Here is a 226,593-nt window from a genome sequence, read left to right on the forward strand (position 1 = left end):
CAGCTACCCCCCCTAGTTGGTTAAAAGGGGGGGGCCCCCGGGGGGGGGGCGTGAACCCCCCCCGCGGGGGGGGGGGGGGGCCCGGGGGGGCGGGGGCCCCCCCCCCACGGCGCGTCAGGTCACATCCGACAACCCCTCCGGGAGGGGTTCGGTGTGCAGCACCCCCAGCCGCTGGGTCGCGCGGGTCAGGGCCACGTACAGGTCGCTGGTGCCGTAGCGGCCCGGCTCGACGACCAGGACCGAGTCGAACTCCAGGCCCTTGGCCTGGCGCGGGTCGAGGAGGACGACCGTGCGGGTCAGGTCGGGCTCCGCGCCCGCGGTGACGCCGTCCAGCCGGGCGACCAGGCGGCGGTGCAGGTCGCGCGGGGCGATCACGGCGAGCCGTCCCTCGTCCGGGGTGAGTTCGGCGACGGCCTTCGCCACCGCGCCGGGCAGGTCGCCGGTGGCGCGCACCCAGGGGCGTACGCCGGTGGAGCGCACCGAGCTGGGCGGGGTGAACTCGGGGTTCTCGGCGCGTACCACGGCCGCCGCGAGGTCCATGATCTCGGCGGGCGTACGGTAGTTGACGCCGAGCCGGGTGTGTTCCCAGCGGTCCTCGACATAGGGCCGCAGGATGTCCGCCCAGGAGCCGACACCGGCCGCCTCCGCGGTCTGCGCGGGGTCGCCGACGAGGGTCATCGAGCGGGTCGGGCTGCGCCGCATCAGCAGCCGCCAGGCCATCGGGGACAGCTCCTGCGCCTCGTCGACGATGATGTGCCCGAACGCCCAGGTGCGGTCGGCCGCCGCGCGCTCGGCGGCGCTGCGGTGGTCGTCCTCCTCGTGGCGCTCGGCGAACCGCTCGGCGTCGATGATGTCGTGCGCGGACAGGACCTCGGAGTCCTCCTCGTCCTTGTCGTCGAACTCGTAGGTCCGCGAGGCGTAGGAGACGTCCAGCACGCCCTGCGCGTACGCCACCTGGTTCTCGCGTTCGCGTTCGGCGCGGGCGCGGGCCACCCGGTCGTCCTCGCCGAGCAGTTCGGCGGCCTCGTCGAGCAGCGGTACGTCCGCGACGGTCCAGGCGCGGGTGACCGGGCGGCGGATCGCGGCGGCGTCCTCGTCGCGGACGTAGCCCTCCGGCGCGGCGAGGAAGTCCGCGACCAGGCGGCGCGGGGTGAGCCGGGGCCACAGCCGGTCGATGGCCGACCAGACCTCCGGGTTCTCGGCGAGTTCGTCGCGGATCTGGGTGATGTCGCTGGCGTCGAGCAGGTTGGAGCCGTCGTAGGGGTCGGTGCCGATGCGCTCGGCGACCATGTCGGTGAGCGTGTTGAGGATGTGGCCCTCGAAGTGCTCGCGCGCCGCGTTGTGCGGCAGCTTCGCGGCGCGGGTGCGCTCGCGGGCCACCCGCACCAGGCCGTCGTCGAGCATCAGGACCTCGCGGTCGTGCTCGATGGCAAGCACCGGGTCGGGCAGCGCCTGCCGGTCGCGTACGACGGCGGCGAGCACACCGGCCATGTCGGCGCGGCCCTTGACGGCCGCCGCCTCGGGCGTGTCGGTCGCCGTCGCCCGCACCCCGGGGAACAGCTCGCCCACGGTCGCCAGCAGCACACCGGTCTCGCCGAGCGAGGGCAGCACCTCGCCGATGTAGCCGAGGAACGCCGGGTTGGGGCCCACGATCAGCACGGCCCGCCGGGCGAGCAGTTCCCGGTGCTCGTAGAGCAGATAGGCGGCCCGGTGCAGCGCCACGGCGGTCTTGCCGGTGCCGGGGCCGCCCTCGACGACCAGCACACCGCGGTGCGGGGCGCGGATGATGCGGTCCTGGTCGGCCTGGATGGTGCGCACGATGTCGCCCATCCGGCCGGTGCGCGCGGAGTCGAGCGCGGCGAGCAGCACCGCGTCGCCGGTCGGGTCCTCGTACCCGGTGCGGGTGGCGTCGCCCAGGTCGAGGATCTCGTCGTGCAGGGCGGTGACCCGGCGGCCCTCGGTGGTCAGGTGCCGGCGGCGGCGCAGGCCCATCGGGGTGTGGCCGGTGGCCAGGTAGAAGGGCCGGGCCACGTCCGCCCGCCAGTCGATCAGGACCGGGGTGCGTTCGGTGTCGTCCGCGCGCAGCCCGATCCGGCCGATGTGGTGGCTGGCGCCGTCGGTCAGGTCGATCCGGCCGAAGCAGAGCGAGCCGTCCACGGCGTTCAGCGCGGCGAGCAGCCCGGAGCGCTCGGCGACCAGGATGTCCCGCTCCAGCCGGGCCTGGAGGGGCGTGTTGCCCTGGGCGAGGGCGTCCGCGACGCCGGCCTCGGTGTCACCGCGCAGCGCGTCGACGAGCCGGTACAGCCCGTCGATGAATTCCTGTTCCCGACGCAATTCCTCGTCAGAAAAGCCGGTGTTTGACAATTCAGCTCCCGCCCGCATATACTGTGGTCACTGCACTTCTCCGCGACCATATTCTTCATGAAGTCGCGAACCACCGAATATACGCAAAGAAATCCCCCGGGCGCAATTGCCCAGGGGATTTTCTGTTGCCCGCGCACTCCTGTCAGAGCACGTCGGCCAGCTCCTCCAGCAGCCGCCGCTTCGGCCGCGCGCCCACCATCGACCGCACCGGCTCCCCGCCCCGGAAGACCATGAGCGTCGGCGTGCCCAGCACCCCGTACCGGATCGTCGTCTCCGGACTGCGGTCCACGTCCAGCTGGACGATCTTCAACCGGTCGCCCTCCTCGGCGGCGACGGCCCCCAGCACCGGCGCCAGCTGCCGGCACGGCCCGCACCACTCGGCCGTGAACTGCACCAGCACCGGCAGCTCCGCCCCCAGCACCCGCTCCCCGAAGTCCGCGTCGGTCACTTCCTCCACACCCGCCACCTGCTTGATCACCGCTCCTGCCCTCCCAGCTCGCACAACGGCTCCGGACCCCCCGGAACCAGCGCCTCGGCGGCCAGCCCGTCCCGCGCCCGCTCGGCCCGCGCCAACTGCGCCCCGACCTGCGCCCGCACCGCCGTCAGCTCACCGATCAGCGCGTCCAGCTCGGCCAGCTTGCGCCGGTAGACCACCAGCGACGCCGGACACGCGTCCCCCTCCGGATGCCCGGCCCGCAGACACTCCACGAACGGCCGCGTCTCCTCCAGCTCGAACCCGAAGTCCCGCAACGTCCTGATCTGCCGCAACAGCTCCAGATCACGCTCGTCGTACGTCCGATACCCCTGCGCGTCCCGCCGCGCGGGCAGCAGCCCCCGCGACTCGTAGTACCGCAACGCCCGCGCCGTGGTCCCGGCCCGCTCGGCCAGCTCACCGATTCGCATGCCCCCGACGGTACGGCTTGACGTCTGCGTCAAGGCAAGAGAGGCCGCCCGGTCGACGTCCGGCTGCGCGCTCCCCTGTTCTCGGCCCGGCTCAGACCAGCACCCCCGCCGAGTGTTCCACCTCCAGCAGGGACGCGCTGTGGCGTTCCTCGTCGAAGGCTCGGCGGCCGCCGCGGAGGCCGAAGAGGCGTTTGGTGAGGGCGATGTAGAGGACGGCGAGGATGTTGAGGGTGAGGGTGGTGATCTTCACGGCGCTGATGTGCTCGGTGAGTTCGTAGATCTCCAGGGGGAGGAAGGCGGCGGTGGCGACCACCGTGAGGTATTCGGCCCAGCGTTTGGCGTACCAGAGGCCGACGGCCTCGATGATCTCGATGAGGGCGTAGGCGAGCAGGAGTCCGGCGACCAGGAGCAGGGTGGAGTGCTTGTAGCCGAAGGTCTTCTGGATGGTGCCGACGACCGGTGAATGGTCGAGGTCGTAGTGGAAGTGTCTGAAGACGGGGCGGAACACGTCCAGGTACTCGTTGAAGAGGCGGCGTACCGCGTCCTGGCTGTTGCTGAATTTCCAGACGGCGACCGCGACGAGGACGATGAAGACGCCGCGCACGACCCGTTCCAGGGCCAGGAATCGCAGGATGAACAGGTCCCGCAGCACCTTGCCGCGCGGCACCAGCGGGGCGTCGGCGGCCGGGCCCGCTCCGTGCGGCTCGCCGAGGACGAAGTCGCCGCAGCGCAGGCAGCGCCAGACCTCGCCGAGCGGGGTGTCGGCGTGCAGCCGGATGCGCAGCCGGGGGTCGTCCGGCGCGTAGGTCACATGGCCCTTGCGCGCGCAGGTGCGCCGGTCCCAGTCGATCGCCATCCCCCGTTGCCCTCCATCTGCGTCTGTGTCCGCGGCTGCGGCTCTGTCTGTATCTGCCGCTGTGTGCCGACCACCCGCTCACGCGGGTGCGCCGTGCCGTGCCGGAGGGTGATCCGGCACGGCACGGCACGGTAGTGCATCGCGGTGAGAGACGCCGACGGGGGCGTTTCAGTTCAGGGCGCCGACCTCGGGGTTCTCCGCCTTCGTCTGCTCCGCCGCGGCGGGCTCCTGGTCGCGGTGGGTGCCGCGGGGCATCAGCAGGGCCACCGCGAGGGTGCCCGCGCCGAGGATGACGGCGCCGATCAGGCTGGTGTGGGAGACGGCGTCGGCGAAGGAGGAGCCGACCGCGTCCTTCATCTGCCGGGCGCCCTCGACGAGTTGCCCGGCCTGGGCCTTGAGCTGGGCGGCCTGCTGCGGGTCGGCGGTGTGGGCGGCGCGCTCGGCGAGCTGCTGGGCCTTGTCGCCGATGCCCTGGGCGACGGCGTATCCGGCGCCGACCGAGTCCTGGGCGGTGGCCAGGGTGTCCGCCGGAAGCTTGCTGCCCGTGGTCGCGTCGGCGAGGTGGCCGGAGTACGAGGTGGACAGCAGCGAGCCGAGGATGGCGATGCCGAGCGAGCCGCCGAGTTCCAGCGAGGTGTCGTTGACGGCGCCGCCGACGCCGAGTTCGGACTCGGGGAAGGCGCCCATGATGGCGTCGGTGCAGGGTGAGAGGGCGAGGCCGATGGCCAGGCCGAGCACGATCAGCGGGGCCACGAAGTCGCCGTAGGAGGAGGCGCCGTCGACCCGGGTGAGCAGGGCGAGGGCGACGGTGCCGCCGACCATGCCCGCGGTGACCGTCCACTTCATGCCGACGCGCGGGGTGAGGTAGCCGGTGAGGGCGGAGCCGGCGAAGACCGCGCCGGCCAGCGGCAGCATGCGCACACCGGTGGCGAGGGCGTCGTAGCCGAGGACGAACTGGAGGTGCTGGGTGAGGTAGTAGAAGGCGCCGAAGACGGCCAGGAAGAACAGGGCGACGGCGAGGTTGGAGCCCGCGAAGCGGCGGCCGGTGAAGCGGCGTACGTCCAGGATGGGGCGCGGGTGGCGCAGCTCCCACAGGACGAAGGCCACCAGGCCCGCGCCCGCGACGACGGCCGCGGTGACCGCCTTGGCGTCCCAGCCGAAGTGCGGCCCCTCGATGATCATGTAGACCAGTGCGCCGATCCACAGCACGGAGAGCGCTCCGCCGACGTAGTCGATGCGGTCGTGGTGTCCGGCCCGGGACGGCGGGACGAGGACGAAGGCCGCGACCAGGGCGACGGCGGCGATGGGCACGTTGATCAGGAACGTCGACGCCCAGCCGTGGTTCTTCAGCAGCGCTCCGGCGACGACCGGTCCGGCCGCGATGGCGAGTCCGGCGGTGGCGGTCCACAGGGTGATGGCCTTGGCGCGTTCGGCGCGCGGGAAGGTCGCGGCCAGCAGGGAGAGCGTGGCGGGCATGATCAGCGCGGCGCCGACACCCATGACCGCGCGGGCCGCGATGACGGTGGCGGCGCTGTCGGCCAGCGAGCCGAAGACGGCGCCGCCGCCGAAGACGACGAGGCCGAGGACGAGCGCGCCCCGGCGGCTGTACTTGTCGCCGATCGCGCCGAGCAGCAGCATCAGGGCCGCGTACGGGACGGTGTAGCCGTCGATCACCCATTGCAGGTCGGCGCCGGACAGGCCCAGGTCGCGGGTCATGTCCGGGGCGGCGACCGTGAGGGCGGTGTTGGCCATCACGATGATCAGCAGGCTCAGGCAGAGCACCAGGAGCGCCCACCAGCGCCGGGCGTAGGGGCGGTCCGTCGGTCCGACCGGTTCGGTCATGACGAGTCGCATGGCAGGGGTCGCCTTCCTCGGGTGCGCGACGAGACGTGCACGACAACTACTTGCACAGAGCTGTGCAGTTGCACAACGATGTGCAATGTACGTCGTTGCACAGAGCTGTGCAAGTCGCGAGGAGGGCACAATGTCAGCCATGACCACGGGTAACACCACGCGCGCCGACGCCAATCGACGCCGCATCCTCGACGTCGCCCTCGCCGAGCTGCTGCGCGACCCCGACGCGTCCATGGACCAGATCGCGCGCGCCGCGGGGGTGGTACGGCGCACGGTGTACGGGCACTTCCCCAGCCGCGAGGCGCTGATCAGCACGCTCGTCGACGACGCCGTGCAGACGCTGGCGGACGCGCACGCCGCCGGGCGCGCGGGCGCCGCCGACCCGGCGGAGGCGCTGGCGCGTTCCGTGCTGGGGATCTGGCCCATCGCCGACCGCTACCGGCTGCTGGTGGCGCTCGCCCAGCGCACGGTCACCATGCAGGGCATCCGTGAGCGCCTGACGCCCGTGCGGGCCAGTTGCGCGGAGGTCCTCCAGAGCGGTCTCGACGAGGGCGTCTTCAGCTCGCCGCTGCCCGCCGCCGCCCTCGCCTACGTCCACGAACAGGTGATGTTCGCGCTGATGGAGGCGGTGAACGACGGTCTGCTCGCGGCGCCCGACGCGGGGCGTTCGGCGGCCGTCACCGTCCTCACCTCGGCGGGGATGCCGGCCGCTGCGGCGGGGGCGCTGGTGGCCCGGCTGAGCGGCTGAGCGGCCGGTCCCCCAGGCGGAGGTGGCGGGGTCCGGCCCCGGGCACGCCAGAAGCCGAGCGGCCGGGCCCGACGGGGGAGAGGGGCTCGGCCGCTCGGCGGCTCTGGGGTGGCCGGACGCCCGGCCCGGGTTCAGGCAGAGCCGGGCGTCCGGAGCAGGGGACGTACGGGGGGAGGGAGCAGGGGACGTACGGGGGGAGCAGCGGACGTAGAGGGAGCGCGGAGGGCGTACGGAGGGAGCGGAGGGCGTACGCGGGCGTCAGGGCCTCACGCCTTGGCGAGTTCCTTCCCGCCGTCCTCGCGCTGCTCGGGCAGTCCGGAACCGGCCACGGCCGTACCGGAGTCACCGGAGTCGCCGGAGTCATCCGAGTCGTCCAGCAGCGTCCGCTCGTCGAAGGGCAGGTCCCCCGCGAGCACCCGCCGCACCCGGTCCTGGTCGACCTCGCCGGTCCAGGTGCCGATCAGCAGGGTGGCGACGGCGTTGCCCGCGAAGTTGGTGAGGGCGCGGGCCTCGCTCATGAAGCGGTCGATGCCGACGATGAGGCCGACGCCGTCCACCAGGGCGGGCTTGTGGGACTGGAGGGCACCGGCGAGCGTGGCCAGACCGGCGCCGGTGACACCCGCCGCGCCCTTGGAGGCGATCATCATGAACAGCAGCAGGGTGATCTGCTGGCCGATGGAGAGCGGCTGGTCCATGGCGTCCGCGATGAACAGCGAGGCCATGGTCAGGTAGATCATGGTGCCGTCGAGGTTGAAGGAGTAGCCGGTCGGCACGGTGATGCCGACGACCGGGCGGCTCACGCCCAGGTGCTCCATCTTGGCGATCAGCCGGGGCAGCGCGGACTCCGACGAGGACGTGGACAGGATCAGCAGGAACTCCCGGCCCAGGTACTTCAGCAGCTGGAAGATGTTGACGCCGGCCACCAGCCGCGTCAGGGTGCCGAGCACCACGATCACGAAGAGCAGACAGGTGACGTAGAAGCCGAACATGATCGTGGCGAGCGCCTTCAGGGCGTCGACGCCCGTCTCGCCCACGACGGCGGCCATGGCGCCGAAGGCACCGATGGGCGCGGCCCACATGATCATGGCGAGGATGCGGAAGACCAGCCGCTGGATGTGCTCCACCCCGCGCAGCACCGGCTCGCCCTTGCGGCCCATGGCCTGGAGCGCGAACCCGACGAGCAGCGCGACCAGCAGGGTCTGGAGCACCTCGCCCTCGGTGAAGGACGACACCAGCGTGGTCGGGATGATCCCGAGCACGAAGTCGACCGGGCCCTCCTTGGCGGCGTCCGCCTGGGCGTGGCCGACGCCCTTGACCGCCTCGGTGAGGTGCATGCCGCTGCCCGGGTGGACCAGGTTGCCGATCACCAGGCCGATGGCCAGCGCGACGAACGACATGGCGATGAAGTAGCCGAGGGCGAGGCCGCCCACCTTGCCGACCTTGGCCGCCTTGCGCACCGAACCGACGCCCAGCACGATCGTGCAGAAGATGATCGGGGAGATCATCATCTTGATCAGGTTCACGAAGCCGGTGCCCAGCGGCTTCAGTTCCTTGGCGGTGTCCGGTGCGGCGAACCCGACGGCGACACCGAGGACCACCGCGGCGATGACCGCCAGATAGAGATAGTGGGTGCGGTCCCGCTTGGCTGCGGGGCCGGGCCCTGCTGCGGGCGCGGCAGGTGCCGTATCGGCTGTGCTGGTCACGGCGGCCCTCCTTGACGACGTCATCGGCATCACCGGCGTGCGGCTCACGTCCGGGGGAATTCGGGGATGCCGCGACTATCTCCTCTCGTGTGAGGGCGGTCACCCTTCCGTTCATTTAGTTCACGCCACGGCTCGGAGGCAGACTGAACGGCATGCGCCTGACCGTCCTCCCGAGACCCCGCAGCCTGGCGGGCCAGCTCTTCGCCATGCAGGCGGTGCTGCTGGCGCTCGTCGTGGCCGGATACGCGCTGTTCACCTTCGTCAGCGACCGCGGCCAGGCGGAGAGCGCGGCCCGCCGCCAGACCACGGCGGTGGCCCGCTCCATCGCCGACTCCCCCTCGGTACGGTCCGCGATCGGCACCGCGGACCCCACCGCGCTGCTCCAGCCGTACGCGCTGAAGGTGCAGCGGGACACCGGCGTCGACTTCGTGACGATCATGACGCCGCAGGGCATCCGCTGGACCCACCCGGACCCCGGCGAGATCGGCCGGCCCTTCCTCGGCAACATCTCCCGCGCCCGGCACGGCGAGTCCTTCACCGAGACGTACACCGGCACCCTGGGCCCCTCCGTCCGCGCGGTCACCCCCGTCGAGGACGCCGACGGGCGCGTCGTCGGCCTGGTCAGCGCCGGTATCAAGGTGGAGGCGATAAGCCGGCGGGTGCAGGAGCAGGTCACAGCGCTGTTCGGGGTCGCGGCGGGCATCCTCGCGCTGGGCGCGGTCGCCACGTACGTCATCAACGCCCGGCTGCGCCGGCACACCCACGGGATGAACGCGGACGAGCTGAGCCGGATGCACGACTACCACCAGGCGGCGCTGCACGCGGTGCGCGAGGGGCTGCTGATGCTGGACGCGCACTACCGGGTGGCCCTCATCAACGACGGCGGCCGGGAACTGCTCGGGGTGGGCGGCGCCAGCGGCGAGGCGGAGGTGGTGGGCCGTTCGGTGGCCGGGCTCGGGCTGCCCGCTCCGCTGACCGGGGCCCTGCTGGCGTCCGAGCCGCGGGTGGACGAGGTGCACCTCACGGACTCGCGGGTCCTGGTGGTGAACACCTCCCCCGTCTCCGGCGGTGAGCGCCGGGGCACCGTGGTCACCCTGCGCGATGTCACCGAGCTCCAGTCGCTGATGGGCGAGCTGGACTCGGAGCGCGGTTTCACCCAGGCGCTGCGCTCGCAGGCGCACGAGGCCGCGAACCGGCTGCACACGGTGGTGTCGCTGATCGAGCTGGGCCGGGCCGAGGAGGCGGTGGAGTTCGCCACGGCGGAGCTGGAGCTGGCCCAGGCGCTGACCGACCAGGTGGTCGCCGCGGTCGGCGAGCCGGTGCTGGCCGCGCTGCTGCTCGGCAAGACCGCGCAGGCCAACGAGCGGGGCGTGGAGCTGGTGGTGTCCGAGGACAGCGGTCTGGACGACGGACTGCTGCCCGCCGCCCTGCCCGCCCGGGACCTGGTGACGATCCTCGGCAATCTCATCGACAACGCGGTGGACGCGGCCCAGGGCGGTGCGCGGGCCCGGGTGACGGTGACGGTGAACGCAGAGAGCGGAGCGGGCCGGGAGGGCGGGGAGAGCGGGATGAGCGGGGAGGGCGGCGCGCGCGGCGAGCTGCTGCTGCGGGTCGCCGACAGCGGTCCGGGTGTCGACCCCGACCACACGGACCTGGTCTTCCAGCGCGGCTACTCGACCAAGCCGACCGGTCCCGGCGGCCGGGGGCTCGGGCTCGCGCTGGCCCGGCAGGCGGTGCAGCGGCACCGGGGCACGCTGACGGTGGCGGCGGCCGCGGAGGGCGGCGCGGCGTTCACGGCCCGGCTCCCGCTGAGCGGTCCCGCCGGTGCGGCCAGCCCCGCCGGTCCCGCCGGTCCCGCCGGTCCCGCCGGTCCCGCCATCGACGGCGTTCCCGGGGCCCGCACGGACGACAGCACGGGCCGGACACCGGCGAGCAAAAAGGCAGTAGCCGGGCAGGCGAGACAAACAGGGCGAGCGGAACAGGCGGGACGCGGCGCATGACGGACGACGGCACCGGCAGACGAGCCCGGGGACACGGGCATCCGCAGGGACGACCGGGCGGCCCCGGCGGTCCGGACGCGGCAGGCGGGCCGGAGGGACCGGTCGGTCCGCCGCCGGAGCAGCCGCCCATCCGGGTCCTGGTCGTGGAGGACGACCCGGTCGCGGCGGACGCCCATGTCCTGTACGTGGGCCGGGTGCCTGGCTTCACCGCCGTCGGCAAGGCGCACACCGGCGCCGAGGCCCGCCGGGCGCTGGAACGCACCCCGGTGGATCTGCTCCTCCTGGATCTGCACCTGCCGGACGTGCACGGCCTCCAGCTCGCCCGTTCGCTGCGGGCCGCCGGCCACCACGCGGACGTGATCGCGGTGACCTCGGCCCGGGATCTGGCGGTGGTGCGGGAGGGGGTCTCGCTGGGCGTGGTGCAGTACGTCCTGAAGCCGTTCACCTTCGCCACGCTGCGGGACCGGCTGGTCCGCTACGCGGAGTTCCGGGCGGCGGCCGGTGAGGCGGGCGGCCAGGAGGAGGTCGACCGGGCGCTCGCCGCGCTGCGCGCGCCCGGCCCGGCGGCGCTGCCCAAGGGCCTGAGCGCCCCGACCCTGCAACGGGTGACGGGCGCGCTGCGCGACGCCGGGGAGGGCCTGACGGCGGCCGGTCTCGCCGAGGCGGTCGGCATCTCGCGGATCACGGCCCGCCGCTATCTGGAGCATCTGGTGGACTCCGGCCGCGCCGCCCGGCGCCCGCTGTACGGGCAGGTGGGCCGCCCGGAGCTGGTGTACCGGTGGGTGCCGGGCCGGTGAGCCGCGCCGCGCGCCGCGACGGCCGTCCCGGAGGAACCGGGACCGGGCGCCCGTAGGTTCGTACAACCCGTGATCCTGTGGGAACGGCCCGTGGTCAGCGGCCCCGCGGGCTCCTACGTTGTGGCCGTGCACCGATCACCACCCGCCCTCCCCTTCGACGCCCCCGCCGCCCGCCGGATCCGCGCCGCCCTCGGCATGCGCCCCGAGCACGTCGCCCACGGCATGCGGGTCTCCTACGGGCTGCCGTACATCACCCCCGACCTGGTGATCGCCTGGGAGCGCGGGTCCGCCGCGCCCTCGGGGCCCGAGCTGGCGGCGCTGGCCGGGGCGCTGTGGTGCGCGCCGGGTGATCTGATCGCGCGCCCGCGCACGCTGCGCGAGCACCGCATCGCCCGGGGGCTGCGGCCGGAGGACGTGGCCCGTGCCGTGGGTCTCGAACTCCCCCGCTATCTGCGCATGGAGGAGCGCGAGGAGTGGCGCGGCACCGAGCGGCAGACGGCGGCGCTGGCCGGGGCGCTCGCCCTGGACCTGCCCGACTTCGTGGCCGTCACCGGGCGCGAGGAGCACCTGGCCGAGCTGCTGCGCAGCGCCGTCGGCACCCGCTGGCAGGGGTACGTGCGCCCGGTGGCCAAGGTGGTGCCGCTCGAGCGGCCGCTCCTGGAACAGGCCCTCCAGGCCCTGCACCAGGACTACCAGGGGCAGATGGTCGCCTCGCTGAGCTGGGCCGCGGGCAGCGCGGCCGGGGACGCGGGCGACGCCGGGCGGGATTTCCTCGACCGGATCGTGGAGCACTTCTGGACCCGGGTGGAGGCGGCTCCGTAGCCGCCCCCCCCCCCTGCCACGCGCCCTGGCCGAAGTCTAGAAGACCACAGGCCCCGCCGAAGTCCTAGAAGACCGACTCGGCCTCGTCCATGCGGTCCTTCGGCACCGTCTTCAGTTCGGTGACGGCCTCGGCGAGCGGGACCATCACGATGTCGGTGCCGCGCAGGGAGGTCATACGGCCGAAGCGGCCCTGGTGCGCCGCCTCCACCGCGTGCCAGCCGAAGCGGGTGGCGAGGACGCGGTCGTAGGCGGTGGGGACGCCGCCGCGCTGGACGTGGCCGAGGATGACCGGCTTGGCCTCCTTGCCGAGCCGGCGCTCCAGCTCGTACGCCAGGGCCGTGCCGATGCCCTGGAAGCGCTCGTGGCCGAACTTGTCGATGGCACCCTTGCCGTAGTCCATGCTGCCCTCGGCGGGGTGGGCGCCCTCGGCGACGCAGATCACGGCGAACTTCTTGCCGCGGGAGAAGCGCTCCTCGACCATCTTGACCAGGTCGGCCGGGTCGAAGGGGCGCTCGGGCAGGCAGATGCCGTGGGCGCCGGCGGCCATGCCGGACTCCAGGGCGATCCAGCCCGCGTGCCGGCCCATGACCTCGACGACCATGACCCGCTGGTGGGACTCGGCGGTGGTCTTCAGGCGGTCCATCGCCTCGGTGGCGACGCCGACGGCGGTGTCGAAGCCGAAGGTGCGGTCGGTGGAGGAGATGTCGTTGTCGATGGTCTTGGGCACGCCCACCACCGGCAGTCCGGCGTCCGACAGCATCCGCGCGGCGGTCAGGGTGCCCTCGCCGCCGATCGGGATGAGCGCGTCGATGCCGAAGCGGTGGATCATGTCGGAGGCGTTCTCGCAGGCCTCGCGGAGCCGGTCGCGCTCCAGCCGGGAGGAGCCGAGGATGGTGCCGCCGCGGGCGAGGATGCCGCTGACCGCGTTGAGGTCCAGCTCGCGGTAGCGCCCGTCGAGCAGGCCCGCGTAGCCGTCCTCGAAGCCGATGACCTCGTCGCCGTAGGCCGTGACCGCTCGGTGCACCACCGACCGGATCACCGCGTTCAGCCCCGGACAGTCGCCGCCTGCCGTGAGAACTCCGATACGCATCGTGCTGTGTCTCCTGCCCACTGTTGACACCGGTGATCCGGTCCGATTGTTTCATGTTCCGCGGGCGGCTTCGTCTTGGCCGGGGACCCGTCCACTTGACGGGCGCCTTATCTACCGGCAGGGGTATTGTCAAGAGGGTTCCGCTCACCTCGGTGGGCGATTTTTGTCCCCGAGCGGCCCGGACGCCCCCGCGGAGGTCCAGGAAGCCGAAGAAGACGCAGGAAGCCAAAGAACCAGAGAAACGGAGTGCCCGCGTGACCCGCAGCGTGTACGTGACCGGCATCGACCGCGGCGACGGCCGCCAGGTCGTCGAGCTGGGTGTCATGGAGCTGCTGACCCGGCAGGTCGACCGGGTGGGCGTCTTCCGCCCGCTCGTCCACGACGGTCCGGACCGGCTCTTCGAACTGCTGCGCTCCCGCTACCGGCTGACACAGGACCCGGCGACGGTCTACGGCATGGGCTACCAGGAGGCGTCCGCCCTCCAGGCCGAGCAGGGCACCGACGAGCTGGTCTCCACGCTCGTCGACCGCTTCCACCGGGTGGCCCGCGACTACGACGTCGTGCTCGTCCTCGGCACCGACTTCGCCGACACCCAGCTCCCGGACGAGCTGTCCCTCAACGCCCGGTTCGCCAACGAGTTCGGCGCCTCGGTGCTGCCCGTCGTCGGCGGCCGCAAGCAGAGCGCCGAGTCCGTGCTCGCCGAGACCCGCAACGCCTACCGCGCCTACGACGGCCTGGGCTGCGACGTGCTGGCCATGGTCACCAACCGGGTGGCCCGCGAGGACCGCGACGAGATAGCCGGGCGGCTGACCGGCCGCCTGCCCGTGCCCTGCTTCGTGGTGCCCGACGAACCGGCCCTGTCCGCGCCGACCGTCGCGCAGATCACCCACGTCCTGGACGGCAGGATCCTGCTCGGCGACGAGTCGGGGCTCGCCCGCGACGCGCTCGACTTCGTCTTCGGCGGCGCCATGCTGCCCAACCTGCTCAAGGCGCTCACCCCCGGCTGCCTGGTCGTCACGCCCGGGGACCGCGCCGACCTGGTCGTCGGCTCGCTCGCCGCGCACAGCGCCGGCACCCCGCCCATCGCCGGTGTGCTGCTCACGCTGAACGAGGAGCCCGGCGAGGAGATCCTCACCCTGGCCGCCCGGCTCGCGCCCGGCACCCCGGTCGTCTCGGTCTCCGGCAACAGCTTCCCCACCGCCGAACGCCTGTTCTCCCTGGAGGGCAAGCTGAACGCGGCCACCCCGCGCAAGGCGGAGACCGCGCTCGGCCTGTTCGAGCGGTACGTCGACACCGCCGACCTCAGCAAACGGGTCTCCGCGCCCAGCAGCGACCGGCTCACCCCGATGATGTTCGAGCACAAGCTCCTCGAACAGGCCCGCTCCGACCTGCGCCGGGTCGTGCTGCCCGAGGGCACCGAGGAACGCGTGCTGCACGCGGCGGAGGTGCTGCTGCGCCGCGGGGTGTGCGAGCTGACCCTGCTCGGCCCGGTGGAGACCATCCGCAAGAAGGCCGCCGACCTCGGCATCGACCTCGGCTCCACCCAGCTCATCGACCCGGCCGTCTCCGAGCTGCGCGACGCCTTCGCCGAGCAGTACGCCCGGCTGCGCGCCCACAAGGGCGTCACGGTCGAGCTGGCGTACGACGTGGTATCCGACGTGAACTACTTCGGCACGCTGATGGTGCAGCAGGGCCTGGCCGACGGCATGGTCTCCGGCTCCGTGCACTCCACGGCCGCGACCATCCGGCCCGCCTTCGAGATCATCAAGACAAAGCCCGAGGCGTCGATCGTCTCCTCGGTGTTCTTCATGTGCCTGGCCGACAAGGTGCTCGTCTACGGCGACTGCGCGGTCAACCCCGATCCGGACGCCGAGCAGCTCGCCGACATCGCCGTGCAGTCGGCGGCCACCGCCGCCCAGTTCGGCGTCGAGCCGCGGATCGCCATGCTGTCGTACTCCACCGGCACCTCCGGCACCGGCGCCGACGTCGACAAGGTGCGCGAGGCGACCGACCTGGTCCGGCTGCGCCGCCCGGACCTGATGATCGAGGGGCCCATCCAGTACGACGCGGCCGTGGAGCCCTCGGTGGCCGCGACCAAGCTGCCCGGCTCGGAGGTCGCCGGGCAGGCCAGCGTGCTGGTCTTCCCGGACCTGAACACCGGCAACAACACCTACAAGGCCGTGCAGCGCTCGGCCGGCGCCATCGCGGTCGGCCCGGTCCTCCAGGGGCTGCGCAAGCCGGTCAACGACCTGTCCCGCGGCGCCCTCGTCCAGGACATCGTCAACACCGTCGCCATCACCGCGATCCAGGCCCAGGACCAGGCCCAGGACCAGGCCCGGACACCCGCCGCACCCGCCGCACCCGCCGCACCCGCCGCACCCGCCCGCTGACGTCCGAGAGAGAACCCCTGCCCCCGTGAACGCGACCCGTGTCCTCGTCCTCAACTCCGGCTCCTCGTCCCTGAAGTACCAGCTGCTCGACATGCGCGACGCGAGCCGGCTCGCCACGGGCCTGGTCGAGCGCATCGGCGAGCAGACCTCCCGGCTCAAGCACACCTGCCCGGCCACCGGCGAGACCCGCGAGCAGAACGGCCCGATCGCCGACCACGACGCCGCCCTCAAGGCCGTCGCCGGGGAACTGGCCCACGACGGCCTCGGCCTGGACTCCCCCGAACTGGCCGCGATCGGGCACCGCGTGGTGCACGGCGGCATGTTCTTCACCGAGCCGACCGTCATCGACGACGCGGTGCTCACCGAGATCGAGCGGCTGATCCCGGTGGCGCCGCTGCACAACCCCGCCAACCTCACCGGCATCCGCACCGCGCGGGCCCTGCGCCCGGACCTGCCGCAGGTCGCCGTCTTCGACACGGCCTTCCACACCACGATGCCGGAGTCCGCCGCCCGCTACGCCATCGAGACCAAGCTCGCCGACCGCTACCGGGTGCGGCGCTACGGCTTCCACGGCACCTCGCACGCCTATGTCTCGCGCCGGACGGCCGAGCTGCTGGGCCGCTCCCCCGAGGACGTCAACGTGATCGTGCTGCACCTGGGCAACGGGGCGTCCGCCTCGGCGGTGCGGGGCGGGCGGTGCGTGGACACCTCCATGGGGCTCACCCCGCTGGAGGGCCTGGTGATGGGAACCCGTTCGGGCGACCTCGACCCGGCGGTCATCTTCCATTTGCAGCGCGTCGGCGGAATGTCCATGGACGAGATCGACACTCTCCTCAACAAGAGGAGCGGTCTGTTCGGTCTGTGCGGCGACAACGACATGCGGGAGATACGGCGCCGGATGGACGAGGGCGACGAGCAGGCGCGGCTCGCGTTCGAGATCTACATCCACCGGCTGAAGAAGTACATCGGCGCCTATTACGCGGTACTCGGCACGGTGGACGCCGTCGCCTTCACCGCCGGGGTCGGGGAGAACGCCGGCTTCGTGCGCGCGGCGGCGGTGGCGGGCCTTGCGGGGCTGGGCCTGGAGGTGGACGCCGCGCGGAACGCCGTGCGCGGCGGTGAGGCGCGGCTGATCTCCCCGGACGGCGCGCGGGTCGCGGTGGCCGTGGTGCCCACGGACGAGGAAATGGAGATCGCCGCGCAGACCTACGCACTCGTCGGAAAGCACGAGTAGGGCACGAGCAAGGAACGAACGACGGAAGACAATCAAGGACAAGCGAGGACAAGCACGGGACAAGTGAAGGGCAAGCGAATTCGACGGGTACTTCCACCGGCACTTCCACCGGCACTCGACTGAGCGCGGACCCGCCCACTTGTATATTCCGCCAGACGGAATATTCCGCAGCGAAACAAACCGTTAGGATCGCCCCATGCGCCGTTCGAAAATCGTCTGTACCCTCGGCCCCGCGGTCGACTCCCACGAGCAGCTCGTCTCGCTGATCGAAGCCGGCATGAACGTGGCCCGCTTCAACTTCAGCCACGGCACGCACGCCGAGCACCAGGGCCGGTACGACCGGGTCCGTGCCGCGGCCAAGGAGACCGGCCGGGCCATCGCGGTCCTCGCCGACCTCCAGGGCCCGAAGATCCGGCTGGAGACCTTCGCCGAGGGCCCGGTCGAGCTGGAGCGCGGTGACGAGTTCACCATCACGACCGAGGACGTCGCGGGCGACAAGCAGATCTGCGGCACGACGTACAAGGGGCTGCCGGGCGACGTCTCGCGCGGCGACCAGATCCTGATCAACGACGGCAACGTCGAGCTGAAGGTCCTGGACGTCGAGGGTCCGCGGGTGAAGACGATCGTCATCGAGGGCGGTGTCATCTCCGACCACAAGGGCATCAACCTGCCCGGCGCGGCCGTGAACGTGCCCGCGCTGTCCGAGAAGGACATCGAGGACCTGCGGTTCGCGCTGCGCATGGGCTGCGACATGGTGGCGCTGTCCTTCGTCCGGGACGCCAAGGACGTCGGCGACGTCCACCGCGTCATGGACGAGGAGGGCCGCCGCGTCCCCGTCATCGCCAAGGTGGAGAAGCCCCAGGCGGTGGAGAACATGGAGGACGTCGTGATGGCGTTCGACGGTGTGATGGTCGCCCGCGGCGACCTCGCCGTCGAGTACCCGCTCGAAAAGGTCCCCATGGTGCAGAAGCGCCTGATCGAGCTGTGCCGGCGCAACGCCAAGCCGGTGATCGTGGCGACCCAGATGATGGAGTCGATGATCACCAACTCCCGGCCGACCCGCGCCGAGGCCTCCGACGTGGCCAACGCGATCCTGGACGGCGCCGACGCGGTGATGCTGTCCGCGGAGTCGAGCGTGGGCGCGTACCCGATCGAGACCGTCAAGACGATGTCGAAGATCGTCGCGGCGGCCGAGGAGGAGCTGCTGTCCAAGGGCCTCCAGCCGCTGGTGCCCGGCAAGAAGCCGCGCACGCAGGGCGGTTCGGTGGCCCGTGCCGCCGCCGAGATCGCCGACTTCCTCGGCGGCAAGGGCCTGGTGGCCTTCACCCAGTCCGGCGACACGGCCCGCCGGCTGTCCCGCTACCGCGCGACGCAGCCGATCCTGGCCTTCACCACCGACGAGTCCACCCGCAACCAGCTGGCGCTCAGCTGGGGCGTGGAGTCGCACGTGGCGCCGTTCGTCAACAGCACCGACGAGATGGTCGACCTGGTCGACCAGGAGCTGATCAAGCTCAAGCGGTTCAACGCGGGTGACATCGTGATCATCACCGCGGGCTCCCCGCCCGGCGTCCCCGGCACCACCAACATGGTCCGCGTCCACCACCTGGGCGGCGGCGAGCGCGACTGACGTCCGCCCGTACGGACCGTCGTACGCACCGAGGGCGCCCCCGCCGGGAACGGCGGGGGCGCCCTCGTGTCGCGGCTCCCGGATAAGTCGGCGGTGTACGGATCAGTCGGTGGTGTACAGGTGCATGCCCGGGATGGTGAGGGTGCCGCCGAACTGGGCGGCCTGGACGACGTGCACCTTGGTGAAGTAGATCAGCGGGATGTCCAGCGGCGGCGGGTTGTCCGGGCTGAACGTCACCGGGATCAGCCCGAGCAGGTTGCCGGACAGGCTCTCGGTGTACATCACCGTGTCACCGTCGCGGATCGTGGACGTCGAACCCTTGGCCGCCTGTACGTGGTACGTCTTGCCGGCGTCCTTGTCCTTCACCGTCTGGTGCAGGTCACCGATGTCGGTACCGCTCGAAATGACGTACTTCAGCACCTTCTTGACGGTGCCGTCGGCCGTCCGGACCTCGACGACGCCCTTGTAGCTGGCGCCCTTCAGCAGCAGGGAACTGGCGTCCAGGTACCACGGGTCGTCCGCCAGCGGCATCTTGTTGTCGACGCCGCCCTGGTCGTCGGTGGCCGCAGCGGGGCAGTCCGCCGGGGCGGGGCTCTCGCTCGCGCCCGCGCTCGTGGACGGGTCCGGCGAGGAGGTGGCGTCCTCGGCCTTGTCCTTCGCCTCGTCCGCCTTGTCCTTGGCGTCCTGCGCCTTGTCCTTGGCGTCCTTGACGGCGTCGCCCGCGTCCCCCGCCGCCCCGGAGGCCGCGTCGGTGACACCCTTCACCGTGCCGCCGACCGTGTCGGTGACCTTCTTGGTGGTGTCCTCGACCGTGTCCGACGCGGTCTTGCCGAGGCCCTTCCCGTCCAGGTCCTTCTTCGTGGCGTCCGCCGAGGAAGTGGCCGTCGGGGACGGAGAGGCGGCCGGGGACTGCTTCTTGCCGCCGGTCAGGATGTCGCCGAGCACGTCGCCGATGGTGCCGAGCAGACCGCCGTTCTTGGCCGGTGCCGAGGGGGACGACGAGGTGGTGGCCGGTGCCTGGGGCGCGCCCTTGTCGTCGGAACCTGAATCCGGCGAAGGGTGCGTGCCCGTGGCGGGCTGCTTCTCGGTGTCCTCGGTTCCGGCCGCGCCGGTGGCGGAGGTGGTGGGGGTGGTGGACGGGGCGGGCGTACGGCCCTGTGCGGCGCCGTCCTTCTCGTCCCCCTTGCCACCGTCCTTCTCCGAGCCCTTGGCGTCCTTGTCCTTGGCGGAGTCGGTGGCACTCGCGGAGTCCGAAGGCTCGGGCGAGGAGTCGTCCTTGGACTTCTCCAGCGCCTCCACGCACTTCTTGTACTCCTCGGGCGACATCGGCGTCGTCTCGGACGAGGAGGCCGTCGTGCCCGCCTTGGGATGGCTGTTGTTGTCGGCCAGGGCGAGCGAGGACGTGAAGCCCATCCCCACGAGGACCGCCGTGGGCATCGCCACGGTGGCTATCGCCTTGCCGGCCGGCATGTGGAACCTGGTGAACAGCGGCCTCTTGGGTGCCGCGTGGCGCGGCCCGGTTCTCGCACGGGACTCTCCCACATCAGCCCCGTGGTTCACCTCGTCAGCCGGCACTGTGCCTCCCGTTCGCCCCGTTGGCCGGGCTCGTTCCTGACAGGTCGTTCGACTCGTCCACCGCGTCCGCCGGGCCTGGCTCCCCGGGCTTCTCGGTGTCCTTGGCGTCCTGCTGCGCGGGCGGCACACCCGGCGCCCAGGACACGGCCATCGCGCCGCCGATGAGGGCGAACAGGAAGCCCATGAGGAAGCCGCCGAAGTTGGACACCGGGATGGACACCAGCCCGAGCAGGATCGAGGCGACACCCGCGAAGACCCGGATGTGCTTCTGGAACCAGAGGCTGATGCCCAGGACCACGAGCAGCACACCGATGATCAGGGAGCCCGCGCCCGCGGTGGTGGACATCGCCAGCGTCAGATGGCCGACCTGGAGATGGGCGTACGGGAAGTACATGATCGGCAAGCCGCCGAGCAGGACGAACAGCCCCGCCCAGAACGGCCGACTGCCCCGCCAGGCGCGGAACTGCTGCCTCCGGCGAGTGAACTGGCCGGGCGCGGCGGAAGTCTCGGCGCTCATGGAAAACAGCTCCCTGGTGCAGCGTTGCTGTGGGTGGTGGTGCGGTGGAGATGTGGGGGGTGTGAGATCTCGGCCGTCGAGCGGCCGGACGGGGGGTGCCCAGGGCCTCCCCCCGCCCGTCACCGGGTGCCTAGTAGCACTCGGCCTTCTTCTGGTCCGTCGACAGCGACATGTGCAGCTTGGGCAGCGTGAAGGTGCCGGCGGTGGTCGCCCACGCCGTCTGCCGCACGCCGAACAGGTCCGCCTTCTCCGCCTGCTGGGCGAAGCCGTAAGGGTTGGCCTGTTCCTTGCCACCCTTCATGCCGACGCCCTTGCCACCCTTGTCGGGGTTGCCGGTGTCACCGGCGGCCACACCGATGTCGATGTTGTGGAACTCGGCGTTGGCCTTGAGGTCCGAGACATCGATGAACAGGTTCTTGGCCGAGACCTGCTGGTCCTTGTTGCTGCTGTCGCCCGCCTCCAGCCGCAGGGTGACGGACCCGAGCAGCGGGATGTTCGGGGTCACGACCGACTGGCAGAGCTTCTTGATCGTGGCGTCGTTGAACGACGACACCGCCACCGGGCGAGCGACCTTCTCGCCCGAGAGCGTGTAGCCGGAGTCGATCGCCCCGTACTGGGTGAAGCCGTTGCCGTGGAGTTCGTCGGCCGAGACCTTGAACTCCTGCCCCGACACGCTGAACGAAGCGGCCAGCGCGCCCTGGGCCAGGGCCACGCCTATCGCCGCCGTCGCGGCGACGCTGGGCACCATGACCACAGCGAACCGCTTCCATCTGGTCCCGCCACGCACCTGGGACTCCATATTTCCTCCTTCTCGGACGTACATCTCCTGGCCTCGGCTCACCCCGTTTCGACGGGACGGCCGGGCAGGGATGGGAGAAGTGCTACGTCCTCGGGAAGGAGAGCGCCCGCGCTCGGTGGCGCGAACCGCGCCCGAATCACCGGCGATCACCCCCGAGCGACAACCACTGGTCGCGCCTGACACGCATCACGCACAACCTTGCTGGACAGGCTTCGCCGGACGGCGAAGACCCCCCTGCCCAAGGGTCGGCGCCACTGTCGCCGGCCCTGCTCGGTGGGGACCCAGACATCCCGCGACCCGGTTGGCTGCCGGGGTGCGGGAATGGACCGAGCGTCGCCGATCGTGGTCCATTCCGGCCGCCCGCACAAGGGGGTTCGTTACTCGCTAGTAACGGCTGGATAACCGGAGTTCGACACACCGGCCGCAGATGGCGACACACGGTCGCAACAATGGGCAGAACAAAGCAGTTGATGCCCGGACGGAACCGGGCAGACCAACACCCCGCCCTTACTTGTAGTAACAGCGGCCGCGATTACCAAGTTTTGGCAAAGCGCGGCCGCTGTGGCGGGTCCCCGGCAGTTCTTTCACCCGGGCATCACACGCCCTGGCGTTTGACGGCCGCCGGATGCGGGGAACCGGAACAGACCGGGCGAACCGTCAGCCCGTCAGCCCGTCAGAACAGCGCCCGCGCCAGCGCCCTGCGCGCCGCCGCGACCCGCGGGTCCTCCGCCCCGACGACCTCGAACAGTTCCAGCAGCCTCAGCCGCGCCGCGTCCCGGTCCTCACCGGCGGTGCGCCGCACCGTGTCGATGAGCCGGCCGAACGCGTCCTCGACATGACCGCCCACCAGATCCAGGTCGGCGGCGGCGATCTGGGCCGGTACGTCCGACGGCTTCTCGGCCGCCTCCTGACGGACCCTCTGCGGGTCGAGGTCCTGCACACGCTGGAGCAACTCCGCCTGCGCGAGACCCAGTTTGGCCTCCGGGTGACCGGGGTCCTCGGCCAGGACGTTCTTGTACGCCTGGGCCGCGCCGCCGAGGTCACCGGCGTCCAGCGCCTGCGCCGCCGCGTTCAGCAGCGACTCGTGCGGGCCGGCGGCCGGAGCCTGCTGCGGCGCCTGGCCGCCCGGCTCGGCCTCCGGGTCGACGGTGAGACCGGTCAGGCCGAAGCGCTGCTCGGCGACCTGCACCAGCTGGTCCAGCGTCTGCCGGATCTGCGTCTCGTCCGCCGCCCCCTGGAAGAGGGGCAGGGCCTGACCGGCGACCACCGCGAAGACCGCGGGGATCCCCTGGATGCCGAACTGCTGCATCAGCATCTGGTTGGCGTCGACATCGATCTTGGCGAGGAGGAAGCGCCCGGCGTACTCGACGGCCAGCCGCTCCAGGACCGGGCTCAGCTGCTTGCAGGGCTGGCACCACTCGGCCCAGAAGTCGATGACGACCGGCACCTCCGCGGAGCGCTGGAGGACATCGTGTTCAAAGCCGGCCTCGTCGACGTCGATGACGAGGTCGGCGGGCGACACCGCCCCCACCCCGCCCTCGCGGGCGGCCTGGGCGCGCGCCTGCTCCGCCTTCGCCTTGGCCTCCTGGGCCGCCTTCACCGCGGCGAGGTCGACGACTCCGCTCATGGACATGTTCCGTGGCTGCATGCGTCTATCCTCCCCCGTTCCGCGTGCCGGAGTGAAAACCGCTGACCGGACCGGACCGCGCCGGGCGCCTGGTCCCCACCGGGCGCCGGGTTCCGCGGTCCGTACTGCGTGTCGTACGTGCGTGGTTGACGAGCGTGCTGGATGCGTGATGCTGCTGTGTGGTCGTCGCTCGCGCGGGTGCGTCCGCGCTTTCGCTACGACCCGTAGCGTAATGGCACGGGGTGCCTCGGCGAAACCGCCTCCTCGTGATCTCCCTCACGGCCGCACAAGAAGCGCTCGAATCCCGTACGGACATGGTCAGGGGACGCACGGTTATGGTCAGGGGATGCAGAGCCGCACGCCGCCCCTCCGCGCCGGCCGCCCGCGCAGCGCCGCGGCGGACACGGCGATCCTGGCCGCCACCCGGGCGGCCCTCGTGGAGCTGGGCTGGTCGAAGCTCACGCTGGGCGACGTGGCCACGCGCGCCGGGGTCGCCAAGACCACGCTGTACCGCCGCTGGGCGGGGAAGAACGAACTGGTCGTCGACGCCGTCGCCGAACTCTTCGACGAACTGCGGCTGCCCGACCTCGGCAGCCTCGCGGCCGACATCGAGGGCGTGGTCCTCCAGTTCGCGGCGATCCTGGCCCGCCCCGAGGCCAAGAGCGGCCTGATGGCCGTCGTCGCCGAGTCCACCCGCGACGACGCCCTGCGCGAGCGCATCCGCGGCTCGATCGTGGAGCGTCAGAAACGGCTCGTCCTGGAGGGCCGCACCCGGGCGCAGGAGCGCGGCGAACTCCCCCCGGAGACGGACCCGGCGGAGGCAGCCCGCACCGCCGACCTGATCTTCGACATCGTCGCGGGCGCGGTCGTCCACCGCACCCTGGTCAGCGCGGAGCCCGCCGACGAGGAATGGGTGCGGAGCTTCACGGGCGTACTCCTCCTCGGGCTGGGCTCCGCCTCGCAGGTGCCCCCGGCGGCCCCGTAGCCGCCGGTCCGCACCCCTGCCGGAGCCGCCGGAGCCGGGCGGGCGGCTCTCAGAAGCCCGCCGGCTCCGTGTACACCCCCCACTCCTCGCGCAGCACCCCGCAGATCTCCCCGAGGGTCGCCTCGGCGCGCACCGCGGACAGCATCGGCTCGATCATGTTGGCGCCCGAGCGCGCGGCCTCCAGCATGGCGTCCAGCGAGGCGCGCACCGCCGCGTCGTCCCGTGCGCCCTTGCGCGCCCCGAGCGCGCGCACCTGCTCGCGCTCCACCTCGTGGCTGACGCGCAGGATCTCCAGGTCGCCGGTGACGGAGCCGGTGGCCGTGTTGACGCCGACGACCCGCTTGTCCCCCTTCTCCAGCGCCTGCTGGTAGCGGAACGCGGACTCGGCGATCTCGCCGGTGAACCAGCCGTCCTCGATGCCGCGCAGGATGCCGGAGGTCACCGGTCCGATCGGGTGCTGCCCGTCCGGGTGCGCGCGCAGCCCGCGCTCCTTGATCTGGTCGAAGATCTTCTCGGCGTCCGCCTCGATCCGGTCCGTCAGCTGCTCGACGTACCAGGAACCGCCCAGCGGGTCGGCGACGTTGGCGACGCCGGTCTCCTCCATCAGCACCTGCTGGGTGCGCAGCGCGATCTCGGCGGCCTGCTCGCTGGGGAGTGCCAGGGTCTCGTCCAGGGCGTTGGTGTGCAGCGAGTTGGTACCGCCGAGCACCGCGGCGAGCGCCTCCACGGCGGTGCGCACGACGTTGTTGTACGGCTGCTGGGCGGTGAGCGAGACACCGGCGGTCTGGGTGTGGAAGCGCAGCCACTGCGCCTTGTCGGTGCGCGCGCCGTACACGTCCCGCATCCAGCGCGCCCAGATGCGGCGGGCGGCGCGGAACTTGGCGATCTCCTCGAAGAAGTCGACGTGCGCGTCGAAGAAGAAGGACAGGCCGGGCGCGAAGACGTCCACGTCCAGGCCGCGGCTCAGGCCCAGTTCGACGTAGCCGAAGCCGTCCGCGAGCGTGTACGCCAGCTCCTGCGCGGCCGTGGCCCCGGCCTCGCGGATGTGGTAGCCGGAGACGGACAGCGGCTTGTAGGCGGGGATCTTCGTCGCGCAGTGCTCCATCAGGTCGCCGATGAGGCGCAGGTGCGGCTCGGGCTGGAAGAGCCACTCCTTCTGGGCGATGTACTCCTTGAAGATGTCCGTCTGGAGCGTGCCGTTGAGGACGGCGGGGTCCACGCCCTGGCGTTCGGCGGCGACCAGGTACATGCAGAAGACGGGCACGGCGGGCCCGCTGATCGTCATGGAGGTGGTGACGTCGCCGAGCGGGATGTCCCGGAACAGGACCTCCATGTCGGCGGCGGAATCGATGGCCACCCCGCAGTGGCCGACCTCGCCCAGGGAGCGCGGGTCGTCGGAGTCGCGGCCCATCAGGGTGGGCATGTCGAAGGCGACCGAGAGCCCGCCGCCGCCCGCGGCGAGGATCATCTTGTAGCGCTCGTTGGTCTGCTCGGCGTTGCCGAACCCGGCGAACTGGCGGATGGTCCAGGTCCGCCCGCGGTAGCCGGTCGGGTACAGCCCGCGGGTGAAGGGGTACTCGCCGGGCCAGCCGATCCGCTCGAAGCCCTCGTACTCGTCGCCCGCGCGGGGCCCGTACACCGGCTCCACGGAGTCACCGGAGAGCGTGGTGAAGTCCGCATCGCGCTTGCGTGCGGCGTCGTACCGGGCCTGCCAGCGTCGGCGGCCCTCTGCGATGGCGTCAGCGTCCATGCTTCAAATTTACTAGGACGTCCTAGTAAATGTCGACGGCTGACCGCCGTACGCGTGCGGTACGGCGGTGCGGCGGTGCGGTTACGCCTCGGCGGCGGCCGGTACGGGGGCCGCGGCCTTGGCCTCCAGCTCGCGGCTGATCCGGCGCTCGACGAAGAAGGCGGCGGTGGGGATCGTGCCTGCCAGGAGCACCCACAGCTGGCGCCCGACCGGCAGTTTCGCCTTGGAGCCCAGGTCGAAGGCGACGACCAGGTAGAGCACGTACAGCCAGCCGTGCGCGATGCCGATGACGGTGGTGAACTTCGCCGCCCCGTCGAGCTGGAAACCGTACTTGGCGATCACACCGAGGGTCAGCAGGACCAGCAGCACGCCGGTGACGTAGGCCATGACGCGGTAGCGGGTCAGCACGCTTCGTTTCATGGATACGAGCGTAACCGCCCGAAAAATCCCCGCTTCGGCGGGGACCGCGGCACCGTGCCTGTCGGCAGAACCCGCAGCTGGGGACCGCCTGCGCAGCGGCGGAGACCGGCGCGCCGACCCGCGAGGACCTACTCGTCCTCGAAATCCCGCGCAGCGATCCGCAGCGGCCGCAGCATCGCGAAGATCTCCGCGCACTCCTCGGCGTCGTACGCGCCCAGGCCGAAGTCCATCGCCATCAGGTCGCGGGTGGCGGCGTCGACGGCCTCGCGGCCCTTGTCGGTGATGACGGCGAGGGTGCCGCGGCCGTCGTTGGGGTTGGGGCGCTTGGCCACCAGACCGGACCTGACCAGGCGGTCCACCGTGTTGGTCACGGAGGTGGGGTGCACCATCAGCCGCTCGCCGATCTTGGACATCGGCAGTTCGCCGGCCTTGGAGAAGGTGAGCAGCACCAGGGCCTCGTAGCGCGCGAACGTCAGTCCGTACGGCTTGACCACGGCGTCGACCTCGGCCAGCAGGATCTGGTGGGCGCGCATGATGGAGGTGATCGCCGCCATGGACGGCACGCTTCCCCAGCGCTGCTTCCAGAGCTCGTCGGCGCGGGCGATGGGGTCGAACGGGAGACTGAGGGGCTTCGGCACGGCATCAGACCCTACCCGCCGGTCATATCGTGGTCAGCCCCGTCTCGCCTTTCGGTCGCCAGGCGGTCGCCCGGTGGTCGTCCGGCCGTCGCGGACGTCCGCCGGGCGGCGCCCGCCAGCAGGACGCAGCAGACCGTGCCCAGGATCCCGGCGCCCGTGACGGCGGCCCGTGCGCCGGCGAACTCGGCCGCGACGCCCGCCAGGGCCATGCCCACGCCCTGGAGGGTCATCAGACCGGCGGTGAGCAGGGTCATCGCCCGGCCGCGCAGCTCCTCGGGCACGGCGGCGACGAACCACTGGTCCAGGCCCAGGGTGTAGGCCGACCCGGCGCCGGAGACCAGCAGCAGGAGCAGCGAGAGGGGCAGGCCCGGGTGGAGGGCGTAGCCGAGGTAGGGCAGCAGGGCGAGGCTCACCAGCGGGAGGGCGACGCGTTCGCGGGTGGCGGGCGCCAGCCGGGAACCGGCGTACAGCTCGCCCGCCACGGTGCCCACGGGCAGCGCGCACATCAGCAGGCCGAGCCCGGTGGACCCGGCGCCGAGCGCGGCGGCGTACGGGGCGGCCAGGGCCTCGGGCACCACGGCGAACATCGGCGGCACCCAGAACAGCAGCAGCAGGACACGCGTCCTGCGGTCGGCGAGCACCTGCCGGGCGCCGCGCAGCGAGTCGCCGACCAGGGCGCCGCCGCTGCCGCCGCGCGCGGGCCGGGGGCGGGTGCCGAGGCGGAGCAGGGCGGCGGAGGCCAGGAAGGTGGCCACGGTGATCAGCAGGGCGTGCCGCGGGCTGACCACGGTGAGCAGCAGCCCGCCGAGCCCGTAGCCGACGAGCAGCGCGCTCTGCGAGACGATCCGCAGCAGGGAGCGGCCGAGGACGAACAGGTCGCCGTCGCCGAGGATGTCGGCGAGCGTGGCCATGCGGGTGCCCTGGAAGACCGGTGAGACCAGGGCGAGGGCGCATCGGAGCGCGAGCAGGACGCCGATGTGCGCCCCGGGCGCGACCATGCCCGCCACGCACGCCGCGCACACCAGGTCGCAGACGACCAGCACCCGGCGTGCCGGGAAGCGGTCGGCGAGCCCGGCCAGGAGGGTGCCGCCGACGACGTACGGGAGGAAGCCGAGCGCGAAGGTGAGGGCGCTGAGCAGGGGCGACGCGGTGAGGTCGTAGACGAGGACGGAGAGGGCGATCTCGCTGACGATCACGCCGAGCAGGGAGAGGGCGTGGGCGGCGAAGACGGCCCGGAACTCGGGGACGGCGAAGACCTGGGTGTAGCGCTGCTGCATGGACGGCAGCGTGCGGCCGCCGGGCCGCGCGCCCTAGTCTTTCGGCGACAGCCGAATCTTCCGGGTGAGGGCGGGGTGGTGCCGGGTGCCGTTCCGACTGCGTTTCGGTGACGACGATCTGCTGCGGTGCCGGTTCGCGCTGTCGCCGCTGTGGGAGACGCAGGAGGCGGTGCGCACGCTGGGCCGCCCGGACCGGCTGGGCTACCACCCGCACTGGCTGCGCAGCACCGGGGAGGCGGCGCGCGGTCTCGACCTGGGCCTGCTGCGGCTGGTGATGCCGCGCCGGGGGCACAGCCCGGACTTCCTGGGGCCGCCGCCGCTGGGCCCGGCGGCGACGTTCGAGGAGGAGATCGCGGCGGTGCGGGCGGCCGATCCGGTGGCGGCCCGGGAGGATCTGGCGCGGTCCCTGGCGGACACGCCGGGTGCGCTGCGCTCGCCGGGCGGCCGGGCGCTGCTGGCCGATCCGGCGCGCGCGGTGCGGGAGCTGGCCGACCTGCTGGAGGCCGCCTGGCATGTGCTGGTGGAGCCGGAGTGGCCGCGGCTGCGGGCGCTGCTGGAGGCCGACATCGTCTTCCACTCGCGGCGGCTGGCCGAGGTGGGCCTGGAGGCGCTGCTGCCGGAGCTGGACCGGCGGCTGTCCTGGGACGGGCGGACGCTGACCGTGGACCGGCACGGCGAGTACGGGCGCGATCTGGGCGGGCAGGGGCTGGTGCTGATGCCGAGCGTGTTCTCGTGGCCGGACGTGATCAGCGGCTTCGAGCCGCCGTGGCAGCCGACGCTGGTCTATCCGGCCCGCGGCCTCGCGGGGCTGTGGACGGAGCCGGGCGCCGCCGGCGCGCAGGCGCTGGTACGGCTGCTGGGGCGGGGGCGGGCCGCGGTGCTGGCCGCGCTGGCCGACCCGGCGACGACGTCGGACCTGGCGCACCGGCTGCGGCTGGCCCCCTCGTCGGTGTCCGCGCATCTGGCGGTGCTGCGGGACGCGGGGCTGCTGACCTCGCGGCGGTACGGGCACCGGGTGCTGTACGAGCGGACGCCGCTGGGGATGGCGCTGGCGGCGTCCGGAGGGTGAGCGTCCGGGCCGACCGGGGTGCGGGTCCGGGGCCGTCCGGGGGTGCGGGTCGGGGGCTGGGGCGTGCGCGGGCGCGCGGTTGGACCGCCGGGGGCGCGCCCGCGCCCGCGGAGCCGGTTCGGGCTACTCCCCCGCCAGGTGCCGTTCGACCGTCTCCACCTTGGTGGTGAGGCCGTCGGTGACGCCGGGGCGGATGTCGGCCTTGAGGACGAGGGAGACGCGCGGGGCGCGGGCCTCCACCGCGGCCACGGCGCGCCGGACCACGTCCATGACCTCGTCCCACTCGCCCTCGACGGAGGTGAACATGGCGTCGGTGCGGTTCGGCAGACCGGACTCGCGTACGACCCGGACGGCGTCGGCGACGTACTCGCCCACGTCCTCGCCGACGCCCAGCGGGGTGACGGAGAAGGCGACGATCACGCGTTCACCACTCCTTCGCGGCGGGCGCGGGAGGCGATGACCGCGTCCTCGGCCTCGCGCTTGAGCTTGCGCTCGGCGAAGAAGCCGCCGGTGGGCAGGACCGAGAGCACGAAGTAGAGGGCGGCGGTCTTCAGCGGCCACTTGGTGCGGTTCCAGGCGTCGGCCCAGAAGAGCACGTAGAGGACGAAGAGGATGCCGTGGATCGCGCCCATCGCGGGGACCGCGTTGAAGTCGGTGGTCCGCTTCAGGACCGAGCAGACCAGCAGGAGCAGGAAGCTGACCGCCTCGGGGGCGGAGACCAGGCGGAGGCGTCGGAGGGCGGTGGCGGTCTTGATGTCCACGGGTCACCTTCGGGGGGATTCGGCGGGATGCGTCGGGAGACGGCGGGAGACGGCCGGGAGCTGCGGCCGGGTTTGTGAACGCAGGCACAAAGTTCCGTCCATTGTGGCAAACCGCCGGGGGTGGTCGGCCCCTAGGGGTGGAGGTCGGGGATTTCTCCACCCGGGGCGGGGGCGGTCTCCGTCCGTGGGTGCTGTCGGCGGCGGCCCGTTCGCCGCTACCTTCACTCCGTGGCGATGTTCCGACTGCAAGGCAGCAAGGTGCTCGCCGTCGACATGACCGGGGATGCCGTGAAGGCGAAGAACGGCTCGATGGTCGCGTACGACGGTCAGATGGCCTTCAAGAAGCTGACGGGTGGCGGTGAGGGGCTGCGGGGGATGGTGACGCGGCGGATCACCGGTGAGCAGATGACGGTGATGGAGGTGCGGGGGCAGGGGACCTGCTGGTTCGCGGACCGGGCGTCCGAGATCAATCTCGTCCGCCTCCAGGGGGAGAAGCTGTATGTCGAGTCGAGCAATCTGCTGGCGACGGACGCGGGACTGAGGACGGGCACGACGTTCACCGGGCTGCGCGGCGCCTCGCAGGGCAACGGGCTGTTCACGACCACCGTCGAGGGCAGCGGCCAGGCGGCGATCATGTCGGACGGCCCCGCCGTGGTGCTCCGGGTGAGCGCGCAGTACCCGCTGACCGTCGACCCGGGCGCCTATATCGCGCACCAGGGAAATCTGCGGCAGACGTTCCAGTCCGGGGTGACCTTCCGCACATTCCTCGGGGAGGGCGGCGGCGAGGCGTTCCAGATCCGCTTCGAGGGGGACGGCCTGGTCTACGTCCAGCCGAGCGAGCGGAACACGATCGCGGGGGACGCGTGAGATGACCTTCCGGGAGATCAACTCGAAGATGGTCGAGGCCACGCTGGTGCCGGGGCAGCGGCTGTTCAGCCAGCGGGGCGCGATGCTGGCGTACCGGGGCGACGTGTCGTTCACCCCGAACATCCAGGGCGGTCAGGGCGGGGTGATGTCCATGATCGGGCGCCGCGTCGCGGGCGAGGCCACCCCCCTGATGACGGTGGAGGGCAGCGGCACGGTCTTCTTCGGGCACGGCGGCCACCACATCCAGGTGATCGGGCTGTCCGGCGACACGCTGTACGTGGAGGCCGACCGCCTGCTCGCCTTCGAGGGCACGCTCCAGCAGGGCACGATGTTCATGGGCTCGCAGGGCGGGATCATGGGCATGGTGCGCGGCCAGGTGACCGGCCAGGGACTGTTCACGACCACCCTGAAGGGGCACGGCGCGGTGGCGGTGATGGCGCACGGCGGGGTGCTGGAGATCCCGGTCACCCCGCAGCGGCCCGTCCATGTCGACCCGCAGGCCTACGTCGCCCACCACGGCGACGTCCGCAACAAGCTGTCGACCGCGCTGGGCTGGCGGGACATGGTGGGCCGGGGTTCGGGCGAGGCGTTCCAGCTGGAGCTGAGCGGCAGCGGCATGGTCTACGTCCAGGCGTCGGAGGAGAAGCTGTGAGCGCGTACGGAACGCCCGGCGCCGGGCCCGTGGTGTACGACCCGATGACCCTGCCGGCCGACGACAACGTCAACCACTACACCTTCTGTGTGGAGCTGAAGGGGAGCCAGTGGTTCCTCCAGAAGGGGAAGATGATCGCCTACTACGGGGCGATCGAGTTCAACGGCTTTGGACACGGGCGGCTCGACCGGCTGCTGCGCACCTCGTTCCATTCGCCTCTGCACGCCGCGGACTGGGTGGTGGCGGAGGGTTCGGGGAAGATGCTCCTCGCCGACCGGGCCTTCGATGTGAACTCGTACGACCTGGAGGACGGCAATCTGACCATTCGCTCGGGCAACTTGCTTGCTTTTGAGCCAAGTCTCGCGCTGAAGCAGTCGATCGTTCCGGGCTTCCTCACGCTGATCGGAACCGGAAAATTCGTGGCCGCGTCGAACGGCCCGGTGGTCTTCATGGAACCGCCGATCCGGGTGGACCCGCAGGCGCTGGTCGGCTGGGCCGACTGCCCCTCCCCGTGCCATCACTACGACCACGGCTATCTGACGGGCGTACTGGGCGGCCTACGTGCGATGACGGGGCTCGGCGGGGCCTCCGGCGAGGAGCACCAGTTCGAGTTCGTCGGGGCCGGTACGGTGCTGCTCCAGTCGTCGGAGGCGCTGATGGCGGAGCAGGCCGTGGGGGCGCCCCCGGCCGAGCCCGGGGTGCCGGGCGGGACCGGTCCGGCCGGTCATGGACAGCAGGGACAGCAGGCGGGCGCACCGCGCCTTCCCGGACAGCTGGGAGACCTCCAGCGTCGCTTCGGGCTGTGAGCGGTAGTCTGCGGAGTGTGACGGCTCGAACGCGTGCGCGCCGTCATGCGACCCCCCATTAGTTCGCCTTTCAACTTCTTAGGTAGACTTCATTCATGGAGACCGACACGGCCACGCGCTGGCTGACCAATGCGGAGCAGTGCGCCTGGCGCACCCACCTGGAGGTCAACAGGCTGTTGACGTACCAGCTCGAAAGAGACCTCCAGCCCTTCGGTCTGACGTTGAACGACTACGAGATCCTGGTGAATCTCTCCGAGTCGGAGGACGTGCGGATGCGGATGAGCGACCTCGCCTCCGCCACGCTCCAGTCCAAGAGCCGCCTCTCGCACCAGATCACCCGCATGGAGAACGCGAACCTGGTGCGCCGCGAGAACTGCGAGTCCGACCGCCGCGGGCTGTTCGCCGTCCTCACCGAGCACGGCATGGAGACCATGCAGAAGGTCGCCCCGCACCATGTGGCGTCCGTGCGGCGGCACTTCATCGATCTGCTGGACCCGGAGGCCCTGACGGAGCTGAGCAAGGCGCTCAAGCCCATCGCGGAGCACCTGCGCGGCCAGCGGGGCCGCCCGTAGCCGGGACGGGGCCCGCACTCCGGCCCCGGCCCTGACCCGGCCCGCGCTCCCGGCCCCGGGACCCGCACGCGAACCGGCACCCGGGGCGCAGGACGGGGTCCGGCGAGCAGCCGCCGCGCCGCCCGCCCACCCGCCGGTCACCGCCCGGCGCGGGGCGGGGCGCCCCCGCACCGGGGCGGGCCGGGCCTCGGGAGGCAGTCGGCCGGACACGGCAGCACCCCGGCGTGCGGGCCAGCGGGCACCGGCCCCGCGCACCGCGAGAGGCGCGGACCCATCCGCCAGGACCAGGGCCGCCCCCGTTCTGTCGGCCGGGGCCCTACGCCGCAACGGGCCCGAGACCGTGCAGGGCGGGCGAGCACGCCGCACCGGGCTCGAAACCGTGGAGGACGAGCACGCCGCACGGGCCCGCGGACCGTGCGGCGCGGCGCCGCCGTACCGGGTTCGGTCCCCGGCGCAGGCTGGCCCGGCGACCCGGGGAGGTCCGCGCCCGGCCCGGCGGGTGCGATCTGCCGCACTGGAGGGGTCCCCCGGAGAGGTCCGGGCGGGCCCGGCCTGCCGGGCGCGGACCCGTACGAGGGCGGCCCCGATCTGCCGGGCCGGGGCCGCGCAGGGCCCCTGCCGACGCGCACCAGGAGCACGCGGAGGGGGCTCCGTCCTACGGCCGGAGGCCGTGGACCAAGCCCCCTCTGGGTCAGGCCCCGGCCCTGGGTCAGGCCCTAGCCCTGGGTCAGGCCCGCGACCAGTTCGTCCGCCGCGCGGTACGGGTCGAGGTCGCCGGTGACGATGCGTTCGGCGAGGGCGCTCAGGCGGCGGTCGCCGTGCAGGTCGCCGATGCGTTCGCGCAGGGCCGTGACGGCGATCGTCTCGACCTCGCGGGCCGCGCGGGCGCGGCGGCGCTCGGCGAGGACGCCGCGCTCCTCCATCCACGCCCGGTGCTTCTCCAGGGCCTCGACGACCTCGTCGATTCCCTCGCCGCGGGCGGCCACCGTCTTGACGATGGGCGGCCGCCAGTCGCCGGGACCGCGGGCCTCGCCCAGGCCCAGCATGTGGTTCAGCTCGCGGGCGGTGGCGTCCGCGCCGTCCCGGTCGGCCTTGTTGACGACGTAGACGTCGCCGATCTCCAGGATCCCGGCCTTGGCCGCCTGGATGCCGTCGCCCATCCCGGGCGCCAGCAGCACCACGCTGGTGTCCGCCTGGGAGGCGATCTCCACCTCCGACTGGCCGACCCCGACCGTCTCCACCAGGACCACGTCGCAGCCGGCCGCGTCCAGTACCCGGATCGCCTGTGGCGCGGCCCAGGCCAGGCCGCCCAGATGGCCGCGGGTCGCCATCGAGCGGATGTACACACCGGGGTCCGAGGCGTGCTCCGACATGCGGACCCGGTCGCCGAGCAGCGCGCCGCCGGAGAACGGGGAGGACGGGTCGACGGCGAGCACGCCGACCCGTCGGCCCTGCTTGCGGTAGGCCGTCACCAGCGCCGAGGTGGAGGTCGACTTGCCGACCCCGGGCGAGCCGGTCAGACCGACCACATAGGCGTTGCCGGTGAGCGGCGCGAGCGCCGCCATGACCTCCCTGAGCTGCGGTGACGCCCCCTCCACCAGGGAGATCAGCCGGGCCACGGCCCGCGGCCGGCCGTCCCTGGCCTGGGCCACCAGAGAGGAGACGTCCTGCATCACAGCTCCGTTCACGTGTTCCGCGCCGATCTCACGAACGTACGCGGAGGATCGGTCGGGGGGATACCCCGGACACCCCGCTCACCGGGGGTCCGGGTCCGGCCGCGCACCGGGCCGGGGCGGCCCTCAGGCTCCGTACGGCCCTCAGGCCCCGGGCACCTTGACGATCAGCGCGTCGCCCTGGCCGCCGCCGCCGCACAGCGCCGCCGCGCCCACGCCGCCGCCGCGCCGCTTCAGCTCCAGCGCCAGGTGCAGCACGAGCCGGGCGCCGGACATCCCGATCGGGTGACCCAGGGCGATGGCGCCGCCGTTCACGTTCACCCTTTCCGTGGACACGCCGAGGTCCTTCATTGACTGCACGGCCACCGCGGCGAACGCCTCGTTGATCTCGATCAGATCGAGGTCGGAGACCTCCAGGCCCTCCTTGCGCAGGGCGTGCAGGATCGCGTTGGACGGCTGGGACTGGAGGGAGTTGTCCGGACCGGCCACATTGCCGTGGGCGCCGATCTCGGCGATCCACTCCAGGCCCAGTTCCTCGGCCTTGGCCCTGCTCATCACGACCACGGCGGCGGCGCCGTCGGAGATCTGCGAGGAGGAACCGGCGGTGATCGTGCCGTCCTTGGCGAAGGCCGGGCGCAGCCGGGCCAGCGACTCGGCGGTGGTGTCGCCGCGGATGCCCTCGTCCTTGCTGAAGAGCACCGGGTCGCCCTTGCGCTGCGGGATCTCCACGGGGGTGATCTCGGCCTCGAAGACGCCGTTCTTCTGGGCGGCGGCGGCGCGCTGGTGGGACAGGGCGGCGATCTCGTCCTGCTCGGCGCGGCCGATGCCCAGACGGGTGTTGTGCTTCTCGGTCGACTCCCCCATCGGGATGGTCTCCCAGGGGTCGGTCAGCCCGTCGTGGGCCATCGAGTCGAGCATCTCCACCGCGCCGTACTTGAAGCCCTCGCGGGACTTGGGCAGCAGGTGGGGGGCGTTGGTCATGGACTCCTGGCCGCCGGCCACGACGATGTCGAACTCGCCCGCGCGGATGAGCTGGTCGGCCAGCGCGATGGCGTCCAGGCCCGAGAGGCACACCTTGTTGACGGTGAGCGCGGGCACGCTCATCGGGATGCCCGCCTTCACCGCGGCCTGCCGGGCGGGGATCTGGCCCGCACCGGCCTGGAGCACCTGGCCCATGATCACGTACTGGACCTGGTCGCCCCCGATGCCGGCGCGGTCCAGGGCCGCCTTGATCGCGAACGCGCCCAGATCCGCGCCGGAGAACGACTTGAGCGAGCCGAGCAGCCGGCCCATGGGCGTACGGGCGCCCGCGACGATCACCGAACCGGTCGTACCGGAGTTTCCAGAAGCCATGAGCTGCGATTCCCCTTACCGGCCTGCACAGCCGAGGAGTGAACGAGGGTTTACTTCGAATGTACTGAGCGGCGGTCCGCCCCGTCATCGGGCCGTCGGTGTGATCGCGCGCACGTTGCGTAACCATCCGATCGGCGCTGCACTGAGTCCATGCTGACGCGAATCGACCACATCGGGATCGCCTGCCACGACCTCGACGCGACCGTCGAGTTCTACCGGGCGACGTACGGCTTCGAGGTGTTCCACACCGAGGTCAACGACGAGCAGGGCGTGCGCGAGGCCATGCTCAAGATCAACGAGACGTCCGACGGCGGCGCCTCCTACCTCCAGCTCCTGGAACCGACCCGCGAGGACTCCGCCGTCGGGAAGTGGCTCGCGAAGAACGGCGAGGGCGTGCACCACATCGCCTTCGGCACCGCGGACGTCGACGCGGACGCCGCCGGCATCCGCGACAAGGGCGTGCGGGTCCTCTACGAGGAGCCGCGACGCGGCTCCATGGGGTCACGGATCACCTTCCTGCACCCCAAGGACTGCCATGGCGTCCTCACAGAACTCGTCACTTCGGCGCCCGTTGGGACGGCCGAGCACTGACCGACATACATAAGGGCCGGTAGGGTTGGGGGCGATCGTCCGCTCAGCGGGCCGATCGCTTTCCGGGGTCCACGTTTCGGGGGACGGACGACGGGGCAGCAGCCCATGCTCCGCCGTTGATCTGACACCATTCCCCGGGGGCCCCGTCCGGCGGATGGACGGAGCTCGTTTGGACAGGCTTGCGACCAGGGGACGGATGGGACCGCGCAGTGCGGGGCTACGAACGCCAGGAGCGAGAGCCGGCGGCTGACGTCGACCACCTCTCTCGGTTCGAGGCCGAGATGGATCGGCTGAAGACCGAGCGGGAGAAGGCGATCCAGCACGCCGAGGACCTCGGCTACCAGGTCGAGGTGCTGCGCGCCAAGCTGCACGAGGCGCGCCGCACCATCATGACCCGGCCCGCCTACGACAGCGCCGACATCGGTTACCAGGCCGAGCAGTTGCTGCGGCAGGCGCAGGTGCAGGCCGAGCAGATCCGCGCCGACGCCGAGCGCGAGCTGAGCCAGGCGCGGGCGCAGACCCAGCGCATCCTCCAGGAGCACGCCGAGGAGGCCGCCCGGCTCCAGGCGGAGCTGCACCAGGAGGCGGTGAACCGGCGCCAGCAGCTCGACCAGGAGCTGGCCGAGCGCCGCCAGACCGTCGAGTCCCACGTCAACGAGAACGTGGCCTGGGCCGAGCAGCTGCGCGCCCGTACCGAGCAGCAGGCCCGTCGGCTGCTGGACGAGTCCCGCGCCGAGGCCGAGCAGGCGATGTCCGCCGCCCGCGCCGAGGCCGAGCGGCTGACCGCCGAGGCCCGGCAGCGGCTGCGCAACGAGGCCGAGTCGGCGCGCGCGGAGGCCGAGCAGCTGCTGCGCCGGGCCCGCGCCGACGCCGAGCGGCTGCTGGGCGCCGCCTCCAGCCAGGCGCAGGAGGCCACCGACCACGCCGAGCGGCTGCGCAGCAGCACGGCGAGCGAGTCGGAGGCCGCCCGCCGCCAGGCCACCGAGCTGAGCCGGGCCGCCGAGCAGCGGATGACGGAGGCCGAGGAGGCGCTGCGCAAGGCGCAGACCGAGGCCGAGAAGCTGGTCACCGAGGCCGAGGAGAGCGCGGCCAAGACGCTGGCCGGGGCCGAGTCGGCCAACGAGCAGCGCACGCGCACCGCCAAGGAGCAGGTCGCCCGGCTGGTCGAGGAGGCCACCAAGGAGGCCGAGTCCACCCGGTCCGACGCCGAGCAGCTCGTCGCCGACGCCCGCGCCGAGGCGGAGAAGATCCTCGCCGAGGCCGCGGAGAAGGCCCGTACGGCCACCGCCGAGGAGACCGCCACCCAGTTGTCCAAGGCGGCGAAGACCGCCGAGGAGGTGCTGGACAAGGCGTCCGAGAACGCCAAGCGGACCACCAGGGCGGCCGCCGAGGAGGCCGAGCGGATCCGCACCGAGGCGGAGGCCGAGGCGGACCGGCTGCGCGCCGAGGCGCACGACATCGCCGAGGAACTCAAGGGCGCGGCGAAGGACGACACCAAGGAGTACCGCGCCAAGACCGTCGAGCTCCAGGAGGAGGCGCGGCGGCTGCGCGGCGAGGCCGAGCAGCTGCGTTCCGACGCGGTCGCCGAGGGCGAGAAGATCCGCGCGGAGGCCCGGCGCGAGGCCGTGGCGCAGATCGAGGAGGCCGCGAAGTCCGCCGAGGAGCTGCTCGCCAAGGCCAAGGCGGACGCCGACGAGCTGCGCGCCGGTGCGAGCGCGGACAGCGAGAAGGTCCGCACCGAGGCCATCGAGCGCGCCACGGTGCTGCGCCGGCAGGCCGAGGAGACGCTGGAGCGCGCCCGCGCGGAGGCCGAGCGGCTGCGCACCGAGGCCGACGAGCACGCGGAGTCGGTGAAGGCGGACGCCGAGCGGGCCGCGACCGGGCTGCGCGAGGAGACCGAGCGGGCGCTCGCGGCCCGGCAGGCCGAGGCCACCGAGGAGCTGACCCGGCTGCACACCGAGGCCGAGGAGCGCCACACCGCCGCCGAGCAGGCGCTCACCGACGCCCGCGCGGAGGGCGAGCGGCTGCGCCGGGAGGCCGCCGAGGAGGCCGAGCGGCTGCGGACCGAGGCCGCCGAGCGGATCCGGGCGCTGCGCGAGCAGGCCGAGACGGAGGCCGAGCGGCTGCGCGACGAGGCCGCCGCGGACGCGTCCGCGTCCCGCGCCGAGGGCGAGAACGTGGCCGTGCGGCTGCGTTCGGAGGCCGCGGCGGAGGCGGAGCGGCTGAAGGCGGAGGCCCAGGACACCGCGGACCGGGTCCGCGCCGAGGCGCAGGCCGCCGCCGAGCGGCTGGGCGCGGAGGCGTCCGAGGCGCTGGCCGCCGCGCAGGAGGAGTCCGCCCGGCGCCGCCGCGAGGCCGAGGAACTGCTCGGTTCGGCCCGTCAGGAGGCCGACCAGGAGCGGGAGCGGGCGCGCGAGCAGAGCGAGGAGCTGCTGGCGTCGGCGCGCCGCCGGGTGGAGGAGGCGCAGGCCGAGGCCACCCGTCTGGTGGAGGAGGCCGACCGGCGGGCCACCGAGATGGTGTCGGCCGCCGAGACGCACGCGCAGCAGGTACGGGACTCCGTGGCCGGGCTGCACGAGCAGGCGCAGGAGGAGATCACCGGGCTGCGTTCGGCCGCCGAGCACGCGGCGGACCGTACCCGCCGGGAGGCCGAGGAGGAGTCGGACCGGGTCCGCGCCGACGCCTACGCCGAGCGGGAGCGGGCCAGCGAGGACGCGGCCCGGCTGCGGCGCGAGGCGGGCGAGGAGACCGAGGCCGCCAAGGCGCTCGCCGAGCGCACGGTGTCCGAGGCCATCGCGGAGGCCGAGCGGGTCCGCGCGGACGTCGCCGAGCACGCGCAGCGGGTGCGTACCGAGGCGTCGGACACGATCGCGCAGGCCGAGCAGGACGCCACGCGCACGCGTGCGGACGCCCGGGACGACGCGAACCGGATCCGTTCGGACGCGGCGACGCAGGCGGACACGCTGATCTCCGAGGCGCGCGCGGAGGCCGAGCGGCTCCAGACGGAGACGGTCGCCGAGGCGGACCGGCTGCGCACGGAGACGATCACCGAGGCCGACCGGCTGCGCACGGAGACGGCGGCCGAGGCCGAGCGGGTGCGCACCGAGGCGCTGGCCGAGGCCGACCGGGTGCGGACCGAGTCCGTCGCCAAGGCGGAGAAGCTGATCTCGGACGCCACCGGGGACGCGGAGCGGCTGCGGGCCGAGGCCGCCGAGACGGTGGGCTCCGCGCAGTCGCGGGCCGAGCGGATCCGTACCGATTCCGAGCGGGTGCGGGCGGAGGCGGCGGCGGAGGCCGAGCGGCTGGTGACGGCCGCCCGCGAGGAGGCCGAGCGGACCCTGGACGAGGCCCGCAAGGACGCCAACAAGCGGCGTTCGGAGGCGGCCGAGCAGGTCGACAAGCTCATCAACGAGACCACGGCGGAGGCCGACAAGCTGCTCACCGAGGCACAGGCGAGCGCGGTCACGTCCAAGGCGGACGCGGAGGCGCAGGCCGACACGATGGTGGGCGCGGCCCGCCAGGAGGCCGAGCGGATCCTGTCCGAGGCGACGGTCCAGGGCAACTCCGCGGTGGAGAAGGCCCGTACGGACGCGGACGAGCTGCTGGTCGGGGCCCGCCGGGACGCCACCCAGATCCGGGAGCGCGCCGAGGAGCTGCGGGCGCGCCTCACCTCGGAGATCGAGGGGCTGCACGAGCGGGCCCGCCGGGAGGCGGCCGACACGATGAAGTCGACCGGGGACCGCTGCGACGCGCTGATCAAGGCGGCCGAGGAGCAGTTGGCGAAGGCCCAGGCCAAGGCCAAGGAGATCGTCTCGGACGCCAACTCCGAGGCGGGCAAGGTGCGTATCGCCGCGGTCAAGAAGGCCGAGGGGCTGCTCAAGGAGGCCGAGCAGAAGAAGGCCAAGCTGGCCAAGGAGGCCGAGGAGCTGAAGGCCGAGGCGGTCCAGGAGGCGCAGCGCACCGTCGAGGAGGGCAAGCGCGAGCTGGAGACCCTGGTGCGCAGGCGCGAGGACATCAACGCCGAGATCTCCCGGGTGCAGGACGTGCTGGAGGCGCTGGAGTCCTTCGAGGCGCCGGGGTCCGGGAAGGACGCCGGGGTCCGGGCGGGCGCGACGGTCGGAGCACCCCGTTCCGGGGAGAAGTCGTCAGAGGGGTAGTCAGAAGGTTAGCCTTTAGGGTGAATTCGGGGCCTCACGGGGGAGCTTCCGAAGGCTGCGCCGTGGTAATTGGCAAGCGCTGCGGCGGTCAGCCACTCAAAAGAGGTGTCATTCTCCAGATCAAACACGTATCCGCTCGATGACACACCGCTTCGGCCCCTAGGATTCGACCTATCACCTCACCGGTCTCATTCGACAGGAACCCCATGAGCGACACTTCCCCCTACGGCTTCGAGCATGTGCGGCGTGGGTACGACCGCGCTCAGGTGGACGATTACATCGCCAAGCTGGTCTCCGACCACGACAGGGCTCTCTCCCGTGTCACCACGCTGGAGAAGCGCATCGAGGAGCTCCACCTAGAGACGCAGAACGCCCAGGCCCAGATCACCGACGCCGAGCCGTCGTACGCCGGTCTGGGCGCGCGCGTCGAGAAGATCCTCCGCCTCGCCGAGGAGGAGGCCAAGGATCTGCGCGAGGAGGCACGGCGCGCGGCCGAGCAGCACCGCGAGCTGGCCGAGTCGGCGGCCCAGCAGGTCCGCAACGACGCCGAGTCCTTCGCCGCCGAGCGCAAGGCCAAGGCCGAGGACGAGGGCGTCCGGATCGTCGAGAAGGCCAAGAGCGACGCCTCGCAGCTGCGCGGCGAGGCGCAGAAGGACGCGCAGTCCAAGCGGGAGGAGGCGGACGCCCTCTTCGAGGAGACCCGCGCCAAGGCCGCGCAGGCCGCCGCGGACTTCGAGACGAACCTCGCCAAGCGCCGCGAGCAGTCCGAGCGCGACCTGGCGTCCCGTCAGCAGAAGGCGGAGAAGCGCCTCGCGGAGATCGAGCACCGCGCGGAGCAGCTGCGGCTGGAGGCGGAGAAGCTGCGCACCGACGCCGAGCGCCGGGCCCGGCAGACCGTGGAGACGGCGCAGCGCCAGGCCGAGGACATCGTGGCCGACGCCAACGCCAAGGCGGACCGCATCCGTTCGGAGTCCGAGCGGGAGCTGGCGGCGCTGACCAACCGCCGCGACTCGATCAACGCCCAGCTGACGAACGTCCGCGAGATGCTGGCGACGCTGACCGGTGCCGCGGTGGCCGCGGCGGGCACCCCCGCCGAGGACGAGCCGGTCTCCCGCGGGGTCCCCGCCCAGCAGACCCGGTAGGCACAGAGGCAGACCCGGTGAACCGGGGCGGCGGCCCGGCCGCCCTCCGTCGCGGGGCCGGTCGCCGTCGAGCCCCCCGTCGCCTTCCGGTGGCGGGGGGCTCGGCGCGCCCTTAGCGTGGCCGCATGATCGAACTGGCGGGGCTGACCAAGCGCTACGGCGAGAAGGTGGCGGTCGACGACCTCACGTTCACGGTGCGGCCGGGCACCGTCACCGGATTCCTGGGGCCCAACGGGGCCGGGAAGTCGACGACCATGCGGATGATCCTGGGGCTCGATCACCCCACCGGCGGGGACGTGCGCATCGACGGCCGGCACTACCACGAGCTGACGGACCCGCTGACGTACATCGGCGCCCTGCTGGACGCCAAGGCCGTGCACGGCGGGCGCAGCGCCTACCACCATCTGCTGTGCCTGGCGCAGAGCAACGGCATCCCCGAGCGCCGGGTGCACGAGGTGCTGGAGACGGTGGGGCTGGCGGCGGTGGCCCGGAAGAAGGCCAAGGGCTTCTCGCTCGGCATGAGCCAGCGCCTGGGCATCGCGGGCGCGCTGCTGGGCGATCCGCGGATCCTGATGTTCGACGAGCCGGTCAACGGGCTCGACCCGGAGGGCATCCACTGGATCCGCTCCCTGATGCAGTCGCTGGCCGCCGAGGGCCGTACGGTCTTCGTCTCCTCGCACCTGATGAGCGAGATGGCGCTGACCGCCGACCACCTCGTGGTCATCGGGCAGGGGCGGCTGCTGGCGGACACCTCCATGGCGGACTTCATCGCGCGCAACTCGCGCTCGCACGTCCGGGTCCGCACCCCCGACCGGGAGCGGCTGCTGGACGCGCTGCACCGGGCCGGGATCCAGGTCGTGCAGGGCGGTGACGGGGCGCTGGAGGTGGACGGCGGCCGGTCCGAGGAGATCGGTGAGCTGGCCGCCCGCCACCAGGTGGTGCTGCACGAGCTGAGCAGCCGGCAGTCCTCGCTGGAGGAGGCGTTCATGCGGCTGACCGCCTCGTCGGTGGAGTACCACGCGCACGCGGAGCCGGCCGAGCGGCCGTGGGGCGCGGACTGGAGCACACGGACCGGACCGCCGCCCGAGGGGACCGTACGGGACGCGGCGCCGACGACGGTGGAGGGCTGAGACATGGCGGCGACCCAGGTGATCCGCTCGGAGTGGACGAAGATCCGGTCGGTGGCGTCGACGGTGTGGACGCTGTCCCTCGCCGTGGTCGTCACCCTCGCCCTCGGCATGCTGATCTCGGCGCTCTCGCGCAACGAGTTCGGGAACATGCCCGCGCGGGAGCGGCTCTCCTTCGACCCGACCTTCGTCAGCTTCGCGGGCATGACCATCGGGCAGCTCGCGATGATCGTGTTCGGGGTGCTGGTGGTGTCCAACGAGTACAGCACCGGCATGATCCGCACCTCGCTGGCCGCGGTGCCGCGGCGCGGGGCGTTCCTGGCGAGCAAGGTCGCCGTGGCCGCGGCCCTGGCGCTGCTGGTCGGCATGGCCACCAGCTTCGCCGCGTTCTTCCTCGGGCAGGCGATGCTCGGCCCGCTGAAGACCTCGATCACCGCGCCCGGTGTGCTGGGCGCGGTCATCGGCGGCGGGCTCTACATGACGCTGATCGCGGTGTTCTCGATGGCGGCCGCGGTGATGCTGCGCTCCCCGCTGCTGTCGCTGGGCATCCTGATGCCGTTCTTCTTCCTGATCTCCAACATCCTGGGCAATGTCTCGGCGACGAAGAAGGTCGGCCAGTACCTGCCGGACCAGGCGGGCAGCCGCATCCTGCGGGTCCTCCCCCGGGTCGGCGACGACACCCCCTACGGTCCCTGGGGCGGTCTCGGCATCATGGCGCTGTGGGTGATCGCGGCGCTCGCGGCCGGCTACGCGCTGCTGCGCAGGCGGGACGCCTGAGGACGGAACGCCGCAGATCCTGACGTACCGGGCCGCCCTGGCTTTACCTTCTTTTGGCCGGAACCGTCAGCGCCCGGATAAGCTCCTAAGCCTTACGGGGGCGTGTGCCCCGCTGTCCTGAACCTGGGACGGCCACCTTCCGATGGGACCGGAGCATGATCGAGGCAGTCGGCCTGACCAAGCGCTACGGCGCCAAGACCGCCGTATCCAACCTCTCCTTCCAGGTACGGCCCGGTGCCGTCACCGGCTTCCTCGGGCCGAACGGCTCGGGCAAGTCGACGACCATGCGGATGATCCTCGGCCTGGACAACCCGACCGCGGGCTCGGTGACGATCGGCGGCTACCCCTACCGGCGGCTGCCCAACGCCCCGCGCCAGGTGGGCGCCCTGCTGGACGCCAAGGCGGTGCACGGCGGCCGGACCGCCCGCAACCACCTGCTGTCGCTGGCGCAGCTGTCGGGCATCCCGGCCCGCCGGGTGGACGAGGTACTGGGCGTGGTCGGTCTCCAGGAGGTGGCCCGCAGGCGCTCCAAGGGCTTCTCCCTCGGCATGGGGCAGCGGCTCGGCATCGCGGCGGCACTGCTGGGCGATCCGCAGGTGCTGCTCTTCGACGAGCCGGTCAACGGCCTCGACCCGGAGGGCATCCTCTGGGTGCGCAATCTGATGAAGTCGCTGGCCGCCGAGGGCCGGACCGTGTTCGTCTCCTCGCATCTGATGAGCGAGATGGCGCTGACCGCGGACCATCTGATCGTCATCGGGCGCGGGCAGCTCCTCGCCGACATGAGTGTGACGGACTTCATCTCCGCGAACTCCGCCGACTTCGCCCGGGTCCGTGTCCCCGACACCGAGCCGGGGCAGCGGGAGAAGCTGTCGTCCGCGCTGACCGGTGCGGGCGGGCAGGTGCTGCCCGAGCAGGACGGCGCGCTGCGGGTGACGGGGCTGGCGCTGCCCCGCATCAGCGACCTCGCGCACGAGGCCGGCGTCCGGCTGTGGGAGCTGTCCCCGCACCAGGCCTCCCTGGAGGAGGCGTACATGCGGATGACGCAGTCGGTGGTCGACTACCGCTCGACGACCGACGCCAAGTCCGGTCTGATGCAGCCCCTGCCGCCCGGCGCACAGCCGCCGGTGCCGGTGCCGGGCCAGGGCCAGCCCGGCTGGTACGCGCCGCCGCCGCCCCAGGCGCAGCCCGGCGCGCCCGTGCCCGCCGCGGGCCCCTACGGCGGCCCGCCGCCCCAGCAGCCGTACGCGGGCGCGGCGGCGCCGAACCCGTACGCGGGAGCCGTCCAGGCACCTGCCCCGGCCCCGCCCGCCACGGCACCGGCCGCCGCACCCGCACCCGCACCCGCACCCGCACCCGCACCCGCACCCGCAGCAGACGTCACCCAGTCCGAGGACGCCCGATGAGCACGCCGCAGACTCCGATGCCGCCGACTCCGCAGCCCGCCTGGCAGGCGGGGGCACCGTCCGCACCGTCCGTCCTGCCCGGTTACACCTCGCCGATCCCGGTCGTGCGGACGCATCTGGGGCACGCGCTCGCCTCGGAGTGGACGAAGATCAAGTCGGTGCGCTCCACGATGTGGACGCTGGGTGTGTTCGTCGTGCTGGTGGTCGGCGTCGGGCTGCTGGTCGGCGGGGTCGTCGCGCACTCCTCCGCCGACATGTCCGGCGACGACAACGTACTGACGCTGGGCTTCATCGGGGTGCTCCTGGGCAGCATCTGCATCATCACGCTCGGCGTGCTGACCACCGCCTCCGAGTACGGCACCGGCATGATCCGCACCACCATGACCGCCTGCCCCAGCCGGGGCCGGGTGCTGGTGGCGAAGGCCCTGGTGTTCTTCCTGCTCTCCTTCGTCATCACGCTGGTGTGCACCGCGCTGGTCGCGGTCGCCCAGACGGCGATGCTGGACGGCAGCGGCGCGCGGCGGCCGACCGGCGGCGAGTGGTTCAAGGCCACGGTCGGCGTCAGCTTCTACCTGGCGCTGCTGGGGCTGGTCTCGCTGCTCATCGGCTCAGTGCTGCGGCACTCGGCGGGCGGCATCACCATCATGATCGGGGTGGTGCTGGCGCCGCTGGTCATCGCGCTGTTCATGTTCACGCGCTCGCTGGAGTCGGTGCGCAACGCGCTGTTCGAGTACTCCATCCCGAACCAGCTCGGTGTCTTCTACTCCAGCTCGTTGAGCGATTCCGGCCCGGCGGGCTGGGATCCGCTGTGGATCATCCTCGGGGTGACGGCCGCGGTCGGCGCCGGCGCCTGGGCGCTGCTGCGGGAGCGGGACGTGTAGGAAGCCGTACGGGATCCCTGCGGACCTCAGAACCTCGGCGCGTCCCGGGACCGCCGCACCCGCGTGGTGCGGCGGTCCTTCGCGTTCCAGCAGGCCTTGTGCCAGTGGCGGCGGTCGTCCACGCCCGCGTACTCGGGCCAGGCGACCACGTGCGGGACGCCGGGGCCGATCAGCTGGTCGCACCCCGGGCAGCGGTAGGTCTTGCCGGCCGTGCCGGCGCCCGCGACATGGCGCACGCACCACTCCTCGCCCTGCCAGCTCTCGGTGGACTGCCAGCCCCCGTAGCGGCTCGTCGCGTCGTCCTCGGCGCTCCGGCCTGAGGAGCCAGGACCTTTGGGACGGTTGCGACGCGGGGACACGGGACACCTCACCGGGTTCTGCGAAGGGAACGGGATGCCTCCAGCGTACGCGGCGCCGCCGAGCGGACACGCAAAGAACCGGATTGCCCGCCGAACCGCCCAAGTCGCTCTCCGGAACGGTCAATTCCGCAGACAATACAGACAATCCGGAAATCCCTCTGCCAGGCCGTGTCCTGGGCACGTGTCGGACGGTTATGCCGCGTGGGGGAGCTCCGCGTCGGAGCCGAGGAAGCAGGAAGAGCGATGCGCGTAGGAAGTTTCGTGTTGGCGGCCCAGTTCCCCGGGCAGGGCCAGGGGGAGGCGCTGCACCGCGCGGTCCGCACCGCCGAGGTCGCCGAGGAGGCCGGTCTTGACGCGGTCTGGCTGGCCGAGCACCACTTCGTACCGTACGGGACGTGCCCGTCGGCCATCACCCTGGCCGCGCTGCTGCTCGGCCGCACCCGCCGGCTGCGCGTCGGGACCGCGGTGAGCGTGCTGCCCACCGTCCATCCGGTCGCGCTCGGCGAGCAGGCCGCGCTGCTGCACCTGACGAGCGGCGGGCGGTTCTCGCTGGGCGTGGGCCGCGGCGGGCCCTGGGTGGACCTGGAGGTCTTCGGAGCGGGCCTCGCGGCGTACGAGTCGGGGTTCCCGGAGTCGCTCGACCTGCTGCTGCGCTGGCTGCGCGAGCCGTCGGTGGCGGCCGACGGGGAGCGGTTCGCCTTCCGGGAGGTGGCCGTGGTGCCCCGGCCGGACGAGGCGCTGACCGAGGCCCCGGGACCCGAGGTCGTCATCGCCTGCACCTCCCCGGCGAGCGTGCGGCTGGCGGCCGAGCGCGGGCTGCCGATGCTGCTCGGGATGCACGCGGGCGACGAGGAGAAGGCGGAGATGGTCGCGCTGTGGCAGCGCTGCGCGCGGGCCGCCGGGCGTCCGGAGGAGCGGATCGCGGACGCGGGCCATGTCTCGGCGGGCGTCTGCCACATCGCGGACCGCGACGCCGAGGCCGCGGAGACCCTGCTGAAGGCCATGCCGGGATGGCTGAAACAGGGACTGGACGCGCATGTGACCGTGGACGGCCGCAGCCGCCGGATGCGTGATCCGCTGGCCTACACGGAGATGCTCTGCGCCCTGCACCCGGTGGGCAGCCCGCAGCGGTGCGCCGACCGCCTCGCGGCGACCGCCGAGCGCACCGGCATCTCCCGCTTCGCCCTGCTCGTCGAGGGCTCCGGCGAGCTGGCCGCGACCGAGGAGACCGTACGGCGGCTGGGCGCCGAGGTGCTCCCCCGGCTGCGCTGAACCGGACCGTGCCCGACCGGCGGCGGTCCGCCGCCGGAGGGCCTGCCGCCCCGGCCTCCATGATTCTCCCGCGGGCGGGGCGGCAAGCCGACGACCACTGCCCCCTCAGCAGTCCCTGAACTCCGGCGACTGGTTGAGCACCTGGCTGCGCACCGAAGTGAACCGGGCCAGCCGCTCATCGACCGAGCCGTCCAGCGGGAACACCGCCACACGGTGGCAGTTCTGGAAGGCCAGCCGCACACCGAAGTGCCGTTGCAGCGCGCCGCGTATCGCGTCGCTCGCGAGTGCACGCAGCAGCTGGCCGCGCGCCTGCTCGTCCGGCGGAGGCGTCTGGTTGTCGGCGAAGTCTCCGCCGTCGACCTTCAGCTGGGCCACCAGGGAGCTGATCATCTCCCACGCATAGGGCAGGGAGGTCCGGACGCAGTCGACGAAGGCAGCTTCGTCGACCTCGCCTCGCTCGGCCTGTTCGAGTAGGGCCGGTGAGACGTCGAGCGACATGGGTTCTCCTCTCGCACCCCCGACCAGCGGGGGTTGCCGGACAGATGAGGGAGTTCGTGATACCGAACACGGTGAGTACACACATCGCGACCTCCCGTTCCTACGGTAGGCAACGAAACGAGGGCTTACCAGGCGAATGCGCGTACCCGCCGGTCGAGTTGGGAACACAATCGGCCACAAGTGAACACGGGTGATCCAGGGAAAAATGGGGCGGTTCCGCGCGAGGCGTCCACCGGGCGCGAGCGGAGCAGGACGGGCGAATCGCGTACGGCGCCGTGTGTCGAGTAGCGTTGCCGACCATGCGTCTCGTCATCGCCCGGTGCTCCGTCGACTACGCGGGCCGGCTCACCGCCCACCTTCCCTCGGCACCCCGTCTGATCCTGGTCAAGGCCGACGGCAGCGTCTCGATCCACGCGGACGACCGCGCCTACAAGCCCCTGAACTGGATGTCGCCGCCGTGCGCCCTGAAGGAGGGCGCGGGCGAGGAGGAAGGGGTCTGGACCGTCGTCAACAAGGCGGGCGAGAAGCTCATCATCACGATGGAGGAGATCCTCCACGACTCCTCGCACGAACTCGGCGTCGATCCCGGGCTGATCAAGGACGGCGTGGAAGCGCACCTCCAGGAGCTCCTCGCGGACCGCATCGACACCCTCGGCGAGGGCTACACACTGATCCGGCGTGAATACATGACGGCGATCGGCCCGGTGGACATCCTGTGCCGGGACGGCGAGGGGCAGACCGTCGCCATCGAGATCAAGCGGCGCGGCGAGATCGACGGGGTCGAGCAACTCACGCGCTATCTGGAGCTGTTGAACCGCGACCCGCACCTCGCCCCGGTGCGCGGCATCTTCGCCGCCCAGGAGATCAAGCCCCAGGCCCGCGTCCTCGCCACCGACCGCGGCATCGGCTGCCAGGTCCTGGACTACGACGCCCTGCGCGGCATCGAGGACGACAAGCTGCGGCTGTTCTGACCCTTGCGGGCCCGGGGCACGGGCCCCGGGCCGTCGCCCCGGCTCAGACAGCTCAGACGACCCAGACGGCTCAGACCGACCCGGCGTCCGGGCCGGTCGTGCCGCCGTCGCCACCCTCGCCGCCGTCCCCGCTCTCGGGCGCGGTCGCGGAACCGCTCGCCGTGGCCGGTGCCGACAGGGTGCTGGTGACGGAGCTGGACGGGCTGGTGGTGTCCGTGTCGGTCGGCGCCGGAGAGGTGGACTGCGACGGCGGGGGCGTCGAGTGGGACGGGGTCGGACTCTCCGACGGCGACGTGCTCTCCGAGGGCGGCTGACTGACTGTGCCGGACGGCTTCGGCGTACCGCTGCCACCCGTGCTGCCACCGGTCCCCGTCCCCTTGGTGGAGCTGGGGTCCGGAGAGGGCTTGCCCGAGGTGCCCGGAGGCACCGGGTCGTCCGAGGTGCCGGGGGTGCCGTCGGGTCCCGGGTCCGTCGGCCGCCCGCTGGGCGCGGCGGTCGCCGAGCCGCCCCCGGCGTCCGGGGCGCCCCCGTCACCGCCGCTGCCGCCGCCGTCCTGCGGGCTGTCGGCGGCCGGGTCGCCGTCGCCGGCGTCCTGGCTCGCGGGCGGGTTGCCGCCGACCTTCCCGGAGGGGTCGTCGGTGTCCTTGTGGGAGGTGGCGCCCAGTGTCACCACCGTGCCGAGGACGGCCGCGAGGAGCGCGCCCGCGCCCGCCGCCACCAGGTTGCGCCGGGCGAAGCCCTTCAGCCCGGCCCGGTGCCTGGCCGGGGCGTGGGAGGACGGCCCGGACGGCCCGTGCGAGACGGTCGGCGCACCGCTGTCCGAGGGCTGGTAGGTGACCAGCGTGCCGGACGTCTCCTCGGCGGGCGGCCGCAGCGCCGGGAAGGGCGCGGGCACACCGCCGGGCGGCGACACCGGCTCCTCCGGGAGGTACGGCGTCTCCTCCCCCGGGCCGAGGGCGGCCATCGCGCCGAGTCCCGGCGCGGTGCCCGAGCGGTCCGCGACCAGGGCGAGCGCACGGCGTCCGGCGACGGTGCCGCGCCGGTCGGAGAGCGCGCCGCGCAGGCCGATGGAGGCCTCCAGCTCGGCGCGGGCCCGGTCCAGCAGGCCGCCGCAGAGCGCGAGGATGCCCAGCTCGTGGTGGAAGTACGCCTGCTCGGCGACCTGTCCGGCGAGCCGGGACGCCTCGGTGCCGAAGCGCAGCGCGCGTTCCCAGGCGCTCCAGCCGAGTCCGGCGGCGAACGCGGGCGCCGCGGCGCGGGCGAGGTGGACGGCGGTGCTCTCCTCGCCCTCGGCGGGCGGCGCGGTGAGCGGTACGAGCACGGCGAGGGCGGCGAGCACGGCGTCCGCCTCGGCGGTGACCCGCTCGGGCGTCACCGAGGGGTGCGCGGCCCACCAGGCGTAGTGCCGGGCGGCGCTGTCGGCCTGCTCGGCCGCGTCGTCGCCGTATCCGGCGGCCTCCAGCTGGGTGAGGACGCCCGCGGCGAGCCGGTGGCGGGAGCCGACCGGGGAGACCAGGCCGCAGCCCGCCAGTTCGCCGAGAGCGGCGTCGGCGTGGGTGTCGCCGATCAGGGCGGGCAGATGGGCCTGGTGGGGCACCTCGCCGCCGAGCGCGACGGCGAAGCGCAGGGTGGCGCGGGCCGAGGCGCTGAGCCGGGAGGCGAGCAGCGGGGCGGGCGCGGCGGCCTCGCCGAGCGAGGGCAGGGGCACGTCGTCGCCGTCGTTGTCGCCGCCCGCGAAGGGGGCGTCGTCGGGCGGGGTGTCGGCGAAGACGCCGAACTCCTCCACGGCGCTGGTGCCGGCCCGCAGCCGGTCGCGCTGGCGCAGCAGGGCACCGGCCTGGACGAAGCGCAGCGGCAGGCCCTCGGACTCGAACCAGAGGTCACCGGCCCAGTTGGCCTCCTCCTCGGTGAGGATCCGCCCGGCGCCGCGCTCGATGAGTTCGACACCGCCGGCCCGGTCGAGGCCGCCGAGGAAGACCTCTTCGACGGCGGAGTCGGCCGAGGGCGCGGGCACGTCCGGGGTGGCGGCGATCAGGAAGGCGCACTCGGGTGTCGCGTCGAGGAGTTCGTCGAGCGCGGTGCCGCCGAACTCGATGTCGTCCAGGACGACGACGGCGCCGATCTCGCGCAGGTGCTCCAGGAGTTCGTCGCGGTCCGGCCGGTGCAGCGGGGCGTGCCGTACGGCGTGGAAGAGCTCGTGCAGCAGGTCGCCCGCGGTGCGGCGGTGGCCGTTGAGCCGGACGACGCCGTCCGGGGCGAGTCCGGCGCAGTCCTGGGCGACGAGGTCGAGGAGGCTGGTGCGGCCGGAGCCGCCGGGGCCGGTCAGGCGTACGGAGCGGCCGCGGGCCAGCAGCCGGACCAGCCGCTCGCGTTCCTCCTGGCGTTCCAGGAGGGGTTCGGGCGAGGGCGCGGGGCCGGACGGGACGGGCGGCTTCGCCGCGCGGTCGGCCTCGGTGCGTTCGGCGGCCGTGCGCGGGCGCGGGCGGCCGGGGACGTCGGCGGGCGGGCAGACCTCGATCTCGCTGCCGTCGACGGGGTTGACGGTGAGCAGGAAGTCGCCGCTGACCAGGCGCACGGTACGGGCCGGTGCGGCGGCGGGCGGCGGGAAGTCGGCGGCGCGGGACGTGCCGGGCGGGCGCCGGCCGGGCGTGTGGCCGTCGCCGTCCTGGCCCATGTCCTCGGGCTCCCGGGTGTTCGGGTCCATGGGTTCCATTGCGTGCAAGCTCCCCAGAGGCGTCGTGTGCTGCTGGTCCAGCCCTCCCGGCCGTGTGCCGCACTGCGCGCTGTCGCTCTGGTCCGGGCCCGCTCGAGGGTGGCGAGGCAGCGGGCGACCGAACCCTAAACCTTCGCACAGTATCGCCGACAGGGCGGGGTACCGCGGAGCCCGAGAGGTCACGGTCTCGTGAGGATTGGGGCCGACGTCACGTTCCGTGCCGTCCGGCCGGGTCTCGTCCGCGGCCGGTCCGCAGTCCGCAGTCGCTGTCCGCTGTCCGCTGTCCGCTGGAGGTCACACGCGGGGCAGGGACTCCACGCCGATGCCGCCCTCGATGGCGAGGATGCGGTGCAGCCGGGTGGCGACCAGCAGGCGCTGCATCTGGGCCGGTACGCCGCGCAGGACCAGGCGCCGGCCGCAGCGGCCCGCGCGCCGGTGCGCGCCCATGATCACACCGAGTCCGGTGGCGTCCCAGGAGTCGAGCCCGGACAGGTCGAGGACCAGGTCGCCGACACCGTCGTCCACGGCCGAGTGCAGGGCCGTACGGGCGTCCGCCGCGCTGCGGACGTCGAGCCGGCCCCCGACGACCACCTCGGTGTGGTCGCCCCTGATGTACATATGCGCTCCCCGTGAATGCGGTGGCGTGCTCCGTGTGACGGTGACTGTGCAACGTCTGACTGCGTGTGTGGCGATGCGGTTGCTGTCTGTGGGCGAACCGATACCGAATTCACCCCGAAGGGTGATACGGCCGCCCCCGGAACGGTCTCAGTGCTTGTAGAAGCCCTGCCCGCTCTTGCGCCCGATGTCACCGGCGTCAACCATCCGGCGCATCAGTTCCGGCGCGGCGAACTTCTCGTCCTGGGTCTCGGTGTAGATGTTGCCCGCGGCGTGCAGCAGGATGTCGACGCCGGTGAGGTCCGCGGTGGCGAGCGGGCCCATGGCGTGGCCGAAGCCCAGCTTGCAGGCGAGGTCGATGTCCTCGGCGGTGGCGACGCCCGACTCGTAGAGCCTGGCCGCCTCGACGACGAGGGCGGTGATGAGACGGGTGGTCACGAAGCCGGCCACGTCGCGGTTGACGACGATGCAGGTCTTGCCGACCGACTCGGCGAACTCCCGCGCGGTGGCGAGGGCTTCGTCGCTGGTCTTGTGGCCGCGGACGAGTTCGACGAGCCGCATCATCGGCACCGGGGAGAAGAAGTGCACGCCGACGACCCGTTCGGGGCGCTCCGTGACGGCCGCGATCTTGGTGATCGGGATGGCGGAGGTGTTGGAGGCGAGGACGGTGTCCTCGCGGACCAGCTTGTCGAGGGTGCGGAAGATCTCGTGCTTGACGTCGAGCTTCTCGAAGACGGCCTCGACGACGACGTCGGCGTCCGCGGCGGCGTCCAGGTCGGTGGTGGTGGTGATGCGGGCGAGGGCGGCCTCGGCGTCCTCGGCGGCCAGCTTGCCCTTGCTCACGAACTTGTCGTACGACGCCTTGATGCCGTCGGTGCCACGCGTGAGCGCCTCGTCGGTGACGTCCCGCAGGACGACGTCCCAGCCCGCCTGCGCGGAGACCTGGGCGATGCCGGACCCCATGAGACCGGCTCCGATGACGGCGAGCTTGCGTGCCACTGAGACTCCCCTGGTGAACGACTGCGCAGGCGCCTGCGCGCGCGGCTGAAGAACGGCTTTCACGCTGTTTGCGTCTATGCCTCTCGGCGGACACTAGCGCCCGCGCGGCGCTGTGTGACCGGTAAGTAACGCGCGTCACGTCTCAATTGACGGACATCACACCGGCAGGGGTCACTGGGCGCCCCGGACGGCGTAGTTGAGCACCTTCTCGCTCAACACGTCCTCGATCTCGTCGAGGAGGTCGAGCACCTCGCGGGACACCTCCCGGGGGGCACGGCCCGCGAGCATCTCGCGGCCGACGGCCGCCATGACGGTGGCGTGCACCCAGCCGATCTGACCGGACATCAGGCCGGGCAGCGGGTCGTCCGCGAGGGCGCCGGTCTCCTCGCGCAGGGCCTGCTCCAGGGCGGCCTGCACCTCCTGGCCGACCGCCCAGAGCCGGGAGCGCAGCGCGGGCGCGTCCTCGATCACCCGCATGAAGGGGGCGTACCCGGTGAAGAGGCCGATGCGCGGCGAGACCGCCTCGACCTCCGCGCGCAGTTCGCGCAGCACGGCCCGCGCGGCCGACTCCCCCTCGTCCCGGCCGCGCACCCAGCGGGCCAGCCGGTCGGTCACCCCGGCGGCGCGGTCGAGGAAGAGGTCCTCCTTGGCGGGGAAGTAGTTGTAGACGGTGTTGACGGAGACGTCGGCCGCCTCGGCGATCTCGGCGACCGTGACGGCGTCGAAGCCGCGCTCCAGGAACAGTCCCGTGGCGACATCCGAGATGTACTGCTTGGTCTGCCGCTTCTTCCGCTCCCTGAGCCCCTCTGCCATGGCCGGATCCTATCCTCCTCGCACCCCTTCTTGGTGTCTATGAAATTTTGGGGACGTTGCAAAATTTCATAGACCCTGTTTTTCTGGGGCCATGCCACCAGCAGTCATCAGCGCGGCCGGACTGGCCCGCACCTTCCAGACCAAGCGCGGCCCGGTCGAGGCCGTGCGCGGGATCGACCTCACCGTCCGGCAGGGCGAGATCCTCGGCTTCCTCGGGCCCAACGGCGCGGGCAAGACGACCACCCTGCGGATGCTCACCACCCTGCTCGCGCCGACCGGCGGCACCGCCGTCGTCGCGGGCCACGACCTGGCCACCGACCCGGCCGGGGTCCGGCTCGCCTGCGGCTACGTCGCGCAGTCCGGCGGGGTCGACGGCCAGATCACCGTGCGGGAGGAACTGGTCACCCAGGGCCGGATGTACCGCCTGCCCAAGGCGCGGGCCGTCGAGCGGGCCGCGGAGCTGGCCCGCGACCTGGACCTCACCGAGCTGCTCGACCGCAAGACCTCCGCGCTCTCCGGGGGCCAGCGCCGCCGGCTCGACATCGCGATGGCCCTCACCCACCGCCCGCGCGTCCTCTTCCTCGACGAGCCGACCACCGGCCTGGACCCGGGCAGCCGCGCCGACCTGTGGGACCTGGTCCGGCGGCTGCGCGACGAGCACGGCACGACCGTCTTCCTGACCACCCACTACCTCGACGAGGCGGACGCCCTCTCCGACCGGCTGGTCGTCGTCGACGGCGGCCGGGTCGCCGCGGAGGGCACACCGAGCGCGCTCAAGCTGGAGTACGGCGGTTCGATCGACGCCTCGCTCCAGGACACCTTCCTCGCCGTCACCGGCCGCAGCCCCGCCCCGGCCACCGGCACCGCCCCCGCGGCCGTCTGACCGCGCCCCGGCCGCGGCACCCCACGACGGCCCCCGAACCCCTCCAGGACCAGGACATCCCTCATGCTGCTCCACGACACGGCCCTCATCTACGGCCGCTATCTGCGCCAGTCCCTGCGCTCCCGCTTCGCGCTCCTCTTCGGCGTCCTCACCCCGCTGCTCTACCTGCTCTTCTTCGGACCGCTGCTCACCGGGCTGCCGCTGGGCGGCGGCGGCAGCTCCTGGCAGGTGCTCGTCCCCGGGCTGCTGCTCCAACTGGGTCTTTTCGGCGCCCTGTTCGCCGGATTCATGATCATCGTCGAGAAGGGGCAGGGGGTGGTGGAGCGGATGCGGGTGACCCCGGTCAGCCGGCTCGCGCTGCTGCTCGGCCGGGTGCTGCGGGACACCACCGTCTTCCTCTTCCAGGCGGTGCTGCTGGTGCTGGCCGCGCTGGTGATGGGCCTGCGGGCACCGCTGGCGGGCATCCTCGTCGGCTTCGGCTTCGTCGCCCTGCTCACCGTCGCGCTCGCCTCGCTGTCCTACGCGGTGGCGATGAAGGTCGCCACCCCGCAGCAGTTCGGCCCGCTGATCAACGCCGTGTCCATGCCGTCGATGCTGCTGTCCGGCCTGATGCTCCCGATGAGCCTGGCCCCCGCCTGGCTGGACGTGCTCTCGCACTTCGTCCCGTTCCGCTATCTGGTGGACGCGGTGCGCGACGCCTACGTCGGCGAGTACACCGGCGCGCACATGCTGTACGGGGTCCTGGTGGCCGTGGGCTTCGCCGCGCTGTCCGTGACGGCGGGCACTCGGGTGTTCCGTACCGCCGGGGCGTAACTACGCTGGCGTCATGGTCAATCTGACGCGCATCTACACCAGGACCGGCGACCAGGGCACCACCGCCCTCGGCGACATGAGCCGGACCGCCAAGACCGACCTGCGGATCTCGGCGTACGCCGACGCCAACGAGGCGAACGCCGTGATCGGCACCGCCCTCGCGCTCGGCGCCCTGGACGCCTCCGTGGCCGAGGTGCTCACCCGGGTGCAGAACGACCTGTTCGACGTGGGCGCCGACCTGTCCACCCCGGTCGTCGAGAACCCGCAGTACCCGCCGCTGCGGGTCGAGCAGTTCTACATCGACCGGCTGGAGGAGGACTGCGACCGCTTCAACGCGGAGCTGGACAAGCTCCGCTCCTTCATCCTGCCCGGCGGCACCCCCGGCGCGGCCCTGCTGCACCAGGCGTGCACGGTGGTCCGCCGGGCCGAGCGGTCCACCTGGGCCGCGCTGGAGGTGCACGGCGAGACGATGAACCCGCTCACCGCGACCTACCTCAACCGGCTCTCCGACCTGCTGTTCATTCTCGCCCGGACGGCGAACAAGGAGACCGGTGACGTGCTGTGGGTGCCGGGCGGCGAGCGCTGAGGGAGCCGGTCCCCTCCCCTGCCGGGGACTCCCCCGCCGGGGACGCCCCCGGCACCGTCTCCGGGGTCTTCGGACCCTCCTTCGGGCCCTTCTTCGGGCCCTTCTTCGGGCCCTTCTTCGGGCCCTTCTTCGGGCCCTTCTTCGGGCCCTTCTTCGGGAAAATCAGGTACGTCAGGGCGATCAGGGCGTGGATCACGAGGATCCGCAGCACGGCCGCCTGCCAGGCGCGCAGCGGATCGGTGCCCGCGCCGCCGCCGACGTACCAGATCGCCGCCTGGAGCAGGGCGAGGGCGACCGCCGAGGCGAGCAGGGTGCGCAGCCACAGCCGCCCCTCGTGGCGGGCGCGGGCCAGACCGTACCGGGGCGGCTTCGGCGGCCGGGGCGCGCCGCCCAGGCGGTGGGCGGCGTGGCCGTCGAGCCAGCGGACCGTGGAGTGCCCGTAGGCGACGGTGAAGCCGATGTACAGCGCGGCCAGACCGTGCTCCCAGCCCGGCTCGGCGCCGTTCCTGAGGTCGACGGCGGTGACGGCGAACAGCACCACCTCCAGCAGCGGCTCGGCCAGCAGCAGCGCCGCGCCCAGCCGGCGCCGCCCCAGCAGGTAGCGGACGGCCAGGCCCGCGGCCAGCAGGACCCAGAAGCCGGCCTCGCAGGCGACGATCAGTCCGACGATCACGATTGCTCCTCTCGCTCCCCACCAGCGTCGCCGCCCGCCGGGGCCGGTGCGTCGTCGGCGGTGACGAGGTGCGACTGCATCCTTCGATGTACGCGCGGACCGTCCCGCGGGACCAGGCGCCCGCCCGCCGGGCCGTGTTGGATGGACGCATGGCCCCCGGACCCGCCCGCCCGCACCGCGACGACCTCGCGATCGCGCTGGCCGGACTGCTCGGCGGACTGCTGCTGTGGGGGCTGGGCCTGGGCGTGCGCACCCCGGGCGACCCGCTCGTGCTGTGGGCCGGGCGGTGGCCGGTGCTGCTGCCGCTGGCGGTGACCGCGGGCTGCGAGGCGCTGCGCCGCACCCGCCCGCGCACGGCCCTGCTGACCGGCACCGCCGCGGTGGCCTGCGACACGGTCACCCAGGGCAGTCTGGCCACCCTGGTGATGTACACCGATCTCGTGTACGCGGGCGTGCTCTACGGCACGGCCGCCTGGGCCCGGCGGGTGCTGTGGGTCACCGGCCTGGTCACGGTGGCCGCCACGCTGGTGCCGCTCGCGGTGTGGCGGGTGCCCGAGGCCCTGCTGATCGGGGTCGTCACCGGCATCGTGACGTTCGGCCCGGCCGCCACCGGCTGGAGCGTGCGCAACCACCGGGAGGCGGCCGAGGCCGCCCGGCTGCGCGCCGAGCAGACCGCGCTGCTCGCCGAGACGGACCGCGTCCAGGCGGTCGCGGCCGAGCGGGCGCGGATGGCGCGCGAGCTGCACGACATGGTCGCGGGGCATCTGTCGGCCATCGCCATCCACTCCACCGCCGCGCTCTCCCTGGACGACCCGGCGACCAGCCGGGACGCCCTCGCCGTCATCCGGGAGAACAGCGTCGACGGGCTCACGGAGATGCGGCGGCTCATCGGGCTGCTGCGCGACGGCCCGGACGCGGACGCCCCGGCGGCGGTCCCCACCCTGGACGGCCTCGCCGCGCTGGTCTCCTCCGCCCGCGCCGGTGGGCTGGACGTCGGCCTGAGCGCGGACCACGGGAAGGTGCCCGCCCCGGTGGAGCTGGCCGCGTACCGGATCGTGCAGGAGTCGCTGACCAACGCGCTCAAACACGGCGGTGAGGGACCCGTGCGGGTGAGCGTCCAGGAACGGGACCACGCCCTGCGCATCGAGGTCAGCAGCCCGTGCACCGGCCGGGAGACCCCGCGCGCGCCGGGTTCGGGCACCGGTCTGACCGGCATGCGGGAGCGGGCCGTGCTGCTGGGCGGCACGTTCGGCGCCGGCCCGGGGGACGGACGCTGGATCGTGCGCGCGGTGCTGCCCCTGACCGGGTCCGAAGGAGGCTCCGCGTGATCCGTGTCGTCGTCGCCGAGGACCAGTCCGCCGTACGGGCCGGGCTCGTGCTGATCCTGCGCAGCGCGCCCGACATCGAGGTGGTGGGCGAGGCCGCGGACGGCGAGCGGGCGGTGGAGCTGGCCCGGGAGCTGCGGCCGGACCTGGTGCTGATGGATGTGCAGATGCCGCGCCTGGACGGGGTGTCGGCGACCGGGCTGGTGACCGGCGAGGGGCTGGCGGACGTGCTGGTGCTGACCACCTTCGACCTCGACGCGTATGTGTTCGGGGCGCTGCGGGCCGGGGCCGCCGGGTTCCTGCTGAAGGACACCGAGGCGCGGGACCTGCTGACCGCGGTGCGGACGGTGGCGCGCGGCGAGGGGCTGATCGCGCCGGCGGTCACCCGGCGGCTGATCGCCGAGTTCGCGGCGCGGCCGCCGGCCGGGCCGGCCGAGCCTCCGGCGGCGCTGGAGTCGCTGACGCGCCGGGAGCGCGAGGTGCTCTCGTGTCTCGGGGAGGGACTGTCCAACGCCGAGATCGCGCTGCGGCTCTCGATGGCGGAGGCGACGGTGAAGACGCACGTCAGCCGTCTGCTGGGCAAGCTCGGGCTGCGGAGTCGGGTTCAAGCCGCCGTGCTCGCGCAGGAGTTGGGTATCTAGTCGAACCGGCGGTGCATTGGTCCAGACCTATTGACCTCTGGTCCAGACCTTTCTACTCTCGCAGCACCGCGGGGCGTGAAGGCTCAGTCATGCCCCTGACATTCTTCCCCCGACAAGGAGGCGCGCATGCGCTTCAGACACAGAGCCGCGGCGGGGTTCGCGACCCTCGTGCTCCCCCTCGCCGGAATCGTCGGCCTCTCGGGCCACGCCCAGGCGTCCGCCGAGGCGGCGCCCACGGCCACCGCCACCTTCACCAAGACCGGTGACTGGGGCAACGGCTTCGGCGGCAACTGGACCGTCAAGAACACCGGCGCCTCGGCGATCAGCTCCTGGACCGTGGAGTGGGACTTCCCGTCCGACACCAAGGTCGGCTCCGCCTGGGACGCCACGGTCACCAACTCCGGCAACCACTGGACCGCCAAGAACGTCGGCTGGAACGGCGCCATCGCCCCCGGGGCGTCGGTCTCCTTCGGCTTCAACGGCACCGGCCCCGGCTCCCCCTCCAACTGCACGCTCAACGGCGGCAGCTGCGACGGCGGCCCCAGCGTCCCGGGCGACAACCCGCCCTCCGCGCCGGGCACCCCCACCGCCTCCGGGGTCACCGACACCTCGGTGAAGCTCTCCTGGGGCGCCGCCACCGACGACAAGGGCGTCAAGAACTACGACGTCCTGCGCGACGGCAAGAAGGTCGCCACCGTCACGACCACGTCCTACACGGACAACGGCCTGACCGCGGGCACCGACTACTCCTACAGCGTCCAGGCCCGTGACACCGCCGACCAGACCGGTCCGGTCAGCGCCTCGGTCGCCGTGCACACCACCGGAGGCGGCGGCGGCAACCCGCCCACCGGTGACAAGGTCAAGCTCGGCTACTTCACCGAGTGGGGCATCTACGGGCGCAACTACAACGTCAAGAACCTGGTGACGTCCGGCTCCGCGTCCAAGATCACGCACATCAACTACGCCTTCGGCAACGTGACCGGCGGCAAGTGCGCGATCGGCGACTCCTACGCCGACTACGACAAGGCGTTCACCGCCGACCAGTCGGTCAGCGGCGTCGCCGACAACTGGGACCAGCCGCTGCGCGGCAACTTCAACCAGCTGCGCCAGCTGAAGGCCAAGTACCCGAACATCAAGGTGCTCTACTCCTTCGGCGGCTGGACCTGGTCCGGCGGCTTCGCGGACGCGGCCAAGAACCCGGCCGCCTTCGCCCAGTCCTGCTACGACCTGGTGCACGACCCGCGCTGGTCCGATGTCTTCGACGGCATCGACATCGACTGGGAGTACCCGAACGCCTGCGGTCTGACCTGTGACAGCAGCGGCCCGGCGGCCTTCAAGAACCTGCTGGCCGCGGTGCGCGCCAAGTTCGGCAAGGAACTGGTCACCGCCGCCACCACGGCGGACGGCTCGGCCGGCGGCAAGATCGACCTGACCGACTACGCCGGTGCCTCGCAGTACGTCGACTGGTACAACGTGATGACGTACGACTTCTTCGGCGCCTGGGACGCGAAGGGCCCGACCGCCCCGCACTCCCCGCTCACCTCCTACGACGGCATCCCGAAGGACGGCTTCAACACCGCCGACGCGATCGCCCGGTACAAGGCGCAGGGCGTGCCCGCGAAGAAGCTGCTGCTCGGCATCGGCTTCTACGGGCGCGGCTGGACCGGGGTCACCCAGGATGCCCCGGGCGGCACGGCGACCGGAGCGGCGCCCGGCACCTACGAGGCCGGCATCGAGGACTACAAGGTCCTCAAGACCAGCTGCCCGACCACCGGCACCATCGCCGGTACGGCCTACGCTCACTGCGGCAGCAACTGGTGGTCGTACGACACCCCGGCGACCATCAAGTCGAAGATGGCCTGGGCCAACAGCCAGGGCCTCGGCGGCGCCTTCTTCTGGGAGTTCAGCGGTGACACCAGCAACGGTGAACTGGTGAGCGCCCTCAGCAGCGGCCTGTAGGCGCAAGCCCGCAGCCCCTGTGACACACCGAAGCTCCCCCCGGACGGCGGACCGGGGGGAGCTTCTTCATGCCTGCCTCCACGCGGGGGGGCCGCTCTACGCGACGTTCACCCTCTGGCCGGGCGGGGCCGCCTCCAGCCAGGCCAGGAAGCCGGTGAGCGCGTCCTCGCTCATGGCCAGTTCGACCCGGGTGCCCTGGTGCAGACAGGTGAGGATCACCGCGTCGGACAGCAGGGCGAGTTCCTCCTCGCCCTCGGGCCGCCGGCGGCCGGCCACCTCGATGGACGCCCGCTCCAGCGTGCGCCGCGGGCGGGGCGCGTAGGAGAAGACGCGGTACCACTCCACGCGGTCGCCGTTGTAGCGGGCCACACCGTAGCTCCAGCCCTTGCCGCTGGTGTCGGGCTCCTCCGGCACGTCCCAGCGCAGCGAGCAGTCGAAGGTGCCGCCGGAACGCTGGATCAGTCTGCGCCGCAGACCGAAGACGAACAGTCCCACCACCACGAGCGCGACCACGACCGAGCACACAGTCAGAGCGAGGACCATCGGCACCGACCTCCTCGTCTCCTAGGTAATGGAACGGAAAAAACACCCGCATCCACCTCAGCCGCGGCCGGTCCCGGATTGCTCCGGTACCAGCCGCGGCTGAGTGGTGTCATCACATGGTGTCGCTGGTTCAGCGCACCGCCGTCGCCGCTCGCAGGCGGACGTCCGCGCGGCGCTCGGCGGTGGCATCGCCCTCCGCCTTCGCGCGCTCGAGCTCCCGCTCCACGCGCTGGACGTCGATCTCGTCGGACAGCTCGGCGATCTCGGCCAGCAGCGACAGCTTGTTGTCGGCGAACGAGACGAAACCGCCGTGCACCGCGGCGACGACCGTCGCGCCTTCACTCGTACGAATGGTCACCGGGCCCGACTCCAGCACACCGAGCAGCGGCTGGTGACCGGGCATGACGCCGATGTCGCCGGACGTGGTGCGCGCGACGACCAGGGTGGCCTCGCCGGACCAGACCTGACGGTCGGCGGCGACCAGCTCGACATGCAGCTCAGCAGCCAAGGGTGGCTCCTCGGGTCACCACCCGGTGGGATCACCGGGTGTTGGAAACAAGTCTAGTGGGCGTGCGTGAGGGGGCGGGACGCGCCCGCCCCCTCACACGAACTCAACGAGTTCAGGAGACGCCCAGCTCCTTGGCGTTCTTCTTCAGGTCCTCGATACCACCGCACATGAAGAAGGCCTGCTCCGGGAAGTGGTCGTACTCGCCGTCGCAGATCGCGTTGAAGGCCGCGATCGACTCGTCCAGCGGGACGTCCGACCCGTCGACGCCGGTGAACTGCTTGGCGACGTGGGTGTTCTGGGACAGGAAGCGCTCCACGCGGCGGGCGCGCTGGACGACGAGCTTGTCCTCTTCGCCCAGCTCGTCGATACCGAGGATCGCGATGATGTCCTGGAGGTCCTTGTACTTCTGCAGGATGTTCTTCACGCGCATCGCGGCGTTGTAGTGGTCCGCCGCGATGTACCGCGGGTCGAGGATGCGGGACGTCGAGTCCAGCGGGTCCACGGCCGGGTAGATGCCCTTCTCGGAGATCGGACGGGAGAGCACCGTCGTCGCGTCGAGGTGGGCGAAGGTGGTGGCCGGGGCCGGGTCGGTCAGGTCGTCCGCGGGGACGTAGATCGCCTGCATCGAGGTGATCGAGTGACCGCGGGTCGAGGTGATGCGCTCCTGGAGGAGGCCCATCTCGTCGGCCAGGTTCGGCTGGTAGCCCACCGCGGACGGCATGCGGCCGAGCAGCGTGGAGACCTCGGAACCGGCCTGCGTGAAGCGGAAGATGTTGTCGATGAAGAACAGCACGTCCTGCTTCTGGACGTCACGGAAGTACTCGGCCATGGTCAGGCCGGCCAGCGCGACGCGCAGACGGGTGCCCGGGGGCTCGTCCATCTGACCGAAGACCAGCGCGGTCTTGTCGATGACGCCCGAGTCGCTCATCTCGTCGATGAGGTCGTTGCCCTCACGGGTGCGCTCGCCGACACCGGCGAACACGGAGACACCGTCGTGGTTGTTGGCGACACGGTAGATCATCTCCTGGATGAGCACCGTCTTGCCGACACCGGCACCACCGAACAGACCGATCTTGCCGCCCTTGACGTACGGGGTCAGCAGGTCGATGACCTTGACGCCGGTCTCGAACATCTCGGTCTTCGACTCGAGCTCGTCGAAGCGCGGGGCCTTGCGGTGGATGGACCAGCGCTCGCCCGTGTACTGCTCGTCGACGTTCAGTACCTCACCGAGGGTGTTGAACACCTTGCCCTTGGTGAAGTCGCCGACCGGGACGGTGATGCCGTCGCCGGTGTCGGTGACCGGGGCCTGGCGGACCAGACCGTCGGTGGGCTGCATGGAGATGGTGCGGACCAGGCCGTCACCCAGGTGCTGGGCGACCTCCAGGGTCAGGATCTTCCGCTCGCCCGCGTTCGCCGGGTCGGAGACCTCGACGTGCAGGGCGTTGTAGATGTCCGGCATCGCGTCGACGGGGAACTCCACGTCGACGACCGGGCCGATGACCCGCGCGACGCGGCCGGTGGCCACGCCCGCCGCAGCGGTCGGCTCAACAGTGGTGGTCATTAGTTGTCACTCCCCGCGGTCGCGTCGGCCAGGGCGCTCGCGCCACCGACGATCTCGCTGATTTCCTGGGTGATTTCGGCCTGGCGGGCCGCGTTGGCAAGACGGGAGAGCGTGTTGATCAGCTCGCCCGCGTTGTCGGTGGCCGACTTCATCGCGCGCCGCGTGGCGGCGTGCTTGGAAGCGGCCGACTGGAGCAGCGCGTTGTAGATCCGGCTCTCCACGTAGCGCGGCAGCAGGGCGTCGAGGACGTCCTCCGCCGAGGGCTCGAAGTCGTAGAGCGGCAGGATCTCGCCCTTGGGCGCCGCCTCGGCCGCGACCTCGTCGAGACGCAGCGGAAGCAGCCGGGGGTCGACCGCCGTCTGCGTCATCATCGAGACGAACTCGGTGTAGACGATGTGGAGTTCGTCCACACCACCGTCGGCCGTGTCCTTCTCGATCGCCTCGATCAGCGGCGCCGCCACCGTCTTGGCGTCCGCGTAGGACGGCTGGTCGGTGAAGCCCGTGAACGACTGCGTGATGGTGCGCTCGCGGAAGTTGTAGTGGGCGACACCGCGGCGGCCGACGATGTACGTGTCGACCTGCTTGCCCTCGCGCTCCAGGCGCTCGGTGAGCTGCTCCGCCGCCTTGATGGCGTTGGAGTTGAAGGCGCCGGCCAGACCGCGGTCGCTGGTCAGCAGCAGGACCGCGGCACGGGCCGGGTTCTCCGCCTCCGTGGTCAGCGGGTGCCTGGTGTTCGAACCGGTGCCGACCGCCGTGACCGCGCGGGTCAGTTCCTGCGCGTACGGCGTGGAGGCCGCCACCTTGCGCTGCGCCTTGACGACGCGCGAGGCGGCGATCATCTCCATCGCCTTGGTGATCTTCTTGGTCGCGGTGACGGATCGGATGCGACGCTTGTAGACCCGGAGCTGGGCTCCCATGAGTCAGGTCCCTTCCTTACGTCACTTGGCGGCAGCGGCCGGAGTGTCGTCGCCGAGCAGCTTGCCGTCCGAGGTCTCGAACTGCTTCTTGAACTCGGCGACGGCGTCGTCGATCGCCTGGATCGTGTCGTTCGACATCTTGGCGCCCTCCTTGATGGAGGTCATCAGGCCCTGCTCCTTGCGGTGCAGGTACTCCAGCAGCTCCTTCTCGAAGCGGCTGATGTCGACGACGGGGACGTCGTCCATACGGCCGTTGGTGCCGGCCCACACGGAGACGACCTGGTCCTCGGTGGCCATCGGCTGGTACTGGCGCTGCTTCAGCAGCTCGACCATGCGCTGACCGCGCTCCAGCTGGGCCTTGGAGGCCGCGTCCAGGTCGGAACCGAAGGCGGCGAACGCCTCCAGCTCACGGAACTGGGCGAGGTCCACGCGCAGTCGGCCGGAGACCTGGCGCATCGCCTTGTGCTGGGCGGAGCCACCGACTCGGGAGACGGAGATACCGACGTTCAGCGCGGGCCGCTGGCCGGCGTTGAACAGGTCGGACTCCAGGAAGCACTGGCCGTCCGTGATGGAGATGACGTTGGTCGGGATGAACGCCGAGACGTCGTTGGCCTTGGTCTCGACGATCGGCAGACCGGTCATCGAACCGGCGCCCATGCCGTCGGAGAGCTTGGCGCAGCGCTCCAGCAGACGGGAGTGCAGGTAGAAGACGTCACCCGGGTAGGCCTCGCGGCCCGGCGGGCGGCGCAGCAGCAGGGAGACGGCACGGTAGGCGTCGGCCTGCTTCGACAGGTCGTCGAAGACGATCAGGACGTGCTTGCCCTGGTACATCCAGTGCTGGCCGATGGCGGAGCCGGTGTAGGGCGCCAGGTACTTGAAGCCGGCCGGGTCGGAGGCCGGGGCCGCGACGATGGTCGTGTACTCCAGCGCGCCGTTCTCCTCCAGCGCGCGGCGGACCGACGCGATGGTGGAGCCCTTCTGGCCGATGGCGACGTAGATGCAGCGGACCTGCTTGCTCGGGTCGCCGGTGCGCCAGTTGTCGCGCTGGTTGATGATCGTGTCGACGGCCAGGGCGGTCTTGCCGGTCTGGCGGTCGCCGATGATCAGCTGGCGCTGGCCGCGGCCGATCGGGGTCATCGCGTCGACGGCCTTGTAGCCCGTCTCCATCGGCTCGTGCACCGACTTGCGCTGCATGACCGTGGGGGCCTGCAGTTCGAGGGCGCGGCGGCCTTCGGTCTCGATCTCGCCGAGGCCGTCGATCGGGGTGCCGAGGGGGTCGACCACACGGCCGAGGTAGCCCTCGCCCACGGCGACCGACAGGACCTCGCCGGTGCGGGTGACCGGCTGGCCCTCCTCGATGCCGCTGAACTCACCGAGGACGATGGCACCGATCTCGCGCTCCTCGAGGTTGAGGGCGAGGCCGAGGGTGCCGTCCTCGAACTTCAGCAGCTCGTTGGCCATGGCCGAGGGCAGGCCCTCGACCTTCGCGATGCCGTCGCCGGCAAGGGTGACCGTACCGACCTCCTCGCGCGAGGCCGCGTCCGGCTTGTACGACTGGACGAAGTTCTCCAGCGCGTCCCGGATCTCCTCCGGCCGGATCGTGAGCTCCGCCATCTGGGTTCCCTGCTCTCCTTGTTGGGCCCGAAGTTTCACTTGGGGGGTGTGCCACGAGTTCGGGACTCCCCCCGATAAGAGGTGAATCCTCTGCACGGCCCAACCAGGGCCGTCGTGTACGTCTTGCGTGTTGCGGTGCTGCTAGCTCGCCATGCGGCGGGCGGCGTCCTCCAGCCGGTCCGCGAGCGAGCCGTTGATGATCTCGTCGCCGACCTGCACCCGGATTCCGCCGACCAGCTCGGGGTCCACGTCGAGGTTCAGGTGCATCTGGCGGCCGTAGAGGCGGCCGAGGGCGGCGCCGAGGCGCTGCTTCTGGCCGTCGCTCAGCGGGACCGCCGAGGTGACGACGGCGACCATGCGGTCGCGCCGCTCCGCGGCGAGCTTGGACAGGGACTCGAGGCCCGCTTCCAGGCTACGTCCCCGCGGGGCGCTCACCAGGCGCGTCACCAGACGCTCGGTGACCGGCTTCGCCCGGCCGCCGAGCAGCCGGTGCAGCAGCTCGGTCTTGGCCGAGGGGCCCGCGGCCCGGTCGGTCAGCGCGGCGCGCAGTTCGGTGCTGGAGGAGACGATCCGGCCGAACCGGAACAGCTCGTCCTCCACGTCGTCCAGCGTGCCGCCCCGCTGCGCGGTGGTGAGGTCGGCGATGTCCGCCAGCTCCTCCAGCGCGTCGACCAGGTCCCGCGACTGCGACCAGCGCGAGCGCACCATGCCGGACACCAGGTCCACGGTCGCGCCGCCGACCTGGCTGCCGAGCAGGCGCTGGACCAGCGTGGCCTTGGCGTCCGCGGACTGCGCCGGGTCGGTGAGGGCCCGGCGCAGGCCGACCTCGCGGTGGAGCAGCGCGGTGACCGCGGCCAGCTCGTCGGCGAGGCGCGCGGAGTCGGCGGACGTGGAGTCCGTCAGCGCGTCGAGACGCTCACGCGCGGCGCTCAGAGCCTCGCGGCTCGCTCCGTGCGCTGTCATCGAGCCGCCTCGGCCGTGGAAGCGGCCTCGTCGAGCCCGTCGAGGAAGCGGTCGATCACGCGGCTCTGCCGGGCGTGGTCCTCGAGGGACTCGCCGACGAGCTTGCCGGCCAGCTCGGTGGCGAGCTTGCCGACGTCCTGGCGGAGCACGGACGCGGCGGCCTTGCGGTCGGCCTCGATCTGGGCGTGGCCGGCGGCGACGATCTCCTCGCGCTGGCGCTGGCCCTCGGCCCGCATCTCGGCGATGAGCGTGGCACCCTGCTCCTGCGCCTCCTGGCGCAGGCGCGCGGCTTCGTGCCGGGCCTCGGCGAGCTGGGCCTTGTACTGCTCGAGGACGCTCTGGGCCTCGACCTTCATGGCCTCGGCCTCTTCGATACCGCCTTCGATCGCCGCGCGGCGCTCCTCCAGAACCTTGTTGATGTTCGGCAGGAGCTTCTTCCCGAGGAAGAAGAAGACGATGGCGAAGGTGACGAGGCCGATGACCAGCTCGGGGCCGGGCGGGATGAGAGGGTTCTGCTGCTCCTCCGCCGCCAGCTGCACCAGCTGCTGTGTCAGCTGCATGTCATCAGTGCCTTTCCCTAATGGGGTGGGTCGTCCGCCGCGGTTTACTTGTAGGTGTAAACGAACGGCATGACGATGCCGATGAGGGCGAGCGCCTCACAGAAGGCGAAGCCCAGGATCTGGTTGGCACGGATCAGACCGGCGGCCTCGGGCTGGCGGGCGAGCGCCTGGGTGCCGTTGCCGAAGATGATGCCGATGCCGATGCCGGGACCGATGGCGGCGAGGCCGTAGCCGACGGAGGCGATGGAGCCGGTGACGGCGGCAAGGGTCTCAGTGGCAGCCATGCTGATTCTTCCTTCTCTTTCAAGGACCGGTGGGGGTTGGCCACCGGACGTCTGTGACGGGGGCGGTGCGGGGTGGCTCAGTGGTGCTCGGCGAGAGCGCCCTGAACGTAGGAGCAGGCCAGGAGGACGAAGACGTACGCCTGGACGGCCTGGACGAAGAGCTCGAACAGGATCATGACCATCGCCATGACGAACGAGACGGCGCCGGCCGCGATCAGCCAGCTGTTCATCAGGTACCAGCTGGCGACGGTGAACATCACGAGCAGCAGGTGACCGGCGAACATGTTGGCGAACAGTCGCACCGCGTGGGTGAACGGGCGGACCAGGACGTTCGAGAAGAACTCGATGACCACGACGAGCGGCAGCACCGGGCCGAGCGACTTGTCGTAGCCGGTGAGGTTCTTGAAGCCGCCGGCGAAGCCGTGCTTCTTGAAGGTCAGGACCATCCAGGTCACGTACACGCACAGGGCGAGGGCGGCCGGGTAGGCGATGATCGACGTCACCGGGAACTGGGCGACCGGGATGATCGACCACAGGTTCATGATCCAAATGAAGAAGAACAGCGAGACCATGAAGGGCACGTACTTCTCGCCCTCGCGCTTGCCGAGCGTCTCGTAGACGATGCCGCGGCGCACGAAGTCGTAGCCGGCCTCACCGACCATCTGGAGCTTGCCGGGCACCACCTTGGCCTTGCCGAAGGCCGCCCAGAAGAAGCCGACCACCACGAGCGAGGTGATGATGGCGAGCAGCATCGGCTTGTCGAAGTCGTAGCCGCCGACCGAGAACATCGGCTTGAAGAGGAAGGAGTGGAGGCCGGGCGACGGAAAGCCGCAGCCGTTGTCGGCGAAGACGCGGCAACTCCAGTCGAAGGCGAGCGTGGTCTGTTCAGCACTCACCGCGGGCTCCTTCAGCGTGGCGCATGGGTACGGCAACCTCGTTGTGTCGGCGCGGCGGGCAGCCGCGGGTCGGCACCGGACTGGTGTGACGGATGTGGTGGCGGCCGGCGGGCATCGAGCCCCGCGATCGAGCAGGCGTCAGCTCAGCTGCCCGCGCCCGCGATGCCGCAGTTGGCACCGGACGATAGCAGGAGATCTCGCACGCCTTTATCCCGGGCCTACCCCTCACGACGAAGACCCGGTCTTCTCGGACTTCTCGCTCTTCTCGGAGTCCGGTTCGACATAGAAGATCTTGGCCTTCATGTGCGCGCGCGCCTGTGCGGCCATCCATACGACGGTCGCGACGACGAGCGAGAACGCGAACGCCTTCGCATTGAACAGCGAGGTGCCCTTGAAGAGGGCCAAGAAGATCAAGAGCAGCAGCAGTTGGGCGACATAGAGCATGAGGCCCATGGCCTGGAAGAGCTGCGGAAGCGTTTTCGCCGTCCACTGGAGCACATGGAGACCGATCCCCATGTAGAGGATGGCCAGCACCACCCCGACAAGCGCCCCGATCGCGCCCTTGCCTCCGGCGACCGCACCACTGACCGCCACAGCGACCACACCGACGGCGGCGGTGGGCACGGCGGTGTGCAGTAGGTTCCGGACGTCATTGGACGGCATGGCGGCAACTCCGCTTTCACAGGGGGGCAGGGTGTCGTCATGGACGAGCGTAGTCCCCGGTCCGAGAGAGGAACCTCATCGCCAAGGGGCCCATGCATCCGGGTCCTTCGGCTCTGTCCGGGGTTCTCGTGAACGGTATCACAAACTATTTGATGCGGTCTTTACCAAGTAGGTGTGCTGACTGTCACACATGAGAGTGACCCTGCCCGTCTGTGCAAAATCCGGGGCGATGTGTCTGGTATTAGGCCGCTTTGGTCACCCATGAACAGGCAACGCTTTAGTCAGATTCTTACCTTGGGCGTCAGCGTGACGTTCCGGCATTGCGTCCGTCGAGAACACGCGATCGGGGTCCCACGGCGGTCGCTCCGTTGACCCGGGCCGCCGTGGCACCGACCGGCGCCGGACGTACGGACGCCTCCTGCGCACCGGAGGACGTGTGCGCCTCACCGGTCCCGGCCGCCTCGGCGGCCGGGACGGACGCCACCGCGGCCGGGGCCTGGGCCGCCGCCCGGCGGCGGCGGTAGCGCGGCGGCACGAACTGCTCGGCCCAGCGCGGGGCGCGCGGCGTGAACCGCGGCAGCAGCAGGAGCACCAGCCCGAAGAAGCTGAGCAGCACGATGCCCAGCACGATCCACATGGAGGCGGAGTTGACCGAGTAGCCGAGCGCGCCGAAGCCGATCAGCGCCGCCCAGAAGTACATGATCAGCACGGCCCGGCTGTGCGAGTGGCCGATCTGGAGCAGCCGGTGGTGCAGATGGCCGCGGTCCGCGGCGAACGGCGACTGGCCGCGCCAGGTGCGGCGCACCACCGCGAAGACGAAGTCGGAGGCCGGGATCGCGATGATGGTCAGCGGCATCAGCAGCGGGATGTAGACCGGCACCATCTGGTGCACCGCGTTGCGCTCGGACCCCGAGAACAGCTTCATCACGTCCGGGTCGACCTGCCCGGTCACCGAGATCGCACCGGCCGCCAGCACCAGGCCGATCAGCATCGAGCCCGAGTCGCCCATGAAGATCCGCGCCGGGTGCATGTTGTGCGGCAGGAAGCCCAGGCACATGCCCATCAGCACGGCCGCGAACAGCGTGGCCGGGGCGGCGGCCTCGATGCCGTACGAGTACCAGATCCGGTAGGCGTACATGAAGAACGCGGCGGCGGCGATGCACACCATGCCGGCCGCCAGACCGTCCAGACCGTCGACGAAGTTGACCGCGTTGATGGTGATGACGACCAGCGCCACCGTCAGCAGGGTGCCCTGCCACTGGGTCAGCGCGACCGTGCCGACACCCGGGACCGGCAGCCACAGGATCGTCAGACCCTGCATGACCATCACACCGGCGGCGATCATCTGGCCGCCCAGCTTGATCAGGGCGTCGATCTCGAACTTGTCGTCCAGGACACCGATCAGCCAGATCAGCGCGGCCCCGGAGAGCAGCGCGCGCGGCTCGTTCGACTTCTCGAAGACCTCGTTGAGGTTGGTGAGGTGGTCGGCGACCAGCAGTCCGGCGCACATCCCGAAGAACATCGCGATACCGCCGAGCCGCGGAGTGGGTTCCCGGTGCACGTCACGCGCCCGGATCTCCGGCATCGCCCCCGCCACGATCGCGAACTTGCGCACCGGCCCGGTCAGCAGGTACGTCACCGCGGCCGTGATGCAGAGCGTCAGCAGGTATTCACGCACAGGCTTCCCCACAGGTCTCGCTGGCCATCTCAGCCTCACACCCTAGCGACGCGAGCATATGTATGGGGACTTCCGGGTAGCGAGGTTGGTTGCACTCCCGCCGCCGCGCGGGCCCGGACCCGCTCCTCACGTCTGCCCGGCACCGGCCCGCCCAGGCCGCTTCCGCCCGGTTCAGGACGGATACGGCGGGAACGCGGCGGTCAGCGCGCGCACGTCGTCCCGGGCCCGCGCCGCGTCCAGCTCACCGCGCAGCACCTTGCCCAGCAGCACCGCGATCCGCGCCATCTCCTCCTCCCGCATGCCCTGGGTGGTCACCGCGGCCGTGCCCAGGCGCAGCCCGCGGGCACCGGAGTGCGGCAGCGCGCAGCAGTCCAGGACCATCCCGGCGGCGGCCAGGCGCCCGCGCGCGGTGCGCCCCTCGATGCCGAGCGGCGCCGGGTCCATGGTGATCAGATGGGTGTCGGTGCCGCCGGTGGTCACGGCCAGGCCCTCCGCCGCCAGGTACGCGGCCAGCACCCGCGCGTTGGCGACCACCTGGTGGGCGTAGGCCGCGAATTCCGGCCGCGCCGCCTCGCCGAACGCCACCGCCTTCGCCGCGACGGTGTGCATCTGGGCGCCGCCCTGGGTGAACGGGAACACCGCCCGGTCCACCCGCTCCGCCAGCTCGCTCCCGCACAGGATCATCCCGCCGCGCGGCCCGCGCAGCACCTTGTGCGTGGTGGCGCACACCACGTCGGCGTACGGCACCGGGCTGGGCGCCGCTCCCCCGGCCACCAGGCCGATCGGGTGCGCGGCGTCGGCGATCAGATAGGCGCCCACCTCGTCGGCGACCTCGCGGAAGAACGCGTGGTCGATGTGGCGCGGGTAGGCGATCGAGCCGCACACGATCGCCTTGGGCCGGTGCGTACGGGCCAGGGCACGCACCTGTTCGTGGTCGATGAGGCCGCTCTCGGCGTCGACGCCGTAGCCGACGAAGTCGAACCAGCGGCCGGAGAAGTTCGCGGGCGAGCCGTGGGTGAGGTGCCCGCCGTCCGGCAGGCCGAGGGCGAGCACGGTGTCACCGGGCCGCAGCAGCGCCGCGTAGGCGGCCAGCACGGCGGAGGAGCCCGAGTGCGGCTGGACATTGGCGTGCTCGGCGCCGAACAGCGCCTTGGCGCGCTCGATCGCGAGCCGTTCGGCGGCGTCCACGATCTCGCAGCCGCCGTGGTGGCGGGCGCCCGGGTAGCCCTCGGCGTACTTGTTGGCCAGCGGCGAGCCGAGCGCGGCGAGCACCGCGGGCGAGGTGAAGTTCTCCGCCGCGATCAGCTGGAGCGTGGTGGACTGCCGGGCCAGCTCGCCCAGCACGAGCTCGGCCGCCTGCGGATCCTGCCGCCGCAGGACATCGGTCTCCAGGGCGGGCAGGACCGGCATGGCGGACTCCGGGCGGTCGACGGTGACGTACGTCCAGTGCGTACGTCCAATGTAGGCCCGCCGGGGCCGCTGCGCGCGGCCGCTGAGCCGTCGCGGGGACGGCCGGGGCCCGGGGGCGCCGCCGGGCTCCGGCCGGGCCCGTGCGGCCCGTCAGGCGCGCGCGGCGACCCCTGTCAGCGCCGTCACGACCGGGTCCAGCGCCTCGTGTATCTCGTCGCCGATCGAGCGGAAGAACGGCAGCGGGGCGCCGTAGGGGTCGTAGACCTCGTCGGCCGCCACGCTCGGCGCCAGCAGCCAGCCGCGCAGCGCGGCGGCGGCCCGCACCAGCGCGCGGGCGCGCTCGACCACGCCGTCCTCCAGCGGCGGCAGCGTGGCCGGGTCGATCGCCTTCACCAGGCGGGTGAACTCCTTGAGCGTGAAGGTGCGCAGCCCGGCCGAGTGCCCCATGGAGATGACCTGCGCCCGGTGGTCGCGGGTCGCGGTGAGCACCAGGTCGGCGCGGATCACATGCTCGTCCAGCAGCTCCCGGCCGGTGAAGCCGGAGGCGTCCGCGCCGAAGTCGGCCAGCACCGTCTCGGCGTTGGTCTCCATGGGCGCGCCCTCATGGCCCCAGGTGCCCGCGCTCTCCACGATCAGCCCGCCGCCGGCCGCCTCGCCCAGCCGGTCCGCCACGAAATGCCGGGTCAGCCGCTCGGTGATGGGCGAGCGGCACACGTTGCCGGTGCTGACGTGGAGGATGCGGAAGGTGTCGGGGGCCGGTTCCGGCCGCGCCGGGAACCCCGCCTCGTCCGCCACGCCTATGCCACGCATGGGGGTCCCCCCTGTGCGCGGGGACGGCCCCGTCCGGACACGGCCGGGGCCGGGACGGGCACCGGGGACTCGGGGAAGCGGGGGGCCGTCAATTCGCCACCTCGAGGTCGGGTACCACCTTGCGCAGTTCCTCGGCCGACAGCGCGCCCGCGCGCAGCAGCACGGGCACCTCGCGGCTGACGTCGACGATGGACGACGGCACGTTGCCGGGGGTGGGGCCGCCGTCCAGGTAGACGGAGACGGAGTCGCCGAGCATCTCCTGCGCGGCGTCGCAGGTCTCCGGCGCGGGGTGGCCGGTGAGGTTCGCCGAGGAGACGGCCATCGGGCCGAACTCGGTGAGCAGTTCGATGGCGACCGGGTGCAGCGGCATGCGCACGGCGACCGTGCCCCGGGTGTCGCCCAGGTCCCACTGGAGGGACGGCTGGTGCCGGGCGATGAGCGTGAGGGCGCCGGGCCAGAACGCGTCCACCAGCTCCCAGGCCATCTCCGAGAAGTCCGTGACCAGGCCGTGCAGCGTGTTCGGGGAGCCGATGAGGACGGGCGTGGGCATGGCGCGGCCGCGGCCCTTGGCGGCGAGCAGGTCGCTGACGCCCTCGGAGGAGAACGCGTCGGCGCCGATGCCGTAGACCGTGTCGGTCGGCAGCACCACGAGCTCGCCCCGGCGGACGGCGGACGCGGCCTCGCGCAGACCCGTCGCGCGGTCGGTCGCGTCGTTGGTGTCGTATCGCCGTGCCATTGTCAGCGGGCCTCCTCGTACACGTACTGCTGGTCTGGCGTCCTGGGGGTGGGCTGCGCGCGGCTCATGGCAGCGCCTTGCGGGCGGTGGCGAACCGCGGCCGGTTGTTGAGGTCGGGGTGGTCGGCGGCGTCGGCCCAGCCCCGCTCCTCGGTGAAGATCCACGGCACCTGGCCGCCCTGGGTGTCGGCGTGCTCGATCACGACGACCCCGCCGGGACGCAGCAGCCGGTGCGCGGTGCGCTCGATGCCGCGGATCAGGTCGAGACCGTCCTCGCCGGAGAACAACGCCAGCTCGGGGTCGTAGTCGCGGGCCTCGGGGGCGACGTACTCCCATTCGGTGAGCGGGATGTACGGCGGGTTGGAGATGACCAGGTCGACCTGGCCGTCCAGGTCGGGGAAGGCGGTCAGGGCGTCGCCCTGGCGCAGGTCGACGCGGGAGCCCCGCACGTTCTGGCGGGTCCAGGTCAGCGCGTCCTCGCTCAGCTCCACGGCGTGCACGCGCGAGCGCGGCACCTCCTGGGCGAGCGCGAGCGCGATGGCGCCCGAGCCGGTGCACAGGTCGACGATGCACGGTTCGACCACGTCCATGGCCCGTACCGCGTCTATCGCCCAGCCGACCACGGACTCGGTCTCCGGCCTCGGCACGAAGACACCGGGGCCCACCTGGAGCTCCAGATAGCGGAAGTAGGCGCGTCCGGTGATGTGCTGGAGCGGCTCGCGCTGCTCGCGCCGGGCGATGACCTCCCAGTACCGGGCGTCGAAGTCGGCGTCCCGCACGGTGTGCAGCTGGCCGCGCTTGACGCCGTGCACGAACGCGGCGAGCTCCTCGGCGTCGTTGCGCGGCGAGGGCACACCGGCGTCGGCCAGCCGCTGGGTGGCCTGCGCCACCTCCGCGAGCAGCACGCTGCGGGGGCCTGGGGGTCGCCCCCCGGATTCTTGCTGCACGCTGGTCCTCCGTGCTTGGTGGTTCGTCCGTACGTCCGTACGTCCCTGCCGTGGCGCACCGGGCGGGGCACCGCGGCCGGGCGTGCCTCAGGCGGCCGCGAGCTTGGCGGCCGAGTCCGCGTCGACGCAGGCCTGGATCACCGCGGCCAGGTCGCCGTCGAGGACCTGGTCCAGGTTGTACGACTTGAAGCCGACCCGGTGGTCCGAGATGCGGTTCTCCGGGAAGTTGTAGGTGCGGATCTTCTCGGAGCGGTCGACGGTGCGGACCTGGCTGCGGCGGGCGTCCGCGGCCTCCCGCTCCGCCTCCTCCTGCGCCGCGGCGAGCAGCCTGGAGCGCAGGATACGCATCGCCTGCTCCTTGTTCTGGAGCTGGCTCTTCTCGTTCTGGCAGGAGGCGACGACTCCGGTGGGCAGGTGCGTGATGCGCACCGCGGAGTCGGTCGTGTTGACGGACTGGCCGCCCGGCCCCGAGGAGCGGTAGACGTCGATGCGCAGGTCGTTCGGGTTGATCTCGACGTCGACCTCCTCGGCCTCGGGGGTCACCAGGACACCCGCCGCCGAGGTGTGGATACGGCCCTGGGACTCGGTGGCCGGCACCCGCTGCACGCGGTGCACACCGCCCTCGTACTTCAGCCGGGCCCACACGCCCTGGCCGGGCTCGGTGGCGCCCTGGCCGCCCTTGGTCTTCACCGCGACCTGGACGTCCTTGTAGCCGCCCAGCTCGGACTCGGTGGCGTCGATGATCTCGGTCTTCCAGCCGACGCGCTCGGCGTAGCGCAGATACATGCGCAGCAGGTCGCCGGCGAACAGCGCCGACTCGTCGCCGCCCGCGCCGGCCTTGATCTCCAGGATGACGTCCTTGTCGTCGCTGGGGTCGCGCGGCACGAGCAGCAGGCGCAGCTTCTCGGTCAGTGCCTCGCGCTGCTTGTCCAGCTCCTTGACCTCGGCGGCGAAGTCCGGGTCGTCGGCGGCCAGTTCGCGCGCGGTCTCGATGTCGTCGCCGGTCTGCTTCCAGGAGCGGTACGTGGCGACGATGGGCGTCAGCTCGGCGTAACGCTTGTTGAGCTTGCGCGCGTTCGCCTGGTCGGCGTGGACCGACGGGTCGGCGAGCTTCTTCTCCAGGTCGGCGTGCTCGACGACGAGCTCCTCGACGGCCTCGAACATCTTGGGCTCCTGCTACTGCGTGGGGAGGGGAAGGGCGGGCGACCAAAAACGCCGGTCCCGGGCGCGCCCCGGTGAGGGGGCGCGGCCGTGGACCGGCGGATTGGGGCTCGCTACTTCTTGGAGCCGGCGGCAGCCTTGCCGAAGCGGGCCTCGAAGCGGGCCACACGGCCACCGGTGTCGAGGATCTTCTGCTTGCCCGTGTAGAACGGGTGGCACTCGGAGCAGACCTCGGCCCGGATGGTGCCGGAGTCGATGGTGCTGCGGGTCGTGAACGACGCGCCGCAGGTGCAGCTGACCTGCGTCTCGACGTACTCGGGGTGGATGTCGCGCTTCAAGGTGTCTCCTATGTTCGGGAGGGCGCCGGGTCGCCGCCGCGGGGTGCGGGGGGCGTGAACCGGAGCCGACGTACCAGTCTGCCAGGACTGGTGCCTTCTCCCCAAACCGGGGGGTGCGGCCATTTGTTCCCGGCGGCGGGGGCGGCCTGCCGCCGGCTGCGGGGGCGGTGCTCAGGAGCCGCTGACGACACCCTTGGCCTCGCCCGTCGCCGTGCCCTCGGTGGCCGCGCGGGGGATCGGCCGGTCGGCCTTGAGGGCCGTCCAGACCTGCTGGGCCTTGCTCTCCTCGATGATCACGCGGTTGGGGTCGGCCGGGTCGTACCGCACCGGCATGGTGACCATCGTCATACGGCTGGAGCTGATGCCCTTGAGGCCGTCGGCGAAGGAGATCAGCGAGTTCACCGAGCCGAGGTCGGAGTCGGCGGTGACCGCCTTGGTCGCGGTGTCGGCGAGGTCGTAGAGCTTCTTGGGGCTGGTGAACACCCCGACGTGCTTGACCTGGTCGATCAGCGCCTTCACGAACGCCTGCTGGAGCTGGATGCGGCCCAGGTCGGAGCCGTCACCGACGCCGTGCCGGGTGCGGACCAGACCGAGCGCCTGCCGCCCGTCGAGGGTGTGGGTGCCCGCGGTGAGCTTCAGGTGGCTGTTGGGGTCGTCGATGGCCTTCGTGGTGGTGACCCGGACCCCGCCGAGGTCGTCGATGAGCTTCTGGAAGCCGCTGAAGTCGACCTCCAGGTAGTGGTCCATCCGCAGCCCGGTCAGCGACTCCACGGTCTTCACCGCGCAGGCGGCGCCGCCGGTGCCGTACGACTCGTTGAACATCGCACGGTGTGCGGCCGGGTGCGTGGTGCCCCGGGTGTCGGTGCACTCGGGGCGGTCCACGAGGGTGTCGCGGGGTATGGAGACCACGCTGGCCCGCTGGTGGCCCTCGTAGACGTGGACGATCATCGCGGTGTCCGAGCGGGCGCTGCCGTCGTCCGTACCGCCGCCCAGCTTCTTGTTGCCGCCCGCGCGGGTGTCCGAGCCGAGGACCAGGATGTTCTCCGAGCCGTTGTCGGCCTTGGAGGGCCGGTCGGCGCCGAGGGCCTGGTTGATGTCGACCGTCTTCAGGTTGCCGTTGAGCTTGAGGTACAGATAGCCGGCTCCGGTGCCGCCGAGCACCACGATCCCCGCGGTCGTCCAGGCCGCGACCAGCAGCCCCCTGCGGCGCCCCGCGGGCGGCTTGCGGCGGCGGCCTCCGGCGCCCTTGCGGCGGGGGCTGTCGGTCCCGGGTTTCTTCCCCGGTATACCGGGGCCCGGCGTGCTCTGGGCGGACATGTGCTCCTCAGCTCTCGTCTCGGGTCGGATACCCCTCGTCGCCTGGGTCAGGCCCGGCCCGGCCGGATGAGCCCGTACCGCACCATCGTCGCTCTTCCCGGTCAGACGAGATAACCGGGGCAAAGGTTGCACCTGGAGCTGTGGGGAAGGTCTCGGGGGCCTGAGGGGGGTGAGGGGCCTGCGGGGGCCGGTATCGCGGAGGACGGCACGGCCGGGGGCTGCGGCCGCGAGGCGGCCAGGGCTCATGGGACGGCGCAGCGGCGTGTCGTAGGGCGGTGGCCGGGGTCACGGGGCGCGGGGCCGGGGCTCACGGCGCGGCCTCGTATCGCGGAGTACGGAAGGGCTGGGCCGCTCGGCGCGCAAGGCGACCAAAGCTCGTCGGACGGCGCAGCCGGGTGTCGCGGAGCGGCGGCCCAGGGTCACGGAGCGCGAGACGCCCGGTCCGGGGCGGGACGAGGGGTACGGGGTACGTGCCGTAGCCGGGAGCCGGAGCGCGGGGCGGGTCTGGGCGCGGCCCGGCGAGGGCTGAGGGCGGGGCGCGCACCCTTGCTCGTCCCCCGGCCGCCCGCGCCGCGGCACTCGGGCCCGGCGGGCATCCAGGGTTCCTGTTCCCCGGCCTGTGCCCGGCTTGCGGGCCCGGACCCGGGACGTGTCTCGGTCCTTGCCGCCGCGTCCGGTGTCCGACTACGGCCTCTGCCCACCCCTCCGGCCCCGGCCTGTGCCCCGCCAGGCTCCTGGCTTCGTACCCCAGCCCGGAGCACGGCTTCGTGCCCCGCCCTCGGCCCGCATCGCCACCCGGCCTGTGTCCGGCTCACGGATCCGGGCCGTACCCGGGGGCTTCGCCACGGGCGGGCGTCGCCCCGGCCCAGGAAAGCTCAGTGCAGCCCGAGGGCGGGGCGCAGCCCGTAATGCGGGGTGCGGCGCCGAGGGCGGGCGCGGCCTCTCGCGGCACGGCGAAGGGCCGCCCCCTGCGGGGAGCGGCCCTTCGTGTCGGTCGCGGCGGGTGCGGATCAGTCGCCGTTGCCGGGGGTCGGCGTCGTCTTCTGGATCTGCATCAGGAACTCGACGTTCGACTTGGTCTGCTTCATCTTGTCGAGGAGCAGCTCGATCGCCTGCTGCTGGTCGAGCGCGTGCAGCACCCGGCGCAGCTTCCAGACGATGCCCAGCTCCTCGGAGTTCAGCAGGATCTCCTCCTTGCGGGTGCCGGACGCGTCCACGTCCACCGCCGGGAAGATGCGCTTGTCGGCGAGCTTCCGGTCGAGCTTGAGCTCCATGTTGCCGGTGCCCTTGAACTCCTCGAAGATCACCTCGTCCATGCGGGACCCGGTGTCCACCAGCGCGGTGGCGAGGATGGTCAGCGAACCGCCGTCCTCGATGTTGCGCGCGGCGCCGAAGAAGCGCTTGGGCGGGTACAGCGCGGTCGAGTCGACACCACCGGAGAGGATGCGGCCCGACGCCGGGGCGGCGAGGTTGTACGCACGGCCCAGGCGGGTGATCGAGTCCAGCAGCACGACCACGTCGTGACCCAGCTCCACCAGGCGCTTGGCGCGCTCGATGGCCAGCTCGGCGACCGTGGTGTGGTCCTCGGCCGGGCGGTCGAAGGTCGAGGAGATGACCTCGCCCTTCACCGACCGCTGCATGTCGGTGACCTCTTCCGGACGCTCGTCGACGAGGACGACCATCAGGTGGCACTCGGGGTTGTTGTGCGTGATCGCGTTGGCGACCGCCTGCATGATCATGGTCTTGCCGGTCTTCGGCGGGGCCACGATCAGACCGCGCTGGCCCTTGCCGATCGGCGACACCAGGTCGATGATCCGGGTCGTCAGCACGCCCGCCTCGGTCTCCAGGCGGAGCCGGTCCTGCGGGTAGAGCGGGGTCAGCTTGTTGAACTCCGGGCGGCCGCGGCCGTGTTCGGGCGCCATGCCGTTGACGGAGTCGAGGCGGACCAGCGCGTTGAACTTCTCGCGGCGCTCGCCGTCCTTGGGCTGGCGCACGGCACCGGTGACGTGGTCACCCTTGCGCAGGCCGTTCTTGCGGACCTGGGCGAGGGAGACGTACACGTCGTTCGGGCCGGGCAGGTAGCCGGAGGTCCGGATGAACGCGTAGTTGTCGAGGATGTCCAGGATGCCCGCGACCGGGATCAGGACGTCGTCCTCGGCGATCTGCGGCTCCTGCACGTCGTCGCGCCCACGGCGGCCACGGCGGTCGCGGTAGCGGCCGCGACGGCCGCGACGGCCGCCCTCGAAGTCGTCGTCGTCCTGCGGGCCGTTGTTCCGGTCCTGACGGTCCTGACGGTCCTGGCGCTCCTGCCGGTCCTGGCGGCCGCCGCCCTGCTGCTGGCCCTGCTGACGCTGGCCCTGCTGGTCGTCGCCCTTGCGCCGGTCGCGGTCGCGGTCGCGGTCACGGTCACGGCCGCGCTCGCGGCGGTCGCGGCGGCGGTTCTCGCCGCCGTCGCCCGCGTCGCCCTTGGCGTCGCCCTGCTGGCCCTGGGCCTGCTGCGACTGCTGGGCGGAGGCGTCGGCCTTGGCGTCGGCCTTCGGCTCGCTCTTCGCCTCGGCGGTGACCGTCTCCGGGCTGCCCGCCTCGGCGGTGGCACGGCGCCGGCGCCGCTCGGCCGGGGCGTCGTCTCCCCCAAGCTCTCGGCTTCGCTCGACCAGGGCGGGGCCCCCAGCGGGCTGGCCGGGAATCTCGATCTGCTGCTGCGCCACGGCCTTCTCGGCGGGCGCCTCGGCGGCCTTCTTGCCCGCGGCGGCGCTGTCGTCGCCCGTACGGGTGCGGGAGGTCGCGCGGCGCTTCGGCTTGGTCTCGGTGGCCTCACCGGCGGCGGGCGCGGCCTTCGCGGGGGCACCCCCCTGGGCCTGCGCCTCCTTGATGACCTCGATCAGCTGGCTCTTGCGCATCCGCGCGGTGCCCCTGATGCCGAGGCCCGAGGCGACCTGCTGAAGCTCGGCCAGCACCATTGCCTCGAGGCCGGTGCCACGGCGACGCCGGGAGCCGGCACCGGTGGCAGGCGCGGAGGCGTCCGTGGCGGGCGCGGCAGCGGTCTCCTCGACACGTGCGCCCATCAGATCGGTGGTGTCGCTCACGAAGGGTCCTTCCCTGGAGCGGACGTCGGCCTGTCTGGCTCGGCGACCGGTTGTGCTGTCCGGCTTCGGTCCTTGCTGTGTGGACCGTGCCGGGGCGGTGGTCCGCCAAAGCGGCGGAAGAGATATCAGGTGAGTGGCGCTGCCGCGACAGGACGTGGCACCTGGTGTCACGGCGTCACGTGGCGTGGTAGCACCGTTTCCGGAGCGTGCCCTGTGGACCGCTCAGCGTCCGCGTACGGCGTACTGCCCGGGTACGGCGTACGGAACACAGAGTGGCTTGGGGAGCTCCCGGAAGAAGGTTGGTCCCGAACGGGGACACGAAGCACCTCGCCATGGTGGGGTCGGGTGCAGACTTGAGATTAACACTACCGGATCCAACAAACATTCCCCCTCTCCACATCCGGCAATCGCGTGTCAGCCCGCCAGCGGGAGCACGCAGGCGCCGGTCAGGTCGAGACTCAGCCGGTTGGCGGCCCAGCCCGTGCCCGCCAGGCGTTCCACCTTGTCGGCGGTGTCCACGTCGGCCATCGCCATGACCGTGGGCCCGGCGCCGGAGATGACCGCGGGGACGCCGTCCCCGCGCAGCCGCTCCACCAGTGCCGTGCTCTCCGGCATGGCCGGCGCGCGGTACTCCTGGTGGAGGCGGTCCTCGGTGGCGGGCAGCAGCAGCTCGGGGCGCCGGGTCAGGGCCTCCACGAGCAGGGCGGCACGGCCCGCGTTGACGGCCGCGTCGACATGCGGCACGGTGCGCGGCAGCAGGCCGCGCGCGGTCTCGGTCAGGACGGGTTTCGCGGGCACGAAAACCACCGGAACGATGGAATCGGAGGGCTCCATCCTGATCGCGCGGGCGGCGCCGGACTCCATCCAGGACAGGGTGAACCCGCCGAGCAGACAGGCCGCCACATTGTCCGGGTGGCCCTCGATCTCGGTGGCCAGTTCCAGCAGCGCCGCGTTGTCGAGGCGGGCCTCGCCGCCTATGGTCACGGCGCGGGCGGCGACGATGCCCGCGCAGATGGCGGCGGAGGAGGAGCCCAGGCCGCGGCCGTGCGGGATGCGGTTGGCGCAGACGATCTCCAGGCCGCGCGGCTGCCCGCCGAGCACGTCGAAGGCGGTGCGCAGCGACCGTACGAGCAGGTGTTTCTCGTCCCGGGGCAGGGTCTCGCCGCCCTCGCCCGCGATGTCGATGTGCAGCCCGGAGTCGGCCACCCGCACCACGACGTCGTCGTAGAGCCCCAGCGCGAGGCCGAGGGCGTCGAAGCCCGGCCCGAGGTTGGCGCTGGTGGCGGGGACGCGCACCCGGACGGCGGCGGCGCGGAACGCTGGACCGGCCATCGCTCGTTGACTCTCCTTGAGCTGCGTGCTGGTCGAGTGACATTCGACCGCGATTCGACGGACACGAGACGGACACGAGGCGGACACGAAGGACCCTCGGGGCCGCGGGGAACGGCGCGGCACCGCGTCATGCGAGGGCATATGCGGTGGGCGGGTTCCTCACAGCCTATCGAAGGAAGGTTCAGTGGCGACATAGGGCGCACAGGAGGCGCACGATGCGTGTCGCGAGCCTTCCCGTGCCCCCTGCCAGGGGTTCCCGGGTGAGGACGCGCCGGGAGGTCGCGAGGTTGCGCGGCCCGGCAGGGGCCGGGCGTCGCCCGCGCCGGGCGCCCGAGGGCGGCCGGGCGGACCCGCGCACGTACCGCGCGCACCTCCCCGCGGGCCCCGCGTGCCGCCCGCGCGGCGCGTACGCCGCGCGGGCCGCCCGCCACCGCGCCCGGAGGCCGGGCGGGGCGGGCAGGACGGGCAGGGCGGGCCCGAGGATCAGGCGAGGCCCAGCCGCTCGGCGGCCGTGGCCGCGTCGACCGGGACGGTGACCGGCTGCGGGGCACCGGCGACGGCCCAGTCCGGGTCCTTGAGCCCGTTGCCGGTGACCGTGCAGACGATCCGCTGCCCCGGGTCCACCTTGCCCTGCTCGGCGGCCTTCAGCAGACCGGCGACGGACGCGGCGGACGCGGGCTCCACGAAGACGCCCTCCTGCGCGGCCAACAGCCGGTAGGCGCGCAGGATCTCACGGTCCGTCACCTCGTCGATGACGCCGCCCGACTCGTCGCGCGCGGCCAGCGCGTACGACCAGGAGGCCGGGTTGCCGATCCGGATGGCGGTGGCGATCGTGGAGGGGTCCTTGACGACCTCGCCGCGCACGATCGGCGCGCTGCCGGACGCCTGGAAGCCCCACATGCGCGGGGTCCTCGTCGAGACCTTGTCGGCGGCGTACTCCCGGTAGCCCTTCCAGTACGCGGTGATGTTGCCCGCGTTGCCGACCGGCAGGACATGGATGTCGGGGGCGTCGCCGAGCATGTCGACGATCTCGAAGGCGGCGGTCTTCTGCCCCTCGATACGTACCGGGTTGACCGAATTGACCAGCGCCACCGGGTAGTTGTCGCTCAGCTCGCGGGCCAGCGTCAGGCAGTCGTCGAAGTTGCCGTCGACCTGGAGGATCTGGGCGCCGTGCACCAGCGCCTGGCCCATCTTGCCGAGCGCGATCTTGCCCTGGGGCACGAGCACGGCGGAGACCATCTGCGCCCGCACCGCGTACGCGGCGGCGGAGGCGGAGGTGTTGCCGGTGGAGGCACAGATGACCGCCTTGGCGCCCTCCTCCTTCGCCTTGGAGATGGCCATGGTCATGCCGCGGTCCTTGAAGGACCCGGTCGGGTTCGCGCCCTCGACCTTGAGGTGCACCTCGCAGCCGGTGCGCTCGGAGAGCACCTGCGCGGGCACGAGCGGCGTACCGCCCTCGCGGAGCGTCACGACCGGCGTGCTCCCGGACACCGGCAGCCGGTCCCGGTACTCCTCGATGATTCCGCGCCACTGGTGGGTCATTGCTGGTTACTCTCCTTCAACCCGCATGATGCTGGCGACGCCCCGCACGGTGTCGAGGCTGCGCAGCGCCGCGACGGTGCCGGTGAGGGCGGCGTCGGACGCTCGATGGGTGACGACGACGAGAGACGCCTCGCCGTCCTTTCCCTGCTGCCGGACGGTGTCGATCGACACCCCGTGCTCGGCGAACACGGTGGCGACCTGGGCGAGGACGCCCGGTTTGTCGGCGACGTCCAGGCTGATGTGGTACCGCGTGACGACCTCGCCCATGGGCGAGACCGGCAGCGCGGCGTACGCGGACTCGCCGGGCCCGGTGGCCCCGCCGCGCAGGTTGCGGCAGACGGCGACGAGGTCGCCGAGGACCGCGGACGCGGTGGGCGCGCCGCCCGCGCCGGGCCCGTAGAACATCAGCTGCCCGGCGGCCTCCGACTCGACGAACACCGCGTTGTACGCGCCGCGCACCGAGGCCAGCGGGTGGCTGAGCGGGATCATCGCGGGGTGCACGCGCGCGGTGACGGAGGCGCCGTCGGCCGCCCGCTCGCAGATGGCGAGCAGCTTGATGGTGCAGCCCATCTCCTTGGCGGAGGCGAAGTCGGCGGCGGTGACCTCGGTCATGCCCTCGCGGTACACGTCGTCGAGCCGTACGCGCGTGTGGAAGGCGATCCCGGCGAGGATGGCGGCCTTGGCCGCGGCGTCGAAGCCCTCGACGTCGGCGGTCGGGTCGGCCTCCGCGTAGCCGAGCGCGGTCGCCTCGTCCAGGGCCTCCTGGTAGCCGGCGCCCGTCGAGTCCATCTTGTCGAGGATGAAGTTCGTGGTGCCGTTGACGATGCCGAGCACCCGGTTGACCTTGTCCCCGGCGAGGGACTCGCGCAGCGGGCGGATCAGCGGGATGGCACCGGCGACGGCGGCCTCGTAGTACAGGTCGCGGCCGTGCGCCTCGGCGGCGGCGTGCAGGGCGGCGCCGTCCTGGGCGAGGAGGGCCTTGTTAGCGGAGACCACGGAGGCGCCGTGCTCGAACGCGGTGGTGATCAGGGAGCGGGCGGGCTCGATCCCGCCGATGACCTCGATGACCACGTCGATGTCGCCGCGTTTGACCAGGGCGGTGGCGTCGGTGGTGATGAGGGCGGGGTCGATGCCCTCGCGCACCTTGGAGGGGCGCCGGACGGCGACCCCGGCCAGCTCCACCGGGGCCCCGATCCGGGCCGTGAGGTCGTCGGCGTGCGTCGTCATGATGCGCGCCACCTCTGAGCCGACAACCCCACAGCCCAGCAGCGCCACCTTCAGCGGACGCGTACGCATCATCCGACCTCGTTTCCTCATACCGTCTACGGTTGGACCAGTCTCACTCACCGGACCGGAGTTTCTGCCATTTGTCCGAATCATGAGACGTATATTTCATTTTCGCGCGGCCGGGCGACGGAGATCTTCCGGCGCCTTCCCCGGCCGACGGAACTCGGGGCACCCGCGCGGGCGCGTCATCCGACGTCGAGGCGGAGGAGGTCGTCCTCCGTCTCCCGGCGGACGACGACCCGTGCCGCGCCGTCCCGGACGGCGAGCACCGGCGGGCGCAGGGCGTGGTTGTAGTTGCTGGCCATCGAGCGGCAGTACGCGCCGGTGGCGGGCACGGCGATCAGGTCGCCGGGCGCGAGGTCGGCCGGCAGGAACGCGTCCTTGACCACGATGTCCCCGCTCTCGCAGTGCTTGCCGACGACCCGGACCAGCAGGGGCTCGGCGTCGCTCGTCCGCGACACGAGGGCGACGCTGTACTCCGCGTCGTACAGCGCCGTACGGATGTTGTCGGACATGCCGCCGTCGACGGACACATAGGTGCGCAGCCCCTCCAGCGGCTTGATCGTGCCGACCTCGTAGAGGGTGAAGGCGGTCGGGCCGACGATGGCGCGGCCCGGCTCGACGGAGATCCGGGGGGTGCGCAGCCGCGCGGCCTCGCACTCGCGGGTGACGATCTCGCTGAGCGCCTTGGCGATCTCGTGCGGCTCGCGCGGGTCGTCGTCGCTGGTGTACGCGATGCCGAGGCCGCCGCCGAGGTCGATCTCGGGCAGCTCCACCCCGTGCTCGTCGCGGATCTCCCGGAGCAGCCCGACCACGCGGTGCGCGGCGACCTCGAAGCCGGACATGTCGAAGATCTGCGAGCCGATGTGGCTGTGGATCCCGATCAGTTCGAGCCCGTCGAGCTTCAGCGCCCGGCGCACCGCCTCGGCGGCCTGCCCCCCGGCGAGCGGGATGCCGAACTTCTGGTCCTCGTGCGCGGTGGCGATGAACTCGTGGGTGTGCGCCTCGACCCCCACGGTGACACGGATCTGCACCCGCTGCCGCTTGCCCAGCGACTGCGCGATGTGCGCGACCCGCACGATCTCCTGGAACGAGTCGAGCACGATCCGCCCGACCCCGGCGCCCACGGCCCGCTCGATCTCCGCCGCGGACTTGTTGTTCCCGTGGAAGGCGATCCTGTCCGCCGGCATCCCCGCCGACAGGGCGGTGGCCAGCTCGGTGCCGGAGCAGACGTCGAGGTTCAGCCCCTCCTCCGCCAGCCAGCGCACGACGGCCCGCGACAGGAACGCCTTCCCCGCGTAGAACACGTCGGCGTCCTGCCCGAACGCGGTGCGCCAGGCGCGCGCCCGCGCCCGGAAGTCGGCCTCGTCGAGTACGTAGGCGGGCGTGCCGAACTCCTCGGCGAGCCGCGTGACGGGCACTCCGCCGACGGTCACCACCCCGTCCGCGTCCCGCGTGACGGTCTGCGCCCAGACCTTGGGGTCGAGGCTGTTGAGATCGGCCGGCGGGGCGGCGTAGTGCCCCTCGGACAGGACATCGGCGTGACGGGGCCCGGCGGGGTGTGCGGAACGGCTCATGTCGGTCAGTTCTCTCTGGCTTCTCTGACTTCTCCGGCTGCTCAGACTTCTCTGGCTGCTCAGAGGTGATCGGGTGCGTCGATGCCGAGCAGGGACAGGCCACCGGCCAGCACCGTCCCGGCGGCTTCGGCGAGGGCGAGCCGGGCGCGGTGGGCGGCCGAGGGTTTCTCCTCCCCGACCGGCAGCACCGTCGGCAGCAGCGGCCACAGCCCGTCGGCGACGGCCACGAGCTGCCGGGCCAGCCGGTCGGGGGCACGGTGCGCGGCGGCCTGGGCGAGGACGCGGGGGTGGTCGGCGAGGGCGGTGAGGAGGGGGTCCGTCGTGCGGGTGCGCCCGGTTGCCGCGGGGTGCCCGGCGGAGTCGGTGTCCCCGGGTTCGGGGGCGAAGCCGAGGTCGGCGGCGTTGCGCAGGAGGGCGCGGGTGCGGGCATGGGCGTAGCGCACCCGGAAGAGCGGGTTGCTCTCGCGCTGCGCCAGGTGCTCGCCCCCGGCCCGGACCCGGTCGCGCCCGGCGGGGTACAGCAGCGCCCAGCGCCCGGCGTCGTGCCCGAGCGAGAGGAGTGCGTCGCGGTCGGCGGGGGCGACGGGGAGGGGGCGTACGTCGATGACGCGGTCGTCGGTGCCCGGGACGGGAACGCGCCGATCGCCGTCGCCCTCCCCCTCGATCTCGACGCGGGCTCGGGCTTGGATCCCCTGGGCCGCCAGCAGCCGGACCAGCACCTCAGCGACGACGAGGGCACGCGGCTCGGCGGCGCACCGCAGCAGGACACGGGGGGAACGGGTGCTCTTCCCCTCCCCGTACCCGTACGACGGACCGCTGCGGAGGATGTCGGACACAAGGCGGACGGAGGCGGCCCCGGCCCGGTCCTCGCGGAGGCTGATGTTGAGGAACCCGGGCCCGGTCACGGAGACGTCCCGGATGCCGTCGACGAGGACGAGCCGGTCGCGCAGGACTCCGGCGACGCGCAGGGCGCTCTGTCCGGCGGGGCGGGCGAGCTGGAGCGCGACGGTGGTGGCGTAGTCCCCGCACCCGCCCGGCCCCGGCGGCTTGACGACAACCCGCTCCGGAACGCTCACGCTCAGCTCCCCCGCGTCGACAGCACGACGCACCGCGTGCAACACGGTGCGGGAGAGCTCGACGGGGGTCACGGGACAAGCGTAGGGGAGGAAGGGGGTGGGTAGGCGAGCCGGTTTGCGCGGGGTATCGCGATGTGGACGCCGGAATGGTCATGCGGGGGCGGAAGGGGGACGAAGTGCCCCGCTTCCAGCTCAAGGGGCGGACGGTGAGGACCGCACGGTCGGGAGCTGAACGACGGCGCGCCCCCTGCTCCTCGTCCTCGTCCTCGTCCTAACTACGCCGACGCCCGGCACGCTCGGCGTCCCCGTCCGCGCCGTCGCCGGGCCCGGCCCCCTCGTCCCCGGCGCTGCCGGGCTGCTGCCCTCTCCCCCGCCCATGGACCAACTGGAGCACGACTCGCACGAGTTCGGACGGCTCGAAGGGCTTGGAGAGGAAGGCATCGACACCGGCGTCGACTCCGGCCTCGACCTCACCCCGGGAGCAGGCGCTGACGATGGCGAGCGGAAGATCACGGGTACGGGGGTCGGCGCGGAGCCGCGCGGCGGTCGTGAGCCCGTCGAGCCGGGGCATGACGACGTCGAGCGTGATCACATCGGGCCGCACCTGATGGACGACATCCAGACACTCGGCACCGTCGGCCGCGGTCACGACCTCGAGACCCTCTAGCTCGAGATTGACCCTGATCAGCTGCCGGATGACCTTGTTGTCGTCCACAACAAGCACCCGGCCGGAAGCCCCTGGCACAACTCGAGAGTAGGTCGCCCCCGGCCACCGCGTCCGGGTTTTCCCCACTTCCACCCCGTCCGGGGGACCCCCCCCCACTCCCAGGTGGACGCCCCCGCCCCCACCAAAACGTTCATGACCACCCCCCTGGAGCTGGTAGTGTTCTACCCGTCGCCGCGCAGGAAGCGCAGCCGACACGCCCCCGTAGCTCAGGGGATAGAGCAACGGCCTCCGGAGCCGTGTGCGCAGGTTCGAATCCTGCCGGGGGCACCCCTTATGGGGTGCCTGAAGACCCCGACATCAGTGAGAACACTGAAGTTGGGGTCTTCGCGTATGTGCAGGCAGATGTGCCTGTGAGCAGCGGTTTGTCACCGCTCACGTAATGACGACGTAATGATCTTGGCGGGCTTCGCAGCAGGTCAGAGCACGTTTCGCGAGGCTCTGAGCGTGGCCGCGTGGACCACCTGTGGACAGGCCGAAGCCCCGGACCAAAGTCCGGGGCTCCCGTGGTCGATCGATTCTCTGTGTCAGTCCGCCGGGCCCTCCCCCAGCCCCTGCATGATCCGGTCGTTCATTTCCTGCTCCTGGCCGTCAATGCACTTGGCGTAGATCTTCAGCAGCACGTCGACCGAGTGCCCCGCCCGGGCGGCCACCTCTGGCGCTGGCACACCGGAGTTGAGCCACTGGGACACCCCCGCGTGCCGAAGGTCGTACGGCCGCGCAGCCATCACTGAGTCGACCTGATGAGGCAGGAGCGCCAGGGCTCGCGCCTGCTTCCACGCCCGGGAGTAGGAGGACGCCGCGACGACGTTGCCCCGCTCGCTGGCGAACAGCCGGCCGTCCTCCGCTGTGCCGAACTCCTTGACGTGGTCCTGGAGCAGCCGCACTAGGGGCGCGGCCGAATGGGCAAGGTGCGCACTTGTCCGGCCTCACGTTGCTTGAGCCCCCGGCGATCGTGCGCCTCGCCGGAGTCCGTCCACGCCTTCCCTGCCGTAGGCAGGGTCTCCACCAGTTCGATACGCCCCCCACCCCTTCTCCGGAAGCGTGCAGTCGGCCAGCCGAAGGCCCAGCGCCTCAGCGGGCCTCATCGCGGCGTAGTACAGGCATCCGAAGAACGCCTGCAGCCGCCGCCCGCTCGCGCGGTCGTATCCGCCCACGTGGGTGAGCGCGGTCAGCAGCTCCCGAGCCTGCTGAAGGTTGACCACCACCCGCCGGTCGACCTCCTGCACCGCCCGCTTGCCCCGCTTGCGACGGACCCGGGACAGCGGGTTGGACGTCAGCGCCTCCAGCTCGACGGCGTACTCCAGCACGTTGAAGACCACCGTCCGGCGACGCCGGTAGGTCTGAGTGGCGGCTGGCTTGCCATCGAGGCGCCGGGTCAGGGCGTCGGCTAACTCCTGTGCCCGGCTGCCTTCCGACAGTTCGGCCACGGGCAAGGAAGCCTTCGAGAGCCAAGCCAGCGCCGCGGCGATCTCCTCGGGCCGGCCCCTCTCCCGCCGAGGCGGGGGCAGCAGATAGGACCGCAGCGCCCGCCGGAGGACATCCGGGGCGGGTCGGCCCCGCAGCCCCTTGACCGGAACCGGGAGGACGGTTGCCAGCGCGTCGGTCACGCTGTCGCGCTGCTTGGCCGATGCCTCCGGCCAACGGTCATCCAGATACTTGAGGGCCAGTTCCACGAAGCTCAGAGCGACCTTGCCGCCCCGCAACGAGTCGGGCAGACCTGTGACCGTGTCGAAGGCCTCTCCCCTGTCGGCGGCCCGCAGCAGCTTCGCGCGGAAGCGATCTGCCAGGGCCTTCGTCTTGTGCGACTCGTGGAAGGGATCTCCGTCCACGGACCACCGCACGAGGTACGTCGGCTTCTTGGCGGAACGGTTGATGCTCAGCTTCCAGATGACGACCTTGTACGACTTCACCGCGATCCCCCGTCCACGTCTTCCGCCCGCTCCTCCACCCAGGCGTCGAGCACGTCACGACGGACCCGGAGTTCGCCGTTCGGCAGCCGGATGCAGGCCGGGGCGAGATGGAGTTCACGCCAGCGGTAGAAGGTGCGGCGGGAGACTCCGCCCAGCTCCTCCAGGACCTGCCGCACGGTGAGGAGTTCGACGGCACTGCGGTCACGCACCATGCGGACCACCGCCCTCCCCCACCGAGGCCGCGGGCAGCGCCGCTTCCGGGGAGTAGCCCCGCCCGGCGTAGCGCCACTGCCCGACCACGGCCACGGGATGACCCTTCAGGCCGAGCGTGTCGCGCTGCTCCTCGGCGCGGTGGTCGGCACGGGCACGGCGGAGTTCGCCCAGAGTGGTCGAGTACCGGCGGGACTTGGTCGAGAAGTGGCCGCCGTAACCGAGCATGTGCGCCCACCGCCGCAGGCCGAGATCGGCAAAGGCGGGCAGGCCGCCGAGCCACCCGCAGGTACCGATCAGGCGCAGCACGTGCGCCCGCACCGGCAGTAGGACCATCTCCCGCGCGGACCGGATACGACCGTCGACAGCACCGGCCGACTCCGCACCCTTGGTCGCGTACTTGGCGATGTACCCGGCCACGGCCCCCGACGAGGGACGCTCCCCCATCTCGGAGGCGGCGACCGGACGCACGTCGACCTGAGTGCCGAAGCGCAGGATGCGCGCTCCGACCACCGACGCCCCCGGAGCCCGAAGGCGCACTCGTGCAACAGCAGCCGGAACGGCATCGGTGAGCAGCTGGGTGGTAGCCCAGCAGGGCGGTAACGAGCCGGGGCCGTCCGGGCCGTCGAGGCGGACCACGGCATGGAAGTGGATCAGGCCGCGCCGCTGGTACTCGGCGACCTTCGCGTACGAGACCCTGACCACCTCGGCCAGCTCCTTACGGGGCAGTCCGGCCCGCCGGGCGATCTCTCGCCGGAGCTCAATCCCGAAGCGGTGCCAGAGCAGCCCCGCGCACGACTGCCAGAGCACGGCCCCGGCGTAGTCGTAGCAGTGAGGGCAGAGCGGTTCTCCAAGGCAGGCATCGTCAGAGGCGTGCCGAGCGGTACAGCCGAGTGGGGCCCCGTGCGGGCAGTGCTGCACGTCTCACCGAGGGCGACACGGGCGCACTCGACCGGAGTGCTCCCGGCGGGTGTGGACCGGCCCGAAGCCGGGCGCGGTGAGAGTCGCGAACACCCGAGGGTGCCCGCTCACCGACGGCGGCACCTCCTTGCCGCCGACCAGGCCGGCGCGCATGAGCTGATAGGTGTCCGCCTGATAGAGCCGGGAGCAGGCCGGGAAGACCGAGGAACGGCGGTTGCCGCACGCTGTCAGCAGCCGCACCCCGGTCGGCTCGGAGCTGCCGAAGGCAGCCAGGACTTCTCCCGTGTCGGTGTCGACCAGGGAGGCGGAGCCGACGAGGTGAATCGGATTGGTACAGCCGCCGAGACGAATGATGGCGCGGCGCCAGGCAAAGAAGTCCGGCAGGGATGCCCGCTCCAGGAGCGCGGCCACGTCCGGCGAGAGCGTGGGACCGGTCATCGACGGTCACCCTCGTGGGGACCGAAGGCGTGCCCCATGACGGAGGCGATGGCTTCCGGCCGGGTCTTGGCGCTGAACCGGTACGTCGGGTCGGTCAGCCAGACCGCCGCGGCATGTCCGGGGCAGAGCCAGCGTTCCGTGCCGTCAAGGCCCGACTGCGTTCCGCTCCGCCGGGCGCGCTCCCGGCTCCGCTGCGGGCGCCGCTCCTGACTTCGGCCCGCTCTGCCCGCGCTGCGCCGACGCGCCCCCACATGTGGATAGGACCGGTGGCTATGAGGCAATCACCGCAGAGCGCGGCCCGCGGTTGGGGCAATGCCTCCGGCGGGCCATCGGCCGGCACCGGGATGGAGGGGGCGTCGTTCCCGGCTGCGGGTCCGTAGGGGTGTGCGTGGGGAGCTCCTATCCCGACCACCGTCGACCCAGGCAAAGCCGAGCAGACGCGGCCCATGGCGTCCAGGTCGTTCGTACAGTGGCGCGCTCCACCTGGACGCCATGAACCACGCCCGCTCCACGATGTGTGGGTCGACGGCGGACGGGATGGGAGCCGGGGAAAGTGGTGGGTTGAGCCAAACGCCATCACGGCGCCGCTCAGGGAGTGAAAGACTACGGGTATAAGTGAGGCATGATCGCACTCACGCCTGAAGCCGCCCTAGAGCTCCCCATCGATGAACTGGCGCTGCATGTCCTCGAAGACATGGTGCGCAGCAATACGTGGAACTCGTACAACTACTCATTGCAGTACAACTCTGACGCAAGCTACAAGGGTCAGGGTGCCAAGGCTGTTGCTGAAGCTGTGCAATGGTTGTTGGCGCAGAGCATGCTTGCGAGTGAACCCGGTAACACCAGTCCGCATGCCATATTCGTGACACGGCGAGGACATGAGGCAATTAAGCAGGGCATTGCCACTGTGCGTAGCGTGAACAGGCTTCAAGGAAACCTGCACCCTTTGATCGAAGCCAAGGCCCGTCGTCAGTTCCTCCTCGGTGAGTACGAGAACGCAATCTTCGTCTCGATGAAGGCTGTTGAGGTGCGGGTGCGGCAGTTGGCCAGCTTCGGGGATGAGCTTATCGGCGTTGACCTCATGATTAAGGCATTCAAGTCCGGCGGCCCACTGGCGGACCCTACCGCGCCGGCTGGTGAGGTTGAGGGCACCATGATGTTTTTCCGTGGGGCATACGCAGTGCTCCGCAACCCGTCTGGACATCGTGAGGTGTCTTTCGATGACGTCACCGAAGCATCCGAGGCAGTCATGACCGCAAGCCTGCTCATGCGGATGCTCGACAAGATCGAGCGCCGACTTGGGCAGTGAGTAGTCGGTCCAGCTGGCTCTCACTGGTGTTTGGCAAGCAGTTGGCTGAAGAAGCTCCGCAGCATGTCTGCGGCATCGGCATCATCTGTCCCGAGCTCGTACCCGCCGAACCGGTACACCTCGTACCCGCTGAGCCTCAACCTGCGGTCTTCGGCGACCATTTCGGCGTAGAGCCTGGGTGATGCTTCGCTTCCCTCGGCGTAGTGCTGTTTACCGTCCACCTCCAGGACGATGCGCACCCCGTTCGGCAGGAGAAGCAGGAAGTCCATGCGCTCACGGGACAGGATGCTGGAGCGGCCACCGCGCTGCCTGCGGGTGAGCGGGTCGTAGTGCAGATACACCTGAGGGATGAGGGCAGGGAGCGAGCTGGCCTCATCGGAGGCATACCGTTCGCAGTAGGTCCTGAACAGCAGCCGCTCCACGTGGTTGTTCCCTAGAGACTCGCCCAGCCTCCCGTACAGGTCACGTGCGACTTCAGCATTGTCCGCGTCTGCAAACCCGCCCTTGTCCCGCCACCAACTGACGAGGGCTCCCCAAGATAGGCCAGCCCGATCAAGCGGCCGGTCGTAGAACAGGCAATACTCGCCGTTCTCCGTAACCTCGATGACGTTGTTGATCGAGTCCCTGAGTACTATGCGCGGCTTTGGCCCGGTAGACGCAAAGATCAGGTTCTTGAGCTCACCACCCACACCCTTGACGGATGTTGTCTGCGTGCGTTCGTCCTCCATCTCTTCCAGTCTTTCAAGGACAGGCGTAAAGAGGGCGTTCACATAGCCTCGCCGGGCAGCCCAGGAGCCACCCATGTCGTTTTCTCCCCAGTACCCTCTAAAGCCGGTGAAGTTACTAAACGGGGGAGCGAAGTCTATGCCCAGACGTTTCAAGAGCGCGCGCAGCGTACGAATGACGGTGCCACTCTGTTCATCATCGAGCCTGGCATCGCTGCTTCGAGTTCCGTACTTCTCAAACTCATCGTGCGCTAGTTGGGTTAGCGCGTAAGCGGCTTCAAGGTCATCGACGTCTTTGACAGGGCCTTGACGGAGCTGTTTTACAAGGTCAGACCGAAAAACTTCACTCACTCGCGCCGATTCATTCCATGGGTCTGCCCCATCCCAGAACGCGTTCTCTTCGAGGTCGAAAAAGTCGCTTGGCTGCATGATCTAACTTTATTTAAGGTGTCAGGGCATGAACAGAGTGCAACCAGACTCATGGCCAAGCTAGACGCTTGTCGTGGTGCTCGCGCGGCGCGGTTGGCGGCAAACGGTAGGCACCGACCCTGGCCGTACGGTCCATGCGCAAAAGATGACACACTGCAGGAAAAGGCGCAAAGCATGCTATAGCTGAACACTCACTCATTATCGGGTAAATCCCAGCTATAGCCAAGGGTTGCTCTTTCATCCCGAAAAGCCCATAATCTCCGTCAAAGATCACAGGAGATAGCCATGACCGATGAGCGCCAAGTGTCACGCCGACAGTCGCAGTCAGAGCGCGTTTCTTTCACTGACCCAATCGTTGTTGTCAACACGGCTCAGCGACGCTTTGAAGTCGTGCCGCAGTACATTTCGCGCACTGAGGGAGACCAGCTCTCGGCAAAGCTGATCTATCACAAGAAACGCGAGGGGCGCTTCGCGTTTGGTTTTCCCATCGAGTTCACGCTCAACCATGAAGAAGTCAAGGAGCTAAAGCGCGTACTGGAAGAGAGTCTGGCTGTCGCTGAGGGGCGTCAGGATGGTGACTTCCTCGTGCTGCGACTTGACGGCACCGGCACTGGTCTCTCAGGCCGGGACCCGATAGCTGTTGGCAAGGCCATCGCACCGCTGGTGGCTAATGAGGACGTCTTGCGCTCGTTGACAGAGACTCCGGACGGTGCGGAAATCCTCAAGGGTGTTCAGTCGAGCGTGCGTCTCACGGAAGTGTCGCTGGCCATCGAGCAATTGCGCGCCCACCTCGATGGTGGTGAGACCAAAGAACAGGTCTACCAAGAGTGGTGTGAGCGCCACGGCTGGGTGTTTGGCAACGTCTACACCATGCGGGATGAGGTCCGAAACATCGCGCTCGGGGACTCCGTAGACGGGTTGATGGAGCAGACGGCTAACGGGTTTCGCGACATCTTCGAGCTCAAGCGCCCGAACATGCACGTCATCCGATACGACGACACACACAAGTCTTGGTACTGGGGTCGTGACGTGTCGATGGCCATTGGCCAGTGCCACCGCTACCTCGATGCTCTGCACGAGGGTGCCGCCAACGGGTTGCGAGACCATCCAGAAGTGGTTGCCTACCACCCCCGAGCCATCCTGGTCATCGGGCGGTCTCATGACTGGTCGGCCGAGCAAGTCAAGGCGCTGCATGGACTCAACGCACGCCTGCATGGCATCAGCGTCATGACCTACGACCAGTTGCTTGCTCAGGCCGAGCAACTCTTGAGCACGTTGAGGGGGTAGTGCTGTGAGCAGCGATGCGTTGCCGGGCCGGCGCTCCTGTCTCCACCATCGCTCCAGCCCGGTCGGCGTTCGTGCCGTTCGCCCAGCAGCCAACTGTCTGGAATCAGACATGTGCCCCCTCCCCGCAGAAACAGACGACAAGCAGTTGCCAGGCGCAGGTTCCACCTAAGCCATTGATCGTCCGGGCTCCCGGGAGCGCATCCGGGAGCCGAGAACGGTGGCGAACTCAGGCGTCGATCGGGCTGTCCTGTCCCGAGGGGTTCGACAAACGATCGGCGGTGAGCGTGACCGCCTTGCTCCTGTGCCGGCGCCGCACTCGCCGGATCATCCAACCGCCACCAGTCACGAATCCCGTGGCGAGGAGAGACCCGATCGTCTCACTCAACGCACCCTGCCCGATGGCGTCCCAAGGCAACGTGGACACCCACATAGCTATGTCCTTTCGGTCGTCAACGCGTTGTCATCCAGCGTGGGTTGGCGCAGGACAGCCCGGACGCGTGCGGACGCCAGACGGTATCGTCGGACAGTTTCGGACGGGCTGGGTGCTATGCCAAGGTTGATGCGGCCGGAGTTGCCCGAAGGGCCGAAGAAGGAGCTGAACGACGCGCTCCACGACTTGCACTTTCGGTCGGGGCTACCGTCCGTGCGTGAGCTTGTCGCTCGGGTCGGTGGCGAGGTGGCCGGCAAGAGTCGGGGCCACGACGCCTTCTCCAGCGAGCGAGTGCCCGCTTGGGGGCTGGTCGACCTTCTGGTGGAGGTCCTTGCGGAGATGACGCCGGGCGCGGATCAGGTGCGCGAGGTACAACGGATACATCAACTGTGGCTGGCGGCATCAGGGCACACGGCCCCAGAACAGTCCGCGCCGCCGATGCTTCCGGAGGCGAAGACGCCATCCGCAGTGCCACCATCACGGAGGCCAGCGCCTGCGGCGCAACCGGACGCGGCTCGACGCCCGGTTCTCGCCATGCGCGTTGAGTGGGTTGACCCCAGTGATTTACAGATCGACGTCCGGCGGAGACTGCGCGGCCTGGTTGACCAGGCCCTTGACGATATCGGTTGGCCGAGCAAGGGAAAGCACCGAAGGAACGGCAGTGCGGGTTCAACCATCGTTCTTGACAGCCTGGACGAGAGTCCGAGTCTGACGGTCGGAACCTTCCTGTCGACGCTAGACAATGAAGTCGAATACCTCCGCGAACCAACCGCCTATCCGTCCAACTTCCGTACAGCTGAGCTGCGGTTCATGGCTCTTTTCGACCCGGCGGCACCTGACGCTGACGAGCTTCTGGAGGAGCTGAAAATCATTTGGTCGTCGGACGATGTTGGAAAGATCTGGCAACATTAGATCGGTCGCGTCTCCGCCTTGGTTAACGGACTTGCCGATTTCGGAGGCCATCTTCCGGGGACATGGGAGCTGCACACTGCGGGGATCAACCTGGCAAAGGGGTCTCAGTTGGTGCCCTTCGACGTCCGGACGAGGTACATCGATCCCCACGCAGACCCCTTCTAGGGGCTTCCCGAGGCAGATCACATATCGCCCCTCCATATGGCAGGTTCCGCCTGCGCCATGCGTCGTATCCGAGCAGCCGACACCTGCGGTCCTCCCGGCTACAGCCTCAGGATGAGCGCGTGCTCGTCGCGACGAGTGGGGATCCGCGGTGAAGGCAGCAGCGCCAGGCAGGGCCCATCTCCGCGCGTTCATCGGCGAGCGTGCGACCCAGCCGTGACTTCCCAGGACGCAACCGCCCCCCGTTCTGACATCCACAAGTGCCATCAACGGCGCCGGACGCCAGCATTCCGGGGCGGTTTGGTGCGGCCGGTGTGGCCAGGCGGCTCCCCGGCAGTGCGACGCAGTGATCGAACTCCTAAAGCGGTGTTGCACAACGCCGCGGCTAACACGGCAGCGGCAGAGTGCCAGAGACTCAGTCCTCGCCCACCTGCAGCAACACCACGGTGAAGGACTCACCGGTCCCCGCAACAACCCCATCGAAGGTATGCCGGGTGACCGGGTTCCACGCCCGTGCTCCGGACGAGAGGTCGATGATGTTCGTGTACCAGGCGGCCTCGTAGCCCAGCAGGCGGACAACACGTTCCGCCGCTCTACGGGCGTGGGTGCGGTCTCGACATCCTGAGCCGGGGAACACGAGGTCATAGGTCGCCAGGTAGGTCAAGAACCCGACTGCACGCTTAGCGTCGATCTGCAAGAGTGCGTCGTCGATCTCTACCGGTGTGTCCGGGCCGACTGCACCTACCACTGCATACTGCTTCCAAGCCTCTTCGGCCTCGGCTGCCACTTGGCGAACGAGTTCCGGAACGGATCCACCGGCTTCGTCGACCACACGGCTGAAGACCCCGTCTTCTCGCGACAACGAGCCCGTAAGAGCGCACAGTTCCGCAGCTACGTCCACCGTGCCATTCTCTACTGGCCAGCATCGCGCGATCGGGTGGTGAGTGTCTAACTGCGTGACAACGCCGACGGGCAGCGGCGGACAAGCTCGGACGCCTGCGGACCATCGCCGCAGGTAAAGGGCACACTGGCCGCAGATCGAGCCCCCACCCAAGTTGCTTCGGGACGAAGGGGGCGTGCGTGGGTCGAGCTGCCGAGTTGACTGCGTAGTTCACCACCGATGTACTCCCACACATGCCAGCAAGGGATGACGGTCAGTCACTCGAAGCTCACCCCGCTCTCGCTCAGCCTGTGGCCGCAGCGCAGGATTACGTGGACGGGAGGCTGTCGCAGTACCAGACGTGGTACGACAAGAAGGCCATCAAGACGAAGGCCATGCATCTCCGGATGAGGACGATATCCGTCGTCGGAGGAGCCTTGGTTCCCGTGTTAGTCAACCTTGACCTGTCGTTCGCGAAACTTACCGCTACGGTGCTGAGCTTGATCGTTGTCGGCTCCGTCTCCTTGGAGAGCGTGTACCGCTACCGCGAACAGTGGAAGAACTACAGGTCGACCGAACAACTCCTCGGGCATGAGCGGATCTACTTCGAAACCAAGGTGGGGCCCTACTCAGGTCTCTCGGAGAGTGACGCATTCACGACCTTGGTCGCCCGCGTAGAGCGCGCCATCGCCAACGAGAACTCTGCGACCCTCAACGTGATGACCTTGGGCGGCCAAGTAAGCACTGACGTTCAGACACCGCCCGGCGACCCTGGTGGTCGGCGAGAGCTTCAGTAGACCGAGCGTGCCACTCGTGTGCCAGATACTGCGGGCAACCACGGGGAACACCGGGGAATGAATCCCGAGGCCATTGGGCACCGACACTGTTCCGCCGCAGGTCAGCAAGGTCCCCACCGCTGAAGCACCCTAGCTTCCCAAGCTGATGGCGCAACTGAGGTGGCCTGCTGACCGTCCGGGCTGCGGCGCTAGGGCGCCGGTCCCGGCCGAACAGCAGGCCAGCCGGTTGGTCCTCTCTAGGGAGGAGCGTCTCCCTGTTCAGCGCACCGAAGTCGCCGAAGAGCGCGCTTCGCAATCCCTCGCTTCCAAGCCAGCCTGGATGAGTCGTGCCAGGAGCACAGCTGCTTCAGGGCGCACCGTGCCGAGGCCCACCAGACCGTCACCTCGCACATTCACGTCCGCTGCGAGCCCCGGGAAGTCAACCTCCAGCCCCAGCGCAGCGAGTTGCTCGGCGAGGCGGTCGGCGCCGCGTCGAGCCTCGCCCCAGCCTCGGACGTAGCTCACGCCGGCCGTCAGATTCTCGGCGCGTGGGGCGATTACTCCGCGTCGGTCTGTCATGAGTCCCCTCCGGTTCGTGGTCAGACTTGGTGTCGCGGCGAGGCCCGGCGGCACTCGCCAGGGCCAGGCGCAGCAGTTCGGCCAGGTGCTCGGCAGTTGCAGGCGAGACACGGCCCAGTTCGACAAGGCCGTGGCCGAAGGCGTTCAGGTCGGCGCGCAGGTACGGGAAGTCGCGCTCCATGCCCGCGCTAATCAAGGCGTCGCGCAGGGCCGTTGTCGCGTCACGAGCGGCGTACCAGCCGTCGCTTTCCAGCGGAGACCAGCGCGCTGCGTCAAGGCGGCCACGGGATTCCTCAGGCACCGGAAGTCGACTCCTCCGGGTAGGCCGCCATGGCGTCAGCGGCGGAGCTGAACCGGTCGCCGTAGCGGTCGACGCGTGCCAGTAGCTCGGCGGCGGCGACAAGCACTGTTGCCAGGGCGATCGGACGAAGCGGATTGGCCTCCGGGCGCCGTACCGGGGCCCGGAGCCATTCGTAGCGGTCGCCGCTCAGCGGCATGGGACCCGGCACCACCACCACTGCTTTGAGACCGAGGTAGCGGTACTCCGGCGGCTCGCTGGTCTCGCGCCGGAGGAAGTAGGTGAACCAGTCGCGGCTGTTGGAGCTGAGGAAGAAGCCGGCCCCGCGGGCCCGGTGGTCGACCATGACCGGGCCGCATGGCAGGTCCCGGCGGCACATCTGATCGAACGTCTCCAGACCGAGCCGCTGTTCCACGGACACCACGTCGAAGAGGCGCCCGGCGGGAATCACCGACGGGCTACGCGGGTCGTCCGCCCAGAGCGCCCGGCACATCACCGGGTCGTCCGCCGCTGCCGATAGCCACTCGATGCCTCTCCTGGTCATCGTTTGCACGTCTTCTTCCCACCTCGGGTCGGATACCCCACGGCGCCTGAGCCACAGTGGGTTAAGCGTCGCGGGACTGGCACTGACCAGTGCAGATGACGTCAGGTGACAGGGGATGACGAGTGGCGCGGAGGCCCGTCACACCCCGTCGTCCCGAAGTGGTGGCGACAAGTCCCGTTCGCCGCTGCCAACGGGTTTGTAAATCGCGTACGTTCGTGATGGTCAAGGACCACGCACCACCCCCTTTTGCACTGCCACGAGGAGGGAAAGGCCGTCTCCTATGGACCCCATCAGCGAGCGTTTACGCCGGGCCCGAACTGAACGCGGCTGGAGCCAGCTGCGATTGGTGCGTGAACTGCGCAAGGCCGCGGCCAAGCGCGGTCACCAGATCCCCACCGACGACAGCATCAAGCGGCGCATCGCGAGCTGGGAGAACGGGCACAGCGTGCCGGAGGGGTTTACGGCGCCCTGCTCGGGGACGCATACGGCGCCAGCCCACATGAGCTGGGGCTGGAACACGACGGCAGAGAGCGTGCCGCGCTTCTGGACGCCAGCTACCCCGACAGCCCTGACACGGCGATCAACACGGTTGACCGGCTATGGAGCGCCGGCCTGAACCGGTACGAGCCGTTGTTGCAGTCCGAGGCGTCCGAGCCAGCGTGGAACGAAGCGTCCTTACGGTGGTTGGTGGCACCGGAGCCAGCGCCCCGATCCGGTCGCCCGGTGGGGCTGCGAGTGGGGCTCGGGGACGTGGCAACGGTGAAGGCCACGGCCGACATGTTCGCCAGACTCGACGACCAGTTCGGCGGCGACCACGCCCGGCGGTCCGTTATCCAATACCTCAGTGCCGAGGTGGTTCCGCTGCTGCGCGGCGGCTACAGCGACGCCGTGGGGAGGGCTCTCTACTCCACCGTGGCGGAGGCGACCCTTGTCGCCGGCTGGATGTCGTACGACGCCTGCCATCACGGACTCGCCCAGCGCTACTTCCTTCAAGCACTCCGGCTGGCCCAGGACGCCAACGATCGGCGCCTTGCCGGAAGCATCTGTCAGCGATGAGCCACCAGGCCACCTTCCTCGGCCGGTACACCGAGGCAGCGACGCTCGCTCGTGCCGCCCTGATGGGCATCTCCGCGGTGGCGACGCCGACGCTCCGAGCCCAGTTCCATGCAATGAAGGCTCACACGCTGGCCCGTACAGGGGATGTCCGAGGGCGTGAAGCAGCTCTGGCGGCGGCGACACGAGCGCTGGAGGGCAGGAACAGCGACGCCGAGCCCGAGTGGATCGCCTACTTCGACGAGGCGGAGTTGGCCGCCGAAGCAGCGCACTGCTTCAGGGACGTCAACAGCGCCAGGCAGGCGGTTGCCCATGCGGAGAACGCGATGAGCGGCAGCCACGTGCGGAGCGACTTCTTCGCAACGATGGTGCTGGCCGACGCCCACCTACGCGCCGACGACATCGAGGAGGCCTGCCGGGTGGCGATGGATGCGCTGGATCTCGGGGAGAACCTGAAGTCCGCACGATGCGTGAGTTACCTGGCTGAGTTCCGGGCGAATCTGCTCGCGGCAGGGGACAACGCGGTGTCCCAGGCGTTCGCGGAGCAGGTAGGCGAGCACCGGTTGTGGGTGGCAGCCGTAGCCGGCGGTCCTGCCGCTCGTTGAGTCGGCAGGCAGTGGACGAGGTTGTTCAGAAGGCGCCCCACGTGTCCCGGCCCTCACCGGTCCGAAGGGAGTACATGCGCTTCTCGAACTCGGCCGCGAAGCGCTCGCTCGTCGTCACCTGGTGCCCGATCCACGCCACCATCATCAGTTCGCGGAGGTCCGCGAGGGTTTCGTAGCCGGGCCAGTTCATCAGGTCGAAGCCATATCGGTGGACGAACTCCGCGTACTCCTCGCGGGTGTGCCACCCGTACCGCTCGTAGTAGATCGCGGTGAGGATCAGGTCCCACTCACGCGGGGCCAGGGCGAGGCCGTCGAGATCGATCAGGACGGCGTGGCCGTCGCGGTGACGGAGGATGTTCCCAATGTTGGCATCACCGTGGATCATCCCGAAGGGAAGGACGAAGTCCAGGCGGTCGTACTCCTTGGCCAGCTCGGCCGCCCGCCCCTCCAGGAACTCTCGGTCCTTGTCTGAAATGCCGTCCAGGCCCGCCAGGGACGAGGCCAGCTTGGCGTGTGGGTCGAAGTACGGCAGGCCCATGGATTCGGGCTCCTCCAGCCAGTGCAGACGCTTTAACAGATCTGCAAGCTCGCCTACCGTGGCGTACTCCTCCCGCTCCTGGACGCTCTCCCAGAAGGTCACGACCCTGCCACCGACGACCACAGGCTGGGCGGTGTCCCGCGGAACGCGCACGGCCGGGAAGTTGGACTGCTCCAGCCAGCGGGCGACGTCTACGGCTCGTTCCATCTCAGGAAGGACGGCAGGGTCACGAGCAATGCGGACAATCACCGGTTCCGAGACCAAGCGGTACACGGCGTTGGAGCCAAGCCGAAGCAACTCGGCGCCGGTCGGGTCAAGGCCGACGGAGCGGCAGGCGTCTCGGAGGACGGGCGCCGTACCCCCGGCCGTGAACCCCGTGGCGCCGCCGTCTTCCCACTCGCCGTCGCTGCCCGAGATCATGCGACCGACCATACGGGGCACATCCCGACGCCGACAGGTCACCTGCGTAATGGGGACGTAATGATCTCGGTTAGCTGCCCGGGGTCAGGCAGCTCCGGCCCAGGTCAGAGGGGTGTAGGCCCAGTAAGCTCACCTGGGCTCCGGAGCCGTGTGCGCAGGTTCGAATCCTGCCGGGGGCACCCAGTATGAGGTGCCTGAAGACCCCGACATCAGTGGAGACGCTGAGGTTGGGGTTTTCGCGTTTGTACGGGTGGATGTCTGTACCGGGCAGCGCGCCGAAGCTTGCAGGCGGAGCCGGGGCGGGCCTTGCGTATCGGCACATGCGTCAGCAACTGTTTGCCTGACTGCCTCGAATTTCAGATATTGCAACCACGCCACACGGGCCAAACTTTCAGGCAGCTGCGCTTCATCAAGGCGATCGACTCCCGACAACAAGACGGGAATCACCCTTCCCCCGCACTTGAATGCTTCTTCCATTTCTCTTACTACCCAGTCTTGCTTATTAGGAAGACCGGAGCGCCCCGAGATGAATTTCTCCTGTCAACCAGAATCGACGACCGCAAGCAGAACTTTACAGCTACCTACGGCCTCAATATGGATTCCGAGTAGTCCCTCCCAAAGCGGCCGGAAAGTAGCTCATCGAGCAGGATCGCAGCATACGCGCCACCCTCCTTACGATAGTTTAAGAATATTTGAGCCATTCCTCTCCGTTCGACACCTAAAGGTAAAATCATTCTTCCCTGAAGGCGGAGCTTTCCATAGCGCAATCCTCTAGCCTCGAGGGTAATCGATTGACAAGTTTAGGGTAACTGCGGAGTGGACCGTCCGAGCCGCACCTATAGACCGCCGGAAGGAGCACCAGTGAGTGGCACGGCCAACACTAGGCAGCCCAAACCAGGGAAGAGTGGTCGAAAGACGATGGTTCCGAATCAAGACGCGGATGGCCCAATGTCTGGTCCAGAAGTACTGGACCTGACGAAGTGGCACATCGGCAGATACGACCGGCTTCGTTCATCGACTTTCGTTCGGGCATCAGTCCTGCTGAGCGCGAACGCCGTCCTGGCGACAGGCTCGCTGTTGATCGTGAGCTACCATCTCCAAACTGTCGGGTCGCCGCGCAGATTATGGGCCGAGTGCCTTTTCTGTGCTCTCGCCGTATTGGCACTGGCGCTGATCCTGAGAAGCCTGTGGGACTCGATCAACGCCATCGCTGCACGAAAGACGACACGAACTCTGCACGCGGCCGAGATCCCGTCCAGGTTCTTGTTCAACTGGGGCGACACGCTTAAGTCAGTGGATGGCCACAGCAGCTTCGCAAGGAAAGTCGGCGAACTCAGCCTGGATGCGGCCCTCGGCCATGCCACGGCGGAGCTCTGGACAGACATCCTCCAGCATTCACAGCGGCACGGATACCTCAGATCAGCGATCAGCACCTTCCGGTACTGCGTCATCACGCTGCTGATCCTGGCCGCGTTCACGTTCGCGGCAGCGCTGAGGTGATGGACTGCACGGCCGGGGACGGCATCTGACGAGCCGTCTCGCCCATCGTCCGCCGCTGAATTTCGATGCCCCCCGCTGGTCCGTCCGCCTATCCCCCGGCCCCGCCCAGAATGATCCGGGTGATCTCCACCCGCGACCGCGCGCCCAGTTTCCGGTAGGCGCGGGTCAGGGCTGCTTCCACTGTCTTGACGCTGAGGGCGAGGCCCGTGGCTATCTGGCGGTTGGTGGCGCCCTGGGCGGCTCGGGTGACGACGTTGCGTTCGGTGGAGGTGAGGTGTTCGGACCAGGAAGGGGTTTCGGGGAGGGGGGCGGGGGCCGGGCGGTCGCGTTCGGTGCGGGTGAGGGTGACCCAGGAGCGGGCGCCGGCGCGGGTGAAGACGCGCAGGGCGTCGGCGAAGGCGGTGCGGGCGGCGGGCTCGTCGGCGCGGCGGCGGTGGAGGCGGGCGAGGGCGAGGCGGGTGCGGGCCTCTTCGAGGGGGTAGCCGGCGGCGTGGAGGCGGGCGGCGGCCCTCTCGTGGCCGGTGACCGCGCGGTCAAGATCGCCGCGGGCGGCGTCGACGGTGGCGGCGGCGCGGTCGAGGGTGGCGAGGACGCCGGGGCGGCCGAGGCGTTCGGCCTGGCGGCGGGCGCGGGCGATGACCGCGCGGGCCTCGTCGGTGGCGCCGGTGAGGGCCAGGGCCTCGGCCAGGTCGGCGTGCCAGCGCCGGGTGGCGGGGTCGCGCTGGCCCTGGGCGGTCTCCAGCCGCCCGGTGCGGGCGAGCAGTTCGGCCGCCTGGTGGGGCTGGCCGCCGAAGAGCCTGATCCGGCCCTCGGCGTGCAGGGCGCGGGGCAGGAAGAGCCGGTCGTCGTCGTCCTCGCTGTGCCGGCGGGCGGTCTCGGCCGCGGCGAGGGCCTGGCCGAGGGTGCCGCCCGCGGTCTCGGCGAGCGCGAGCGTGTACCAGGCGGGGCCCTGGCTGAGCCCGGCCTCCTCGGTGATGCGCAGGCTCTGCCGGGCGAGGGCGAGGGCCGGTCGGCAGCGGCCGCGCAGGAGTTCGACCTGGGCGAGGCCGTTGAGGCACTGGCTGAGGCTGTCCGCCGAGCCGCGCTGGCGCAGCGTGTAGACGAGGGTGCGCAGTTCGGTGCGGGCCTCGTCCAGTTCGTCGCGTACCAGGTGGAAGCGGTGTTTGAGATAGACGGGGCCGTTGTGGTGGGTCATGGCGTGCACGTCGTGCGGTGCGGCCAGGGCGGCGGCGAGGGTGGCCTCGGCCTGGGGCAGGCCGAGGAAGAGTTCCAGGGCGGCCTGCTGGGTGAGGGCCATGAGTTCGGTGCGGCGGTCGCCGGTGCGGGCGGCGAGTTCGGCGGCGCGTACGGCGTGCTCCCGGGCGCGGGCCGCGCAGCCGCCGACCATCCACGCGCGCCAGCTCATCCGGTAGTGGAGCTGGGCGAGCAGTCCGGGGTCGCGTCCCGCGTCGCGTACCGCCTCCGGGAAGACGTCGGCGATCTCGGCCATGGCCTGGCCGCAGGAGTCGATGACCACGTTCCAGGCGCGTACCCGGTCGGCGGGGCGGTCCGCCTCGCCCAGGACCTCGTAGGCGAGCTGGCGGGCGAAGTCGAAGTCGCCGGCCTCGATGCCGTCCTCGGCGGCGGTCAGGCGGCGGTCGATGTCGACGCGCGTCTGGCCGGCGGGTGTGTACTCGGCGGCCATCCGGCCGAGTCGCGCCGCGGTGCTGGGGGCACCGCGGCGGCGGGCGGTGCGGGCGGCGGCGTCCAGGCCGGCGGCCACGGCCGGGTCGGGTCCCGCCGCGAGCCGGGCGATGTGGTGGGCGCGTTCGACGGGGTCGTCGGAGGCGTCGGCGAGCGCGCGGTGGGTCTTCTTCAGCTGGTCGTAGGGGGTCACCGTGCGGAGCACCACGGGGGTCAGCGGGTCCAGGAACCTGAGGGCGCCGTGGTCGGAGCTCCGCGGGAGGTCCAGGAGGCCGTGGCGTACGCAGGTGTCCACGTCGGACTCGGCGTGCGGGCGCCCGGCCCGGCGCAGCAGTTCCACGGTGGGGCGGACGGCGGCGCCCGCGGTGACCAGGGTGCGCCGGGCACCGGCGGGCAGGGCGTCGATCCGGTCCAGGAGCGGGCGGCGCAGGGAGTCCGGGACGGGCAGCGGGTCGGTGGGTCCTGGCAGGTCGGCGCCGTGGATGCGGACGTGTTCGTCGAGGGCGGCGCTCAGCTCCAGGGCAGTACGCGGGTTGCCGCCGCTGGCCCGGTGCAGGCGGGCGAGGAGCGGGCGCGGCCAGGAGGGCTGGTCGTGCGCGTCGAGCAGTTCGGCGGTCTCGTGGGCGGTGAGCGGCGGTACGGGGATCCTGCGGGCCGGAGCCGGGCACAGCTCCTGTGCCTCGCGCGTGCTCCCGGTGCCGTCCGCGCGGTCGCCGGGGTGTCCGGGGCCGTCCGCCGGTGTGTCCGTGCGCAGGGCGACGAGGACACGGGGGCGCGGGTCGGGGCCGGGGCCGCAGCGCCGGGCGAGGAACCGGAGGATGTCGGCGGTCGGCGCGTCCAGCCACTGCGCGTCGTCGACGACCAGCAGGAGCGGTCCGTCGGCGCTCAGCCGGGTGAGGGCCTTGCGGACGGCGATGCGCAGGACGAGCGCGTCGCGGTCGGCGGCCTGAGCGGCTGCGGTGGCGGGGCCGGCCTCGGTGGCCGGACGGGTCATCGGGGACGGGAGGGCCACGGCGGACGCAAGGACCGTGGCGGACGGAGGGACCGTGGCGGGCGGAAGGACCATGGCGGACGGAAGGATTCCCGCGGCCGCAGCGGACCGACCGACCAGCCCCGCGCCCGCCCCCGCCCCTGCCCCTGCCCCTGCCCCCGCGACCAGCCCCGTCCCCGCCGCGAGGCCCGTCCCCGCCACGAGGCCGCTCCCGCCGCCGGGGAAGCCCCCCGGGCCCCACGCGCCCCACGCGCCCGGCACGCCCGGTGCGCCCGGCACACTCGGCACACTCGGCGCGCTGCGCAGCAGGGCCGCTTCGAGCACGGCCCGCTCGTGGGTGGCGAGTCCGCCGAGGGCGTCGTCCTCCAGCGGGGACAGCAGGTCGATGAGGCCGAGGTACGGGCTGTGCCGCTCGGCCGGGGAGGGCGAGCAGCGCAGGACCCGGTGGCCGCGGGCGCTCGCCTCGGTGACCAGTTCGGTGACGACGGTGGTGCGGCCGATGCCCGCGGGTCCGGTGAGCAGCACGCCGCCGCGGTCGCTCAGCTGGGCCCGGACGGTGTCGCAGAGGGCGTCGCGGGCGACGGCGGGCGGCCGCCGTCGTGCCGGGCCGTCCGTCGGCAGGGTGGTCGGCTCGGTCATCCGCAAGCCCTTCCGGACACAGCCTCGTCCATGACTCAGGTATGTCAGGGGCGGGTACGGGCGCGGGTCTGGTGACACGTGCGCGTACGGGCACCTGCACCGGAGCGCGTGCGGGTGCGGATACGCGCGCCGTTGCCGATCATGAACCTGCCATTCACACCGCGCCGAATGTAGGACCGCTCCCGGTGAAAGGTCAAGACCAATGAGCGGGGCAGCGGGGGCCGTGCGGAGGACGGCCGGACATGCGGACCGGGCCGCTGGTGGGGAGACCAACGGCCCGGCCGGGTAAGGGTGTTGCTCGTGCGTCAGCTGGTGCGGATCAGCAGGCGCCCTGGTCCGTCCAGACGGCCCAGGAGCCGGGCGCGCCCGGTTCGGCGCCGGTCGAGTACCACTGCGAGGACCACTTGTGGCCGTTGTACGAGACCTGGTCGCCCGGTGCGTAGGCGGTGGTCGCGCTCCAGGCCGGCAGGTTGCCGCAGCCCTGCGGCGGGGTGCCGCCGCCGGTGATGGTCCAGGTGAAGGAGGCCGAACCGGTGGCGTTGTCGGTGTTCTTCGCCGTGACGGTCACCGAGAAGGTGCCGGCGGTGGTCGGCGTACCGGTGATGCTGCCGGTCGAGGAGTTGATCGACAGCCCCGCGGGCAGGCCCGTGGCGCTGTAGCTGAGCGTCTTGCCGCCGGGGTCGCTCGCCTGGATCTGGAGGGAGACCGCGGTGCCCACCGTGCCGTTCTGGTTGCCGGGGCCGGTCACCGTCGGCGAGCCGGGCTGGCCGCCGCAGTTGCCGGGACCGGGGACCGGGTCGGCGCCGGTGACGCTGACCGCCGCCCAGGCGGCCTCGACGGTGTTGTACTCGGTGCAGTGCGCGCCGTACAGGTCGGCGGCGGCCTTCAGCGAGTCGATCCGGGCCTGGTGGTAGTTCTCGCTGCTGTTGGCGTAGGAGGCCAGCGCCTTGTACCAGATCTTGGCGGCCTTGTCGTTGCCGATGCCGGCCACCGTGGAGCTGTTGCAGGTCGGGCTGTTGCCGTAGCCGTGGTCGCCGCTGCCGACGGCCAGCAGGAAGAACCAGTGGTTGAGCGGACCCATCGAGTAGTGCGGGTCCAGGCTGCCGTTGCTGCTGTTCCAGCAGTTGGGCGACTGGCCGTCCAGGGACGGGTTGTACATGTAGCGCAGCGGGCGGTTGTCGCCGTTGATGTTGATGAGCTCGCCCATGGTGTAGTCGGGCGTGTCCACCGGGTTGTTGGCGTAGAACTCGACCATGGTGCCGAAGATGTCGCTGGTGCCCTCGTTCATGCCGCCGGTCTCACCGGTCTCGTCCCAGCCGGTGAGCGCGCCGCTGACGCCGTGGCTCATCTCGTGTCCGGCCACGTCGAGTTCGACCAGCGGGCGGGAGTTGCCCTGGCCGTCGCCGTACGTCATCTGGGAGCCGTCCCAGAAGGCGTTCACGTAGGCGTTGCCGTAGTGGGTGCGCGACGGTACGCCCCGGCCGTCGCCGAAGATGCCGTTGCGGCCCTGGACGTTCTTGTAGTAGTCGAACGTCTTCGCGGCGCCGTAGTGCGCGTCCACGCCGGCCGAGGCGGGGTCGCTGTTGGTGCCGTTGCCGAAGGTGCCGCTGGAGCTGGTGAAGACCGAACCGGTGCCGCTGGTCGCGTGGTTGAGGTTGGTCGTGTAGCCGTTGCCGTGCACCGGGTCCTGCATCGAGTAGCTGCTGCCGGACTGGCTGACGTCCAGGGAGACCTGGCCGCTGTAGATCGACCGGCCGGTGGCGGCGGCCGCGGCGGCGCCGGCCTGCGCGGGGGCGGCCCCCGTCGCACGGGCCGTACCCGCCGGTCCGGCGGTCTGCCGGGCGGCGAACGTGTCGACCTCGTCGCTGGTCCGTACGACCTTGCCGGTACGGGCGTCCACCAGGACGTGCAGCCGGCTCGGCGTCTGGTCCTGGCGTACGCCGCTGACGACGGTCTCCCAGACCAGGGCGGCGTCGCTGCCCTGCATGCGCACCGCGAGGTGCGAGGCGGAGACCGAGTCGACACGGCCCTCGAACGCCGCCCTCGACACCTTCGCGGCGCGGGAGGCGGGCAGTTCGGGCTCGGTGGACACCGTCGGGGACGTCTGCGCGCCGGTGGCCAGCGACGCGTAGGTGCCGTCCTTCTTCAGGTGCACGACGACGTCGCCGCCGTAGGTCGGCAGCCCCTTGTACGTACGGTCGAAGCGGACGGTGGCGGAACCGTCCCGGTCCACCACCAGGTTGCGGACCGAGAAGGCGTCCCCGGCGGCGCGGTGGGCGGCGCCCGCGTGGTCCGCGAGGACCTTGCGGGCGTTGTCCTCGACGCGGCTGCGGACGGCGGGTGCCGGGTCGGCCGTGTACGGGGCCGCGGCGAAGGCGCCCGGCCCGGCGGCCGGGGCGGAGGGATGCGGATGCGGCTGCGACCCCGGGGCCGCCAGGGCGGCGGGCAGGGCGATGGCGGACACGGACACGCAGGCCAGAGTGACCGTGAGAAGTCGCGCGGCTCTTCGTATGTCCATAGGACGGGGGGTTCCTTTCGCCTCGTGCAGGGGGTGCCCGCCGCCGGGGCGTGCGGCGGTGAGTACGGCGACGGCGGGCACCTGCGGGTGCTGTCGGCCCCGCCCCTCGGCGGAGCGGAGCCGACGCACGAGTGTCGGGATCCGGCGAGGGGGGCGGCCAGGCACTGCGACGAGGGAGAGGGGTTTCCCTATCCGGGCCGGGCCCCGCGAAGGGGGCCCGGGAGGGGGCCGGGACAGGGCCGAGAAGGGGCCGAGAAGGGGCAGGAGGGGCGGCGTGCGCGGGTCAGTCGGCCGCGGCCGGAGCCGGAGCCGCGGCCTGAGCCGTGACCGCGGCCGTGGCTGTGGCCGTGGCTGTGGCCGTGGCCTTCCGGGTGGCCGCGGCGCCCTGGCGCGGAACCGCCCGTTCCACGTGCACGGCCACGCTGGTGTAGAAGCGGTGCACCGCGTCGTCGACGCTGCGGATGAAGCCGGACTCGGCGTTGCCGCGCGTACTGCCCATGCTCTTGAGCAGGGAGAGCCGGAAGCCGGTGATGCGGCTGCCGCTGTCCTTCGGCAGCAGGTCGGCGGGCTCGGGCCGCAGCCGCTCCAGCGTCCCCCGGGGGCCGCCGCCCGACTGCCCCTCGACGAGGGTCTCGACGTGCAGGTCGGCCGGTGCGTCGGCCAGGCACCGCACGAGCCGCTTCGCCCAGGACAGCGGGTAGCCCTGCTCGGGGGCCGGCAACTCGATGGACGTACGCAGCTTTCCGGTGCGCAGGTCGGCGGTGACGGCGAGGACACCGGGCGTCCCCTCGATGCGCAGCTCCGCCTGGAGCCGCCCGTCCCGGCAGAGCCGGTCGGCGAGGAGACCGCGCCGCTCCCCCGGGTCCGCGCCGCGCCCGGCCCGCTGGACGGGCAGCACCTTGTGGCCGAGTTCGCCGCCCAGTCCGAGGCACACCTGCCGGATCAGCCGCTCCCAGCTCTCCACCACCTCCAGGGCGCGCGGATCGCCGTGGCACAGGGTGTCGTCGTCGATGCCGTTGCGTACGGGCACCCAGGCGGGGCCCATGTTCTGGAAGCCGTGGCAGCCGGAGTTCTCGTGCTGGAGGTAGTGCAGCAGTTCCTGGAGGAGCCAGGCGTGGGCGGCGTTGCCGACGCCCTCGTGCCGGATGAGCAGCTGGGCGTGGTGGGCGACCTCCGCCCAGGACAGCTGCCTGAGCGCCACCTTGTGCTTGCGGCGCCGGTCGATCTTCACGTCGACGAGCGGACTTCCCTCCAGGGCCACGTCGTTGGAGAGGGTGATCACGGCCTCGTAGCCGCGGCGGGCGGCGATGTCCATGTACGCCTGGACCTGCTCGGCCCTGAGGGCGTTGCCGTTGGTCTTGGTCTCCACCAGCGCCGTCCACAGCTTGCCGGCCCGCTCGACCCGGATGACGCCGTCGGGGCGGCGCGGTGAGTCGCCGTGCGGCAGCGTGACCTCGGTGAAGGTCTCCATCCGGCCCGCCGGGGCGCCGAACCCGGCGGTGAGCCGCCTGCCGAACTCCGGCACCTGGGCCATCACCGACAGCAGCACCGAGGTGGCGCGCGTCTCGCGGTCGCGGTCGCTCTTGAGCGCGGACACCGGGAAGAGCCGGGCGCCCCGCCAGGACTCGTTCTCGGCGAGGGACTTCCTGACCACCTTGGGCAGGGTGATCTTCTTCTTCGCCGTGCGCGGCCGCGCGGGGGCCGGGGCACGGGTACCGGTTGCGTCCGGCCCGACGTCGTCCGGCCCGGCGTCATCCGGCCGGCGCGGGGCCGGGACGGCTGCCAGCGGCTCCGCGAAGGCAGAGGCCGAGGCAGGAGCCGGAGCCGGGATCGGGCCCGTGGCCGGGACCGGGCCCGTGGCCGGGGTCTCGGTACTCCCGGCTACGGTCGCTCCGCCCCGGCCGCTCCCGGCGTCCTCGACCCCTGCGGCGGCCTCGGCGGCCTCGGCGGCCCCGCCCCCCGGCACGCTCTCGACGGCCTCCTGCGCCTCCTGCGCCTCCTGCGATTCCTGAGCCGCCTGGGCCTCTTGCGCCTCCTGCGCCTCCACCGCGTCGGCGTCGTCGTCGATGTCGACCCCGAAGTCCGTGGCCAGACCGGCGAGTCCGCTGTCGTACCCCTGGCCGACGGCGCGGAACTTCCAGTCCGCGCCCCGGCGGTACAGCTCGCCGAAGATGAGCGCGCTCACCGAGTCGACGCCGTCGACCGCGAAGCGGAGCAGCTCCTCGCCGGAGCCGTCCGCCAGGGTCAGACGCACGTCTTCGAGGTCGCCGAAGCGGGCCCGGCCGTACCGGCTCGCGGCCACGACCACGCGGTCGACCCCGGCGGGGACGGCGGACAGGTCGAAGCTGATCCGGTCCTCGCTGCCGTCGGCGGTCGGGGTCTTGCCCAGCAGCTGCACGCTCCCGTCGGCGGCCACCGGGTTGTTGTAGAAGTAGAAGTCGGCGTCGCTGCGGACCTTGCCGTTCGCGTCGAGCAGCAGGACGGAGACGTCCGCGTCGCCCTCGCCGGTCGGGCTCCCCCAGCCCAGACCGACGAGCACGGAGCCGGTGTCCTCGCTCAGGGCCGCCAGCGACACGTTCGCGCCCTTGATCATCTCTTGCACGGAATTACCCCCCACTGGAGCGAGCCTGGCGTGCCGGCCCCCTGCCGTCACGCCTGCCTGCGACGCGATGAGAAGGCGTCGCACGATCGTCACCGGTGACCGGGCCACCGGCGACGGCCGCCATTCTCACCCATGGCCGCATACGGACTCAGAGGTTCCATAAATAATCGAGTGTTCAGGCGATTTATCGGCGCATGACGTCTGGTGCGGGGCTCATGAACGTTTCTAGACTGCGGCTGCTTCCGGCCGGATCCGGTCGGTGGTGCGTTCGGCTGCTCGTTCGTCAACAGGCTCGCGCCGTCCGACCGGCGGCGCCCCGCGAGGAGGTTCCGACCATGGTGAAGCACTACGTGAAGTACGCCCTGAGCACCCTGTCCGCCGCGATGTTCGCGCACATGGCCTGATTCCGGGCCCGGTACGGACGGGGGCGAAGCGGCGGGCGCGGTGTGCGCCCGCCGCCCGGTTCTCCGTCCGTCCACCGCGACCGGCAGGCCGGCCCGTCGCCCGTCGTCCGTCGGCCCGTCAGGAGGGCTCTCCTTGTTCGGCACCGCCCTCAGTCAGCTCCGGTACGGCATGGCCGTACTGCGCAACAGCCGGATCCGGCCCGGGGACCTGGAGCGGATCGCCCGTGATCTGGTCGCCACCCTGGAGGAGTTCGGCGCGCCGGGCGCCGACTCGGCGCTGCTGCCGGGGCAGGCGGGGCAGATCGATCCCGAGGTGCGGCGCACGGTCACCAGGCGGAGCCTGCGGGCCACCGCGCGGGCGGCGGCGGAGCACACCGCCTACTACCGGCACCTGTTCGGGGAACTCGGCATCGATCCCGGCACACTCGACCCGTACGGTGACGGCGGCTCCGGGACCGGCAGTTGGTCACGGGTGCCCGTCACCCCGAAGAAGGCGCTGCGCGGCATGCCGGGCGCCTTCGTCTCGGCCGCCGCGCGGCCCGCGCTGATGGCGCTGACCACCGGGACCAGCGGCACACCCACCGCGGTCTGGTACTCACGGGCCGAACTCGACATCACCATCGCGCTCAGCACCATCTCGGCCGCCCTGGGCATGGGCCTGGGCCCGCGCGACACGCTCGCCTACGCCGGCTGCTCGCGCGCCACGCTGCCGCTGCTCAACGCCGAGGAGTCCACGACCCGGGTCGGCGCCTCCTTCGTCCAGTTCGGCACGCTGGAGGCGGCGCAGGCGCTGGACCGGCTCGCCGCGCCGCTCGGACTGCCGGGCAAGCACGGGCAGATCAGCCATCTCAGCACCTCGGCCTCGTATCTCTCCGCGCTGGTGCACCGGGCCGAGCGGGACGGCTGGCGCCCCGCCGACTTCGGGCTGCGCAGCATCGGGGTGGGCGGCGAGGTGCTGTCCCGGCCGCTGCGCGAGCGCGCCGAGGCCGTGTTCGGGGCGTCCGTCGCGACCTCGTACCTGATGACCGAGACGCTGCCCTCCGGGGGCACGCCGTGCGACCAGGGGCATCTGCACCACACGGCCGAGTTCGGGCATCTGGAGGTGCTCGACCCGCTGACCTGGGAGCCGACCCCGCCCGGCGGCACCGGCGTGATCGTGCACACCCCCTACGTCCCCTACCGGGAGTGCACCCTGCTGCTGCGCTACGCCACCGGCGACCTGGTCCGCCTGCCCGCCGCCGCGCCCGGCTGCGCGCTCGCCCATCTGCCCGCCACCTCGGAGATCCTGGGCCGCTGGACCGGCCCGCTCAGCGCCGCCGTCACCACCCGCGACCTGCTCGACCTCATCGAGGCGGAGCCCGAGGTGCCGCTGCCCGCCCGCTACGCGCTGACCGAACAGGCGGACGGCGGGGCGCTGTTGCACCTGCTCGTGCCGTCCCTGCCCGCGGCCGCGCTGCGCGCCCGGCTGGAGGAGCGGGCGGCGGCAGCGGGACTGCCGCTGGCGGGCCTGGTGCTGTACGACGACCGGTCGGCGATGCCGCCCACCACCGCGCTGCGCGCCGATCTGCGCGAGCACAGCTTCGAGACGGCGGCCCGGCCGCCCGGCGGCGCGGACCGGGCGGCGCGCACCCCGGCCGTGGCCGCGCGCGGCGGCGCACCGGCCGCCGAGGAGGGGAGCGGCACATGAGCGGAACCGCCCTGGTGGCGCTGAGCTGCTGCGTGGCCCTGCTGATGGCGGTGGCCGGCGGCTATCTGGCCAAGGTCGCGATGCCCAGGCCGCCGGTCGGGGTGTACGCCCCGGCGGATGTCGCCGTGCTGTGCGTCGGGGTGGTCGTGGCTCCGCTGCTGTACGGCGCGCTGCCGGGCGCGTGGGTGTCGGCGCTGTTCGGGCTGGTGTTCTGCGTGGCCGTGCAGTTCACGCTGGCGCCGCTGTGCTCGGGGCGCTGGGCGTGGTGCCTGGCCCTGGCGGCGACCGCGCTGACCGCGGGGGCCGCCGTCGCGGACCTGTCGGCCGGGGTGCGCGCCGGGACCGATGTGGTGCTGGCCGTGGCGGTGGTGGGGGTGGCGAACCTGTGGGCGCAGAGCGGGATGCGCTCGGCCCATGTCGCCGCGCTGGCCGCCGCGTTGACCTGTTACGACCTGGTCGCGACCACGCTGACGGATGTCACCGGCGACTTCTTCGCGCAGGTGCGGGGACGGCCGTTCGCCCCGCTGCTCGCCCTCACCGGCGGCGCGCATCCGGTCGCGGTCGGCCTCGGGGACCTGCTGCTGCTCGTGCTGTTCCCGCTGGTCGCGGCGAAGGCGTACGGGCGCCCGGCGGCGCTGCTGGCGGGGGCCGTCGGGGCCGTCGTCACCAGCGCGATCAGCGTGCTGTTCGCGGTGGGCGCGCTGACGGAGGGCTTTCCGCTGCTGACCGCGCTGGGGCCGCTGATCGTGGCGCAGCACCTGGTGTGGTCGCGGCGGGCGGGCGGTGAGCGGACCACCGCCGAGTGGCGGGCCGGTGCCGCGGGGCCGGCGCCGCGGGCGGGCGCCGGGGGTGCGGAACCGGACGCCGTGCTGGCCGCCGCGGTCGCGGCGACGCTGCGGGAGGGCCCGAACGAGGTTCTGCCGGAGGGCGGTTGGGTCGTGCTGTGCGAGGGGCGGGTGGTCGGGACCGGGGCGTCCCCCGGGCTGGCCCGGCGTGACGCCCGCGAACGCGGGGAGGACACGGGGCCGCTGGTGGCGCGCCTCGTGTGAGCGCGCACGACGTACGGCGGCGGGAGCGGGCAGCCGGGCGGCCGGGCGGGAATGCTGCGGGCCCCGGAGACGCGGCGGGACCCGGGAGACGTATCCAGCTCCCGGGTCCCTGGGGATGCCACCCCATTGCGCACGCCGATGGCGCTTGAAGAGTACGGATCGGGTTCAAGCCTCCGTGTTCTTCCCTTGAACTACCGCACTGCGGAGAAGTGCAGGCGAGATTCGAACTCGCATCCGGCGACGGTCGTCCGTACTCGGTCCCACCGGCGATCGGTGGCGAATGCTGAAGCTGGAGCGAGAGTCTGAGGCTGAGCACGGTCACGGTCTTCGCCGTGGCCGTACGCGTCAGGCTGAACGTCAGTTTCAGCTTGCGCTCATGGCGCGCACCGGTCCTCAATCCGGTCCGCGCCCGTCACGCACCCCCGCGCTCGCACGCGGGGGCGATCATGGGGCTGCCCGTCGCCCGGTCAGGCGAACAGGTAGCCGAACACCGCCTCCCCGGTCCGCCGGTCGGTGATCTCCGTGCCGTTGGCCTCCTCGCGGGCGAACTTCACCGCCTGCTGGAGCTTCTCCACCCGCTCCAGCAGCTCGTTCACCCGGCGGGCGGGCAGGGCGCCGGAGAACTTCACCGTGGTCCAGTAACCGATCGGCACGTCCTCGTGGTACACCTCGACCTGGGCGGGGTGCTTCTCGGTGGCCTCCGCCTTGACGTGGTTGCGCGGCACCTTCTTGGTGCGGATCGTGCGGACCGGGTCGGTCTTCCACCAGTCCGTCGACGGGTCCAGCGACCAGGACTCGGCCGCGTCCAGCACGGGGAGCTTCTTGACGAAGGCGTGCAGCTCGGTGAGCTGCTTCTCCAGGAAGAGCAGATAGCTGACCGGGACCTCGGCGAGGATCGTGCGGCCGTCCACCGTGACGTCCGCGCACGCCGTGCGGTTCGCCCAGTCCTTCGTCGCGGTCACGTCGAACAGCCGCGTCAGGGACGCCGACATGTCCCGCAGGATCTCCTCGGCCCTCACCTGCACCCGCGAGGACTCGGGCGGCAGCTGCTCGCCCTCCTCGTCCTTCGGCTGGTACGTCCGCGAGATCCCGGCGAGCAGCACCGGCTTCTGCACCTTCTGGTGCGCCGCCGCGCTGTCCTGGAGCGCTTTGCTCTTGACGCCCTTCTCCACGGCGATGATCTGATTCAGCTTGGTCACGGTTCCCCCTTCGAGCCCGATCAACGTAGCCCGCGGGGAGCCGAGTCCTCACCTGGTTTTCTCCGCCGAGACCGCTCCGGCCTCCACCCGCGCATCTGACGTGCCGTAGGTCACACGGCATCACCTCGCCCCAGCGCGCGGCAGTGACCTGGCGCACAGGCGGGGGTGCGGTGGGCGGCCAACTCCTGGGGTGTTCATGGGAGTTGCGGGTATTCGTACATCCGTCCTGTTTGGGACTCACGTCTATTTCCGTCGTTTTTCTGCTTTTTGTCCCTTTCACTCGAATGGTCCGCCGAACGACACCTCGGGTCACAGGAAGCAGTGCACTTATGTCTCATTCGTTCGAGATGCCAGAAGTCCCCCTCGCCCCCCACGCAGTGACCGCCGCCGAGGTCGTCCCCGGTGATCTGGTCGCCCTCTCGCGGGACGAGGCCGAACGGCGGCAGTGGTGTGCCGTGCTGCACACGCTGCCCGAGTCACCGGAGACGATCCGGGTGACGCTGCGCCCGCCGCTGGGCGGTCCGGACCGGGAAGAGGTCCTGGCGCGGGGGCAGGAGGTGGTCGTCGCCGGGCGGCGGGTGGATGCCGCGGCCGTGCCCGCCGTGTCCTCGCCCCGGCTGGACGCCGTCGAGTTCCGGGACGGCGACACCGTCACCCGGCTGCGCGCCGTCGACCCGGAGGGCGTCGAGGTGACGTACCAGCGGCGGTGGGGCCGCTGGCACCGCGACCTGGACTCCCGGACCACGGAGACCGTGACCGACGACGCCGTGCGCGGCTGGGCGGCCGACGCCGATCACGCCGGATACGTCGTACGCCATCACGCGCGGCCGACCCGCCGGCCCTCGGAGGCCGGGCCGCGGCGGGTCGTCGTGACCGGTCTCGGTGCCATGACCCCGCTGGGCACCGGGACGGGCGAGCTGTGGCAGGGGCTGCTCGACGGGCGGCACGGGATACGGGAGCTGCCGGACGAGGAGTTCGCGGAGCTGCCGGTGCGCACCGCGGGTGTCGTGCCCGTGGACCCGGCCGGACTGCTGCCCCGGGCCGCGGCCCGGCGGATGAACCGGGCCGCCCAGTTCGCCGTGCTCGCCGCGCGCGAGGCGTGGGGCGACGCCGGGTTCACCGAGGGCGGCACCCGGGAGAGCGGGCTCGACCCGGAGCGGGTCGGCGTCAGTCTCGGCGCGATCCTCGGCGACGCCTCCGTCCTCGTCGGCGGCGACCGCAAGCTGCGCGACAGGGGCCCGCGCGCCGTGTCCCCGCTCACCACCCCCATGACCGTGCCCTCGCAGGCCGCCTCACAGGTCTCCCTCGACCTGCACATCACCGGCGAGGCCCGTACCGTGACCAGCGCCTGCGCCTCCGGCACCGAGGCGATCGGGCAGGCCATCGACCGGATCCGGTACGGCCGCGTCGACGTGGCCCTGGCCGGGGGCGCCGAAGCGGTCGTCACCCCGGCGATCATGGCCTCCTTCGCCGCCATGCGGGCCCTGTCCGACCTGGGTCTCGAGGACGGGACCTCGCCCTCGCGGCCGTTCGCCGCGGACCGGGCCGGGTTCGTCAACGGCGAGGGCGCCGGGATCCTGGTCCTGGAGGCGGAGGAGCACGCCCGCGCCCGGGGCGCCCGGATCTACTGCGAGGCCGCCGGGTGGGGGCTCTCCGCCGACGCCCACCACATGGCCGCGCCCGACCCCTCGGGCAGCGGGGTCGCGCTCGCGCTGCGCCGGGCCGTCCGGGACGCCGGTGCGCACGTCGTCGACGTCGTCCATGTCAACGCCCACGCCACCGCCACCACCGAGGGCGACCTCGCCGAGGCCGGGGCGCTGCGGGCGGTGCTCGGAGCGGGCGGCGGCGGGGTGCCGGTCACCGCGCTCAAGGGACACCTCGGGCATCTCCAGGGTGCCGCGGGCGGGGTCGAGGCCGTCGCCGCGGTGCTCACCCTGCACAACGGGGTCGTGCCGCCCACCGTGGGCTGCGCCCGGCCGGACGAGGAGATCGGCCTCGACGTGGTGACCGGGGCCCCGCGCGCCCTGCCGGAGCGCGGCGATCTCGTGCTCAGCAACTCGTTCGGGTTCGGCGGCCACAACGCCGTCCTGGCGCTGCGGCGCCTTCCCCGGAGCGCGTGAGCGAGCGGGAAGCGGCGGGAGACGGCGGTGCGCTAGGCCGTGCGCTTGCGGGCCGCCGTCTTCTTCGCCGGGGTCTTCTTCGCGGCCGTCCCGGCGGAAGAGGCCGTCTTCTTCGACTGCCCCGCCTTGGTGCCGGACGCGGACCCGGCGGCCGTCTTCCTCCCGCCCGAAGCCGTCTTCTTCGCCGGGGACGCGGACTTCGCGGCGCGCGACCCGGACTCCTTCCCGGCCGCCGCCTTCTTCGGGGCGCCGCGGGTGCTCTTGCGCCGAGGGAGGTGTCTGACCTCGGCCTCCGTCTCCCGGCCGCCCCCGTCCGCGGCCTCCTCCCCCGTGTCCTCCCCCGCCGCCTCGCCCCGGGACCTCTTGGCCGCCCGCACGCTGTTCTCCAGCGCGGCCATCAGGTCGAGCACCTTGCCGCCGGGGGCCGGTCCGGGGGTCTCGGGCGGGGCCTCGCCGGCCGCCTTCGCCGCGATGACCTCCTCCAGCGCCTCGCGGTACTCGTCGTGCAGGTCCTCCAGGTCGACCTCGCCGAGGGTGTCCATCAGCGCGTCCGCGAGGTCCAGTTCCTTGTCCCGGACCGTGACGTCGGTCTCCGGGGCCACGCCCTGCGGGGCGCGGATCTCGTCCGGCCAGAGCAGGCCGTGCATCACGATGACGTCGTCCACCACCCGCAGCATGCCCAGCCGCTCGCGCCCGCGCAGCGCGAACTTCGCGACGGCCACCCGCTTGCTGCGCTTGAGCGCCTCACGCAGCAGCGTGTACGGCTTGGCGGCCGGGGCGCCGCTCGCCGCCAGGTAGTAGGAGTGCTCCAGCCGGAGCGGATCGATCCGGTCGGCCGGGACGAACGCCACGATGTCGATCGTCCGCGCGGTCGGCAGCGGCAGATGGGCCAGGTCCTCGTCGGTGATCGGGATGATGCTGCCGTCCGCGTCCTCGTACCCCTTGCCGATCTCCCCCTGGGAGACCTCGCGGTCCTCCAGTTCGCACACCTTGCGGTAGCGGATCCGGCCGCCGTCCTCCGTGTGGATCTGGCGGAAGGAGATGGTGTGGTTCTCGGTGGCGTTCACCAGCTTGATCGGGATGCTGACCAGGCCGAACGAGATGGCGCCGTTCCAGATGGATCGCACGTGCAGCACCTTCCGGGCCGGATGTGTTCGTTTTCACCTGAAGTACATGCTTTTCTTATCGTATGGCGCCGATCACGGACGTGGCGGGCCGACGGCTCGCGCTCAGCAATCTGGACAAGGTGCTGTATCCCGCGACCGGTTTCACCAAGGGCGAGGTGCTGCACTACTACGCGACCGTCGCCGAGGTGCTGCTCCCCCATCTGCGCGACCGGCCGGTGTCCTTCCTGCGGTATCCGGACGGCCCCGACGGCCAGGTCTTCTTCACCAAGAACGTGCCGCCCGGTACACCCGTGTGGGTGACGACGGCCGAGGTGCCGCGCTCGGCGGGACCGGCCCGGATGGTGCTCGTGCAGGATCTGCCGAGCCTGATGTGGGCCGCCAACCTGGTGACGGAGTTCCACGCCCCGCAGTGGCGGGCCGGGGCACCAAAGGAGGCGGACCGGATCGTGTTCGACCTCGATCCGGGGCCGCCCGCGACCGTGGCCGACTGCGGCGAGGTGGCGCTCTGGCTGCGCGAGCGGCTGGCCGCGGACGGGATCGAGGCGTACGCGAAGACCTCCGGGTCCAAGGGGCTGCACCTGCTGGCCGCGGTGCGCGGCGCCTCCGGCGAGCGGACCTCCGCGTACGCCAAGGAGCTGGCCGTGGAGGCGGAGCGGGCGATGCCGGGGCTGGTGCTGCACCGCATGACGCGCAAGCTGCGGCCGGGCAAGGTCTTCGTCGACTGGAGCCAGAACGCGGCGCGCAAGACGACCGCCGCGCCCTACACCCTGCGCGCGCGGGCGCACCCCACCGTCTCCGCCCCGGTGACCTGGGAGGAGATCGCCGGGTGCCGGGCGCCGCGGCAGCTCCGCTTCGAGGCCGGGGACATCGCGGACCGGGTACGCGACCACGGGGACCTGCTGGCCCCGCTCCTTGATCCGGCGCGGGCGCACGCGCTGCCCTAGCCGCGGGCGGCGCCGTTCAGGCCAGGGTCAGACCCGGGTCCACGTGGCGCGGTCGCGGGCCATCGCGTGCAGGGCCTCCACGTCCGCCGGTTTGAGTACGCCGCCCAGGCGCGCCAGGCTCTCCAGGTCCGCGTCCCGCAGCACGCGGACCCCGCGCGGCGGGGCGGTGACCCTGAGGTCGGCGGGGGCGGCCAGGGCCAGCAGCGGGTGCACCTCGGCGGTGAGGGCGAAGGAGGCCCGGTCGGCGGCGGCGCGGACGCGCCGGATCAGGGGCTGCGGCTCGTGGCGGCCCAGCGCGACCACCGGGTCGGCCACCCGGACGCGCTGCTTGCGGGCGTACACGCTGTGCACGGCGAACAGCCCGCCGGGGCCGATCGCCAGATGGTGGATGCGGTCGCCGCCGGGCAGCGGCAGGGAGTGCAGGACGCGCCAGCCGGCGCCCTCCAGCCGGTCCAGCGCCTCGCCCGCCGCGCGCTCCGCCGCGAGCGCCCGGCGGCGCGGGTCGGCGCGCAGGCGGTGGGCGGGGGCCGGGTCCCGTTCGAGGGCGACGAGCAGGGCCTCGCCGGGGCGGTTGGGCGCCAGGTCGTCGTCGGGGTGCAGGCTCAGCCGGGCCAGGTCGGCGCGGGTGGGGACGGGCGGCGGACCCACCGCGACCGGACCGGCGAGGAAGGGGCCGAGCGCCTCCAGCACGTCCTCCCGGGCGTCCTCGGCCAGCAGGTGCACCCGGGCCGCGTCCCGGTCGTACCAGGCGGCGGTACGGCCGTCGCCCGCGCAGACGTAGAGCCGGTCCGGCTCGTGACGGCCGCCCGGTACGACCCGCAGGCGCCCCGGGCCACTCCCGCCGTGCCGTCCGGGCTGTCCGGGCTGACTGGGCTGACTGGTCTGTCCGGGCTGCCCGGGCTCCCGACGTGATGCGCTCATCCACCATCACCCCTACGACCATGGGAACAGGCGGGGTGCTCCCGGGGCAAGAACGCGGCTACCTTTGAGGAGCCGTGGGCGGGGAGTTGGGGAGGTGCGCCGTTGCCGACCGGTGGAACACGGCCCTTGGTGCCGGCTCCGGAGAGCCCGTGGAACGAGATCGTGCCCGGCCTGTGGATGGGCGGACACGAGGTGCGGGACGGTTCCGGGCGCTCGGCCCCGGTCGTCGTGCGCGACGAGTTCGACCTGGTGCAGACGCTGCTCAGGCTGCCCGGCCACGGTCCGGCGACCGGGGTCGCCCACCAGGTGTGGCCGATCCCGGACGGACCGCTGGACGCCACCCAGCTGGCCGGGGTGATGCGGCTCGCGCAGGCCGCCTGCGCCGCGCTGGACGACGGCCGGCGGGTCCTGGTGCGCTGCTGGTCCGGGTACAACCGCTCGGGCCTGGTCGTCGGGCACGCGCTGATGCTCCGGGGCAGCGGGGCCGACGAGGCGATCGGGCTGATCCGCGCCCGCCGCTCGCCCTGGGCGCTGCACAACGAGCTGTTCGCCGACTATCTGCGGGCGGGGCTGGCCACGGTCCGGCTGCTGGAGGAGCTGGGGGAACCGGCCGAGTAGCCGCCCGCCCCGCGGAGCCGAGCCGAGCAGGCCGAGGGGCCGCCCGACCCGCAAAAAGGACGTCCGTACGAATAATACGAATATGGTGGACGAGACCCGGAGGCACGGGTCCCGTCCCCGACCGCCCCGACCGGGCCCGCCGTCCCCGGTGCGGCCCCGACCCCCGTCCCCCTCCGGAGAACAGTGTTCCGCAAGCGCCCCGCCCGCGTCACCGCCGTCGTCGCCCTGCTGCTGGCCACGGCGGCGGGCTGCGGCGACGCGGGCGGACTGCGGGCCGCGGGCAGCACCGAGACCGCCGTCAGCCCGGCCCGGCTCTGGCCCTCGCTGCGCCCGGCCGCCAGCCCCGCCTGGCCCTACGACGAGGTGCAGATCGAGACGGTCAAGGGGATCACCGCCCCCGGCGACGACATCCGCCAGGTCGACCCGGTGGCCGTCGTGCGCGCCGAGATCGCCGCGCATCCGGGCGACTACCAGGGCGCCAAGGCCCCGTACCGGGACACCGGCGCCCGGCTGGCCGGGTGCGGGGCGGGGCCCGGCCACGGCGACTGCCCGGTGCTGCGGCCGTACTACCGCGACCTGACCGGTGACGGACGCGACGATCTGACGCTGGGCTTCCGCCTGTATCCCACCAACCAGACGGCCGTGCGCGTCTACACCTTCGAGGGGCACCGGCTCGTCCAGGTGTTCGCCAACGACGACGCGGTGATCGGCGTCGAACTGGCCGGGCGCGCCGTGATCATCCGCTCGCCCGCGGGGATCGCCGGGTACGAGTACCGCACCAGCTGGTCCTGGGACGCGGACCAGCGGGCGATGGTGTTCACCCGGGACGAGTTCCTGCGCACCGGGCCGCACAAGCCGACGCGTGCGCGCACCCCGGCGCCCACCGCCCCGCCGTCGCCCGTGCCCCGGCCCGCCCCCAGCGAGACCCCGGCTCCGGCCCCCGGCCTCACCCCGTCCGCGCTGCCGGGCGAGAGCGGCCGATGAGGGTGGCGCTGCCCCGGTGGGCCGGGTCGCTGGGCGCGAAGGCCGCGGCCTTCATCACGGTGATGTGCTGCGCGCTCGCCGCGCTGCTCGGCATCCTCGTGCATGTGTCGGTGACCGACCAGACCGTCGGCCAGGCCCGCGAGCTGGCGCTGTCCCGGCTGAAGGACGCCACGAGCGCGTTCGAGTCCGGGGACACGCCGCTGCCCGGCACCGGCGTCGACCCGGCCGGGCTGCCGCCGTCGCTGCGGCGGCTGGCCGCGAGCGGGCAGCGCGGCACGGTGGTCGGGCGGCACCACGGGCGGCCCACGATGTGGGCGGCCGGACCCGCCGACCACGGGCGGGTGCTGGCCGTCGAGGTCGACTACTCGCAGCAGGCGCACACCATCGCCGGTCTGGACAACGCCATCCTGTGGTCGTCCGGACTGGCCATCGGGGCGACGCTGCTGGTGGGCGCGTTCGCCGTGACCCGGGTGACCCGGCGGCTGCACGCGACGGCGCTGGTGGCCCGCCGGATCAGCACCGGCGACCTGGACGCGCGGGTGAACGACCCGCTGACCCGCGACCGCTCGCGCCCGCAGGACGAGGTGGCCGCGGTCGCCGCCGCGCTGGACTCGATGGCCGCATCGCTCCAGGGCAAGCTGCTGGCCGAGCAGCGCTTCACCGCGGACGTGGCGCACGAGCTGCGCACCCCGCTGACCGGACTGCACGCGGCGGCCGAGCTGCTGCCGCCGGGCCGCCCCACGGAGCTGGTGCGCGACCGGGTGGCGGCGCTGCGCACGCTCACCGAGGACCTGCTGGAGATCTCCCGCCTCGACACCGGGCGGGAGCGGGCCGCCCTGGACGCCGAGCACCTGAGCACGGTGGCGCGGCGGGCGGTGCGCGCGGCGGACGCGGCGGCCGGGGACGGCACGCGGGTCAGGGTCGTACGGGACGTGTACGTGGAGACGGACCGGCGGCGGCTGGAACGGGTGCTCGGCAATCTGGTGGCCAACGCGCACCGGCACGGCCGGCCGCCGGTGGTGCTGACCGTGGACGGTCCGGTGGTCACGGTGCGCGACCACGGTGACGGCTTCCCCGCGTATCTGCTGGAGCACGGGCCGCAGCGGTTCCGCACCGAGGGCGGCGCGACGGGGCACGGGCTCGGCCTGACCATCGCGCGCGGCCAGGCGGAGGTGCTGGGCGCCCGGCTGGGGTTCGCCAACGCGGCGGACGGCGGGGCGGTGGCGATCCTGACGCTGCCGCAGAGCCCGCCGGAGGTCCCCGGGGCCCCGGCGGCGGCCGACGGGCCGGAAGCGGGGACGGGAGCACCGGGCGACCCCGCCTGACGGCATTTCAGGTGACGTCCTGCCCGCCTCCGCAGCGTGGCGGGACGGCCCCGGCCGATGCGCTCCTAATGTGGCGGCATGTCAGACAAGTCCACTTTCCTGGACTTCGCCGCCCCACTGGAGGTCGTCCGTGTCCTCGCACTCCCCGCGCTCCCCGCACTCCCCCCGCGCACCGCGCTCCCCCCGCACCGCGCTCGCCCGGCTCGCCGTGACGGCCGCCGCCGGTGTCCTGCTGGCCGCCGCCGTCGCGCCCGCCGTCGCCGACGAGGACGGCCGGGCCGTCCCGGCGGGCACCCCCGCCCCCGCCGCCGGAGCCGCCACCACCCCCGCACCGGCCGCCTCGCCCACCTCCACCACCTCCCCCTCCTCCGCCGCCCTCCCCGCGTCCACCGCCTCGCCCACCGCCACCGCCCCCGCGCAGAGCGGCACGCCGGACAGCGCCACCCGCTTCTACCGGGGCCGGGTCACCGCCCGGGGCGGGCTCGCGCTGCGCTCGCGGCCGGACCGGGGCAGCCAGGTGCTCCGGGTGGCCCGCCAGGGCGAGACGGTCTGGATCTACTGCAAGACGAACGGCGCGAACGTGGACGGCAACCACCTGTGGTACCTCCTCGCAGACGGCACCTGGGCCTGGGGCTCGGCCCGCTACATCGACAACATCGGGCCCGCGCCACGCTGGTGCTGACCCGCACGACGTCCGATATGCATCTTTTCGGTAGATTCCCGGCATGACCGAGGCCGGAATGACCGGGACCACCGGAACCACGGGAGCCGCCGGAGCCACGGGAGCCACCGCGGCGGCGGACCCCTCAGCGCCGGGCGCGCCGCGCCTGCCCCGGCGGCGCGGCGTCGAACTCGCCCTCATCGTCCTCGCCGTCCTGCTGTCCGTGTACGGCTACTGCGCCGTCGGCCTGGCCAAGCACGGCACGGTCCCGCCCGGCGCCGCCGGTTACGGCGCCGGGCTCGGCGTGCTCGCGCTGCTCGCGCACGGCGCGGTGCGGCTGCGGGCGCCGTACGCCGACCCGCTGCTGCTGCCCATCGGCGTACTGCTGAACGGGCTCGGCCTGGTGCTGATCTACCGGCTGGACCTGGAGACGCCGGGCGAGCGGGCGGCGCCGGTGCAACTGGTGTGGTCCACGCTGGGCGTGGCGCTGTTCACCCTGGTCGTGTTCGTGCTGCGCGACCACCGCTGGCTCCAGCGGTACGCGTACGTCTGCGTGGTGGCCGCGCTCGCGCTGCTCACGCTGCCCATCCTCTTCCCGGCGGTGAACGGCGCCCGCATCTGGATCCGTTTCGGCGGGTTCTCCTTCCAGCCGGGCGAGTTCGCCAAGGTGCTGCTCGCGGTGTTCTTCGCCGCGTACCTCGCCGCCAACCGCAGCGCGCTGGCCTACACCGGCCGCCGGGTGTGGCGGGTGCAACTGCCCACCGGGCGGGTGCTGGGGCCGGTGGTCGCGATCTGGCTGCTGAGCGTCGGGGTGCTGGTGCTGGAGCGGGACCTGGGGACCTCGCTGCTGTTCTTCGGACTGTTCGTGGTGATGCTGTACATCGCCACCGGCCGCACCGGCTGGATCGCGCTCGGGCTGCTGCTCGCCACGGCCGGGGCGTTCGCCGTCGGCTGGCTGGAGCCGCATGTGCACAGCCGGGTGGCGGAGTGGCTGCATCCGTTCGCGACGATCGAGGCGGGGCAGGGCCCCGGCCAGGTCGCCCAGTCGCTGTTCTCGTTCGCGGCGGGCGGGGTGCTCGGCACCGGTCTCGGGCTCGGCCACTCGATCCTGGTCGGCTTCGCGGTGAAGTCGGACTTCATCCTGGCCACCGCCGGGGAGGAACTGGGCCTGGCCGGGCTGTCCGCGGTCTTCCTGCTGTACGCCCTGCTCGTCGAGCGCGGCTACCGGGCCGGCCTCGCCCTGCGCGACCCGTTCGGGCGGCTGCTGGCGGTGGGGCTCGCCTCGATCGTGGCGCTCCAGGTGTTCGTGATCGCGGGCGGGGTGACCGGCCTGATCCCGCTGACCGGCATGGCGATGCCCTTCCTGGCCCAGGGCGGCTCCTCGGTGGTCACCAACTGGGCGATCGTGGCCCTCCTGATCCGCGTCAGCCATGTGGCCCGGCGCCAGTACGACGGGACGGTGGCCCCATGACCGGCACCCGCCCGACCCCGCCGCGAGCCGCCACGAGCCGCCCCCGCACAAGCCCGCGGGCCACCACGAACCACGCCCGGACAGACCGGCGGGCCACCCCCATGGACCACGCACCGGGCGACCGGGAACCCGCCGCCGTCAGCCGCACCCGGCCCGACCCGGGGACCACCGCCACGACCCACGCCCGCACAGACCCTGGGTCCGCCACCACGAACCGCACCCGGACCGGTCGGCAGGCCGCCTCCGTGGACCACACGCCAGACGACCCAGAAGCCACCACCGCGCACCACGCCCGGACAGCTCCACGGACCGCCACCGCGTCCCGCCCACGGACCGGCCCTGGGACCACCACCACACCCCGCCCCCGCCCCAGCCGGCGGCCCGCGTCCGCCCGTCCTGCGCGGGGCGGGCTCGGGGGCGGCGGACTCGCCGTGGTCCGCGACCGGTCCGGGCGGGGGGTCTCCCGGTGACCCGGCACATCCGGCACGCCGCCGTCTTCTGCCTGGTCCTGCTGGCGGCGCTGCTGGTGAACACGGCGTGGCTCCAGGTGCTCCAGGGGCGGTCCTACGGCGGCAACCCGGCCAACCGCCGCCCGGCGATCGCCCGTTACCAGCAGCCGCGCGGCGACATCCTGGTCGGGGGGCGGGCGGTGACCGGCTCCCGGGACACCGGTGAGCAGCTCCGCTACGAACGCACGTACGCCGACGGCCCGTTGTACGCCCCGGTCACCGGCTTCGCCTCGCAGCTGTACGGCACCACGTACCTGGAGCGCTCCGAGGACCGGGTGCTGGCGGGGACCGATCCGATGCTGGCGGGGTTCCGGCTGTGGAACGACTTCACGCGCGGGCAGCCCGCGGGCGGCGACGTGGTGACGACGCTGAACGCGGCGGCGCAGCGGGCGGCCTTCGACGGGCTGGGGGCGCGCAAGGGGGCGGTGGCGGCGGTGGAACCGGCCACGGGACGGATCCTGGCGCTGGTGTCGACCCCGTCGTACGACCCGGCGGAGCTGTCCGGGAACGGGCCCGCGGCCGAGGCCGCCTGGGCGCGGCTGAACGACGATCCGGAGCAGCCGATGCTCAACCGGGCGGTGCGGCAGACGTATCCGCCGGGCTCGACGTTCAAGGTGGTGACCGCGGCGGCGGCGCTGGACTCGGGGGTCGTGACGGACCTGGACGCGCCGACCGACTCGCCGGACCCCTACCGGCTGCCGGGCAGCACGACGCGGCTGGTCAACGAGGCCGACGACTGCGAGGACGCCTCGCTGCGCTTCGCCTTCGCCTGGTCGTGCAACACGGTGTTCGCCAAGCTCGGCGTGGACGTCGGCGCGCAGGCGATGCGGGAGGCGGCGCGGGGCTTCGGTTTCGACGACCCGGATCTGAAGGTGCCCTTCGCGGTGGCGCCGAGCACCTTCGACGCGCCCGCCGACCGGGCGCAGCTCGCGCTGTCGTCCATCGGGCAGTACAACACGCGGGCCACGCCGTTGCAGATGGCGATGGTGGCGGCGGCGGTCGCGAACGGCGGCCAGGTGCGGGTGCCGTATCTCGTGGAGCGGACCACGCGCAGCGGCGGGGCCACGGTGTCGGCGGCCGGGTCGCGGCCGGTGCGGCAGGTGATGCGGGCGACGACGGCGGAGCGGCTGCGGGAGCTGATGTGCGACGTGGTGAGCGACGGCACCGGCCGCAACGCGGCGATCCCGGGCGCCGTGGTGGGCGGCAAGACGGGCACCGCGCAGCACGGGGTGGGCAACGCGGGCACGCCGTACGCCTGGTTCGTCTCCTGGGCGCAGGGCGCGGAGGACCTGGATCCGCGGGTGGCGGTGGCCGTGGTGGTGGAGGACGCCTCGGCGCGGCGCGGTGACATCAGCGGCGGCGGTACGGCTGCGCCGATCGCGAAGGCGGTGATGGAGGCGGTGCTGCGGACACCGGCGGCGCCGCAGTCGTAGGCACCGGACCGACACGTCGTGCGCGAGGGATTGACGGGCTTGCTGACAGGCAGTCTCATAAGAGGCGAAGAACTGACTGCCGAGTAGCCGGACGGTCCGGCCGCATTCCCGTACGACGAGGTGGACAGCCATGACGACCGTGACGGAAGCCGAGGCGCTCGCCGGACTGCGCGACGCGCTCGGCCTGCTCAAGGACCGGGAGCAGGTGGCCGAGCGGCTGCTCGCCTCTTCCGCCAGGCACTCCTTCGACCCGGACAAGGAGCTGGACTGGGAGGCGCCCTTCGAGGAGGGCAAGTGGTTCTGGCCGCCGGAGCTGGTCTCGCTGTACGGCACCCCGCTGTGGAAGCGGATGAGCGAGGAGCAGCGGATCCTGCTCTCCCGGCACGAGGCCGCCGCGCTCGCCTCCCTCGGCATCTGGTTCGAGCTGATCCTGATGCAGCTGCTCGTGCGGCACGTCTACGACAAGGCGGCCACCAGCGCGCACGTGCGCTACGCCCTGACCGAGATCGAGGACGAGTGCCGGCACTCGAAGATGTTCGCCCGCATGATCACCCGCGGCGGCACCCCCTGGTACCCGGTGAGCCCGGTCCACCAGCACCTCGGCCGGCTCTTCAAGACCATCTCCACCACCCCCGGCTCCTTCACCGCCACCCTGCTCGGCGAGGAGGTGCTCGACTGGATGCAGCGCCTGACCTTCCCGGACGAGCGGATACAGCCGCTGGTGCGCGGGGTCACCCGTATCCACGTCGTCGAGGAGGCCCGGCACGTGCGCTACGCCCGTGAGGAGCTGCGCCGCCAGATGGTGACCGCGCCGAAGTGGTCCAGGGAGTTCACCCGGGTCACCTCCGGCGAGTTCGCCCGGGTCTTCTCGCTCGCCTTCGTCAACCCCGAGGTCTATCCGAACGTGGGCCTGGACAAGCGCGAGGCCATGGCCCAGGTGAAGGCCAGCGGGCACCGGCGCGAGATCATGCGGACGGGCGCCGGGCGGCTGACCGACTTCCTCGACGACATCGGGGTGCTGCGGGGCGTCGGGCGGCAGCTGTGGCGGTCCTCGGGCCTGCTGGCGTGACCGGCCGCGGCGACGCGCCGCGGCGGGCGCGTCGGCGGCCCGATCGGGACGTACGGGACAGGCCGCCACCGATTACGCTGCTGGTCATGAGCCCCGCCGCCCCGACCCCCGCCTACCGCCGCCTCAGCGTCGAGGAACGGCGCGCCCAACTGCTCGAAGCGGCCCTGTCCCTCTTCGCGCACCGGGCGCCCGAGGAGGTCTCGCTGGACGACGTGGCGGAGGCCGCCGGGGTGTCGCGGCCGCTGGTGTACCGGTACTTCCCCGGCGGCAAGCAGCAGCTGTACGAGGCCGCGCTGCGCTCCGCCGCCGAGGAGCTGCGGCACTGCTTCGACGAACCGCGCACCGGCCCGCTGCTGCCCCGCCTGGCCCGCGCCCTGGACCGCTACCTGGCCTTCGTCGACCAGCACGACACCGGGTTCAGCGCGCTGCTCCAGGGCGGCAGCGTGGTGGAGACCTCCCGGACCACCGCCATCGTGGACGGGGTGCGCCGGGCCGCCGCCGAGCACATCCTCAGCCACCTCCGGGTCGACGCCCCCGGACCGCGGCTGCGCATGACCGTACGAATGTGGATCACCGCCGTGGAGGCCGCCTCGCTCATCTGGCTCGACGAGGACAAGCAGCCGCCCGTCGGGGAGCTGCGGGACTGGCTGGTCGAGCAGTTCGCGGCCGCGCTGACGGTGACCGCGGCCCGCGACCCCCAGACCGCCGAGCTGGTCCGGCGCCTGTCCGCGGCGGATGACTGACACTGGTGCCGTGAAGAGCGAAGACACCCCCTTCGAGGGCGGGCCCATGGACGGCCGGGTGCTGCCCGTGCTGGTGGGGCCCACCGGGAACCCCCCGAAGACGTACCGCATCCCGGTCCCGGACCCGGCCGGCGGCCCGCCCACCGTGCTCGTCTACCGGCGGGAGCCGCGCGGGCACAGCAGACGGCTCGGGCTGCCGCGGGGCTGGAAGTACACCTTCGACCCGGAGGGCCGGCGCGGCACCGGACCGAGGTGGCCGTGGTCCCGCCCGGCACCCCGGAAGGCGGACGAGGGCAAGCCGGGTGACACCGGCGGGTGACACGGTTGCGCCGGACGGCGCACGACCGGCACACAAATCGGCTCATACGTCCAATCCTCACGGTGTGGAGCGGAGGGACCGCCCCGCACCGGAGGTGATGTCGTGTCAGGCAGGACCCTGCGCCTGGTGTGCACGGCGGCGGTGGCGGCACAGGCCGCCCTCGTCCCGGCGACCGCCACGGCCGAGCCATGGCCCGCGGCGCCCGGACAGCCGTCCATGGCCGCGCTGCTGACGGACCTTCAGTCCCTGTACCGGCAGTCCGAGCAGGCCACCGCGGTCTACGGCGCCACCGCCGAGCGGCTGGAGCGGCAGCGCACCGAGACCGACCGGCTGGCCGCCGCCCTCGGCCGGGCCCGGCAGGATCTGGCCGCCGGACGGGCGGCGGCGGGCCGGCTCGCCCGCCAGGAGTACCAGGGCACCAGCGACTTCTCCCCCTATCTGCGGCTGCTGCTCGCCCGCGACCCGCAGCACGCCCTGGAGCAGGGCCATGTCATCGGGCAACTGGCCCGGCAGCGCGCCGGGGCGGTGGCCCGGCTGACGTCCGGCGAGCGGACGGCGGACCGGCTGGCACACGCCGCCCGCACCGCCTACGACGCCCGGCTCACCCTGGCCCGGCGGCAGCAGCGGGACCGCGACGCCGTACGGGAGAAGCTGCACGCCATCGAGAAGCTGCTCGCCTCGCTCAGCCCGGCGCAGCTCACCGCGCTCGCCGCCGTCGAGAAGAACGGCACCGACCAGGCGCGCACCGCGCTGCTCGCCTCCGGCGCGCTGGGCGCCGCCAGGCCGCCCACGCCCGAGGGCGAGGCGGCCGTGCGCTACGCGGTGCGCCAGCTCGGCAAGCCCTACCGCTGGGGCGCCACGGGACCGGCGGCCTACGACTGCTCGGGCCTGACCTCGCGGGCCTGGGGCCAGGCCGGTACGCCCATTCCGCGCACCAGCCAGGAGCAGTGGGCCCGGCTGCCGCACGTGCCGCTGGCCCAGCTGCGGCCGGGCGACCTGGTGGTCTACTTCCCCCGGGCCACCCATGTCGCCCTCTATCTCGGCGACGGCATGGTGGTGCAGGCGCCCCGGCCCGGGACGCAGGTGAAGGTCTCCCCGCTCACCGCCAACCCGGTGCTCGGCGCGGTGCGCCCCGACCCGGGCGGCAGTCCGCTGCCCCGGTACGCGCCGCCCGCGCTCCCGCCGGGCGCCGCGGCCGGGGCGGACACGGCACCGCCGAAGCTGTGACGCCGGGCGAAGCGGTGGCGCCGGGCGAAGCGGTGACGTCAGGCGGCGGGTGCGGCGCCCGCGACCTCGGCCACGTACGCCTCGGCCCTGTCCGGCTCGTAGAAGAAGTGCTCGAAGTCGGCCGGGTCGTTGAAGGCGTTGGCGATGCGGTCGGCGATGGGCGGGAGCTGACCGGCGGCGCCGAAGAGGTTCAGGACGTGCTCCGGCGGCGGGGCGAGCATGGCGTTCGTCCACTTGGTGACGTGCCGGGCGGTGTCCCAGTAGCGGTCGAACGTCTGCTGCATCCACTCCTCGTCGAACGGCTTGTCGCCGTGTTCGAGGATCGAGGCGAGATAGGCGGCGGCGCACTTGGACGCCGAGTTCGAACCCTGGCCGGTGATCGGGTCGTTGGCGACGACGACGTCCGCGACGCCCAGCACCAGGCCGCCGCCGGGCAGCCGCCCGACCGGCTTGCGCACGGTGGGCGCGTAGCGGCCGGCCAGGGTGCCGCCCGCGTCGGTCAGCTCCACCTCCGTGGCACGCGCGTACTCCCACGGCGTGAACGTCCGCATCAGGTCCAGCGTCAGGGCCAGATGCCGGGCCGGGTCCTTGACGCCCTTGAAGACGTCGAGGGGCCCGCCGGGTATGCCCTCCCAGAACAGGATGTCGGCGCGGCCCGAGAGGGTGAGGGTCGGCATGACGAACAGCTCGCCGACCCCGGGCACCACGTTGCAGCGGACCGCGTCGAGGTCAGGGTGCTCCGGGCGCGGGCCGAGCCCGTGCACGTACGCCACCGCCAGCGCGCGCTGCGGCTCGCTGTAGGGCGAGCGCTCCGCGTCCCGCTCGAACATCGACACCAGCTCGCCCTTGCCCGCCGAGACGAGGACGAGGTCGTAGGCGCGGGAGAAGTAGTCGAGGTCGCCGACGGCGGCGCCGTGGATGACGAGCTGGCCGCCGCGCTGCGCGAAGGTCTCCATCCAGCCGGCCATCTTGACCCGCTGGTCGACCGACTGCGCGTATCCGTCGAGCCGGCCCAGCCAGTCGATCGCCCGCTGGGTGGGACCGGGGTCGTGGGAGCCGGGCGCGGCGACCGAGAGGCCGAGGCCCTCGATCCTGGGGGCCTGGGACTCCCAGAAGTTCACCTGGACGTCCCGCTCGTGCTGGAGCGCGGTGTGGAACATGCACTGGGTCGACATGACCCGGCCGGAGCGGATCTCGTCCGCGGTCCGGTTGGACATGAGGGTGACCTCGTACCCGTGCGACTGGAGGCCGAGGGCGAGCTGGAGACCGGACTGGCCGGCCCCCACGACGAGTATCTTTCTCATGCGGGTGCTACCTCCTGCGACTTCTGGACGGCCCGAAGGATCATTCGGGGGTTTCCTCGAGGGTGTGCGCCACGAGAGCCAGCAGGGTCTCGACGGCCGAGGTCCGGCGCCGCGCGTCCATGATCAGGACGGGTATGTGCGCCGGGACCGTGAGCGCCTCGCGGACGTCCTCCGGCTCGAACAGCTCGCTGCCGTCGAAGTGGTTGACGGCCACGACGTACGGCAGCCCGCAGCTCTCGAAGTAGTCGAGCGCCGGGAAGCAGTCCTTCAGCCGGCGGGTGTCGGCCATGACCACCGCGCCGATCGCGCCGCGCACCAGGTCGTCCCACATGAACCAGAACCGCTGCTGGCCCGGGGTGCCGAACAGATAGAGCACCAGGTCGTCGTCGAGCGTGATCCGGCCGAAGTCCATGGCGACGGTCGTCGTCACCTTGCCGGGCGTCGCGCTGAGATCGTCGGTCTCCGCGCTCGCCTCGGTCATCAGCGCCTCGGTCTGCAACGGCGTGATCTCCGAGACGGCGGTGACCAGCGTGGTCTTGCCCACGCCGAAGCCGCCGGCCACCACGATCTTGGTGGCGATCGGTGCCCGGGTGCGGTCCCGCTGCCAGGGCAGCAGCGTCTCGTCGGGCTCGTCGAACGCGGCGGGACCGGCCGCGAACGGGGCGACGGCGGAATCAGAGACGGCGGAGTCCATTCAGCACCCTTTCCAGCAGAGCGCGGTCCGGGCGGCCGGTGCCGTGACCGGTCCCGGTGCCGTACACACGGATCTTTCCCTGGTCCGCCAGGTCGCTCAGGAGCACGCGGACCACACCGAGCGGCATCTTCAGCAGCGCGGCGATCTCGGCCACCGTACGCATCCGGCGGCACAGTTCGACGATGGCCCGCATCTCCGGCATCACCCGCGACAGCGGGGCGCTCGGCAGCTCCTTGCGCTCGTCGGCGGCGTCCAGCGCGGCGGTGCTGGCGACGAACGTCTCCACCAGCAGGACGTGCCCGAAGCGGGTGCGTCCACCGGTGAGCGAGTAGGGGCGGACCCGGGCGGGCTTCCTGCGCTCGCCGCCGCGGACGGGCAGCTGCCGCCGGGGGACGCCGCCGGCCGGACCGCTCACCGCCGCGCTCATCGGGTGTTCTCCGCCGACTCGGCCTCCAGTGACTTGCGCAGCTCGCTGCGGAGTTCGGGCGTCAGGACGTGTCCGGCGCGGCCGACGAAGAGCGCCATGTGGTACGCCACCACGCTCATGTCGCACTCCGCGGAGCCGTGCACCCCGAGCAGCGAGCCGTCGCTGATCGACATCACGAACAGGCTGCCCTCGTCCATGGCGACCATCGTGTGCCGGACCGCTCCGGAGTCCATCAGCCGGGCCGCGCCGATGGTGAGGCTGCCGATGCCGGACACGATGGTGGCGAGGTCGGCGGCCGAGCCGCGCGGCCCGGCGGGCGTGTCCGCGCGGGCCCGGCGGGCCTCCCCGGCGTGCTCGGGGTCGGAGGAGAGGAGCAGCAGGCCGTCGGAGGAGACCACGGCGACCGATTGGATGCCGGGCACCTCCTCGACCAGGTTGGTCAGCAGCCAGTGCAGGTTGCGGGCCTCGCTGCTCAGTCCGAAGGTGGTGGGCGCTGTCAACTGCTTGCCTCCTCGACTGTGCCCCCCGTGGACTCCCCGGCTTGCGCGCGGGTGGCCGGTGCCGGCCGGTGGTGCTGGGCCGTCTGTTCCGCGATCTCCGCCTCCACGTCGCGGTAGCCCGCCTGGGCTCCGCGGCGGAAGCCGCCCAGGCGGCGGCGGAGAGCCTCGGCGTCCACCGAACCGGCGGACCGGCGCGGGGCATGGGCGGGTGTGGTGATCCTCGGGGTCCGCTTGGGCAGCCCCTTGTCGGTCAGGGACTCCCCGTCCTCCCCCGCCCGGCTGTGCTCCGCCGCCCCCTCGGGCGAGACGGCCGGCCCCGGCACGGGGGCCGCCGGGGAGGCGGGCGGCGCTCCGGCCGGAGCGGAGGTCTCGGGGGGTGCGGCGGGTGCGCCGGGCGCGGGGTGTGCGCCGGGGTGCGCGTGGGTGCCGGGCTCACGGCTCGCGTCGGCGTGCGCGCGGGTGCCGGGCTCGTGGTCCGCTCCGGGACGGGGCTCGGCGTCCGCTCCGGTCACGGGGCCGGTGCCCGGCGCCGAGGCCGTCTCCGATGCGGGCGCGGGCACCGCGGGGCCGTCCGCCGTGGAGGTGTCCGGTGCGGGCGTGTCCGGTGCGGGCGGCAGGAAGAGTTCCATCGTCGTCTCGGACGGGGACTCCTCCGGGAACGTCCTCGCGGGCGCCTGCGCGCGAGCCTCGCCGGGCTGCGGGGAGGTCCGTTCCCGGGCCTCTCCGGCGGGCTCGGACGTCTTCCCGTGGGCCTCCTCGGACTGTGCGGCCGCCTTCTCGCGGGCCGCCTCCGACTGCCGTACCGCCTTCTCGGCGAGGGCGACGAGGGGGTCGGTGCCGTCGGGGACGCGGGCGGGCAGGACGTGGGAACCCGCCTCGGCCTCGGCGCCGGGCAGGGAGACAGTGCCCGCGGCCGGGGCGGCGGCGCCGGGGGCGGGCGCCAGCAGCGGCTGGGGCACGACGACCACCGCCGCCGTACCGCCCTGCTTCTGCGCGCGCAGCTGCACCCGCACCCCGTGCCGGTGCCCGAGCCGGGCCACCACGTACAGGCCGAGGCCGAGACCCTCCTCGGCGTCCTGGGTGTACGGGGCGTCCGGGTCGAAGTCGGCGAGGCGGGCGTTGAGCCGGGTCAGCCGCTCGCCGTCGACACCGATGCCCTCGTCCTGGACGGAGAGCATGATCTCGCCGTTCTCCAGGAGCCACCCGGAGACCTCGACGGGCCGCTCGGGCGGGGAGAACGAGGTGGCGTTCTCCATGAGTTCGGCCAGCAGGTGGGAGAGGTCGTCGGCGGCGAAGCCGGCCACGTGCGCGTGCGGCGGCAGCGCGGCGATGCGCACCCGCTCGTAGCGCTCGATCTCGCTGACCGCGGCGCGCACCACGTCGACCAGCGGGACCGGCCCGGCGTGCTGCTGGACGTGCTCGGTTCCGGCCAGCACGAGGAGGTTCTCGCTGTGCCGGCGCATGACCGTGGCGAAGTGGTCGAGCTTGAAGAGGGTGGCGAGGCGGTCGGGGTCCTGCTCGCGCTCCTCCAGGCCCTCGATGACGGTGAGCTGCCGCTCGACCAGGCCCAGGGTGCGCAGCGCCAGGCTGACGAAGGTGGAGCCGATACCGGCGCGCGTGCGCTCCAGGCGGGCGGCCGCCTCGGCGAGTTCGGCGCGCAGTTCCTCGCGGGCGTCGGCCATCTTCTGCCGCTGCCCGACCAGGTGCTTGCGGTCGGCCTCCAGGGTGGCGACCCGTTCGGCGAGGGCGGCGGCGTGGGTGTGCAGGGCGTTGACGGAGCGGATGACCTCGGCGTACTCGTCGTTGCGGCCGGTGAAGCGGATCGGCTCCTCGGCCGCCGGGTCCTCGGCCCCGGCCAGGCGGGCGGAGCCCCGGCGCAGCACGGCGAGCGGGCGGGTGAGGGTGCGGGCCAGGGCGGTGGCGATGCCGATGGCGACCAGGAGCAGGGCGCCCAGCAGGGCAACGCGCAGCTCCAGCGCGGTGACGTCGTCGTCGCGCAGCCGCTCCAGGTCCTTGGTGCGGTGGTCGTACAGGGAGGACTCGGCGCCGCGCATCAGGTCGAGCCGGGCGGTGAGGGCCGCGTCGACCTTGGCGGCGCCGACGGTGAGGTCGGCGTCGGAGAGCGTGGACGCGTCGGTGAGCCTGGCCAGATAGCCAGCCGCGGAGTTCACCTCGGGGCCGGTGACGGTGGAGTCGTAGGAGGCGCGGGCGGCCTCGGGCGCGGTCTCGCGGAACGCGGCGAGGGCGGCGTCGGAGCGGATCCGGGCCTGCTGGGCGGCGGCGCTGAGGGCGTCGCGCTCCTTGGTGGCGGCCTTGGAGGAGTCCGTGGTCTCGGTGGGCGCGCCGGTGACCGGGTCGTAGACGGTCCGTGTGCTGTACGGCACGGCGAGGGCGGCGGACAGCAGTCCGCGGGCGGCGGCGGCCTGCTGGACGGCGGTGTCCAGCTCGGCGAGGGCGTACGCCCCCGAACCGGCCCGCGCGGGCATCTGCTCGGCCAGTTGTCCGGCGAGCCGGTGCAGATCGGCGATGACGGCGGAGTACGCCTGGTGGGTCTGGAGCGCGGTGCTCTTCCCGGTGAGCGCCGAGCGGCGGACGGCGGCGATGCCGTCGAGGTCGGTGCGCAGCCAGCCCGGTGTGCCGGTGGCGGCGCGCAGGTCGTCGGCCCGGCGGTCGACGCGGGCGCCGCGCTGGGCGGAGGGCGCCTTGGAGCGGGGGCGTCCGGCGGCGGCGTAGGCGGTGACCTCGTCGCGTTCGTCGGCGAGGGCGTGGGCGAGCGCCAGGGCGTCCTGGGTCTGTCCGGCGAGGGTGACCAGGTCCTGGGAGTCGCCGACCCGGCCGGAGGCGTCGAGCACGGAGGGGGCGCCCGCACCGGCGACGGCGGCGGCGACCACGGCGACGGCGAGGACGAGGCGGTTGCGTACGTGCTGGGGGCGGCCCTTGCCCACGGGGGTCGCGGAGGGCGTGCCGGGTGTGTGCTCGGGTCCCTTCGCGGTGGCCGTCTGCTTGCCTGTGCGCCGAGGCCGCTTCTTCTGCACCGGTGCTCGCATTCCTGTACTCGTGTACTCGTGGGCCCGGGTGGCGGCTCGTCAGCTGGTGCGACGCATACGTCCACCCTCCCCCGGGCTCGCGCCGTCGTCGGCTTGGCGCGCGCAGGGGGCCTGCATCGGATTCCGACCCTCCCAGTGCCGGTGGGCAGTGGTCCCGCATCGTCCGACCGGCCACCCGAAGGAGTGAACATCGGAGGGGAGTTGGCGGGCAAGTTCCTCCGGCGCGTGCCCGGGGCTCGTACGGCGGGCCGGTTGGACGTCGGCGGCAGGCTTTGGCAGTATTCGCCGCCACGTCTTCCCGGAGCCCGCCAATTCATGCCAAATCAGGCGCCTGACGGGCGTCCTCGCGTCAATTCCAAGGTCGATAGCACCCTTTGATGGACCATGTGAAGGGCTGGTGCAGACTGGCCGGATGCGAACTGAGGTTGTTTCGGAGCCCGGCCACCCGGATCGTGCGAACGAGGACTTCGCCGCCGTCGGACTGCCCGCCTGCGGGCAGGGCGGCGCCGTGGTGGTCCTCGACGGGGTGACGCCGCCCGCGACGGAGACAGGCTGTCTGCATTCCGTCCCCTGGTTCACCGCCCGGCTCGGCGGGGCGCTGACCGAACTGACCGTTTCGCGCCCCGATCTGACGCTGCGGGAGATGCTCGCGCGGACGATCGGCGGCACCGCGGAGGAGCACGCGGACACCTGTGACCTTTCTCACCCGCGCACGCCGCAGGCAACCGTGGTGCTCGCACGCTGGTCCGCCCTGTCGCTCGACTATCTGGTCCTGTCGGACTCGGCGCTGCTGCTGGAGTCGCCCGGCGGCCTGGTCACCCCGGTCCTGGACGACCGGCTGGACCGGCTGCCGCGCGCCGCGCGCGCGACGGAGGCGCTGGTCGACAGCACCCTGCGCAACAAGGAGGGCGGCTTCTTCACGGCGGCCGCGGACCCCTCGGTCGCGGAGCGCGCGGTGACCGGCAGCGTGCCCGTCGAGGAGGTGCGCGCGCTGGCCGCGCTGACCGACGGGGCGACGCGCTGGGTGGAGAAGTTCCACGAGGGCGACTGGGCGCAGTGCTTCGGGCTGCTGCGCAAGGAGGGCGCGGGCGCGCTGGTGGACCGGGTGCGGGAACTGGAGCGCGCCGACCGTGAGGAGCGCCGGTACCTCGGGCGGAGCAAGACGCACGACGACGCGACGGCGGTGTTCGTCCGGCTGTGAGCGGGGCGGGGCGGTCGCCGTCCGCAGGCGCGGCGCGCCTCGGGCTCGCGCCCCGCCGTCACCGCTCGTGCTTCTCCATGACGCCGTTCAGCTCGTGCAGCAGCCGGGCCAGTTCGGCGACCTCGCCGCGGTCCCAGTGGTCGAGCTGGCGGACGTAGCGGGCCCGGCGGGCCTCGCGCACCTGGCCGACCCGGCGGCGCCCGTCGGCGGTGAGGGCCACCAGCCAGGCCCGGCCGTCGGCGGGGTCCGGTTCGCGGGCGACGAGGCCCAGTTCCTCCAGGGCGCGCAACTGGCGGGACATGGTGGCCTTGCCGACGCCGATGTAGGCGGCGAGGGCGGTGGCGCGCTGGCTGCCGCACTCGTCCAGCCGCGCCAGCAGTCCGTACGCCGAGGACTCCAGGCCCGGGTGCACCTCGCGGGCCATCTCCGCCTGGCTGGCGCGGGCGCGTCGCAGCAGGACGGTCATCTCCCGTTCCAGGGAAAGAAACTCCCGGTCCACACCACCGCGCGACGCTGTGTCCGCCATCGTCCCGCGGCCCTCGCCCCTTGCGTCTTCGTGCACGTCAGCCCCTGCCCTGGAGTGTTGCCGGTCCTGAAAGTTACCGCCGGGCGCCGCCATCGCCGCAGCTTGGTCAGTATTTCGCAGGCGTAGACCAACGGCAGCCTCCGGCCCCTCTTCCCACCGACGGTCCACGCGCGTAGCTTCTGCATCAGGCAGTCAATGGCATGCCCACGCCATGGTCGTTCCCGGCGGGTCTCCCCAGGCCCGCGCCCCCCTCGTGCGACCGTGGGCCATGCCCGCGTTTCCCCCCACCGAGCACCACCGAACTTCGGAGGCACGTCATGCCCGTGCACAGATCCGGAACGGCCCGCAAGCGGCGGCTGACCGCCGCGGGAGTCCTGCTCGCGGCGTTCTCCTTCTTCCTCGCCACGCCCTCCTCCGCCGACACCGACGCAGGTGCCGACGCCGGTGCCGCCGCCCCGCCCGCCCGCGGCTCCGCCTACATGGGCATCGGCGTCGCGGCCCACGACGGCCGCAGCGGCACCCCCACCTCCGCTGACGTCACCCAGACCGAGGGCGTCGACGTCAGCGGCTACCAGGGCAACGTCGCCTGGTCCACCCTGTGGAACAGCGGCGTCCGCTGGGCCTACACCAAGGCGACCGAGGGGACGTACTACACGAACCCCTCCTTCACCCAGCAGTACAACGGCTCCTACAACGTGGGCATGATCCGCGGCTCGTACCACTTCGCGACCCCGGACACCACCAGCGGCGCCGCCCAGGCCAACTACTTCGTCGACCACGGCGGCGGCTGGTCCAAGGACGGCAAGACCCTGCCGGGCTCCCTCGACATCGAGTGGAACCCCTACGGCGCCGCCTGCTACGGCAAGTCCGCGAGCGCGATGGTCAGCTGGATCGCCGACTTCCTCAACACCTACAAGGCGCGCACCGGCCGGGACGCCGTGATCTACACGGCCACCTCCTGGTGGACCCAGTGCACCGGGAACTACGGCGGTTTCGCCGCCAACAACCCGCTGTGGATCGCGCGGTACGCCTCGACCGTGGGGACGCTGCCGGCGGGCTGGGGCTTCTACACGATGTGGCAGTACACCTCGTCCGGCCCGACGGTGGGCGACCACGACAAGTTCAACGGCGCGCTGGACCGGGTGAAGGCCCTGGCCAACGGCTGATCCGTACGCGTACGCGGGCGCGTACGGCGAAGGCCCGGTCCTCCGAGGAGAACCGGGCCTTCCCCCTTTCATCCGGCGGCGTCCGTCACGCCGCCGCCGGAACCTTCTCCTCCGCACCGCTCACCGCGGGCGCCAGGGCCAGTTCCAGCACCTGGCGGACATCGGTGACGGCGTGCACATCGAGCTTGTCCAGCACCTCCGCCGGGACGTCGTCCAGGTCGGGCTCGTTGCGCTTGGGGATGATCACGGTGGTCACGCCCGCCCGGTGCGCGGCGAGCAGCTTCTGCTTCACCCCGCCGATGGGCAGCACCCGTCCGGTCAGCGACACCTCGCCGGTCATCGCCACGTCGGTGCGCACCAGGCGGCCCGACAGCAGCGAGGCCAGCGCCGTCGTCATCGTGACACCGGCGCTCGGGCCGTCCTTGGGGACCGCGCCCGCCGGGAAGTGGATGTGCGCGCCCCGGTCCTTGAGATCGCCCACCGGCAGCTCCAGCTCGGCGCCGTGGCTGCGCAGGAAGCTCAGCGCGATCTGCGCGGACTCCTTCATGACGTCACCGAGCTGACCGGTCAGCGTCAGGCCCGCTGCGCCCGTCTCGGGGTCGGCGAGGGACGCCTCGACGTAGAGCACGTCGCCACCGGCGCCGGTGACCGCGAGGCCGGTCGCCACGCCCGGCACGGCCGTACGGCGCTCGGCCGGGTCCTGGGCGGACTCCGGTACGTGGTGCGGGCGCCCGATCAGGGCGCGCAGGGAGTCGGCGGTGACGGTGAACGGCAGTTCCCGCTCGCCCAGTTCGTGCTGGGCGGCGATCTTGCGCAGCAGCCGCGCCACCGAGCGCTCCAGGGTGCGCACGCCCGCCTCGCGGGTGTACTCGCCCGCCAGCCTGCGCAGCGCGCCCTCCTCGATGGTGACCTCGTCGGCGCCGAGACCGGCCCGCTCCAGCTGGCGCGGGAGCAGGTGGTCGCGGGCGATGACGACCTTCTCGTCCTCGGTGTAGCCGTCCAGGCGCACGATCTCCATCCGGTCGGCCAGCGCCTCCGGGATCGCCTCCAGGACGTTGGCCGTGGCCAGGAAGACCACGTCCGACAGGTCCAGCTCGACCTCCAGGTAGTGGTCCCGGAAGGTGTGGTTCTGCGCCGGGTCCAGGACCTCCAGCAGGGCCGCCGCCGGGTCGCCGCGGTAGTCGGAGCCGACCTTGTCGATCTCGTCGAGCAGGACCACCGGGTTCATCGAACCGGCCTCCTTGACGGCCCGCACGATCCGGCCGGGCAGCGCGCCTACGTAGGTGCGGCGGTGGCCGCGGATCTCCGCCTCGTCGCGGACGCCGCCGAGGGCGACACGGACGAACTTGCGCCCCATCGCGTGCGCCACGGATTCGCCCAGGCTGGTCTTGCCGACGCCGGGCGGGCCGACGAGCGCGAGCACGGCACCGCCGCGCCGCCCGCCGATCACGCCGAGGCCGCGGTCGTCGCGCCGCTTGCGCACCGCCAGGTACTCGGTGATGCGCTCCTTCACGTCCTTCAGGCCCGCGTGCTCGGCGTCCAGGACGTCCTTGGCGCCCTGGATGTCGTAGGCGTCCTCGGTCCGCTCGTTCCACGGCATCTCCAGGACCGTGTCGAGCCAGGTGCGGATCCAGGAGCCCTCGGGCGACTGGTCGGAGGCGCGCTCCAGCTTGTCGACCTCCTTGAGCGCCGCCTCGCGCACCTTCTCGGGCAGGTCGGCGGCCTCGACGCGGGCCCGGTAGTCGTCGGACTCCTCGCCCTCGCCGCCGCTCTCGCCGTTCAGCTCGCGCAGCTCCTTGCGGACGGCTTCGAGCTGACGGCGCAGCAGAAACTCGCGCTGCTGCTTGTCGACGCCCTCCTGGACGTCCTTGGCGATGGTCTCGGCGACGTCCTGCTCGGCGAGGTGGTCGCGCAGCTGCCGGGTGGCGAGCCGCAGCCGGGCCACCGGCTCGGCGGTCTCCAGCAGTTCGATCTTCTGTTCGGTGGTGAGGAACGGCGAGTAGCCGGAGTTGTCGGCGAGCGCGGAGACGTCGTCGATGGCCTGGACCCGGTCGACGACCTGCCAGGCGCCGCGCTTGCGCAGCCAGGCGGTGGCGAGGGCCTTGTACTCCTTCACCAGCTCCGCGGCCTGGCCGGGCAGCGGCTCCGGAACGGTCTCGTCGATCCGGGTGCCCTCGACCCACAGCGCGGCGCCCGGCCCGGTGGTCCCGGCGCCGATGCTCACCCGGCCCCGGCCGCGGATCAGCGCGCCCGGGTCGCCGTCGGCCAGCCGTCCGACCTGCTCGACGGTGCCCAGCACACCGGTCTTGGCGTACGTCCCCTCGATGCGCGGCACCAGCAGCACCCTGGGCTTGCCCGGCTCGGACCGGGCGGCGGCCTGCGCGGCCTCCACCGCGGCCCGTACCTCGGCATCACTCAGGTCCAGCGGAACCACCATGCCGGGCAGCACGACCTCGTCATCGAGCGGCAGCACAGGCAGAGTGAGCGGTGTGAACGCCGTGGACTCAGCAGCCATGATCTCCCCTTCGGCAGTCAAGTTGAGCTATGCCGACTCAATGCTTGGGGGCGGGCGATTGTTCCCCGGTGCCTGTTCGCCGTCAGCGATCAGTCAGCGATCACGGGGAGCGGGATATTCCGCGGGGCGCGGCGCGGGGCGGTGCGCGGGCGCCGGACCAGGGAGATCCCGCGCGGCGGGCCCGATGTCAGTGGCACCTGTCACGCTCCCTGGACATCACCACAGCCGGGAGAGACACATGGGCACCTGGGACATCGGACCCTTCGACAACGACACCGCGGCGGACTGGACCGGCGCCCTGGACGACGCCTCCGCCGACGCGCGGCGGGACCTGGTCCTCGCCGCGCTGACCCGCGCGGCCGACACGACCGGCTTCCTCGACTCGGAGATCGGCGAGGAGGCCGTCGCGGCGGCGGCCCTGGTCGCCGCCCAGTGCCCCGGCGGCGACCCCGTGGACTCCGCCTACGGCCCCCGGCAGCCCGTCCCCGACCTCACCGGCCTGCGCACCCCCGCCCTGCGCGCCCTCGACCGCGTCCTCACCGAGGAGTCCGAACTCCTCGAACTGTGGGCGGAGTCGGACAGCGCCTCCTGGAAGGCGGCCATGGACCGGCTCCGCGCCGCCCTCACGCCCCGCCCGGCGGCGGACCGGCCCACTCCCGGCTGACCCACCACGGGAGAGCCGATGACCCCGCGCTCGCTCACGGGCCGGCCCGCCTTCCAGGAGTGCCGCGCCCCTGTGATCAGCTCTCCCGCCGACCCTCGGCGTCCTCGGCCGCGGCCGAGGAGAAGGCTCGGCCCCGGGCGGCGGCGCGGGCCGTCAGTGCCAGAGCCCCGGGCCGCGCCGCAACACCGGCCAGCAGCCCACCCCCACCGCCAGCGCGATGAGGTGGCCGCAGGAGGTCATCGGGTCGGTGAAGGACGCCAGGTCGTCCAGCAGCATCCCGGCGAACACCGTCAGCGCGGGCCAGCGCAGCCAGGGGCGCAGCAGGCCGCAGAGCGCGCCGACGCTGGCGGCGACACCGAAGCTGATCCCGTAGTCCAGGCGGTGCAGCGACCCGGCCGGGAGCCGCCCGGCCAGCACCGCGAGCCCGACCGGCACCTCGGTGGCCAGGGTGGCGACCACATGCCCGAGCAGGAACACCCCGGCGGTGCGCCGCGCGCCGGTCCTGAGCTCCAGCGCGGTGAGCACCAGCAGGAAGCACAGGGAGTACGCCGACACGACCCCGCCCGCGATCCACAGCGCGCTCCCGGCCAGCACCCGCACCGGGTCCCGCACGAGGTGCGCGACGTCCGTGCTGGAACTGCGGTACAGCGCGTCCACCACGGAGGCGGGGGCGTACTCGGTGACGAGCGAGGTGAGGACCAGTACGAGCGCGTACCAGAACGTGAAGGGCGTACGGCGGGGGCCGGGCAGGACCCGGCGGAGCCGGTCGCCGCACCGCACACCCTGGGCAGCGGCGGCGGCGCCGGGGCCCACGAGCAGCGGCGGGGCCGTCGGCGCGTCCGCGGGTGCCGCCTCCGGCCGGGGCCGTTGCCGCGGCACGCCCTCCAGGGGACGCGGCGCGCCGTCCGGGCGGGGCGGGGCCGCGGCCCCGGGGTCCGCAGTCCGTTCCACGGTGGCGCTCCTTCCGTCGTGCCCCCAACCCTTCGCGTCCCGGGAGCGGCTGTCCATGACCGGCGCCACCGGGCAGCCGATTCACAGCAACCTATTAACTTCCTCCTGTGCACGGTTCTGTTCCCGGCCGGTGCGCGAACGGCCCGTCCTCGTACGGTGTTCGATCCGTGTCACCCGTAATCCAGGTGGCGGCAAGCCCCTGTTCGGGCAGGATGACCTCATGAACGCCTCGTACGAGACTCCCGTGGTGCTGGACCGCCGCGAGGGGCCCCACGGAGAGGTCGTGCTGCGCCGGCACGGCGAGTTGCTTCAGATCATCGCCAACGGCTGCTTCCTGATGGACACCTCCGACGGCCGTTCCGAACGGCTGCTCGTGGACGCCGCCCTCGCCGCGCTGGACGGCCGCCCGGCACCGCGCGTGCTGATCGGCGGGCTGGGCGTCGGCTTCTCACTCGCGCACGCCGCGGCCGAGCCGCGCTGGGGCCGGATCACGGTCGTCGAGCGGGAGTCGGCGATCGTCGGCTGGCACCGCGAGGGGCCGCTCGCAGCGCTCACCGCGCGGGCCCTCGCCGACGAACGCACCGAGATCGTGGAGACGGATCTCGTCCCCTACGTCAATGAGACTTCCGCCACGTTCGACGCGCTCTGCCTGGACATCGACAACGGCCCCGGCTGGACCGTCACCGAGGGCAACGGCGAGCTGTACGCACCGTCCGGACTGGCAAGCTGCGCACGGGTGTTGAGACCCGGCGGCGTCCTCGCGGTGTGGTCGGCGAAGCCCTCTCCGGAATTTGAAGGAACCTTGTGGAATGTCGGGTTCCAGCAGGTGCGCACCGAAGAGATCCCGGTTGCCCGGGGCGTACCGGACGTCGTGCACCTCGCCGTCCGGGCTGGATAGCAAAGGCACCGTGACTCCCCGTACGCTGCTTCCCTGACGCCGATCATTCAAGCGTCGATCGCGACCACGCGCAGTCATGGAATCACCCCACATGATTCCGGAAAGCACACCTCAGGGGCGGGCGATGGAGCAGACACACACCGCGCAGGGCGGCACGACGGCCGGGCCGGGAGCCCAGCGCCGGGTCCTGGTGGTCGAGGACGACCAGACCATCATGGACGCCATCGCCACCCGTCTGCGCGCCGAGGGTTTCCTGGTGCAGACCGCGGGCGACGGGCCGAGCGCGGTCGACACCGCCGAGGCATGGCAGCCCGACCTGCTGATCCTCGACATCATGCTGCCCGGCTTCGACGGCCTGGAGGTCTGCCGCCGGGTGCAGGCCCAGCGGCCGGTGCCGGTGCTGATGCTCACCGCGCGCGACGACGAGACCGACATGCTGGTCGGGCTCGGGGTCGGCGCCGACGACTACATGACCAAGCCGTTCTCGATGCGGGAGCTGGCCGCCCGCGTGCACGTCCTGCTGCGCCGGGTGGAGCGGGCGGCGCTGGCCGCGGCGACCCCGCGCAGCGGCATCCTGCGCCTGGGCGAGCTGGAGATCGACCACGCACAGCGCAGGGTCCGGGTGCGCAGCGAGGACGTCCACCTCACGCCGACCGAGTTCGACCTGCTGGTGTGCCTGGCCAACACCCCGCGCGCGGTGCTCTCCCGCGAGCAGCTGCTGGCGGAGGTGTGGGACTGGGCGGACGCCTCGGGCACCCGGACCGTCGACAGCCACATCAAGGCGCTGCGCCGGAAGATCGGCGCCGAGCGGATCCGTACCGTGCACGGCGTGGGCTACGCGCTGGAGACGCCCACCCCATGAGCGACGGGCCGGCGGCGCACGGGGACCAGCGGGACCCCTGGGGCGGTGGCGGGCGGGTCCGCCACCCCTTCTCGGTCAAGACCAAGCTGGGCGCGCTGGTCGTCATCGCGGTGCTGATCACCACCGGCCTGTCGATGATCGCGGTGCACACCAAGACCGAGCTGCGCTTCATCATGGTCTTCTCCATGATCGCCACGCTGCTGATCACCCAGTTCGTGGCGCACTCGCTGACCGCCCCGCTGGACGAGATGAACGCGGTGGCCCGGTCCATCTCGCACGGCGACTACACGCGCCGGGTGCGCGAGAACCGCCGCGACGAGCTGGGCGACCTGGCGCAGACGATCAACCGCATGGCGGACGAGCTGGCCGCCCAGGACCGCCAGCGCAAGGAGCTGGTGGCGAATGTCTCGCACGAGCTGCGCACGCCGATCGCGGGCCTGCGCGCGGTGCTGGAGAACATCGTCGACGGGGTCACCGAGGCCGACGCGGAGACCATGCGCACGGCCCTGAAGCAGACCGAGCGGCTGGGCCGCCTGGTGGAGACCCTGCTGGACCTGTCCCGCCTGGACAACGGCGTGGTGCCGCTGAAGAAGCGGCGCTTCGAGGTGTGGCCGTATCTGTCGGGCGTGCTGAAGGAGGCCAACATGGTGGCCTCCGCGCGCGCGGGCATGGCCTCCGGCTCGGGCAGCCACACCCGCACCGACGTCCATCTGCGGCTCGACGTGTCCCCGCTGGACCTGACCGCGCACGCGGACCCGGAGCGGATCCACCAGGTGGTCGCCAACCTGATCGACAACGCGGTCAAGCACAGCCCGCCGCACGGCCGGGTGACGGTCAAGGCGCGGCGCGGGGCGCAGCCCCAGTCGCTGGACCTGGAGGTCATCGACGAGGGGCCGGGCATCCCCCGCTCCGAGTGGCACCGCGTCTTCGAGCGTTTCAACCGGGGCGCGGTGAGCCGGCCGCACGGCCCGGGGAGCGACGGCGGGACCGGGCTCGGCCTGGCGATCGCCCGCTGGGCGGTGGATCTGCACGGCGGCCGGATCGGGGTGGCCGAATCCGAGCGCGGTTGCCGGATCCGCATCACTCTTCCCGGGCTTCCCTCTCTGCCAAGTTGACGTAAAGTCGGAGCCGGAACCCCAAGATCCACGAGCATCCGCCCAGCCGGACACGTGTGATCAGGCAGGGGCCTGCCTCCGCGCCGGGTCAGGCCCGGATGGCCCCTTGCCCACGACAGGCGAACCACGCTTGTTTCCCGCCATTTCAAGCCCCGAAACACAGCTTTCGATGTGACTTACGCGACGATGAACCGGCTCGACCTGACCTTCACGGTCTTGGAGGCGTAGCCTTTATTCCCGCTGTCCATCACCTTGTGAAGCGGAAGAGGGCGGTTGCCGCCGTGTCGCCACAGTCCCCCAGTAACTCGAGCATCTCCACCGAGACCGACCAAGCCGGGAAGAACCCCGCGGCCGCTTTCGGTGCCAACGAGTGGCTCGTCGACGAGATCTATCAGCAGTACCTCCAGGACCCGAACTCGGTAGACCGTGCCTGGTGGGACTTCTTCGCCGATTACAAGCCGGGAGCCGCCGCCGCTGCCTCCACGGCTCCGGCGGGTACCGCGGCCGCGGGGGCCGCGGGCACCACCACGGCGCCCCCGGCGGCGCCCGCCGCCCCGGCGGCCCCGGCACAGCCCGCGCAGGCCCCGGCCGCGCCCGCCGCCGCACAGCCCGCCGCTCCGGCGCGGCCCGCCCCGGCCCCCGCCCCGGCGAAGCCCGCCGCGCAGGCCCCGGCCCCCGCGAAGGCCGCCCCGGCCGCCGCGAAGCCGGCGCCCGCCAAGGCGGAGCCCGCCGCCGAGGCACCGGCCGGTCCCGAGTTCGTGACGCTGCGCGGCCCCTCCGCCGCGGTCGCCAAGAACATGAACGCCTCCCTGGAGCTGCCCACGGCCACGTCCGTGCGCGCCGTCCCGGTGAAGCTGCTGTTCGACAACCGCATCGTCATCAACAACCACCTCAAGCGGGCCCGCGGCGGGAAGATCTCCTTCACGCACCTCATCGGCTACGCGATGGTCCAGGCCATCAAGGCCATGCCCTCGATGAACAACTCGTTCGCCGAGAAGGACGGCAAGCCGACCCTGGTCAAGCCGGACCACATCAACCTCGGTCTCGCCATCGACCTGGTCAAGCCCAACGGCGACCGCCAGCTCGTCGTCGCGGCGATCAAGAAGGCCGAGACGCTGAACTTCTTCGAGTTCTGGCAGGCCTACGAGGACATCGTCCGCCGCGCCCGCGACGGCAAGCTGACGATGGACGACTTCACCGGCGTCACCGTCTCCCTCACCAACCCCGGCGGCCTCGGCACGGTCCACTCCGTGCCGCGTCTGATGCCCGGCCAGTCGGTGATCATGGGCGTCGGCTCCATGGACTACCCGGCGGAGTTCCAGGGCACCAGCCAGGACACCCTGAACAAGCTCGGCATCTCCAAGGTCATGACGCTCACGTCGACCTACGACCACCGGGTGATCCAGGGCGCCGCCTCCGGCGAGTTCCTGCGCGTCGTCGCCAACCTGCTGCTCGGCGAGAACGGCTTCTACGACGAGATCTTCGAGGCGCTGCGCATCCCCTACGAGCCGGTCCGCTGGCTCAAGGACATCGACGCCAGCCACGACGACGACGTCACCAAGGCCGCCCGCGTCTTCGAGCTGATCCACTCCTACCGGGTCCGCGGCCACGTCATGGCCGACACCGACCCGCTGGAGTACCAGCAGCGCAAGCACCCCGACCTGGACATCACCGAGCACGGGCTCACCCTGTGGGACCTGGAGCGCGAGTTCGCCGTCGGCGGCTTCGCCGGCAAGTCGATGATGAAGCTGCGCGACATCCTCGGCGTGCTGCGCGACTCGTACTGCCGCACGGTCGGCATCGAGTTCATGCACATCCAGGACCCCAAGCAGCGCAAGTGGATCCAGGACCGCGTGGAGCGCCCGCACTCCAAGCCGGAGCGCGAGGAGCAGCTGCGCATCCTGCGCCGGCTGAACGCCGCGGAGGCCTTCGAGACCTTCCTCCAGACGAAGTACGTCGGCCAGAAGCGCTTCTCCCTGGAGGGCGGCGAGTCCGTCATCCCGCTGCTCGACGCGGTCCTCGACTCGGCCGCCGAGTCGCGCCTGGACGAGGTCGTCATCGGCATGGCCCACCGCGGCCGGCTGAACGTGCTCGCCAACATCGTCGGCAAGTCGTACGCGCAGATCTTCCGCGAGTTCGAGGGCAACCTCGACCCGAAGTCGATGCACGGCTCCGGCGACGTGAAGTACCACCTGGGCGCCGGGGGCACCTTCACGGGCCTGGACGGCGAGCAGATCAAGGTCTCGCTGGCCGCGAACCCCTCCCACCTGGAGACGGTCGACCCGGTCATCGAGGGCATCTCCCGCGCCAAGCAGGACATCATCAACAAGGGCGGCACGGACTTCACCGTGCTGCCGGTGGCGATCCACGGCGACGCGGCCTTCGCGGGCCAGGGCGTGGTGGCCGAGACCCTGAACATGTCGCAGCTGCGCGGCTACCGCACCGGCGGCACGGTCCACATCGTCATCAACAACCAGGTCGGCTTCACCGCGGCGCCCGAGTCCTCGCGCTCCTCGATGTACGCCACCGACGTGGCCCGCATGATCGAGGCCCCGATCTTCCACGTCAACGGCGACGACCCCGAGGCCGTCGTGCGCGTGGCGCGGCTCGCCTTCGAGTTCCGCCAGGCGTTCAACAAGGACGTGGTGATCGACCTCATCTGCTACCGCCGCCGCGGTCACAACGAGTCGGACAACCCGGCCTTCACCCAGCCGCTGATGTACGACCTGATCGACAAGAAGCGCTCGGTGCGCAAGCTCTACACCGAGTCCCTGATCGGTCGCGGCGACATCACCCTGGAAGAGGCCGAGCAGGCGCTCCAGGACTACCAGGGGCAGCTGGAGAAGGTCTTCACCGAGGTCCGCGAGGCCACCTCGCAGCCGGCCGTCCCGCAGTCCCCGGACCCGCAGGCCGGCTTCCCGGTGCGGGTGAGCACCGCGATCTCCGCCGAGGTCGTCAAGCGGATCGCCGAGTCCCAGGTCAACATCCCCGACCACTTCACCGTCCACCCGCGCCTGCTGCCGCAGCTCCAGCGCAGGGCGGCGATGGTCGAGGACGGCACCATCGACTGGGGCATGGGCGAGACCCTGGCCATCGGCTCGCTGCTGCTGGAGGGCGTCCCGGTCCGGCTGTCCGGCCAGGACTCCCGCCGCGGCACCTTCGGCCAGCGCCACGCGGTGCTGATCGACCGCGAGACCGGCGAGGACTACACCCCGCTGCTGTACCTGGCCGACGAGCAGGCCCGCTACAACGTCTACGACTCGCTGCTCTCCGAGTACGCGGTCATGGGCTTCGAGTACGGCTACTCGCTGACCCGCCCGGACGCGCTGGTGATGTGGGAGGCCCAGTTCGGCGACTTCGCCAACGGCGCCCAGTCGGTCATCGACGAGTACATCTCGGCCGCCGAGCAGAAGTGGGGCCAGACCTCCGGCGTCACGCTGCTGCTGCCGCACGGCTACGAGGGCCAGGGCCCGGACCACTCCTCGGCCCGCATCGAGCGCTACCTCCAGCTGTGCGCGCAGAACAACATGACGGTCGCGATGCCGACCCTGCCGTCGAACTACTTCCACCTCCTGCGGTGGCAGGTGCACAACCCGCACCACAAGCCGCTGGTGGTCTTCACCCCGAAGTCGATGCTGCGTCTGAAGGCCGCCGCCTCGAAGACGGAGGAGTTCACGACGGGCGAGTTCCGCCCGGTCATCGGCGACGACTCGGTCGACCCGAGCGCCGTGAAGAAGGTCGTCTTCTGCGCGGGCAAGGTCTACTACGACCTCGACGCCGAGCGGAAGAAGCGCGGCGCGACGGACACCGCGATCATCCGCATCGAGCGCCTGTACCCGCTGCCGGGTGCCGAGCTCCAGGCGGAGATCAAGAAGTACCCGAACGCCGAGAAGTACCTGTGGACGCAGGAGGAGCCGGCGAACCAGGGTGCCTGGCCGTTCATCGCGCTCAACCTGATCGACCACCTGGACCTGGCGGTCGGCGCGGACGTGCCGCACAGCGAGCGGCTGCGCCGTATCTCGCGTCCGCACTCCTCCTCCCCGGCCGTGGGTTCCGCCAAGCGGCACCAGGCCGAGCAGGAGCAGCTGGTGCGCGAGGTGTTCGAGGCGTGAGCGTGTCCGCGGGGCTCCGCCGCCCCGCGGTTCGCGCCTCAGTGCCTGAGCGCCTGAGCGCCTGAGTGCCTGACCGGGCCGCATCCCCTCGCCGGGGGTGCGGCCCGGCCGTTTCCGCGGCCCCGCGGCGCCCTATCCTTGACCGCATGTACTTCACCGACCGTGGCATCGAAGAGCTGGAGAAGAGGCGGGGCGAGGAGGAGGTCACCTTCGAGTGGCTCGCCGAGCAGCTGCGGACCTTCGTCGACCTCAACCCGGACTTCGAGGTCCCGGTCGAGCGGCTGGCGACCTGGCTGGCGCGGCTGGACGACGACGAGGACGAGGAGTAGGCGCACAGCCGGCCCTGCCTCGCAGGCGCAGGCGCAGGCGCAGGCGCAGGCTTTCGAGCGGGGACCGGCTGCGGCCGGACCGCAAGGGCGCCCCTTCGGGGGCGCCTTCCGCGTTTCCGGGAGGCAGCCTGTCGCGTTTCGGGGAGGCGCCCTGTCGCGTTTCACGGTGTGTCTTGACTTTCCGTGTCCGCGATATATCGTGTCTAGGGAAGGACGCGATATGGCGTGTCGCGAGCCGCGCCGGTCATGTCCGCGCGTCAGTCACGTCAGTCACGTCAATCACGTCAGTCACACCGTCGTTTCGGTCCCGTCTCCGGTCCTGCCGTCCCGCGTGGTCCGGTCCGTCCCAGGAGGTCTGCACCATGTCCGAGTGGTCCGTGGGCGAGCCCACCAAGCTCACCTTCGACGAGCCCCCGACCGAGCTGCACGTCCGCATCGTCCACGGCACGGTCAACGTCGTGGGCACGGACGACGGTTCCGCCCGCCTGGAGGTGTCCCGGATCGAGGGACCGCCCCTGATCGTCACCCAGCGCGGCAACACCCTGACCGTGGCCTACGAGGACCTGCCCTGGAAGGGCTTCCTCAAGTGGCTCGACCGCAAGGGCTGGCAGCGCAGCGCCGAGATCTCCCTGGCCGTGCCGGCGAGCACCCGGGTCGAGGTCGGCGTGGTCGGCGCCGCCGCCATGGTCTCCGGCATCGACGGGCTCACCGAGGTGAAGGGCGTCACCGGCGACACCACGCTGGTCGGCGTCACCGGCCCGGTCCGCGCGGACACCGTCTCGGGGAACGTGGAGGCGCAGGCCCTCTCCGGTGACCTCCGCTTCAAGTCGGTCTCCGGCGACCTCACCCTGGTCGAGGGCTCCGGCTCCTCGGTCCGGGCGGACTCGGTGAGCGGGTCGATGATCGTCGACCTCGACCGGGTGGCCTCCCCGACCGACATCAGCCTGACCAGCGTCTCCGGTGAGATCGCGATTCGCCTCCCCCACCCGGCGGACGCGGAGGTGGAGGCCAACACCGCGAGCGGCGCGGTCTCCAACGCCTTCGAGGACCTGCGCGTCAGCGGCCAGTGGGGTGCCAAGCGGATCACCGGCACGCTGGGCACGGGCCGGGGCCGGCTGAAGGCGACCACCGTCTCCGGTTCCATCGCCCTGCTGCGCCGCCCGCCCGCCGAGGAGGGCGCCTGGGACCCCGAGCCCGGCGACGGCGGCACACCCGCCGGACCGCCCCCCGGCCCGACCGACGGACCGACCGACGGGCCGACCTCCGGCCCGACCGACAAGAAGGTGCTCTGACATGCCTCCCGTCTTCGCCCACGGCCGCCTTCGTCTGTATCTGCTCAAGCTCCTCGACGAGGCCCCCCGCCATGGATACGAGGTGATCCGCCTCCTGGAGGAGCGCTTCCAGGGGCTGTACGCGCCCTCGGCGGGCACCGTCTACCCCCGGCTGGCCAAGCTGGAGGCCGAGGGCCTGGTCACCCACACCACCGAGGGCGGCCGGAAGGTGTACGCGATCACCGACGCGGGCCGCGCCGAGCTGGCCGACCGCAGTGGCGAGCTGGCCGATCTGGAGCTGGAGATCCGCGAGTCGGTCGCCGAGCTGGCCGCCGAGATCCGGGCCGATGTGCGCGGTGCCGCGGGCGACCTGCGGCGCGAGATGCGCGCGGCGGCCTCCCAGGCCCGGCAGGGCTCGGGAGGCGGCGCGCGCGCCGCGGACTGCGACAGTGCGGCGGACGACAAGGAGTCCTGGCGCGCCGCCAAGGAGGAGATGCGCCGGGTCAAGCAGGAGTGGAAGGAGCAGGCACGGCGGGCCAAGGACGAGAGCCGCCGGGCGCGCGAGGAGGCGCAGCGGGCCAGGCGCCAGGCCAAGGAGGCCCAGGAGCGGGCGCGGGAGCAGGCGCAGGAGGAGTTCCAGCGCATCGCCCGCCGGGTCCAGGACCAGGTGCAGGACCACTTCGCGCGCGGTGACTGGCCGACCGGGGTGCGCGAGGGCCTGACCGAGCTGACCAAGGAGTTCGGCGACTTCGGCAAGGAGTTCGGCAAGGGGCTGGCCAAGGACTTCGGTTTCGGCGCCCCGGCCGGGGGCGGTCCGGCGCACCGCCCCGAGTACTCCGAGACCCCGAAGGAGTTCCCCGCCGTCTACGAGCCGTCCTGGGCGCACGACCACTCCACGGGCGATCCGGCCCGTGATCTGGACCGGCTCCTGGACCGCTTCCGCGACGACATCCGGGACGCGGCCCGCGACCACGGCGTCACCACCGACCAGGTCGACGCCGCCCGCCGCCATCTGTCGGCGGCCGCGGCGCACATCGGGGCGGTGCTGCGCGGCCCGAAGGTCTGAGACACCGGGCGCGGCCGTGCCGTGGAGGGCGGGCGCGGGCGCGGAGCGCCCGGCCCCGGCGGCGGGCGCGCGGCGCGGTCAGCCGGCCGCCCGCGCGCCGTCCTCCCCCTCGCCCTCGCCGTACAGCACCCGGGTCAGCGCCGTATAGGTCACGCCGTGGTCGGCGAGGACCTCGCAGGGCACTCCGGGGCGGACGGCCAGGGCGAGCAGGAGGTGCTCGTCACCGATGCGCCGGTCACGGCGGGCCACCGCCATGCGCAGCGCCTTCTCCAAGGCTCTCCTGGCGTCGCGGCCGAAGGGGCGGCGCCCCGGCCAGCCGCCCTTGTCCTCCCGGTCCCCCGACATGGCCCCGACGCCATGCGCCTCCTCCACCCTGGAGACGATCGCCGGGACGTCGATGCCGAGGCCGGCGAGGGCGTCGGTGTCGGCGCGGGAGAGACCGGCGCGCCGCCGGGCCTCGCCCAGTTCCCGGCGTACGTCCTCCTTGTGCGCGTCCAGTCCGAGCGCCGCGAGGGCGAAGGAGGCGCGGCTGCCCTCGCGGTCCAGCAGGGCGAGCAGCAGATGCTCGGCGTCCACGGACCGCGCGCCGCCGCTCTCGGCGTGTCCGACCGCCCCGCGCACGACGGCGCGGGCGTCCTCGGTGAACCGTTCGAACATCACTGCCTCCCGTACTTCTTGTGCACAGCCTGCCTGCTGACGCCGAGTTCGGCGGCGATCTCCTGCCACGACCAGCCCTGGTCGCGCGCGCCGCGCACCTGCACCGCCTCCAGCTGCTCCAGCAGCCGGCGCAGCGCGGCGACGGCCCGCAGACCGACCCGCGGGTCGCGGTCACCGGCGCGTTCGGCGAGATCCGTTGCTTCGGTCATGATGTCAACGTACGTTGACAGCCGTGCCGTGTCAACCACAGTTGACGGGAGGGGTCCGGGCACACGAACGGCGGGCCCGGAAACCGGACCCGCCGCCATGCCGCCCCCAGGGGCGGAAGGAACCACGGAAGGAACTCAGGAGGTGGTGAGCACGATCTTGCCGAACTGCCCGCCGGACTCCATCCGTTCGAAGCCCTCGCGGGCCCGCTCCAGCGGAAGCACCTCGTCGATGACGGGGCGCACGCCGGTGGTGGCGCAGAAGGAGAGCAGGTCCTCCAGCTCGTCCTTGGTGCCCATGGTCGAGCCGACCACCTTCAGCTCCAGGAAGAAGATGCGGGTCAGCTCGGCGTGCGAGGGGCGGTCGCCGCTGGTGGCACCGGAGATGACGAGAGTGCCGCCGGGCCGCAGCGACTTCACCGAGTGGGACCAGGTGGCCGCGCCGACGGTCTCGATCACCGCGTCCACCCGTTGCGGCAGCCGGGCGCCCGGCTCCAGCGCCTCCACGGCACCGAGCTCCAGCGCCCGCTTGCGCTTGCCCTCGTCACGGCTGGTCGCGAAGACCTTGAGCCCGGCCGCCCGGCCGAGCACGATCGCGGCCGTGGCGACCCCGCCGCCGGCGCCCTGCACCAGCACGGAGTCCCCGGGCCGCACCCCGGCGTTGGTGAAGAGCATCCGGTACGCGGTGAGCCAGGCCGTGGGCAGGCAGGCGGCCTCCTCGAAGGAGAGCCCCCTGGGCTTGGGCAGCAGGTTCCAGGTGGGCACGGAGACCTGTTCGGCGAAGGTGCCCGGGTAGCGCTCGGTCAGGATCGACCGGGGCTCGGCCGGACCGACGCCGTGCCCGCTCTGGCCGATCACGGAGTGCAGGACGACCTCGTTGCCGTCCGCGTCGACCCCGGCCGCGTCGCAGCCGAGGATCATGGGCAGCCTGTCCTCGGACAGGCCCACGCCCTTGAGCGACCAGAGGTCGTGATGGTTCAGGGAGGCGGCCCTGACGTCGACGGTGCTCCAGCCGGGGCGGGCCTCGGGGGCCGGGCGCTCCCCCGTCTCCAGACCGTTCAGCGGCCGGTCGCGGTCGATTCGGGCGGCGTAGACAGCGAACATGACCCTGACGATAGGGGCGGCCCGGACCCGGCGGAACCACGCGGCGCTGTGACACACGCCCTCTTGCCAACGGGCGCCGCCGGTCGGTGGACACCCGCGCGCGCGGGAACGCGAAGCGGCCCCGCCCGAGAGGGGCGGGGCCGCTCGCGGCACACCGGACCCGGCACCCGGGCCGGACCGCCTGCCCGGCTCAGCGCCGGGCCACGCCCTCCGCGCGCGCCGCCGCCGCGACGGCCGCCGTCACGGCCGGGGCGACCCGCTCGTCGAACGGCGAGGGGATCACGTAGTCCGCGGCGAGGTCGTCGCCGACGACCCCGGCGAGCGCCTCGGCCGCCGCGATCTTCATGCCCTCGGTGATCCGCGACGCCCGCACCTGGAGCGCACCGGCGAAGATGCCGGGGAACGCCAGGACGTTGTTGATCTGGTTGGGGAAGTCGGACCGCCCGGTGGCCACGACCGCCGCGTACTTGCTCGCGACGTCCGGGTGGACCTCCGGGTTCGGGTTGGCCATGGCGAAGACGAAGGCACCCTTCGCCATCGAGGCCACCGCGGTCTCGGGCACCGTGCCGCCGGAGACGCCGATGAAGACGTCGGCGCCGGACAGCGCGTCCTCCAGGGAGCCGCTGAGGCCCGCCTTGTTGGTGAACTCGGCCAGCTCCCGCTTGACCGGGGTGAGGTCCGCCCGGTCCGCCGAGACGATGCCCTTGCGGTCGGCCACCGCGACATCGCCGATGCCGGCCTCGACCAGCATCTTGGCGATGGCGACACCGGCCGCGCCCGCGCCCGAGATCACGGCGCGCAGCTCACCGATGCCCCGGCCGCTGAGCCGGGCCGCGTTGCGCAGCGCGGCCAGCGTGACGACCGCGGTGCCGTGCTGGTCGTCGTGGAAGACCGGGATGTCCAGGCGCTCCTGGAGCTTGCGCTCGATCTCGAAGCACCGGGGCGCCGAGATGTCCTCCAGGTTCACCCCGCCGAAGGAGGGCGCGAGGCGCGCCACGGTCTCGACGATCTCGTCGGCGTCGGTGCAGTCCAGGGCGATCGGCACCGCGTCCACGCCGCCGAACTGCTTGAACAGGATCGCCTTCCCCTCCATCACCGGAAGGGAGGCTTCGGGGCCGATGTCCCCGAGACCGAGCACGGCCGTGCCGTCGGTCACGACGGCGACCACGGACGATTTCCACGTGTAGTCGTGGACCAGTTCCGGCTGCTCGGCGATCGCGGTGCACACCCGCGCCACGCCGGGCGTGTAAGCCAGGGACAGGTCGTCCTTGTCACGGACGGGAACGGTGGCCTGCACGGCCATCTTCCCGCCCCGGTGCAGCGCGAAAGCCGGGTCGAAGGAATCCAGCGGCTCTGCCCCGCCGTCCTGATCCGTACTGCTGTCGCTGCGAGGATTGACGATCTCCGCTGCCACTTGGTTTTACCCCTTAATTGTTCATGGTTTGAGGGTGGCCACTCCTGGTGAGGGGTGGGCGGGACCGCGCACAGCCCGTGAGTGATGCGTGCGTGCCGTACGCGACGGGCGCGCCGCACACGCGCCCTGAGCCCCGGATGAGGGGTGTAAAGAACCTTCTTACCGGACGGATGGCGTCGGCGACGAGTCCATAACGCCAAGGTCACATGACGACGGCGTGACACGTGGCCCAATATGGGGACAAGTCCTCGCCGAACCCTTGACAAGACCTCGAATTCGCCCATAAGCCGTCCGCCGCCGAGGTGCCGGCCGGGCCGGGCAGGAGATTCTCCGGCCGGAAGAAGTCATTCCCGTCGAAGGTCCGGTCCAGCGGATCGGCCGGTCGGGCTCCGCGGATCACCCGTTATCCGATTTTGACATCGGGATTGCCCTGAACGGCGCAGTCCGAATGGCAAGATGCGTCAATCACACGAGGTCGCGACACCCGAAGGTGTGTGTTCTCGTCGACCCATCGGCATCTCCACCCATCCGCCGGAGGAACCCACCATGACCGCACGCTCCACCCGTCGTACGACCGCCGCGCACTCCCGTCTGGCCGCGGCGGGCGCGATCGCGGTCGCAGGCGCCCTGCTGCTCACCGGCTGCGGTGACCAGACCAAGGACAAGGACAAGGACACGTCCTCGGGGAACTCCTCCTCCGCGAACTCCGCGCCGCTCGCCGCCAAGCTCCCGGCGGCGATCCGCGACAAGGGTGTCGTCAAGGTCGGTTCGGACATCGCCTACGCGCCGGTCGAGTTCAAGGACAAGTCCGGCACGGTCGTCGGGCTCGACCCCGATGTCGCCGCGGCGCTCGGCAAGCAGCTCGGCGTGACCTTCCAGTTCGAGAACGGCACCTTCGACGCCCTGCTCACCGGCATCCGCTCCAGCCGCTACGACATCGCGATGTCGGCGATGACGGACAACAAGAGCCGCCAGGACGGTGTCGACCCGACCACGGGCAAGAAGGTCGGCGAAGGGGTCGACTTCGTCGACTACCTGACCGCCGGTGTCTCCATCTACACGCGTAAGGGCGACACGGAGAACATCACCTCCTGGTCCGACCTGTGCGGCAAGAAGATCGCGCTGGAGCGCGGCACCGTCTCGCAGGACCTCGCCAAGGCCGAGGCGAAGAAGTGTCCGAGCGGCAAGAAGCTCACCATCGAGGCGTTCGACGACGACCAGCAGGCCCAGACCCGCCTGCGCTCGGGCGGCGTGGACGCGGCCTCCTCCGACTTCCCGGTCGCCGCGTACGCGGTGAAGACCTCCGGCGGCGGCAAGGACTTCCAGGTCGTCGGCGAGCAGGTCGAGGCGGCCCCGTACGGCATCGCCGTCGGCAAGAGCAACACCCAGCTGCGCGACGCCCTCCAGGCCGCGATGAACGCGATCATCAAGAGCGGCGAGTACCAGAAGATCCTGGAGAAGTGGGGCGCCCAGGACGGCGCCGTCAAGGAGTCCGTCGTCAACGGCGGCAAGTGACCGCGCCGAGCGGCCGCTGAGAGGCGACATCCGTGACTGCTGACATCGACAAGACGGCCGGGCCCGGCGACGCGCCCGCCACCGGCCCCCAGCCCGTCAAGGCCATCCCCGTCCGGCACTACGGGCGCTACGTCACCGCGCTCGTCGCGATCGCCGCCCTGGCGGCGATCATCTACGCGTTCGGCCAGGGCAAGATCAACTGGCACGCCGTGCCGGACTACTTCTTCGACGACCGGATCACCACCGGCGTCGGCAAGACCCTCCTGCTGACGGTCCTGTCGATGCTCATCGGCATCGTCGGCGGCATCGTGCTCGCGGTGATGCGCCTGTCCAAGAACCCGGTGACCTCGGCGATCGCCTGGTTCTACATCTGGTTCTTCCGCGGCACCCCGGTCCTGGTCCAGCTGTTCCTCTGGTTCAACCTCGGCCTGGTCTTCGAGTACGTCAACCTGATGCCGTTCTACAAGGACTACTGGTCGAACTTCATGACGCCGCTGCTGACGGCGCTGCTCGGCCTGGGTCTGAACGAGGCGGCGTACATGGCGGAGATCTGCCGCGCCGGTCTGCTCGCCGTCGACGAGGGCCAGACCGAGGCCGCCCACGCGCTGGGCATGAGCCACGGCAAGACCCTGCGGCGCATCATCATCCCGCAGGCGATGCGGGTGATCGTGCCGCCGACCGGCAACGAGGTCATCAACATGCTGAAGACGACCTCCCTGGTGGCGGCCGTCCAGTATCCGGAGCTGTTCCGCTACGCCCAGGACATCGGACAGGTCTCCGGCGCCCCGGTGGAGATGTACTTCCTCGCCGCGGCCTGGTACCTGATCATGACCTCGGTGCTGAGCGTGGGCCAGTACTACATCGAGCGGTACTACGCCCGCGGCTCCAGCCGCAGCCTGCCGGCCACGCCCTGGCAGAAGGTCCGAGCACATCTGACGTCCTTCTCCAGCAGGAAGGTCACGGCATGACCGACAAGCTCACCAAGCAGGACCTCGCCGCGCCCGGCACCGGCGTGGCGATGGTGAAGGCCGAGGGCGTGCACAAGTCCTTCGGCCAGGTCGAGGTGCTCAAGGGCATCGACCTGGAGGTCAGGGCGGGCGAGGTGTTCTGCCTCATCGGCCCCTCCGGCTCCGGCAAGTCGACGTTCCTGCGCTGCATCAACCACCTGGAGAAGATCAACGCGGGCCGGCTCTGGGTCGACGGCGAGCTGGTCGGCTACCGCCAGCACGGCGACAAGCTCTACGAGCTGCGCGACCGCGAGGTCGCCATGAAGCGCCGCGACATCGGCATGGTCTTCCAGCGCTTCAACCTGTTCCCGCACATGACCGCCCTGGAGAACGTCATCGAGGCGCCGGTCCAGGTCAGGGGCGTGAACCGGGGTGAGGCCCGGGACCGTGCGGTGCAGCTGCTGGAGCGGGTGGGCCTGGCCGACCGCGCGGGGCACTACCCCTCGCAGCTCTCCGGCGGCCAGCAGCAGCGCGTGGCCATCGCCCGCGCGCTGGCCATGGACCCCAAGCTGATGCTGTTCGACGAGCCGACCTCGGCGCTCGACCCCGAGCTGGTCGGCGACGTCCTCGACGTCATGCGCGACCTCGCCGAGTCCGGGATGACGATGGTCGTCGTCACCCACGAGATGGGCTTCGCCCGCGAGGTCGGCGACAGCCTGGTCTTCATGGACGAGGGCGTGGTGGTCGAGTCCGGGCACCCGCGCGAGGTGCTGACCGACCCGCAGCACGAGCGCACGCGCTCGTTCCTGTCGAAGGTGCTGTAGCCCCGCCGTACGGCGCACATGTGTGAGGGGCGGTACGGGTTCGTCCCGTACCGCCCCTCACACATGTGCGCGCCGCGGCCCGCGCTACTTCAGGGCCAGCAGCAGGGTGTCCGACGGCGAGCACCACACCGGGCGGGCCTCGGCGAAGCCCTTCTCGCGCAGCACGCGCGCGTGCCAGGCGGCGGAGGGCATGTCGCCGTCGGCGTGCTCCCCGTAGATCTCGAAGCGGCGGGCGGTCGGCCCGGCCAGCACCGGGTCCTTGGCGGCCACCTGCCACCAGGCGGCCCAGTCCAGGGCGCCCTCCTCCTTGGCGCGTTCCATGCGCTCGTGGCGCTGGGCGCGCTCGGCCGCGTTGATCCGGGGCGTCGACTCGTCGATCATGTGGTCCGCGTTCATGAAGACACCACCGTCGCGGACGAGTCCCGCGACCTGACCGTAGAGGGCGGCGAGGGGTTCGCTGTGCAGCCAGTGCAGGGCCGTGGCGGTCAGTACGGCGTCGTAGGAGCCGTACGGCAGCTTCGCCGTCCAGTCGGGGTCCTTCAGATCGGCGGTCACCAAGGAGACCCGCTCGTCACCCGCGAAGGTGCCCTCGGCGATGGCCAGGAGCGCCGGGTCGAGGTCGACGCCCGTGCTGGTGGCCGCCGGGAAGCGGTCGAGCAGGCGGGCGGTGATGGTGCCGGTGCCGCAGGCCAGGTCCAGGACCCGCGGCGCGGCGCCGACCAGGGCCTCCACCATGTCGAGCATGATGCGGAAGCGGTCCTCCCGGTCGGGCATGTACCACTCCTGCTGCCGGTCCCAGCTCTCCTGCCAGGCCCGCCAGTCGGTGCCCGCCGCCGTGACGTCCGTGCCCGTGCCGGTCATCGCCGTCTCCCTCACTCAGGTCGCGTAATACCCTGGAACCACGACCGGCTGTTACCGACCGCACCCACGACCATAGAGCGCCCCGGTAAGGACTACAAGTGGAACTGGCCTATTACTCGGACTACGCCGTACGTCTCGTCAACAGCGAGGAACCGGGGCGCGGCAAGGACGTCCTGACCTCGGTGGAGGCGGTCCGCGACCTGTTCGGCGCCAACGGCTCGGCGGCCCGGCGCGCCACCGAGGCCGACGTCACCCGCTTCCGCTCGGTCCGGGGGCGGCTGCGGTCGGTCTTCGAGGCGGCCGACCAGGGCGACGAGACGCTGGCGGTGGCCCTGCTGAACTCACTGCTGCTGGAGTTCCCGGTGAGCCCGCAGATCTCCGGGCACGACCACCGCGACGAGGACGGCCGGCCGCTGTGGCACATGCACCTGGCCGACCACCCGTCCAACGCCACCGCCGGCTACGCGGCGATCGCGGCCATGGGCCTGGCCTTCCACCTCACCGAGTACGGCGTGGACCGCCTCGGCCTGTGCGAGGCCGCGCCCTGCCGCAACGCCTATCTGGACACCTCGACCAACCGCTCCCGCCGCTACTGCTCCGACCGCTGCGCCACCCGCGCCAACGTGGCCGCCTACCGGGCCCGCAAGCGCCTGGAGGCCGACCGGTCGGCGAGCACGGGCCTGACCGCCGACAGCGCCCAGCGCACCAGCGCCAGCGGCGAGCGCTGACCCTCCCGGCGCGGCCGGTAGCGCAGCCACACCCTGCCCAGCACCAGGTCCTCCGGCACCGTGCCGTAGTCGGTGCTGTCCCCGCCCGCGTACGCGTTGTCGCCCAGCACCCACCAGCCGCCCTCGCGGCGCTCCGCCGCCCGCTTGACGACGAGCAGGTCCTGCTGGAACGGATGGCGCAGCACGATCACCTCCCCCGCGCGGACCCGGGCCCCGTACTGCACCACCAGCCGGTCCCCGTGGTGCAGCGTGGGCACCATGGACGGACCGGTCACCTCGGCCAGCCCGAAGGGCAGCACAGCGCCTCCGCGCTCGGTCTCCTGCAACAGCTCCGGCATCCCCGGCACCTCCCCGGTCCGTTCCTCCACCAGTCCCAGTCTGACCCTGGACTTTTGTCCTAAGCCCCTGGGGGCACCCGCGAAAACAGGCTTTGCAGGGAGTAATGTCCCCCCTGAGAAGACGATCACGAGGAAGGAATGCTCCATGCTTTCCCGCCTGTTTGCCCCCAAGGTCAAGGTCAGCGCGCACTGCGACCTGCCCTGCGGTGTGTACGACCCCGCCCAGGCCCGCATCGAGGCGGAGTCGGTGAAGGCCGTCCAGGAGAAGATGGCCGGCAACGACGACCCGCACTACCAGGCCCGCGCCACGGTCATCAAGGAGCAGCGCGCCGAGCTGGCCAAGCACCACGTCTCCGTGCTCTGGAGCGACTACTTCAAGGCCCCGCACTTCGAGAAGTACCCCGAACTGCACCAGCTGGTCAACGACACGCTGAAGGCCCTCTCCGCCGCCAAGGCCTCCACCGACCCGGCGACGGGCCAGAAGGCGCTGGACCACATCGCCCAGATCGACAAGATCTTCTGGGAGACGAAGAAGGCCTGAGCTTCGCTTGAGCCTTCCGACCTGCGGTTTCGCTGAACGCAGAGTCTCCTGCCCGCACCCGGACCGCAGGCCGCCGACAACGGCGGCCGTGCCGGTCCGGGTGCGGTCTTTTCCGCCCGGCGCCTGCCCCGATCCCTTCCCCGGCCCCCGCGGCTCCGGCCCCGGCCTTGATGGTTCCGGCCCCGGCCTTCATGGCTCCGGCCCCGGCCCCGGCCATGATGGCTCCGGACGCGGACGCGGCGTCGCGCTCACGCCGCGTCGGGCCGCCGCCCGGCGACACGGGTCACGACGACCTCGACGGTGACCGGCTCCACGGCGCCGAGCGCGGTGAGGTGCGCGGCGGTGGCGGCCGCCACCCGGTCGTGGACGTCCTGGGCGACGTCCAGCGCCCGCCGTCCCCCGGACAGGACGCAGCGCACCTCGATGTGCCACCCCGTACCGTCCGGCGCCCGGTCGGCCCGGACGGCCGCCTCGGGCGGTACCCGTCGCGGGGTGGCGTCCGGGCGGGCGGGCGCGGCGGCTGCCGCGAGACGGCGGGTGAGCCGGGGGTCCAGGGCCGCCACGCCGGGCACCGCGAGGGCCGCCCCGGACGCGACGCCGGGCAGCGCCGTGGCCGCGGGGACGACGGCCATCACGCGCCGCCGCCGGTCACGGGGCCGGACTCCGGGGGCTGTTCCGGTTCCAGGACGCCGGTCACGGTGATGTCGACGGCCGTCACGGCGAGGCCCAGATCGTGCCGGGCCGAGTGGAGGACGGACCGGCGCACCTGGTGGACCCGGTCGGGCAGCGGGCGGTCGAGCGCGGCCGCCAGGGTCAGGGTGACGCGGACGTCCGCGCCCTCCCCCTCGGGCCGGAGCCGGCAGGCCGCCGCCCTGGCGCCGGGCACCGTGTCCGCGGCCTCGCGCAGGACCCTCGCCGCGGCGCTCTCGGCGATCCGCAGATCCCGTTCCGGGTCGGCCAGGGGCAGCAGCCGTCCGAGCCGCACCTCCGCCCTGACGACGTCCATGACGCGCTCGGTGAGCGCCCGGAGGGCGGAGGCGTCCCCGGTGGCGCACAGCGCCCGGGTGGCCTCGGTCAGCGCCGCCAGCCCCTCGACGGCCTCACGGCAGTACGGACAGGAGGCGGTGTGCGGGTCCGCGCCCGCGTCGCGCGCCCGCTCCCACACCTCGCTGAGCAGGCGGCCGCAGGGCAGCACCTCGTCGCCCTCGAACGGGGACCCGTCGGCTCCGGGCGGTCCGGAAGGCCGTGCGTGCGGAGCGTCTAGCGCCATGGGCCCATCGCCTCCTGAAGGGAACGGCGGGCCCGGAACAGCCGTCCGCGCGCCGTCTGTTCGCTGGTTCGCGTCACGTGGGCGATCTCCTTGTAGGACAGGCCCTGCACCTCCCGGAGGATCCAGCACAGCCGCTGCCCGGCGTCCAGTTCGGCGAGCGCGCGGGACAGGGCGGCGGTGGCCGCGTCCTGCTCGGCGGACCGGGCGGGCTGGCTCCAGGCGTCGCCCGCCGCAGGCTCGACGACGGCGTCCAGGGACAGGGACGGCGGTCTGCGCCGCCGCATGGTGAGGCAGCGGTTGACGGTGATCCGGTACATCCAGGTACGGAACTCCGCGCCGTGCCGGTACTCCGGCAGCCGCCGCCAGGCGCTGACGAAGGCGTCCTGGACGGCGTCCTCGGCGTCCTGGGGGTTGCCGAGCATGCAGCGGGCCAGGGCGAGCAGGGACGAGCCGTGCCGCCGGACGAGGGCGGCGAAGGAGTCGTCGTCCCCCTCTGCCGCCCGGACGGCCAGCAGCCCGTCCGGCAGGTCACCTCCCCACAGGCCGCCTTCCGGCGGTGGGGACACAGTGCGTTCGATCATGGCGTTCCCGTACGAAGACTCGGACCACCGCCGCGTACCCGGAGAACGGCCTGTGATGCACGTCACACCCCTCCGCGTGTGAGAGATGACCCGCCCGATATGTCCAACCTTGCGAGGGGCACCAACACCGGTGTCCGACCGACCGATCGAGGCGACCGCCATGACGGACAACATCACCAGCGTCGGCGGGGGCAGCCGGCCCGAGGCGGGTGTGAGCGCGCTCAAGGGCCGCACCGGGGCCGGGGCACCGGCCGAGACACGGGGGAAGACCACCATCGCGGACGGCGTGGTGGCGAAGATCGCGGGCATGGCCACCCGCGAGTCGCCGGGCATCCACAGCCTGGGCGCGGGAATGGCCCGCGCCCTCGGCGCCGTGCGGGAGCGGGTACCCGGCGGAGGCGGAGGCGGCATCACGCGAGGAGTGAAGGTCGAGGTCGGCGAGCGCCAGGCCGCGGTGGACCTCGATGTCGTCGTCGAGTACGGCGTCTCCATCGTCGACGTCGCCGGCGGCGCCCGCGCCAATGTCATCAGCGCCGTGGAACGGATGACCGGACTGGAGGTCGTCGAGGTGAACATCACCGTCGACGACGTCCACCTCCCCGACGAGGAGGACGAGGACCAGCCGGACGAGGGCCGCGTGCGGTGAGCCCCCGCCACGCCCCGGAGGCTGAGCGGGGATGAGCGGGTGACCGGGGACAGCCACCTACGTTCGTGAGACGGGTGAGTGCATGATGAACGCGGCAACGACAGGCCTCGTGGCGGGCATGGCGCTGGGCTTCGCCGGGTACTTCGGCGGCTTCTGGGCGTTTCTGCTGGTACTGGTCCTGGGCGCGGTGGGGCTGGTCGTCGGCCTCGCCGTACAGGGCGACCTCGACGTCCGGACCCGGAGGCCGCGGTGAGGACCCGGCCCGGTCCGCCCCGTGAGGGGCCGGGCGCACCGGCTCCGCCCGCGGGCCTGCCGCCCCCGGCCGAGCGGGGCGCCACCGTCATCCCGGACAGGGTGGTCGAGCGCATCGCCGCGCAGGCCGCGCGGACGGCCCAGGCCGGACGTGCCGCCGTACCGCCGGAGCGGGGCGGGGCGACGGCGCCCAGCGCCTCCGCCGCCGTCCGTACCGGATCGGTGCGCCTGCATCTGGCCCTCGACCTGCCCTATCCCACCGACCTCCCCCGAGTCTGCGAGCGGATCCGGCAGGACGTCGCCGAGCAGGTGGCCACGCTGACCGGCCTGCGGGTGGGCGAGGTGACCCTCACCGTCCGGCGGCTGGTGACGGCCGCCGGAGCGGGCCGGGGGCGGGTCCGGTGAACGGCCGGGCGACGACCCCGCGCACCGGGTGTGCCGGGCGGGAAGGTGTGGTGATCCGATGACATCCGAACCCGGCCTTCCGGGCCGCTCCGCTCCGTCGGCGAAGGAGTCCGCGGTGGAGGAGTCCGCGGCAGTGGAGTCCGCGGCGAAGAAAGCCCCTCCGCCCGGTCGTGACGTGCCCGGTCGTGAGCCCGGGTACGGGGACGGCGGCAGCGGGCACCGGACCCGGCGGCCGTGGTCCGCGCGCCGCGTCCCGGCGGCCGTGGTCGCCCTGGTGCTGCTCGTGGCGGCGGTCGCGGCACTGGTCGACGTGGTGGCCGTACGGGCGGGGCGTCCGGCGGCGGCCTGGCGGCGGCACCTGACCGACCAACTGGCCACCCGCCCGGTGGACGACGTGTGGATGCTCACGGGAGCCGCCGTGGCCGCCGCCCTCGGGGTCTGGCTGATCCTCCTGGCCCTCACCCCCGGCCTGCGCCACTGGCTGCCCCTGCGTTCGCCCGCCGACTGCCCCTGGCTGCGGGCCTCCCTGGACCGCGACGGGGCCGCCGGCCTGCTGCGCGACGCCGCGCTGCGGGTGCCCGGGGTCGGCGCGGCGCGCGTCCGGGTCCGCCGCCACCGCGTCAGAGCCCGCGCGGACGTCCGCTTCCGCGATTCCCGGCAGGTGAAGGACGACCTCACCGCGGTCCTCGACGAGGAATGCGGCCGCCTGGCCCTCGCCCGCCCGCCCCGCCTCGTCGTACGCGTACGACGGCGCACCCACTGACCGGAACCCGCACCGACGGACCGCAATCCCGCACCCACTGACCCGAACCCGCACCCACCGGAGACCCGCAGCACCGGGAGCCCGAACCATGACGCCGAGATCCGTACTCAACCGCAGTCTGCTGGCCCTCGCCGGACTGGTCCTGCTCGGCGGCGGACTGCTGGTCCTCTTCGCCGGGCTCGACGTCTACCGGCCGCACGATCTGGTCCCGCCCGGCGGCTGGCCCCTGACGGCCCCCGGTGACGTACTGCTCGGCTCCGCCGACCGGAAGCGCTGGAGCAGCCAGGGCTGGTGGTGGTGGCCCGCGGTCATCGCCGCCCTCGCGCTCGCCTTCCTGCTCGCCCTGTGGTGGCTGCTCACCCAGCTGAGCCGCCGCCGCCCCGGCACCCTGCCCGTCGGCGGCACACCCCCGCAGGAGGGCGTCGAACTGCGCGACAGCGCACTCGCCGACGCGGTCGCGGCCGAGACCGGCGCCCTGCCGGGGGTCGACGGGGCGACCGTACGCATCACCGGCCGGGCCGCCCGCCACCGCACGCGCATCGGGCTCACCCTCACCCCGGAGGGCTCGCCCGGCGCCGCACTGGGTGCCCTCTGCGAAGGACCGCTCCGTACCGCGCACCGGTCCACCGGCGCCCCGCCGACACCCACCGAGGTCCGCATGCGCGTCGTCCGCCACCGGCCGCACCGCGTGGACTGAACGGTCCGGCGGTCCGGCGGTCCGGCGGTCCGGCCCCGGGCACCGGCCCGTGGTGGAACCGGGGTACTCGTACCATCGGCCCCATGGAGATCCGCTGGACGTACGCCTTCGTCGACCGGCCCGTGGAGAGTTTCGGGCGGGCCCTGGAGTTCTGGGCCGCCGTCACGGACAGCCGCGTGTCGCAAGTGCGGGGCGGGAACGGAGAGTTCGCCACGCTGGTGCCGGGGAGCGGGGACGCCTGCGGGAAGGTGCAGGCGGCCGGTTCCGGGGACGGTGGCGCGCATCTGGATCTGGCGGTCGACGATGTGCCGGGGCTGGCGGCGGCGGCCGTACGGCTCGGGGGCGCGGTGGCCGCCGAGCACGAGGGATGGGCCGTACTGCGGTCACCGGCGGGGCTGTTGTTCTGCGCGGTGCCCTGGGCCGGGGAGTCGGTGCGTCCGCCCGTCGCGCACGGCAGCCGGCTGGACCAGGTGTGCCTGGATGTGCCGCCGTCCGCCTTCGGCGCGGAGACCGCCTTCTGGAGCGGGCTGCTGCCGGGCTGGACGTCGCGGCCCGGCGCACTGCCCGAGTTCCATGCGCTCGTGCCGCCGGCCGGTCTTCCGGTGCGGATCCTGCTCCAGCGCCTGGACGAGGAACGGGCGGCCGCCGCCCATCCGGACCTGGCCTGCGCGGACATCGCCGCCACCCGCGCCCGGCACGAGGATCTGGGCGCGACCCGGGTGGCCGACCACCCGCACTGGACGGTCATGCGCGACCCGGCCGGCGGCCTGTACTGCCTGACCGGCCGGGACCCGGAGACGGGCGGCCTGCCCCGGGCGGCGTCGTAGGGCGGCCCCTCACGTCCTCCGGTACGTCCGTACCAGCACCCCGCTGGCGAAGACGCGCACCTCGTCGAGGGTGAACGGGGCGACGGAGAAGTCCGACGCGAACATCGGCAGACCCGACCCGAGGACGACCGGGTAGGTCTTGACGACGATCTCGTCGATCTCGTCGGCCAGTTCCCCGGCGAGCCGCGACCCGCCGCACAGACAGATGCCGAACTCGCTCTCCTCCGCCTTCAGTTCGCGCACCCGCTGCACCAGGCCGGTGGAGATGATCTCCACGTCCGGGTCGGGCGACCGCCCCAGGGTGCGCGAGGCGACGTACTGGCGCAGATGGGCGTACGGGCTGGTGACGCCCTCCTTGAGGGCGAGGTCGTAGCTGACCCGGCCCTGGATCAGCGTGTCGAAGCGCTTGTTCTCCAGGTGGTCGATGCCCAGCGCCCGGCGGCCCTGGGTGGCCGCCGTCTCCGGGTACTCCTCCGCCAGGAAGCCGAGGAATTCCTGGTCGAGGTAGGCGAAGAACATCTGCGCGTCGCCGTCCGGGGCCCCGATGAAGCCGTCGATCGAGCAGGCGATGAAGTAGGTGAGCTTTCGCAATCCGGACTCTTTCCGTAGGCTGCGCGGCGAACCACTGCGCTTGTAGTGCTTCAGTTGTAGTACTTCATGCGTAGTGGTTGCAAGAGATCGCGACACCATCAGGCAAGTGAGAGAAGGGGTTCCGTATGGCCGGGAATCCGGAGCGGCGGGCGGCGCTGGTCGACGCGGGGGTCGAGGTGCTCGCACGCGAAGGCGCCCGAGGGCTGACGTTCCGCGCGGTCGACGCCGAAGCGGGGGTGCCGGTGGGCACCGCGTCCAACTACTTCACCGGCCGCGACGACCTGCTGCGCCAGATCGACGCCCGGCTGCACATCCGTCTGGCGCCCGACCCGGAGGTGGTCGCCGGTCTGATGAACCGCCCCAGGGACCGCGCCCTGGTCACCGCGTTCATGCACGACCTGCTGCACCGCGCGACCCGGGACCGCAGCGGCTATCTGGGGCTGCTGGAGATGCGCCTCGAAGCCACCCGGCGCCCGGCACTGCGCGCCTCCTACACCCGGTCGGTCCGCGGTGATCTGGAGCAGGCCCTGGAGTTCCACCGGGCGGCCGCGCTGCCCGGCGGCGACGAGGCCGTGACCGTGCTCTACCTCGCCATGCTCGGCCTGCTCCTCGAACACCTGACCCTGCCGGGCGTCCTGGACGGCGTGCTGCCCGGAGTGAGCGTGCCCGACGGCCTGGTGGACCGCGTCGTCGCGGCTCTCGTACCGGAGACCGAAGAGGCTTAGCGCTTTTCGGCGGTCCAGGCACCGGTGCCGGGTTCGCGCCACATCGGCCACATCCGCGGGCCGTCCGGCAGGTCGACCGTGGTGCCGGTGTACGCGAATCCCAGGCGTTCGTAGAGCCTGGTGCTGCGCGGACTGCTGGCCTCCAGATAGGCGGGCAGGCCCTCGCGGTCGCAGCGGTCCAGGACGTGCCGGACGAGCGCGCCGCCCAGGCCCGCGCCCTGCCGGTCCGGGGCGACGGCGACCATCCAGAGGTACTCGTGGGCCCGGCCCACAGGGTGCGTCGCGTCCAGGAGCCGGACGATCTCCTCCACCCTCGGGTTCGCCGGGTCGACCGTCTCGCGCATCCACACCGCCGGGTCGGCCGGTTCCCCGCCGCGACCGCCAGGACCGGCAGGACCGTCTGGACCGCCTGGACCGGCAGGACCGCTGGGATCCGCAGAACCGGCGGGATCCGCGGAACCGGCGGGATCAGCGGACCCGTGAGCGTCGTCGGACGCGGGCATCGACAGCCACAGCGCGCAGGCCGCGCCGTCCTCGGTCAGGTCGATACGGCCGTCGGCGAGCACCACGTCCGTGAAGGCGCCCATCAGCCGGTGGTGGGTCCGGCGGCGGTACTCCGCGTCCGGGAAGACCCAGCTGCTCACGGGGTCGTCCCGGAAGGACTCGTCCAGCAGCCGCACGACCAGTTCCCGGTCGTCTTCCCCGGCCGCCCGGATCGCCACGCCCATCGTCCGCCCCTCACCTCGACAAGCAGTGCCGGTACGGGCGTTGAGCGTACCGGGCGGCAGCCGGGGCGGTGCGGGGCGGGTCCCGCACACCGTGGGGCAGTGCGGGACCCGCCGGACCGGAGCCCCGGCAGCCGTACGGGGTCAGGAACCGTACGGCTGCCCGGGGCTCCGGAACCTGAGCGCGCGCCTCAGCTGGTACGACGGGTCACGAACTCGGCCAGCGCCAGCAGACCTTCCGCGTCGGCGGGGTCCGGGACGGCACGGGAGAGTTCCTGGACGGCCTGGGCCATCCGGTCGGCCGCCTGGGACTGGGCCCAGTCCCGGCCGCCGGCCCGCTCCACCGCCAGCGCGGCGCGCTCCTCCTCTCCTTCCTGGTGGGGCCGGGCGTACAGCTCGGCCAGCTCGCGGGCGGCCGGGGTGCCGGAGGTGAGCGCGGCGACCACGGGCAGCGACTTCTTGCGGGCGGCGAGGTCGGCACCGGCCGGTTTGCCCGTGCGGCCGGGGTCACCCCATATGCCGATCACGTCGTCGATGAGCTGGAACGCCAGCCCCGCCTGTCTGCCGAACGCGTCCAGCGCCTCCACCTCCTCCTCGGCCGCTCCCGCGTACAGCGCTCCGGCGGCGCAGGCGCAGCCGATCAGCGCTCCCGTCTTGGCCTCGGCCATGGCGAGCACCTCGGGCAGCGTCACCTCGCCGGGCGGCCGCCGCTCCAGTGCGCTGTCCGCCTGCTGGCCCGCGCACAGTTCGACGACGCAGGACGCGAGCCGGGCGGCGACCGCGCGGGAGGCCGGATGCGGGTCCTCGGCGAGCATCCCCAGGGCCAGTGCCTGGAGGGCGTCCCCGGCGAGGATGGCATCGGTGTCGCCGAACACCGTCCAGGCCGTGGGCCGGTGGCGGCGGGTGGTGTCCCGGTCCATCACGTCGTCGTGCAGCAGCGTGAAGTTGTGGACCAGTTCCACCGCCGCCGCGGCCCGCGCGGCGCTCGCGCGCGCCCGCGGGCCGCCGAGTGCCTCGGCCGCGGTGAGGACCAGTGCCGGGCGGATCGCCTTGCCCGCGTGCCCGGCGGCCGGGGTGCCGTCCGCGTGCTCCCAGCCGAAGTGGTAGCTGGCGACGCGGCACATCGAGGCGGGCAACGAGGCGACCGCCGCACGCAGTTCGGGATCGAACGACGTCCGCGCCCGCTCCAGGATCACCGCCGCGTCCTGTCCGTCGGGCGCGCCCTCGGGGCCCTCGCCCTCGCCCTCGTCGGCACCGGCGGGCCGCGGCAGCGCCTCCACGGAGGCCGCCCCCGTCTGCCGCGCCGTCGCCCCGCCATGGCGGGCACCCGGCGGGCGCGGTGTCGTCCCCGTCATGAACTCGGCCATCCGCTCCCCCTCGGTGAGTCCGCGAACCGTGGCGTCGACGAGTCCGCGAACCGTGGCGTCTGCGCGTCCGGCGCCGGGCGTCCGCCCGGGTACCGGCCGGGGTGTACTACCCGGGCCCGCGGGCGCGGACACCGCGAGCCGGTGAAGCGGCTCAGTACCAACGGCCGACCTCGACGTTCTCCAGGACACCCACCGCGTCCGGTACCAGCACGGCTGCCGAGTAGTAGGCCGTCACCAGGTACTTGACGATGGCCTGTTCGTTGATGCCCATGAACCGCACGGACAGGCTCGGCTCGATCTCGTCCGGGATGCCCTTGGCGCGCAGCCCGATGACGCCCTGGTCCTCCTCGCCGGTACGCAGCGCGATGATCGAGCTGGTCCGGGCCTCGGTGACCGGGATCTTGTTGCACGGGAAGACCGGCACCCCGCGCCAGGTGGGGATGCGGTTGCCGCCCATGTCGATCGTCTCGGGGACCAGTCCCCGCCGGTTCAGCTCGCGGCCGAACGCGGCGATCGCGCGCGGGTGGGCGAGGAACAGCTTGGTGCCGCGGCGCCTGCTGAGCAGCTCGTCCATGTCGTCGGGGCTGGGCGCGCCGTCGTGCGGCTGGATCCGCTGGTCGTACTCGCAGTTGTGGAGCAGACCGAAGTCGCGGTTGTTGACCAGCTCGTGCTCCTGGCGCTCCTTCAGCGCCTCGACGGTGAGCCGGAGCTGCTGCTCCGTCTGGTTCATCGGCTGGTTGTAGAGGTCGGCCACGCGGGTGTGGATGCGCAGCACGGTCTGGGCGATGCTCAGCTCGTACTCGCGGGGGCTGGCCTCGTAGTCGACGAACGTGTGCGGGATGTCCGGCTCGCCGCTGTGCCCGACGGCGAGGTCGACCTCCTTCTCGCCGTACTTGTTGGTGCGCTGGCCCGGGATCGAGCGCAGTTGCCGCAGGTGGGCGCGGAGCGAGTCGGCGCGCTCGGCGACCTGCTCGAAGTCGTGCCGGGACAGGACGAGGACGGTGCACGTGGTGTCGGCGCGGACCGTGTAGTCCCAGATGGCGTCCGGGTCCAGCAGTGCCTGCTCGCCGAAGTAGGCGCCGTCGGCGAGCACACCGAGGACCTGGTCGTCGCCGTACGGGCCGGTGCCGACCTTCTCGGCCCTGCCGTGCGCGAGCAGATAGACGTCCTCGGACTGGTTACCGAAGGAGGCGATCACCTGGCCGGCGGCGATCTCCCGCTGGCGGCAGCGCTGGGCCAGCTCGGAGAGCACGTCGGTGTCCTCGTACCCCCGCAGGGCGGGCAGTTCGCCGAGTTCGGCGGGGATCACCTCGACGCGGTCGCCCGTCTGCACGAAGGTGATCCGTCCGTCGCCGACGGCGTACGTGAGCCGCCGGTTCACCCGGTACGTGCCGCCCTGCACATCCACCCACGGCAGCATGCGCAGGAGCCAGCGCGAGCTGATCTCCTGCATCTGGGGTACGGACTTGGTGGTGGTGGCCAGGTTCCGCGCGGCCGCGGTGCCGAGGCTCTGCTGCGGCCGGTCCTGCTCCGTGCGGACCTCATCGCCTACCGACATAGAGAATTGCCCTCCCGGTCATGCCCGGTGCGATCGGCGCCGGGCATCGATTTGCAGGCCCCAGCCTTCCATCACGTAACGTGGCCGTGCTATTACACGAAAGAGCGGGAATGGATCACCCCCGGGCCGGGCACACATGGGGATCCCATCCGGCGCGCGGGCCGGAATTCCGTACGGCACGGGCATTTCCCTCGCTCCGGCGGACACCGGGGACAATGGTCCGGTGCCCAGCTCCGCCGTCCCTGACCCCACCGGCCCCGCCACTCCCACCGGCCCCGCCGCACTCTCCCCCGTGCTCCCGTCCCCCTTGCAGGAGCTGAGCGACGAGCGGTTCGGCCGGCGCGGACTGCGCCTGCTGCTCAAGCGGGACGATCTGATCCACCCGGAGCTGACCGGCAACAAGTGGCGCAAGCTCGCGCCGAACCTGCGCGCGGCGGCGGGCCGGACGATCGTGACCTTCGGCGGTGCCTGGTCCAACCATCTGCGGGCGACCGCGGCGGCCGGACGGCTGCTGGGCGTGCCCACGGTGGGCGTGGTGCGCGGCCAGGAGCTGGCGGACCGGCCGCTCAACGACTCCCTGGCCCGGTGCGCCGCCGACGGTATGCGGCTGCACTTCGTCGAGCGGTCCGCGTACCGGCGCAAGGCGGAACCCGCGACGCTCGCCGCCGTACTCCGCGCGGTCGGTGCCGAGGACGCCCATGTGGTGCCCGAGGGCGGCAGCAACACCCTGGCGGTGCGCGGCTGCACCGCCCTGGGCGCGGAGCTGGCGGGCCGGGCCGGTGTCGTGGGTGTGGCCTGCGGCACCGGGGGCACCCTGGCCGGACTGGCCGCCGGGCTGCCCGACGGCTGCCGGGCGCTGGGGATACCGGTCCTCAAGGGCGACTTCCTGGCCGCCGAGGTGCTCGGCCTCCAGGAGAGGGCCTTCGGCGGCCGCCGCGGCACCTGGTCCCTCGACGACCGCTTCCACTTCGGCGGCTACGCCCGCACCACCCCGGAACTCGACGCCTTCGCCGACGACTTCACCGGCCGGCACGGCCTTCCCGTCGAGCGCCTGTACGTCGCCAAGCTGCTGTACGCCCTGGTGGCCCTGGCCGAGGAGGGCGCCTTCGCGCGCGGGACGACGATCGCCGCCGTGGTGACAGGACGGCCGTTCCCGCCGTAGCGGAGCGGGCGGCCGGACCAGGGCCCCGCCCCGGCGAACCGCCCCGGGGCACCGCCTCGGGGAACGCTCCCCGCCGCTACGCGGCTTCCCGGTAGGCGGCGGCCTCCTCCAGGTCCAGCCTGCGCAGCAGGGTGCGCAGCATCTCGTCGTCGATGTAGCGGCCGTCGCGCAGGTGCACGAAGACGGCGCGCTCGGCGCCGATCATGTCCCGGGAGAGCCTGCGGTAGGTGTCGTCGACCGATTCACCGGTGACCGGGTTGGTCTGGCCGAGGCGCTCCCACACGGCGTTGCGGCGGCGTTCCAGGACCGAGCGGAGCCGGTCGGCGAGGGGCGGCGGCAGGGTGTTGCGCTCGTCGGCGAGCAGTTCCTCCAGGCGTTCCTCGGCGACCCGGGACGCCTGGGCCTGGGCGTTCGCCTCGGCGAGGGTGGCGGCCTGCGGGTCGGGGCCGGGGAACTTCAGCAGGTGGATGAGCGGCGGCAGGGTCAGGCCCTGCACCACCAGGGTGCCGATGACCGTCGTGAAGGTCAGGAAGAGCAGCAGGTTGCGCTGCGGGAAGGGCTCGCCGCCGTGCACCGTGAGGGGGATGGAGAAGGCGATGGCCAGGGACACCACGCCCCGCATCCCGGCCCAGGAGGTGATCACCGCCCCCTTCCAGGTGGGGTTCTCCTCCCGCTCGCGCACCCGCCGGGACAGCAGTCGCGGCAGGAACGTCGCCGGGAACACCCATACGAACCGGGCGGCCACCACCACCAGGAACACGGCGATCGCATACCAGGCGGCCTCGGCCCCGGAGTACTTCTCCAGGCCGCGCAGGACGACGGGCAGTTGCAGTCCGATGAGGGCGAACACCGCCGACTCCAGGACGAAGGCGACCATCTTCCACACGGCCTCCTCCTGGAGGCGGGTCGCGAAGTCGACCTCCCAGGCGCGGTGGCCGAGGTAGAGGGCGACGGTGACCACCGCGAGGACACCGGAGGCGTGCACCTGTTCGGCGACGCCGTAGGCGACGAACGGGATCAGCAGGGAGAGGGTGTTCTGGAGCAGTGCCTCCTTCAGGTGGGTGCGCAGCCAGTGCAGCGGCGCCATCAGCACCAGTCCGATGCCGACCCCGCCGACCGCCGCCACGAGGAACTCCTCCGTCCCGCCCGACCAGGTCGCGCCCTCGCCGACGGCCGCGGCGAGGGCCACCTTGTAGGCGGTGATCGCGGTGGCGTCGTTGAGCAGGGACTCGCCCTGGAGGATGGTGGTGATCCGGGAGGGCAGTCCGACGCGGCGGGCCACCGCCGTCGCCGCGACCGCGTCCGGCGGGGCCACCACGGCACCCAGCACCAGCGCGGCCGTCAGCGGCAGCCCCGGCACGATCCGGTAGGCGGCCCAGCCGACCACGAAGGTCGCGAAGAGCACGTAGCCGACCGAGAGCAGGGCCACCGGTCTCAGCTGCGCCCGCAGGTCCAGGTAGGAGCTGTCCGCGGCGGACGTGTACAGCAGCGGGGGCAGCAGCAGCGGCAGGACCACCTCCGGGTCGAGCGTGTAGTCCGGCACGCCGGGCACGTAGGAGATCGCGAGTCCTGCGGCGACCAGCAGCAGCGGTGCCGGCACGGGGGTGCGCCGGGCGGCCCCGGCCACCGCGGCGCTGCCCGCCACCAGCAGAAGCAGCGGCATCACGTCCATCGTCCTCGCCCGCCCATCGTGTCGTCCCGCCCGGCTCTTCCGCGCGGTCCTCCGCGCGGAAGTCGTAATCTGGCAATCATGAAACAGTGCACGCACGCCGACGCGCTGCCGTATCCGGAGCCCGAGCCCCGAAGCGAGACGTGCCCCGAGTGCCTGCGCGACGGCACACATCCGGTGCAACTGCGGCTCTGCCTGACCTGTGGCCACGTGGGATGCTGCGACTCGTCGCCGGGCCAGCACGCCACGACGCACCACAAGGACACCGGGCACCCGGTGATGCGGACCTTCGAACCCGGGGAGGACTGGCGCTGGTGCTTCGTGGACCACGTCCTGGTGTGACCGGGTTTCCCGACGGTTCGACCGTCTGACGTGTGGGTACGTCAACCCGGCGCGCGTTGTTCCTATTTGGATGCGCCCAACCCCTAGCCACGGAGCGTATCCGTATGTTTACTATGAGTGACAGGAAGGGGTCGGGGTCCCGGAACACGAGCGCCGTGAGCGCGGTAGCGTCACCGCTGGACCATGAATCGTGTGCCCCGGGGGGCGACCCTCGGCCCTAGAGAGCTTGTACCACCTTGGAGGTGAGGGTGTCCCAGATCGCAGGCGAGCCCGCGGCGAACCAGGACTTCGTGGAAGTCCGGCTGCCGGCTGCGGGTGCCTACCTGTCGGTGCTGCGGACGGCCACGGCCGGCCTGGCGGCCCGTTTGGACTTCACCCTCGACGAGATCGAGGACCTGCGCATCGCAGTGGACGAGGCCTGCGCGATCCTGCTCCAGCAGGCCGTGCCCGGCTCGGTGCTCAGCTGCGTCTTCCGGCTGGTCGACGACTCGCTGGAGGTCACCGTCTCGGCCCCGACCACGGACGGTCACGCCCCCTCGCGGGACACCTTCGCCTGGACCGTCCTGTCGGCCCTGGCGGGCAAGGTCTCCTCCGCCGTGGACGAGGACAAGACCGTTTCGATCAGCCTCTACAAACAGCGCGGCGCGGGACCCGGGCCGGCGTGAGGAACGGGGACGGGCCGGTGCGGGACGAAGAACGCGGCACACGGGGGCTGCCGACCGAGGGCGGGACCCCGCCTCGCGCCGACGCGGCCGGAAAGCCCGACAGGAGCGTCCAGGGCGCCCAGGGCGCTCCGGCGGAGCCCGCACGGCCGGCGGGCGGCATCGACGGCATCCCCGAGCAGGCCAGGCCGCATCCGGAGGACGGCACCGCGGAGTCGGGGCCCCTGGACGCCGAGCCGCGGGAGCGGGACGGCGCCACGCGGAGCGACACCTCCGCGCGCGGGGACTCCTCCGCCCCGTCCGCCCGGTCCGCCCGGTCGCAGCGGCCGAGGGCGGGAGAGGAGGCACGGGCTCGGGGAAGGGCGACGGGCGGGACGATGAGCGAGCACGAGCGGGACTCCGAGGACACCGCGCAGGGCGCTCCGCGCGTGCGCGGGGCGCAGCACGACCCGCACGACCGCAGCGGCGCACGCGCGATGTTCATCGAGCTGCGCGCGCTGCCGGACGGCAGCCCGCAGTACGCGGAGCTGCGCAACCAGCTGGTCCGGATGCACCTGCCCCTCGTCGAGCACCTCGCGCGCCGCTTCCGCAACCGCGGCGAGCCGCTGGACGACCTCACCCAGGTCGCCACGATCGGACTGATCAAGTCGGTCGACCGCTTCGACCCGGACCGCGGCGTGGAGTTCTCCACGTACGCGACCCCGACGGTCGTCGGCGAGATCAAGCGGCACTTCCGGGACAAGGGCTGGGCGGTGCGCGTACCGCGCCGGCTCCAGGAGCTGCGGCTCTCGCTCACCACGGCGACGGCCGAGCTGTCCCAGTTGCACGGCCGCTCCCCCACGGTGCACGAACTGGCCGAGAAGCTGGCCATCTCCGAGGAGGAGGTCCTGGAGGGCCTGGAGTCGGCCAACGCCTACTCCACGCTGTCCCTGGACGTCCCCGACACCGACGACGAGTCCCCGGCGGTCGCCGACACCCTCGGCGCCGAGGACGAGGCGCTGGAGGGCGTGGAGTACCGCGAGTCGCTGAAGCCGCTGCTGGAGGATCTGCCGCCGCGCGAGAAGCGCATCCTGCTGCTGCGCTTCTTCGGCAACATGACCCAGTCGCAGATCGCGCAGGAGGTCGGCATCTCGCAGATGCACGTCTCGCGGCTGCTGGCCCGCACGCTGGCCCAGCTCCGGGAGAAGCTGCTGGTGGAGGAGTGACCGGAGCTCGCCGGTGCGGCCCCGCCGGGGCGCGCGGTTACCGCTGGCCGCTCTCCTGGGCACGGCCCGGTCCCCTGATGCCGAGGGCCCGGGTCGTCGCCGGGTGGACCAGCAGGACCAGGGAGGCCACGGCCACGGCGGCGAGGGCGACACCCGCCGGGACGGCCACGCTGTCGGCCTGGAGCAGGCTGTAGGCGACGGGCAGCGCCATGATCTGGGTGATGAGCGCGGGCCCCCGGCTCCAGCTGCGCCGCAGCAGCAGCCCCCGGGCCGCCAGCAGCGGCAGCAGCGCGAGCGCCAGGACGGTGATCCCGCCCGTGACGGCCTGCTGCCGGTCGTGCCCGCCCGTGAGACCGAGGACCAGCATCCAGACGCCGCCGACGAGCAGGGCCAGGCCCTCCAGCGCGCACAGCGCCGCCGCGGCGGTCAGCCGTCGCGGGCGCGGGCCGGAGGGTGCGTCCGTGGTGCCGGTGGAGGGGTTCTGCTCACTGCTCACCCCAGAAGGGTAGCCCTCGCCGCGCACCGGACCGTGTCCAGGCTCACGCCCTCCCCTCTTACCCGATCCCTACCTCGGCCTGGGCCGAGTACTCCTCAGTAGGTACGCTGCTGACCATGCGTGCACTTCTCGTGGTCAATCCGGCGGCTACCACCACAAGCGCACGTACGCGCGACGTCCTGATCCACGCGCTCGCCAGCGAGATGAAACTGGACGCGGTCACCACCGAGTACCGCGGCCACGCCCGCGACCTGGGCCGACAGGCCGCCGACAGCGAGGACATCGACCTGGTCGTCTCCCTCGGCGGCGACGGCACCGTCAACGAGGTCGTGAACGGACTGCTGCACCGCGGCCCCGACCCCGAGCGCCTGCCCCGCCTCGCGGTGGTGCCCGGCGGGTCCACCAATGTCTTCGCCCGCGCCCTGGGACTGCCCAACGACGCCGTCGAGGCGACCGGCGCGATCCTGGACGCCCTGCGCGAGGGCAGCGAACGCACGGTCGGCCTGGGACTGGCGTCCGGGACGCCGGGCACCGACGACGCGGCGGTCCCCGAGCGCTGGTTCACCTTCAACGCCGGACTGGGCTTCGACGCGGGCGTGGTCGGCCGCGTCGAACAGCAGCGCGAGCGCGGCAAGAAGTCCACGCACGCGCTGTACGTACGGCAGGTGCTGCGCCAGTTCTTCGGCGAGCCGAACCGGCGGCACGGCGCGATCACCCTGGAGCGGCCCGGCGAGGACCCGGTCGCCGATCTGGTGGTGGCGATAGTGTCGAACACCTCGCCGTGGACCTACCTGGGCAATCGCGCGATGTACACCTCGCCCCGGGCGTCCTTCGACACCGGCCTCGACGTGCTCGGACTCAGCCGGCTGTCCACGGCCGCGGTCGCCCGGTACGGCACCCAGTTGCTCACTTCGTCCCCCGAGCGCGGACCGCAGGGCAGGCACGCCCTGTCACTGCATGACCTGAGCAGCTTCACCTTGCATTCGAAGGCGCCGCTCCCCCTCCAGATGGACGGTGACCATCTGGGGCTGCGTACGAGCGTGACGTTCACAGGCGTACGCCGTGCACTGCGTGTGATTGTGTGAGTGGAAGGGCCCAAAGTCCTTTCACTCGAACGTTTAGGCCAGGATCCACCCCATGGAAGTACGGCTGTGACCTAGTCGACACCGAGGAATCCAAAAAAAGTTTCCGGAAGGGGTTGTATCCGCCGCCGAGGTTTGCGAATCTCTACATGGCGATCGGGACGGCCCAACACACCGGGCCCCGGAGATCGCCGGAACCCCTCTTCAATCCACAGGACCACGCCAGGGAAACCTGACGATCGGCCCTTCACTTGTTGAGGGATTCGTGAAAGCGTTCACATTCACAAGCAACTTGCACGTAATACCAAGGAGAGGTAGCAGCCATGGACTGGCGTCACAACGCCGTTTGCCGCGAGGAAGACCCCGAGCTCTTCTTCCCCATCGGCAACACCGGTCCTGCGCTGCTGCAGATCGAGGAAGCCAAGGCCGTCTGCCGTCGCTGCCCGGTTATGGAGCAGTGCCTGCAGTGGGCGCTCGAGTCCGGCCAGGACTCCGGCGTCTGGGGTGGTCTCAGCGAGGACGAGCGCCGCGCGATGAAGCGCCGCGCCGCTCGCAACCGGGCCCGTCAGGCCTCCGCCTGACCACAGCCACCCCGCTGACAGCCTGAGCTTGGCGGCGCGTACAGCGCGTACGCATCCCCCGCACCCGAGCCGCAGCGCGCAGTACCACCGATGCTCCCCGAGCTCTTCGAGCAGGGGTACCCCACCTGATGGGGCAGCAACGAGCGACTGGCCCCGGACCGATCACGGTCCGGGGCTCTTTGCTGCGCCGGGGCCCGGACTGCTGTGCCGGAGCCCCGGACGCCGTCACCGCGACGGCCACGACACCTACTTGGCGGTCCCCACCGGGATGTCGAGCAGGACGCGCGTGCCGCGCTCCGGGGCCGGGACCATGTCGAAGGTGCCGCCCAACTCGCCCTCGACCAGGGTGCGCACGATCTGGAGACCCAGGTTTCCGGAACGGTGCGGGTCGAACCCGTCGGGCAGCCCCACGCCGTCGTCCTGGACCGTCACCAGCAGCCGGCCCTCCCGCGTGCTGCCGCCGCGGACCGCGGAGACCTCGACGGTGCCGGTGTCGTCCTGGCGGAACCCGTGCTCCAGCGCGTTCTGGAGGACTTCGGTCAGCACCATCGAGAGCGGGGTGGCGACCTCGGCGTCCAGGATCCCGAACCGCCCGCTGCGCCGGCCGGTGACCTTGCCGGGCGAGATCTCGGCGACCATCGCCAGCACCCGGTCGGCGATCTCGTCGAACTCCACCCGCTCGTCCAGGTTCTGAGACAGCGTCTCATGCACGATGGCGATCGAGCCGACCCGGCGGACCGCCTCCTCCAGTGCCTCCCGGCCGCGCTCGGAGTCGATGCGCCGGGCCTGGAGCCGCAGCAGCGCCGCCACCGTCTGGAGATTGTTCTTGACCCGGTGGTGGATCTCCCGGATGGTCGCGTCCTTGGTGATCAACTCGCGTTCGCGGCGGCGCAGTTCGGTGACGTCGCGGCACAGGACCAGGGAACCGATGCGGGTGCCCTTGGGTTTGAGCGGAATGGCCCGGAACTGGATCACCCCGTCACTGGCCTCGATCTCGAACTCGCGCGGGGCCCAGCCGCTCGCCAGTTTCACCAGTGCCTCGTCCACCGGCGCGCGGGACGGGGCGAGTTCGGCGGTGGCCTCGCCGAGGTGGTGGCCGACGAGGTCGGCGGCGAGACCGAGGCGGTGGTAGGCGGACAGCGCGTTCGGCGAGGCGTAGGTGACCACGCCGTCCGCGTCCAGCCGGATCAGCCCGTCCCCCACGCGCGGCGAGGCGTCCATGTCGACCTGCTGGTCGGGGAAGGGGAAGGAGCCCGCCGCGATCATCTGGGCCAGGTCGGAGGCGCTCTGGAGATACGTCAGTTCGAGCCGGCTCGGGGTGCGCACGGTGAGCAGGTTGGTGTTGCGCGCGATGACACCGAGGACGCGCCCCTCGCGCCGCACCGGGATGGACTCCACGCGCACCGGCACCTCCTCGCGCCACTCCGGATCGCCCTCGCGGACGATGCGCCCCTCGTCGAGCGCCGCGTCCAGCATCGGGCGGCGGCCGCGCGGCACGAGGTGGCCGACCATGTCGTCCTGGTACGAGGTCGGCCCGGTGTTGGGCCGCATCTGGGCGACGGACACATAGCGGGTGCCGTCCAGCGTCGGGACCCACAGCACCAGGTCGGCGAAGGAGAGGTCGGAGAGCAGCTGCCACTCCGAGACCAGCAGATGGAGCCATTCGAGATCGGAGTCGTCGAGGGCGGTGTGCTGGCGTACGAGTTCGTTCATGGAGGGCACGTCTGCGAGCGTACCCGGGCGTTTGTACGGTCCTGAAACACCCGGCGGGGCGAGGCGGGCCGGGGCTCGGCCCGGGGCGGAGGGCTCACGCCGGGGCGGTGGGCTCGGCGGTCAGGCCCCCGGAGACACCCGCGGGCCGCGGCGCCTGGGAGGGACCCTCAGCCCTCCCGGCACCGCAGCCCGGAGCAATATCGGCCGTGGGGTGTGCGGTCCCGGTCGGCCGAAGGATGAGGAGCCGGAGCAGTCAGGGCAGAGAGCACCGGTTCCTCGGTCCGTCCTCCTGTGCGGGGAGAACGGAGGTTCGTGTGTTCACCTCGTGTGCACGGACGGGTCGCGCGGTCCGCGGTCCGGGATCCCCCTCGATTGTGGACTAGACCACTTGGGCCTGTCCATGAGCGGGCAGCTGTTCGTTGTGCTTTCTTCATCGAACGGCGTGATCGAACGGCCGCACAGGATCGAACGGCCGTACAGGACCGGCCGGTCCCGCCGGGCACCGGGCGCTCACCAGGCAGCAGCCTAGCCCGCGCGGCTCAGCGGCGGGGCCAGACGGCCAGGGCAATTTCCGCGACCGCCTCCAGCTCCTCACGGCGTGCGCCGTCGCGCGCCTGCTGGGACATGCCCTGCACCAGTGCGCCGACGTACCGGGCGAGTGCGCCGGTGTCGGTGCCCTCCGGCAGCTCCCCGGCGGCGACATCGGCTCGTATCCGGCTCTCGAACGCGGCGATGTTCTCGTTGCGCCGGGTCCGCAGGGACTCCTCCACCTCCGGGGTCGTGCAGTTCGCGGCCGCGTGGATGACCAGACAGCCGTGCGGGCGGTCCGGCGCGGTGTACTCGGCCGCCGCCTCGCGCAGCATCCGCTCGACGGCGGCACGTGCCGTGGGCTCCTCGGCCAGGGCGCGTTCGCCGAAGGAGCCGTACCGCTCGCCGTAGTCGCGCACCACTTCGGCGAAGAGCGCCTGCTTGTCGCCGAAGGCCGCGTACAGGCTGGGGGCGCCGATGCCCATGACCCGGGTGAGATCGGAGACGGAGGTGCCCTCGTACCCGTTCTCCCAGAAGGCGAGGACGGCCTTCTCCAGGGCGGTCGCCCGGTCGAACGAACGCGGCCGTCCACGGCGCCTGGCGGCGGGCGCGCGCTCCTGCTCTCCGCCGACCTGCGCTTCTTTCTCCTGCTGTGCCTCCATGGAGTGATTTTATAGCGGCCACTAGAGAACTGTCAGCGGGCTGTTGTACGGTCTTTCTGTAGCGACTGCTAGGGAAATGCGAGGGGGCCTGACATGGGCGTCATGGGAACGGACGAGCGGACCGGCGCGACCGGACGGACAGGCGCGCTCGCGGGCCGCACCGCGCTGGTCACCGGGGCCGGCAGGGGCATCGGGCGGGGCGTGGCCGAGCGGCTGGCCCGGGACGGCGCACGCGTCGCGGTGCACTACGGCAGGAGCGCGACGGCGGCCGAGGACACGGTCGCGGCGATCGAGGCGGCCGGCGGATCGGCGTTCGCGATCGGCGCCGAGCTGGGCGGCCCCGGCGACGCCGAAACGCTGTGGGCGGAGTTCGACCGGCACGCGGACGGCCTGGACATCCTGGTGAACAACGCCGGGATCGGCACGTCACAGCCACTGGAGGAGATCGAGGAGAAGGAGTACGACCAGGTCTTCGCGGTGAACACCAAGGCGCCGTTCTTCCTCGTCCGCCACGGCCTCCACCGGCTGCGCGACGGCGGCCGGATCGTCAACGTCTCCTCCGGCCTCGCGCGTACGGCGGTGATGCCGGACAAGGTGGCCTACGCCATGACCAAGGCCGCGCTCGACGTGTTCACCCGGGACCTGTCCAAGCTGCTGGGCCCCCGCGGCATCACGGTCAACTCGGTCGCGCCCGGAATCATCGACACCGACAACACGGCCGGCCTGCTGCACGGCACACCGGGCGGCTGGGACCGGGCGGCGGCGATATCCGCGCTCGGCCGGGTCGGCGCACCGGCGGACGTGGCGGACGTGGTGGCCTTCCTCGTCTCGGACGCGGGACGGTGGGTGACGGGGAGCTGGGTGGACGCGACAGGGGGTTCGCTCACCTGAGGGGACGGCGGGAAGCGCAGGAAGCCCGGGGAGACGGGGGGACCGGGGGGGACGGGGAGCGCAGAGACAGCGGAAGGGCGTGGGGACGCAAGGCGGGGGCACAGGCACGGGGACACACAGGGGGCGCGTGGAGGAGACAGGGGAGACAGGGACAGGGGGCGGGCGGCGGGGGGTGCGCAGGGGGTGGCGGATCAGGGGGCGGGAGGGGTAAAGAGGAGACGCGGGACAGTGACGCGGGACGGGGCCGCCGCAGGCGGTTCGCGGGGTGCGGCGCGCGCGGTGTCCGCGGTGCCGGGCGCGGGGTCCATGGTGAAGGACCGATGATCGCGCGGGCCGGGTCCCGGGAACCCGATTCTGCTAGATTGGTCTAAACCACACGACCCCTCCTTTCCGGGTCCGGTCCCCTTCTCGGCTCTCCTCAGATCGGCAGGCCCAGCGTGGAAGTTGTCATCGTTCCGGATGCCAGGGCGGGCGGCGAGCTCATCGCCGAGGCCATGGCGCAGCTGCTGCGGCGGAAGCCCGACGCCCTGCTCGGCGTGGCCACGGGTTCTACTCCGCTGCCCATCTACGAGGCGCTGGCGGCCAAGGTTGCTTCCGGTGCCGCGGACACCTCCCGGGCCCGGATCGCGCAGCTCGACGAGTACGTGGGGCTGCCCGCCGACCACCCGGAGTCCTACCGGTCCGTCCTGCGCCGGGAGGTGCTGGAGCCGCTGGGGATCGGCATGGAGGCGTTCTTCGGCCCGGACGGCACCGCCGAGGACGTGCAGGGGGCCTGCGAGGCGTACGACGGTGCGCTGGCCGCGGCCGGAGGGGTCGACCTCCAGCTGCTCGGCATCGGCACGGACGGGCACATCGGGTTCAACGAGCCGTGCTCCTCGCTCGCCTCGCGGACGCGCATCAAGACGCTGACCGAGCAGACCCGGGTGGACAACGCGCGCTTCTTCGACGGCGACGTCGAGCAGGTCCCGCACCACGTGATCACCCAGGGCATCGGCACCATCCTGGAGGCCCGGCACCTGGTGCTGCTGGCCACCGGTGAGGGCAAGGCGGACGCGGTCGCCGCGACCGTCGAGGGCCCGGTCGCCGCGGTCTGCCCGGCCTCGGCCCTGCAACTCCACCCTCACGCCACCGTGGTCGTCGACGAGGCCGCCGCCTCCAAGCTGAAGCTCGCCGACTACTTCCGCCACACCTACGCCAACAAGCCGGACTGGCAGGGGATCTAGGGCCTCTCCCACTCCCCTCCTCCCCCTTCTCCTTCCCTTTCTCCTCCCTCCGTCCCGCGCGGCCCGCTCCGGCCGTGCGCGGACGAGGTGCGCGAGGCGTCGGCGCCCGGTGAGGGCGACCGGCGCCTTTGCCGTACCCGTGCCGTTTTGCCGTACCCGTGCCGTCGCCGTGTCCCGTGCCTCCTCGCTGTCCCCTGTGTCCCCTGTGTCCCCTGTGTCGGCTGTGCCGACGTCTCCCGCCCCGGGCGGGATGCCCGAAGGCGCCGGTCCCCAGGGGGTGACCGGCGCCTGTGCGGGTGCGGTGCGGGCTACTTCCCGGCGATGATCTCCGCCGCCGCCAGGCCGCAGACGCGGGCGGCGCCGTGGGTGGCGATGTGCAGGGCGCCCCGGGGGGTGGCCTGCGGGACGCCCATCTCGACGACGATCGTGTCGGGACGGGCCGCGATCAGCGTGTCCAGGGCGGCGGCCATCCAGGGATGGCGGTGCTCGTCGCGGACCACCGCCACCACACGCCGGTCGCCGGCCGCCCGCAGGGCCGCCTGTCCGGCGTCGTCGCCGCTGAAGCTGCCGGTCTCCGTGCCGGGCAGGAGCCGGGACAGTTCGGCGGCCACGCCCCAAGGGGTCTCGTCGCCGACCGCGATGTTGGCGACCGGGGTGAAGGCGGCGACGTAGGGCGCGCGGTCGAGCGGAGTGAACGTTTCCGCGACGGTGACCCGCTGGGCCCGGCGGGCCGCGCGCAGACCGACCTCGGGGTCGGCGACGACGGCGGCGCCGGTGGCCGCCGCCTCGGCGGTCCAGCGAGCGAGGGCGCGCACCCGTGCGGCGGCGTCGGCGAGCCGCTCCTCGGGCAGGTCGCCGGAGCGGACCGCGCCGACCAGGGCGTCCCGCAGCCGGTCGACGGTCTTCTCGTCCGCGAGGCCGCCGCCCACGCAGATCGCGTCGGCACCGGCGGCGACGGCGAGGACACTGCCCCGCTCGATGCCGTAGGTGTCGGCGATGGCCTTCATCTCCACGGCGTCGGTGACGATCAGGCCGTCGTAGCCCAGTTCGCCGCGCAGCAGTTCGGTGAGCACCCGCCTGGACAACGTTGCCGGAAGGTCCGGCTCCAGGGCCGGGACCAGGATGTGCGCGCTCATCACGGCCTTGGTCCCGGCGGCCACGGCCGCGCGGAACGGCACCAGGTCGCGGGCCTGGAGCACCTCGGCGTCCACGTCGATGCGGGGCAGCGCGTGGTGCGAGTCGACCGCGGTGTCGCCGTGCCCGGGGAAGTGCTTGGTGCAGGCGGCGACGCCCGCGGCCTGGAGTCCGCGGACGTAGGCGGCGGTGTGCCGGGCGACCAGGTCGGTGGAGGCGCCGAAGGAGCGGACGCCGATGACCGGGTTGCCCGGGTTGGAGTTGACGTCCGCCGAGGGCGCCCAGTCGAAGTTGACGCCGCACTCGGCGAGCCGTCGGCCGAGTTCGCGGGCGACGTCCTCGGTCAGCTCCACGTCGTCCACCGCGCCGAGCGCGTGGTTGCCGGGGAAGCTGGAGCCGGTGCGCACCTCCAGGCGCGTGACGTCGCCGCCCTCCTCGTCGATGGCGACGAGGACGTCCTCGCGCTCGGCGCGCAACCGGGCGGTGAGGGCGGTCAGCTGCTCCGCGGTGGCGACGTTGCGGCCGAACAGACCGACCGAGGCCAGTCCTTCGCCGAGCCGGCGCAGCAGCCAGTCGGGGGCCGTGGTCCCGGTGAAGCCGGGCTGGAGAACGGTCAGCGCGTCGCGGGCGAGACGGTCGCTCGCCGCGTTGGAGGCGGTGGCACCGCCGGCGAATGTCGTCATCGGGTGGTGTTATCCCTTCACGGCGCCCGCGGTCAGGCCCGCGGCCATCTTGCGCTGTACGAGGAGGAACAGAACGACGATGGGCACCGCCATCATGGTGGCTCCGGCCATCATCGGGGCGTATTCGGTGCCGTTCTTGGTGGTGAAGTTACCGAGCCAGACCGTGGCGGTCTGGTTCTGCTGGCTCATCAGCATCAGGGCGTAGAGGTACTCGTTCCAGGCCTGGATGAAGCCGTAGACCGAGGTGGCGACCATGCCGGGGGCGAGCAGCGGGAAGACCACGCGGACGAAGGCGCCGGTGCGGGTACAGCCGTCGACCATGGCGGCTTCTTCGAGTTCCTTGGGGATGTTGACGATGAAACCGCGCAGCGTCCACACCGTGAAGGGGAGCACGAAGGTCAGATACGTGATGATCAGGCCGGTCAGCTTGTCGTACTGACCCAGGTCGTTCAGCAGCAGGAAGATCGGGATGATCATGGCGACCAGCGGCACCATCTGCACCGCGAGGATGCCCACGATCACGATCTTGCGGCCCCGGAAGGCGAACCGGGAGATGGCGAGCGCGGCCAGTGTGCCGACGACGATGCCGACGCCCACGACGACCAGGGACACGATCAGGCTGCGCCCGACCGGGCCCCAGAAGTCGGAGACCTCCAGGGCGCGCTTGAAGTTGGCCGTGGTGAAGCCGGTGGGCAGCAGGCTCGGGTCCGGGTCGATGGCGTCCTTGGCCGGCTTGAACGCGGTGTTGAGCATCCAGTAGAGCGGGAAGCCCAGGACGACGAAGACCAGGAGGCCGAGCAGGTTCCAGCCGAGCTTCGGCGCCCGGCGGCGGCGGACCGCGGGGGCGGCGGTGCTCGTGCCGCTCAGGGTGCTCATTCGACCTCTCCGATCTTCAGCATCTGGCGCATGTACACGGCGACCACGCCCAGCAGCAGCAGCACGGTGATCAGGGCGATCGCCGAGCCCTGCGCGTAGTCGTTGACCACGAAGGCGCGGTCGTAGGAGTAGGTGTTGAGGATCTGGAACTCGGCCTCGGGGTGGCCGCCGCGCATGACGAACACCTGCGGGAAGACGCCCATGTCCCAGATGACCGACAGGGTCGTGAGCATCACGAGGACCGGCTTGAGGATGGGCAGGGTGACATAGCGGAAGACACCCCAGGCGCCGGCGCCGTCGAGCCGGGCCGCCTCCTCCATCTCCTTGGGCACCTGCGTCAGACCGGCGCTGAGCGTGATGACGACGAAGGGCACGGCGCCCCAGACCACGAGGAGCATGATCACCGCGAGGCCCTGGGGGCCGCTGGCGAACCAGTTGTGGCCGATCAGCTCGACCCCGGGCAGCTTGCTCAGCAGCGCGTTGAGGATGCCGTAGTCGGAGTCGAAGAGCCACTTGAAGACGGTGGTGGCCACGATGACGGGCATGCCCCAGCTCGCCACCAGCGCGATGTTGATCAGCGTCTTGACCCAGCCGGAGACCCGCTGCTGGAGCAGGGCGAGCGCCATGCCGATGACCATGGTGAGGATCACGCAGCCGGCGGCGAAGACGATGGTGCGCACGACGACCGACCAGAACTCGTCGTCGCTGAGCACCTTGGTGAAGTTGGAGAACCCGACCCACTCGGCCCCCTGGAAGCCCCACAGCTGCGGCTGCCCGAACTTCTGGAAGGACAGCGTGACCAGCCGCACCAGCGGGTAGGCCATGACCAGGGCCAGGATCAGCAGGCAGGGGGCGAGCAGCAGCCATGGGGTCGCCGCGCCGCCCGACGTCCGGTTTCTGCGGGGCCGGTCCGCAGCGGCGGGTGGCGGCGCCTGCCGCGGTGGCGGCACCTTGGCAGGGGTGGTCGTGTCTGCGGCACTCATCGCGCGCTCCTCAGCGGCCGTCAGGTGGTACGAAGGCGAAGCAAGGCAAAGCCCGGCACGGCCGTACGGGGAGCGGGCCCCGTGAGACGGCCGTGCGAGAAGCAGGGCCCCGCCCGCGGCAGGGCCCTGCGCTCAGGTCACTTGGTGTTGATGACCTTGTCGATCGCGGCGTCCGCCTCCTTGGCGGCGTCCTCGACCGACTTCTTGCCGGTGCCGATGCTCTGCAGCATGGTCTGCAGCACCTGGGCCTTCTCGACCTGGCCCCAGCCCGGCGCCATCGGGACGAACCAGCTGGACTCGGCCGCGGTGGCCGGGACCGCCGTCTTCGGGTCGCTCTTCAGCGTCGCGAGGTCGGTCTTGTTGTTGGGCAGGTTGCCCTTGGCGATCAGGCCCTTCTGTCCGGCGGTGCCGGTGAAGGCGTTGATCCACTCGGCGGCGACGGCCTGCGCCTTGGACTTGACCGGGACGGCCAGGTCCGAACCGCCGAGGAAGACCGGCATGTTCTTGCCGGACGGGCCGGGCATCACGAAGTTCTCGACCTTGTCGGCGAGCTTGCCGACCTTGTCGTTCTTCGGGTCGGCGGCGGTCGCGCCCTCCCAGGCGGCGGCGAAGATCATGCCGGACTTGCCCTGACCGTAGACGATGGGCCGGTCGGCCTCGTCCTTGGTCTTGTCACCGTGCATGTACTTGTCCAGGACGGCCTTGTAGTCGTTCAGGCCCTTCAGGGACTCCGGCGAGGAGAGGTTGGCCTTCCACTGGCCGCCGTCCTCCTTGGCGATGGAGCCACCGGCGTCGTAGACGAAGGACATGGCGGCGTACCAGTCACGGCTGGGCTGGTACCAAGCGCTGAACTTGTCGCCCTGCTTCTTCTGCACCTTGTCCAGGTCGGCGATCAGTTCCTGGTAGGTCTTCGGCGTGGTCTTCACATCGGACTGCGCGAAGATGTCCTTGCGCCAGTTGGCGACGCGGCCACCGGCGTAGTAGGGCACACCGTAGGTCTTGCCCTCGTACGTCACGGAGGCCTTGAGGCCGTCCAGCCACCCGGAGGAGTTGTCGAACTTCGACGCGTCCAGCGGGGCGAAGGCGCCCTTGACCATGTAGCCGAGCATCTCGGTGTTGCCCATCTCGACCACGTCGGGGGCCTTGTCGGTGGCGAGCACCGCGTCGAGCTTGGTGTTCTTGTCCGGCCAGCCGTAGTACTCGTGCTTGACCTTCAGCCCCGGGTGCTTCTTCACCACCGCGTCGTCGGCGGCCTTGACCAGGTCCGGCCAGTTGTTCTGCGCGTCGACGGTGAGCCAGACGGTCAGCTCCTTGGCGTCCGCACCGTTCGAGCCCCCCTTGTCGTCGTCACTGCCGCCACAGGCCGCGATGGAGACCATCATTCCCGCGATACCGATCGCGGCAACAAGCTTGCGCTTCACGCCACCCTCCTCAGGGATGCCACAAACCCCCCTGCCTCCCCGCGGTTGAGCGACAGTCGGAAGCGTCAGCGCACACCGCCCATGGGGCCGGGACCTGGACCAATGGTGTAGACCAGTACGGGGAGCTTGGCCCAGACCAATAGGGCTGTCAAGGGTGCGCCGACCTGCTCAGGTGCTCCGTTATGGGACCGCGATATGCAGGGACCTTTCATTGCTCATGCGGTCAAACGGACGTCTCCGCTCCACTGGACCACCGGCCGTCACTTCCCCCCGGTCGCGCGCCTGTTCGCGTGGACCACCCGGGCCGGGGACGGGCGATGGACTAGACCAGCGGGGGTCACGGCGGTATACAGAGGAGATCACGGAGCGTGCGGGTGCCACCCGTCACAAGAAGCCGTGCCACGATGTGAGCCGTGGCCGACGGGAGTCGGTCGCTTCGGCACTGGAGCCGGGAAGGCAGAGCATGAGCACCGACGTCAGCAGTGCGGAGAACGAGGGTGGGGCGACCGTCCGTACCGCGCGCGTGCCCAAGTACTACCGCCTGAAGAAGCACCTGCTCGACATGACCCAGACGCAGGCGCCCGGCACGCCCGTGCCGCCGGAGCGGACCCTGGCCGCCGAGTTCGACACCTCCCGCACGACCGTGCGCCAGGCGCTCCAGGAACTCGTCGTCGAGGGCCGGCTCGAACGCATCCAGGGCAAAGGCACCTTCGTCGCCAAGCCGAAGGTCTCCCAGGCGCTGCAACTGACCTCCTACACCGAGGACATGCGTGCCCAAGGACTGGAACCGACTTCTCAGCTGCTGGACATCGGGTACATCACCGCCGACGACCGGCTCGCCGCCCTGCTCGACATCACCGCGGGCGGCCGGGTGCTGCGCATCGAGCGGCTGCGCATGGCCAACGGCGAGCCCATGGCCATCGAGACCACGCACCTTTCGGCCAAGCGCTTCCCCGCGCTGCGCCGCAGCCTGGTCAAGTACACCTCGCTCTACACCGCCCTCGCCGAGGTCTACGACGTCCATCTCGCCGAGGCCGAGGAGACCATCGAGACCTCGCTGGCCACCCCCCGCGAGGCCGGGCTGCTCGGCACCGATGTCGGCCTGCCCATGCTGCTGCTCTCCCGGCATTCCCAGGACCGCACCGGCCAGCCCGTGGAATGGGTGCGCTCGGTCTACCGCGGCGACCGCTACAAGTTCGTGGCGCGCCTGAAGAGGCCGATGGACTGATCCCGCCCCGCCCCGCCGTGCCCCTGCGCCCGGTCCCCGGACGATGTCCGTGGAACCGGTATCCGGACAAGGGGTTCCGTTCGCTTGTCACCGTGACCTAGATTGCCTGCGCATCGCACCGGTGACCAGCACAGGAACGGAGCCGCACATGTCAGATGGGCCAGGAGTGGGCAAAGGGGTGGTGACACCCCTGCGGGTGGTCATCGGCCTCTGCCTCGTCGCGCCGTTCGTGGCGATGCTGTGGGTCGGTTCGTACGCGAAGACCGACCCCACGTTCATCGGCATCCCGTTCTTCTACTGGTACCAGATGCTGTGGGTGATCATCTCCACGGTCCTCACGGTGATCGCCCACCGGCTCTGGCAGCACGACCAGCGCGGGCGCCGCACCGGTGACTCCGCGTCCGCGAAGGGCGGTGCGGCCCGGTGAAGGACGGCGTCAACGGCGTCGCGCTCGGCGTCTTCATCTTCTTCTTCCTGCTCGTCACCGTCATGGGCTTCCTGGCCGCGCGCTGGCGCCGGGCGGACAACGAGCACAGCCTGGACGAGTGGGGCCTGGGCGGCCGCTCCTTCGGCACCTGGATCACCTGGTTCCTGCTCGGCGGCGACCTGTACACCGCCTACACGTTCGTGGCGGTGCCCGCGGCGATCTACGCGACCGGCGCCGCCGGGTTCTTCGCGGTGCCGTACACGATCCTGGTCTACCCGCTGATCTTCACCTTCCTGCCCCGGCTCTGGTCGGTCTCGCACAAGCACGGGTACGTGACGACATCCGACTTCGTGCGCGGCCGGTTCGGCTCCAAGGGCCTGTCGCTGGCGGTGGCGCTCACCGGCATCCTCGCCACCATGCCGTACATCGCGCTCCAGCTCGTCGGCATCCAGGCGGTGCTGGACGTGATGGGCGTGGGCGGCGGCGAGAACACCAACTGGTTCGTGAAGGACCTGCCGCTGCTGATCGCCTTCGGCGTGCTGGCGGCGTACACGTACTCCTCGGGGCTGCGCGCGCCCGCGCTGATCGCGTTCGTGAAGGACGCGCTCATCTACATCGTCATCGCGGTCGCGATCATCTACATCCCGATCAAGCTGGGCGGGTTCGACGACATCTTCGCGGCGGCCTCCGAGAAGTACAGCAAGGCGGGGGCGGGCGGACTGGCACCGGCCTCGGGCGGCCAGTGGACGTACGCCACCCTGGCGCTGGGCTCCGCGCTGGCGCTGTTCATGTATCCGCACTCGATCACCGCCACGCTGTCCTCGCGCAGCCGCGAGGTGATCCGCCGCAACACCACGATCCTGCCGCTGTACTCGCTGATGCTGGGTCTGCTGGCGCTGCTCGGCTTCATGGCGATCGCGGCGGGTGTGAAGGTGCAGAACGGCCAGCTGGCCATCCCGCAGCTGTTCGAGGACATGTTCCCGGACTGGTTCACGGGCATCGCCTTCGCGGCCATCGGCATCGGCGCGCTGGTACCGGCGGCCATCATGTCGATCGCGGCCGCGAACCTGTTCACCCGCAACATCTACAAGGACTTCATCAAGCCGGACGCGACGCCCAAGGAGGAGACCCGGGTCTCCAAGCTGGTCTCGCTGCTGGTGAAGGTGGGCGCGCTGGTCTTCGTGCTGACCATGGACAAGACCGTGGCCATCAACTTCCAGCTGCTCGGCGGCATCTGGATCCTCCAGACCTTCCCGGCCCTGGTCGGCGGCCTGTTCACCCGCTGGTTCCACCGCTGGGCGCTGCTGGCCGGCTGGGCGGTCGGCATGGTCTACGGCACGGTCGCGGCCTACGGGGTCGCCTCGCCGACGCAGAAGCACTTCGGCGGCTCGGCCAAGGAGATCCCGGGCATCGGCGAGATCGGCTACATCGGCATGACGGCGTTCGTGCTGAACGTGGCCGTCGCCGTGGTCCTGACCTTCGTCCTCAGGGCTCTGAAGGCCCCCGACGGCGTCGACGAGACCCGTCCGGAGGACTACACGGCCGACGCCGGGGACGCCGGTGTCTCCGCCGAGCTGCCGCCCGCCACGGCGGGCAGCGCCCACTGAGCGGACGCCCCCTTCGAGGAGGCCGACGCCTTCGACCGGGCCGACGGGCCGCCGGGAGAATCCGGCGGCCCGTCGCCGTGTCCGTGCGGCACACTCGGGGTCATGGACCTCGTGATCAGGCCGGCGCTGCCCGGCGAGTACGCCGCCCTGGGCGAGATCACCGCCGAGGCGTACCTCCGGGACGGCCTGCTGGACTTCGGAGCCGACGACCCGTATCTGGACGTGCTGCGGGACGTCGCCGGGCGGTCGGCGGCCTGCGAGGTGCTGGTGGCCGTGGCGCGGGACGAGGTGCTCGGCGGGATCGCCTTCGTGCCGTCCGGCGGGCCCATGGCGGATATCGCGGGCCCCGGCGAGGCCGAGCTGCGCATGCTCGCGGTCGACCGCGCGGCGCGCGGCCGGGGCGCGGGCGAGGCCCTGGTGCGGGCCTGCGCGGACCGGGCGCGGGCCACCGCGGGCTGTGTGCGCCTGGTGCTGTCCACCCAGCGCACCATGCACACCGCGCACCGCCTCTACGAGCGCCTGGGCTTCGTCCGCACCCCGCGGCGCGACTGGAACCCCCTGCCCCACCTGGACGACATCCGGCTGCTCACCTACGCGTTGACCCTCTGACACCCTCCGCAGTCGACGCGACACAACATATGGGGGTGGCTTCCACACCCGGCACAAGATGTATGCTCATCCTCGCTGTCGTCGCAGGGGAATCCGGTGCGAATCCGGAACTGTCCCGCAACGGTGTACTCGTACGCACATGCCCTTATGGCCGCATACGAGCGTCAGTCCGAGGACCTGCCGACAGTGCGCCCGGCCGTCCGGTCCGGGTGTCTGACGTCCGGGCCTCGCGGAATGGGCCGGTGGACGCGGCGCCGTGCGCGCTCGTGCTGCCGCTCCCTGCCCTCGCCGAGGCTCCGTGCCGAGCGAGGGAGAGCCACACGTGACCATCGCGCCCGCCGATCCGGTCTCAGCCGAGGGCCGCCTGGAGAACGACGGTCCCGGTGCCGCGCTGCTGCGGACCCTGACCGAGCTGACCGCCGACCTCCCCGACGCCGACCCCGGCCGGGTCGCCGCCGCCGCGCTGCGCGGCCGTTCGGCCCGCGCGGACGAGGCGGAGCTGCGGGAGCTGGCCACCGAGGCCGCCGCCGGGCTCATCTCCGAGGACCCCGCCTACTCCCGGCTCGCCGCCCGCCTGCTGACGCTCTCCATCCGGGCCGAGGCCGCCTCCCAGGGCGTCACCTCCTTCACCGAGTCCGTCGCCGTGGGCCACCGGGAGGGACTGATCGCCGACCGGACCGCCGCGTTCACCCGGCTGCACGCGGCCCGCCTGGACGCGCTGGCCGACCCGTCCGCCGACGACCGCTTCGGCTACTTCGGCCTGCGCACCGTGCACAGCCGCTACCTGCTGCGGCACCCGATCACCCGCAAGGTGATCGAGACGCCCCAGCACTTCATGCTGCGGGTGGCCGCCGGTCTCGCCGAGGACGACAGCACCCGGGCCGTCGACGAGGTCGCCGCGCTCTACGGGCTGATGAGCCGCCTGGACTACCTCCCCTCCTCCCCCACGCTCTTCAACTCCGGCACCCGCCACCCGCAGATGTCCTCCTGCTATCTGCTCGACTCCCCCAAGGACGAGCTGGACAGCATCTACGACCGCTACCACCAGGTCGCCCGGCTCTCCAAGCACGCGGGCGGCATCGGTCTGGCCTACTCCCGCATCCGCTCGCGCGGTTCGCTGATCCGCGGCACCAACGGGCACTCCAACGGCATCGTGCCGTTCCTGAAGACCCTCGACGCCTCGGTGGCCGCGGTGAACCAGGGCGGGCGGCGCAAGGGCGCGGCGGCCGTCTACCTGGAGACCTGGCACTCCGACATCGAGGAGTTCCTGGAGCTGCGCGACAACACCGGTGAGGACGCGCGCCGCACCCACAACCTCAACCTGGCGCACTGGGTGCCGGACGAGTTCATGCGCCGGGTCAACGCCGACGCGCAGTGGTCGCTGTTCTCCCCGGCGGACGTGCCGGAGCTGGTGGACCTGTGGGGCGACGAGTTCGACGCGGCCTACCGCAGGGCCGAGGAGGCCGGGCTCGCGCAGAAGACGATGCCCGCCCGCGAGCTGTACGGCCGGATGATGCGCACCCTGGCGCAGACCGGCAACGGCTGGATGACCTTCAAGGACGCCGCCAACCGCACCGCCAACCAGACGGCGGAGCCCGGCCACGTCATCCACTCCTCGAACCTGTGCACGGAGATCCTGGAGGTCACCGACGACGGGGAGACGGCGGTCTGCAACCTCGGCTCGGTCAACCTCGGCGCCTTCGCCGACCCCGAGACGGGTGACCTGGACTGGGAGCGGCTGGACGAGACGGTCCGCACCGCCGTCACCTTCCTGGACCGGGTCGTCGACATCAACTTCTACCCGACCGAGCAGGCGGGCCGCTCCAACTCCCGCTGGCGGCCGGTCGGCCTGGGCGCGATGGGCCTCCAGGACGTCTTCTTCAAACTGCGGCTGCCCTTCGAGTCCCCCGAGGCGAAGGCCCTGTCGACCCGCATCGCCGAGCGGATCATGCTGGCCGCCTACGAGGCGTCCACCGACCTCGCCGAGCGCAACGGGCCCCTGCCCGCCTGGGAGAAGACCCGCGCCGCCCGGGGCGTGCTGCACCCCGACCACTACGACGTGGAGCTGACCTGGCCCGAGCGCTGGGCGGCCCTGCGCGAGCGGATCGCCGCCGTCGGCATGCGCAACTCGCTGCTGCTGGCCATCGCGCCGACCGCCACCATCGCCTCCATCGCGGGCGTCTACGAGTGCATCGAGCCGCAGGTCTCCAACCTGTTCAAGCGCGAGACGCTCTCGGGCGAGTTCCTCCAGGTCAACTCCTACCTGGTGCGCGACCTCAAGACGCTCGGCGTCTGGGACGCCCGCACCCGCGAGGCGCTGCGCGAGTCCAACGGCTCGGTGCAGGACTTCGCGTGGATCCCCGAGGACGTACGGCGGCTGTACCGCACGGCGTGGGAGATCGGGCAGCGCTCTCTGATCGACATGGCCGCGGCCCGCACCCCGTTCCTCGACCAGGCGCAGTCGCTGAACCTGTTCCTGGAGACGCCGACCATCGGCAAGCTCTCCTCGATGTACGCCTACGCCTGGAAGCAGGGGCTGAAGACCACCTACTACCTGCGCTCCCGTCCGGCGACCCGGATCGCCCGCGCCGCCCAGGCGCAGACCCGCGCCGCCGTCCCCGCCCAGCAGGTGGCCGACCCCGACGCGGTCGCCTGCTCCCTTGAGAACCCCGAGTCCTGCGAGGCCTGCCAGTGATGACCAGCACCAACCGTGACAAGAACCTGCTCGACCCGGGCTTCGAACTGACCCTGCGTCCCATGCGGTACCCGGACTTCTACGACCGCTACCGGGACGCCATCAAGAACACCTGGCACGTGGAGGAGGTCGACCTCCACTCGGACGTCGCCGACCTCGCCAAGCTCACCGCGAGCGAGCAGCACCTCATCGGCCGCCTGGTGGCGTTCTTCGCCACCGGTGACTCGATCGTCGCCAACAACCTGGTGCTCACGCTCTACAAGCACATCAACTCCCCGGAGGCGCGCCTGTACCTGTCGCGCCAGCTGTTCGAGGAGGCCGTGCACGTCCAGTTCTATCTGACGCTGCTGGACACCTACCTGCCCGACCCGGAGGACCGGGCGGCGGCCTTCGCGGCGGTGGAGAACATCCCCTCCATCCGCGAGAAGGCGGAGTTCTGCTTCAAGTGGATGGACTCGGTCGAGAAGCTGGACCGGCTGGAGAGCAGGTCGGACCGCCGGCGCTTCCTGCTCAACCTGATCTGCTTCGCCGCCTGCATCGAGGGCCTGTTCTTCTACGGCGCCTTCGCCTACGTCTACTGGTTCCGCAGCCGCGGTCTGCTGCACGGTCTCGCCACGGGCACCAACTGGGTGTTCCGGGACGAGACGATGCACATGTCGTTCGCGTTCGACGTGGTGGACACCGTGCGCAAGGAGGAGCCGGACCTCTTCGACGACCAGCTGGAGCAGCAGGTCACCGACATGCTGCGGGAGGCCGTCGAGGCCGAGTTGCAGTTCGCGCGCGACCTGTGCGGTGACGGCCTCCCGGGGATGAACACCGAGTCGATGCGGCAGTACCTGGAGTGCGTGGCCGACCAGCGGCTGACCCGCCTGGGCTTCGCTCCGGTCTACGGTTCCGAGAACCCCTTCTCCTTCATGGAGCTCCAGGGTGTTCAGGAGCTGACCAACTTCTTCGAGCGGCGTCCGTCCGCGTACCAGGTCGCGGTGGAGGGCACCGTCGACCTGGACGAGGACTTCTGAGCCTCCGGCTCATGTGTCGCGGACTCCTGGTCCCGGTGGGCCTGCTGTGCCTCCCTGATGCTGCGGTCGATGCGCCGGTCGCGCAGGATGCCGAGCACCGAGGGCAGCACCATCAGGGCCAGGAGTCCGAAGGTGAAGAGCATTCCGATCAGGGCTTCTGTCTGGTCTGCGTTCATGCACACCACTGTCGCGCCGGACACTCCTGACCGTGAGTGGCAGGACTGCCGTAGACCTTCAAATTCCTGCCATCGGTGCGGCACACTGGTGGCATGTTGCAGAACGTGGCCGCCGTCCTGCTGGACGGCGTGCACCCCTTCGAGCTGGGTGTGGTCTGCGAGGTCTTCGGCATCGACCGCAGCGACGACGGGCTGCCCCGGTACGACTTCGCGGTGGTCTCCGCCGAGGGGCCCTCGCTGGGCACCCATGTCGGCGGCCTGGGCATCACCACGCCGTACGGGCTGGACCGGCTCGACGAGGCCGATCTGATCGCCGTGCCCGCCGGGAACGACTTCGCCACCCGGGTCTACCCGCCCGAGCTGCTGGCCGCCCTCCGACGGGCCGTCGACCGGGGCGCGCGGGTGCTCAGCGTGTGCTCCGGCGTGTTCGTGCTGGGCGCCGCCGGACTGCTGGAGGGGCGGCGCTGCGCGGTGCACTGGCACCACGCGGCCGAGCTGGTCCGGCAGTATCCGCACGCCACCGTCGAGGCGGACGTGCTCTACGTCGACGCGGACCCGGTGATCACCTCGGCCGGCACGGCGGCCGGTATCGACGCCTGTCTGCACATCGTGCGCAAGGAGCAGGGCCCCGAGGTCGCCAACAAGATCGCCCGGCGGATGGTGGTGCCGCCGCACCGGGACGGCGGCCAGGCGCAGTACATCGAGCGGCCGCTGCCCAGATCGCGCTGCGACACCGTGGGCGAGGTGCTGGTCTGGATGGAGCGGCACCTCGACGAGGAGGTCACCGTCGAGCAGCTCGCCGCCCGCGCCCACATGTCGCCGCGCACCTTCGCCCGCCGGTTCCAGCAGGAGACGGGCACCACTCCGTACCGCTGGATCCTGCGCCAGCGGGTGCTGCTGGCGCAGCGCCTGCTGGAGGGCACGGACGAGACGATGGACGCGATCGCCGACCGCACCGGGTTCGGCACGGCGGCGGCCCTGCGCCACCAGTTCGTCCGCGCGCTGGGCACCACGCCGAAGGCCTACCGGCGCGCGTTCAGGGGCCCGCAGGCCGCCTGAACGCGCGCTCGCCGGTCGGTGGCGGGGGTCAGCGGGGCAGCGCCCGCAGCAGCAGGCGGCGCGGGCGCAGGGTGATCCCGATGCGCGGCCTGGGGTCGGAGCCGGGCGCCTGCTCGAAGCGGTAGGCGGTGGCGATCGCGGCGGTGAGCAGGGTGAGTTCGGCCATCGAGAAGTGGTCGCTCGGGCACTTGCGGTTGCCCACGCTGAACGGGCTCATCGCGTACTTGGGGACCTCCTTGGAGCGCTCCGGGAGCCAGCGGTCCGGGTCGAAGTCCTCGTGCCGCCCGTAGGAGCGGTGGTCGCGCTGGATGGCGTAGGGGCTGTAGATGACGTCCGCGCCGGCCGGAATGCGGTAGCCGCCCAGTTCGGTGTCGGCGACCGTGCGGCGGGTCAGAATCCAGACGGCCGGATAGAGGCGCAGTGTCTCCGTGACGACATTCGCCGTGTACCGCAGTTCTCGGACGTCCTCGAATGCGACGGGGCGGTCACCCACCACGGTTTTCACCTCGTCGCGGATCTTGTCGCCGAGATCCGGGCGCTCGGTGAGAACGAGAAGCAGCGACATGATCATGGAGCCGACGGTTTCGCTGCCCGGGGTGAGTATCGCGATCACCTGATCATGGATCTCCTGCTCCCCAATAGGCTCGCCATTCTCGTCCTTCGCCTCCAGCAAAGCCGTCAGCAAATCGTCCGGTTTTTGACCGCTTGCCCTCCGGTCCGCGACGATCTCGTCGACCAGGAGATGCAAATCGGCCAATGCGCGGTTGAATTCGCGGTTGGACCTGACCGGCACCTTGTAGAGGGGGCCCAGCGGCACCACCATGCGCTGGTACATGCCGCTGAACAGGGTGGCCAGGGCCGCGCAGATGCGCTCGGCGCGGGCGTCCATGTAGCTGCCGCGCATCAGGCACCGGGCGGCGACGCGCACGGCGACCCGGAAGGACTCCGCGGTCACGTCGAGCACCTGCCCCGAGCGCCACCGCTCGACGAGGGCGTGCGCCTCCTCGGTCATGATCGGCCCGTACTCGGGGAGCACGTCGAGCCGGAAGGCGGGCTGGATGGTGCGGCGCTGGCGCCGGTGCAGCGGCCCGTTGGCGGTGGCCACGCCCTCCTTGCCGAGCAGGCTCTCCAGCGACTCCCACAGCGGCCCGGCGATGATGTAGTCGGGGCTGAGGGCCAGCGCGCCGGTGAGGTCGGGCGCGGTGACGGCGTACACCGTCTTGGGGCCGAGCCTGAGCCGGACCACCTCGCCGTGGTCGCGCAGCCCGCCCAGGAAGGCCAGCGGGTCGCGGGCCAGCCGCAGCCCGTGGCCGAGGAGCGGCACGGCGCCGCCGGCCAGCGGCGGCCGGCCCGGCGGCCGTCCTGCCCGCGGGCCCGGAGCCGCCTGCGTACCCGTCTGCGACCCGTCCTCGGGCTTCACCGACTCGACGGTCATTTCTCACCTGCCGCTTCATTGTTGACGTACGGGGGCGTGGACCGGTCGTCCCAGCTGTCGACCATGTAACGGCCGGACTCGTGGTGGAACCAGTAGACGGAACTGAACCAGTTGCGCATATTTCCGAGGCAGGCCCTGACGGCGGAAGCCCATTCCTTTCCCCGCACCGTGCCGTCCGCGAGGCCGTCGGCGAACCGTAATCCCTCCTGCTCCGCGACGAGGAATTCATCAATGCATTCCTCCACCCGGCGGCGGATTTCCGCTATGGCTTCCTCAAGACTCAGTCCCTCGTGTTTGACAAGACTTATCCCGAGGTTGTGCACCTCGTCACCCGCGATCTCCTTGGGCAGTGAACACAGATCGTTGTACCAGGCGGCGAATTCCTGGCTCAGCAGGGCCGGACGCCGGTATGCGGGATGTCTGCGGACGGAATCGGGGAGTTCGGTCCCCGCGCTCGGTTCCAGCAGATCCGTCCAGATCCAGTGGGCGAAGGTGAGGCGGCGCAGCGCGAGGTACTCCTCGACCGTGGGGACGACGCCGTGGGCGCGGTTGTGGAACTCCCGGTCGTAGGCGTCGATCACCGCGTGGAAGTGCCGGGCGAAGCGGGCGTTCCAGGTGTCCGGCAGGAACGCGTACAGCCGCAGCACGCTGTCCGCGAACCCCGCCACCAGCACGTCCGGGTGGCGCAGATGGTCCCGGGGGGCGTCCAGCGCCGTGTGCAGCGCGCGGCGCAGCCTGCGCCAGGCGCCCGGCCGCCCGTGGACGATGTCCCGGTCGTGGCGGTCGTCCCAGAGGAAGAACCAGGCGCTGTAGTCCGCGATGGCCTGGAGCACCGCGTCCGGGGCGCCGAGGTAGTACCCCGCCATGAGGTCGGTGTAGCGCAGGCCGTCGGCGTGCTGCTCCACCTTGTCCGCGGGCATGAGCCGCTTTTCCAGCAGCCAGCCCCGGGTCTTCTCCTGGAGTGCGGGCCAATAGGCGTGCAACTGCCTGGGAAACGCGGCCTCGATCACCGGGAGGGCGAGCGACGTCGGTACCGCCGCCACCGTCGCCATGGGTATGGATGTGGATGTCGATGTGGTGCTGTATGGGAAAGCCGGCACGAACAACCCCTCTCAGCCGCCGGTGGCGTCCGCCCCTTCCGCTGTGCCCGGCGCACGCCGTCGCGCATCCCCGCTCTCCCATTCAGCACCACAACTGACCGTTCTGGGAACGGATTTGCTTCACTCACCATCTGGGATGCCGCGAATATCCCCTTGTGTGACTGATTCTGATTCAACAGATGCGCACAAAGGATCGAATGCGCGAGTGACCGGGTGCGGACACAGGGACGGCGCCCGACCGGTAGGACGGTCGGGCGCCGTGTGCCGTGCGGGGCGCTGGGGCCCCGGGTGCCGGGAGTGCGCTCAGTCGTTGGCGACGACGGGGTAGCGCGGCTCGTTCTCGGCCATCTGCCGCAGCGCGTCCTTGCGCTCCCGCTTGGAGAGCCGGTCGATGTAGAGGTAGCCGTAGAGGTGGTCGGTCTCGTGCTGCAAACAGCGTGCGAAGTAGCCGGTGCCGCGCACCTTGACCTGGTTGCCCCGCTCGTCCTGGCCGGTCACCTCGGCGTAGTCGGGGCGGGCCAGCGGCGCGTAGGCGGTCGGCACGGACAGGCAGCCCTCGTTGCTGTCGTCCAGCCGGCGCCGGTCCGCGGGCAGCTCGACGAGCTTCGGGTTGCACAGCACGCCGACGTGCCGGACACCCTCGTCGTCCGGGCAGTCGTAGACGAAGACCTTCTTGCCGACGCCGATCTGGTTGGCGGCCAGGCCCACGCCCTCGGCGGTGCGCTGGCTGGCGAACATGTCCGCGACCAGTTGCCGGAGCTCGTCGCCGAAGTCGGTGACGTCCGCGCACTCCTTGTGCAGCACCGGATTGCCGACGACCGTGATCGGCCGCGAGGTGCCGCGCTCACGCCAGGCCGCCTCGCGCGCCTCGCAGTCCTCCGTGTCCACGACATAGCCCTCGTCGTCGACGGGGAGCACGCCCGCGTGCTGCTGATCGGTGTCCTGCTGCGCCATGACCGACGTACGCCTTCCTGCAAGCCTGAGAAGTTCTGCCCGTACAGCCTACGGGGAGCGGGACGCGCCCGTGGTTCAGCAGACCTCTTCGAGATCGCGCCAGTCACGGGAGTCGGGGCTGTCCGCGACCCAGCCGTCCAGCAGCCCGCGCACCAGCGAGGCCGGGGCCGCCACCCCGCACTCCCGCTCCGGCACCCACAGCTGCCCGTCGGTGCGGTGGCCCAGCGGTCCCGGGTGCCCCGGCTCGCTGTGGTCGTGCGGGTCCAGGTGCTCGCCGTCGCCCTCGTCGGAGGGCATCCGCGACTCCGAGCAGGTGCGGCAGAGCAGCCGTACCGAGGAGGACCAGTCCTCGGCGGCGAAGCCCGCGTCGGCGGCGAGCTGCTCCAGGGCGTCCCGGTCGGCCTCGGTGGCGGCCTCCAGCAGCACCACCCAGGTGGGCACCGGCGAGGGCGCCCACAGCTCGATCTCGTCGAAGACGGGGAAGCTGTGCCCGGCCGCGGTGGTCCGCTCGCCGTGCGGCACCCCGTCGTGCAGCACGACCTCGCCCCAGCGCCGCCCGGAGGAGGGCAGCGGGATGGACAGCACCTCGATCCGGGCCGGGTCGAGCCGGCGCCCCCAGACCACCTCGGCCTCGCCCTCCGGTGACAGCCGCACCGCGGCGCTGCCCAGCTCCATGCCGACCGGCTCGCCCGCGGCGGCCGCGCCGCCGGGCACCTTCAGGCCGTACGCCTGCCAGGAGCGCCGGGCCAGCGGCCAGTCCTGGAGCGCGGTGGCGGCGATCCCCACGTTCCACCAGTCGGGCGCCCCGCTCTCCCGCTCCAGCAGGGCCACCGCCCGCAGGCCCGCGGCCCGCGCCTGCTCCCAGTCGTGCCGGAACTTGTGCAGCAGGGCGAGGTTGAACCAGGACTCCGACAGCCAGGGCTCCAGATCGGCGGCGCGCGTCAGCAGCGCGCCCGCGTCCTCGTACCGGCCGTCGCCGATCAGGGTGAACGCGCGGTCGGTGGCCTGCCGCCAGGAGGCGGAGGGCCGGTGCCGTCCCTTGCCGAAGATCCTCACGATTCCCGCCTGCCAGTTCCGTCGTATGGGCTGGCTCTGCCCCCGGACACCCTTTCCTTCGCATCCAACCACGTACGGCTTGAGGGGCGCTCATTACCCATGGGTTACCCCGCTGCGGGAGGAGTCAGACCGTCCCGGGCCAGCACCCGGGCCAGGGATTCCACCACCTCGGCCGCGTAGGCGTCCGCGGTGGCCAGCCGCAGTTCCTCCAGCGCCCGCAGCGGGCCGTGGGGTCCGCCTGCCCGCGCCTTCTCGTCGTAGGCGTTGACGGCCCGCACGATCCGCGCGGCCCGCGGCTGCTCGGCGCACGGGTCGGCCTGCCGCTCCACCACCACCGCGACCTCCCGGTCCACCCCGGCCTGCCGGACCACGGCACCGCCGAGCAGCGCGATCCGCCGCCGCCGGTCGGCGGGCAGGTCCGCCGTGGCACCCGCGGGCACCGGGTCGACCAGGCTGAGCTGGCCGATGTCGTGCATGAGCGCGGCATGCTCCAGCACGGTCAGCTCGGGTTCCGCCAGGCCCATGTCCCGGCCCACGGCCCGGCACAGCGCAGCCACCCGCCGGGCGTGTCCGTGCGGGGTGTACCCGGCGACCTCGGTGGCGCGGGCCAGCGAGGCGATGGTCTGCCGGTAGACGGCGCGCACGGCCGCGTACCGGCGCAGGGACAGCTGGGTGAGCAGCAGCGGCACGCAGAAGACGGGCAGCGCCCACAGCCCGGCCACCGCCACCCCCAGGGCCATCACCGCGCCCGTGGCGCACACCGCCGAGCCGATCCCGAGCAGACCGCGCAGCTCCTCGCGCAGCAGCGGGCCGAACGGCCACCGGGTGCGGCGGTGCGCGGACGCCGCGGCGAGCACCGCGCCGCACAGCGAGGTGAGCACCAGCAGGGCGACCAGCAGCAGCGCGTACGCGGGGCCGCTCAGCGACCGGAAGGCGCCCTCGTCGTACAGGGGTTGGAAGCAGACGGCGGCGAAGGCGACGGTCAGGACGCGGCGGGTGAGGTGGTCGAGGGTGCCGCTCCGGCCGCGGGCGATGTGCGGGACGCCGCCGAGCAGCGCGGCGGCCAGCACCACGGCCACGACCTGGCAGGTGCCGTGCCTGCTGTGGTGCCCGGCGACCTCGCCCAGCAGCGCGTACGACAGCGCCCCGGCGGCCCCGAGCGGCGCGGACTCGCGCAGTTCGCTCCCGGGCCGGCGGGTGAGTTCCCCGGCCAGGATCAGCACGCCGAAGGCGAGGGCGGCGCCGCGCTCCTCCAGACCGGTCCACAGGGTGACCGCCAGGCAGAGCGCGGCCACGAGGAGGGCGGCGGCGCGCAGCGGGGTCATCGGGGCGGGCCGGGCGACTCAGGCACGGGGGCCGGGTTCGTCGGGGTGTTCGGGTTCGTCGGGGTGTTCGGGGTGTTCGGGGTGTTCTCGTCGGCGGTGACCGCCGGGTGCCAGCCGTACCGGTCCAGGGCCCGCACCAGGGCGGCGACCATCCGCGGGTCGAACTGCGTCCCGGCGCAGCGCTCCAGCTCGTCCAGGGCGGCGCCGACCGGCCGGGCCCGCCGGTAGGAGCGGGTGGACGTCATCGCGTCGAAGGCGTCGGCGACGGCGACCACCCGGGCGCACTCGGGGATCTGGGCGCCGCACAGGCCGTAGGGGTAGCCGCTGCCGTCGAGGCGTTCGTGGTGGTGCAGGATCGCGGACCTGGCCTCGCCGAGGAAGGAGATGCCGCGCACCATCTCGTGCCCGTACTCGGGGTGCAGTTCGATCACGCGCCGCTCCTCGGGGGTGAGCGGACCGTCCTTGCGCAGCAGCCGGGTGGGGACGCCGAGTTTGCCGACGTCGTGCAGGATCCCGGCGAAGCGCAGCGTCTCGACGCGTTCGTCGTCCAGGCCCAGTTCCCGGGCGATCAGCACGGAGGCGCGGCCGACCCGCTCGCTGTGGCCGCGCGTGTACCCGTCCTTGAGGTCGACGGCCTGCACCAGGGCCCGGACGGTCGCCCGGTGCGCGGCGCGCTCGCGGTGGTACTGGGCGTACACCCACCAGGAGACGCACATGGGCAGCAGGACGAGGAGGGCGGCCACCGGCCCGTACCGGCTGCGCCACAGGACGGCCATCATCAGTCCGCCGAGCCCGTGCACGGCGATCGGCGCGAGCGAGCGGGCGAACCGGCCGCACCGGGCGTGCCGGGCCGCGGCGCCGCGCGGGCGCCCGCCGGGCGGGGATCCCGCCGCGAGCCGCCGGATCCCGCCGTCGAGCACGGTCAGCACCAGGCAGAACGCCGTCACGGCCGCGGCGGCGGGCAGCAGGGCGTAGGGGAAGTCACGGCCGACGACGGCGTCCCGGCCGCCCAGGTCCCCGTGCACGCGGGCGGCGGCCCACCCGGCGAGGGCGAGCTGGGCGGCCCGCCAGATCCGGCGCAGCGCCTCGGGCCGCGCTCCGGCCCGGGTGAGCAGAGCGCCGGGCAGCGGGACGAGCGCGGCGGCGGGCGGCGGCAGCAGGAAGGCCGCGGCCAGCAGGACGGGGTAGAACGGCCCGGCGCCGTGCCGCCGCACGAGCCCGTCGCAGGCCGCCGCGACCGCGGCGAGCGCGAGCACGGCCCACCAGGGCACGGGCAGGCCCGGCAGCGGCAGCAGACAGGCCAGGGCGGCGAGGGCGGCACAGGCGGCGTACGCGCGGGCCAGCGGCGGAACCGCCTCCATGACGCCCCTCCCCGGTCGTGCCTGTCCCCGGCCAGTGGGCCGAGCCTAGGGCGGCGGGAGGGGGGTCCGCGGGCCGATAACCCGCGGATTGGCACGTACGGGTGAAGCCGGGGCCGAGGGGAACGCCGGGGTTCAGGACTCCCGGGGGGTCACCGGTGCCGTGGCCACATCGCGGTCGGCGATGACGGGACGGTCGGAGACGGGCTGTCCCGAGCGGATCAGGTCGAGCCGGCCCATGACCTTGGCGCGCAGGTCCGCGGGCACGTCGTCATGGCCGCAGCACCGCTTGACCAGCTTCTTCACGGCCTGCTCCAGGCCGTACTTCTCCAGGCACGGTGAGCACTCGTCGAAGTGCTGCCGGAACTTGTCGCGGTCGACGTCCGGCATCTCGCTGTCGAGGAACTCGTACAGGTGGTCGAGTACCTCACTGCAGTCCGTTTCGTGCGGCTCTCCGCAGCTCATGAGCCCGAGCCTTTCGCTTCGTTCGACTCTCCGGCGCCGGCCGGGACCAGTCCGCGCTCGCGGGCGTAGTCCTCGAGCATGCCGCGCAGTTGACGACGGCCCCGGTGCAGCCGGGACATCACCGTACCGATGGGTGTCCCCATGATGTCCGCGATCTCCTTGTACGCAAAGCCCTCGACGTCCGCGAGATAGACGGCGATGCGGAATTCCTCGGGGATCGCCTGGAGCGCTTCCTTCACGTCCGAGTCGGGCAGGTGGTCGAGCGCCTGCGACTCCGCGGAGCGCAGACCCGTCGACATGTGCGACTCGGCGCGGGCGAGCTGCCAGTCCTCGATCTCCTCCGCGGCGCTGCGCTGGGGCTCGCGCTGCTTCTTGCGGTAGGAGTTGATGAAGGTGTTGGTCAGGATCCGGTACAGCCACGCCTTGAGGTTGGTGCCCTCGCGGAACTGGTGGAAGGACGCGTACGCCTTCGCGTAGGTCTCCTGCACCAGGTCCTCGGCGTCGGCCGGGTTGCGCGTCATGCGCAGCGCCGCCGAGTACATCTGGTCCAGGAACTCCAGGGCGTCCCGCTCGAAGCGCGCGCTGCGCTGGGCGGTCGACTCCGCGGCCGCGTCCGCACGCGCGCCCCGGCCCTCGGGCAGCTCCGCCTGGCCGTTGTCGGTCCCTGCGTCGGTACCGGGAACCGGACCCACCTCCTCAAGCGACGTCGCGAGACCGAAGGCGGCCCCACTCGTTTCGGAGGATAGACGACGATCCGGTCCGCCCGCCGCCCGAATAGGGGCGGTCTTGGCCGCGTGCAGCACCGACCAGTCGAGGTCGGCTCGGCCCGTGCGGCCTGCGCGTCCGGTGTCGGACACTGCCGGTCGCAGCCCGTCCGCAAGGTCGCGGCGGGTGACGGCCGGGCAGATGGTGGAACCCATGCGGCGGACTTCCTCTCGTGTGGCGTCGGCGCCGGGACATCAGCACTTCTGTCCGCCTCAACAGTGCGCACACGGCCCGCATTCCCGGGCCGTCACCCGAGTGAGCCGCACCACCGCACGACACCGTCGGTGAGGACGGCCAGCGCCTGTTCCTCGGTGGTCCCCGACCGTTTCGGCACCGCGAAGCCGTGGTCGCCGTAGGGGACGGTGATCAGCTCGTAGGGGCCCTCGGGGAACTCATCGGGCTTCCCGAAGGGGTCGTTGCCGCCCTGGACCACGAGGGTGGGGACCCCGGCGCCGAGCAGTTCACCGGCCCGGGACTTCTCCGGGCGGCCCGGCGGGTGCAGCGGGAAGCTGAGCGCGAGCACCGCGTGCGCGCCCAGCGGGGCCGCCGTACGGCAGGCCACGCGCGCGCCCGCGCTGCGCCCGCCCGCGACGACGGGCAGGCCCGGGGCGGTGAGCGCGGGCCAGACGCCGCGCCAGCCGGTGTCCAGGGTCTTCGGCGCGGGCGCCACCTTCTTGCCCGCCACCCGCCAGGGCTGCTCCACCAGGGCCACGCTCACCCCGTGCCCGGGGAGCGCGGCGGCCAGGGCCTTCAGGTCGCGGGCCTCGATGCCGCCGCCCGCGCCGTGGCTCACGGCGAGGACGAGACGCGGCCGTGCGGCCCGGTGCCAGGTGACGCGGGCGGTGCCCGCGTCCGTCTCGACGGTCTCGGAGGTGTCAGGGCTCACCCCGGAGAGGATGTCAGAAGGGCGGCCGGGCGGCCCGCCCGCGCACCTCCGGCACGGCCGGAAGGCGGCCCGCCCGCGCGTCCCCGGCACGGTCAGAAGAGGGTGCCCTCCTCCGGGGCCTCCAGCTCCTTCAGCAGTTCGGGCCCGTTGTTGCGGACATTGCTCACCGCGGTGGACACCGGGTAGGCGCGCATCAGGCCCTCGGGCGGCGGCGCCAGCAGCGCGCGCAGGTCGGCGGGGTCCGTGCGGGCCGGGTCCAGCCAGGCGTCCCAGCGGTCCGGGGTGAGCATCAGCGGCATCCGCGGATGGATGTCGGCCAGCGACCGCGGCCCCTCGGCCGGGCCCGCCGCCAGCGGCGCCGTCTCGGCCTCGGTGGTGATCACCGAGCAGGTCACCCACCACGCCCGCGGGTGGTCGTCGGGCAGCGTGCGGTCCCGCCAGAACTCGTACAGGCCCGCCATCGCGAACACCGAGCCGTCCGCCGGGGTGACGAAGTACGGCTGCTTGCGCGGGCGTTTGCGCCTGCCCTCGACCTCCAGATCGCGCTCCTCGGCGCCGGTGACCCACTCGTAGTAGCCGTCGGCGGGCACGATGCAGCGCCGGGCGGCGAAGGCGCGGCGGTAGGACGGCTTCTCGTGCACGGTCTCCGCGCGGGCGTTGATCATCCGGGCGGCGCCCTCGGGGCTCTTCGCCCAGGACGGCACCAGTCCCCACCGCAGCTTGCGCAGCTGCCGAACCGGACGCCCGTCCCCGGCGTCCTTCAGAGGACGGTCGAGGACGACGGGGACCTCCTTCGTGGGGGCCACGTTGTAGTCGGCCGCCAGGGTCTCCTCGGGCCCGTCCCCGTTCTCGGCGTTCTCGGCGTTCTCGGAGTTCTCGGCTTTCTCGGCTTTCTCGATCCCGAAGATCTGGGCAAGGTCCCCGGGACCCCGGCTCGCTGCATACCGTCCGCACATACGTGCCACACTGCCAGACTCCGAACGACGACAGGGAGCCCCTCAGGAATGGACAGCCTCGCCGCCGTCGCGCTGCCCGGCCTCTGGGACCGGCTCGTCGGCACCCAGCCCGACCCGGACCTGTGGGTGGTGCTCGCCACCGCTGCCGCCGCCCTCGCGGTGGTGGTCCCGCACACCCTGTGGCGGATATCCCGCAACGCCATCACCATCGCCCACGAGGGCGGCCACGGTCTGGTCGCCCTGCTCACCGGCCGCACGCTGACCGGGATCCGGCTGCACTCCGACACCAGCGGCCTCACCGTCAGCCGCGGCAAGCCGTACGGCCTCGGCATGATCCTCACGGCCGCGTCCGGCTACACCGCTCCCCCGCTGCTGGGGCTCGGCGGCGCCGCCCTGCTGGCCGCCGGGCACGTCACGCTGCTGCTGTGGGCGGCCACGGCACTGCTGGTGGCGATGCTGGTGATGATCCGCAACGCCTACGGGGTGCTGACCGTCGTCCTCACCGGCGGCACGTTCCTGCTGGTGTCCTGGCTGGCGGGACCGCAGGTGCAGGCCGCGTTCGCGTACGCCGTGGTCTGGTTCCTGCTGCTGGGCGGGGTGCGCCCGGCCTTCGAACTCCAGGTCAAGCGCTCGCGCGGGGGCGCCGGCGACTCGGACGCGGACCAGCTGTCCCGGCTGACGCACGTCCCGGCGGCCCTGTGGCTGTTCCTCTTCCACGCGGTGTCGCTGTGCTCGCTGATGGGCGGGGGCCGCTGGCTGCTCGGGATGTGATCGTCCGCAGCACCGTGGGGAGGGCCGGGGCGACGCCCTCCTTATAGAGTGGGCGCATGGCCCCGAACCCCGCCCACACCGCCCTCTGGCCCGCCCCGCACGCGAGCGGAGCCGTCGACGCGACGGTCCACGTGCCCGGGTCCAAGTCGGTCACCAACCGCGCCCTGGTCCTGGCCGCCCTGGCCTCCGAACCGGGCTGGCTGCGCCGCCCGCTGCGCTCCCGGGACACCCTGCTGATGGCCGGCGCGCTGCGGGAGATGGGCGTCGGCATCGAGGAGACGGTGTCGTCCAGCACCTCGGGTGCGGGCGGCTCCGGCGAGGCGTGGCGGGTGATCCCCGCCGGACTGCACGGCCCCGCCACGGTCGACGTGGGCAACGCCGGCACCGTGATGCGCTTCCTGCCGCCGGTCGCCGCGCTCGCCGACGGCCCCATCCGCTTCGACGGCGACCCGCGCTCCTACGAGCGTCCGCTGCACGGCGTGATCGACGCGCTGCGCGCCCTCGGCGCCCGGATCGACGACGACGGCCGCGGCGCGCTGCCGCTGACCGTGCACGGCGGCGGGGCCCTGGACGGCGGCCCGGTGGAGATCGACGCCTCCTCGTCCTCCCAGTTCGTCAGCGCCCTGCTGCTGTCCGGACCGCGTTTCAACCAGGGCGTCGAGGTCCGCCACACCGGGGCGACACTGCCGTCGATGCCGCACATCCGGATGACGGTGGACATGCTGCGCGCGGTCGGCGCCCAGGTGGACACCCCGGAGTCGGGCGGCGAGCCGAACGTGTGGCGGGTCACCCCGGGCGCGCTGCTGGGCCGGGACCTGACCGTCGAGCCGGACCTGTCGAACGCGCAGCCGTTCCTGGCGGCGGCGCTGGTGACCGGCGGCAAGGTCGTCGTCCCCGACTGGCCGGAGCGGACGACCCAGCCCGGCGACCGGCTGCGGGAGATCTTCACCGAGATGGGCGGCTCCTGCGAACTGTCCGACTACGGTCTGGTGTTCACCGGATCGGGTGCGGTGCACGGCATCGACGTGGACCTGGGCGAGGTCGGCGAGCTGACCCCCGGCATCGCGGCGGTCGCCGCGCTCGCCGACTCCCCCTCGACGCTGCGGGGCGTGGCGCATCTGCGGCTGCACGAGACGGACCGGCTGGCCGCGCTCACCAAGGAGATCAACGAACTCGGCGGCGATGTGACCGAGACCGCCGACGGACTGCACATCCGCCCGCGGCGGCTGCACGGCGGGGTCTTCCACACCTACGAGGACCACCGCATGGCGACGGCCGGTGCGATCATCGGCCTGGCGGTCGAGGGCGTGCAGATCGAGAACGTGGCGACGACGGCGAAGACCCTCCCGGACTTCCCCGAGCTGTGGACCGGGATGCTCGGGTCGTAGGGCGCAAGGAACACGTCATGCGCCGCTACGGCAAGCACACCGACGAGGACGACATCCGCTCCCGGCCCAACCGCAAGGGCAACCGGCCGCGCACCCACATCCGCCCCAAGCACGAGGACGCCGCCGAGGGCATGGTGCTCACCGTCGACCGGGGGCGGCTGACCTGCCTGGTCGACGGGCGCACGGTCGTCGCGATGAAGGCCCGCGAGCTGGGCCGCAAGGCCGCGGTCGTGGGCGACCAGGTGGCCCTGGTCGGCGATCTGACCGGCCAGAAGGACACCCTCGCCCGCATCGTCCGCATCGAGGAGCGCTCCTCCGTCCTGCGCCGCACGGCCGACGACGACGATCCCTACGAGCGCGTGGTCGTCGCCAACGCCGACCAGCTGGCCATCGTCACCGCGCTGGCCGACCCCGAGCCGCGCCCGCGGCTGATCGACCGCTGCCTGGTGGCGGCGTACGACGCGGGTCTGACCCCGCTGCTGGTGATGACCAAGTCGGACCTGGCGCCGCCGGACAAGCTCCTGGAGCTGTACGGGGCGCTGGACATCCCCCATGTCGTCACCAGCCGTGAGGAACTGGAGAGCGGCGGTGCGGCGGACCGGGTGCGCGCGCATCTGGGCGGCCGGGTCACGGCGTTCGTCGGGCACTCCGGCGTCGGCAAGACCACGCTCGTCAACGCGCTGGTCCCCGAGGAGCGACGGCGCACCACGGGACATGTGAACGCGGTGACCGGCCGGGGCCGGCACACCACCACCTCGGCGCTGGCGCTGCCGCTGGCGGGCGACGCGGGCTGGGTCGTCGACACCCCGGGCGTACGGTCCTTCGGGCTCGCCCACATCGACCCGTCCCGGGTCATCCTCGCCTTCCCCGACCTGGAGCCGGGCACCGAGGGCTGCCCGCGCGCGTGCAGCCACGACGAGCCGGACTGCGCGCTGGACGCCTGGGTGGCGGACGGCCACGCCGATCCGGCCCGGCTGTACTCGCTGCGCCGGCTGCTGGCCACCCGGGAGCGGACCGAGGGCGACTGAACCGGGCCGGGGCGCCCGCGTTGTTTGGCAGCCCCTCGGGCAGGTAAGTGCATAATCGCACCGAGCCGGAGCGGCCACGGAACGCGCACACACGGGAGGACAGCACATGGCGTGGCTGCTGGTCATCGTCGCGGGACTGCTCGAGACCGGCTTCGCCGTCTGTCTGAAACTCTCGCACGGCTTCACCCGGCTGTGGCCCACCATCGCCTTCGCCTGCTTCGCCCTCGGCAGCTTCGGTCTGCTCACCCTGTCGCTGCGCAAGCTGGACGTGGGGCCCGCCTACGCGGTGTGGACCGGCATCGGCGCGGCGGGCACCGCGATCTACGGGATGGTCTTCCTCGGCGACCTGGTGTCGACGCTGAAGATCGTCTCGATCAGCCTGGTCATCTTCGGCGTGATCGGACTCCAGCTCTCCGGCTCCTCGCACTGAGCCGCCGCGCGGTCGCAGGGACCGGTGTCGTCGCGGGGCCGGTGTCGTCGCGGGGCCGGTGTCGTCGCCGGGGGCGGTGTCACAGAGGGTCGCCTTCACAGAGGGCGGCGGCGCAGCGCTCCGCGCACCAGCGCGGCGACGTCGGCCTCTTCCGGCGGCGCGGCCACACAGGACAGCGCCAGCCTGAACACCAGTTCGCAGACGTCCGCGAGTTCGGCACCGTCCGCGGCGGGGGCGCGCGACACGCCCGGCGCGCACGGCACGTCCGCTCCGCCCCTCGCATCCCGTCCGCCCGGCACATCCGCTCGTCCCGGCCTGTCCCGGTCCTGCGGGCCGGACAGCGCGGCCACGGCCCGGTCGCGGACGGTCGTGAGCAGATCGGCGGGCGAGGGCAGTGCCCCGCGCCGGGCCGGGACGGCACCGAAGGGTGCGGCCGCCGACGGCCTGGGCACGGGCAGCCGTTCGTCCCAGCACCCGGTCAGCATGGCCCGCACCACCGCGTTGCCGTGGGCGGCCGACGCGGTCCACTCGGCCACGGCCGTCAGGCGCCGCACCGGATCACCGGCACCCGCCAAAGCGCGTTCCACACCGGCGAGATAGCCGTCCGCCTCGCTCCTGACCAGGGCCCGCGCCAGACCGTCCTTGCCGCCGAACTCGTTGTAGAGCGTCTGCCGCGACACGCCCGCCGCGGCGGCCACGTCCACCATCCGCACCGCGGACCACGGCCGCCGGGCCAGCGCCGTACGCGCGGCGTCCAGCAAGGATTCCCGCGCTGCCGGCATCATCGCCTCCCGGGGACGCGTGCAGGTCCCGTACGACGGCTCTGGAACCACAGGTTTGGCGCGCAAGAGGGCACTGTCAAGACTCCGCGACGGCATCCGGCGGACACCCCGCGTTCAGCTTCCCCTGTGGCATTGCGTCACCTCGGCCGGATACCGTTCCCCGCATGCCCGACTATCTCGACGATCTGCGCCTGGCCCACGTTCTCGCGGACGCGGCGGACGCCGCCACGATGGACCGCTTCAAGGCCCTCGACCTCAAGGTCGAGACGAAGCCCGACATGACCCCGGTCAGCGAAGCGGACAAGGCCGCCGAGGAGCTGATCCGCGGTCAGCTCCAGCGCGCCCGGCCGCGCGACGCGGTCCTCGGCGAGGAGTACGGCGTCGAGGGCACGGGCCCCCGGCGCTGGGTCGTCGACCCGATCGACGGCACCAAGAACTATGTGCGCGGTGTGCCCGTCTGGGCCACGCTGATCGCCCTGACCGAGGCGGGCGAGGGCGGCTACCAGCCGGTCGTCGGCCTCGTCTCCGCGCCCGCGCTGGGCCGCCGCTGGTGGGCGGCGAAGGGACACGGCGCGTTCACCGGGCGCAGCCTGTCGCAGGCCTCCCGCCTCCAGGTCTCCCGGGTCTCCTCGCTGCCGGACGCCTCCTTCGCGTACTCCTCGCTCAGCGGCTGGGAGGAGCAGGGACGGCTGGACGGCTTCCTCGACCTGACCCGCGAGGTGTGGCGCACGCGCGCGTACGGCGACTTCTGGCCGTACATGCTGGTCGCCGAGGGCGCGGTGGACATCTGCGCCGAGCCCGAGCTGTCGCTGTGGGACATGGCGGCGAACGCGATCGTCGTCACCGAGGCCGGCGGCACCTTCACCGGCCTCGACGGCCGGCCGGGACCGCACAGCGGCAACGCGGCGGCCTCCAACGGCCTGCTGCACGACGAGATGCTGGGGTATCTCAACCGGCGCGGCTGAATCACCACCGGCGCGGCCGGATCGCGGCGGACGCCCGTGCGCGCCCCCGTCCGGCCGCGCACGCCCTCTTGTTGCACCCCGTCCGGCCTGCGACTCTGGGAGCCCCCTCACTTGTGAACAAGTGAATCCCACCCTCACGCGGGCCGTTCCCGCACGGGTGCGCGTGCTCCGCGCCGCCCGTGCGGGAGCGTGCTCCGCGTGGATTCCTTGAGGAGGTGGCTCCGCCCCATGCCCGTCCCTCCCCTGCTCGTCCGTGACGCCATGAGCACGGTGGTCCTCACCATCGGCCCCGCCCACACCCTGCGCGAGGCCGCCGTCCTGATGTCCGCCCGCGGTGTCGGCGCCGCCGTCGTGCACGACCCCGACGCCGACGGCATCGGCATCCTCACCGAACGCGACATCCTCAACTCCGTCGGCCTGGGCCAGAACCCGGACGCCGAGCACGCCCACGCCCACACCACCACCGACGTGGTCTTCGCGGCCCCCGCCTGGACCCTGGAGGAGGCGGCCGGGGCCATGGCGCGCGGCGGTTTCCGTCATCTCATCGTCCTGGACGGCGGCGAGCCGGCCGGTGTGGTCTCGGTCCGCGACATCATCCGCTGCTGGGCGCCGGTGCGGCGGTACCCGGCCCGGGTACCGGTCTGAGCCCACGCGACGGACGCGGACGTACGGCGACGGACGACGCGGACGCACGACGGCAGACACGGACGTACGGCGGCGGGCCGGGTCCCCGAAGGAACCCGGCCCGCCCGTCCCGGCAAACGGTCCAGTGCCGGAGTCAGCCGCGCAGTGCTCGCACGGCGGCCTCCAGCCGCTTGCCGAAGTCTCCGTCGGCCTGACGGAAGTTGCCGACCGCGCGCTCGACGATGTCCTCGCGCGAGACCTGGGAGATCGCCCCGGCGAGATTGCCGATCAGCCGGTCCTTCTCCTCGTCCGTCATCAGCCGGTAGAGGTCGCCCGCCTGGACGAAGTCGTTGTCCTCGGCGTGCGCCGGGGCCGCGTGGTCGCCGGTGGCCCCGGTGACCCCGACGGGCTGCCACAGCGGCCGGTCCGTCTGGAACGGGCCGCCGAAGCTGTTCGGCTCGTAGTTCTTCGCGCCCTTGTGCCGGCCGTCGTACAGGAAGCCGTCCCGGGCGTGGGAGCGGGCCTCGGTCGCGTGCGGGCGGTTCACCGGCAGGTGCCCGGCGTTGATGCCGACGCGGTAGCGGTGGGCGTCGCCGTAGGCGAACAGGCGGCCCTGGAGCATCTTGTCCGGGGACGGACCGATGCCGGGCACGAAGTTGGCCGGGGTGAAGATCGACTGCTCGACCTCGGCGAAGACGTTCTCCGGGTTGCGGTTCAGCTCCAGCTTGCCGACCTCGATCAGCGGGTAGTCCGCGTGCGGCCACACCTTGGTCAGGTCGAACGGGTTGAAGCGGTACCCCGCCGCCTCGGCCGCCGGCATGATCTGCACGGACACCGTCCAGGACGGGAACTCGCCGCGCTCGATCGCCTCGCGCAGGTCGCGCTGGTGCGAGTCGGGGTCCTTGCCCGCCAGGACGTCCGCCTCCTCGGCGGTCAGGGTCTTGATGCCCTGGTCCGTCTTGAAGTGGTACTTGACCCAGAAGGACTCGCCGGCCTCGTTGTTCCACTGGTAGGTGTGCGAGCCGAAGCCGTCCATGTGGCGGTAGGAGGCCGGGATGCCGCGGTCACCGAAGAGCCAGGTCACCTGGTGCGTGCTCTCCGGGGACAGGCTCCAGAAGTCCCAGACGTTGTCCGGCTCCTGGCTGCCCGTGTACGGGTCGCGCTTCTGGGTGTGGATGAAGTCGGGGAACTTGATGGCGTCCTTGACGAAGAACACCGGGGTGTTGTTGCCGACGAGGTCGTAGTTGCCCTCCTCGGTGTAGAACTTCAGCGCGAAGCCGCGCGGGTCGCGCACCGCGTCCGCCGCGCCCAGGTTGCCCGCCACCGTGGAGAAGCGGAGGAAGGTCTCCGTCTCCTTGCCGACCTCGGAGAGGAACGCGGCACGGGTGTACGCGGTGACATCGGCGGTGACCGTGAACGTGCCGTAGGCGCCCGCGCCCCGCGCGTGCACCACGCGCTCCGGGATGCGCTCGCGGTTGAAGTGCGCCAGCTTCTCCAGCAGGTGCTGGTCCTGGACGAGAACCGGGCCGCCGACGCCCGCGGTCTCGCTGTTCTGGTTGTCGGCTACCGGAGCACCGGCCTCCGTGGTGAGCGGCCCCTGGGTCACGTCGCCTCCTGCGGCAATTTCTGTCGTACCTGTCGCTTGGCCGAAGCCAGTCCCGATCCTACAATGGACAATGTCTAAGTCAAGTGGAGCTCCAAAGTCACACTTGTTCGGGATCTGTTCTCGCTGCTGTTAGGCTGGTGTCTATGAGTGACCTTCTGGAACGGCTGCGGGGACGCGGGTGGCGCATGACCGCGCAGCGGCGCGTCGTGGCCGAGGTCCTGGACGGCGAACACGTCCATCTGACGGCCGACGAGGTGCACGCCCGAGCGGTGACGAGGCTCCCCGAGATCTCCCGCGCGACCGTCTACAACACGCTGGGCGAGCTGGTCACGCTGGGCGAGGTGCTGGAGGTCAGCACCGACAAGCGCGCCAAGCGGTACGACCCCAACGCACACCAGCCGCACCACCACCTGGTCTGCGCCGGCTGCGGCGCGATCCGCGACGTCCACCCGAGCGGCAACCCGCTGGCCGACCTCCCGGACTCGGAGCGCTTCGGCTTCACGGTCTCGGACGTCGAGGTGACGTACCGCGGGCTCTGCCCGAACTGCGCGTCCGCCTGACGCGCCCCGCACACGGAACACGGCGAAGGGCCCGGCACCTCTCGGCGCCGGGCCCTTCGCCGTACCCGACCGGAAGCCGTCCCACCGGAAGCCCTCCCGCCGGGAGCCCTCACCGCACCGGAACACGCACCCGAACGCACCGAGGGCCGGAATCCTGATCGGATTCCGGCCCTCGGCCTTCAGTAGCGGGGACAGGATTTGAACCTGCGACCTCTGGGTTATGAGCCCAGCGAGCTACCGAGCTGCTCCACCCCGCGTCGATGAATAGAACACTACGTGACCGGGGGGAGAAGAAGCAAATCGCCTCCCCTCCGCCCCGCCCGCCCCGCCGAGCGTCACGCCGACAGCTCCTCGCGCAGCGCGTCCCGCAGCCGCGCCGCCCGCTGGGCGACCTCGCGCGGCCCCAGCGCCACCGCCCGGTCGGCCCACCGCTGCCCCTCGGCCAGCTCGCCCCGCCGCGCGCAGACCAGCGCCAGCCGCAGCGCCGCGCGCCCGTGCCCGGCCTCCGCGGCCCGGGTCCACCACAGGACCGCCTCGGGCTCGCTGCCCTCGCGGGCCAGCAGCAGACCGAGGTTGAACGCGCCGTTGCGGGACCCGGCCTCCGCGGCCTCGCGGTACCAGCGCGCCGCCTCGACGACGTCGCCGCGCGCCGCGGCCAGCATGCCCACCCGGACCTGGGCCCGGCGGTGCCCCTGGGAGGCCGCCCGCTCGTACCACTCCTCGCACTCGGTCTTCTCGTGGACCGCCGGTTCCCCCAGTTCGTGCGCGGGCGGCGGGGGGCGGCGCGCGTCGAGCACGCTCGCCAGCCGGTAGGCGCCCTCCGCGCTGCCGCCGCCGGCCGCGCAGCGCAGATGCCGCTCGGCCGCCCGCTCGTCGCCCGCGCGCAGCCGGGCCATGCCCACCTGGAGGGCCGCCTCGCTGTGCCCGGCCGCCGCCGCCTGCTCGTACCAGCGCAGGGCGTCCCGCTCCAGGCCGCGCCCGGCGTAGAGGATGCCCAGGTTGAAGGCGGCGTCCACGCTGCCCGCCTCGGCCGCCTTGGAGAACCACGGCTCGGCACCGGCCGTGTCCCCGCCCTGGAGCAGCAGGACCGCCAGCGCGTTCGCGGCCTCGCGGTGGCCCGCGTAGGCCGCGCTGCGGTACCACTGCTCGGCCTGCGGGGTGCGGCCCTGCTCGGCGCAGAGCAGGGCCAGGTTGTAGGCGCCGTTGACGTCCCCGGCGTTCATCGCCGCGCGGTACCAGCGCTCGGCGGTCTGGGTCTCGCCGCGCTCGGCGTGCAGCGCGCCCAGCGCGTTGGCCGCGTTGCCGTCGCCGTCCTGCGCGGCCCGCAGCCACCACACGGCCGCGCTCTCGGTGTCCCCGGCGTCGCGCAGCAGGAACCCGAGGGCGCAGGCGGCGCGCGCCTCGCCGTCCTTGGCGGACGTCAGGTACCAGCGGCCGGCCTCCTTCAGCTCGCCCCGCTTCTCCAGGATCGCCCCGAGGTGCAGCGCGGCGCGCCGGTGGCCGCGGGCCGCGGCCTGCCGGTACCACTGCTCGGCCGCCGCGGACGGGGCGGCACCGTCCGCCGCCGGGTCCGGCGCGGACCGCCGGTCCACCGCTCTGGCCAGGCGGTACGCCGCCTCCCGGTGCCCGCGCTCGGCGGCCACCCGCATCCAGCGCTCGGCGTCCGCGTCGGCGCGGTGCTCCAGCAGGTCGGCGAGGGCGTAGGCGCCCAGGACATGGCCCTGTTCGGCGGACTGACGCAGCCAGTACTCGGCGGCGGGCTCGTCGCCGCGCTCGCGGTGGTGGCGGCCGAGCGCGTGCGCGGCCGGGGCGGACCCGGCGACGGCGGCGATACGCCACCAGCCGGCCGCCTCCTCGGGGTAGCCGCGCTGCTGGAGGAGGACGCCCAGGTTGTTGGCGGCGGCCCGGTCACCGGCCGCGGTGGCGGCCCGCAGATGGGGTTCGGCGCCGTCCAGGTCGCCCCGGCGCAGCAGCATGGCCCCGAGGACGCTCATCGCCTCGGTGTCGCCGGACTCGGCGGCGAGCCGGCGGCGCGCCAGCTCGGCGACCTCCTCGGCGGCGGCCCCGGTCTCGTCCGCCGCGGTCTCCCGCGCCGCCGTGCCGTCCCCGGTTCCGTCCTCGGTCCCGTCCGTGCCCGTCACCTCCGTACCGGGCGCGCGGGTGCCGGTCCGGTACGGGTCCGCGCTCTCGGACTCCTCGGGCCCCTGGGTCGGCCCGGGGTCGGAAGTCTGCACAAATCGCCCTGTCTCGAACAGAGTTACCTTGTCCCCCATAACGTCCATCGTCGCACCACCCGCAACCCGGGTACACCTGGTATACCGCAGCCAGTGAGGTCACTTCAGCGTTTTGTCGACATGCCCACAGAGAGACAAGTCAAACACAGATCGCCCAACTCCCCACGGCGGCACGGCGGTCGTGGGGCGCGCGTCGTGAGTCCGCGCAGCGCGAAGGCCCGGATCCGTCCAGGGACCCGGGCCTTCGACTCGTTCGGGAAATTCAGCTCCCGTTCTTGCCGTTGCCCTGCTTGCGGGCCGCCTCCTGCGCGTCCTCGGCCTGCTGGAGCGCCTTCTGGAGGTCCTTCTGCGCCTTGCCGTAGGCCTCCCAGTCGGACGGCTTCTTGTTCAGCGCCGTCTGGCCCTCGTCGAACGCCTTCTGGGCCGCCTCCAGGGCCTTCTGGACCGTCGGGTTGCCCGCGGCCGGCGGTTTGGTGCCGGTGCCCTTGTCCGGCGGGTTCGCGGCCCCGCTGGTCCCGAAGACCTTGTCCAGCGCCTGGTCGAGGGTGTCCTCGAACGCGGTGGCCCCGCCGTAGGTCACCAGGACCTTGCGCATCAGCGGGTACTTGAGCTGACCGCCGCGCACATAGACCGGTTCGACGTAGAGGAATCCGCCGTCGAGCGGGATGGTCAGCAGATTGCCGTACTCGATCTCCGAGTCACCGCCTCTGATGAGTTTCACGAACTCGGCGATGTTCTGCGAGGAGTTGGAGTTGAACTGGCTCTGCACCTGTTTGGGGCCGCCGACCGTCGTGCTCTTCGGTTTCAGGATTCTGATCTTGCCGTAGTCGGGCGTGCCCGCCTGCGAGTCGACCGCCATGAACGCGCTCAGGTTGTCCCGGCCGCTCGGGGTGAACGTCGTGGTGAGCGAGAACGCCTGCGAATCCTGGCCGGGCATCTTCATCGTCAGGTAGTACGGCGGCACCGCGTTGCCCGACTTGTTGGTCGGGTCGTCGGGTACCTGCCACACCTCGCTGCTGCTGAGGAAGGTCTGCGCGTCCTGGACGTGGTACCGGGTGAGCAGTTCGCGCTGCACCTTGAACAGGTCCTGCGGATAGCGGAGATGGTCCATCAGCTGCGGGGAGATGGCCGACTTCGGCTGCACCGTCTCGGGGAACGCCTTCATCCAGGTCTTCAGGACCGGGTCCTCGGTGTCCCACTGGTACAGCTTGACCTCGCCGGTGTAGGCGTCGACGGTCGCCTTCACCGAGTTGCGGATGTAGTTGACCTGGTTCTGCTGGGCCACCACCGCGCGCTGGTTGTTGTTGTACGTCAGCGAGTCGGCCGTGGTGTCGCCCAGCGTCGTGCGCGAGGCGTACGGATAGCCGTTGGTCGTCGTGTACGCGTCGACGATCCACTGGATCCTGTTGTTCACCACCGCCGGATACGCGTCGCCGTCGATGGTCAGCCAGGGTGCCACCGCCTCGACGCGCTCCTTGGGCGTGCGGTTGTACAGGATCCGCGAGCCGTCCCCGATGGCGCCGGAGTACAGGATCTGCGGCTCGCCGAACGCCAGCGCGTACGCGGCCCGGTTGACCGGGCTGGACAGACTGACCCCGCTCTTGCCCTGGTAGCTGGTGGTCGTCTCGCCGTCGTTGTTCGAGTAGTCGATCTCCTTCTGGGGACCGCCGACGATCGAGTACGTGGTGGTCTTCTCGCCGTAGTAGACGCGCTGCTCGTACGAGCCGAGTTCGCCGGTGGCGGGCAGGTTCTTCTCGGTGAAGACCGGCTCGCCGTTGCTGGCCTCGGTGCCCTTGGCGGCGACGACGCCGTAGCCGTGGGTGTACCGGAAGTGGCTGTTGATCCAGTTCTTCTTGATGCCGTCGAAGTTCAGCTCGCGCAGACCGACGACCGTGTCCTGGACCTTGCCGTCCTTGGTGGGATACCGGTCGACGTCCAGATTGTTCGGGAACGCGTAGAAACCGCGGATCTGCTGGATCTGCTGGAACGTGGGCGAGACGATGTTCGGGTCGAGGATGCGCACGCTCGCCGTCTTGTCCACCTGGCCGCGCAGCGTCGACTTGTCCTCGGTGCCGCTCGTGCCGTCGTAGTCCGAGACGTCGGTGTGGTCGATGCCGTACGCCTCACGCGTCGCCTTGATGTTCTTGGCGACGTACGGCGCTTCCTTGGCCTGCTCGTTCGGCTGGACCTGGAACTTCTGCACGATCGCCGGGTACAGGCCGCCGATGAGGACGGCCGAGAGCACCATCAGGCCGAAGCCGATCACCGGGAGCTGCCAGGTGCGCCGCCACAGCGTGGCGAAGAACAGCAGCGCGCAGATCACCGCGATGCAGAACAGGATCGTCTTGGCCGGCAGATAGGCGTTGGCGTCGACGTAGCGCAGGCCCGTCCAGTTGTCGGTGGCCTTGAAGTCGCTGGACTTGACCGCCAGCCCGTACCGGTCGAGCCAGTACGCGACCGCCTTCAGCGCGACGAACACGCCGAGCAGCACCGACAGGTGCCCGGTGGCCGCGGCCGTGGCCCGCGCACCGGGGCTGGTGATCCGCAGCCCGCCGTACAGGTAGTGGGTCAGCACCGCGGCGATCAGGGACAGGATCGTGGCGGCGAAGCCGAAGCCCAGCAGGAAGCGGTACCAGGGCAGGTCGAACGTGTAGAAGGAGATGTCGAGGTGGAACTGCGGGTCCGTCCGGTGGAACGGCACGCCGTTGACCCACAGCAGCCAGGTGCGCCACTGGCCCGCGGCGGAGGCCCCCGCGATCAGCCCCACCACGGCGGTGATCCCGCACAGCAGCCACTTCTTGTACGGCGCGATGCCCATCCGGTAGCGGTCGAGGTTCTGCTGCTCCATCGACATGGCGCTCAGCGGGGGCCGCAGCCGGTGCGCCAGCCAGACGTTGAACCCGACGGCCGCCGCCATCAGCAGGCCGAACACCAGGAACAGCCCGACCTTGGTCCACAGCGTCGTGGTGAACACGGACGAATAGTGCACCGACCGGTACCACAGCCAGTCCGTCCAGAAGCCCGCGAACATCGTGAACGCGATGCCGAGAGCGGCAAGGACGCCCAGGACGATCAGCAGGGTCCGGGCTCGCCGGGACGGGCGGCCGACTCTGATCCGCGGCCCGGACGGGCCTCCGCCGCGGTCCGGCATCTGGAAAGCCAAGGTGCGCACCTCGAAGTTCGCTGGTGGTTCGCTGTCGTTGCGTCTGGCCCCCGTGTCCGCGGACCGTACGGAGCGCCCGCGGTCACGGGCGCCCACCTATGCAACTTACTCACCGTTTATTCGGTTCCCGATTCCGGCCGGGAACGAGGCAGGATTGTGACCATGTCCAACACTCCCATGGCAGCGAACCCCCTCACCCGGGCCGTCCTCGAGATCGACGAGTACGCCTCCGGACTCGGCTGGGACCAGCCCGCTCGCCTCTTCGCCCTCGTCGACACCGCGCGGCTGCGGTCCGAGGAACCCGCCCTCGCCGCGCAGCTCGGTCTCCAGGACGAGCAGGAGACCTCCGGTCTCACCCCGATCGAGCAGGAGGAGGTCCCTGCGGACCGGCCGCTCGACGAGTTCCTCGCCACCATCGCCTGGCCGGGCGCGGTGGCCGGCTGCGCGCTCACCGTGGAGCGCCTGATGCTGCCGCCGTCCGCCGAGGCGCAGGTCCCGCAGGGCCTCGACGAGGCGAAGCTCGCCCGGTGGGTGGCCGCCCACCCCGAGCGCCAGGAGGTCCGTATGACGGTCGCGGTGCTGCGCGACGGCGCGCGCGAGTCGGCGCTGCGCCTGCGGGAGAAGGACGCCGCCACGGACGTCCTCACCGGCTCGGAGCTGGTCCCCGGGCTGGCGGAGGCGCTGGCGGCCACGTTCGAGGAGTGATCGCCCGAGGGGCCGCTCCGGAGAGCGGCCCCTGCGGCCGGGGGGCGAGAGCGGTCCGCTCAGCCCTTGGCCGAGCAGGTCGGCAGATCGGCGGTCTTCCCGGAGCGGATGTCCTTGAGCGCGCCGAGGGCGTCACCGATGGTGCCGACCTTGACCAGGGTCAGCCCGGAGGGGGTGTCCGCGGCCGCCGCCGCGCAGTTGTCGGCGGGCGTCAGGAAGTACTGGGCGCCCTTGTCGCGCGCGCCGATGGTCTTCAGCTCGATGCCGCCGATCGGGCCCACCTTGCCGTCGTCGTCGATCGTCCCGGTCCCGGCCACGAACTTCCCGCCGGTGAGGCTGCCCGGGGTGAGCTTGTCGTAGATGCCGAGGGCGAACATCAGACCCGCGCTGGGTCCGCCGACGTCCGCGAGCTTGATGTCGATCGTGAACGGGAAGGTGTGGTCGGTCCCCGGCGAGATGCCGACGACGGCCCGCTGGGCGCCCCCGTCGTGGGACCGCGCGGTCGTGATCGTCACGTCCTTGGTGGCCGTCGCTGTCTTGTGCGCCTTCTCGGCGGCGGCCTGGTCCTTGGCGGGCACGATGGTGAAGACGGTCTTCTCGCCCGGCTTGTGCTTGGTGACCAGCCCCGCCACGTCGGAGGGCTGCTTGACGGGGGTGCCGTCCACCGCCTTGATGACGTCACCGGCGTGCAGCCTGCCCTGCGCCGGGCTGTCCTTGACCACGGTGGCCACGATCACCCAGCTCTGCACCGGGATGCCCAGCTCCTTCAGGGCGGCGACCTTGGCGCTCTCCTGGGACTGGCTGAACTCCTCGGCGTTCTCCTGGGTCGACTGCTCCTCCGTCTTGCCGTCCGGGTAGAGCGTGTCGTGCGGGACGATCCTGTTGTCGTGGGCCAGCCAGCCGTAGACGGCCTCCACGAGGTTCATCCGGTAGTCCGGGCTGGTGACCCGCACGGTCGTCATGTTGAGATGGCCGTCCGTCGGGTACGTCTTGTGCCCGTCGATCTGAAGCACCGGCTCGCCGTCGTGGTCGCTGAGGGTGTTGACCGTCGGTCCCGGGGACATCTCCGAGTACGGCACCTGGAGG

The 226,593-nt window shown here is 71.9% G+C and carries 198 protein-coding genes, 2 tRNA genes, 5 pseudogenes and 1 riboswitch (1 of these 206 only partly in view); of the genes and pseudogenes, 94 read left to right on the forward strand and 111 right to left on the reverse strand.

Going from position 1 to position 226,593, the window contains the following annotated elements; all coding sequences use genetic code 11:
• Window positions 1-114: 114 nt before the first annotated feature.
• From ACWDYF_RS22605 to ACWDYF_RS22625, 5 genes are all read right to left on the reverse strand, one after another.
• Window positions 115-2,382: a HelD family protein gene (locus ACWDYF_RS22605; RefSeq protein ID WP_389466604.1), complete on the reverse strand. Its 2,268-nt coding sequence runs from the start codon at window positions 2,380-2,382 to the stop codon at window positions 115-117.
• Between the two features lie 124 nt (window positions 2,383-2,506).
• Complete coding sequence (locus ACWDYF_RS22610) at window positions 2,507-2,839, reverse strand: thioredoxin family protein (protein WP_389466629.1); 333 nt, start codon at window positions 2,837-2,839, stop codon at window positions 2,507-2,509.
• Window positions 2,839-3,267 (reverse strand): MerR family transcriptional regulator, encoded by a 429-nt coding sequence (locus ACWDYF_RS22615; RefSeq protein WP_389466602.1) that lies wholly within the window; start codon window positions 3,265-3,267, stop codon window positions 2,839-2,841. The genes ACWDYF_RS22610 and ACWDYF_RS22615 overlap by 1 nt, the downstream gene beginning before the upstream one ends.
• A gap of 91 nt (window positions 3,268-3,358) precedes the next feature.
• Window positions 3,359-4,123 (reverse strand): DUF2127 domain-containing protein, encoded by a 765-nt coding sequence (locus ACWDYF_RS22620; RefSeq protein WP_381742700.1) that lies wholly within the window; start codon window positions 4,121-4,123, stop codon window positions 3,359-3,361.
• A gap of 168 nt (window positions 4,124-4,291) precedes the next feature.
• A complete protein-coding gene (locus tag ACWDYF_RS22625; protein ID WP_389466599.1) occupies window positions 4,292-5,977 on the reverse strand; it encodes an MFS transporter in 1,686 nt (561 codons plus the stop codon).
• Between the two features lie 130 nt (window positions 5,978-6,107).
• Here ACWDYF_RS22625 and ACWDYF_RS22630 point away from each other — a divergent pair, with 130 nt between their 5' ends.
• Window positions 6,108-6,725, forward strand: coding sequence for a TetR/AcrR family transcriptional regulator (locus ACWDYF_RS22630; protein WP_026253173.1), 618 nt, complete (start codon window positions 6,108-6,110; stop codon window positions 6,723-6,725).
• A gap of 266 nt (window positions 6,726-6,991) precedes the next feature.
• Here the strand turns inward: ACWDYF_RS22630 and ACWDYF_RS22635 are convergent, their stop codons facing one another.
• Window positions 6,992-8,428, reverse strand: coding sequence for a cation:dicarboxylate symporter family transporter (locus ACWDYF_RS22635; protein ID WP_389466596.1), 1,437 nt, complete (start codon window positions 8,426-8,428; stop codon window positions 6,992-6,994).
• A gap of 152 nt (window positions 8,429-8,580) precedes the next feature.
• On the opposite strand from ACWDYF_RS22635, the gene ACWDYF_RS22640 reads away from it, so the two are divergent.
• From ACWDYF_RS22640 to ACWDYF_RS22650, 3 genes are all read left to right on the forward strand, one after another.
• Entirely contained in the window at window positions 8,581-10,428 is a 1,848-nt protein-coding gene (locus ACWDYF_RS22640) for a sensor histidine kinase (RefSeq protein ID WP_389466593.1), read from the forward strand.
• Entirely contained in the window at window positions 10,425-11,225 is an 801-nt protein-coding gene (locus ACWDYF_RS22645) for a response regulator (RefSeq protein ID WP_389466591.1), read from the forward strand. Before ACWDYF_RS22640 ends, ACWDYF_RS22645 begins: the two co-directional genes overlap by 4 nt.
• 126 nt (window positions 11,226-11,351) lie before the next feature.
• Complete coding sequence (locus ACWDYF_RS22650) at window positions 11,352-12,047, forward strand: helix-turn-helix domain-containing protein (protein WP_389466588.1); 696 nt, start codon at window positions 11,352-11,354, stop codon at window positions 12,045-12,047.
• A 64-nt stretch (window positions 12,048-12,111) separates the two neighbouring features.
• On the opposite strand, the gene ACWDYF_RS22655 is transcribed toward ACWDYF_RS22650, so the two are convergent.
• A complete protein-coding gene (locus ACWDYF_RS22655; RefSeq protein WP_389466585.1) occupies window positions 12,112-13,137 on the reverse strand; it encodes an ATP-dependent 6-phosphofructokinase in 1,026 nt (341 codons plus the stop codon).
• A gap of 254 nt (window positions 13,138-13,391) precedes the next feature.
• Here ACWDYF_RS22655 and pta point away from each other — a divergent pair, with 254 nt between their 5' ends.
• The 3 genes from pta (at window position 13,392) to pyk (ending at window position 18,388) form a co-directional block, all read left to right on the forward strand.
• A complete protein-coding gene (gene pta / locus ACWDYF_RS22660; RefSeq protein ID WP_389466583.1) occupies window positions 13,392-15,527 on the forward strand; it encodes a phosphate acetyltransferase in 2,136 nt (711 codons plus the stop codon).
• Between the two features lie 25 nt (window positions 15,528-15,552).
• The gene (locus ACWDYF_RS22665) at window positions 15,553-16,761 is read left to right on the forward strand and encodes an acetate kinase (RefSeq protein WP_389466581.1); all 1,209 of its coding nucleotides are present in this window, start codon (window positions 15,553-15,555) and stop codon (window positions 16,759-16,761) included.
• A 196-nt stretch (window positions 16,762-16,957) separates the two neighbouring features.
• Window positions 16,958-18,388 (forward strand): pyruvate kinase, encoded by a 1,431-nt coding sequence (gene pyk, locus ACWDYF_RS22670; protein WP_389466578.1) that lies wholly within the window; start codon window positions 16,958-16,960, stop codon window positions 18,386-18,388.
• Window positions 18,389-18,490: 102 nt separating this feature from the next.
• On the opposite strand, the gene ACWDYF_RS22675 is transcribed toward pyk, so the two are convergent.
• The 4 genes from ACWDYF_RS22675 to ACWDYF_RS22690 form a co-directional block, all read right to left on the reverse strand.
• Window positions 18,491-19,858, reverse strand: coding sequence for a hypothetical protein (locus ACWDYF_RS22675; protein ID WP_389466575.1), 1,368 nt, complete (start codon window positions 19,856-19,858; stop codon window positions 18,491-18,493).
• Between the two features lie 94 nt (window positions 19,859-19,952).
• Window positions 19,953-20,480, reverse strand: coding sequence for a DUF6114 domain-containing protein (locus ACWDYF_RS22680; RefSeq protein WP_381742689.1), 528 nt, complete (start codon window positions 20,478-20,480; stop codon window positions 19,953-19,955).
• A 130-nt stretch (window positions 20,481-20,610) separates the two neighbouring features.
• Entirely contained in the window at window positions 20,611-21,279 is a 669-nt protein-coding gene (locus tag ACWDYF_RS22685; RefSeq protein ID WP_389466572.1) for a DUF6230 family protein, read from the reverse strand.
• A 673-nt stretch (window positions 21,280-21,952) separates the two neighbouring features.
• Complete coding sequence (locus ACWDYF_RS22690; protein ID WP_026253171.1) at window positions 21,953-22,927, reverse strand: tetratricopeptide repeat protein; 975 nt, start codon at window positions 22,925-22,927, stop codon at window positions 21,953-21,955.
• Between the two features lie 325 nt (window positions 22,928-23,252).
• On the opposite strand from ACWDYF_RS22690, the gene ACWDYF_RS22695 reads away from it, so the two are divergent.
• Window positions 23,253-23,891: a TetR/AcrR family transcriptional regulator gene (locus ACWDYF_RS22695; protein WP_018571498.1), complete on the forward strand. Its 639-nt coding sequence runs from the start codon at window positions 23,253-23,255 to the stop codon at window positions 23,889-23,891.
• Between the two features lie 49 nt (window positions 23,892-23,940).
• Here the strand turns inward: ACWDYF_RS22695 and ACWDYF_RS22700 are convergent, their stop codons facing one another.
• The 4 genes from ACWDYF_RS22700 to ACWDYF_RS22715 all read right to left on the reverse strand — a co-directional run bounded on the left by ACWDYF_RS22700 (window position 23,941) and on the right by ACWDYF_RS22715 (window position 27,976).
• Complete coding sequence (locus ACWDYF_RS22700) at window positions 23,941-25,641, reverse strand: acyl-CoA mutase large subunit family protein (protein ID WP_382852114.1); 1,701 nt, start codon at window positions 25,639-25,641, stop codon at window positions 23,941-23,943.
• An 81-nt stretch (window positions 25,642-25,722) separates the two neighbouring features.
• Window positions 25,723-26,061: a DUF3817 domain-containing protein gene (locus ACWDYF_RS22705; protein ID WP_389466567.1), complete on the reverse strand. Its 339-nt coding sequence runs from the start codon at window positions 26,059-26,061 to the stop codon at window positions 25,723-25,725.
• A gap of 128 nt (window positions 26,062-26,189) precedes the next feature.
• A complete protein-coding gene (locus ACWDYF_RS22710) occupies window positions 26,190-26,699 on the reverse strand; it encodes a MarR family winged helix-turn-helix transcriptional regulator (protein WP_064535313.1) in 510 nt (169 codons plus the stop codon).
• An 11-nt stretch (window positions 26,700-26,710) separates the two neighbouring features.
• Window positions 26,711-27,976, reverse strand: coding sequence for an MFS transporter (locus ACWDYF_RS22715; RefSeq protein ID WP_389466564.1), 1,266 nt, complete (start codon window positions 27,974-27,976; stop codon window positions 26,711-26,713).
• Between the two features lie 85 nt (window positions 27,977-28,061).
• Here ACWDYF_RS22715 and ACWDYF_RS22720 point away from each other — a divergent pair, with 85 nt between their 5' ends.
• Window positions 28,062-29,045 carry an ArsR/SmtB family transcription factor gene (locus ACWDYF_RS22720; RefSeq protein ID WP_381742674.1) on the forward strand — a complete coding sequence of 328 codons (984 nt, stop codon included), beginning with the start codon at window positions 28,062-28,064 and terminating at the stop codon, window positions 29,043-29,045.
• Between the two features lie 123 nt (window positions 29,046-29,168).
• On the opposite strand, the gene ACWDYF_RS22725 is transcribed toward ACWDYF_RS22720, so the two are convergent.
• Both ACWDYF_RS22725 and ACWDYF_RS22730 read right to left on the reverse strand, forming a co-directional pair.
• Window positions 29,169-29,465 (reverse strand): MTH1187 family thiamine-binding protein, encoded by a 297-nt coding sequence (locus ACWDYF_RS22725; protein ID WP_018571493.1) that lies wholly within the window; start codon window positions 29,463-29,465, stop codon window positions 29,169-29,171.
• Window positions 29,462-29,806, reverse strand: a complete 345-nt coding sequence (locus tag ACWDYF_RS22730) for a DUF3817 domain-containing protein (protein WP_018571492.1) — start codon at window positions 29,804-29,806, stop codon at window positions 29,462-29,464. The genes ACWDYF_RS22725 and ACWDYF_RS22730 overlap by 4 nt, the downstream gene beginning before the upstream one ends.
• A gap of 234 nt (window positions 29,807-30,040) precedes the next feature.
• On the opposite strand from ACWDYF_RS22730, the gene ACWDYF_RS22735 reads away from it, so the two are divergent.
• From ACWDYF_RS22735 to ACWDYF_RS22750, 4 genes are all read left to right on the forward strand, one after another.
• Window positions 30,041-30,673 carry an AIM24 family protein gene (locus tag ACWDYF_RS22735; protein ID WP_037874554.1) on the forward strand — a complete coding sequence of 211 codons (633 nt, stop codon included), beginning with the start codon at window positions 30,041-30,043 and terminating at the stop codon, window positions 30,671-30,673.
• Window position 30,674: 1 nt separating this feature from the next.
• The gene (locus ACWDYF_RS22740; protein ID WP_018571490.1) at window positions 30,675-31,325 is read left to right on the forward strand and encodes an AIM24 family protein; all 651 of its coding nucleotides are present in this window, start codon (window positions 30,675-30,677) and stop codon (window positions 31,323-31,325) included.
• Window positions 31,322-32,131, forward strand: a complete 810-nt coding sequence (locus ACWDYF_RS22745) for an AIM24 family protein (RefSeq protein WP_037888547.1) — start codon at window positions 31,322-31,324, stop codon at window positions 32,129-32,131. The genes ACWDYF_RS22740 and ACWDYF_RS22745 overlap by 4 nt, the downstream gene beginning before the upstream one ends.
• 95 nt (window positions 32,132-32,226) lie before the next feature.
• Entirely contained in the window at window positions 32,227-32,703 is a 477-nt protein-coding gene (locus tag ACWDYF_RS22750) for a MarR family winged helix-turn-helix transcriptional regulator (protein ID WP_018571488.1), read from the forward strand.
• Between the two features lie 716 nt (window positions 32,704-33,419).
• Here the strand turns inward: ACWDYF_RS22750 and meaB are convergent.
• The gene (meaB, locus tag ACWDYF_RS22755; RefSeq protein ID WP_018571487.1) at window positions 33,420-34,376 is read right to left on the reverse strand and encodes a methylmalonyl Co-A mutase-associated GTPase MeaB; all 957 of its coding nucleotides are present in this window, start codon (window positions 34,374-34,376) and stop codon (window positions 33,420-33,422) included.
• A 144-nt stretch (window positions 34,377-34,520) separates the two neighbouring features.
• Window positions 34,521-35,729 (reverse strand): acetyl-CoA C-acetyltransferase, encoded by a 1,209-nt coding sequence (locus ACWDYF_RS22760; RefSeq protein WP_389466557.1) that lies wholly within the window; start codon window positions 35,727-35,729, stop codon window positions 34,521-34,523.
• A gap of 150 nt (window positions 35,730-35,879) precedes the next feature.
• Between ACWDYF_RS22760 and mce the strand changes: the two genes are divergently transcribed.
• The 7 genes from mce (at window position 35,880) to ACWDYF_RS22795 (ending at window position 45,807) form a co-directional block, all read left to right on the forward strand.
• On the forward strand, window positions 35,880-36,320 hold the full coding sequence (gene mce / locus ACWDYF_RS22765) for a methylmalonyl-CoA epimerase (RefSeq protein ID WP_018571485.1): 441 nt from the start codon (window positions 35,880-35,882) through the stop codon (window positions 36,318-36,320).
• A gap of 209 nt (window positions 36,321-36,529) precedes the next feature.
• Entirely contained in the window at window positions 36,530-40,477 is a 3,948-nt protein-coding gene (gene scy, locus ACWDYF_RS22770) for a polarized growth protein Scy (protein ID WP_389466555.1), read from the forward strand.
• Window positions 40,478-40,683: 206 nt separating this feature from the next.
• Window positions 40,684-41,619, forward strand: a complete 936-nt coding sequence (locus ACWDYF_RS22775) for a coiled-coil domain-containing protein (protein WP_381742666.1) — start codon at window positions 40,684-40,686, stop codon at window positions 41,617-41,619.
• Between the two features lie 125 nt (window positions 41,620-41,744).
• Window positions 41,745-42,749: an ABC transporter ATP-binding protein gene (locus ACWDYF_RS22780; protein ID WP_018571482.1), complete on the forward strand. Its 1,005-nt coding sequence runs from the start codon at window positions 41,745-41,747 to the stop codon at window positions 42,747-42,749.
• Window positions 42,750-42,752: 3 nt separating this feature from the next.
• A complete protein-coding gene (locus ACWDYF_RS22785) occupies window positions 42,753-43,523 on the forward strand; it encodes an ABC transporter permease (protein WP_381742664.1) in 771 nt (256 codons plus the stop codon).
• A gap of 155 nt (window positions 43,524-43,678) precedes the next feature.
• The gene (locus ACWDYF_RS22790) at window positions 43,679-44,926 is read left to right on the forward strand and encodes an ABC transporter ATP-binding protein (RefSeq protein ID WP_389466547.1); all 1,248 of its coding nucleotides are present in this window, start codon (window positions 43,679-43,681) and stop codon (window positions 44,924-44,926) included.
• Window positions 44,923-45,807 carry an ABC transporter permease gene (locus ACWDYF_RS22795; protein ID WP_381742661.1) on the forward strand — a complete coding sequence of 295 codons (885 nt, stop codon included), beginning with the start codon at window positions 44,923-44,925 and terminating at the stop codon, window positions 45,805-45,807. Before ACWDYF_RS22790 ends, ACWDYF_RS22795 begins: the two co-directional genes overlap by 4 nt.
• 26 nt (window positions 45,808-45,833) lie before the next feature.
• Here ACWDYF_RS22795 and ACWDYF_RS22800 read toward each other — a convergent pair whose 3' ends face one another.
• The gene (locus ACWDYF_RS22800) at window positions 45,834-46,166 is read right to left on the reverse strand and encodes an ATP/GTP-binding protein (RefSeq protein ID WP_381742659.1); all 333 of its coding nucleotides are present in this window, start codon (window positions 46,164-46,166) and stop codon (window positions 45,834-45,836) included.
• A gap of 243 nt (window positions 46,167-46,409) precedes the next feature.
• On the opposite strand from ACWDYF_RS22800, the gene ACWDYF_RS22805 reads away from it, so the two are divergent.
• Complete coding sequence (locus ACWDYF_RS22805) at window positions 46,410-47,438, forward strand: LLM class flavin-dependent oxidoreductase (protein ID WP_389466542.1); 1,029 nt, start codon at window positions 46,410-46,412, stop codon at window positions 47,436-47,438.
• A gap of 105 nt (window positions 47,439-47,543) precedes the next feature.
• Here the strand turns inward: ACWDYF_RS22805 and ACWDYF_RS22810 are convergent, their stop codons facing one another.
• Entirely contained in the window at window positions 47,544-47,936 is a 393-nt protein-coding gene (locus ACWDYF_RS22810) for an SCO5389 family protein (RefSeq protein WP_018571476.1), read from the reverse strand.
• Window positions 47,937-48,235: 299 nt separating this feature from the next.
• On the opposite strand from ACWDYF_RS22810, the gene nucS reads away from it, so the two are divergent.
• Window positions 48,236-48,907, forward strand: a complete 672-nt coding sequence (nucS, locus tag ACWDYF_RS22815; protein ID WP_018571475.1) for an endonuclease NucS — start codon at window positions 48,236-48,238, stop codon at window positions 48,905-48,907.
• 70 nt (window positions 48,908-48,977) lie between these two features.
• Here nucS and ACWDYF_RS22820 read toward each other — a convergent pair whose 3' ends face one another.
• The 4 genes from ACWDYF_RS22820 to ACWDYF_RS22835 form a co-directional block, all read right to left on the reverse strand.
• Window positions 48,978-51,611 carry an ATP-binding protein gene (locus tag ACWDYF_RS22820; RefSeq protein ID WP_389466539.1) on the reverse strand — a complete coding sequence of 878 codons (2,634 nt, stop codon included), beginning with the start codon at window positions 51,609-51,611 and terminating at the stop codon, window positions 48,978-48,980.
• Between the two features lie 303 nt (window positions 51,612-51,914).
• Window positions 51,915-52,238 carry an STAS domain-containing protein gene (locus ACWDYF_RS22825; RefSeq protein ID WP_018571473.1) on the reverse strand — a complete coding sequence of 108 codons (324 nt, stop codon included), beginning with the start codon at window positions 52,236-52,238 and terminating at the stop codon, window positions 51,915-51,917.
• Between the two features lie 147 nt (window positions 52,239-52,385).
• Window positions 52,386-53,234, reverse strand: a complete 849-nt coding sequence (locus tag ACWDYF_RS22830; protein WP_389466537.1) for a 3-hydroxyacyl-CoA dehydrogenase family protein — start codon at window positions 53,232-53,234, stop codon at window positions 52,386-52,388.
• Window positions 53,235-53,405: 171 nt separating this feature from the next.
• Window positions 53,406-54,047 (reverse strand): TetR/AcrR family transcriptional regulator, encoded by a 642-nt coding sequence (locus tag ACWDYF_RS22835; RefSeq protein ID WP_389466534.1) that lies wholly within the window; start codon window positions 54,045-54,047, stop codon window positions 53,406-53,408.
• 91 nt (window positions 54,048-54,138) lie between these two features.
• Between ACWDYF_RS22835 and ACWDYF_RS22840 the strand changes: the two genes are divergently transcribed.
• From ACWDYF_RS22840 to ACWDYF_RS22850, 3 genes are all read left to right on the forward strand, one after another.
• A complete protein-coding gene (locus ACWDYF_RS22840; protein ID WP_389466532.1) occupies window positions 54,139-54,930 on the forward strand; it encodes an ABC transporter ATP-binding protein in 792 nt (263 codons plus the stop codon).
• A 63-nt stretch (window positions 54,931-54,993) separates the two neighbouring features.
• Window positions 54,994-55,743: an ABC transporter permease gene (locus tag ACWDYF_RS22845; protein WP_389466530.1), complete on the forward strand. Its 750-nt coding sequence runs from the start codon at window positions 54,994-54,996 to the stop codon at window positions 55,741-55,743.
• A gap of 13 nt (window positions 55,744-55,756) precedes the next feature.
• Window positions 55,757-56,329: a cob(I)yrinic acid a,c-diamide adenosyltransferase gene (locus ACWDYF_RS22850; protein WP_381742648.1), complete on the forward strand. Its 573-nt coding sequence runs from the start codon at window positions 55,757-55,759 to the stop codon at window positions 56,327-56,329.
• Between the two features lie 112 nt (window positions 56,330-56,441).
• On the opposite strand, the pseudogene ACWDYF_RS22855 reads toward ACWDYF_RS22850, so the two are convergent.
• Window positions 56,442-57,002 (reverse strand): annotated as a pseudogene (locus ACWDYF_RS22855) (hypothetical protein); the annotation flags it as partial.
• Between the two features lie 149 nt (window positions 57,003-57,151).
• Here ACWDYF_RS22855 and ACWDYF_RS22860 point away from each other — a divergent pair.
• The 3 genes from ACWDYF_RS22860 to ACWDYF_RS22870 all read left to right on the forward strand — a co-directional run bounded on the left by ACWDYF_RS22860 (window position 57,152) and on the right by ACWDYF_RS22870 (window position 60,927).
• Complete coding sequence (locus ACWDYF_RS22860) at window positions 57,152-58,330, forward strand: sensor histidine kinase (RefSeq protein ID WP_389466528.1); 1,179 nt, start codon at window positions 57,152-57,154, stop codon at window positions 58,328-58,330.
• A complete protein-coding gene (locus ACWDYF_RS22865; protein ID WP_381742642.1) occupies window positions 58,327-58,968 on the forward strand; it encodes a response regulator in 642 nt (213 codons plus the stop codon). The genes ACWDYF_RS22860 and ACWDYF_RS22865 overlap by 4 nt, the downstream gene beginning before the upstream one ends.
• A 126-nt stretch (window positions 58,969-59,094) precedes the next feature.
• Complete coding sequence (locus ACWDYF_RS22870) at window positions 59,095-60,927, forward strand: glycosyl hydrolase family 18 protein (protein ID WP_389466527.1); 1,833 nt, start codon at window positions 59,095-59,097, stop codon at window positions 60,925-60,927.
• Window positions 60,928-61,023: 96 nt separating this feature from the next.
• Here the strand turns inward: ACWDYF_RS22870 and ACWDYF_RS22875 are convergent, their stop codons facing one another.
• From ACWDYF_RS22875 to ACWDYF_RS22995, 25 genes are all read right to left on the reverse strand, one after another.
• On the reverse strand, window positions 61,024-61,470 hold the full coding sequence (locus tag ACWDYF_RS22875; RefSeq protein ID WP_018571463.1) for a DUF2550 domain-containing protein: 447 nt from the start codon (window positions 61,468-61,470) through the stop codon (window positions 61,024-61,026).
• A 130-nt stretch (window positions 61,471-61,600) separates the two neighbouring features.
• Window positions 61,601-61,978, reverse strand: a complete 378-nt coding sequence (locus ACWDYF_RS22880; protein ID WP_018571462.1) for a F0F1 ATP synthase subunit epsilon — start codon at window positions 61,976-61,978, stop codon at window positions 61,601-61,603.
• 112 nt (window positions 61,979-62,090) lie between these two features.
• Window positions 62,091-63,539, reverse strand: coding sequence for a F0F1 ATP synthase subunit beta (gene atpD / locus ACWDYF_RS22885; RefSeq protein WP_026253164.1), 1,449 nt, complete (start codon window positions 63,537-63,539; stop codon window positions 62,091-62,093).
• Window positions 63,539-64,456 (reverse strand): F0F1 ATP synthase subunit gamma, encoded by a 918-nt coding sequence (locus ACWDYF_RS22890; RefSeq protein WP_389466524.1) that lies wholly within the window; start codon window positions 64,454-64,456, stop codon window positions 63,539-63,541. Before ACWDYF_RS22890 ends, atpD begins: the two co-directional genes overlap by 1 nt.
• Window positions 64,457-64,477: 21 nt before the next feature.
• Entirely contained in the window at window positions 64,478-66,070 is a 1,593-nt protein-coding gene (gene atpA / locus ACWDYF_RS22895; protein WP_381742636.1) for a F0F1 ATP synthase subunit alpha, read from the reverse strand.
• A gap of 141 nt (window positions 66,071-66,211) precedes the next feature.
• A complete protein-coding gene (locus ACWDYF_RS22900) occupies window positions 66,212-67,033 on the reverse strand; it encodes a F0F1 ATP synthase subunit delta (protein ID WP_381742634.1) in 822 nt (273 codons plus the stop codon).
• The gene (locus ACWDYF_RS22905; RefSeq protein WP_381742633.1) at window positions 67,030-67,593 is read right to left on the reverse strand and encodes a F0F1 ATP synthase subunit B; all 564 of its coding nucleotides are present in this window, start codon (window positions 67,591-67,593) and stop codon (window positions 67,030-67,032) included. Before ACWDYF_RS22905 ends, ACWDYF_RS22900 begins: the two co-directional genes overlap by 4 nt.
• A gap of 44 nt (window positions 67,594-67,637) precedes the next feature.
• Complete coding sequence (gene atpE / locus ACWDYF_RS22910) at window positions 67,638-67,877, reverse strand: ATP synthase F0 subunit C (protein ID WP_018571456.1); 240 nt, start codon at window positions 67,875-67,877, stop codon at window positions 67,638-67,640.
• Between the two features lie 77 nt (window positions 67,878-67,954).
• Window positions 67,955-68,773, reverse strand: coding sequence for a F0F1 ATP synthase subunit A (atpB, locus tag ACWDYF_RS22915; protein WP_018571455.1), 819 nt, complete (start codon window positions 68,771-68,773; stop codon window positions 67,955-67,957).
• A 225-nt stretch (window positions 68,774-68,998) separates the two neighbouring features.
• A complete protein-coding gene (locus tag ACWDYF_RS22920; protein WP_064535284.1) occupies window positions 68,999-69,436 on the reverse strand; it encodes a hypothetical protein in 438 nt (145 codons plus the stop codon).
• Between the two features lie 301 nt (window positions 69,437-69,737).
• The gene (locus ACWDYF_RS22925) at window positions 69,738-71,114 is read right to left on the reverse strand and encodes an MraY family glycosyltransferase (RefSeq protein WP_389466516.1); all 1,377 of its coding nucleotides are present in this window, start codon (window positions 71,112-71,114) and stop codon (window positions 69,738-69,740) included.
• A gap of 171 nt (window positions 71,115-71,285) precedes the next feature.
• Window positions 71,286-72,524, reverse strand: a complete 1,239-nt coding sequence (locus ACWDYF_RS22930; protein ID WP_381742628.1) for a serine hydroxymethyltransferase — start codon at window positions 72,522-72,524, stop codon at window positions 71,286-71,288.
• A gap of 150 nt (window positions 72,525-72,674) precedes the next feature.
• Complete coding sequence (locus tag ACWDYF_RS22935) at window positions 72,675-73,334, reverse strand: arsenate reductase/protein-tyrosine-phosphatase family protein (protein ID WP_389466513.1); 660 nt, start codon at window positions 73,332-73,334, stop codon at window positions 72,675-72,677.
• An 88-nt stretch (window positions 73,335-73,422) separates the two neighbouring features.
• Window positions 73,423-74,070, reverse strand: a complete 648-nt coding sequence (locus ACWDYF_RS22940) for an L-threonylcarbamoyladenylate synthase (protein ID WP_018571450.1) — start codon at window positions 74,068-74,070, stop codon at window positions 73,423-73,425.
• A gap of 64 nt (window positions 74,071-74,134) precedes the next feature.
• Window positions 74,135-74,974, reverse strand: coding sequence for a peptide chain release factor N(5)-glutamine methyltransferase (gene prmC / locus ACWDYF_RS22945; protein WP_381742626.1), 840 nt, complete (start codon window positions 74,972-74,974; stop codon window positions 74,135-74,137).
• Between the two features lie 129 nt (window positions 74,975-75,103).
• On the reverse strand, window positions 75,104-76,180 hold the full coding sequence (gene prfA / locus ACWDYF_RS22950) for a peptide chain release factor 1 (RefSeq protein WP_018571448.1): 1,077 nt from the start codon (window positions 76,178-76,180) through the stop codon (window positions 75,104-75,106).
• A 110-nt stretch (window positions 76,181-76,290) separates the two neighbouring features.
• Entirely contained in the window at window positions 76,291-76,515 is a 225-nt protein-coding gene (gene rpmE, locus ACWDYF_RS22955; protein WP_018571447.1) for a 50S ribosomal protein L31, read from the reverse strand.
• A gap of 171 nt (window positions 76,516-76,686) precedes the next feature.
• Complete coding sequence (locus ACWDYF_RS22960; protein ID WP_381742624.1) at window positions 76,687-77,832, reverse strand: LCP family protein; 1,146 nt, start codon at window positions 77,830-77,832, stop codon at window positions 76,687-76,689.
• A gap of 1,010 nt (window positions 77,833-78,842) precedes the next feature.
• Entirely contained in the window at window positions 78,843-80,918 is a 2,076-nt protein-coding gene (gene rho, locus ACWDYF_RS22965; RefSeq protein WP_389466507.1) for a transcription termination factor Rho, read from the reverse strand.
• 414 nt (window positions 80,919-81,332) lie between these two features.
• Window positions 81,333-82,250, reverse strand: a complete 918-nt coding sequence (gene thrB, locus ACWDYF_RS22970; RefSeq protein WP_018571444.1) for a homoserine kinase — start codon at window positions 82,248-82,250, stop codon at window positions 81,333-81,335.
• Between the two features lie 483 nt (window positions 82,251-82,733).
• Window positions 82,734-83,792 (reverse strand): threonine synthase, encoded by a 1,059-nt coding sequence (thrC, locus tag ACWDYF_RS22975; RefSeq protein WP_389466503.1) that lies wholly within the window; start codon window positions 83,790-83,792, stop codon window positions 82,734-82,736.
• Between the two features lie 6 nt (window positions 83,793-83,798).
• Window positions 83,799-85,091 carry a homoserine dehydrogenase gene (locus ACWDYF_RS22980; protein ID WP_381742618.1) on the reverse strand — a complete coding sequence of 431 codons (1,293 nt, stop codon included), beginning with the start codon at window positions 85,089-85,091 and terminating at the stop codon, window positions 83,799-83,801.
• 173 nt (window positions 85,092-85,264) lie between these two features.
• Complete coding sequence (gene lysA, locus ACWDYF_RS22985; protein ID WP_381742616.1) at window positions 85,265-86,656, reverse strand: diaminopimelate decarboxylase; 1,392 nt, start codon at window positions 86,654-86,656, stop codon at window positions 85,265-85,267.
• A gap of 59 nt (window positions 86,657-86,715) precedes the next feature.
• Window positions 86,716-87,804, reverse strand: a complete 1,089-nt coding sequence (gene nrtL, locus ACWDYF_RS22990) for an ArgS-related anticodon-binding protein NrtL (RefSeq protein WP_389466499.1) — start codon at window positions 87,802-87,804, stop codon at window positions 86,716-86,718.
• Between the two features lie 199 nt (window positions 87,805-88,003).
• A complete protein-coding gene (locus ACWDYF_RS22995; protein WP_389466496.1) occupies window positions 88,004-88,525 on the reverse strand; it encodes a response regulator in 522 nt (173 codons plus the stop codon).
• Between the two features lie 129 nt (window positions 88,526-88,654).
• Between ACWDYF_RS22995 and ACWDYF_RS23000 the strand changes: the two genes are divergently transcribed.
• Window positions 88,655-88,726, forward strand: a tRNA-Arg gene (locus tag ACWDYF_RS23000).
• Between the two features lie 257 nt (window positions 88,727-88,983).
• Here ACWDYF_RS23000 and ACWDYF_RS23005 read toward each other — a convergent pair.
• The 3 genes and pseudogenes from ACWDYF_RS23005 to ACWDYF_RS23015 all read right to left on the reverse strand — a co-directional run bounded on the left by ACWDYF_RS23005 (window position 88,984) and on the right by ACWDYF_RS23015 (window position 91,938).
• Window positions 88,984-90,369, reverse strand: a pseudogene (locus ACWDYF_RS23005) (tyrosine-type recombinase/integrase).
• Complete coding sequence (locus ACWDYF_RS23010) at window positions 90,366-90,581, reverse strand: helix-turn-helix transcriptional regulator (RefSeq protein WP_365729682.1); 216 nt, start codon at window positions 90,579-90,581, stop codon at window positions 90,366-90,368. The pseudogene ACWDYF_RS23005 and the gene ACWDYF_RS23010 overlap by 4 nt, the downstream one beginning before the upstream one ends.
• Window positions 90,571-91,938 (reverse strand): annotated as a pseudogene (locus ACWDYF_RS23015) (replication initiator). The gene ACWDYF_RS23010 and the pseudogene ACWDYF_RS23015 overlap by 11 nt, the downstream one beginning before the upstream one ends.
• Before the next feature lie 622 nt (window positions 91,939-92,560).
• On the opposite strand from ACWDYF_RS23015, the gene ACWDYF_RS23020 reads away from it, so the two are divergent.
• Entirely contained in the window at window positions 92,561-93,247 is a 687-nt protein-coding gene (locus tag ACWDYF_RS23020) for a TIGR02391 family protein (RefSeq protein ID WP_389466492.1), read from the forward strand.
• Window positions 93,248-93,267: 20 nt separating this feature from the next.
• On the opposite strand, the gene ACWDYF_RS23025 is transcribed toward ACWDYF_RS23020, so the two are convergent.
• The gene (locus tag ACWDYF_RS23025; RefSeq protein ID WP_389466489.1) at window positions 93,268-94,401 is read right to left on the reverse strand and encodes a hypothetical protein; all 1,134 of its coding nucleotides are present in this window, start codon (window positions 94,399-94,401) and stop codon (window positions 93,268-93,270) included.
• A gap of 285 nt (window positions 94,402-94,686) precedes the next feature.
• On the opposite strand from ACWDYF_RS23025, the gene ACWDYF_RS23030 reads away from it, so the two are divergent.
• A complete protein-coding gene (locus ACWDYF_RS23030) occupies window positions 94,687-95,688 on the forward strand; it encodes a Shedu anti-phage system protein SduA domain-containing protein (RefSeq protein ID WP_389466486.1) in 1,002 nt (333 codons plus the stop codon).
• A 559-nt stretch (window positions 95,689-96,247) separates the two neighbouring features.
• Entirely contained in the window at window positions 96,248-97,030 is a 783-nt protein-coding gene (locus ACWDYF_RS23035) for a hypothetical protein (RefSeq protein ID WP_389466483.1), read from the forward strand.
• Window positions 97,031-97,607: 577 nt separating this feature from the next.
• Here ACWDYF_RS23035 and ACWDYF_RS23040 read toward each other — a convergent pair.
• Entirely contained in the window at window positions 97,608-98,024 is a 417-nt protein-coding gene (locus ACWDYF_RS23040) for a hypothetical protein (protein WP_389466480.1), read from the reverse strand.
• 359 nt (window positions 98,025-98,383) lie between these two features.
• Between ACWDYF_RS23040 and ACWDYF_RS23045 the strand changes: the two genes are divergently transcribed.
• Window positions 98,384-98,869: a DUF4231 domain-containing protein gene (locus tag ACWDYF_RS23045; protein ID WP_389466478.1), complete on the forward strand. Its 486-nt coding sequence runs from the start codon at window positions 98,384-98,386 to the stop codon at window positions 98,867-98,869.
• A gap of 589 nt (window positions 98,870-99,458) precedes the next feature.
• Here ACWDYF_RS23045 and ACWDYF_RS23050 read toward each other — a convergent pair.
• Both ACWDYF_RS23050 and ACWDYF_RS23055 read right to left on the reverse strand, forming a co-directional pair.
• Window positions 99,459-99,728, reverse strand: a pseudogene (locus ACWDYF_RS23050) (hypothetical protein); the annotation flags it as partial.
• Window positions 99,721-100,269: a bifunctional DNA primase/polymerase gene (locus ACWDYF_RS23055; RefSeq protein WP_389466625.1), complete on the reverse strand. Its 549-nt coding sequence runs from the start codon at window positions 100,267-100,269 to the stop codon at window positions 99,721-99,723. The gene ACWDYF_RS23055 and the pseudogene ACWDYF_RS23050, both read right to left, overlap by 8 nt.
• A 406-nt stretch (window positions 100,270-100,675) precedes the next feature.
• Here ACWDYF_RS23055 and ACWDYF_RS23060 point away from each other — a divergent pair.
• A pseudogene (locus tag ACWDYF_RS23060) lies at window positions 100,676-101,927 on the forward strand (hypothetical protein).
• Between the two features lie 25 nt (window positions 101,928-101,952).
• Here the strand turns inward: ACWDYF_RS23060 and ACWDYF_RS23065 are convergent.
• Entirely contained in the window at window positions 101,953-102,897 is a 945-nt protein-coding gene (locus ACWDYF_RS23065) for a phosphotransferase enzyme family protein (protein WP_451584300.1), read from the reverse strand.
• Between the two features lie 1,071 nt (window positions 102,898-103,968).
• Between ACWDYF_RS23065 and ACWDYF_RS23070 the strand changes: the two genes are divergently transcribed.
• Window positions 103,969-104,385 carry a hypothetical protein gene (locus tag ACWDYF_RS23070; protein ID WP_389466472.1) on the forward strand — a complete coding sequence of 139 codons (417 nt, stop codon included), beginning with the start codon at window positions 103,969-103,971 and terminating at the stop codon, window positions 104,383-104,385.
• Between the two features lie 88 nt (window positions 104,386-104,473).
• Here the strand turns inward: ACWDYF_RS23070 and ACWDYF_RS23075 are convergent, their stop codons facing one another.
• From ACWDYF_RS23075 to ACWDYF_RS23085, 3 genes are all read right to left on the reverse strand, one after another.
• On the reverse strand, window positions 104,474-107,698 hold the full coding sequence (locus ACWDYF_RS23075; protein ID WP_389466470.1) for an ATP-binding protein: 3,225 nt from the start codon (window positions 107,696-107,698) through the stop codon (window positions 104,474-104,476).
• 319 nt (window positions 107,699-108,017) lie between these two features.
• Window positions 108,018-110,168 carry a M4 family metallopeptidase gene (locus ACWDYF_RS23080; protein WP_451584301.1) on the reverse strand — a complete coding sequence of 717 codons (2,151 nt, stop codon included), beginning with the start codon at window positions 110,166-110,168 and terminating at the stop codon, window positions 108,018-108,020.
• Window positions 110,169-110,499: 331 nt separating this feature from the next.
• Window positions 110,500-112,809, reverse strand: coding sequence for a TerD family protein (locus ACWDYF_RS23085; protein WP_389466622.1), 2,310 nt, complete (start codon window positions 112,807-112,809; stop codon window positions 110,500-110,502).
• Between the two features lie 546 nt (window positions 112,810-113,355).
• On the opposite strand from ACWDYF_RS23085, the gene ACWDYF_RS23090 reads away from it, so the two are divergent.
• Both ACWDYF_RS23090 and ACWDYF_RS23095 read left to right on the forward strand, forming a co-directional pair.
• Entirely contained in the window at window positions 113,356-114,909 is a 1,554-nt protein-coding gene (locus ACWDYF_RS23090; protein WP_389466465.1) for a phenylacetate--CoA ligase family protein, read from the forward strand.
• On the forward strand, window positions 114,906-115,958 hold the full coding sequence (locus tag ACWDYF_RS23095) for a hypothetical protein (protein ID WP_389466462.1): 1,053 nt from the start codon (window positions 114,906-114,908) through the stop codon (window positions 115,956-115,958). The genes ACWDYF_RS23090 and ACWDYF_RS23095 overlap by 4 nt, the downstream gene beginning before the upstream one ends.
• Window positions 115,959-116,425: 467 nt before the next feature.
• Here ACWDYF_RS23095 and ACWDYF_RS23100 read toward each other — a convergent pair whose 3' ends face one another.
• Entirely contained in the window at window positions 116,426-117,157 is a 732-nt protein-coding gene (locus tag ACWDYF_RS23100) for a DUF7873 family protein (protein WP_381742585.1), read from the reverse strand.
• Between the two features lie 347 nt (window positions 117,158-117,504).
• On the opposite strand from ACWDYF_RS23100, the gene ACWDYF_RS23105 reads away from it, so the two are divergent.
• Window positions 117,505-119,277, forward strand: coding sequence for a beta-ketoacyl-[acyl-carrier-protein] synthase family protein (locus ACWDYF_RS23105; protein WP_381742583.1), 1,773 nt, complete (start codon window positions 117,505-117,507; stop codon window positions 119,275-119,277).
• A 32-nt stretch (window positions 119,278-119,309) separates the two neighbouring features.
• Here the strand turns inward: ACWDYF_RS23105 and ku are convergent, their stop codons facing one another.
• Window positions 119,310-120,404 carry a non-homologous end joining protein Ku gene (gene ku, locus ACWDYF_RS23110; protein WP_389466458.1) on the reverse strand — a complete coding sequence of 365 codons (1,095 nt, stop codon included), beginning with the start codon at window positions 120,402-120,404 and terminating at the stop codon, window positions 119,310-119,312.
• 62 nt (window positions 120,405-120,466) lie between these two features.
• On the opposite strand from ku, the gene ligD reads away from it, so the two are divergent.
• Window positions 120,467-121,348, forward strand: a complete 882-nt coding sequence (ligD, locus tag ACWDYF_RS23115; RefSeq protein ID WP_389466456.1) for a non-homologous end-joining DNA ligase — start codon at window positions 120,467-120,469, stop codon at window positions 121,346-121,348.
• Window positions 121,349-121,375: 27 nt separating this feature from the next.
• Here ligD and ACWDYF_RS23120 read toward each other — a convergent pair whose 3' ends face one another.
• Complete coding sequence (locus ACWDYF_RS23120) at window positions 121,376-122,170, reverse strand: nuclease-related domain-containing protein (RefSeq protein WP_389466620.1); 795 nt, start codon at window positions 122,168-122,170, stop codon at window positions 121,376-121,378.
• Between the two features lie 228 nt (window positions 122,171-122,398).
• Between ACWDYF_RS23120 and ACWDYF_RS23125 the strand changes: the two genes are divergently transcribed.
• The 10 genes from ACWDYF_RS23125 to ACWDYF_RS23170 all read left to right on the forward strand — a co-directional run bounded on the left by ACWDYF_RS23125 (window position 122,399) and on the right by ACWDYF_RS23170 (window position 132,628).
• Complete coding sequence (locus ACWDYF_RS23125; protein ID WP_018571426.1) at window positions 122,399-122,887, forward strand: protein-tyrosine phosphatase family protein; 489 nt, start codon at window positions 122,399-122,401, stop codon at window positions 122,885-122,887.
• A 183-nt stretch (window positions 122,888-123,070) separates the two neighbouring features.
• Complete coding sequence (locus tag ACWDYF_RS23130) at window positions 123,071-123,871, forward strand: hypothetical protein (protein ID WP_389466453.1); 801 nt, start codon at window positions 123,071-123,073, stop codon at window positions 123,869-123,871.
• Complete coding sequence (locus ACWDYF_RS23135; RefSeq protein WP_389466450.1) at window positions 123,868-125,196, forward strand: ATP-binding protein; 1,329 nt, start codon at window positions 123,868-123,870, stop codon at window positions 125,194-125,196. Before ACWDYF_RS23130 ends, ACWDYF_RS23135 begins: the two co-directional genes overlap by 4 nt.
• Window positions 125,197-125,326: 130 nt before the next feature.
• Window positions 125,327-125,878, forward strand: coding sequence for an SH3 domain-containing protein (locus tag ACWDYF_RS23140; RefSeq protein WP_389466446.1), 552 nt, complete (start codon window positions 125,327-125,329; stop codon window positions 125,876-125,878).
• A 43-nt stretch (window positions 125,879-125,921) separates the two neighbouring features.
• Complete coding sequence (locus ACWDYF_RS23145) at window positions 125,922-127,328, forward strand: FtsW/RodA/SpoVE family cell cycle protein (protein WP_389466441.1); 1,407 nt, start codon at window positions 125,922-125,924, stop codon at window positions 127,326-127,328.
• Window positions 127,329-127,794: 466 nt separating this feature from the next.
• Complete coding sequence (locus tag ACWDYF_RS23150) at window positions 127,795-129,270, forward strand: penicillin-binding transpeptidase domain-containing protein (protein WP_381742570.1); 1,476 nt, start codon at window positions 127,795-127,797, stop codon at window positions 129,268-129,270.
• A gap of 130 nt (window positions 129,271-129,400) precedes the next feature.
• Window positions 129,401-130,339, forward strand: a complete 939-nt coding sequence (locus ACWDYF_RS23155; RefSeq protein ID WP_389466434.1) for an AurF N-oxygenase family protein — start codon at window positions 129,401-129,403, stop codon at window positions 130,337-130,339.
• Between the two features lie 86 nt (window positions 130,340-130,425).
• A complete protein-coding gene (locus tag ACWDYF_RS23160) occupies window positions 130,426-131,082 on the forward strand; it encodes a TetR/AcrR family transcriptional regulator (RefSeq protein WP_381742567.1) in 657 nt (218 codons plus the stop codon).
• Between the two features lie 10 nt (window positions 131,083-131,092).
• The gene (locus ACWDYF_RS23165) at window positions 131,093-131,401 is read left to right on the forward strand and encodes a hypothetical protein (RefSeq protein ID WP_381742565.1); all 309 of its coding nucleotides are present in this window, start codon (window positions 131,093-131,095) and stop codon (window positions 131,399-131,401) included.
• Window positions 131,402-131,503: 102 nt separating this feature from the next.
• Entirely contained in the window at window positions 131,504-132,628 is a 1,125-nt protein-coding gene (locus ACWDYF_RS23170) for a C40 family peptidase (RefSeq protein WP_389466428.1), read from the forward strand.
• A 38-nt stretch (window positions 132,629-132,666) separates the two neighbouring features.
• Here the strand turns inward: ACWDYF_RS23170 and ACWDYF_RS23175 are convergent, their stop codons facing one another.
• The 5 genes from ACWDYF_RS23175 to ACWDYF_RS23195 are packed head-to-tail and all read right to left on the reverse strand — an operon-like array spanning window position 132,667 to window position 138,600.
• A complete protein-coding gene (locus ACWDYF_RS23175) occupies window positions 132,667-133,932 on the reverse strand; it encodes a styrene monooxygenase/indole monooxygenase family protein (protein WP_018571416.1) in 1,266 nt (421 codons plus the stop codon).
• A gap of 40 nt (window positions 133,933-133,972) precedes the next feature.
• Entirely contained in the window at window positions 133,973-134,626 is a 654-nt protein-coding gene (locus ACWDYF_RS23180) for a GTP-binding protein (RefSeq protein ID WP_018571415.1), read from the reverse strand.
• Window positions 134,607-135,053, reverse strand: a complete 447-nt coding sequence (locus ACWDYF_RS23185) for a DUF742 domain-containing protein (protein WP_051576106.1) — start codon at window positions 135,051-135,053, stop codon at window positions 134,607-134,609. The genes ACWDYF_RS23180 and ACWDYF_RS23185 overlap by 20 nt, the downstream gene beginning before the upstream one ends.
• Entirely contained in the window at window positions 135,050-135,553 is a 504-nt protein-coding gene (locus tag ACWDYF_RS23190; RefSeq protein WP_381742560.1) for a roadblock/LC7 domain-containing protein, read from the reverse strand. The genes ACWDYF_RS23185 and ACWDYF_RS23190 overlap by 4 nt, the downstream gene beginning before the upstream one ends.
• Window positions 135,550-138,600, reverse strand: a complete 3,051-nt coding sequence (locus ACWDYF_RS23195; protein ID WP_389466424.1) for a sensor histidine kinase — start codon at window positions 138,598-138,600, stop codon at window positions 135,550-135,552. The genes ACWDYF_RS23190 and ACWDYF_RS23195 overlap by 4 nt, the downstream gene beginning before the upstream one ends.
• Before the next feature lie 412 nt (window positions 138,601-139,012).
• Here ACWDYF_RS23195 and ACWDYF_RS23200 point away from each other — a divergent pair, with 412 nt between their 5' ends.
• Window positions 139,013-139,801 carry a hypothetical protein gene (locus ACWDYF_RS23200; RefSeq protein WP_381742556.1) on the forward strand — a complete coding sequence of 263 codons (789 nt, stop codon included), beginning with the start codon at window positions 139,013-139,015 and terminating at the stop codon, window positions 139,799-139,801.
• Window positions 139,802-139,859: 58 nt separating this feature from the next.
• Here the strand turns inward: ACWDYF_RS23200 and ACWDYF_RS23205 are convergent, their stop codons facing one another.
• Entirely contained in the window at window positions 139,860-140,363 is a 504-nt protein-coding gene (locus ACWDYF_RS23205; protein WP_381742554.1) for a MarR family winged helix-turn-helix transcriptional regulator, read from the reverse strand.
• Window positions 140,364-140,644: 281 nt separating this feature from the next.
• Between ACWDYF_RS23205 and ACWDYF_RS23210 the strand changes: the two genes are divergently transcribed.
• Window positions 140,645-141,493: a lysozyme gene (locus ACWDYF_RS23210; protein ID WP_381742552.1), complete on the forward strand. Its 849-nt coding sequence runs from the start codon at window positions 140,645-140,647 to the stop codon at window positions 141,491-141,493.
• Window positions 141,494-141,578: 85 nt separating this feature from the next.
• Here ACWDYF_RS23210 and lon read toward each other — a convergent pair whose 3' ends face one another.
• Window positions 141,579-144,008: an endopeptidase La gene (gene lon, locus ACWDYF_RS23215; RefSeq protein ID WP_389466420.1), complete on the reverse strand. Its 2,430-nt coding sequence runs from the start codon at window positions 144,006-144,008 to the stop codon at window positions 141,579-141,581.
• A 238-nt stretch (window positions 144,009-144,246) separates the two neighbouring features.
• On the opposite strand from lon, the gene ACWDYF_RS23220 reads away from it, so the two are divergent.
• Complete coding sequence (locus tag ACWDYF_RS23220) at window positions 144,247-144,672, forward strand: DUF4259 domain-containing protein (RefSeq protein WP_389466417.1); 426 nt, start codon at window positions 144,247-144,249, stop codon at window positions 144,670-144,672.
• Between the two features lie 153 nt (window positions 144,673-144,825).
• Here the strand turns inward: ACWDYF_RS23220 and ACWDYF_RS23225 are convergent, their stop codons facing one another.
• The gene (locus tag ACWDYF_RS23225; protein WP_389466415.1) at window positions 144,826-145,623 is read right to left on the reverse strand and encodes a rhomboid-like protein; all 798 of its coding nucleotides are present in this window, start codon (window positions 145,621-145,623) and stop codon (window positions 144,826-144,828) included.
• 220 nt (window positions 145,624-145,843) lie between these two features.
• Between ACWDYF_RS23225 and ACWDYF_RS23230 the strand changes: the two genes are divergently transcribed.
• The 7 genes from ACWDYF_RS23230 to ACWDYF_RS23260 all read left to right on the forward strand — a co-directional run bounded on the left by ACWDYF_RS23230 (window position 145,844) and on the right by ACWDYF_RS23260 (window position 155,276).
• Window positions 145,844-146,521: a spermidine synthase family protein gene (locus tag ACWDYF_RS23230; RefSeq protein WP_389466413.1), complete on the forward strand. Its 678-nt coding sequence runs from the start codon at window positions 145,844-145,846 to the stop codon at window positions 146,519-146,521.
• A 124-nt stretch (window positions 146,522-146,645) separates the two neighbouring features.
• Window positions 146,646-147,383: a response regulator transcription factor gene (locus ACWDYF_RS23235; protein WP_018571403.1), complete on the forward strand. Its 738-nt coding sequence runs from the start codon at window positions 146,646-146,648 to the stop codon at window positions 147,381-147,383.
• A complete protein-coding gene (locus tag ACWDYF_RS23240; RefSeq protein WP_381742544.1) occupies window positions 147,380-148,498 on the forward strand; it encodes a sensor histidine kinase in 1,119 nt (372 codons plus the stop codon). Before ACWDYF_RS23235 ends, ACWDYF_RS23240 begins: the two co-directional genes overlap by 4 nt.
• Before the next feature lie 281 nt (window positions 148,499-148,779).
• Window positions 148,780-152,610 carry a multifunctional oxoglutarate decarboxylase/oxoglutarate dehydrogenase thiamine pyrophosphate-binding subunit/dihydrolipoyllysine-residue succinyltransferase subunit gene (locus ACWDYF_RS23245; RefSeq protein ID WP_389466408.1) on the forward strand — a complete coding sequence of 1,277 codons (3,831 nt, stop codon included), beginning with the start codon at window positions 148,780-148,782 and terminating at the stop codon, window positions 152,608-152,610.
• Between the two features lie 146 nt (window positions 152,611-152,756).
• Window positions 152,757-152,939: a DUF6104 family protein gene (locus tag ACWDYF_RS23250; protein ID WP_018571400.1), complete on the forward strand. Its 183-nt coding sequence runs from the start codon at window positions 152,757-152,759 to the stop codon at window positions 152,937-152,939.
• Window positions 152,940-153,301: 362 nt separating this feature from the next.
• Window positions 153,302-154,231 (forward strand): DUF4097 family beta strand repeat-containing protein, encoded by a 930-nt coding sequence (locus tag ACWDYF_RS23255; RefSeq protein ID WP_389466404.1) that lies wholly within the window; start codon window positions 153,302-153,304, stop codon window positions 154,229-154,231.
• Between the two features lies 1 nt (window position 154,232).
• Window positions 154,233-155,276 (forward strand): PadR family transcriptional regulator, encoded by a 1,044-nt coding sequence (locus ACWDYF_RS23260; RefSeq protein ID WP_389466402.1) that lies wholly within the window; start codon window positions 154,233-154,235, stop codon window positions 155,274-155,276.
• Between the two features lie 78 nt (window positions 155,277-155,354).
• Here ACWDYF_RS23260 and ACWDYF_RS23265 read toward each other — a convergent pair whose 3' ends face one another.
• The 4 genes from ACWDYF_RS23265 to ACWDYF_RS23280 all read right to left on the reverse strand — a co-directional run bounded on the left by ACWDYF_RS23265 (window position 155,355) and on the right by ACWDYF_RS23280 (window position 158,657).
• Window positions 155,355-155,933, reverse strand: coding sequence for a Clp protease N-terminal domain-containing protein (locus ACWDYF_RS23265; protein WP_389466399.1), 579 nt, complete (start codon window positions 155,931-155,933; stop codon window positions 155,355-155,357).
• On the reverse strand, window positions 155,933-156,142 hold the full coding sequence (locus ACWDYF_RS23270) for a helix-turn-helix domain-containing protein (protein ID WP_064535241.1): 210 nt from the start codon (window positions 156,140-156,142) through the stop codon (window positions 155,933-155,935). Before ACWDYF_RS23270 ends, ACWDYF_RS23265 begins: the two co-directional genes overlap by 1 nt.
• Before the next feature lie 135 nt (window positions 156,143-156,277).
• A complete protein-coding gene (locus ACWDYF_RS23275; protein ID WP_018571395.1) occupies window positions 156,278-157,243 on the reverse strand; it encodes a zinc-binding dehydrogenase in 966 nt (321 codons plus the stop codon).
• Between the two features lie 190 nt (window positions 157,244-157,433).
• On the reverse strand, window positions 157,434-158,657 hold the full coding sequence (locus ACWDYF_RS23280) for an NAD(P)-dependent malic enzyme (RefSeq protein ID WP_064535239.1): 1,224 nt from the start codon (window positions 158,655-158,657) through the stop codon (window positions 157,434-157,436).
• 546 nt (window positions 158,658-159,203) lie between these two features.
• Here ACWDYF_RS23280 and ACWDYF_RS23285 point away from each other — a divergent pair.
• The 3 genes from ACWDYF_RS23285 to ACWDYF_RS23295 are packed head-to-tail and all read left to right on the forward strand — an operon-like array spanning window position 159,204 to window position 161,943.
• Window positions 159,204-160,172: an ABC transporter substrate-binding protein gene (locus ACWDYF_RS23285; RefSeq protein WP_381742539.1), complete on the forward strand. Its 969-nt coding sequence runs from the start codon at window positions 159,204-159,206 to the stop codon at window positions 160,170-160,172.
• Window positions 160,173-160,204: 32 nt separating this feature from the next.
• The gene (locus ACWDYF_RS23290; RefSeq protein ID WP_381742538.1) at window positions 160,205-161,140 is read left to right on the forward strand and encodes an amino acid ABC transporter permease; all 936 of its coding nucleotides are present in this window, start codon (window positions 160,205-160,207) and stop codon (window positions 161,138-161,140) included.
• Window positions 161,141-161,190: 50 nt separating this feature from the next.
• Complete coding sequence (locus ACWDYF_RS23295) at window positions 161,191-161,943, forward strand: amino acid ABC transporter ATP-binding protein (RefSeq protein ID WP_026253153.1); 753 nt, start codon at window positions 161,191-161,193, stop codon at window positions 161,941-161,943.
• A gap of 84 nt (window positions 161,944-162,027) precedes the next feature.
• Here ACWDYF_RS23295 and ACWDYF_RS23300 read toward each other — a convergent pair whose 3' ends face one another.
• Window positions 162,028-162,804 (reverse strand): class I SAM-dependent methyltransferase, encoded by a 777-nt coding sequence (locus ACWDYF_RS23300; RefSeq protein ID WP_381742536.1) that lies wholly within the window; start codon window positions 162,802-162,804, stop codon window positions 162,028-162,030.
• A 98-nt stretch (window positions 162,805-162,902) separates the two neighbouring features.
• Here ACWDYF_RS23300 and ACWDYF_RS23305 point away from each other — a divergent pair, with 98 nt between their 5' ends.
• Entirely contained in the window at window positions 162,903-163,532 is a 630-nt protein-coding gene (locus ACWDYF_RS23305) for a CGNR zinc finger domain-containing protein (RefSeq protein WP_018571389.1), read from the forward strand.
• Here ACWDYF_RS23305 and sodX read toward each other — a convergent pair.
• Window positions 163,436-163,870: a nickel-type superoxide dismutase maturation protease gene (gene sodX, locus ACWDYF_RS23310; protein ID WP_018571388.1), complete on the reverse strand. Its 435-nt coding sequence runs from the start codon at window positions 163,868-163,870 to the stop codon at window positions 163,436-163,438. The genes ACWDYF_RS23305 and sodX overlap by 97 nt on opposite strands.
• Window positions 163,871-164,015: 145 nt before the next feature.
• Here sodX and sodN point away from each other — a divergent pair, with 145 nt between their 5' ends.
• Complete coding sequence (sodN, locus tag ACWDYF_RS23315; RefSeq protein ID WP_018571387.1) at window positions 164,016-164,411, forward strand: superoxide dismutase, Ni; 396 nt, start codon at window positions 164,016-164,018, stop codon at window positions 164,409-164,411.
• A gap of 248 nt (window positions 164,412-164,659) precedes the next feature.
• On the opposite strand, the gene ACWDYF_RS23320 is transcribed toward sodN, so the two are convergent.
• Genes ACWDYF_RS23320 through ACWDYF_RS23330 form a run of 3 tightly spaced genes read right to left on the reverse strand, consistent with a single transcriptional unit; the run spans window position 164,660 to window position 166,262 of the window.
• Window positions 164,660-165,043: a hypothetical protein gene (locus ACWDYF_RS23320; protein ID WP_389466392.1), complete on the reverse strand. Its 384-nt coding sequence runs from the start codon at window positions 165,041-165,043 to the stop codon at window positions 164,660-164,662.
• Window positions 165,043-165,681, reverse strand: coding sequence for an Asp23/Gls24 family envelope stress response protein (locus tag ACWDYF_RS23325; RefSeq protein WP_389466389.1), 639 nt, complete (start codon window positions 165,679-165,681; stop codon window positions 165,043-165,045). The genes ACWDYF_RS23320 and ACWDYF_RS23325 overlap by 1 nt, the downstream gene beginning before the upstream one ends.
• Window positions 165,672-166,262, reverse strand: a complete 591-nt coding sequence (locus ACWDYF_RS23330; RefSeq protein WP_389466387.1) for an RNA polymerase sigma factor — start codon at window positions 166,260-166,262, stop codon at window positions 165,672-165,674. Before ACWDYF_RS23330 ends, ACWDYF_RS23325 begins: the two co-directional genes overlap by 10 nt.
• Window positions 166,263-166,422: 160 nt before the next feature.
• Between ACWDYF_RS23330 and ACWDYF_RS23335 the strand changes: the two genes are divergently transcribed.
• From ACWDYF_RS23335 to ACWDYF_RS23360, 6 genes are all read left to right on the forward strand, one after another.
• Window positions 166,423-166,908: an Asp23/Gls24 family envelope stress response protein gene (locus ACWDYF_RS23335; protein ID WP_018571370.1), complete on the forward strand. Its 486-nt coding sequence runs from the start codon at window positions 166,423-166,425 to the stop codon at window positions 166,906-166,908.
• 82 nt (window positions 166,909-166,990) lie between these two features.
• A complete protein-coding gene (locus tag ACWDYF_RS23340) occupies window positions 166,991-167,161 on the forward strand; it encodes a hypothetical protein (protein ID WP_159393111.1) in 171 nt (56 codons plus the stop codon).
• Window positions 167,158-167,565 carry an Asp23/Gls24 family envelope stress response protein gene (locus tag ACWDYF_RS23345; RefSeq protein WP_389466384.1) on the forward strand — a complete coding sequence of 136 codons (408 nt, stop codon included), beginning with the start codon at window positions 167,158-167,160 and terminating at the stop codon, window positions 167,563-167,565. Before ACWDYF_RS23340 ends, ACWDYF_RS23345 begins: the two co-directional genes overlap by 4 nt.
• A 58-nt stretch (window positions 167,566-167,623) precedes the next feature.
• Window positions 167,624-168,328 carry a DUF6286 domain-containing protein gene (locus tag ACWDYF_RS23350; protein WP_389466381.1) on the forward strand — a complete coding sequence of 235 codons (705 nt, stop codon included), beginning with the start codon at window positions 167,624-167,626 and terminating at the stop codon, window positions 168,326-168,328.
• 88 nt (window positions 168,329-168,416) lie between these two features.
• Entirely contained in the window at window positions 168,417-169,025 is a 609-nt protein-coding gene (locus ACWDYF_RS23355; RefSeq protein ID WP_018571366.1) for an alkaline shock response membrane anchor protein AmaP, read from the forward strand.
• Between the two features lie 83 nt (window positions 169,026-169,108).
• The gene (locus tag ACWDYF_RS23360) at window positions 169,109-169,852 is read left to right on the forward strand and encodes a VOC family protein (protein ID WP_389466378.1); all 744 of its coding nucleotides are present in this window, start codon (window positions 169,109-169,111) and stop codon (window positions 169,850-169,852) included.
• Between the two features lie 9 nt (window positions 169,853-169,861).
• Here ACWDYF_RS23360 and ACWDYF_RS23365 read toward each other — a convergent pair whose 3' ends face one another.
• Window positions 169,862-170,443, reverse strand: coding sequence for a dihydrofolate reductase family protein (locus tag ACWDYF_RS23365; RefSeq protein ID WP_389466375.1), 582 nt, complete (start codon window positions 170,441-170,443; stop codon window positions 169,862-169,864).
• Window positions 170,444-170,568: 125 nt separating this feature from the next.
• Here ACWDYF_RS23365 and ACWDYF_RS23370 point away from each other — a divergent pair, with 125 nt between their 5' ends.
• The gene (locus ACWDYF_RS23370; RefSeq protein WP_389466372.1) at window positions 170,569-171,168 is read left to right on the forward strand and encodes a TetR/AcrR family transcriptional regulator; all 600 of its coding nucleotides are present in this window, start codon (window positions 170,569-170,571) and stop codon (window positions 171,166-171,168) included.
• Here ACWDYF_RS23370 and ACWDYF_RS23375 read toward each other — a convergent pair.
• From ACWDYF_RS23375 to ACWDYF_RS23385, 3 genes are all read right to left on the reverse strand, one after another.
• Window positions 171,165-171,896 (reverse strand): GNAT family N-acetyltransferase, encoded by a 732-nt coding sequence (locus ACWDYF_RS23375; RefSeq protein WP_389466369.1) that lies wholly within the window; start codon window positions 171,894-171,896, stop codon window positions 171,165-171,167. The two genes, ACWDYF_RS23370 and ACWDYF_RS23375, sit on opposite strands and share 4 nt — an antisense overlap.
• Window positions 171,897-172,084: 188 nt before the next feature.
• Window positions 172,085-173,260 carry a family 2 encapsulin nanocompartment cargo protein polyprenyl transferase gene (locus ACWDYF_RS23380; protein WP_389466366.1) on the reverse strand — a complete coding sequence of 392 codons (1,176 nt, stop codon included), beginning with the start codon at window positions 173,258-173,260 and terminating at the stop codon, window positions 172,085-172,087.
• A 151-nt stretch (window positions 173,261-173,411) separates the two neighbouring features.
• Window positions 173,412-174,818: a family 2B encapsulin nanocompartment shell protein gene (locus ACWDYF_RS23385; RefSeq protein ID WP_018571360.1), complete on the reverse strand. Its 1,407-nt coding sequence runs from the start codon at window positions 174,816-174,818 to the stop codon at window positions 173,412-173,414.
• Window positions 174,819-175,041: 223 nt separating this feature from the next.
• Between ACWDYF_RS23385 and ACWDYF_RS23390 the strand changes: the two genes are divergently transcribed.
• A complete protein-coding gene (locus ACWDYF_RS23390) occupies window positions 175,042-175,980 on the forward strand; it encodes a 1-aminocyclopropane-1-carboxylate deaminase/D-cysteine desulfhydrase (RefSeq protein ID WP_389466364.1) in 939 nt (312 codons plus the stop codon).
• A gap of 76 nt (window positions 175,981-176,056) precedes the next feature.
• Here ACWDYF_RS23390 and ACWDYF_RS23395 read toward each other — a convergent pair whose 3' ends face one another.
• Window positions 176,057-177,652, reverse strand: coding sequence for a Na+/H+ antiporter (locus tag ACWDYF_RS23395; RefSeq protein WP_018571358.1), 1,596 nt, complete (start codon window positions 177,650-177,652; stop codon window positions 176,057-176,059).
• 78 nt (window positions 177,653-177,730) lie between these two features.
• Between ACWDYF_RS23395 and ACWDYF_RS23400 the strand changes: the two genes are divergently transcribed.
• The 3 genes from ACWDYF_RS23400 (at window position 177,731) to ACWDYF_RS23410 (ending at window position 179,858) form a co-directional block, all read left to right on the forward strand.
• Complete coding sequence (locus ACWDYF_RS23400; protein ID WP_018571357.1) at window positions 177,731-177,991, forward strand: UBP-type zinc finger domain-containing protein; 261 nt, start codon at window positions 177,731-177,733, stop codon at window positions 177,989-177,991.
• Between the two features lie 248 nt (window positions 177,992-178,239).
• Entirely contained in the window at window positions 178,240-178,656 is a 417-nt protein-coding gene (locus tag ACWDYF_RS23405) for an ATP-binding protein (protein ID WP_009190566.1), read from the forward strand.
• Between the two features lie 17 nt (window positions 178,657-178,673).
• Window positions 178,674-179,858 carry a SigB/SigF/SigG family RNA polymerase sigma factor gene (locus ACWDYF_RS23410; protein ID WP_389466360.1) on the forward strand — a complete coding sequence of 395 codons (1,185 nt, stop codon included), beginning with the start codon at window positions 178,674-178,676 and terminating at the stop codon, window positions 179,856-179,858.
• 37 nt (window positions 179,859-179,895) lie between these two features.
• On the opposite strand, the gene ACWDYF_RS23415 is transcribed toward ACWDYF_RS23410, so the two are convergent.
• Complete coding sequence (locus tag ACWDYF_RS23415) at window positions 179,896-180,354, reverse strand: hypothetical protein (protein WP_018571355.1); 459 nt, start codon at window positions 180,352-180,354, stop codon at window positions 179,896-179,898.
• A gap of 116 nt (window positions 180,355-180,470) precedes the next feature.
• On the opposite strand from ACWDYF_RS23415, the gene ACWDYF_RS23420 reads away from it, so the two are divergent.
• Complete coding sequence (locus ACWDYF_RS23420; protein WP_381742516.1) at window positions 180,471-181,439, forward strand: diacylglycerol/lipid kinase family protein; 969 nt, start codon at window positions 180,471-180,473, stop codon at window positions 181,437-181,439.
• Window positions 181,440-181,759: 320 nt separating this feature from the next.
• The gene (locus ACWDYF_RS23425) at window positions 181,760-182,017 is read left to right on the forward strand and encodes a WhiB family transcriptional regulator (RefSeq protein WP_016639615.1); all 258 of its coding nucleotides are present in this window, start codon (window positions 181,760-181,762) and stop codon (window positions 182,015-182,017) included.
• Window positions 182,018-182,263: 246 nt separating this feature from the next.
• On the opposite strand, the gene ACWDYF_RS23430 is transcribed toward ACWDYF_RS23425, so the two are convergent.
• The gene (locus tag ACWDYF_RS23430) at window positions 182,264-183,730 is read right to left on the reverse strand and encodes a sensor histidine kinase (protein ID WP_381742817.1); all 1,467 of its coding nucleotides are present in this window, start codon (window positions 183,728-183,730) and stop codon (window positions 182,264-182,266) included.
• 539 nt (window positions 183,731-184,269) lie between these two features.
• Window positions 184,270-184,920: a TetR/AcrR family transcriptional regulator gene (locus ACWDYF_RS23435; RefSeq protein ID WP_389466355.1), complete on the reverse strand. Its 651-nt coding sequence runs from the start codon at window positions 184,918-184,920 to the stop codon at window positions 184,270-184,272.
• A gap of 93 nt (window positions 184,921-185,013) precedes the next feature.
• Between ACWDYF_RS23435 and ACWDYF_RS23440 the strand changes: the two genes are divergently transcribed.
• A complete protein-coding gene (locus ACWDYF_RS23440) occupies window positions 185,014-185,811 on the forward strand; it encodes an SDR family oxidoreductase (RefSeq protein ID WP_389466352.1) in 798 nt (265 codons plus the stop codon).
• A gap of 437 nt (window positions 185,812-186,248) precedes the next feature.
• On the forward strand, window positions 186,249-187,034 hold the full coding sequence (nagB, locus tag ACWDYF_RS23445) for a glucosamine-6-phosphate deaminase (protein ID WP_026253143.1): 786 nt from the start codon (window positions 186,249-186,251) through the stop codon (window positions 187,032-187,034).
• A 308-nt stretch (window positions 187,035-187,342) separates the two neighbouring features.
• Here nagB and ACWDYF_RS23450 read toward each other — a convergent pair whose 3' ends face one another.
• From ACWDYF_RS23450 to ACWDYF_RS23465, 4 genes are all read right to left on the reverse strand, one after another.
• Window positions 187,343-188,851, reverse strand: a complete 1,509-nt coding sequence (locus ACWDYF_RS23450) for a glycoside hydrolase family 3 protein (protein ID WP_389466348.1) — start codon at window positions 188,849-188,851, stop codon at window positions 187,343-187,345.
• Window positions 188,852-188,860: 9 nt separating this feature from the next.
• On the reverse strand, window positions 188,861-189,727 hold the full coding sequence (locus tag ACWDYF_RS23455; RefSeq protein ID WP_018571348.1) for a carbohydrate ABC transporter permease: 867 nt from the start codon (window positions 189,725-189,727) through the stop codon (window positions 188,861-188,863).
• Window positions 189,724-190,710, reverse strand: a complete 987-nt coding sequence (locus ACWDYF_RS23460; RefSeq protein ID WP_381742512.1) for a carbohydrate ABC transporter permease — start codon at window positions 190,708-190,710, stop codon at window positions 189,724-189,726. Before ACWDYF_RS23460 ends, ACWDYF_RS23455 begins: the two co-directional genes overlap by 4 nt.
• 137 nt (window positions 190,711-190,847) lie before the next feature.
• Entirely contained in the window at window positions 190,848-192,131 is a 1,284-nt protein-coding gene (locus ACWDYF_RS23465; protein WP_381742510.1) for an extracellular solute-binding protein, read from the reverse strand.
• A 463-nt stretch (window positions 192,132-192,594) separates the two neighbouring features.
• Between ACWDYF_RS23465 and ACWDYF_RS23470 the strand changes: the two genes are divergently transcribed.
• The 6 genes from ACWDYF_RS23470 to ACWDYF_RS23495 all read left to right on the forward strand — a co-directional run bounded on the left by ACWDYF_RS23470 (window position 192,595) and on the right by ACWDYF_RS23495 (window position 199,716).
• The gene (locus ACWDYF_RS23470) at window positions 192,595-193,359 is read left to right on the forward strand and encodes a GntR family transcriptional regulator (protein WP_018571345.1); all 765 of its coding nucleotides are present in this window, start codon (window positions 192,595-192,597) and stop codon (window positions 193,357-193,359) included.
• A gap of 148 nt (window positions 193,360-193,507) precedes the next feature.
• Window positions 193,508-193,786, forward strand: coding sequence for a DUF3311 domain-containing protein (locus ACWDYF_RS23475; RefSeq protein ID WP_381742508.1), 279 nt, complete (start codon window positions 193,508-193,510; stop codon window positions 193,784-193,786).
• Window positions 193,783-195,393, forward strand: coding sequence for a monocarboxylate uptake permease MctP (mctP, locus tag ACWDYF_RS23480; protein WP_389466336.1), 1,611 nt, complete (start codon window positions 193,783-193,785; stop codon window positions 195,391-195,393). Before ACWDYF_RS23475 ends, mctP begins: the two co-directional genes overlap by 4 nt.
• Window positions 195,394-195,495: 102 nt before the next feature.
• Window positions 195,496-196,002: a GNAT family N-acetyltransferase gene (locus ACWDYF_RS23485; RefSeq protein ID WP_389466333.1), complete on the forward strand. Its 507-nt coding sequence runs from the start codon at window positions 195,496-195,498 to the stop codon at window positions 196,000-196,002.
• Between the two features lie 62 nt (window positions 196,003-196,064).
• A riboswitch (cobalamin riboswitch) is annotated at window positions 196,065-196,201 on the forward strand.
• Window positions 196,202-196,324: 123 nt separating this feature from the next.
• On the forward strand, window positions 196,325-198,697 hold the full coding sequence (locus ACWDYF_RS23490; RefSeq protein ID WP_389466329.1) for a ribonucleoside-diphosphate reductase subunit alpha: 2,373 nt from the start codon (window positions 196,325-196,327) through the stop codon (window positions 198,695-198,697).
• Entirely contained in the window at window positions 198,697-199,716 is a 1,020-nt protein-coding gene (locus tag ACWDYF_RS23495; RefSeq protein WP_389466326.1) for a ribonucleotide-diphosphate reductase subunit beta, read from the forward strand. The genes ACWDYF_RS23490 and ACWDYF_RS23495 overlap by 1 nt, the downstream gene beginning before the upstream one ends.
• On the opposite strand, the gene ACWDYF_RS23500 is transcribed toward ACWDYF_RS23495, so the two are convergent.
• Window positions 199,629-199,892 carry a hypothetical protein gene (locus ACWDYF_RS23500; protein WP_389466320.1) on the reverse strand — a complete coding sequence of 88 codons (264 nt, stop codon included), beginning with the start codon at window positions 199,890-199,892 and terminating at the stop codon, window positions 199,629-199,631. The two genes, ACWDYF_RS23495 and ACWDYF_RS23500, sit on opposite strands and share 88 nt — an antisense overlap.
• Before the next feature lie 93 nt (window positions 199,893-199,985).
• Here ACWDYF_RS23500 and ACWDYF_RS23505 point away from each other — a divergent pair, with 93 nt between their 5' ends.
• The gene (locus ACWDYF_RS23505) at window positions 199,986-200,951 is read left to right on the forward strand and encodes a GlxA family transcriptional regulator (protein WP_389466318.1); all 966 of its coding nucleotides are present in this window, start codon (window positions 199,986-199,988) and stop codon (window positions 200,949-200,951) included.
• Window positions 200,952-200,979: 28 nt separating this feature from the next.
• Here the strand turns inward: ACWDYF_RS23505 and ACWDYF_RS23510 are convergent, their stop codons facing one another.
• The 10 genes from ACWDYF_RS23510 to ACWDYF_RS23555 form a co-directional block, all read right to left on the reverse strand.
• Window positions 200,980-202,386, reverse strand: a complete 1,407-nt coding sequence (locus ACWDYF_RS23510; RefSeq protein WP_389466315.1) for a bifunctional albaflavenone monooxygenase/terpene synthase — start codon at window positions 202,384-202,386, stop codon at window positions 200,980-200,982.
• Window positions 202,383-203,438: an epi-isozizaene synthase gene (cyc1, locus tag ACWDYF_RS23515; protein ID WP_389466312.1), complete on the reverse strand. Its 1,056-nt coding sequence runs from the start codon at window positions 203,436-203,438 to the stop codon at window positions 202,383-202,385. Before cyc1 ends, ACWDYF_RS23510 begins: the two co-directional genes overlap by 4 nt.
• A gap of 351 nt (window positions 203,439-203,789) precedes the next feature.
• Window positions 203,790-204,440: a peptide deformylase gene (gene def, locus ACWDYF_RS23520; protein ID WP_389466307.1), complete on the reverse strand. Its 651-nt coding sequence runs from the start codon at window positions 204,438-204,440 to the stop codon at window positions 203,790-203,792.
• A 75-nt stretch (window positions 204,441-204,515) separates the two neighbouring features.
• Window positions 204,516-205,496 carry a tetratricopeptide repeat protein gene (locus ACWDYF_RS23525; RefSeq protein WP_018571335.1) on the reverse strand — a complete coding sequence of 327 codons (981 nt, stop codon included), beginning with the start codon at window positions 205,494-205,496 and terminating at the stop codon, window positions 204,516-204,518.
• A 104-nt stretch (window positions 205,497-205,600) separates the two neighbouring features.
• The gene (locus ACWDYF_RS23530) at window positions 205,601-206,821 is read right to left on the reverse strand and encodes an HD-GYP domain-containing protein (RefSeq protein WP_389466300.1); all 1,221 of its coding nucleotides are present in this window, start codon (window positions 206,819-206,821) and stop codon (window positions 205,601-205,603) included.
• A complete protein-coding gene (locus ACWDYF_RS23535) occupies window positions 206,818-208,182 on the reverse strand; it encodes an HD-GYP domain-containing protein (RefSeq protein WP_389466298.1) in 1,365 nt (454 codons plus the stop codon). The genes ACWDYF_RS23530 and ACWDYF_RS23535 overlap by 4 nt, the downstream gene beginning before the upstream one ends.
• Window positions 208,183-208,314: 132 nt before the next feature.
• Complete coding sequence (rsrA, locus tag ACWDYF_RS23540; RefSeq protein ID WP_018571332.1) at window positions 208,315-208,644, reverse strand: mycothiol system anti-sigma-R factor; 330 nt, start codon at window positions 208,642-208,644, stop codon at window positions 208,315-208,317.
• Window positions 208,641-209,336, reverse strand: a complete 696-nt coding sequence (gene sigR, locus ACWDYF_RS23545; RefSeq protein WP_018571331.1) for an RNA polymerase sigma factor SigR — start codon at window positions 209,334-209,336, stop codon at window positions 208,641-208,643. Before sigR ends, rsrA begins: the two co-directional genes overlap by 4 nt.
• Window positions 209,337-209,656: 320 nt before the next feature.
• Window positions 209,657-210,295 carry an alpha/beta hydrolase family protein gene (locus ACWDYF_RS23550; RefSeq protein ID WP_389466293.1) on the reverse strand — a complete coding sequence of 213 codons (639 nt, stop codon included), beginning with the start codon at window positions 210,293-210,295 and terminating at the stop codon, window positions 209,657-209,659.
• 92 nt (window positions 210,296-210,387) lie between these two features.
• Entirely contained in the window at window positions 210,388-211,251 is an 864-nt protein-coding gene (locus tag ACWDYF_RS23555; RefSeq protein ID WP_389466290.1) for an SOS response-associated peptidase, read from the reverse strand.
• A gap of 48 nt (window positions 211,252-211,299) precedes the next feature.
• Between ACWDYF_RS23555 and ACWDYF_RS23560 the strand changes: the two genes are divergently transcribed.
• The 4 genes from ACWDYF_RS23560 to ACWDYF_RS23575 all read left to right on the forward strand — a co-directional run bounded on the left by ACWDYF_RS23560 (window position 211,300) and on the right by ACWDYF_RS23575 (window position 214,868).
• Window positions 211,300-212,022 (forward strand): M50 family metallopeptidase, encoded by a 723-nt coding sequence (locus ACWDYF_RS23560; RefSeq protein WP_018571328.1) that lies wholly within the window; start codon window positions 211,300-211,302, stop codon window positions 212,020-212,022.
• A 56-nt stretch (window positions 212,023-212,078) separates the two neighbouring features.
• Window positions 212,079-213,410 (forward strand): 3-phosphoshikimate 1-carboxyvinyltransferase, encoded by a 1,332-nt coding sequence (aroA, locus tag ACWDYF_RS23565; protein WP_381742485.1) that lies wholly within the window; start codon window positions 212,079-212,081, stop codon window positions 213,408-213,410.
• 17 nt (window positions 213,411-213,427) lie between these two features.
• A complete protein-coding gene (gene rsgA / locus ACWDYF_RS23570; RefSeq protein WP_018571326.1) occupies window positions 213,428-214,438 on the forward strand; it encodes a ribosome small subunit-dependent GTPase A in 1,011 nt (336 codons plus the stop codon).
• Window positions 214,439-214,544: 106 nt separating this feature from the next.
• Window positions 214,545-214,868 (forward strand): DMT family transporter, encoded by a 324-nt coding sequence (locus ACWDYF_RS23575; protein ID WP_389466285.1) that lies wholly within the window; start codon window positions 214,545-214,547, stop codon window positions 214,866-214,868.
• 95 nt (window positions 214,869-214,963) lie between these two features.
• Here the strand turns inward: ACWDYF_RS23575 and ACWDYF_RS23580 are convergent, their stop codons facing one another.
• Complete coding sequence (locus ACWDYF_RS23580; RefSeq protein WP_389466282.1) at window positions 214,964-215,653, reverse strand: TetR/AcrR family transcriptional regulator; 690 nt, start codon at window positions 215,651-215,653, stop codon at window positions 214,964-214,966.
• A gap of 161 nt (window positions 215,654-215,814) precedes the next feature.
• On the opposite strand from ACWDYF_RS23580, the gene hisN reads away from it, so the two are divergent.
• Window positions 215,815-216,615 (forward strand): histidinol-phosphatase, encoded by an 801-nt coding sequence (gene hisN, locus ACWDYF_RS23585; RefSeq protein ID WP_018571323.1) that lies wholly within the window; start codon window positions 215,815-215,817, stop codon window positions 216,613-216,615.
• A 243-nt stretch (window positions 216,616-216,858) separates the two neighbouring features.
• On the forward strand, window positions 216,859-217,260 hold the full coding sequence (locus tag ACWDYF_RS23590) for a CBS domain-containing protein (RefSeq protein ID WP_026253138.1): 402 nt from the start codon (window positions 216,859-216,861) through the stop codon (window positions 217,258-217,260).
• Between the two features lie 133 nt (window positions 217,261-217,393).
• Here ACWDYF_RS23590 and ACWDYF_RS23595 read toward each other — a convergent pair whose 3' ends face one another.
• Window positions 217,394-218,845, reverse strand: coding sequence for a catalase (locus ACWDYF_RS23595; protein WP_381742481.1), 1,452 nt, complete (start codon window positions 218,843-218,845; stop codon window positions 217,394-217,396).
• A gap of 143 nt (window positions 218,846-218,988) precedes the next feature.
• On the opposite strand from ACWDYF_RS23595, the gene ACWDYF_RS23600 reads away from it, so the two are divergent.
• Entirely contained in the window at window positions 218,989-219,405 is a 417-nt protein-coding gene (locus ACWDYF_RS23600; RefSeq protein WP_064535191.1) for a Fur family transcriptional regulator, read from the forward strand.
• Between the two features lie 183 nt (window positions 219,406-219,588).
• Here the strand turns inward: ACWDYF_RS23600 and ACWDYF_RS23605 are convergent.
• The 3 genes from ACWDYF_RS23605 to ACWDYF_RS23615 form a co-directional block, all read right to left on the reverse strand.
• Window positions 219,589-219,662 (reverse strand) — tRNA-Met (locus ACWDYF_RS23605).
• 78 nt (window positions 219,663-219,740) lie between these two features.
• Window positions 219,741-221,687, reverse strand: coding sequence for a tetratricopeptide repeat protein (locus ACWDYF_RS23610; protein WP_389466277.1), 1,947 nt, complete (start codon window positions 221,685-221,687; stop codon window positions 219,741-219,743).
• Window positions 221,688-221,901: 214 nt separating this feature from the next.
• On the reverse strand, window positions 221,902-224,790 hold the full coding sequence (locus tag ACWDYF_RS23615; protein WP_381742814.1) for a UPF0182 family membrane protein: 2,889 nt from the start codon (window positions 224,788-224,790) through the stop codon (window positions 221,902-221,904).
• 174 nt (window positions 224,791-224,964) lie between these two features.
• On the opposite strand from ACWDYF_RS23615, the gene ACWDYF_RS23620 reads away from it, so the two are divergent.
• Complete coding sequence (locus ACWDYF_RS23620) at window positions 224,965-225,507, forward strand: PPA1309 family protein (protein ID WP_381742478.1); 543 nt, start codon at window positions 224,965-224,967, stop codon at window positions 225,505-225,507.
• 59 nt (window positions 225,508-225,566) lie between these two features.
• On the opposite strand, the gene ACWDYF_RS23625 is transcribed toward ACWDYF_RS23620, so the two are convergent.
• Window positions 225,567-226,593, reverse strand: partial view of a YlbL family protein gene (locus ACWDYF_RS23625; protein ID WP_389466274.1) — the 3' portion only. Its footprint extends 71 nt past the window's final position; only the last 1,027 of its 1,098 coding nucleotides appear in the window; its start codon lies beyond the right edge, outside the window; its stop codon occupies window positions 225,567-225,569.

This window comes from Streptomyces sp. NPDC003284 (assembly GCF_053589675.1).

Coding starts and splice junctions, on each gene's coding strand:
- ACWDYF_RS22700 (WP_382852114.1), bottom strand. CDS start 25,641: ATGGACGCTGACGCCATCGCAGAGGGCCGCCGACGCTGGCAGGCCCGG.
- ACWDYF_RS22685 (WP_389466572.1), bottom strand. CDS start 21,279: ATGGAGTCCCAGGTGCGTGGCGGGACCAGATGGAAGCGGTTCGCTGTG.
- ACWDYF_RS23065 (WP_451584300.1), bottom strand. CDS start 102,897: ATGGTCGGTCGCATGATCTCGGGCAGCGACGGCGAGTGGGAAGACGGC.
- rsgA (WP_018571326.1), top strand. CDS start 213,428: ATGCGCCGCTACGGCAAGCACACCGACGAGGACGACATCCGCTCCCGG.
- ACWDYF_RS23400 (WP_018571357.1), top strand. CDS start 177,731: ATGAAACAGTGCACGCACGCCGACGCGCTGCCGTATCCGGAGCCCGAG.
- ACWDYF_RS23610 (WP_389466277.1), bottom strand. CDS start 221,687: ATGGACGTTATGGGGGACAAGGTAACTCTGTTCGAGACAGGGCGATTT.
- ACWDYF_RS22705 (WP_389466567.1), bottom strand. CDS start 26,061: ATGAAACGAAGCGTGCTGACCCGCTACCGCGTCATGGCCTACGTCACC.
- ACWDYF_RS23105 (WP_381742583.1), top strand. CDS start 117,505: ATGCCAGAAGTCCCCCTCGCCCCCCACGCAGTGACCGCCGCCGAGGTC.
- ACWDYF_RS23615 (WP_381742814.1), bottom strand. CDS start 224,790: ATGCCGGACCGCGGCGGAGGCCCGTCCGGGCCGCGGATCAGAGTCGGC.
- ACWDYF_RS22645 (WP_389466591.1), top strand. CDS start 10,425: ATGACGGACGACGGCACCGGCAGACGAGCCCGGGGACACGGGCATCCG.
- ACWDYF_RS23475 (WP_381742508.1), top strand. CDS start 193,508: ATGTCAGATGGGCCAGGAGTGGGCAAAGGGGTGGTGACACCCCTGCGG.
- ACWDYF_RS22620 (WP_381742700.1), bottom strand. CDS start 4,123: ATGGCGATCGACTGGGACCGGCGCACCTGCGCGCGCAAGGGCCATGTG.
- ACWDYF_RS23510 (WP_389466315.1), bottom strand. CDS start 202,386: ATGACCGTCGAGTCGGTGAAGCCCGAGGACGGGTCGCAGACGGGTACG.
- ACWDYF_RS23275 (WP_018571395.1), bottom strand. CDS start 157,243: ATGTTCGCTGTCTACGCCGCCCGAATCGACCGCGACCGGCCGCTGAAC.
- ACWDYF_RS23010 (WP_365729682.1), bottom strand. CDS start 90,581: ATGGTGCGTGACCGCAGTGCCGTCGAACTCCTCACCGTGCGGCAGGTC.
- ACWDYF_RS23095 (WP_389466462.1), top strand. CDS start 114,906: ATGAGCGGAACCGCCCTGGTGGCGCTGAGCTGCTGCGTGGCCCTGCTG.
- sodX (WP_018571388.1), bottom strand. CDS start 163,870: ATGCCGGAGCTGTTGCAGGAGACCGAGCGCGGAGGCGCTGTGCTGCCC.
- def (WP_389466307.1), bottom strand. CDS start 204,440: ATGGCGCAGCAGGACACCGATCAGCAGCACGCGGGCGTGCTCCCCGTC.
- ACWDYF_RS23395 (WP_018571358.1), bottom strand. CDS start 177,652: ATGGACGTGATGCCGCTGCTTCTGCTGGTGGCGGGCAGCGCCGCGGTG.
- ACWDYF_RS22630 (WP_026253173.1), top strand. CDS start 6,108: ATGTCAGCCATGACCACGGGTAACACCACGCGCGCCGACGCCAATCGA.
- ACWDYF_RS23430 (WP_381742817.1), bottom strand. CDS start 183,730: ATGAACGAACTCGTACGCCAGCACACCGCCCTCGACGACTCCGATCTC.
- ACWDYF_RS23470 (WP_018571345.1), top strand. CDS start 192,595: ATGAGCACCGACGTCAGCAGTGCGGAGAACGAGGGTGGGGCGACCGTC.
- nucS (WP_018571475.1), top strand. CDS start 48,236: ATGCGTCTCGTCATCGCCCGGTGCTCCGTCGACTACGCGGGCCGGCTC.
- ACWDYF_RS23145 (WP_389466441.1), top strand. CDS start 125,922: ATGACCGAGGCCGGAATGACCGGGACCACCGGAACCACGGGAGCCGCC.
- ACWDYF_RS22655 (WP_389466585.1), bottom strand. CDS start 13,137: ATGCGTATCGGAGTTCTCACGGCAGGCGGCGACTGTCCGGGGCTGAAC.
- cyc1 (WP_389466312.1), bottom strand. CDS start 203,438: ATGGCGACGGTGGCGGCGGTACCGACGTCGCTCGCCCTCCCGGTGATC.
- ACWDYF_RS23355 (WP_018571366.1), top strand. CDS start 168,417: ATGACGCCGAGATCCGTACTCAACCGCAGTCTGCTGGCCCTCGCCGGA.
- ACWDYF_RS22920 (WP_064535284.1), bottom strand. CDS start 69,436: ATGCCGTCCAATGACGTCCGGAACCTACTGCACACCGCCGTGCCCACC.
- ACWDYF_RS23620 (WP_381742478.1), top strand. CDS start 224,965: ATGTCCAACACTCCCATGGCAGCGAACCCCCTCACCCGGGCCGTCCTC.
- ACWDYF_RS23455 (WP_018571348.1), bottom strand. CDS start 189,727: ATGAGCACCCTGAGCGGCACGAGCACCGCCGCCCCCGCGGTCCGCCGC.
- atpD (WP_026253164.1), bottom strand. CDS start 63,539: ATGACCACCACTGTTGAGCCGACCGCTGCGGCGGGCGTGGCCACCGGC.
- ACWDYF_RS22835 (WP_389466534.1), bottom strand. CDS start 54,047: ATGGCAGAGGGGCTCAGGGAGCGGAAGAAGCGGCAGACCAAGCAGTAC.
- ACWDYF_RS22890 (WP_389466524.1), bottom strand. CDS start 64,456: ATGGGAGCCCAGCTCCGGGTCTACAAGCGTCGCATCCGATCCGTCACC.
- ACWDYF_RS23030 (WP_389466486.1), top strand. CDS start 94,687: ATGACCGATGAGCGCCAAGTGTCACGCCGACAGTCGCAGTCAGAGCGC.
- ACWDYF_RS23505 (WP_389466318.1), top strand. CDS start 199,986: ATGTTGCAGAACGTGGCCGCCGTCCTGCTGGACGGCGTGCACCCCTTC.
- ACWDYF_RS22780 (WP_018571482.1), top strand. CDS start 41,745: ATGATCGAACTGGCGGGGCTGACCAAGCGCTACGGCGAGAAGGTGGCG.
- ACWDYF_RS22930 (WP_381742628.1), bottom strand. CDS start 72,524: ATGCCGGTCCTGCCCGCCCTGGAGACCGATGTCCTGCGGCGGCAGGAT.
- thrC (WP_389466503.1), bottom strand. CDS start 83,792: ATGACCCACCAGTGGCGCGGAATCATCGAGGAGTACCGGGACCGGCTG.
- ACWDYF_RS23535 (WP_389466298.1), bottom strand. CDS start 208,182: ATGGAGGCGGTTCCGCCGCTGGCCCGCGCGTACGCCGCCTGTGCCGCC.
- ACWDYF_RS23285 (WP_381742539.1), top strand. CDS start 159,204: ATGACCGCACGCTCCACCCGTCGTACGACCGCCGCGCACTCCCGTCTG.
- ACWDYF_RS23250 (WP_018571400.1), top strand. CDS start 152,757: ATGTACTTCACCGACCGTGGCATCGAAGAGCTGGAGAAGAGGCGGGGC.
- ACWDYF_RS23450 (WP_389466348.1), bottom strand. CDS start 188,851: ATGACGACATTCGCCGGCGGTGCCACCGCCTCCAACGCGGCGAGCGAC.
- ACWDYF_RS23160 (WP_381742567.1), top strand. CDS start 130,426: ATGAGCCCCGCCGCCCCGACCCCCGCCTACCGCCGCCTCAGCGTCGAG.
- ACWDYF_RS23180 (WP_018571415.1), bottom strand. CDS start 134,626: ATGGACTCCGCCGTCTCTGATTCCGCCGTCGCCCCGTTCGCGGCCGGT.
- ACWDYF_RS23435 (WP_389466355.1), bottom strand. CDS start 184,920: ATGGAGGCACAGCAGGAGAAAGAAGCGCAGGTCGGCGGAGAGCAGGAG.
- ACWDYF_RS23380 (WP_389466366.1), bottom strand. CDS start 173,260: ATGGCCGAGTTCATGACGGGGACGACACCGCGCCCGCCGGGTGCCCGC.
- ACWDYF_RS22715 (WP_389466564.1), bottom strand. CDS start 27,976: ATGCAGCAGCGCTACACCCAGGTCTTCGCCGTCCCCGAGTTCCGGGCC.
- ACWDYF_RS23255 (WP_389466404.1), top strand. CDS start 153,302: ATGTCCGAGTGGTCCGTGGGCGAGCCCACCAAGCTCACCTTCGACGAG.
- sodN (WP_018571387.1), top strand. CDS start 164,016: ATGCTTTCCCGCCTGTTTGCCCCCAAGGTCAAGGTCAGCGCGCACTGC.
- ACWDYF_RS23335 (WP_018571370.1), top strand. CDS start 166,423: ATGACGGACAACATCACCAGCGTCGGCGGGGGCAGCCGGCCCGAGGCG.
- ACWDYF_RS22935 (WP_389466513.1), bottom strand. CDS start 73,334: ATGCGTGGCATAGGCGTGGCGGACGAGGCGGGGTTCCCGGCGCGGCCG.
- ACWDYF_RS22760 (WP_389466557.1), bottom strand. CDS start 35,729: ATGGCTTCTGGAAACTCCGGTACGACCGGTTCGGTGATCGTCGCGGGC.
- thrB (WP_018571444.1), bottom strand. CDS start 82,250: ATGGCCGGTCCAGCGTTCCGCGCCGCCGCCGTCCGGGTGCGCGTCCCC.
- ACWDYF_RS22605 (WP_389466604.1), bottom strand. CDS start 2,382: ATGCGGGCGGGAGCTGAATTGTCAAACACCGGCTTTTCTGACGAGGAA.
- ACWDYF_RS23260 (WP_389466402.1), top strand. CDS start 154,233: ATGCCTCCCGTCTTCGCCCACGGCCGCCTTCGTCTGTATCTGCTCAAG.
- ACWDYF_RS23600 (WP_064535191.1), top strand. CDS start 218,989: ATGAGTGACCTTCTGGAACGGCTGCGGGGACGCGGGTGGCGCATGACC.
- ACWDYF_RS22675 (WP_389466575.1), bottom strand. CDS start 19,858: ATGCCGGCCGGCAAGGCGATAGCCACCGTGGCGATGCCCACGGCGGTC.
- ACWDYF_RS22820 (WP_389466539.1), bottom strand. CDS start 51,611: ATGGACCCGAACACCCGGGAGCCCGAGGACATGGGCCAGGACGGCGAC.
- ACWDYF_RS22625 (WP_389466599.1), bottom strand. CDS start 5,977: ATGCGACTCGTCATGACCGAACCGGTCGGACCGACGGACCGCCCCTAC.
- ACWDYF_RS23375 (WP_389466369.1), bottom strand. CDS start 171,896: ATGGGCGTGGCGATCCGGGCGGCCGGGGAAGACGACCGGGAACTGGTC.
- ACWDYF_RS22860 (WP_389466528.1), top strand. CDS start 57,152: ATGGCCCCCGGACCCGCCCGCCCGCACCGCGACGACCTCGCGATCGCG.
- ACWDYF_RS23210 (WP_381742552.1), top strand. CDS start 140,645: ATGCCCGTGCACAGATCCGGAACGGCCCGCAAGCGGCGGCTGACCGCC.
- lysA (WP_381742616.1), bottom strand. CDS start 86,656: ATGAGCCGTTCCGCACACCCCGCCGGGCCCCGTCACGCCGATGTCCTG.
- ACWDYF_RS23320 (WP_389466392.1), bottom strand. CDS start 165,043: ATGGCCGTCGTCCCCGCGGCCACGGCGCTGCCCGGCGTCGCGTCCGGG.
- ACWDYF_RS22740 (WP_018571490.1), top strand. CDS start 30,675: ATGACCTTCCGGGAGATCAACTCGAAGATGGTCGAGGCCACGCTGGTG.
- ACWDYF_RS23555 (WP_389466290.1), bottom strand. CDS start 211,251: ATGTGCGGACGGTATGCAGCGAGCCGGGGTCCCGGGGACCTTGCCCAG.
- ACWDYF_RS23340 (WP_159393111.1), top strand. CDS start 166,991: ATGATGAACGCGGCAACGACAGGCCTCGTGGCGGGCATGGCGCTGGGC.
- ACWDYF_RS22850 (WP_381742648.1), top strand. CDS start 55,757: ATGGTCAATCTGACGCGCATCTACACCAGGACCGGCGACCAGGGCACC.
- ACWDYF_RS23485 (WP_389466333.1), top strand. CDS start 195,496: ATGGACCTCGTGATCAGGCCGGCGCTGCCCGGCGAGTACGCCGCCCTG.
- ACWDYF_RS23580 (WP_389466282.1), bottom strand. CDS start 215,653: ATGATGCCGGCAGCGCGGGAATCCTTGCTGGACGCCGCGCGTACGGCG.
- prfA (WP_018571448.1), bottom strand. CDS start 76,180: ATGTTCGAGGCCGTCGAGGAGCTCGTCGTCGAGCACGCCGACCTGGAG.
- ACWDYF_RS23025 (WP_389466489.1), bottom strand. CDS start 94,401: ATGCAGCCAAGCGACTTTTTCGACCTCGAAGAGAACGCGTTCTGGGAT.
- ACWDYF_RS23200 (WP_381742556.1), top strand. CDS start 139,013: ATGCGAACTGAGGTTGTTTCGGAGCCCGGCCACCCGGATCGTGCGAAC.
- ACWDYF_RS23425 (WP_016639615.1), top strand. CDS start 181,760: ATGGACTGGCGTCACAACGCCGTTTGCCGCGAGGAAGACCCCGAGCTC.
- ACWDYF_RS23270 (WP_064535241.1), bottom strand. CDS start 156,142: ATGACCGAAGCAACGGATCTCGCCGAACGCGCCGGTGACCGCGACCCG.
- ACWDYF_RS23330 (WP_389466387.1), bottom strand. CDS start 166,262: ATGATCGAACGCACTGTGTCCCCACCGCCGGAAGGCGGCCTGTGGGGA.
- atpE (WP_018571456.1), bottom strand. CDS start 67,877: ATGGCTGCCACTGAGACCCTTGCCGCCGTCACCGGCTCCATCGCCTCC.
- ACWDYF_RS23185 (WP_051576106.1), bottom strand. CDS start 135,053: ATGAGCGCGGCGGTGAGCGGTCCGGCCGGCGGCGTCCCCCGGCGGCAG.
- pyk (WP_389466578.1), top strand. CDS start 16,958: ATGCGCCGTTCGAAAATCGTCTGTACCCTCGGCCCCGCGGTCGACTCC.
- ACWDYF_RS22680 (WP_381742689.1), bottom strand. CDS start 20,480: ATGAGCGCCGAGACTTCCGCCGCGCCCGGCCAGTTCACTCGCCGGAGG.
- ligD (WP_389466456.1), top strand. CDS start 120,467: ATGGCGCCGATCACGGACGTGGCGGGCCGACGGCTCGCGCTCAGCAAT.
- ACWDYF_RS22875 (WP_018571463.1), bottom strand. CDS start 61,470: ATGGTCCTCGCTCTGACTGTGTGCTCGGTCGTGGTCGCGCTCGTGGTG.
- ACWDYF_RS23360 (WP_389466378.1), top strand. CDS start 169,109: ATGGAGATCCGCTGGACGTACGCCTTCGTCGACCGGCCCGTGGAGAGT.
- ACWDYF_RS23295 (WP_026253153.1), top strand. CDS start 161,191: ATGGTGAAGGCCGAGGGCGTGCACAAGTCCTTCGGCCAGGTCGAGGTG.
- ACWDYF_RS23085 (WP_389466622.1), bottom strand. CDS start 112,809: ATGATCAAGGGCGCGAACGTGTCGCTGGCGGCCCTGAGCGAGGACACC.
- ACWDYF_RS23500 (WP_389466320.1), bottom strand. CDS start 199,892: ATGAACGCAGACCAGACAGAAGCCCTGATCGGAATGCTCTTCACCTTC.
- ACWDYF_RS23235 (WP_018571403.1), top strand. CDS start 146,646: ATGGAGCAGACACACACCGCGCAGGGCGGCACGACGGCCGGGCCGGGA.
- ACWDYF_RS22900 (WP_381742634.1), bottom strand. CDS start 67,033: ATGACAGCGCACGGAGCGAGCCGCGAGGCTCTGAGCGCCGCGCGTGAG.
- ACWDYF_RS23020 (WP_389466492.1), top strand. CDS start 92,561: ATGATCGCACTCACGCCTGAAGCCGCCCTAGAGCTCCCCATCGATGAA.
- atpA (WP_381742636.1), bottom strand. CDS start 66,070: ATGGCGGAGCTCACGATCCGGCCGGAGGAGATCCGGGACGCGCTGGAG.
- ACWDYF_RS22775 (WP_381742666.1), top strand. CDS start 40,684: ATGAGCGACACTTCCCCCTACGGCTTCGAGCATGTGCGGCGTGGGTAC.
- hisN (WP_018571323.1), top strand. CDS start 215,815: ATGCCCGACTATCTCGACGATCTGCGCCTGGCCCACGTTCTCGCGGAC.
- meaB (WP_018571487.1), bottom strand. CDS start 34,376: ATGCAGGACGTCTCCTCTCTGGTGGCCCAGGCCAGGGACGGCCGGCCG.
- ACWDYF_RS23495 (WP_389466326.1), top strand. CDS start 198,697: ATGACCAGCACCAACCGTGACAAGAACCTGCTCGACCCGGGCTTCGAA.
- ACWDYF_RS23055 (WP_389466625.1), bottom strand. CDS start 100,269: ATGACCAGGAGAGGCATCGAGTGGCTATCGGCAGCGGCGGACGACCCG.
- ACWDYF_RS22825 (WP_018571473.1), bottom strand. CDS start 52,238: ATGTACATCAGGGGCGACCACACCGAGGTGGTCGTCGGGGGCCGGCTC.
- ACWDYF_RS23135 (WP_389466450.1), top strand. CDS start 123,868: ATGAGGGTGGCGCTGCCCCGGTGGGCCGGGTCGCTGGGCGCGAAGGCC.
- ACWDYF_RS22805 (WP_389466542.1), top strand. CDS start 46,410: ATGCGCGTAGGAAGTTTCGTGTTGGCGGCCCAGTTCCCCGGGCAGGGC.
- ACWDYF_RS22840 (WP_389466532.1), top strand. CDS start 54,139: ATGCCACCAGCAGTCATCAGCGCGGCCGGACTGGCCCGCACCTTCCAG.
- ACWDYF_RS22905 (WP_381742633.1), bottom strand. CDS start 67,593: ATGCAGCTGACACAGCAGCTGGTGCAGCTGGCGGCGGAGGAGCAGCAG.
- ACWDYF_RS23155 (WP_389466434.1), top strand. CDS start 129,401: ATGACGACCGTGACGGAAGCCGAGGCGCTCGCCGGACTGCGCGACGCG.
- lon (WP_389466420.1), bottom strand. CDS start 144,008: ATGGCTGCTGAGTCCACGGCGTTCACACCGCTCACTCTGCCTGTGCTG.
- ACWDYF_RS23220 (WP_389466417.1), top strand. CDS start 144,247: ATGGGCACCTGGGACATCGGACCCTTCGACAACGACACCGCGGCGGAC.
- ACWDYF_RS23370 (WP_389466372.1), top strand. CDS start 170,569: ATGGCCGGGAATCCGGAGCGGCGGGCGGCGCTGGTCGACGCGGGGGTC.
- aroA (WP_381742485.1), top strand. CDS start 212,079: ATGGCCCCGAACCCCGCCCACACCGCCCTCTGGCCCGCCCCGCACGCG.
- ACWDYF_RS22940 (WP_018571450.1), bottom strand. CDS start 74,070: ATGGCACGGCGATACGACACCAACGACGCGACCGACCGCGCGACGGGT.
- ACWDYF_RS22980 (WP_381742618.1), bottom strand. CDS start 85,091: ATGATGCGTACGCGTCCGCTGAAGGTGGCGCTGCTGGGCTGTGGGGTT.
- ACWDYF_RS23325 (WP_389466389.1), bottom strand. CDS start 165,681: ATGGCGCTAGACGCTCCGCACGCACGGCCTTCCGGACCGCCCGGAGCC.
- ACWDYF_RS22790 (WP_389466547.1), top strand. CDS start 43,679: ATGATCGAGGCAGTCGGCCTGACCAAGCGCTACGGCGCCAAGACCGCC.
- ACWDYF_RS22615 (WP_389466602.1), bottom strand. CDS start 3,267: ATGCGAATCGGTGAGCTGGCCGAGCGGGCCGGGACCACGGCGCGGGCG.
- ACWDYF_RS22695 (WP_018571498.1), top strand. CDS start 23,253: ATGCAGAGCCGCACGCCGCCCCTCCGCGCCGGCCGCCCGCGCAGCGCC.
- ACWDYF_RS22690 (WP_026253171.1), bottom strand. CDS start 22,927: ATGCAGCCACGGAACATGTCCATGAGCGGAGTCGTCGACCTCGCCGCG.
- ACWDYF_RS22735 (WP_037874554.1), top strand. CDS start 30,041: ATGTTCCGACTGCAAGGCAGCAAGGTGCTCGCCGTCGACATGACCGGG.
- ACWDYF_RS23385 (WP_018571360.1), bottom strand. CDS start 174,818: ATGTCGGTAGGCGATGAGGTCCGCACGGAGCAGGACCGGCCGCAGCAG.
- ACWDYF_RS23035 (WP_389466483.1), top strand. CDS start 96,248: ATGCGGCCGGAGTTGCCCGAAGGGCCGAAGAAGGAGCTGAACGACGCG.
- ACWDYF_RS22785 (WP_381742664.1), top strand. CDS start 42,753: ATGGCGGCGACCCAGGTGATCCGCTCGGAGTGGACGAAGATCCGGTCG.
- ACWDYF_RS22870 (WP_389466527.1), top strand. CDS start 59,095: ATGCGCTTCAGACACAGAGCCGCGGCGGGGTTCGCGACCCTCGTGCTC.
- ACWDYF_RS22750 (WP_018571488.1), top strand. CDS start 32,227: ATGGAGACCGACACGGCCACGCGCTGGCTGACCAATGCGGAGCAGTGC.
- ACWDYF_RS23460 (WP_381742512.1), bottom strand. CDS start 190,710: ATGAGTGCCGCAGACACGACCACCCCTGCCAAGGTGCCGCCACCGCGG.
- ACWDYF_RS23440 (WP_389466352.1), top strand. CDS start 185,014: ATGGGCGTCATGGGAACGGACGAGCGGACCGGCGCGACCGGACGGACA.
- ACWDYF_RS23560 (WP_018571328.1), top strand. CDS start 211,300: ATGGACAGCCTCGCCGCCGTCGCGCTGCCCGGCCTCTGGGACCGGCTC.
- ACWDYF_RS23530 (WP_389466300.1), bottom strand. CDS start 206,821: ATGACCCCGCTGCGCGCCGCCGCCCTCCTCGTGGCCGCGCTCTGCCTG.
- ACWDYF_RS22845 (WP_389466530.1), top strand. CDS start 54,994: ATGCTGCTCCACGACACGGCCCTCATCTACGGCCGCTATCTGCGCCAG.
- ACWDYF_RS23350 (WP_389466381.1), top strand. CDS start 167,624: ATGACATCCGAACCCGGCCTTCCGGGCCGCTCCGCTCCGTCGGCGAAG.
- ACWDYF_RS23575 (WP_389466285.1), top strand. CDS start 214,545: ATGGCGTGGCTGCTGGTCATCGTCGCGGGACTGCTCGAGACCGGCTTC.
- rsrA (WP_018571332.1), bottom strand. CDS start 208,644: ATGAGCTGCGGAGAGCCGCACGAAACGGACTGCAGTGAGGTACTCGAC.
- ACWDYF_RS23195 (WP_389466424.1), bottom strand. CDS start 138,600: ATGCGAGCACCGGTGCAGAAGAAGCGGCCTCGGCGCACAGGCAAGCAG.
- ACWDYF_RS22810 (WP_018571476.1), bottom strand. CDS start 47,936: ATGTCGCTCGACGTCTCACCGGCCCTACTCGAACAGGCCGAGCGAGGC.
- ACWDYF_RS23420 (WP_381742516.1), top strand. CDS start 180,471: ATGCGTGCACTTCTCGTGGTCAATCCGGCGGCTACCACCACAAGCGCA.
- ACWDYF_RS22795 (WP_381742661.1), top strand. CDS start 44,923: ATGAGCACGCCGCAGACTCCGATGCCGCCGACTCCGCAGCCCGCCTGG.
- ACWDYF_RS23075 (WP_389466470.1), bottom strand. CDS start 107,698: ATGACCGAGCCGACCACCCTGCCGACGGACGGCCCGGCACGACGGCGG.
- ACWDYF_RS22640 (WP_389466593.1), top strand. CDS start 8,581: ATGCGCCTGACCGTCCTCCCGAGACCCCGCAGCCTGGCGGGCCAGCTC.
- ACWDYF_RS23240 (WP_381742544.1), top strand. CDS start 147,380: ATGAGCGACGGGCCGGCGGCGCACGGGGACCAGCGGGACCCCTGGGGC.
- ACWDYF_RS23175 (WP_018571416.1), bottom strand. CDS start 133,932: ATGAGAAAGATACTCGTCGTGGGGGCCGGCCAGTCCGGTCTCCAGCTC.
- ACWDYF_RS23265 (WP_389466399.1), bottom strand. CDS start 155,933: ATGTTCGAACGGTTCACCGAGGACGCCCGCGCCGTCGTGCGCGGGGCG.
- ACWDYF_RS22960 (WP_381742624.1), bottom strand. CDS start 77,832: ATGTCCGCCCAGAGCACGCCGGGCCCCGGTATACCGGGGAAGAAACCC.
- ACWDYF_RS23300 (WP_381742536.1), bottom strand. CDS start 162,804: ATGACCGGCACGGGCACGGACGTCACGGCGGCGGGCACCGACTGGCGG.
- mce (WP_018571485.1), top strand. CDS start 35,880: ATGCTGACGCGAATCGACCACATCGGGATCGCCTGCCACGACCTCGAC.
- ACWDYF_RS23230 (WP_389466413.1), top strand. CDS start 145,844: ATGAACGCCTCGTACGAGACTCCCGTGGTGCTGGACCGCCGCGAGGGG.